171 protein-coding genes, 12 tRNA genes, 1 rRNA gene, 1 other RNA gene and 1 pseudogene (2 of these 186 cut by a window edge) are annotated in these 230,686 nt (G+C 40.1%); 36 read left to right on the top strand and 150 right to left on the bottom strand.

Annotated elements, in window-relative coordinates:
* Nucleotides 1–667 (bottom strand): 16S ribosomal RNA (locus WAA20_RS04375) (it extends 878 nt beyond the left edge of the window).
* A gap of 876 nt (nt 668–1,543) precedes the next feature.
* Here WAA20_RS04375 and WAA20_RS04370 point away from each other — a divergent pair.
* Complete coding sequence (locus tag WAA20_RS04370) at nt 1,544–2,683, top strand: DUF4317 domain-containing protein (protein ID WP_073386779.1); 1,140 nt, start codon at nt 1,544–1,546, stop codon at nt 2,681–2,683.
* Between the two features lie 195 nt (nt 2,684–2,878).
* Here WAA20_RS04370 and WAA20_RS04365 read toward each other — a convergent pair whose 3' ends face one another.
* On the bottom strand, nt 2,879–4,225 hold the full coding sequence (locus WAA20_RS04365; protein WP_073386778.1) for a hemolysin family protein: 1,347 nt from the start codon (nt 4,223–4,225) through the stop codon (nt 2,879–2,881).
* 35 nt (nt 4,226–4,260) lie between these two features.
* Here WAA20_RS04365 and WAA20_RS04360 point away from each other — a divergent pair, with 35 nt between their 5' ends.
* Nucleotides 4,261–5,022, top strand: a complete 762-nt coding sequence (locus tag WAA20_RS04360; RefSeq protein ID WP_073386777.1) for a 4'-phosphopantetheinyl transferase superfamily protein — start codon at nt 4,261–4,263, stop codon at nt 5,020–5,022.
* A 248-nt stretch (nt 5,023–5,270) separates the two neighbouring features.
* Here WAA20_RS04360 and hisS read toward each other — a convergent pair whose 3' ends face one another.
* The 11 genes from hisS to hypB (WAA20_RS04305) form a co-directional block, all read right to left on the bottom strand.
* On the bottom strand, nt 5,271–6,536 hold the full coding sequence (hisS, locus tag WAA20_RS04355) for a histidine--tRNA ligase (protein ID WP_073386776.1): 1,266 nt from the start codon (nt 6,534–6,536) through the stop codon (nt 5,271–5,273).
* 175 nt (nt 6,537–6,711) lie between these two features.
* Nucleotides 6,712–7,584 (bottom strand): trypsin-like peptidase domain-containing protein, encoded by an 873-nt coding sequence (locus WAA20_RS04350; RefSeq protein ID WP_167562691.1) that lies wholly within the window; start codon nt 7,582–7,584, stop codon nt 6,712–6,714.
* Between the two features lie 83 nt (nt 7,585–7,667).
* Nucleotides 7,668–8,016: RNase P RNA component class A (rnpB, locus tag WAA20_RS04345), an RNA gene on the bottom strand.
* A 118-nt stretch (nt 8,017–8,134) separates the two neighbouring features.
* Nucleotides 8,135–9,793: a nucleoside kinase gene (locus WAA20_RS04340; protein WP_073386773.1), complete on the bottom strand. Its 1,659-nt coding sequence runs from the start codon at nt 9,791–9,793 to the stop codon at nt 8,135–8,137.
* A gap of 70 nt (nt 9,794–9,863) precedes the next feature.
* Nucleotides 9,864–10,646, bottom strand: a complete 783-nt coding sequence (locus WAA20_RS04335; protein ID WP_073386772.1) for a Nif3-like dinuclear metal center hexameric protein — start codon at nt 10,644–10,646, stop codon at nt 9,864–9,866.
* A gap of 40 nt (nt 10,647–10,686) precedes the next feature.
* Nucleotides 10,687–11,502 (bottom strand): class I SAM-dependent methyltransferase, encoded by an 816-nt coding sequence (locus WAA20_RS04330; RefSeq protein ID WP_073386770.1) that lies wholly within the window; start codon nt 11,500–11,502, stop codon nt 10,687–10,689.
* A 113-nt stretch (nt 11,503–11,615) separates the two neighbouring features.
* Nucleotides 11,616–11,882 (bottom strand): acylphosphatase, encoded by a 267-nt coding sequence (locus WAA20_RS04325; protein ID WP_073386768.1) that lies wholly within the window; start codon nt 11,880–11,882, stop codon nt 11,616–11,618.
* Between the two features lie 148 nt (nt 11,883–12,030).
* On the bottom strand, nt 12,031–12,483 hold the full coding sequence (dtd, locus tag WAA20_RS04320; RefSeq protein WP_073386767.1) for a D-aminoacyl-tRNA deacylase: 453 nt from the start codon (nt 12,481–12,483) through the stop codon (nt 12,031–12,033).
* Between the two features lie 86 nt (nt 12,484–12,569).
* Nucleotides 12,570–12,917 (bottom strand): hydrogenase maturation nickel metallochaperone HypA, encoded by a 348-nt coding sequence (locus WAA20_RS04315; RefSeq protein ID WP_330393616.1) that lies wholly within the window; start codon nt 12,915–12,917, stop codon nt 12,570–12,572.
* A gap of 25 nt (nt 12,918–12,942) precedes the next feature.
* The gene (hypB, locus tag WAA20_RS04310) at nt 12,943–13,602 is read right to left on the bottom strand and encodes a hydrogenase nickel incorporation protein HypB (RefSeq protein ID WP_073386764.1); all 660 of its coding nucleotides are present in this window, start codon (nt 13,600–13,602) and stop codon (nt 12,943–12,945) included.
* A gap of 64 nt (nt 13,603–13,666) precedes the next feature.
* Nucleotides 13,667–14,338 (bottom strand): hydrogenase nickel incorporation protein HypB, encoded by a 672-nt coding sequence (gene hypB / locus WAA20_RS04305; protein ID WP_073386762.1) that lies wholly within the window; start codon nt 14,336–14,338, stop codon nt 13,667–13,669.
* Nucleotides 14,339–14,685: 347 nt separating this feature from the next.
* On the opposite strand from hypB (WAA20_RS04305), the gene WAA20_RS04300 reads away from it, so the two are divergent.
* On the top strand, nt 14,686–16,518 hold the full coding sequence (locus WAA20_RS04300) for a GDSL-type esterase/lipase family protein (protein ID WP_073386761.1): 1,833 nt from the start codon (nt 14,686–14,688) through the stop codon (nt 16,516–16,518).
* Between the two features lie 120 nt (nt 16,519–16,638).
* Here WAA20_RS04300 and WAA20_RS04295 read toward each other — a convergent pair whose 3' ends face one another.
* From WAA20_RS04295 to WAA20_RS04210, 18 genes are all read right to left on the bottom strand, one after another.
* The gene (locus WAA20_RS04295) at nt 16,639–17,283 is read right to left on the bottom strand and encodes a YitT family protein (protein WP_073386759.1); all 645 of its coding nucleotides are present in this window, start codon (nt 17,281–17,283) and stop codon (nt 16,639–16,641) included.
* Nucleotides 17,283–18,755: an RNA polymerase sigma factor RpoD gene (gene rpoD / locus WAA20_RS04290; protein WP_081373750.1), complete on the bottom strand. Its 1,473-nt coding sequence runs from the start codon at nt 18,753–18,755 to the stop codon at nt 17,283–17,285. The genes WAA20_RS04295 and rpoD overlap by 1 nt, the downstream gene beginning before the upstream one ends.
* Nucleotides 18,756–19,075: 320 nt before the next feature.
* On the bottom strand, nt 19,076–20,860 hold the full coding sequence (gene dnaG, locus WAA20_RS04285; RefSeq protein ID WP_073386758.1) for a DNA primase: 1,785 nt from the start codon (nt 20,858–20,860) through the stop codon (nt 19,076–19,078).
* 38 nt (nt 20,861–20,898) lie between these two features.
* Entirely contained in the window at nt 20,899–21,906 is a 1,008-nt protein-coding gene (locus WAA20_RS04280) for a deoxyguanosinetriphosphate triphosphohydrolase (protein ID WP_073386756.1), read from the bottom strand.
* A 20-nt stretch (nt 21,907–21,926) separates the two neighbouring features.
* Entirely contained in the window at nt 21,927–22,280 is a 354-nt protein-coding gene (locus WAA20_RS04275; RefSeq protein WP_073386755.1) for a hypothetical protein, read from the bottom strand.
* A 26-nt stretch (nt 22,281–22,306) separates the two neighbouring features.
* Nucleotides 22,307–22,852, bottom strand: a complete 546-nt coding sequence (locus tag WAA20_RS04270) for a DUF6465 family protein (protein WP_073386753.1) — start codon at nt 22,850–22,852, stop codon at nt 22,307–22,309.
* Between the two features lie 98 nt (nt 22,853–22,950).
* A complete protein-coding gene (locus WAA20_RS04265) occupies nt 22,951–23,565 on the bottom strand; it encodes a sortase (RefSeq protein WP_073386751.1) in 615 nt (204 codons plus the stop codon).
* A gap of 120 nt (nt 23,566–23,685) precedes the next feature.
* A complete protein-coding gene (locus WAA20_RS04260) occupies nt 23,686–24,786 on the bottom strand; it encodes a Cna B-type domain-containing protein (RefSeq protein ID WP_073386750.1) in 1,101 nt (366 codons plus the stop codon).
* 13 nt (nt 24,787–24,799) lie between these two features.
* On the bottom strand, nt 24,800–25,630 hold the full coding sequence (locus tag WAA20_RS04255; protein ID WP_207649280.1) for a class C sortase: 831 nt from the start codon (nt 25,628–25,630) through the stop codon (nt 24,800–24,802).
* Between the two features lie 95 nt (nt 25,631–25,725).
* Nucleotides 25,726–27,288 (bottom strand): SpaA isopeptide-forming pilin-related protein, encoded by a 1,563-nt coding sequence (locus WAA20_RS04250; protein ID WP_073386748.1) that lies wholly within the window; start codon nt 27,286–27,288, stop codon nt 25,726–25,728.
* A gap of 211 nt (nt 27,289–27,499) precedes the next feature.
* Nucleotides 27,500–32,338, bottom strand: a complete 4,839-nt coding sequence (locus WAA20_RS04245; RefSeq protein WP_073386747.1) for a Cna B-type domain-containing protein — start codon at nt 32,336–32,338, stop codon at nt 27,500–27,502.
* A gap of 115 nt (nt 32,339–32,453) precedes the next feature.
* Entirely contained in the window at nt 32,454–33,065 is a 612-nt protein-coding gene (gene lepB, locus WAA20_RS04240) for a signal peptidase I (protein ID WP_073386745.1), read from the bottom strand.
* Nucleotides 33,066–33,104: 39 nt separating this feature from the next.
* Nucleotides 33,105–33,863 carry a hypothetical protein gene (locus WAA20_RS04235; protein ID WP_073386744.1) on the bottom strand — a complete coding sequence of 253 codons (759 nt, stop codon included), beginning with the start codon at nt 33,861–33,863 and terminating at the stop codon, nt 33,105–33,107.
* Between the two features lie 480 nt (nt 33,864–34,343).
* Nucleotides 34,344–34,427: transfer RNA gene (locus WAA20_RS04230), tRNA-Leu, on the bottom strand.
* Nucleotides 34,428–34,485: 58 nt separating this feature from the next.
* Nucleotides 34,486–34,568 (bottom strand) — tRNA-Leu (locus tag WAA20_RS04225).
* Nucleotides 34,569–34,862: 294 nt separating this feature from the next.
* Nucleotides 34,863–34,946, bottom strand: a tRNA-Leu gene (locus WAA20_RS04220).
* Nucleotides 34,947–35,083: 137 nt separating this feature from the next.
* Nucleotides 35,084–35,920 (bottom strand): arginase family protein, encoded by an 837-nt coding sequence (locus tag WAA20_RS04215; RefSeq protein WP_073386742.1) that lies wholly within the window; start codon nt 35,918–35,920, stop codon nt 35,084–35,086.
* 4 nt (nt 35,921–35,924) lie between these two features.
* Nucleotides 35,925–36,728, bottom strand: a complete 804-nt coding sequence (locus WAA20_RS04210) for an adaptor protein MecA (RefSeq protein WP_073386741.1) — start codon at nt 36,726–36,728, stop codon at nt 35,925–35,927.
* A gap of 150 nt (nt 36,729–36,878) precedes the next feature.
* Here WAA20_RS04210 and WAA20_RS04205 point away from each other — a divergent pair.
* A tRNA-Pro gene (locus tag WAA20_RS04205) sits at nt 36,879–36,952 on the top strand.
* 151 nt (nt 36,953–37,103) lie between these two features.
* Nucleotides 37,104–39,830, top strand: a complete 2,727-nt coding sequence (locus WAA20_RS04200; protein ID WP_073386739.1) for a translation factor GTPase family protein — start codon at nt 37,104–37,106, stop codon at nt 39,828–39,830.
* Nucleotides 39,831–39,938: 108 nt separating this feature from the next.
* Here the strand turns inward: WAA20_RS04200 and WAA20_RS04195 are convergent, their stop codons facing one another.
* The 7 genes from WAA20_RS04195 to infC form a co-directional block, all read right to left on the bottom strand.
* The gene (locus WAA20_RS04195) at nt 39,939–40,286 is read right to left on the bottom strand and encodes a DUF1858 domain-containing protein (protein WP_242951163.1); all 348 of its coding nucleotides are present in this window, start codon (nt 40,284–40,286) and stop codon (nt 39,939–39,941) included.
* Between the two features lie 119 nt (nt 40,287–40,405).
* Nucleotides 40,406–42,847 carry an alpha-galactosidase gene (locus WAA20_RS04190; protein WP_073386738.1) on the bottom strand — a complete coding sequence of 814 codons (2,442 nt, stop codon included), beginning with the start codon at nt 42,845–42,847 and terminating at the stop codon, nt 40,406–40,408.
* Between the two features lie 164 nt (nt 42,848–43,011).
* Nucleotides 43,012–43,572: a TetR/AcrR family transcriptional regulator gene (locus WAA20_RS04185; protein WP_073386736.1), complete on the bottom strand. Its 561-nt coding sequence runs from the start codon at nt 43,570–43,572 to the stop codon at nt 43,012–43,014.
* 199 nt (nt 43,573–43,771) lie between these two features.
* Nucleotides 43,772–45,223 carry an aminoacyl-histidine dipeptidase gene (locus WAA20_RS04180; RefSeq protein WP_073386735.1) on the bottom strand — a complete coding sequence of 484 codons (1,452 nt, stop codon included), beginning with the start codon at nt 45,221–45,223 and terminating at the stop codon, nt 43,772–43,774.
* Nucleotides 45,224–45,336: 113 nt separating this feature from the next.
* The gene (gene rplT, locus WAA20_RS04175; RefSeq protein ID WP_022753648.1) at nt 45,337–45,693 is read right to left on the bottom strand and encodes a 50S ribosomal protein L20; all 357 of its coding nucleotides are present in this window, start codon (nt 45,691–45,693) and stop codon (nt 45,337–45,339) included.
* 52 nt (nt 45,694–45,745) lie between these two features.
* Nucleotides 45,746–45,946 (bottom strand): 50S ribosomal protein L35, encoded by a 201-nt coding sequence (gene rpmI / locus WAA20_RS04170; RefSeq protein WP_073386733.1) that lies wholly within the window; start codon nt 45,944–45,946, stop codon nt 45,746–45,748.
* 43 nt (nt 45,947–45,989) lie between these two features.
* Complete coding sequence (gene infC, locus WAA20_RS04165; protein WP_177174965.1) at nt 45,990–46,502, bottom strand: translation initiation factor IF-3; 513 nt, start codon at nt 46,500–46,502, stop codon at nt 45,990–45,992.
* Between the two features lie 210 nt (nt 46,503–46,712).
* On the opposite strand from infC, the gene WAA20_RS04160 reads away from it, so the two are divergent.
* Nucleotides 46,713–47,630, top strand: coding sequence for a LysR family transcriptional regulator (locus WAA20_RS04160; protein ID WP_073386731.1), 918 nt, complete (start codon nt 46,713–46,715; stop codon nt 47,628–47,630).
* Nucleotides 47,631–47,733: 103 nt separating this feature from the next.
* Here the strand turns inward: WAA20_RS04160 and WAA20_RS04155 are convergent, their stop codons facing one another.
* Both WAA20_RS04155 and WAA20_RS04150 read right to left on the bottom strand, forming a co-directional pair.
* Entirely contained in the window at nt 47,734–48,645 is a 912-nt protein-coding gene (locus WAA20_RS04155; RefSeq protein WP_081373743.1) for an HAD family phosphatase, read from the bottom strand.
* Nucleotides 48,646–48,910: 265 nt separating this feature from the next.
* Nucleotides 48,911–50,206, bottom strand: coding sequence for an adenylosuccinate synthase (locus WAA20_RS04150; RefSeq protein WP_073386730.1), 1,296 nt, complete (start codon nt 50,204–50,206; stop codon nt 48,911–48,913).
* A 394-nt stretch (nt 50,207–50,600) separates the two neighbouring features.
* Between WAA20_RS04150 and WAA20_RS04145 the strand changes: the two genes are divergently transcribed.
* Nucleotides 50,601–51,524 carry a winged helix-turn-helix transcriptional regulator gene (locus WAA20_RS04145; RefSeq protein ID WP_027216902.1) on the top strand — a complete coding sequence of 308 codons (924 nt, stop codon included), beginning with the start codon at nt 50,601–50,603 and terminating at the stop codon, nt 51,522–51,524.
* A gap of 178 nt (nt 51,525–51,702) precedes the next feature.
* On the opposite strand, the gene WAA20_RS04140 is transcribed toward WAA20_RS04145, so the two are convergent.
* The 22 genes from WAA20_RS04140 to WAA20_RS04035 form a co-directional block, all read right to left on the bottom strand.
* The gene (locus WAA20_RS04140) at nt 51,703–52,041 is read right to left on the bottom strand and encodes a hypothetical protein (protein ID WP_073386728.1); all 339 of its coding nucleotides are present in this window, start codon (nt 52,039–52,041) and stop codon (nt 51,703–51,705) included.
* Between the two features lie 91 nt (nt 52,042–52,132).
* On the bottom strand, nt 52,133–54,223 hold the full coding sequence (locus WAA20_RS04135) for a glycoside hydrolase family 43 protein (RefSeq protein ID WP_073386727.1): 2,091 nt from the start codon (nt 54,221–54,223) through the stop codon (nt 52,133–52,135).
* 300 nt (nt 54,224–54,523) lie between these two features.
* The gene (locus tag WAA20_RS04130) at nt 54,524–56,572 is read right to left on the bottom strand and encodes a hypothetical protein (RefSeq protein ID WP_073386725.1); all 2,049 of its coding nucleotides are present in this window, start codon (nt 56,570–56,572) and stop codon (nt 54,524–54,526) included.
* A 123-nt stretch (nt 56,573–56,695) separates the two neighbouring features.
* Nucleotides 56,696–58,249, bottom strand: a complete 1,554-nt coding sequence (locus WAA20_RS04125; RefSeq protein WP_073386724.1) for an ABC transporter substrate-binding protein — start codon at nt 58,247–58,249, stop codon at nt 56,696–56,698.
* Between the two features lie 166 nt (nt 58,250–58,415).
* Nucleotides 58,416–59,435, bottom strand: coding sequence for a carbohydrate ABC transporter permease (locus WAA20_RS04120; protein ID WP_242830944.1), 1,020 nt, complete (start codon nt 59,433–59,435; stop codon nt 58,416–58,418).
* Nucleotides 59,365–60,417 carry a carbohydrate ABC transporter permease gene (locus tag WAA20_RS04115; protein WP_051211817.1) on the bottom strand — a complete coding sequence of 351 codons (1,053 nt, stop codon included), beginning with the start codon at nt 60,415–60,417 and terminating at the stop codon, nt 59,365–59,367. Before WAA20_RS04115 ends, WAA20_RS04120 begins: the two co-directional genes overlap by 71 nt.
* A complete protein-coding gene (locus tag WAA20_RS04110; protein ID WP_073386722.1) occupies nt 60,418–62,649 on the bottom strand; it encodes a DUF5696 domain-containing protein in 2,232 nt (743 codons plus the stop codon).
* Nucleotides 62,639–64,729 carry a YIP1 family protein gene (locus WAA20_RS04105; protein WP_051216962.1) on the bottom strand — a complete coding sequence of 697 codons (2,091 nt, stop codon included), beginning with the start codon at nt 64,727–64,729 and terminating at the stop codon, nt 62,639–62,641. The genes WAA20_RS04110 and WAA20_RS04105 overlap by 11 nt, the downstream gene beginning before the upstream one ends.
* A 20-nt stretch (nt 64,730–64,749) precedes the next feature.
* Nucleotides 64,750–65,628: a carbohydrate ABC transporter permease gene (locus WAA20_RS04100; protein ID WP_027206556.1), complete on the bottom strand. Its 879-nt coding sequence runs from the start codon at nt 65,626–65,628 to the stop codon at nt 64,750–64,752.
* A 97-nt stretch (nt 65,629–65,725) separates the two neighbouring features.
* Nucleotides 65,726–66,634 carry an ABC transporter permease subunit gene (locus tag WAA20_RS04095; RefSeq protein ID WP_027206555.1) on the bottom strand — a complete coding sequence of 303 codons (909 nt, stop codon included), beginning with the start codon at nt 66,632–66,634 and terminating at the stop codon, nt 65,726–65,728.
* Nucleotides 66,635–66,676: 42 nt separating this feature from the next.
* Complete coding sequence (locus WAA20_RS04090) at nt 66,677–69,724, bottom strand: extracellular solute-binding protein (protein WP_242951162.1); 3,048 nt, start codon at nt 69,722–69,724, stop codon at nt 66,677–66,679.
* 277 nt (nt 69,725–70,001) lie between these two features.
* On the bottom strand, nt 70,002–73,799 hold the full coding sequence (locus WAA20_RS04085; protein WP_167562690.1) for an alpha-L-arabinofuranosidase C-terminal domain-containing protein: 3,798 nt from the start codon (nt 73,797–73,799) through the stop codon (nt 70,002–70,004).
* 17 nt (nt 73,800–73,816) lie between these two features.
* Complete coding sequence (locus WAA20_RS04080; RefSeq protein ID WP_027206553.1) at nt 73,817–74,779, bottom strand: family 43 glycosylhydrolase; 963 nt, start codon at nt 74,777–74,779, stop codon at nt 73,817–73,819.
* Nucleotides 74,780–75,518: 739 nt separating this feature from the next.
* Nucleotides 75,519–76,952: an adenylosuccinate lyase gene (gene purB, locus WAA20_RS04075; RefSeq protein ID WP_027216901.1), complete on the bottom strand. Its 1,434-nt coding sequence runs from the start codon at nt 76,950–76,952 to the stop codon at nt 75,519–75,521.
* 454 nt (nt 76,953–77,406) lie between these two features.
* Entirely contained in the window at nt 77,407–78,672 is a 1,266-nt protein-coding gene (locus WAA20_RS04070) for a hypothetical protein (protein ID WP_073386721.1), read from the bottom strand.
* Nucleotides 78,673–78,744: 72 nt separating this feature from the next.
* The gene (locus WAA20_RS04065; protein WP_139263684.1) at nt 78,745–79,575 is read right to left on the bottom strand and encodes a hypothetical protein; all 831 of its coding nucleotides are present in this window, start codon (nt 79,573–79,575) and stop codon (nt 78,745–78,747) included.
* A 10-nt stretch (nt 79,576–79,585) separates the two neighbouring features.
* On the bottom strand, nt 79,586–80,905 hold the full coding sequence (locus WAA20_RS04060; RefSeq protein WP_073386717.1) for a DUF5716 family protein: 1,320 nt from the start codon (nt 80,903–80,905) through the stop codon (nt 79,586–79,588).
* Entirely contained in the window at nt 80,902–84,612 is a 3,711-nt protein-coding gene (locus WAA20_RS04055) for a DUF5717 family protein (RefSeq protein ID WP_139263682.1), read from the bottom strand. Before WAA20_RS04055 ends, WAA20_RS04060 begins: the two co-directional genes overlap by 4 nt.
* A 104-nt stretch (nt 84,613–84,716) precedes the next feature.
* Complete coding sequence (gene htpG / locus WAA20_RS04050; RefSeq protein ID WP_073386714.1) at nt 84,717–86,849, bottom strand: molecular chaperone HtpG; 2,133 nt, start codon at nt 86,847–86,849, stop codon at nt 84,717–84,719.
* A gap of 572 nt (nt 86,850–87,421) precedes the next feature.
* Nucleotides 87,422–88,462: an acyltransferase family protein gene (locus WAA20_RS04045; protein WP_073386713.1), complete on the bottom strand. Its 1,041-nt coding sequence runs from the start codon at nt 88,460–88,462 to the stop codon at nt 87,422–87,424.
* A 5-nt stretch (nt 88,463–88,467) separates the two neighbouring features.
* Nucleotides 88,468–89,550: a peptidylprolyl isomerase gene (locus WAA20_RS04040; RefSeq protein ID WP_073386711.1), complete on the bottom strand. Its 1,083-nt coding sequence runs from the start codon at nt 89,548–89,550 to the stop codon at nt 88,468–88,470.
* Nucleotides 89,551–89,627: 77 nt separating this feature from the next.
* Nucleotides 89,628–91,034 carry an NAD(P)/FAD-dependent oxidoreductase gene (locus WAA20_RS04035; protein WP_073386784.1) on the bottom strand — a complete coding sequence of 469 codons (1,407 nt, stop codon included), beginning with the start codon at nt 91,032–91,034 and terminating at the stop codon, nt 89,628–89,630.
* A gap of 466 nt (nt 91,035–91,500) precedes the next feature.
* On the opposite strand from WAA20_RS04035, the gene WAA20_RS04030 reads away from it, so the two are divergent.
* A complete protein-coding gene (locus tag WAA20_RS04030; protein WP_073386710.1) occupies nt 91,501–93,498 on the top strand; it encodes a 2-isopropylmalate synthase in 1,998 nt (665 codons plus the stop codon).
* Between the two features lie 244 nt (nt 93,499–93,742).
* Here WAA20_RS04030 and WAA20_RS04025 read toward each other — a convergent pair whose 3' ends face one another.
* The 9 genes and pseudogenes from WAA20_RS04025 to WAA20_RS03985 form a co-directional block, all read right to left on the bottom strand.
* Complete coding sequence (locus WAA20_RS04025; RefSeq protein WP_081373741.1) at nt 93,743–94,198, bottom strand: low molecular weight protein-tyrosine-phosphatase; 456 nt, start codon at nt 94,196–94,198, stop codon at nt 93,743–93,745.
* 241 nt (nt 94,199–94,439) lie between these two features.
* Nucleotides 94,440–94,886, bottom strand: coding sequence for a hypothetical protein (locus tag WAA20_RS04020; RefSeq protein ID WP_073386708.1), 447 nt, complete (start codon nt 94,884–94,886; stop codon nt 94,440–94,442).
* Between the two features lie 176 nt (nt 94,887–95,062).
* A pseudogene (locus WAA20_RS04015) lies at nt 95,063–95,350 on the bottom strand (N-6 DNA methylase); the annotation flags it as partial.
* 135 nt (nt 95,351–95,485) lie between these two features.
* Nucleotides 95,486–95,602: a HepT-like ribonuclease domain-containing protein gene (locus WAA20_RS04010; protein ID WP_242951161.1), complete on the bottom strand. Its 117-nt coding sequence runs from the start codon at nt 95,600–95,602 to the stop codon at nt 95,486–95,488.
* Nucleotides 95,578–95,745: a hypothetical protein gene (locus WAA20_RS04005; RefSeq protein ID WP_338802773.1), complete on the bottom strand. Its 168-nt coding sequence runs from the start codon at nt 95,743–95,745 to the stop codon at nt 95,578–95,580. The genes WAA20_RS04010 and WAA20_RS04005 overlap by 25 nt, the downstream gene beginning before the upstream one ends.
* An 80-nt stretch (nt 95,746–95,825) precedes the next feature.
* Nucleotides 95,826–96,137: a nucleotidyltransferase domain-containing protein gene (locus WAA20_RS04000; RefSeq protein WP_073386707.1), complete on the bottom strand. Its 312-nt coding sequence runs from the start codon at nt 96,135–96,137 to the stop codon at nt 95,826–95,828.
* Nucleotides 96,124–96,582, bottom strand: coding sequence for a rhodanese-like domain-containing protein (locus WAA20_RS03995; protein ID WP_242951160.1), 459 nt, complete (start codon nt 96,580–96,582; stop codon nt 96,124–96,126). The genes WAA20_RS04000 and WAA20_RS03995 overlap by 14 nt, the downstream gene beginning before the upstream one ends.
* Before the next feature lie 20 nt (nt 96,583–96,602).
* Nucleotides 96,603–97,646, bottom strand: coding sequence for a phosphotransferase (locus WAA20_RS03990; RefSeq protein ID WP_073386704.1), 1,044 nt, complete (start codon nt 97,644–97,646; stop codon nt 96,603–96,605).
* Nucleotides 97,647–97,860: 214 nt separating this feature from the next.
* Nucleotides 97,861–98,235: a hypothetical protein gene (locus WAA20_RS03985; RefSeq protein ID WP_073386702.1), complete on the bottom strand. Its 375-nt coding sequence runs from the start codon at nt 98,233–98,235 to the stop codon at nt 97,861–97,863.
* 310 nt (nt 98,236–98,545) lie between these two features.
* Between WAA20_RS03985 and WAA20_RS03980 the strand changes: the two genes are divergently transcribed.
* The 3 genes from WAA20_RS03980 to WAA20_RS03970 are packed head-to-tail and all read left to right on the top strand — an operon-like array spanning nt 98,546 to nt 100,514.
* Nucleotides 98,546–99,376, top strand: coding sequence for a bifunctional hydroxymethylpyrimidine kinase/phosphomethylpyrimidine kinase (locus tag WAA20_RS03980; RefSeq protein WP_073386701.1), 831 nt, complete (start codon nt 98,546–98,548; stop codon nt 99,374–99,376).
* Nucleotides 99,377–99,397: 21 nt separating this feature from the next.
* Nucleotides 99,398–99,919: a TIGR04002 family protein gene (locus WAA20_RS03975; RefSeq protein ID WP_073386699.1), complete on the top strand. Its 522-nt coding sequence runs from the start codon at nt 99,398–99,400 to the stop codon at nt 99,917–99,919.
* Nucleotides 99,912–100,514, top strand: a complete 603-nt coding sequence (locus WAA20_RS03970) for a TatD family nuclease-associated radical SAM protein (protein ID WP_073386698.1) — start codon at nt 99,912–99,914, stop codon at nt 100,512–100,514. Before WAA20_RS03975 ends, WAA20_RS03970 begins: the two co-directional genes overlap by 8 nt.
* A gap of 12 nt (nt 100,515–100,526) precedes the next feature.
* Here the strand turns inward: WAA20_RS03970 and WAA20_RS03965 are convergent, their stop codons facing one another.
* The 12 genes from WAA20_RS03965 to WAA20_RS03910 form a co-directional block, all read right to left on the bottom strand.
* Nucleotides 100,527–100,652 (bottom strand): hypothetical protein, encoded by a 126-nt coding sequence (locus WAA20_RS03965; protein WP_338802241.1) that lies wholly within the window; start codon nt 100,650–100,652, stop codon nt 100,527–100,529.
* A complete protein-coding gene (locus WAA20_RS03960) occupies nt 100,649–100,891 on the bottom strand; it encodes a hypothetical protein (protein ID WP_073386696.1) in 243 nt (80 codons plus the stop codon). Before WAA20_RS03960 ends, WAA20_RS03965 begins: the two co-directional genes overlap by 4 nt.
* Nucleotides 100,884–101,021 (bottom strand): hypothetical protein, encoded by a 138-nt coding sequence (locus WAA20_RS03955; protein ID WP_167562689.1) that lies wholly within the window; start codon nt 101,019–101,021, stop codon nt 100,884–100,886. Before WAA20_RS03955 ends, WAA20_RS03960 begins: the two co-directional genes overlap by 8 nt.
* A 27-nt stretch (nt 101,022–101,048) precedes the next feature.
* A complete protein-coding gene (locus tag WAA20_RS03950) occupies nt 101,049–101,258 on the bottom strand; it encodes a hypothetical protein (RefSeq protein ID WP_073386695.1) in 210 nt (69 codons plus the stop codon).
* Nucleotides 101,259–101,287: 29 nt separating this feature from the next.
* Nucleotides 101,288–101,413, bottom strand: coding sequence for a hypothetical protein (locus tag WAA20_RS03945; RefSeq protein ID WP_278308441.1), 126 nt, complete (start codon nt 101,411–101,413; stop codon nt 101,288–101,290).
* Between the two features lie 19 nt (nt 101,414–101,432).
* A complete protein-coding gene (locus tag WAA20_RS03940; RefSeq protein ID WP_073386693.1) occupies nt 101,433–101,993 on the bottom strand; it encodes an RNA 2'-phosphotransferase in 561 nt (186 codons plus the stop codon).
* 184 nt (nt 101,994–102,177) lie between these two features.
* The gene (locus WAA20_RS03935) at nt 102,178–102,351 is read right to left on the bottom strand and encodes a GNAT family N-acetyltransferase (RefSeq protein ID WP_081373740.1); all 174 of its coding nucleotides are present in this window, start codon (nt 102,349–102,351) and stop codon (nt 102,178–102,180) included.
* Nucleotides 102,352–102,627: 276 nt separating this feature from the next.
* Nucleotides 102,628–102,981: a hypothetical protein gene (locus tag WAA20_RS03930; protein WP_073386692.1), complete on the bottom strand. Its 354-nt coding sequence runs from the start codon at nt 102,979–102,981 to the stop codon at nt 102,628–102,630.
* Nucleotides 102,982–102,992: 11 nt separating this feature from the next.
* On the bottom strand, nt 102,993–103,484 hold the full coding sequence (locus WAA20_RS03925; RefSeq protein ID WP_073386690.1) for a GNAT family N-acetyltransferase: 492 nt from the start codon (nt 103,482–103,484) through the stop codon (nt 102,993–102,995).
* 113 nt (nt 103,485–103,597) lie between these two features.
* Nucleotides 103,598–104,116 (bottom strand): helix-turn-helix transcriptional regulator, encoded by a 519-nt coding sequence (locus WAA20_RS03920; protein WP_073386689.1) that lies wholly within the window; start codon nt 104,114–104,116, stop codon nt 103,598–103,600.
* Nucleotides 104,117–104,557: 441 nt separating this feature from the next.
* A complete protein-coding gene (locus WAA20_RS03915; protein ID WP_073386687.1) occupies nt 104,558–105,094 on the bottom strand; it encodes a hypothetical protein in 537 nt (178 codons plus the stop codon).
* Between the two features lie 355 nt (nt 105,095–105,449).
* Nucleotides 105,450–106,319 (bottom strand): nucleoside hydrolase, encoded by an 870-nt coding sequence (locus tag WAA20_RS03910; RefSeq protein ID WP_073386686.1) that lies wholly within the window; start codon nt 106,317–106,319, stop codon nt 105,450–105,452.
* Between the two features lie 415 nt (nt 106,320–106,734).
* Here WAA20_RS03910 and WAA20_RS03905 point away from each other — a divergent pair, with 415 nt between their 5' ends.
* Both WAA20_RS03905 and WAA20_RS03900 read left to right on the top strand, forming a co-directional pair.
* The gene (locus WAA20_RS03905; protein WP_073386684.1) at nt 106,735–107,802 is read left to right on the top strand and encodes an NAD(P)-dependent alcohol dehydrogenase; all 1,068 of its coding nucleotides are present in this window, start codon (nt 106,735–106,737) and stop codon (nt 107,800–107,802) included.
* Between the two features lie 132 nt (nt 107,803–107,934).
* Nucleotides 107,935–108,903 (top strand): GTP-binding protein, encoded by a 969-nt coding sequence (locus WAA20_RS03900; RefSeq protein WP_073386683.1) that lies wholly within the window; start codon nt 107,935–107,937, stop codon nt 108,901–108,903.
* A gap of 136 nt (nt 108,904–109,039) precedes the next feature.
* Here the strand turns inward: WAA20_RS03900 and WAA20_RS03895 are convergent, their stop codons facing one another.
* The gene (locus tag WAA20_RS03895) at nt 109,040–110,860 is read right to left on the bottom strand and encodes an EAL domain-containing protein (RefSeq protein WP_167562688.1); all 1,821 of its coding nucleotides are present in this window, start codon (nt 110,858–110,860) and stop codon (nt 109,040–109,042) included.
* A gap of 257 nt (nt 110,861–111,117) precedes the next feature.
* Nucleotides 111,118–112,938, bottom strand: coding sequence for a glutamine--fructose-6-phosphate transaminase (isomerizing) (gene glmS, locus WAA20_RS03890; protein ID WP_073386680.1), 1,821 nt, complete (start codon nt 112,936–112,938; stop codon nt 111,118–111,120).
* 368 nt (nt 112,939–113,306) lie between these two features.
* On the opposite strand from glmS, the gene WAA20_RS03885 reads away from it, so the two are divergent.
* Nucleotides 113,307–113,891: a biotin transporter BioY gene (locus WAA20_RS03885; RefSeq protein WP_073386678.1), complete on the top strand. Its 585-nt coding sequence runs from the start codon at nt 113,307–113,309 to the stop codon at nt 113,889–113,891.
* A gap of 67 nt (nt 113,892–113,958) precedes the next feature.
* Here WAA20_RS03885 and WAA20_RS03880 read toward each other — a convergent pair whose 3' ends face one another.
* From WAA20_RS03880 to WAA20_RS03845, 8 genes are all read right to left on the bottom strand, one after another.
* On the bottom strand, nt 113,959–116,151 hold the full coding sequence (locus WAA20_RS03880) for a DEAD/DEAH box helicase (protein WP_073386677.1): 2,193 nt from the start codon (nt 116,149–116,151) through the stop codon (nt 113,959–113,961).
* A 130-nt stretch (nt 116,152–116,281) separates the two neighbouring features.
* Nucleotides 116,282–120,103, bottom strand: a complete 3,822-nt coding sequence (locus WAA20_RS03875) for a DEAD/DEAH box helicase (RefSeq protein WP_081373739.1) — start codon at nt 120,101–120,103, stop codon at nt 116,282–116,284.
* Between the two features lie 183 nt (nt 120,104–120,286).
* Entirely contained in the window at nt 120,287–120,886 is a 600-nt protein-coding gene (locus WAA20_RS03870; protein WP_073386675.1) for an MptD family putative ECF transporter S component, read from the bottom strand.
* Nucleotides 120,867–122,300: an ABC transporter ATP-binding protein gene (locus tag WAA20_RS03865; RefSeq protein ID WP_073386674.1), complete on the bottom strand. Its 1,434-nt coding sequence runs from the start codon at nt 122,298–122,300 to the stop codon at nt 120,867–120,869. The genes WAA20_RS03870 and WAA20_RS03865 overlap by 20 nt, the downstream gene beginning before the upstream one ends.
* Nucleotides 122,285–122,962, bottom strand: coding sequence for an energy-coupling factor transporter transmembrane component T (locus WAA20_RS03860; protein WP_073386672.1), 678 nt, complete (start codon nt 122,960–122,962; stop codon nt 122,285–122,287). Before WAA20_RS03860 ends, WAA20_RS03865 begins: the two co-directional genes overlap by 16 nt.
* A 246-nt stretch (nt 122,963–123,208) precedes the next feature.
* A complete protein-coding gene (locus WAA20_RS03855; protein ID WP_073386671.1) occupies nt 123,209–123,802 on the bottom strand; it encodes a TetR/AcrR family transcriptional regulator in 594 nt (197 codons plus the stop codon).
* Between the two features lie 77 nt (nt 123,803–123,879).
* Nucleotides 123,880–125,637, bottom strand: coding sequence for an ABC transporter ATP-binding protein (locus WAA20_RS03850; protein ID WP_073386669.1), 1,758 nt, complete (start codon nt 125,635–125,637; stop codon nt 123,880–123,882).
* A complete protein-coding gene (locus tag WAA20_RS03845; protein WP_073386668.1) occupies nt 125,630–127,426 on the bottom strand; it encodes an ABC transporter ATP-binding protein in 1,797 nt (598 codons plus the stop codon). Before WAA20_RS03845 ends, WAA20_RS03850 begins: the two co-directional genes overlap by 8 nt.
* A gap of 265 nt (nt 127,427–127,691) precedes the next feature.
* Here WAA20_RS03845 and WAA20_RS03840 point away from each other — a divergent pair, with 265 nt between their 5' ends.
* Nucleotides 127,692–129,686 carry a methyl-accepting chemotaxis protein gene (locus WAA20_RS03840; RefSeq protein WP_073386666.1) on the top strand — a complete coding sequence of 665 codons (1,995 nt, stop codon included), beginning with the start codon at nt 127,692–127,694 and terminating at the stop codon, nt 129,684–129,686.
* Nucleotides 129,687–129,698: 12 nt separating this feature from the next.
* On the top strand, nt 129,699–130,700 hold the full coding sequence (locus WAA20_RS03835; RefSeq protein ID WP_081373738.1) for a substrate-binding domain-containing protein: 1,002 nt from the start codon (nt 129,699–129,701) through the stop codon (nt 130,698–130,700).
* Nucleotides 130,701–130,881: 181 nt separating this feature from the next.
* Here the strand turns inward: WAA20_RS03835 and WAA20_RS03830 are convergent, their stop codons facing one another.
* Both WAA20_RS03830 and WAA20_RS03825 read right to left on the bottom strand, forming a co-directional pair.
* Nucleotides 130,882–133,824, bottom strand: a complete 2,943-nt coding sequence (locus WAA20_RS03830; protein ID WP_073386665.1) for a hypothetical protein — start codon at nt 133,822–133,824, stop codon at nt 130,882–130,884.
* Between the two features lie 132 nt (nt 133,825–133,956).
* Entirely contained in the window at nt 133,957–136,077 is a 2,121-nt protein-coding gene (locus WAA20_RS03825; protein ID WP_081373748.1) for an efflux RND transporter permease subunit, read from the bottom strand.
* A gap of 453 nt (nt 136,078–136,530) precedes the next feature.
* Here WAA20_RS03825 and WAA20_RS03820 point away from each other — a divergent pair, with 453 nt between their 5' ends.
* The 3 genes from WAA20_RS03820 (at nt 136,531) to WAA20_RS03810 (ending at nt 138,307) form a co-directional block, all read left to right on the top strand.
* Nucleotides 136,531–137,136 carry a TetR/AcrR family transcriptional regulator gene (locus tag WAA20_RS03820; RefSeq protein ID WP_073386662.1) on the top strand — a complete coding sequence of 202 codons (606 nt, stop codon included), beginning with the start codon at nt 136,531–136,533 and terminating at the stop codon, nt 137,134–137,136.
* 109 nt (nt 137,137–137,245) lie between these two features.
* Entirely contained in the window at nt 137,246–137,710 is a 465-nt protein-coding gene (locus tag WAA20_RS03815; protein WP_073386660.1) for a hypothetical protein, read from the top strand.
* A 15-nt stretch (nt 137,711–137,725) separates the two neighbouring features.
* Nucleotides 137,726–138,307 carry an anti-sigma factor domain-containing protein gene (locus WAA20_RS03810; RefSeq protein ID WP_073386659.1) on the top strand — a complete coding sequence of 194 codons (582 nt, stop codon included), beginning with the start codon at nt 137,726–137,728 and terminating at the stop codon, nt 138,305–138,307.
* Nucleotides 138,308–138,490: 183 nt separating this feature from the next.
* Here WAA20_RS03810 and WAA20_RS03805 read toward each other — a convergent pair whose 3' ends face one another.
* The 3 genes from WAA20_RS03805 to WAA20_RS03795 all read right to left on the bottom strand — a co-directional run bounded on the left by WAA20_RS03805 (nt 138,491) and on the right by WAA20_RS03795 (nt 140,736).
* Nucleotides 138,491–139,636, bottom strand: a complete 1,146-nt coding sequence (locus tag WAA20_RS03805) for an RNA-guided endonuclease TnpB family protein (RefSeq protein WP_073386657.1) — start codon at nt 139,634–139,636, stop codon at nt 138,491–138,493.
* Nucleotides 139,617–140,033 carry an IS200/IS605 family transposase gene (tnpA, locus tag WAA20_RS03800; RefSeq protein ID WP_073389635.1) on the bottom strand — a complete coding sequence of 139 codons (417 nt, stop codon included), beginning with the start codon at nt 140,031–140,033 and terminating at the stop codon, nt 139,617–139,619. Before tnpA ends, WAA20_RS03805 begins: the two co-directional genes overlap by 20 nt.
* A 214-nt stretch (nt 140,034–140,247) precedes the next feature.
* On the bottom strand, nt 140,248–140,736 hold the full coding sequence (locus tag WAA20_RS03795) for an SCP2 sterol-binding domain-containing protein (RefSeq protein ID WP_073389637.1): 489 nt from the start codon (nt 140,734–140,736) through the stop codon (nt 140,248–140,250).
* 360 nt (nt 140,737–141,096) lie between these two features.
* Between WAA20_RS03795 and WAA20_RS03790 the strand changes: the two genes are divergently transcribed.
* Together WAA20_RS03790 and WAA20_RS03785 are read left to right on the top strand one after the other, a co-directional pair.
* Nucleotides 141,097–141,534: a LytTR family DNA-binding domain-containing protein gene (locus WAA20_RS03790; protein ID WP_073389639.1), complete on the top strand. Its 438-nt coding sequence runs from the start codon at nt 141,097–141,099 to the stop codon at nt 141,532–141,534.
* Nucleotides 141,535–141,548: 14 nt separating this feature from the next.
* A complete protein-coding gene (locus WAA20_RS03785; protein ID WP_073389641.1) occupies nt 141,549–141,983 on the top strand; it encodes a DUF3021 domain-containing protein in 435 nt (144 codons plus the stop codon).
* A gap of 107 nt (nt 141,984–142,090) precedes the next feature.
* Here WAA20_RS03785 and WAA20_RS03780 read toward each other — a convergent pair whose 3' ends face one another.
* Nucleotides 142,091–144,403 (bottom strand): glycogen/starch/alpha-glucan phosphorylase, encoded by a 2,313-nt coding sequence (locus WAA20_RS03780; protein WP_330393671.1) that lies wholly within the window; start codon nt 144,401–144,403, stop codon nt 142,091–142,093.
* Nucleotides 144,404–144,641: 238 nt separating this feature from the next.
* Entirely contained in the window at nt 144,642–145,685 is a 1,044-nt protein-coding gene (locus WAA20_RS03775) for a LacI family DNA-binding transcriptional regulator (RefSeq protein WP_338802232.1), read from the bottom strand.
* Between the two features lie 316 nt (nt 145,686–146,001).
* Here WAA20_RS03775 and WAA20_RS03770 point away from each other — a divergent pair, with 316 nt between their 5' ends.
* Nucleotides 146,002–147,810: a carbohydrate-binding protein gene (locus WAA20_RS03770; RefSeq protein WP_073389645.1), complete on the top strand. Its 1,809-nt coding sequence runs from the start codon at nt 146,002–146,004 to the stop codon at nt 147,808–147,810.
* Between the two features lie 67 nt (nt 147,811–147,877).
* Here the strand turns inward: WAA20_RS03770 and WAA20_RS03765 are convergent, their stop codons facing one another.
* Both WAA20_RS03765 and WAA20_RS03760 read right to left on the bottom strand, forming a co-directional pair.
* Nucleotides 147,878–149,410, bottom strand: coding sequence for a Na+/H+ antiporter NhaC family protein (locus WAA20_RS03765; RefSeq protein ID WP_073389647.1), 1,533 nt, complete (start codon nt 149,408–149,410; stop codon nt 147,878–147,880).
* 216 nt (nt 149,411–149,626) lie between these two features.
* A complete protein-coding gene (locus WAA20_RS03760; protein ID WP_073389649.1) occupies nt 149,627–151,375 on the bottom strand; it encodes a right-handed parallel beta-helix repeat-containing protein in 1,749 nt (582 codons plus the stop codon).
* Between the two features lie 172 nt (nt 151,376–151,547).
* Here WAA20_RS03760 and WAA20_RS03755 point away from each other — a divergent pair, with 172 nt between their 5' ends.
* Together WAA20_RS03755 and WAA20_RS03750 are read left to right on the top strand one after the other, a co-directional pair.
* Nucleotides 151,548–152,639, top strand: a complete 1,092-nt coding sequence (locus WAA20_RS03755) for a hypothetical protein (protein ID WP_073389650.1) — start codon at nt 151,548–151,550, stop codon at nt 152,637–152,639.
* 78 nt (nt 152,640–152,717) lie between these two features.
* On the top strand, nt 152,718–153,374 hold the full coding sequence (locus tag WAA20_RS03750) for a hypothetical protein (RefSeq protein WP_073389651.1): 657 nt from the start codon (nt 152,718–152,720) through the stop codon (nt 153,372–153,374).
* Here the strand turns inward: WAA20_RS03750 and WAA20_RS03745 are convergent.
* From WAA20_RS03745 to WAA20_RS03730, 4 genes are all read right to left on the bottom strand, one after another.
* Nucleotides 153,361–154,515 (bottom strand): hypothetical protein, encoded by a 1,155-nt coding sequence (locus WAA20_RS03745; protein WP_073389652.1) that lies wholly within the window; start codon nt 154,513–154,515, stop codon nt 153,361–153,363. The two genes, WAA20_RS03750 and WAA20_RS03745, sit on opposite strands and share 14 nt — an antisense overlap.
* Before the next feature lie 423 nt (nt 154,516–154,938).
* Nucleotides 154,939–156,591, bottom strand: a complete 1,653-nt coding sequence (locus tag WAA20_RS03740) for an ABC transporter ATP-binding protein (protein WP_073389653.1) — start codon at nt 156,589–156,591, stop codon at nt 154,939–154,941.
* A 136-nt stretch (nt 156,592–156,727) separates the two neighbouring features.
* On the bottom strand, nt 156,728–158,527 hold the full coding sequence (locus WAA20_RS03735) for an iron ABC transporter permease (protein WP_073389654.1): 1,800 nt from the start codon (nt 158,525–158,527) through the stop codon (nt 156,728–156,730).
* A gap of 116 nt (nt 158,528–158,643) precedes the next feature.
* On the bottom strand, nt 158,644–160,077 hold the full coding sequence (locus tag WAA20_RS03730) for a hypothetical protein (RefSeq protein WP_073389655.1): 1,434 nt from the start codon (nt 160,075–160,077) through the stop codon (nt 158,644–158,646).
* A 165-nt stretch (nt 160,078–160,242) separates the two neighbouring features.
* Between WAA20_RS03730 and WAA20_RS03725 the strand changes: the two genes are divergently transcribed.
* The 5 genes from WAA20_RS03725 to WAA20_RS03705 are packed head-to-tail and all read left to right on the top strand — an operon-like array spanning nt 160,243 to nt 167,268.
* The gene (locus WAA20_RS03725; protein ID WP_073389656.1) at nt 160,243–161,304 is read left to right on the top strand and encodes an extracellular solute-binding protein; all 1,062 of its coding nucleotides are present in this window, start codon (nt 160,243–160,245) and stop codon (nt 161,302–161,304) included.
* The gene (locus WAA20_RS03720) at nt 161,305–162,984 is read left to right on the top strand and encodes a histidine kinase (protein WP_073389657.1); all 1,680 of its coding nucleotides are present in this window, start codon (nt 161,305–161,307) and stop codon (nt 162,982–162,984) included.
* A gap of 11 nt (nt 162,985–162,995) precedes the next feature.
* Nucleotides 162,996–163,766, top strand: a complete 771-nt coding sequence (locus WAA20_RS03715) for a response regulator (RefSeq protein ID WP_338802227.1) — start codon at nt 162,996–162,998, stop codon at nt 163,764–163,766.
* Between the two features lie 52 nt (nt 163,767–163,818).
* Nucleotides 163,819–165,552: a GGDEF domain-containing protein gene (locus WAA20_RS03710; protein ID WP_073389660.1), complete on the top strand. Its 1,734-nt coding sequence runs from the start codon at nt 163,819–163,821 to the stop codon at nt 165,550–165,552.
* Between the two features lie 18 nt (nt 165,553–165,570).
* On the top strand, nt 165,571–167,268 hold the full coding sequence (locus WAA20_RS03705) for a GGDEF domain-containing protein (RefSeq protein WP_073389662.1): 1,698 nt from the start codon (nt 165,571–165,573) through the stop codon (nt 167,266–167,268).
* A gap of 117 nt (nt 167,269–167,385) precedes the next feature.
* Here WAA20_RS03705 and WAA20_RS03700 read toward each other — a convergent pair.
* The 6 genes from WAA20_RS03700 to WAA20_RS03675 form a co-directional block, all read right to left on the bottom strand.
* Nucleotides 167,386–167,458 (bottom strand) — tRNA-Lys (locus WAA20_RS03700).
* Between the two features lie 35 nt (nt 167,459–167,493).
* Nucleotides 167,494–167,565 (bottom strand) — tRNA-Gln (locus WAA20_RS03695).
* 83 nt (nt 167,566–167,648) lie between these two features.
* Nucleotides 167,649–167,722: transfer RNA gene (locus WAA20_RS03690), tRNA-His, on the bottom strand.
* 39 nt (nt 167,723–167,761) lie between these two features.
* Nucleotides 167,762–167,837, bottom strand: a tRNA-Arg gene (locus WAA20_RS03685).
* 30 nt (nt 167,838–167,867) lie between these two features.
* A tRNA-Gly gene (locus tag WAA20_RS03680) sits at nt 167,868–167,938 on the bottom strand.
* 36 nt (nt 167,939–167,974) lie between these two features.
* A tRNA-Pro gene (locus WAA20_RS03675) sits at nt 167,975–168,049 on the bottom strand.
* A gap of 203 nt (nt 168,050–168,252) precedes the next feature.
* Between WAA20_RS03675 and WAA20_RS03670 the strand changes: the two genes are divergently transcribed.
* Nucleotides 168,253–168,334 (top strand) — tRNA-Leu (locus tag WAA20_RS03670).
* Nucleotides 168,335–168,479: 145 nt separating this feature from the next.
* Here the strand turns inward: WAA20_RS03670 and rdgB are convergent.
* The 6 genes from rdgB to WAA20_RS03640 all read right to left on the bottom strand — a co-directional run bounded on the left by rdgB (nt 168,480) and on the right by WAA20_RS03640 (nt 175,917).
* The gene (gene rdgB / locus WAA20_RS03665; RefSeq protein ID WP_073389664.1) at nt 168,480–169,103 is read right to left on the bottom strand and encodes an RdgB/HAM1 family non-canonical purine NTP pyrophosphatase; all 624 of its coding nucleotides are present in this window, start codon (nt 169,101–169,103) and stop codon (nt 168,480–168,482) included.
* A gap of 49 nt (nt 169,104–169,152) precedes the next feature.
* On the bottom strand, nt 169,153–170,250 hold the full coding sequence (locus WAA20_RS03660; RefSeq protein WP_167562759.1) for an N-acetylmuramoyl-L-alanine amidase: 1,098 nt from the start codon (nt 170,248–170,250) through the stop codon (nt 169,153–169,155).
* A gap of 4 nt (nt 170,251–170,254) precedes the next feature.
* Nucleotides 170,255–171,415, bottom strand: a complete 1,161-nt coding sequence (locus WAA20_RS03655) for a class I SAM-dependent RNA methyltransferase (RefSeq protein ID WP_073389668.1) — start codon at nt 171,413–171,415, stop codon at nt 170,255–170,257.
* Nucleotides 171,416–171,581: 166 nt separating this feature from the next.
* Nucleotides 171,582–173,351 carry a methyl-accepting chemotaxis protein gene (locus WAA20_RS03650; RefSeq protein WP_073389670.1) on the bottom strand — a complete coding sequence of 590 codons (1,770 nt, stop codon included), beginning with the start codon at nt 173,349–173,351 and terminating at the stop codon, nt 171,582–171,584.
* A 16-nt stretch (nt 173,352–173,367) separates the two neighbouring features.
* A complete protein-coding gene (locus WAA20_RS03645; RefSeq protein WP_073389672.1) occupies nt 173,368–174,666 on the bottom strand; it encodes an ABC transporter substrate-binding protein in 1,299 nt (432 codons plus the stop codon).
* 228 nt (nt 174,667–174,894) lie between these two features.
* Nucleotides 174,895–175,917, bottom strand: coding sequence for a LacI family DNA-binding transcriptional regulator (locus WAA20_RS03640; protein ID WP_073389674.1), 1,023 nt, complete (start codon nt 175,915–175,917; stop codon nt 174,895–174,897).
* A gap of 293 nt (nt 175,918–176,210) precedes the next feature.
* Between WAA20_RS03640 and WAA20_RS03635 the strand changes: the two genes are divergently transcribed.
* Nucleotides 176,211–178,646: a glycosyl transferase gene (locus WAA20_RS03635; RefSeq protein WP_073389676.1), complete on the top strand. Its 2,436-nt coding sequence runs from the start codon at nt 176,211–176,213 to the stop codon at nt 178,644–178,646.
* A gap of 181 nt (nt 178,647–178,827) precedes the next feature.
* Here the strand turns inward: WAA20_RS03635 and WAA20_RS03630 are convergent, their stop codons facing one another.
* The 12 genes from WAA20_RS03630 to ybaK form a co-directional block, all read right to left on the bottom strand.
* Entirely contained in the window at nt 178,828–180,414 is a 1,587-nt protein-coding gene (locus tag WAA20_RS03630; RefSeq protein WP_073389678.1) for an ABC transporter substrate-binding protein, read from the bottom strand.
* A 70-nt stretch (nt 180,415–180,484) separates the two neighbouring features.
* Nucleotides 180,485–181,399 carry a carbohydrate ABC transporter permease gene (locus WAA20_RS03625; protein WP_073389680.1) on the bottom strand — a complete coding sequence of 305 codons (915 nt, stop codon included), beginning with the start codon at nt 181,397–181,399 and terminating at the stop codon, nt 180,485–180,487.
* A gap of 19 nt (nt 181,400–181,418) precedes the next feature.
* Nucleotides 181,419–182,363, bottom strand: coding sequence for a sugar ABC transporter permease (locus tag WAA20_RS03620; protein WP_073389682.1), 945 nt, complete (start codon nt 182,361–182,363; stop codon nt 181,419–181,421).
* Nucleotides 182,364–182,776: 413 nt separating this feature from the next.
* Nucleotides 182,777–182,850: transfer RNA gene (locus WAA20_RS03615), tRNA-Arg, on the bottom strand.
* Between the two features lie 193 nt (nt 182,851–183,043).
* Nucleotides 183,044–184,222, bottom strand: a complete 1,179-nt coding sequence (locus WAA20_RS03610; RefSeq protein ID WP_073389683.1) for an HD domain-containing phosphohydrolase — start codon at nt 184,220–184,222, stop codon at nt 183,044–183,046.
* 30 nt (nt 184,223–184,252) lie between these two features.
* Nucleotides 184,253–186,877 carry a DUF342 domain-containing protein gene (locus WAA20_RS03605; protein ID WP_073389685.1) on the bottom strand — a complete coding sequence of 875 codons (2,625 nt, stop codon included), beginning with the start codon at nt 186,875–186,877 and terminating at the stop codon, nt 184,253–184,255.
* Between the two features lie 516 nt (nt 186,878–187,393).
* Complete coding sequence (gene mtnA / locus WAA20_RS03600) at nt 187,394–188,488, bottom strand: S-methyl-5-thioribose-1-phosphate isomerase (protein ID WP_073389687.1); 1,095 nt, start codon at nt 188,486–188,488, stop codon at nt 187,394–187,396.
* Nucleotides 188,489–188,581: 93 nt separating this feature from the next.
* Nucleotides 188,582–190,078, bottom strand: coding sequence for a carboxypeptidase M32 (locus tag WAA20_RS03595; RefSeq protein ID WP_073389688.1), 1,497 nt, complete (start codon nt 190,076–190,078; stop codon nt 188,582–188,584).
* A 239-nt stretch (nt 190,079–190,317) separates the two neighbouring features.
* Entirely contained in the window at nt 190,318–191,208 is an 891-nt protein-coding gene (locus WAA20_RS03590; RefSeq protein WP_073389690.1) for a LysR family transcriptional regulator, read from the bottom strand.
* A gap of 718 nt (nt 191,209–191,926) precedes the next feature.
* A complete protein-coding gene (locus WAA20_RS03585) occupies nt 191,927–200,569 on the bottom strand; it encodes an InlB B-repeat-containing protein (protein ID WP_338802213.1) in 8,643 nt (2,880 codons plus the stop codon).
* 422 nt (nt 200,570–200,991) lie between these two features.
* Nucleotides 200,992–204,288 (bottom strand): FctA domain-containing protein, encoded by a 3,297-nt coding sequence (locus WAA20_RS03580; RefSeq protein WP_073389694.1) that lies wholly within the window; start codon nt 204,286–204,288, stop codon nt 200,992–200,994.
* A gap of 486 nt (nt 204,289–204,774) precedes the next feature.
* Nucleotides 204,775–205,254: a Cys-tRNA(Pro) deacylase gene (ybaK, locus tag WAA20_RS03575; protein WP_073389695.1), complete on the bottom strand. Its 480-nt coding sequence runs from the start codon at nt 205,252–205,254 to the stop codon at nt 204,775–204,777.
* A 295-nt stretch (nt 205,255–205,549) separates the two neighbouring features.
* Here ybaK and nadA point away from each other — a divergent pair, with 295 nt between their 5' ends.
* The 4 genes from nadA to WAA20_RS03555 are packed head-to-tail and all read left to right on the top strand — an operon-like array spanning nt 205,550 to nt 209,419.
* A complete protein-coding gene (gene nadA, locus WAA20_RS03570) occupies nt 205,550–206,482 on the top strand; it encodes a quinolinate synthase NadA (RefSeq protein WP_073389696.1) in 933 nt (310 codons plus the stop codon).
* 10 nt (nt 206,483–206,492) lie between these two features.
* Nucleotides 206,493–208,040, top strand: a complete 1,548-nt coding sequence (locus WAA20_RS03565) for an L-aspartate oxidase (RefSeq protein ID WP_073389698.1) — start codon at nt 206,493–206,495, stop codon at nt 208,038–208,040.
* Nucleotides 207,952–208,839, top strand: a complete 888-nt coding sequence (gene nadC / locus WAA20_RS03560) for a carboxylating nicotinate-nucleotide diphosphorylase (protein WP_073389699.1) — start codon at nt 207,952–207,954, stop codon at nt 208,837–208,839. The genes WAA20_RS03565 and nadC overlap by 89 nt, the downstream gene beginning before the upstream one ends.
* 19 nt (nt 208,840–208,858) lie before the next feature.
* Nucleotides 208,859–209,419, top strand: coding sequence for a transcription repressor NadR (locus tag WAA20_RS03555; RefSeq protein ID WP_073389701.1), 561 nt, complete (start codon nt 208,859–208,861; stop codon nt 209,417–209,419).
* A gap of 217 nt (nt 209,420–209,636) precedes the next feature.
* Here WAA20_RS03555 and WAA20_RS03550 read toward each other — a convergent pair whose 3' ends face one another.
* The 9 genes from WAA20_RS03550 to WAA20_RS03510 form a co-directional block, all read right to left on the bottom strand.
* Complete coding sequence (locus WAA20_RS03550; protein ID WP_073389702.1) at nt 209,637–210,692, bottom strand: electron transfer flavoprotein subunit alpha/FixB family protein; 1,056 nt, start codon at nt 210,690–210,692, stop codon at nt 209,637–209,639.
* Nucleotides 210,693–210,767: 75 nt separating this feature from the next.
* Nucleotides 210,768–211,559, bottom strand: coding sequence for an electron transfer flavoprotein subunit beta/FixA family protein (locus WAA20_RS03545; protein WP_073389704.1), 792 nt, complete (start codon nt 211,557–211,559; stop codon nt 210,768–210,770).
* A 58-nt stretch (nt 211,560–211,617) separates the two neighbouring features.
* A complete protein-coding gene (locus tag WAA20_RS03540; RefSeq protein ID WP_073389705.1) occupies nt 211,618–212,778 on the bottom strand; it encodes an acyl-CoA dehydrogenase in 1,161 nt (386 codons plus the stop codon).
* A 138-nt stretch (nt 212,779–212,916) separates the two neighbouring features.
* A complete protein-coding gene (locus WAA20_RS03535) occupies nt 212,917–213,795 on the bottom strand; it encodes a 3-hydroxyacyl-CoA dehydrogenase NAD-binding domain-containing protein (RefSeq protein ID WP_027216843.1) in 879 nt (292 codons plus the stop codon).
* 122 nt (nt 213,796–213,917) lie between these two features.
* Entirely contained in the window at nt 213,918–214,712 is a 795-nt protein-coding gene (locus WAA20_RS03530) for an enoyl-CoA hydratase-related protein (RefSeq protein ID WP_073389707.1), read from the bottom strand.
* 80 nt (nt 214,713–214,792) lie between these two features.
* Complete coding sequence (locus WAA20_RS03525) at nt 214,793–215,995, bottom strand: acetyl-CoA C-acetyltransferase (RefSeq protein WP_073389708.1); 1,203 nt, start codon at nt 215,993–215,995, stop codon at nt 214,793–214,795.
* Between the two features lie 624 nt (nt 215,996–216,619).
* On the bottom strand, nt 216,620–217,150 hold the full coding sequence (gene raiA / locus WAA20_RS03520; protein ID WP_073389710.1) for a ribosome-associated translation inhibitor RaiA: 531 nt from the start codon (nt 217,148–217,150) through the stop codon (nt 216,620–216,622).
* Between the two features lie 174 nt (nt 217,151–217,324).
* Nucleotides 217,325–218,611 carry a C40 family peptidase gene (locus WAA20_RS03515; protein ID WP_242951223.1) on the bottom strand — a complete coding sequence of 429 codons (1,287 nt, stop codon included), beginning with the start codon at nt 218,609–218,611 and terminating at the stop codon, nt 217,325–217,327.
* Nucleotides 218,612–218,865: 254 nt separating this feature from the next.
* Entirely contained in the window at nt 218,866–219,801 is a 936-nt protein-coding gene (locus WAA20_RS03510) for an FAD-dependent oxidoreductase (RefSeq protein WP_073389711.1), read from the bottom strand.
* A 270-nt stretch (nt 219,802–220,071) separates the two neighbouring features.
* On the opposite strand from WAA20_RS03510, the gene WAA20_RS03505 reads away from it, so the two are divergent.
* Nucleotides 220,072–220,794, top strand: coding sequence for an SDR family NAD(P)-dependent oxidoreductase (locus WAA20_RS03505; protein ID WP_073389713.1), 723 nt, complete (start codon nt 220,072–220,074; stop codon nt 220,792–220,794).
* On the opposite strand, the gene WAA20_RS03500 is transcribed toward WAA20_RS03505, so the two are convergent.
* From WAA20_RS03500 to WAA20_RS03450, 11 genes are all read right to left on the bottom strand, one after another.
* Nucleotides 220,791–221,147 (bottom strand): response regulator, encoded by a 357-nt coding sequence (locus WAA20_RS03500; protein ID WP_073389714.1) that lies wholly within the window; start codon nt 221,145–221,147, stop codon nt 220,791–220,793. The genes WAA20_RS03505 and WAA20_RS03500 overlap by 4 nt on opposite strands.
* Before the next feature lie 31 nt (nt 221,148–221,178).
* Nucleotides 221,179–222,066: a hypothetical protein gene (locus WAA20_RS03495; RefSeq protein ID WP_073389716.1), complete on the bottom strand. Its 888-nt coding sequence runs from the start codon at nt 222,064–222,066 to the stop codon at nt 221,179–221,181.
* A 45-nt stretch (nt 222,067–222,111) separates the two neighbouring features.
* Nucleotides 222,112–223,485 (bottom strand): SseB family protein, encoded by a 1,374-nt coding sequence (locus WAA20_RS03490; RefSeq protein WP_073389717.1) that lies wholly within the window; start codon nt 223,483–223,485, stop codon nt 222,112–222,114.
* 78 nt (nt 223,486–223,563) lie between these two features.
* Nucleotides 223,564–224,859 (bottom strand): M18 family aminopeptidase, encoded by a 1,296-nt coding sequence (locus tag WAA20_RS03485; RefSeq protein WP_073389719.1) that lies wholly within the window; start codon nt 224,857–224,859, stop codon nt 223,564–223,566.
* A gap of 282 nt (nt 224,860–225,141) precedes the next feature.
* Nucleotides 225,142–226,113 carry a serine O-acetyltransferase gene (locus tag WAA20_RS03480; RefSeq protein WP_073389720.1) on the bottom strand — a complete coding sequence of 324 codons (972 nt, stop codon included), beginning with the start codon at nt 226,111–226,113 and terminating at the stop codon, nt 225,142–225,144.
* Between the two features lie 279 nt (nt 226,114–226,392).
* Nucleotides 226,393–227,097, bottom strand: a complete 705-nt coding sequence (locus WAA20_RS03475) for a hypothetical protein (protein ID WP_073389722.1) — start codon at nt 227,095–227,097, stop codon at nt 226,393–226,395.
* A gap of 227 nt (nt 227,098–227,324) precedes the next feature.
* A complete protein-coding gene (locus WAA20_RS03470) occupies nt 227,325–227,792 on the bottom strand; it encodes a hypothetical protein (protein WP_073389723.1) in 468 nt (155 codons plus the stop codon).
* A 10-nt stretch (nt 227,793–227,802) separates the two neighbouring features.
* Nucleotides 227,803–228,015 carry a hypothetical protein gene (locus tag WAA20_RS03465; protein WP_073389725.1) on the bottom strand — a complete coding sequence of 71 codons (213 nt, stop codon included), beginning with the start codon at nt 228,013–228,015 and terminating at the stop codon, nt 227,803–227,805.
* 392 nt (nt 228,016–228,407) lie between these two features.
* Nucleotides 228,408–229,547 carry an NAD(P)-dependent oxidoreductase gene (locus WAA20_RS03460; RefSeq protein WP_073389726.1) on the bottom strand — a complete coding sequence of 380 codons (1,140 nt, stop codon included), beginning with the start codon at nt 229,545–229,547 and terminating at the stop codon, nt 228,408–228,410.
* A 142-nt stretch (nt 229,548–229,689) separates the two neighbouring features.
* Nucleotides 229,690–230,568 carry an ABC transporter ATP-binding protein gene (locus tag WAA20_RS03455; protein ID WP_073389728.1) on the bottom strand — a complete coding sequence of 293 codons (879 nt, stop codon included), beginning with the start codon at nt 230,566–230,568 and terminating at the stop codon, nt 229,690–229,692.
* A 13-nt stretch (nt 230,569–230,581) separates the two neighbouring features.
* Nucleotides 230,582–230,686 carry the 3' portion of an ABC transporter permease gene (locus WAA20_RS03450; protein WP_073389729.1) on the bottom strand. Its footprint extends 672 nt past the window's final position, so only the last 105 of its 777 coding nucleotides appear in the window; its start codon lies beyond the right edge, outside the window; its stop codon occupies nt 230,582–230,584.

Raw genomic sequence — 230,686 nt, 5'->3', positions numbered from 1 at the left:
CCAGTACTCTAGTCTACCAGTTTCCAAAGCAAGCCCACGGTTGAGCCGTGGGGTTTCACTTCAGACTTGATACACCGTCTACGCTCCCTTTACACCCAGTAAATCCGGATAACGCTTGCCCCCTACGTATTACCGCGGCTGCTGGCACGTAGTTAGCCGGGGCTTCTTACTCAGGTACCGTCATCCCCTCTTACGAGGTCTTTCTTCCCTGCTGATAGAGCTTTACATACCGAAATACTTCTTCACTCACGCGGCGTCGCTGCATCAGGCTTTCGCCCATTGTGCAATATCCCCCACTGCTGCCTCCCGTAGGAGTTTGGGCCGTGTCTCAGTCCCAATGTGGCCGTCCGCCCTCTCAGGCCGGCTACTGATCGTCGCCTTGGTGGGCCGTTACCTCACCAACTAGCTAATCAGACGCGGGTCCATCTCATACCTATAAATATTTTCACACTGTGTCATGCGACACTGTGCGCTTATGCGGTGTTATCAGTCGTTTCCAACTGCTATCCCCCTGTATGAGGCAGGTTACCCACGCGTTACTCACCCGTCCGCCACTAAGTTATTCAAGATTCTGCCGAAGCTTCATCAGCGAATAACTCCGTTCGACTTGCATGTGTTAGGCACGCCGCCAGCGTTCATCCTGAGCCAGGATCGAACTCTCACTTTAATGTTTGTTCTTTCCGGTTCAGACTTACACTGACTTAATCAGAATAATTCTGCTCCTCTGTCGATCTCTCGACAGCTTGATGGTGGCTAAACCATCAAAAATTTACTTTTGGTTTTTTGTTCTTCTGAACATTCTGTCCTTCTTATTAAGAAGAACTGGAATTTTCAGGGTTGCATTACTGTTAAGTTGTCAAAGTGCTATGTACTTCTTTCAGAAGCACTGTGTCTTGGCTTGTCCGCCGCAACGTGTTATATCTTAACTCGCTGCTAACTTATTGTCAAGAACTTTTTTAAAAAACTTTTTTGCTATCAATTCAGCTTTATAAGCGGTCTCCCGACCCTCAGTGAAAGCTGCTTTATTTGCGACAGCGAAATTGATTATATGACTATATAAGCACCGTGTCAAACACTTTTTAAATAAATCGTTATTTTGTAATACAGAATAATCCTGATATTTGTTATATCGATTACCATTCATTCTAAAATTTTTATTTAATGGTATCTCTATGTTGTAGTGTCTTTTATAGCAATTTCTTTATTTAACAGTATCTTTATTTAACAGTATCTTTATTTAACAGTATCTTTATTTAACAATATCTATATTTAACAATATCTATATTTAACAATATCTTTATCTCATAAATCTCTTTCTCATCTAAAAACACCTTTCATGATGTTATCTTTTGTATTTTAAGCGAAGACTCTATTTCTTAATGCATATCAAGAATCACTTCTTCTTATCTCACTTATTATGATAGAATGTATAGTGCATTGTCTTGAACATATTGCTCTCAATACTCAATCCTGTTATTCGATTCAAAGCAATCTGTTCATCTGCAATTTCTTTTTTCAAATATCACTAGGGAGGATTCTTAATATGAATAAAGCTGAAATAGTAGAAATAAAGAAACAATTTTCACCCGACAAATGTACTATTGATAGAATCTGCGGATGCTATGTTGATCATGAGAAGAATAAACTTATGATAGATAAGCGTGCTTTTGGTTCTATTCCTGAAGAAGAGATGTACAAGTATCTTGATATCTTCAAGCACACTCTTACAGGTACTATAGGTAAGAACCTTATTCCGCTTGAGTTCCCTATGGATCAGGAAGAAGAAGGTGGTACTCAGAATTTCCTTCTTGCTCTTCGTGATACACATCTTGAAGATGATTCTCTTGTTGATGAATTCTATGACAGGGTAATTGCTAATTATGTAAACGCTGAGAACTACTACATCATTCTGGTTCATGCCGTTTATGATATTCCCGGAGTTACAAGTGATCATATAGAAAATGATGATGCATCTACTGATGTTTATGATTATATTCTGTGCAGTATCTGCCCTGTTAAGCTGTCTAAGGCTGGTCTTGGATATAATGAGACAGATAATCGTATTGAAGACAGATTCAGAGACTGGGTTGTAGATGCACCTACAAAGGGTATGCTCTTCCCTGCTTTTATTGATAGAAATACTGATATTCACAACATGCTCTATTTTACCAAGAAGCCTGAAGATCTGCAGCCTGAATTCATTACTGCATTATTTGGAGGAAGACCTCCTATGTCAGCGCCTGATCAGAAGGATACCTTTAATGCTATCATTACTGATACTATCGGAGAAGAAGGAAGCTATGATACTCTTAGGACTCTCCACGAGAATCTTGAACAGATGGTTGAGGATCATGCAGAGGACCAGACTCCTCTGACTATTGGAAAAGAAGATCTTAGAAGCCTTCTCCAGGATGCAGGTGTTCCTGAACGCAACATGGAGAACTTTAATAAAAACTATGAGAACTGTATTGGTGAAAGCGAGGACTATCCTCTTCTTGCAAGCAATATTGTTAATAACAAGAAATTCCAGATACAGACTCCTGATGTTGAGATCAAGGTTAATCCTGACAGAACTGATCTTGTTGAGACAAGGATCATTGATGGTAGACAGTGTATCGTAATTAAGGTTGATGATCATGTTGAGGTTAATGGTATCAATGTAAGAACTATTTTTAATGATTGATCGTCATGTTTTGAGAGAAAAGAACCCTCAAAACGTCCGCCAAAGGGCTCAACACAAAAAAAGCTGCAGTAATTTAAGGCTGCAGCTTTTCATATTTATGCTATTTCAGAGTGTATATGATTTCATTTTTATAAAATAGTAAATTGAACATTATTATTTATCAATCTTACTTTGATAAAGTGTATCTTATTACTATTATTCAGACTCTTTAAGAGACATATCTACGGAATCTTCAACCTCTGAATCTTTTGACTCATCTTTTTCTTCATGGCGTAGTTCCGGAGGGAGTGTCATGAGTACCTTCATGATCCTGTGCTGCTGGATTCCTCTTACAGCAAGGGTGATTCCGTTTTCAAGCTTAACTACTTCACGGTTATAGGGGAGTCTGTCTAATTGGCCTATCATAAGACCGCCGATAGAGTCGTAATCTTCACTTTCAAAGTCGGTATGAAGGGCGTTGTTGATATCATCAAGTTTCATGGCGCCTTCGATAAGATATTTGCCATCACCAAGGTCTCTTATCTGGAGAGCCTCATCCTGGTCATATTCATCTCGAATTTCACCTACGATCTCTTCGAGAAGGTCTTCAAGTGTGATCATACCAACTGTTGTACCGTATTCAGAAAGGACGAATGCTACGTTGTAGGCCTTGGCACGCATCTCTTCCATGAGGTCTGCTGTTTTCTTGAATTCATAGGTGTAATAGGCTTTTCTAAGATAGTTTTTAACGTGGAAATTGTCTTTATCTTTTACAAAGAAAATATCCTTGATATTGATAAGTCCTATGATATTATCCTGATTATCTTCATAAACGGGAATTCGTGTATACATATCCTTGTGAAATACTGATTTGACTTCGTCGTAGTCAGCATCAGCTGATACGCAGGACATATCGATTCTGGGGATCATGACGTCTTTAGCCACTGTATCGCCAAAATCGAACACGTTGATTATCATCTCTTTTTCTTCGGATTCTATAACGCCGTCTTCGTGGCTTGCGTCAACATAGGTTCTGAGTTCCTTCTCAGTTATGGCTTTGCGGGCATCCCTGTCGATGTGGAGTGCGCCAAGTACAACACCTGCCAGCGCATCTACGATCACTACCAGCGGTGTGAATATTACCATCAAAAATCTTATTATATATGCGTATCTAAGACAGGTCTTCTGTGACTGAGCTGTTGCTGCAGATTTTGGCGTTATTTCGCCAAATATAAGGATGAGTACTGTAAGGATTCCTGTTCCAACACCAACCATTGCACTGCCAAAAAGATTGGTTATAACAACTGTCATGAGTGCTGAAGCTGAGAGGTTGACGATATTATTACCAAGCAGTATGGTTGAGAGGAATTTCTGATAATTATCAAGGATGTAGAGCACTACTCCGGCTCTTTTGGCTCTTGTATTATCTTCATCAGTAAGTGACTTGATCGCTATTCTGTTAACTGTGGAAAAAGCGGATTCCGCTCCTGAAAAAAACGAGGACAATACCAGTAATATCAAAAGTACTACCAGTTCTATAATAGACCCCTTGGTTAATTGCATGTAAAAATGCCTCCTAAACAAGATTATCTGCTAAAATGAGTAATATGAAAACTTACTATTCAAATATTAACAATTTTAAAGATAGCACGCAAGAGATGGCGGGTGCAGGGTTTGAAGTGCGTTATGCTTCGTTCCTTGAACGTATAAGCGATGAACGAAAAGAGCACCTTATGCGTTTTAAGAACGAAGATGACAGGCTTCGCAGTATGGCAGGCACTTTGATTCTTACTTATATCATAAATAATATTCATAAAGACGACATTAAAGAAAGCTCTATCCTAGAATCAAACGATGCGATATTCCTTTTAGAAGGTGTCAAAGAAAACGACTTTTCTGATTTAACTAATCCTATATTTCCACTAAATATCACATCTGAAGAATCTGGAAAGCCGTATCTTATTGATGCTCCTGATATTCGCTTTTCTATATCACATTCAGGTTTGTATGCTGCTGTGGTTGTAACTGATTCTTCAGAATGCGATCGCATTGGTATTGATATTCAGGCAAAAGACAGGAAAGATATCTTAAAGATAGCGAAGCGCTTTTATACTGAGTTTGAGAATGATCTGATAGCACGTGCCGAAAGTGATCTTGAAAAAGAGGATATTTTTTACCAGATATGGTCTGTTAAAGAGGCTTTTATAAAGTGTAATGGGAAGGGATTGTCTTACGGTATATCGAATTTTAATGCTGATATAGAGAGGGAACTGATAACTGATCTTGAAGGCAACGTTCTGGCAACTCTAAAAAAGCAGCCGTGCCCCGATGGATATGTATGCTATGTATGCACACAATAATATGGGGACAAAATCAAAATATAATTACTATTCATGCAAGATAAGATTCAATATTTTAGAACCTTCATATGAAGACACAGTATTTATTTGGATTTTGTATGATTTATAAATGCTATAAAACAGGACTTCGATATATGGAATCATCAGTAGATTCTATATATCAAAGTCCTGTTACTTTTTCAGATTACTATTTTAGATTTATTTTCTTAGTTCTAAATCTTTTGTTTTATATCTTAAGTTTATTATCCTTAGTTTAATGGATTCTTGTAGAATTCCTTGAAGTTAGTATAGCCCTGCTCTTCGAGTGCCTGCTTCTGGAATTTCTTGTTCTTGTTCATGCGAACAACAAGGATCTGCTCGCCGTTCTTACGAGCTTCCTGAGCCTGTCCAAGGATGTCTGAAAGCATCTCGCCCTTGATACCTTTTTCGATAAGGTATGCTGTCTTATCAGATGCGCCAGGGATCTTGAATCCTTCATCCATCATGATCATGATGATTCTCTCAAATCCGATTGAGAATCCGCAGGCAGGTGTATCCTGACCAAGGAACTTGCCTACCATCTTGTCATAACGTCCGCCGCCACCGCAGCTTCCGCCATACTGTGGCATAGCAATCTCAAATATAGTTCCGGTATAGTAGCTCATTCCGCGAACAAGTGTAGGATCAAATACCATCTCAAACTCTGCTGCCTTGTTGGCATCTACGCTTGAAATGATTTCTTCAAGATTAAGTCTTGCATCCTCTTCAAGGAAATCTCCGAGAGTTTCTGCAAGGAATTTAAGGCCTTCAATGCCTTTATTAACTTCAAGTCCTTTGAAAAGTCCAAGATACTTTTCTACTGACTCTTTAGTATATCCATTCTCTATAAGCTCAGCTTCTACGCCTTCAAGGCCAATCTTATCCATCTTATCAACTGTAATAAATACAGAATCATAAGACTCTTCAGAAAAGCCTGCGTATGCAGCCATATCCTTAAGGATTCTTCTATCGTTGATACGGATCTGGAATCCTTTGAATCCAAGCTTTCCAAGAGTTGATGTTGTAGCAAGGATAAGCTCTATCTCTGCGAGATTAGAAGGCTCACCAAGAATATCTATATCACACTGCATGAACTGGCGGTATCTTCCCTTCTGAGGACGATCTGCTCTCCATACATATCCCATCTGCAGTGCCTTAAAAGGAGATGGAAGTTCATTGGCATGATTAGCATAAAAACGAACAAGCGGTACTGTAAGATCATAACGAAGACCTGAATCTGTAAGGTCGTTCTCCTCTTTTGCTTCTGCGAGGCGAAGCTTCTCGCCTCTCTTCATGATCTTGAATATAAGCTTTTCGTTGTCTCCGCCCTGCTTGGAATTAAGATTTGCAAGTGATTCTACGCATGGTGTCTCGATTCCTGTAAAACCATACTTAGCATATGTTTCCTTTATAACACCTATTACGTAGTCACGAAGCTGCATTTCTGCAGGGAGTACGTCTCTCATTCCAGTTACGGGCTTTTTGATAAGAGCCATGAATAATTCCTCTTCTTTCTTTTGTTTTAATACTAAATGACTGATATAGTGATAAACTCGTAAGTCGTTTAAGCTTTGCGAGTTATATGATTTTATATATCTATTTGATGTATCAGTCGCAAATTATAACATATTCCTTTAGTCTAGTAAAGCAGGCAAGTAAAAGCACCTGAATTTACTTGATCTGCTCATAAACCGTCTCAATATCTGATAAAAGAACGCTTACTGTTTCTCCAGAATCTGTGGCACCTGTCAGCATTCCGATATAATGTCCGTATGCATCAAAGGTTGGGCCTCCGCTCATTCCGGCATCTGCGCTACATTTGCAATATAGCATATCCTGTAAAAGAGCTGATACGTAGACCGACGGGTCCATTATATAGCCGACATACGAGGTATCCGCGATCATGTTAAGGGTGATATAAGATACCATATCTTCGCGTGATATTTCCTGTGAGTGAACTACGAACATGGGTTCTTCTACTGTAAGTGTCGTATTCTCATAGTCATATGGAACTACGCAGCGAAGATCTTTAAGCTGATCACTGGTCATACAGGATGAATCTATAAGTAAAAAGGCGCAGTCTGCGTCATCGTCGAAAGCTGCTACTGTAAATTCTGATATGACACCGTTGTAGAATACTGCATAGCCAAGGGCATTCTTGGTAACAACCGGGGATATTACGTGGTAGTTGGTGACAACAAGGATACTGTCTTCGTTGTATTCCCAGATGCTTCCGCTTCCAAAGCTACCGTATATCTCTGGATTGGTTATCGCAGGATTAACTACCTGATTATCTGACATGCCGTCAGATTCCTGATCATTCACTGACTCCTGTGTAGTTGTCCCATTCTTATCATCAGATATGCCACTGTCATCCAAAACACCTGCAATATCAGTATAGATATGAATCTGAACCATCGTCTGTTTAGCATTTTCATAGGCAATTCCGCAGTCCGGTTCTTCAAGAATGGTCATACTTGTGCCGTGATCCGCGATGCCAAGGAATTCTTTGACCGTATTAAATTGTAATGCGACTATCGCCACAAACACAAATATCCCTAGCAGAATTACTGTCAGGGATATCTTTGTGGCTTTGTGTGAAATAATATTTTTGCTCATATTTTTTTTAGAAGAGCAGGCCTGTAAGCCGGGTTATGTCTAGGATGATCATCTATCTAGAACGCCTGTTACCAAACGTTTCAAGCGACCCACCTGAAAGCGGACCGGGCCGGCCCATAGCTTTCTATTCGGTCTTGCTTCGGATAGGGTTTACATGGCTACGGATGTTACCACCCGCACGGTAGTCTCTTACACTGCCTTTCCACCCTTACCAACAAAAGTTGGCGGTATATCTCTGTTGCACTATCCCGGGAGTCACCTCCGCCGGACGTTATCCGGTATCCTGCCCTGTGAAGCCCGGACTTTCCTCACCTGCACCCTTTCGGGTATTGCAGCCGCGATCATCTGGCCTGCTCAGATATTTAATTTACGCCTTAGGTTGCAAATTTGTCAAGATATTATAATGTAAGGCTTAATGTCATTTTGACAAAAATCTATTAAGATATGTTGTGAATACACTATCTGCCAAACGTTATTATACGTTAAAGATGCTACCACCAACAAACTCCCTGACGATTGAATTATGCGGAAGTTCTGTTGAGTCGATTCCTATAAAGTAATCCAGGAATTTAAGAAGTCTCTTTGCTTCATAATACTCAGGATCATCTTTGGTTATAGAGAAAAGAAGTGGTTCTGCCTGGTTCTTAAGAACTGCAAGCTCATAAATCTGAGCTGAGTTGAACATTTCATCTGCACTTTCCTGGAATGGGAAGATATTTCTTTCCTCTCCTCTTCTTACAGAAGGCCACATTGATATGGTACGTTTGCCGGATGCGCCTCTTGTTCTTGCATCGCGGACCATACGTCTTATGAGTCTTGCATCAGTTGTGGATATACGATTGTGCGCGTCTACGTTAAGAGTTGTAAGTGAGCTTACGTATATCTTATATTTACTTTCTTTAGGAAGAGCATAGCTCATTTTTTCATTAAGGCCGTGTATTCCTTCGATGACGAGGATGTCATCTTCGCCAAGTTTAAGCGGTGATCCCGGATACTCACGTTTGCCTGTAATAAAGTTAAATACAGGAAGATCAACTTCTTCTCCGTTAAGGAGCTTGGTCATGTCAGTATTGAACTGCTCGATATCCATGGCACCTAAACATTCAAAGTCGTAGTTACCATCTTCATCGCGGGGAGTTTCCTCGCGGTTTTTGAAGTAGTTATCGAGCGATATCTGATGTGGCACGAGTCCATGTGTGCGAAGCTGTATAGCAAGTCTGTGTGAAAAGCTGGTCTTGCCGGATGAGCTTGGTCCAGCGATCATGACGAACTTAACACGAGGAGAAGCATAGATATTCTCTGCGATCTTACCAATGCGGTGCTCCTGGAGAGCTTCCTGAACGAGGATAAGGTCGCTTAACTTACCTGAGCATATTACATTATTGAGGTCTCCAACATTCTCTATTCCCATCATGTGACCCCAGTTACTTGAAAGGATCATCTGTTCGAAGACTTTTTCTCTAGGATCAAAGGTTCTGATCTCGTTAGGGCTTGATGCAGGAGGAAGTACAAGCAGGACACCTGCATGATACTTCTGAACCTTGAAATATTCTACATAAGAAGTGTTTGGAAGCATGTAACCGTAGAAATAATCGCAGAATCCGTCCATGCGATATACGTTGATCTCGCTGGCTCTGCGGTATTTGAAAAGGTTAACTTTATCGGTCATTCCTTGTTTGCTGAATATCTCTATGGCATCATCGATGGGATAGGTCTTCTTGGTTATAGGAAGTGCCTCATCGCGCATCTCTTCCATGCGTGCCTGAACTTTTTTTACAAAATCTTCACTGACATTCTCGATCTCCTGATCCTGATTCTTGAATGTGCAGTAATATCCGTATCCGATTGTAAATTCAACTTTAGTACGAACGTTTGGATTCACGTCATGAGCAGCTTTAATGAGCATCATTGTAGCTGTTCTTCCATAGGTCTTGTGACCTATGCTGTCATCCATTGTTACAAAAGAAAGAACGCCGTCAGACTCAACTTTTTTGAAGAGCTCACGGATCTTTCCGTTAAAAATAACCAGTCCTATGCGATTAGTAAAGCGAACCTGATATTCTTTTGCTATTTCTTCAAAAGTTATTCCTTTCGCATACTCTTTTCTCTCACCCTGAACAACTAGTGTAGGCATAATTTATACCTCCTTACTGGATATTAGACAGCTCTACTTATGCTGTTTTATATTCTTGATCCGTAAAACATCATATATCCTGATATGGCGGCTTATACTCTGCGCACATTACTTCCAGTTCGGGAAGTTCCCTGTGTAAAAAGTCTCTCATATAGGGAATAAATATCTTTTCAAGTCCATAATGACTTGCATCTATTATTGGAAGGCCGCATGCCACAGCATCAATTCCGTCATGGTGGCCAATGTCACCTGTGATCAGTACGTCAACTTTTTTGTTTATAGCATTTTGGATCACATCGGATCCTGAGCCGGGGCAAATGGCAACTCTTCGTATCTTCCTGTTGGAATCGCCGTACATTCGTACGTTGCCAATATGGAAGCACTCTTTGACATAGCGGGCACATTCTATAAGGCTGATCTTCTGAGGGAGGTCTCCTATTCTTCCGATGCCTTCTCTTGAAAGATCGTCTTCATAGGTTACGTCAAGAACTTCCCTGTGCTCAAGTTTCATTTCATCTGCTGCCGCATCCGCCATTCCCATTACGTCAAAGTTGGTATGCATCGCATAATAACTGATATCATAGCGAAGGAGTCGCAGGATTCTTCTACCTATAAAATCGCTGTCACTGACATTTTTAATTCCCTTGAAGATAAGAGGGTGATGCGTAAGAAGCATATCTGCATCAACTCTTACTGCTTCATCGACTATGTCATCTGTAGCATCAAGAGCTATAAAGATTCTTTGGACTTCTTTTTCTGATCGTCCTGCCAAGAGTCCAACGTTATCCCATTCCTCCGCAAATGATACAGGTGATAGCTGTTCAAGGTGTTCAATAATGTCGCGACACTGCATTTTTCTCCCCCCTAATCGACCATTTTAATTACTGCCGGTCTTATAAATCAAAAAGATGAAGTGCGATATTTATATCGGATCGTTCTAAAGATATCTGTTCTGCTCGCTTTATATGCGAATCTTTAACATCTGATATCTTACCTAAAATTGTATCACAGACTGCTTTTTCATGCACAAGAAAGCTCTTAAAATCCGCGTTTGGAGACGTTAATATGCATGGGCCAAAGCGGTCGCATATACGAAGGAGCTGAAAGTCTGTGTAGTTTTCTTTCTTGGAATCGAGAATCTGTTTAAGTTTATCTATGGCATTAAGATATACCCTGGGAAGATTTTCTGAAAATATCTCATCATTCACACATGTCTTGATGACCGGATAATATTTTCCGTCTTCAAGAAGGAATTCTTCCTGTACTATCTCATAGCCTTTTTCTCTTAAAAAGATACGGAACTGCATTAGTTCAGACTGAGGCTCAAGTATAAGTGTTTTGAGCTTTACGGACCTGGGATCTTTATTTTCTAAGATCTTCTGCATAAGAGGTCCACCCATTCCTGCGCAGATCATAGTATCTGCTTCGCCTTCTAAGAGCTTTTCAAGGCCGTCAGAAAGTCTTGTTTCTATTACGTCTTCGAGCTTGTATTCTTTGACGTGCTGGGTTGCTCTTTCAAGTGGGCCTTTTCTAACATCCATGGCTATTGCATGTGATGCAAGGCCGGCTTTTGCAAGATAAATAGGGACAAATCCATGATCTGTCCCTACATCAGCTACTTTACTTCCCGGTTCTACCATATCTGCTACAGTTTGCAGTCTTTTGGAAAGCGCCGGAAGTTTATTATTGTCTAGTTCGTTTTTGTCCATATTAGTTACCATTTCTGAGTAATAAAGTTCTAGTTGGTGCAAAATCATCTGATTATCAGCGGTTTTAATATCATTACTATGCTGAAATTAACAGATTATCAGCTGATTTAATGTCATTCTATTCTGAAGGTGCGTTCATCTTCATCCAGCGGAATGTTTTTTTGCTCGATACGTTCGATGTTTATATATCTTCCGCGGCCAATCTGCGCAAGGAAAAGATCTATCTCTTCTCTTTCACCCTGAACCTGCGCTGTAACTGAGCCGTCCCATTCATTGTGAACGTAGCCTGTAAGGCCAAGGCTGTTAGCTATATGATATGCGGTGTAGCGAAATCCTACGCCCTGAACGTCACCGTAAAAAGTCATTGCTTGTCTGATCATATTAACCTCATGTCACGACTGAAAGGAGTGACTAATGGTTGAAGTGGTTGAGCTTGTCTCACCACTTCTCAGAGTTAATCATAGATTAACTCCCAACCTCATGTCACGACTGAAAGGAGTGACTAATGGTCTGATATAGTGTACTAGTTTATTTAATCAAATCCTTGGAATCAAGCACTATTGTAAATGGGCCGTCGTTGGTAAGGCTTACCTTCATGTCGGCACCAAATACGCCTTTTTCTACAACAGGAACCTGCTCTTTACATTTTGCGATTATATATTCGTAAAGATCATTAGCAAGTTCAGGGCCTGCGGCATCAGTAAATCCCGGTCGGTTGCCGTGTCTGCAGTCTGCATACAATGTGAACTGAGAGATGAGAAGGAGCTGTCCGTCTACTTTATCAAGGGAAAGGTTGGTCTTTCCATTTTCATCAGCAAATATGCGAAGTCCAAGCATCTTCTTGACCATAACATCAGCAATTTCTTTGGTATCATCATGGCCTATTCCGATAAGGACCATAAAGCCTTTGCCAATCTTACCTTTAACTTCTCCGTCAACAGTAACCTGTGATTCTGATACTACCTGTATTACAAAACGCATTTACATTCTCCAATTCTAAGTAAGTTATTACAATTAAGCTCAGAGAGTATATCAGATTGATACGATTTTATAAACTGCATGAAATATCAGTCTGCACCGCCCTCGGCTTCAATTTCTTTTATAATACATTCATTTCCGCGTAAAAGCCAGGTCTGATCGCTATTACAATAAGGGCAATGTCTTCCGTATCTGACAGTCTCATATTCTTTTTTGCAAGAGTCACACCAGGTAACTGCTGGCATCGTCTCAAGTTTAAGCTTTGAATCCTTGATAACTGGATAGCGTACTTTGAAATAATCCCAGCAATCCTCAAAAAGATCTGTCATTATTCCTGATACTTCTCCAACCTGAAGGGTTACAGATCCAATCTTTGAAAGTCCATTTTCTTTTGCTGTCTCATCCAGTGTTTTAGCAAGATGAGTAACAATTCCCATTTCGTGCATAATCCTTTATAATCCTTTATACCTTCCATTGTGAAACCTGGCTTCTAAGCCAGTCTTCAAGTTCATTCATTCCTTCTCCTGTCTTGGCTGAAACAGGGAATATCTTGATATTCTCGTTAAGGCGCTTAACTCGTTCCTTGCACTTTTCAAGATCAAAGTCAAAATAGTCTTTGGTATCCATTTTGGTGATTACGAGTGCATCACTTTTTTCAAACATAAGAGGGTACTTTAAAGGCTTATCATCGCCTTCAGGTACGCTTAATATCATGATATTGGCGCCGGCACCTGTATCGAATTCTGCAGGGCAGATGAGGTTACCGACATTTTCAAGGAATATAAGGTCAAGCTCTTCTGTTCCCATGGCTTCCATGGCGCGTCTTGTCATGCCTGCGTCCATGTGGCACATTCCGTCGGTGTGGGCCTGAATGCTTCTTGCGCCTGCTTCTTCTACTCTTATTGCGTCAACATCAGAGGCAATATCTGCTTCCATGACACCGATTTTTTTATCGTCTTTCATGTCTTTGATTATTCTGGACAAAAGAGTTGTCTTGCCTGATCCGGGGGATGACATGAGGTTTACAAGAAGTGTTCCCTTCTTTTTCATCTCCATACGGATTTCATCTGCATCTTTATCGTTAGACGCTGTAACTGAAGCGTTAAGTTCTATTGTTTTCATTTGATACTCTCCTTTTCTGAGTATTAAAGTTGTGACTTATAAATATAATCTGAGTAGTTCTATATTATCTGCTCATCTCGATCTGCTCAGTGAGCCACTCTATCCATTCTTCAAAGCCGTCGCCTTTAAGTGATGAAACTTTGATTATCTTCATATCTGGATTAAGCTTAAGCACACGCTCTTTGCAGGCTTCATAATCAAAATCAAAAACCGGGGCTACATCTATTTTACCAATGAGCATACAGTCACTTACTGTGAACATAAGCGGGTATTTAAGTGGCTTATCATCGCCTTCAGGTACGCTTAATATCATTACGCGCTTGTTAGCACCAACGTCAAATTCTGCAGGGCATACAAGATTACCGACGTTTTCAAGAAATACAACGTCAACGTCGTCAAGTCCGAGGCCTTCAAGTCCTCTTCTTGTCATGTCTGCATCCATGTGACAGCTTCCGCCTGTGTGAAGCTGGATGACTTTAGCGCCAGCTTCTGCTACAGTTCTTGCATCTACATCGCTGTCAACATCAGCTTCCATTACACCTATGCGGTACTTATCTTTAAGTGCATTTATTGTACGAACAAGGGTTGTTGTCTTGCCGGCTCCGGGAGATGCCATCAGGTTTACAAGAAATATATTATGCTTTTTAAGAAGCTCTCTTACTTTGGCTGCCTCTGCATCGTTATCTGCTATTACACGTTCTTTGGTTTCTAAGATTTCAAATGATCTGTCACTCATTTTTATTTCCTTTCTCACTCATATGCTAATATTAAAGGCATAGTAAACCTATTTTATCAGTATAGTTTCCATGATTCAATTAGCATTTTTTCTCAAAATCGACAATTTTGTATTGTGCAGATGTTCTTTTTATCATGTATTTCGTATATTTATCTTCTTTTTTGGTCAATAATGCATCATTTTGACATCTGAAAAATTGGATAAATCCGTCTATTCTTTTATAATAGAAATGAATTAATTGTGTATTCATAAATACTTTATTATGTCCGAAAAAAATACTATATGATCCTTGTTATTCTTTTAATTTGATCTTTTAAACCATATCTATGGCTAAGGAGGTTAATCCTGTGTTAATTGCATCTTACAGCTTTGGTTCCGGAGAAAATAAAATTTCTGATACATCTTTTTATGATAAGTCCAAAGGTTATGGGTTTGTAGATCTGAGGACTCCAATTGGCAATACGGCTTCTGAACGCTCATTATATGCGGGCGGTTGGAACCTGAGAAAATCTTTTAAAACTCCCTGGGACGATATTGTCACTGCTACTGATGATGGCCTTTTTACCAATCACAGAAGAGAAGTTATCATCTTCAAGGCGGCAGTTCCTTCATTTGGTACCTACAAGATAAACTTTACAGTTACAGCTGATGTAGGTGATATCAGGGATATGCGCATTTTTGCCGGAAGAAGGAATCTTATTGCTTCCGGAATACACATTCATGAAGGTGGCACATATTCAAGGACTTTCTATGTTAATGTAACTCCTTATATCCCGGCTCTTACTTCCGTTCCATGCATGGAGAAGGCAATTTATATAAGTATCTGTGGTCATAATGCAGGTATTTCTCATATTGATATTGAGCAGGATTCTGCTCCTGTTCTTTATGTAGCAGGCGATTCTACTCTTACTGATCAAAATGCCCCTTGCCCTTATTATCCTTATGGAAGTGGCGGCGGTTGGGCACAGATCTTTGCCCAGTTCTTTGATAGTATCTCAGTCTGCAATTATGCTCACTCGGGACTTACTACCAATTGTTTTAGAGATGACGGTCACTGGGATATACTTGCCAAGTACATCCGAAAAGGCGATATCTTCATGCTTCAGTTCGGTCATAACGATCAGAAGCGCCGTAATCTTACAGCATTTGGCGGATATATCAACAATTTAAGATGGTATGTCAAAAAGATCAGAGAATTCGGGGCTTATCCTGTGATCTGCTCACCTATAAGCCGTATACCATTTACAGACGAAGAGACAGGCAAAAAATGTTCTCTTTTGAAGACACATGCTCTTGCAGCTATGCAGGCTGCAGAGGAACTCAATGTTCCTTTCATCGATCTTCATACTCTTACTTTTAATAAATGGACAGAACTTGGTGACAAGGCATATGACTATTTTACAGATATGACTCACACCAATGATTATGGAGCATCTTTGATAGCAACTATGGTTGCTGATGAGATCAGGAGCAAGAAGATCGAACCTTTATGTAACTTTATAAATCCTGATGATCCTGTTCCGTTTACTCCTGATATGGATATCAAGGAACTTCCAAAAGAGCCTGAAGAAGCAAGCATTTTTGATATCAATATTCCTTATGTTGATATTGAGGGTACTCCTCAGTATGAGATGATAACTAAGGCTTTCAAGGGTGGACTTCTTGATCCATGCATCATGTTCCTGCATCCTGATCAGACAATGGCAAGGGCACAGGTACTTATGGTTCTTTTTAAAGCACTGAGGATTGAAGGAAGACGTCCTTATCACGGAAGGTATATAGATATTGGCAGATATGAATGGGATTCATCTTACGTAGAAACCTGCATTCAGGAAAATCTTATCGATGAGATGACTACTCCTGATGATCTGTTCAGACCGGATGACCCTCTTACTTATGCTGAATTTGCAAGTCTTTGTGAACGTGGTATGGAAAAAGAAGTATTAAAGCGGCCTGATCTTGGATTATCAGAGTGCCTTCGCAAAGCTATAGCTGATGGCATAATTTCATCAGAAGCTGTTTATATTGAACCTTCTGATTTCGATACAGAAAAGATCACGGATGGCGGATGTGCTATTACGAGAGGCGAGATATATGCAGGTCTATACAGGGTCATGGAGATAATGAATAATGTTGGATCAAAGCTTCCGTCTGATACGGAGATGCATCCTGTAGGTTAAAAAGCATCTGAATAGGTAGAATAAATAGAAAGCAGAAAAAGGAAAGTAGAAATTAAGAAAGTGAAATAAAGAAAAGAGGCCTTCGAAATGAAATAATTCATTCGAAGGCCTTCTATTATCTTATTTAAGATATGGTGCAAGTTTCTTGCCAACAAAGGTAATAACAGGGCCAAGTAAAAGGGCCATTACTACGATACCTATGTTCGGCTTGCCGCCGAAAAAACAGCCGATGATGATTACCAGAAAATCATAACCCATTCTTACATACTTAAAAGATATGTTTTTTAATAATCTGTCATGAATTATAACAGGAAAAGCATCATAGGGAGATACTCCCATATCTGTATTCATGTAAAATGATGCTCCTATTACAAAACATACGATTGCAACCGCAAATATAATTCCTCTTGCCGGAAATGTTGTAAAAAACTCTCTAGGCAGGATTTTACCCCACATCCATCTGCAAAAGTCTGAAATATAGCCTATGAGCACCATATTTGCAAGTGTTCCGGGGCCTATTTTTTTGATATCAAATATAATTACTACTATGAATAAAGCTGCATTTAATATAAGCTGCCAGGTTCCAAAAAGTATCCCAAATTTCTTGGATATCGCAACGTTCATAAATGTACATGGATCTGTTCCAAGGTCAACCTCTATGAGGAATGAAAGGAAGAAACCCATACACAGTACACCAACAAGCATTAAAACAAGTTTTTTGAAAAATGCAGGCTGGTGTGTGTACACATATATCTTTTCTTTCATCAGTCGAGGTAATCCTTTAACTTGCGGCTTCTGCTGGGATGACGAAGTTTACGCAGTGCTTTTGCCTCGATCTGACGGATACGCTCACGAGTAACGTTGAACTCTTTACCAACTTCTTCAAGAGTTCTTGCTCTTCCATCATCAAGACCGAATCTTAAACGAAGAACCTTCTGTTCACGCTCTGTAAGAGTTCCAAGTACTTCTACAAGCTGCTCTTTGAGAAGTGTGAATGCTGCTGCATCAGCAGGTACAGGAACGTTATCATCCTGAATGAAATCTCCAAGATGTGAATCTTCCTCTTCACCGATAGGTGTTTCGAGTGATACAGGCTCCTGAGAGATCTTGAGGATCTCACGTACTCTTTCTACAGGCATGTTCATCTCTTTAGCGATCTCTTCCGGAAGTGGCTCACGACCAAGTTCCTGAAGGAGCTGTCTTGAGATACGGATAAGCTTGTTGATAGTCTCAACCATATGTACAGGAATACGGATAGTTCTTGCCTGATCAGCAATGGCTCTTGTAATAGCCTGACGGATCCACCATGTTGCATATGTTGAGAACTTGAATCCCTTACGGAAATCGAACTTCTCTACAGCCTTGATAAGACCAAGGTTACCTTCCTGAATAAGATCAAGGAAAAGCATTCCACGGCCAACATATCTCTTTGCGATTGATACGACAAGACGAAGGTTAGCTTCTGCAAGCTTGTTCTTAGCATCATTACCAAGGTCGATAAGCTCCTGAAGTTCTGCATCAGACTTGCCTTCGATAAGCTCTTTCTCATCATCCTTAAGGTCTAAAGCATCACGGTCCTGTGCTTTAAGAACGCGCTCAGCAAGCATACCGTTTTCCATGTCCTGAGCAAGAACGATCTCCTGATCAGCATTAAGAAGCGGAACCTTACCGATCTCCTTAAGGTACATACGAACAGGATCTTCAATACTTACGCCATCCGGAACTGAGAGGTCGATATTCTCCATATCAACTTCTTCTTCGTCGTCAAGGTCGATGTCTTCATCATCAACTGGGATATCATCAACATCCTCAGACATACGAAGAACGTCAATGCCTGACTTTTCAAGTACTTCAAGTACGCTATCGAGCTGATCTTCATTAAGATTGAGTTCTGAAAGCTGATCACTGATCTCGTCATACTCAAGAACGTTCTTTTTCTTCTTAGCAAGAGAAAGAAGCTCTTTGAGTTTTAATTTGAACTTCTCCTGAGCATCCTCATCAAGTTCTCCTTGTGACTGACTCTCTTTTTCTGCTGTATCTGCCTTTGTTTTTGCTGCTTTTGCAGGTTTTTCAGGCTTTGGTGCCTTTTCTGTCTTGGAAGTCTTAGGAGCTTTTACTGCCTTTACTTCTTTATCTTCAACTTTGTCTGCAGCTTTTTTTGCAGAAGTTTTAGCCTTTGTAGTAGCTTTTGTTTCTTTGACTTCTTTTTCTTCTTTTGTTGCCTTAGTCTGACTCACTTTGCCTTTTACTTCCTTCTTTTGTGTTTTAGTTTCGTCCTTTACGGCCGATTTTTTTACAGGCTTATCAGCAGCCTTGGTTGCAGCTGCTTCATCCTTTTTGGTCTTAACTTTTTCTGTCTTAGACTTTTCAGTCTTAGTTTTTTCTGTCTTAGCTTTTTCTGTCTTTGATACTGATTTTGATACTGCCTTTGATTTTTCAGCCAAGGTCTTACTCTTAGCTTCCTTTTTGTCATCACTCTGCGTCTTCTTGCTGGTACTCATTGTTTCCTCCCTTGGGGCAAATATGCACCTATTGAAAAATCCGTATCGTGCGATCTTCAGTCAAGTTCAATGCGACTATGCGCCAGTTCTTCCAGCTTCTTTTTGCTGTCTACGATTGTTTTGAGCGCGTTTGCATCTCCCAGCTGTATCTCACTTTTCTGCTTTTCATAAGACATCCTGCGGATATCATAAATGATATCGTGCAGAGCTTTCTCTTTTTCCTCCCTGGTTTCTATTCGAACCAGATTGGTGTTGAAAATCTCGGATACCTTGGACTGCTGCTCTTCATCATCTGGAAAAAGAGAGATGATTGTCGCAGCAAGAAATCTGCCGGCATCAAGACCTTCATACATTTTCTGAGCGACTTTACGGTATAGTTCATCAGTAAAATCGTCAGGGCTAATATATTTTTTTACTATTTTATATATATCAGGTTCATCAGCAATCCATGTGAGCAACACTCGTTGAGGCTTTAGGACATTCTCCATCGGATCCCTCTTTTTTTGATTCTGATTCACCTTAATATCTTGTTTTGGCTGCGTCCTGCCTATACCCTCTGAAGCTACAGATACTACAAGGTTCTTTAAATCATTGACCGGTATAGCAAGTTTGGCAGCTGTTGCCTGTATATAATTTTCTCTTTCAAGACTTTCCTGGAATTCACAAAGCCTTCTTGCAACGGCTCTGTAGTAAGCTGTTTTACCGGCAGGATCGGTCATATCAAAATCCCGTTCCATTATCCTTATCTCGAAAAAGAAGGTATTCTCGGCATCACGAAGTCTTCTTTCAAAAGCATCCCTGCCTTCGTTTTTGATGAATTCGTCTGGATCTTTATAAGGTTCAAGATTAAGAGCTTTGCCGCGAAGTCCGGCTTCTTTAAGGATCTGTATCGCACGAAGCTCTGCTTTGACTCCCGGTCCATCGCTATCATATGAAAGGATAACTTCAGGAGTATATCTTTTAATAAGCTGGGCCTGCTCTGCTGTAAAAGCGGTTCCAAGGGAAGCAACCGCCTCAGTAAAGCCTGCCTGATGCATGGCTATTACATCCATGTAGCCTTCGCACAAAATGAAACGCCCGGCTTTCGAATTCTTGGCAAAAGACAAACCGTAAAGATTTCTTCTTTTGTTGAAAATAGGCGTATCGTTGGTATTTACATATTTGGGTTTGGCATCTCCAAGTACTCTTCCCCCAAAACCTATTACCCTGTTATTTATATCGAATATCGGAAACATGACTCTGTTCCAGAAAATGTCATGTGTGCCTCTTTTTTCATCATGTGCAGCAAGTCCTGCAAGGATCATGATCTCATCAGAATAGCCTTTTTTGCGAAGGTGATTGACAAGCATATTAGATCCGACAGGAGCATATCCAAGGCCAAATTTCTGCATCGTCTCACTGCTTAACATGCGGCCTTGAAAATAATCAGAGCCGGCCTTTCCGCCCTGACCACGAAGCTCATAAAAATAGAACTTTGCAGCTTCTTTATTTGCATCATAGATCAGCTGTCTTTTTGAGCGTTCTTTTCTGGCTTCTTCCGTATCATCTGCTGCCGATAGTGCTATTCCGGCCCTATCTGCAAGCTCTTTGACTGCTTCAGGAAACGTGAGACTATTATACCTTTGCAGGAAGCTGAATACATCTCCTCCTACGCCACAGCCAAAGCAATGATACATCTGCTTACTTTGTGATACTGAAAAAGAAGGTGATTTCTCATTATGAAAAGGACATAGTCCCATGTAGTTAGATCCCTTTTTTTCCAGATGGACATATTGCCCTATCACATCAACTATATCATTACGTGAGCGGATTTCTTCAATCAACTCGGGTGTGAACTGCATCCTCTTACCTCATGTCTAGACCATTGGGGACAAAAAAACTAATATACTGACCACGATTTTGGAATGAACAATTCTTCATAACGCGCAATGGCAAAACGATCAGTCATTGAGCTGACATAATCACAGGTAACCTTTTCGATAGGCTCTCCCTGTTCCAGAAGGTTCTTCAAATACCCTGGGAATCTGTCTTCGTGGTGCAGATAATAGTCATATAATGTTTTTACAAGATCAACCGCCTTGCCCTCTTCCCCTTTGGCAACGGGATTGGTATAGACTCTTGCAAACATGAACTTACGAAGTTCCAGCATTGCATTGTAGACATCATCTGACATTCTGATGTCATCTTTATCAGTGCTGTTTTCAACAATGTCATGGATAAAGGTATCCAGCCATTCTCCATTAGTCTTGCCTACGATCTTACTTATTTCTTCAGGTACGTCGTCAGGACTAAGTATGCCGCCTCTTATAGCATCATCCATATCGTGATGAATATAGGCGATCTTATCGGAAAGTCTTACTACTCTGCCTTCCAAAGTGGCAGGTGTAAGCTCCATTTCGTGATTTATGATTCCATCTCTGACTTCCCATGTCAGATTGAGACCTTTACCTTCTTTTTCAAGCATGGTAACAAGTCTAAGGCTCTGCTCATTGTGCCTGAATCCATAAGGGCTCACAGCATTTAAGGCTCTCTCGCCGGCATGGCCAAACGGAGTATGTCCAAGATCATGACCAAGCGCTATGGCTTCGCATAAATCTTCATTTAATCTAAGTGCTCTTGCAAGTGTACGCGCATTCTGCGCAACTTCCAGAGTATGGGTCATCCTGGTTCTGTAATGATCGCCGTCAGGAGTAAGGAAGACCTGTGTCTTATCCTTTAATCTTCTAAAAGACTTTGAATAAAGGATCCTGTCTCTGTCTCTTTGAAAGCACGGTCTGATATCACATAACTCTTCTTCTCTTTCACGTCCTTTTGATCTGCTGCTAAGGACTGCATAAGAACTTAAAGTCTGCTCTTCCCGCTTTTCAAGGTTTTCACGTATTTTCAAATAAACTCCATTCTGTGGAATCAGTCCAAAACGCTATGATCTGAGTTCCACTCATCAATACGCTGTTCATACTGATCATTAAACCATGAAACTGCCTGATCAAATCCATCTTCACTGAATTCGAACTCACATGATGTCATTTTGGATGGATCTGTCTGACCGTATGCGTATGGTTCAGGCCAAACAGTAGCCACAAGCTTTGCTTCGCCTCTTTGATCCACCGGAATAAAGATAACATTAGCAAGAGGGTCTCTTGCCAGTCTATATCTCATTCCTTTATAGCTTCCAAAAAAGGCTTCACCGTAATTATAGTGATTGAAGTTGAAAAAGGTGTGCTTTTGTATTGGTCTTACATCCTGAATATTGTCATCCATTATCCGTTTATCCTTAGATGTCTTTTTTACAGATCGAATTTACCGATATCCTTATGGTTGACAACGTAGTACACCTTATTGTCTTCAGGTTTAACATAAACCTGTACTTCCTGTATATCGGTCAATTTATGTCCGCTTGCAACATAATGTTCTCTTGCTTTTTCAAGAAGATCTGTTGTACGGACTTCTATATTTTTGTACTGAATATAAACTTCGTCTTTTTCATTCTTTTTCATGACCTGACGAGTTATATCATCGCTAACGAATTTTGCAGCTTTTCTGGCCTTTTCAGAACCTTCTTTAATGCCTTTAGCGGCTGGCTCTGCTGCCTTTTTAGCCTTCTTGATGTAGGGATCAGCTTTCTTCATTGTATCGTCTATGAATGGCTGTGCTTTAGATTTGATATTCTCTACATAAGGCTCTGCACTTTTACGTGCATTTTCAATCACCGGCTTGGTAGCATCCTTAATGTCATTTATCACAGGTTTAGCCTGTTCAGACAAGTCCTGAGCCACTTCGGTCAAGGAGTCTTTTATCTTCTTAATCTTGTCGCCTGTCTTATTCTCTGCCATAATCTCGCTCCTTTTAAACAAAATTCCGCCCTTATAAAACATACTGCAACAGATTAAGTATACCACATAATGTCAAACACTATGACTAGTTTTTTACTTTATTCAAAGACGTTTTTGTCTGACTGAACTACCTGTCCTGTAAATTCACATCTAACCGTAACGCGGCTTGCTCCGCCTATGGTACAGGTAAACACAGTAAGGTCCCAGTCTCCTTCGTCCATAGCTTCAACGTCATATGTATCAAGTATCTGAGTATTAGTAACCGTATAATAAAAGCTAAGGCCGTTAACATCAGTAACTATTATGGTATCGCCGCTTACAAGATTCTTGAGTCTTCCAAAATGTCTGTCATAGTTGTGGCCTGCAATTATAAGGTTGTTTTCATATACCGAACCTTTATAACGGCATGGGGATATCTTGGCATTAAGAGACGACCAGTCCCTTTGCACAGGAAGTTCAAGGTCCAGTGACGGAATGGAAACTACTGCGATAAAGCTTTGACCGTCCACGTCTATAGCAGGCATTTCGCCTTCACTTGGAACTTCTATCTTGTCTTCATAATCAGGAATCTGATCCTTGATTGAAGACATATATGAATCAGCAAGCTTTCCTGCTTCACTGTTCTCTATGTAGTTTCTTACCACAAAGGCCATTGCACCAATGATACATACAAGGCCAATTACCTTCATCACTTTTCCCTTTGTAATCTTCATAACAAAACCTCATTAACTAAGCAAAACAAAAAGGTCTCCAGATAAAAACAAGCGAGAAGAAAGCATCCCCGCTCCTTCCCGCTATATATTGTAAATGTTTTTTAAGTATTTATGTATGTCTTAGGCTTTTTTTCTGTCACTAATAAATCCTGCAGCAAAGAATCCGATTCCGATTAAAGCCAGTACAAATACCGGCCACCAAAGCTGACCTGTCTGAGGAAGTCTTGTTGCTCCCAAAACCTCAGGCGTATCATCTTCTGTAATGGCAAGTCTTACTGCACCAAGTACCTCTTCAACAGGATTATCAGGTGTAGTAGGCTCTTCCGGTGTTTCCGGAGGTGGTGTCTCATTGCCTGTATTAGTCATAGTATATACATTGCCGCTTATGCTATAGGTCACTGAGTATCCTGATGGTACTGTCTCGGATACAGTCCAGCTATGTCCCTCTCTATATGACCATGAATAATGCCAGTTATTGGATGCTGAAAGTATAACTGTCTCATACAGCTCTCCATCCAGATATATCTTAACTTCGATAGATGATGGACGTTCCATGTCATTATCTATCCAGTTCTTGTAGAGATTGTACTCAACCATACGAGGATTGAAGTAATATTCACACTTTGCAGTTACATCAACTACATATTCTTCTCCATTGTCATATACCCATGTATCTGTCTCAGGATCGATCGTAGGTATTGATGTAAAAAATGGTGTGAATGTGTAAGTACAATCATTGGAACTATCTTCAAGAGTATCACTTATTACCAGATAAATTCCAAGTTCCAGATTACTGATAGCTGCAATACCTTCAGAATCTGATGATCCATTAGCATCTTCTTTGGTGCCATTTGTATATATGTATGTCTTAACCGGATTAACAAGACTATTCCATGTATCTGCAGATGAGATGCTGTTTATATCAGTCGCTTTAACTTCAGCAATCTCAGCATAAGGCATCAGCCACTCAAATTCCCCCACCTCGTTAACTGAAGCTATGCGATAGAGATGAATGTTAACCCCTTTTATAGGTGTAGGATTATTAACATTATCTTCTGTTACATCGCATCTGTAAGATAATCTCAGTGTACCTTTTTTGGAAAGATCGATCCTGTTTCTGGCTTCTGAGATACTGGTCTTATCAGCGAATATAGCCATTATAATGAACAATGCCATTATTGACCTGATTATTCTTTTGATAACTTTGTACTTCTTTTCCATATAATCCCTCAAATCACTTAAACCTTTTTGATGTCCTTATCATAAATATAATAAATATGATCACAAGAATCGGTACAGCTATAAATACCGAAACAGTAAGTGTACTGTATGGTGTAGCATCAGCCGTAATTATGAGTCTTGCCTCTTCGTCATATTCAACTCTTTTTCCCCTTACAAGAAGACGATGTGTATTAACTCCGTAAGGTGTACATGTAACAAGTGTCACATAATCCTCTCCGTCATATACATACAGACCCTCTGTCTCGTTTGGAAGGACTATATTTATTGAATCAACTTCATACGCAAATACCTGATCCATGATATGTAAAAGGAATGTGTCTCCTTCTATCATCTGATCAAGGTTGGTCAAAAGCTCAGAAGATGGCAAACCTCTGTGCCCTGAAAGAACCGTATGAGTTGACAGCGTTCCTGTAGGAAAAGATGTTCCCGGAAGATGTCCTATACCAACTGAAAGGACTGTTTCTTCAACACCATGGTAAATTGGAAGATATACTCCGATGTTTTCTATTTCAAGATAACCAATAATACCTGTTCCTGTAGGATCTAAAATACTATTGTATTCCTTCATTTCTTCATCAGTAAGATTAAAATCCATTACACCTGATGCTATCTTTTCGTTGTAAGCTATCGCTGTGTCCCAGAAAGCTGAGTAATCTTCAGGTGTCAGGCTTTCCAATGCCACATTATAATCTGCTATAGCTTTGGACTGCTGCAAGCCATTGATGTAATTACTAACTGATGGATATAAAAAAATACATAATCCGACAATAAGAACTGCAGCGAAAAAAACTGTAGAAAAATGTTTTTTTATATTATTTATCATTCGCTACCTCTTTTGCCTAGTTCTCCACCACCCTGTGACAGGCAGTGGAGATAACGGATATAATCCGTTTGAATCAAATCACAAAACTGCTTAAATTATGCAGCTGTCTTTCTCTTTACGATGAATGCAGCTACTGCTGAAAGGATAAGTACTCCACCAACAAGGTAGAACATTGTTGTACCAACACCACCTGTTGAAGGAAGGTATGCGCCTGTTGTGTTTATTACATAAAGAACGTTATTATTTACAGAAACTTTACCGATCACAGCAGCATCATCTTCGCCGTATGTAGCTGTGAGAGTTCCAATAGCTGCGTGGCTTGTTTCATCTGTTACTGTTCCAGCGATAAAGATCTTGATATCATCTGTAAGCATGTTGTATCCAGCCTTAGCCTGTGTCTCACGAAGGTAGTAAACACCTGTGTCAAGACCTTTGATCTGGATTCTTCCTTCTTCAGAAGTAACAATATCCTCAGTAACATTATCGGCATTCTGATCAGCAGCTAAAGTGTAAACGCCCTCAGAATTCTTAACAACCTTAAGTACTGTCTCATGGTCGCCTGCAAGAAGGCTGAAGTGTGTATCATTAAGAGCCTGGCCATTGCCATCCTGCTTAACGATGTTAAGGTCATATGTATATGTGTATGTGCGGCTGTAGCTAGTCTTACCACCGTTACCAAATGAAACATATGTCTCATTCATATGACCAACATTAACTCCTGCATCTTCTGTGATATTAGCTGTATAAACAACTGTTACATAAACATTATCTGTAAGAGCTTCTGTATACTTTGCATCGAAAGAAACTGTGAATCCATTTCCTTCTGGTGCACAAACTGCGATGTTCTTAACTGCATCTGTAACATTGTTACCTGCAGCATCTTCTGCATAGTAAACTACTACATCAGCATTGTATTTAAGAGATGCATCCATAGTATCGTGAAGTACTACGTTTGTTGTCTTTGGAAGAATTGTAACCTTTGTCTTGAATGTTACTGTGTCACCAATCTGACCATCATTCCACTCGCCCCATCCATTGCTTTCGTCAATGCTGAAAGTCTCTGAAGCTTTTGAGTTCTCCTGAACCTTCTTCTCTGGAGCAGGTGTTGTAGAGTTCTTCTCTGCAACTGAAACAGAAGGTGATGTAAGACCTGTACTGTTGATAGCACCAAGAGAAGAATCAATTACATAGTAACCATAAGGAAGATCTGTAATTGTTGTAGTACCTTCTTTTGCAGTTACTGTTTTTGCAACAGTTAAGTTCTGGTGTGAAGCAATGTACTTAATGCTTCCTGTCTGGATAGCAAATTTAAGTGCTGTTGCATTTGACTCGTTAACGCCTGTTACATAGTAATCATTATCATACTTTGTGATAAAAGAGCTAAGGTTATACTCATCACTTGTAAAAAACTCAACCCATTCTGTTGTAACTTTATATGTACCCTGAGTATCTGCGAACTGGCCATCAGCATTAAGTGATTCATCAACAGCTGTGTACTCAAGTACTTCATATGCAGTATATGTTTCGCCTGCAGTTGTTCCTGTTATTGTAATGCTTCCCTTTGCGCCTTCAGCATTTGCTGTCATAGAACCTGTAGCTGTTACACTAAGAAGTGTAGCTGTCAGAATTCCTGTTAATAGTGCCTTGAATTTCTTCATTTCTTTCTCCTTTTCCCTGTTCCCCTGGCCTTCTCTAAAGTAAGACTTAACCCGGTGTCAGATAAATGTGTTTAATGATGTTTTTAGCTGTTTTTCTTTTTGCTTATTTCATAAATCGTGAACTTAAACACGATAATATGCCATAGTGTATCATTTGACCCATCGTACAAATACTCATATTTTTATAACATTTTGTATTTTTAAATTTGAGTCATGATTTTTTGCTTCTCTTCATAATGAAGAATGCAATTGCTGCAAGAACCAAAATTCCGCCAATAACTCGGAATATTGTGGTTCCGATGCCTCCTGTTGAAGGAAGGATATTATTCACAAGTGACATATTGGTAATTGTGATATTACCGTAATCATATGTATCTCCAAGAGTCATCGTATAATCAGGATTTGCCTGAGCTGTGGTTGTATTCCCATTTGCATCAACATATGTATATGTGACGCTATATAAGGAATAATAACTGTCATCCTCAGCAATTCTATACTGATAAACATTTCCGCTTGCATCAAATGGAGCAAGATCAGTAAATGTATAAACCCAGCCGTTTGTACTTGTAAGCTGAACTGTCTGAACCAGAGTCCATTCAGTCTCTTCCTGAGTTTTTCTGTACAGATTCAGATCAAGGTAAGTATGGTTTGCAGAATCATCTGCACCAGAAGAATCAAGCCATGTCTTCTGAACTGTAAGTTTTGCCAGTCTTGAGTTAACGATATTAACTGTAGTAAGACCGCTTCCAAGTACTACTGTATTACCTTCAACCGCTGTATCGTTTCCTTCGGCTGTTACAAAATAGCTTACGCTGTAGCCTTCAGGCGCACCATCGATCTTATCTCCTTCATTGGAATTAAGCTCGACAATCTTATAAGAAGCTCCTGGAACAAGACTTGAGATTATCTCATTTCCATTTCCGTCTTCGCCTGACTTATAAGCTGTAATTACTACATAACCGCCTACCTGTACAATGTTACGATCTTTAGTAGCTGTATACTTTGTTACATTTCCGTTTGCATCAACAGAATAACCGTATACCTTTAATGCTCTTCCTTCGGAGTCATATACGCGGAATGAGAACTCTGTTCCACTTGCAATAGTTCCTTCTATTCCTGCAGTCTTTACAACCTTGATAGCAGCGTATCCATTTACGAATACGATTCCATTCTGGTTATACGATGACTCGTAAGTAATAATGTAAGGATTAGATACAGGATTTGCTGTATTAAGTCCTGAATTAAGTCTTACAGAACACTTGGCAACTACTTCTCCTGATTCTGATGTATATGCAACATCAGCTCCCAGGTAGAAGAAGTCTTCTGTCTTAGTGATTGATTTATTATCTTTGTCGTTACTACTAAAGGCGCCAATATTTGCTCCATCAGGATAGTTAACCCAAGTAGAATACTCCTTTGAGAACGTTGTATACTGCTTGGATACAACTACTGTTGCATAGTAAACATTTGTATCGTAGATTACTCCGTTCGCACCTGACTGAACCTCTGTGATCTTGTATGTATAAGTTCCTTCATATACATAGCTGATATTTCCAAATGAAGCTTTAGCTGTATAAGATCCGTCTTCATTCTTTGTAGCTGCGCTGTTTCTTATAGATAAAACATATGTGTTATCACCGTTCAGTACTGCTGAAACTCCTTCGCCTGTTACTGAAGAAGCATCAGGCATTGGTACTGCTACAGAAGATACTGCTGTTCCATCTGAAAGAACTGTATTAGTAGCACTAACACCCTCGAGCTTGAATGAGAAAACCATGTCGTCTTCCCATGTTCCGCCGGAGAAGCTCTTTGTTATCTCAAGAGGCGCTGCAGGAGTTGAATAGTAGTTACAAACCTGAACTGTCTTGGTCTGTGAGTAATCATCTGTTACTGTAACTGACTGACCTACGTTATACAGATTATTAGGATTACCGCCGCTTACGTCTATTGAGAATACTTCTCTAAGATTCTCACCACCGGTTCCGTAGTAATTCATACCAGTATTAGCATCTGTAGTTACAGCATACTTAGTAACACGGCTAAGACCTGAATCTGTGATAGCGTAATAGTAGTTACCTACTACGTTATATCCAAGTGTAAGTCCATCTGCTACTTCATCTACAACATAAGTTCCTGTAGGAATATCTGAGATAGTCCACTGAGCGCTGTTGTTATAAGTAACATCATATTTATTGCCTGTCAGATTACCATATCTGTCATATTCAACAGCTCTGCCTTTTATAGTCCTGCCGTCGGCTTCATATGTAACATCTGTCTGACCAGATACAAATCCAGTGAATACTATATAAGTTTTATCAGACTGGTTTGTTAATCTGAAAGTAACCTGCTTCAGGAGGGCTGTCTTTGTCTTATCTCTTACAAAATCAGATCCGAAATCATTGACTACCATCTTGTGGATACGAAGTGTTCCTCCCTGTGGCTTGTCATTAGATGGAAGATCATGATTATGATAATGCCATTCATTTCCAGACTTGATGCTGTTTGCAACTACAACACCGGCATTTACTGCACCTGTTGAAACATCTGAATTAGGAGCTATAAATGTACCGCATGTATCAGATATAACAAGATTCTTAGCATTAATTACATTAAAGATAACTGCTGTTGTAAGCCAGTCCTTTGATGCATCAGTATTTGCAACATATGTTGAAGAACACTGTCCATTAAGATAGTATGTTCCAATCTTAAGATTTGATGATGTACAGTTCAGGATCAGATGCTGTCCTTCATTTAAATAAATACTGAGATTCTCATCATCAATATGAATGTTATCTCCGGTATAAGTAACTACATATGTTCCATCCGGAAGATTTCTAAGATCAATAGTTGTACCACCAAGGTCTCTATATCTTGCTTCAAAGGAACTGCCCAGTCCTTCATACTGCTCATAATATTTTTCAATGCCATCAATAATAGATGTAACATTTATATTAGAATTCTTTACAACGTTTGTTCCGTTTGCATTTGTAAACGTAAGATTTCCGTTGTTATATTTCGTAGTAGCACCATTTCCAAGATAGATAGTAGCAGGTGCCTGATGGAAATTTATGCTTTTTACATTTGTATTAAAGTCGCCAAAATAATTATTTCCACCGGCATTACTATAGTTTTCAGATGCTCCAATATCTTCTGAAGAAACAACATAGCCTGCCATTATATTGGATTCTGTATCGCCAGACCATGTATATGTATTTGTGACTACGCCGTAATCATATGCCTGTCCTAAAGACTTCTCGTAGTTATAATCAGAAACTGCAACAGCGTTAGCATATGCACCGTAATAACCTATTGTGATTGCATATACTGAAAAGCTTTCTGCTACGAATTCAACAATCTCATTAGCATCACTCTGTGCATCAGCTTCAACTGAATCTGCTGTTATTTCTTCTATAGTAATGTCATTTACTTCTGCTGATTCAGAAGCTTCAAGTGTTGTAGCTGCTGCTTCTTTTGCTTCATCTGAAAGAATCATGTGGGATACTTCGATATCCTCAACTGATGAAACTCCAATTTCTGAAAGCTGATTGTTCTTAAACTCGATAGTGATCTTTACTGAGCCTTCTGCAGGTTCGTACTCAACTTCTATTTCTTTTCCTGAGTCATCTTTTTCTGTAACTATAAAAGCAATATCATAAAGAAGAGTATTCTCACCTGTATGCTCGATTTTGTCTTCTTCTGCCTCAGCTTCTTCTGCATTATTTAATGCTTCTATATAAGAATCAAAGGCATCTCCTTCAGTAATTCTTGTTGCTCTAAGTTCTGCATTTTCAGGAATAGCATTTGAATTCTGTAAAACAGCAGTAACTATTACATTGTCGTCATCATATGTGAATTTGTAGGTATCTGAATCATTAGATACATATTCGAGTACTACAACAGTATCGTCTGTAAGATCTGTATATGTATCGCCGTCTGTTGTATATGCATAAGAATATGCTCCATCATCACTAAGTGCTGTTCTCTTAATATTCTTAATGACATTTCCGTCTATAGACGCATGAACATACGCATATTCAGAACTGTACTGCTTGTATGTGCTATATGTTTTGATAACCTTGCGAACCTTGGAAACAGGCGCGTTATCTGTATCATCAAGAACAAGAACATCATCTGTAAATGATGCAAGTTTCATATCTGTATAAGAAGAATCAATCTCTTCACCGAACTCATCTACTACAGACATTGTCACGTCAACTGCAACGCCTTTTTCTACATAAGTAATAACCAGCTTTGCATCTGATGTGATCTTGATCCAGTCGCTATCATCCTTAGTGTAATAATAGGTATAACGCTCTGTATCAGAAGTCTCTGAACTTGAATCAGCAGCTGAAGAATCTGATTTTGCTTTTGCCTTCTTTATAGCTTTAACTGACTCTCCGTTTAATGAATTAGATGCGTATTCATAGTAAACTTTATTACCATCACTATTATTAATAGAAAGATTTCCAAATAAAGAAGAATCTATTAAGGCTTCCCCATTTGAATCAAATGAAATATCATCAATATCCATATCAGAATATTTCTGATCTAATACATTTCCATCTTCATCAACTACAGAAACTGAAATATTTACTGCTACATAATCATCTTCTTTGATGTTTTCAGATGATGTTGCAGCTGTAGACGCATTAGCAGCCTCGTCTTCTACCTCTTCAACTTCTTCTGAAGATTCTAACGATGATGAATTATCAGAAGCATCTGCGTTCTCAAGATCAGATTCTTCTTCTGAATAATCCTCTTCTTTATAAGACTCTTCCTGCGCAGATCCTTCGGAACTATCGTTTTCAGCTTCCTGTGCTTCTCCATTTTCTCCCTCAGAAGCGTTTTCCTGGCTACCTGATTCGCTTTCAAGTACCATTCCCACTTCTTCAGCACCATCCTGGGTTGTAGCTGAAGCATCCTGATTCAAAGAGTATATCGTAGTAAGACCAACGAGTATTGCAAGTACAACAACAACAGAAATCCACCTTTGATAGCGTTTTCTCTTGCTCAAATACTCCCTTACACGATTTTCACCTTTTTTTTGCATCCTTGTTTTCCTCTTAATTTTACTTCCCTATAAAACTATGACTTTGACGTCAAACCGGCTCAAAAAGTTATTTTTGAGCGCAAAAAATACACCTACTACTAATCGCTGAATCTGATCAGTTATTAGTTATTATTCCGAAATTATCAAATGGGTAAATTCTGAATAGAACATGGCCAATAAGCTGTTCTTTAGAGATACATCCCACCTCGTCTTTACGACTATCTATAGATACACTTCTGTTATCCCCTAACACAAAATATCTACTTTCCGGAACCTGATATGGAAATTCTATATCAGTTGGCTCGAGGCTTTTCTCTGTAAGATATGGCTCATCCAAAACCACACCGTTTACAGTAACATTGCCTTCCGCATCTATATTGATCCAGTCTCCCGGAGATCCTATTACTCTTTTGATCAACACTTTGTTGTTATAGTAAAAGGCCACCAGCTGCCCGGGTTCAAACTTATCTGTTTTTACTGCAATTACTATCTGACCGGTTTCGAGTGTAGGATACATCGAATCACCGGAAATCTTACAAACTCTTATAAAAAAACTTGAAATAAGGACAGAAAAAGCTGCAACTGCTACAAGAATACCTATGGTCTTGCCAAAAGTCTTCTTGTATTCATCTTTACGCTGCTCGCGTTTTAATGCTTCACGAAGCTGCTGCGTAGTTGGCTTTACAAATTCTATTTCTTTTTCTTTAGTAGGCTTTTTGTTTTTCACTGATATAAATCATCCCTGCATATATCAAAACAATCAACATTACATATCTTCTGTCTTCTTAGTTCTGGTTGTCCTAGGCTTTGTAGTTATCTTAGCCTTTGTGGTCGTTTTTGCTTTTGTAGCTGTCTTTGAATTTGTATTAGTCTTTGAAGCTGTTTCTTTAGTGCTACCTGTTTTTACACTAGCAATAAGTTCAGGATGGTTATAAACATACTCAGCCTTTTTAAGAAGTTCAGCACATTTGCGCTTTGTTTCTTCTTCCATGGCTTTACATTTCTCAAGAGATTTCTTCTCTTGAAGTTCAATTCTGCTTTTGGCAGCCTTCATGTCATTCTGAAGATCCTGATACTCTGAATTGATCTGTCTTTTGATAAGTTCTACATACATATCTGCAGATTCCTGAGCAGCTTCCATTACATCGCTAAGCCTTATTGCAGCATCTGCAATGTTTCCGGAATTACTGATCTTATGAAGTGCTATATCGACTTCATCCTTCATAGTAGTCTTTTCACGTTCAAGACGAGCTTTAAGTCCTTCGATATCCTTATCAAATTTAGCCTGTTGCACAGCTCTTTGCTCTGCAAACTTCTGACGCATTTCATTTCGTTCTGTATCAAACTTATGCATCAGCTCTTCTCGCTCATCAGCAGCCTGCTGTAAAATAATTTCTTTTTCCTTATTAAACTGTTCCTGCATCTCATTTTCATGAGCAATTGCATTTTCAGCTTCTTCCGAAAACTTAAGCATCATTTCCAGAAGCTGGGCCCTGTTAAGCTTTTTCAGATCTAATTCTGCCATAATTATCACATTTCTTTTGCTTTTTGAATATTCACACTGTTTCTCTGATATATCATAATATAGTTAATGTCAATTAAAAACAATATGGATTTTAAACAAACAAAATACGAAATTACGTTATTTTTTATGGAAATGTTGTGATGTTAAAACAAATGATGTCGGCGGCGTATCCGATCCTGATGTACTTTAGAACAATTATGCTAACCCCAATCACACGCCGTAAAAGTGCACTTACACTTACTTCTCGATTATAGCACATGCCAGGAAAGTTTCCATAATAATTATCATCATAAAACGACAATTTTTTGAAATGAAAATTGGTCATTTTTTCAGTTTCCGCATCAATAGCGCGTCTTCGTTTTTCAAAAAGAGTCAAAAGCCTTTGTGATATATTCACAAAGCCAACTTCAAGTAAAAAACTTTCGCAAGCAGAAATATGCACAAAACAAAAAAGAGCATCGGAAAACCGATACTCTTTAGTGCGGAAGAAGGGACTTGAACCCTCACGATGTAACCATCACAAGATCCTTAGTCTTGCTCGTCTGCCAATTCCGACACTTCCGCAAACCTATATGCTATTCGTCGTACGTCCTACTAATAAGAAAACTTATTTATAAGACAGTGCAGGAAAAGGGACTTGAACCCTCATGATATTGCTATCACATGGACCTGAACCATGCGCGTCTGCCATTCCGCCATTCCTGCATGAAGCGTGTGCTCTACGCTTTAGTCCCTCGCGTTCTCTGCACGCGACATGTATTATATTATCCTTTCGCCTTCATTCTGTCAACACTTTTTTTAATTTATTTTCTAATTTTATCTACCTTCCCATTGAGCAATCGAGTAGGCTGACTCCTACTCGATTTCGCACACGAACATTCCGCACTTCGTGCTCCATGTTCTTACAACCGGCAAATGAATTTGTATGCAAGCATCCATTCGCTTGCCGGTCTTGTGCAACAAAAAAGGAATTGACACATTGAATCAATTCCTCTATCGTGCGGAAGAAGGGACTTGAACCCTCACGATGTAACCATCACAAGATCCTTAGTCTTGCTCGTCTGCCAATTCCGACACTTCCGCAAACCAATATTTGATTTCGTCTCGTGCTCGCTGCACGCGACTGTTATATCTTATCCTTTTGGTCTTATTATGTCAACACTTTTTTCGATATTTTTTTATAAATCGTTTTACCGTGCATGTATTGCCCTTATTGCATTTTATTGATCGGCAATAATACCCTTCAAAAGCTCTCTGTTGAAGCTATTATTCCTGCTTATCTCTTTATCTCTGTCACAATCCGTATCATGACTTACTTCGCCGCAAATATCTATACCCAATACTCTTTTTGACTCAAGTAGTCTTTTTACTATACTAATTAACGTCTCAGACTTCATAGTACCCTGATCCCAGTTTGTCATAAGCTGGTCAGGTGCAAGGACATCTTTATCTATAGATATATATATAGGAAGATCATCAGATAATTCATCCAGTAGTTTATCAGCTAAAGTTTTCTCTTTAGCTAAACTATTATTTAGCAAAGGTACATTTTCTTCAGTTAGATTTTCTTTTTCCAAAGCAGCTTCATCTTCATCGCAAAATGACATCAGTGTCACTTTCTTGCTATCGTTTACATCAATTTCTTCAAACAGCTTTCCATTTACTCCGGCAGCTATGACTTTTCTGACATGTGTGTTAGTATCCAGTACCTTTTTTACCCAGCTTCCGCAGGAAAGAATATCTCCGAACATTGAAGGTTTAAGATCAGGGTGATTATCAAAATAGATCAGATGAAAAAACTCTTTAATATAAGAAGTAAAAACATACGACATGTAATGATAATTGCCATTATCTATAAAATGAATGCCGTTTATTGGCGTATGTGCTTCTTCCATTCGTCTTCTTATCTCTTTTTCACCCTCTTCATCACACAGACAGTCTGTTCCAGGAATATTCCTGCATTCAATAAAGCGAGGATCATCTATATCTTTATAGAAATCCTCGCTTTCATATACACCTGTGAAGTTGAAGACTGTAACATCACATAAACTCTTCATCGTATCATTTACCCTCAGCATCAAGCTGTGACAGATGTGATATCGCATCCTTAGCAATGATGCATTCTGCAGTCTCTATCAAATGAAGCTCTTCAGGAGAATTAACGCTTAAAGCTTTGGCATATTCAATTCCTGCCTTACGAAGTTCATATACAACAGCTTCGCTATCAGTCTGAAGGCCCATCATCAGATAATACTTTTCATCTGATTTGTAAAGTCCGGAATCAACTATAGGCATCGCTGAAGCAATCTTAGAAAATCTTATTACACTGTCGAGATTCTCAAATACGCCCATATAACGCTGGTATTCAAGCGCAGGCTTTGAAATAACATTTAATTTCTGTATGTTCTCAAGAGCACTGATGAGCTTCTGGCCCTCCTCGCTTTCTTCAAGGTACATACGGCCAACCATGTTATTCATTCCTTCAACCAGTTTATTAAGAGCTTCACTCTTCTCCTGGCCTTTTTCAGCTTTTACAGCATCTATCTTATCCTGGGTAAGATAATCCAGGATTCCCTGAGCAATACCACGAAGACGGTCTGCTGAACTTTGAATATCATCATTATCCATCTTGACCGCATATATACGAACACTTCCATCTGCCATAATGTTCCTGCTCATCATCATAACTTCATTCTCAGGATCATATGCTAGCTGCTGCCCAACTTCCTGATTGAGCTGCGTGATGAAAGGAATGCTTTTCTCTTCTCCATGCAATAGAGCTTCAGGTGTAAGTCCGATCTCATGAAGTTCCTGAGCAGCAATACTGCACTGCACAGTTTTTTCACTAATTTTTATAATTACCATCCTGTCTCACTCCTCTCAATTAAGTATATTATATATCAAAAATTAGCACTGTCCACCCGAGAGTGCTAAAACTTTTATAAAATAATTTTTCAATTTTTCAAAATTGGGTGTTGCCATTCCAAAAACCATGTTATATAATAGCACTTGTGCCGGGGTGTAGCGCAGTTGGCTAGCGCGCTACTTTAGGGAAGTAGAGGTCGCAAGTTCAAGTCTTGTCACTCCGACTATTAAGGGATGTTGTTTACAACATTCCTTTTTTATTGCCCAAAATTAGAATTTAGATTTATTTAAAAACTCTGCATATACTCCTCACTTATGCTATCATTTTAATTACGTGAAATCACGACAGTTCAATGAGAATACCGGGGAGATCATATGTCTACCATACTTAATATAGGAATACTTGCCCACGTTGATGCCGGCAAGACAACTTTATCTGAAGCTCTTCTATTCGAGGCCGGAACCCTTAGATCTATTGGCCGCGTTGACCATGGAGATGCATTTCTTGATACCTTCGATCTTGAAAAAGAGCGCGGGATCACTATTTTTTCAAAGCAGGCAAGGCTTGAAGCTTTCGGCCGCAAGATAACACTGATGGATACGCCAGGGCACGTAGACTTCTCTCCTGAAACAGAGAGAACTCTCCAGGTTCTTGATGCTGCTATCCTCGTTATCAGCGCTTTGGACGGTGTTAATGCACATGTCAGAACTCTTTGGTCACTTCTTGATCACTACAATGTTCCAACTTTTATCTTTGTAAACAAGATGGACCAGCCGGGAAGCGATATGGAACAGATTGCCGCACATCTATGTGAGACGCTCGGAAGTTCCATAGTAAATATGACATCCGGAGCATCTGACCCATCTGTAAGCGAAAGCATAGCGGTATGTGATGACGATCTTTTAGACAGCTATTTAAACGGAAATCCAATAACTGATGCAGACATAACTTCACTTATTTCAAAAAGACTCCTTTTTCCATGTTACTTCGGAAGCGCTTTAAAAGGAGACGGAGTTCATGAATTTCTTGAAAACCTGTGTAAATATGCTCCTATAGGAACTTATCCGGAGGAGTTTGGAGCAAGGATCTACAAGATATCAAGAGATGATGATGGAACAAGACTTTCTTTTCTCAAGATAACAGGGGGCAGTCTATCCATACGAGATACCTTCGGGGAGGAAAAAATATCCCAGATAAGGCTCTACTCCGGAAGTAAATTCGAGCAGGTACAAACCGCTCAGGCAGGTACTATCTGCGCAATTGCAGGATTATCAGGTACAAGAGCCGGCGACGGACTTGGATTCGAAGCATCAAACCACGAAGAGCTTCTTGAGCCGATCCTAAACTGCAGGATCCTGCTTCCTGACGATGAGGATCCTTATAAGGTATGGCAGAACCTTCTTATCCTTCAGGAAGAAGAGCCTATGCTTAGTGTTTCAAGGGTGGAAGAAACTAATGACATATATGTACGTGTCATGGGTCAGGTTCAGATGGAAATTCTTAAAAGGCTCATGTTAGAGCGTTTCAATATGAGCATAGACTTCGGCCCCGGACGTATCATTTATAAAGAAACTATTGCTGCTCCCGTGGAAGGAGTAGGTCATTTCGAGCCTCTGCGCCACTATGCCGAGGTACACCTGATGCTGGAGCCCACAGGTCCTGGAACAGGTCTAACCTTTGAAGCTAACTGCCCTACCGATATACTGGCAAGGAACTGGCAGCGCCTTGTCCTGACTCACCTTGAAGAAAAGAAACACAAAGGCGTTCTGACAGGTTCCGAGATAACTGATATGAAGATTACTCTCATATCAGGCAAAGCACATTTAAAGCACACTGAGGGCGGCGACTTTAGAAAAGCAACCTACAGAGCTGTACGTCAGGGACTTATGATGGCCGATTCTGTACTCCTTGAGCCAGTGTACCGATATGAACTGATAGTTCCTCAGGATAACGTCGGAAGAGCCATGACTGATCTGTCACAGATGAACGCATCGGTCAGCGCTCCTGAAATTGAAAATGGCAAAACAGTTCTTAGAGGCACGATCCCCGCAGCATGCCTTGGTAGCTATGCAGAAGACGTAAGAAGCTACACTAGCGGAGAAGGATCTATTTCCTGTGTTCTCAAAGGCTATGCTCCATGCCATAATTCCGAAGAAGTAATAGCTGAGCGTATGTATGATCCTGAGCTTGATACGCATAACCCATGCGGATCCGTGTTCTGTTCTCACGGCGTTGGCACTGTTATTCCCTGGAATGAAGTCAGAAGCTATATGCACATCGATACAGGCTGGAGACCAGAAGGCGACGATACGCCTCTTCCAAGCGATATCGCTATGGAATATGACATGGACTCTCTTACAGCCTTCAAAGCCAGAACTTCTTCTGATCCAGGACCAGACACAAGATCTTTTTCCGAAAAAGAAAGAGACTACCGGGCAGGCCAGGATGAACTGATGGCGATCTTTGAAAAGACCTACGGTCCTATCAAAAACAGAAGTAATAATAACAATGATGATTCACCTCGTACCTACGGAGTTCCTGAAGATAAGCCAAAGGGAATATCCGATCCTAAGTATGATGAAAAAAGAGATGCCAAAGCACAAAGAAAAGCTGAAGGTTACAAAGAATATCTGCTTATCGATGGCTATAATGTTCTCTTTGCATCCAGCGATCTAAAAGCTCTTGCAGAACGTGATATCAATGCAGCAAGAGACAAGCTCATGGATATAGTATCCAATTTCCAGGGGTACAGGCGTGAGATCATGATACTTGTATTTGACGCTTATAAGGTTCATGGAGGCACCGAAAAAGTGCTTCGTTACCATAACCTTGATGTCATATATACAAAAGAAGCTGAAACCGCAGACCAGTACATAGAAAGAACATCACATGAGCTTTCAAAAAACTACAAGGTCACAGTTGCAACTTCTGATGGAATCGAACAGGTTATCATCCTTGGAGCAGGCGGTATCAGAATGCCCGCCAAAGAGTTCTGGGACGAAGTAAGAAATACAGAAAATCAGATAAGAGAACAGCATCTTGAAGTCAGTGATAGCAAGCTTCATAACTATGTTATTAAAGATACTGACTTACAAAATTAACCAATAAAAATCCCCTATGAATTGTATTTAGATACATCTGTTACAGAATAATATCTAAACATATTCATAGGGGATTTCTTATTTTGTAATGTATTCGACTTTATATGATCAGTCTTTGTACTCTTCAAGCTTCTCATTAAGAGCTGCGCAGATCTCATCTCCATCGATTCCGTGTACTGCACAAGCTTCGCCAAGAGTCTCCATCTGAGATGCAGGACAGAAAATACATTCCATTCCGCAGTCCATAAGGAATGATGCTGTAGAAGGGTGCTTTGCAATGATCTCGCCTACAAGCATATCTGTTGTAATGAGGTCTGCGCCTTCCTTTTTATCTTCCTGAGCTTCATCACTCATAGCCTTAGCAGCAGCCTCTGCTCCAGCCTTTTCAGCTTCTTCATTAACAGGAGCGTTTGCAAGCTCCTCTTCACTTCCAAATAAAATATCTCTTAAACTCATATTATAAAGCCTCCGTATATTCAATAACTATCATGTCAAGTTGAATTCTACATTATGAAAAATGATAAAGCAAGTATATTAAAGGCCTCTTCCATATTAATTTTCTATAAATATACCAGTTACACTTCCGAAATCACATAAAGCCTGCTGTCGCCAGTTCTGAGTATACCGATCTTATCTCCGTCCTGGTCAAATCCAATACCGCCAAACTTAGGACGAAGCCTTACTCCGGTATTATTCAAGATAGCACCTGTAGCGATCATGTCTTCTTTCTCATTCTGAACTTTGACCACTGAATTGGCAATATTATGAAGAATGCCATCCTGCTTAATATGTACCGGTGCAAACATATTAACAAGACTTCCCATAGCCTTAAGATCTATATCTACATACTTGTTTGTAAAATGATAGCTCTTAGAATCATCTAGGCCTTTAGTCCTGAATGTCACAACATCCCTGTTAGGTCTGCTCTCTTTTTGAAGCATGAATCCAATAGCCTGCTTTCTATCATCTGATACAGCCATGCATCTTCCGTCTTCCAGTCTGTAATAGTGTCCAAACTGAAGTGTATGCCTGTATTTCTTATAAAAATCAATCTGGTCCTTGATCTCTTTTCTCTCAGAAGAAGAAATATCGCAAAGATTAAGCTCATAACCAAAACAGCCAAAAGAAGCCACATCAAATCTGGTCTCAAGAGGCACTGTGTTAAGTGTCTGATGATTAGGTGCTGCTGATACATGCGCGCCTATAGCTGACTGAGGATATCCATAGCTATAGCCTCTTTGAATGCCAACTCTGCATATCGCATCAGTATCATCTGAGCCCCAGATCTGCGGGAAATATGACAATATACCAAGGTCAAATCTGTTACCGCCGGCTGAGCATCCCTCAAAGAGAATGTTAGGGAAGGCCTCGGTCAGTTCCTTCATTATGCGGTAAAGCCCAAGATAATAACGGTGCATGAACTCATCCTGTCTGTCTCCAGGAAGAGAAGCCGAATAATAATCAGAGAAAATACGGTTCATGTCCCACTTAACATAAGAGATATTACCTGAGGAAAAGACCTTCTTCATAGCATCTATTACATAGTCCTGAACTTCAGTCCTTGTAAAATCCAGGTTCATCTGATTTCTGCCCTTGGAATGCGCATGTCCCGGAACCTGAACAGCCCAGTCAGGATGTACCCTGTAAAGGTCACTATCTTCGTTGACCATCTCAGGCTCTACCCAGATACCAAACAGCATGCCAAGATCCTCTATTTTCTTGGAAAGTCCTTCCAATCCATTAGGAAGCTTATCCTTATTTACATACCAGTCGCCAAGAGAGCTCTTATCATCGTTACGCTTTCCAAACCAGCCATCGTCCATGACAAAAAGCTCTATGCCAAGTCCTGCTGCTTCCTTAGCAAGCTTTAAAAGACTTGACTCATTAAATTTGAAGTATGAAGCCTCCCAGCTATTAATTAGGATCGGACGATTCTTATCTCTCCAGGTTCCTCTTACAACATGCTTTCTGACAAAATCGTGCATATGTCTGCTCATACCATTTGCACCATGCATATCAAAAGTCATAACGCTTTCAGGAGATTCAAATCTCTCTCCCTTTTCAAGAGACCATCCAAATGTCGCAGGAGAAATTCCGCTTACAAAGCGGCTTTTATCATATCCATTTGAAGAAAGAGCTTCATAATGATTACCACTATAAATAAGGTTAAATCCATAGCAATAACCGTTATCTTCAGTAGTATCCTTACGAGAGATCATAACAAAAGGATTAGAACGGCTTCCGGACTCTCCGGCTGCCATTTCCTCTGACACACATCTTCCACCATCGCATACACTGTCTGTTCTGTGCATCTCATCAGCCCATCTTCCATGGAAAGATGTAAATACAAGACCGTTTTCATGGAAATCGATCTGGTTACTCATAATACGGTCTATATGAATCTTTTCATTCCCTGAAATAACAACAGCCCTTCTTGTAATGACATCGCACTCCGGATAAACGCTGTAGATCACTTCAAGCTTTGTACCGTACTCTTTATCTTTATAAGTTACTACAAGCTGACTTGCATGATCTACAGAAGATCCAACTGCTATATCTTCTTTATCCACATATGATCCCGGAAGTGACTCCGGTGCTTTGATCTCATTATTAAAAGAAGCTTTTTCAAATACAAAATCAGAAGTCTTTGAACCATTTTCATGGGTAATAAGGACAAAGGGATCTCTAATATCTCCTTTGCCAAAAGAACTTATTTCAAGAGGCAGATCCTCAAGCGCGATATTCGGATATTCATCGCTGTAGGAGATCATATTTCCGCCAGCCGCAGGATGCTTTTCGCTTAAACTATAGCAGATATTTTTAAGAAGCACGGAAGCTTCTTCACCTTCTGAGCCATCGCCAAAAGTAGAAGTCTTTAATAATGATTCATACTGCTTATCTGAAATCACAGAAGCTCCATAATGAAGGTGCTCCGGGTGTCCTGATGGAAGAATATTAAAAAGATAAGATGTGCCTTTAGTTTGGAGTAAAAAACATCCGTTTCTTTCAATGATCATAATTAGTCATCCTTTACGATATAAGTTTTTAAATTATAAGCTTTAAAATATATTAGTTTTTAGAACATATATTCTTTTAGAACATATATTCTTTTAGAACATATATTCTTTTAGAATATATAAGTTCTTGAATCAATGATCCAAGAACTTATATATAAGAATTATTATTTATTAAGACCGCTCATAAGTATATCGATCATATTATCAAGAGCGTTCTGATATTCCATGTTGTTCTTAATAAGAACATCCGAACTAAGGAATTTCTCTATAGTTGCCTCAAATATAATCTTAAGAGTCGGTATGGATATTGGTCTGATGCAACCTTCTTCGATTCCTTTTTCTATAAGAGAAATAGTCTCTTCCCAGTCATTTTCAAGTCTCTCATTGATCTTGGCATAAACAGTCGGATACTTGTCCTTAAGCTGGAACATCATTCTAAAATCAACATTCTGATAACTGTCAGGAAGAGCAATAAGAATCTTACTAACCTTCTGCGCAGTTGTAAGACCTGAATCGTTTAAAATTGCATGTTCACTCTCTTTTATGGAATTAAAGACATAATCAACCATGCTATCAAGCATCTCTTCCTTATCATGGTAGATCTTATAGATCGTCTTTTTACTCATGTGTAATTCTTTTGCAATGTCATCCATTGTGAATTTAAGGCCTTTAGCCTTGTATTCAACAATTACAGTCTCCAGTATCTTCTTCTGTGTTTCATCCATATCTCAATCTCCGATTTTTATTCTTTTTCGTTTCCACTTAGTTGCATCAAAACTGCCTTTGCAGCCTTTGGAAACTCTTACATTTTCCTTGGTTTCCATTTTATCATCACTTATCTTAAAATGGAATATAAAAAAGTAGCCAAAATTATATATAAAATTTTGGCTACTAATATTCGTACATACAAATAATGAGTTAGTATTATTTCAGAACTTCGCAAAGGTATTCAAATGTCCTTGCAGAAGATTCTACAGAAAGCTTCTCTGCAGTTGTGTGGACGCCTTCCATATCAGGTCCTATTGAGATGCAGTCAAGGCCTTCAAGCTTCTTGCCAAATAGTCCGCATTCAACACCTGCGTGAAGGGCTGAAATCTGAGGTTTACGTCCATACATTTTTTCAAAAACTTCCACCATATGCTCACGGAGCTTGGAATCCGGATTAAATGGCCATCCAGGATATGATGATGTGATTTCAGATCTTGCTCCGAATTCTGCAGTAATATACTCAAGTCTCTTAAGAAGGTTATCTTTACTACTATCAACACTACTTCTGACAGCATATTCCAAAGTTACTGTAGTATCTTTTGTAACTACTACTCCCAGATTAAGTGAAGTCTCTACAAGTCCCGGAACAGAAGCGCTCATAGCCTGAATACCATTAGGAAGAGACATTATAAGTCTGTATACTTTCTTCATTGATTCAGCATCAAAGCAGTCAAAGGTTCCTTTATTTTTCTTAGTTACAGTAAATTTAACACCCGGATCCTTGACAGAAAGTTCACCCTTAACAACTCCTTCTATCTCAGATACAGATCTTAAGACCTCTTCTTCACTGACTTCTTCTGAAACAACTACAGTTGCTTTTGAATTAACAGGAATAGCATTATCTGCTACGCCGCCATCGATGCTTACAAGTGAAAGGCATGAAACACAGTTCTGCTCTGACACATATGCAAGTATTCTTCCAAGAAGAACATTAGCATTTCCATACTCTTTGATGATCTCTGTACCTGAATGTCCTCCATGAAGTCCAGAAACCTCTATATCATAAGCTATGCCGCTTCTATGAACTTTAGTAATAGGAAGTCTTGCATAAAATCTTGCGCCACCGGCACATGATGTAAGAAGAACTCCTTCTGTCTCAGAGTCGATATTAATAAGCTTTCTTCCCTTTAAAGGAGAAAGATCTATAGCAAAAGCTCCATCCATACCAGTCTCTTCATTAGTTGTGATAACAACTTCAAGTCTGGGATGAGGAATAGTATCAGAATCAAGAAGAGCAAGGCAGTATGCAACTGCAATACCATCGTCACCACCAAGAGATGTTCCCTTAGCCCATATCTTCTTGCCATCTGTCTCCAGCTTAAGAGGCTCAGTTGTCATATCGATATCATAGTCTGCATCATGAACAGCTACCATATCCATATGTCCCTGAAGGATGACAGGCTCCTTATCCTCGTAACCCTTTGTTGCGTTACCGAAGATGATCACATTTCTAGCTTCATCCTGTATATATTCAAGATTTCTATCCTTAGCAAACTTTACAAGATAGTCACTGATCGCCTGAACGTTATTTGATCCATGAGGAATCTGTGATATCTCCTCAAAGAAATGAAATACTGATTTTGGCTCTAAATTATCTAAAGCACCCATTTTGAAATCCTCCTGATTACAATTTCAGATGATTATTCTACCACATATTAAAGCATCAAAAAAGACCTACGGTCCACATAAAGTGAACAGTAGGTCTTAATAATATCTATATATTATGCGATCTGCTTCTTAGCAACTTCTGTAAGAGTCTTGAATCCCTCTGCATCGTTAACTGCCATCTCAGCAAGCATCTTGCGGTTGATTTCAACACCAGCAAGCTTGAGACCGTGCATAAGAGTGCTGTAGCTCATTCCGTTAAGTCTAGCAGCTGCGTTGATACGAACAATCCAAAGTGATCTCATATCTCTCTTCTTCTGCTTACGACCTGCGAATGCGCTTGTAAGAGCTCTCATTACAGACTGTTTTGCAATTCTATACTGCTTGGAACGAGCTCCTCTGTAGCCCTTTGCAAGCTTTAATACTCTATTGTGTTTCTTCTTGGCATTTAATGCGCCTTTTACTCTTGCCATTGTAATTTCCTCCTAAATAATCTAAAAAAACTACGAACTGTCCTACTTTGAATTAAAGGTAAGGCAGGATCTTCTTCATTGTCTTAACAGATGTAGCATCTACAAGACCAGGCTGACGAAGATTTCTCTTTCTCTTTGTAGACTTCTTAGTCAGAATGTGACGCTTGTATGCCTTGTTTCTCATAAGCTTGCCTGTGCCTGTAACTTTAAAACGCTTGGCAGCTGCTCTGCTTGTTTTCATTTTGTGCTGCATAATAAAAATCCTCCTATTTCTTACGGTATCTGCATGTACTTTTTTATTTCTTCTCAGCTAAGAACATAACCATGCTTCTGCCTTCTGCCTTTGGCTGCTTCTCAACTACTGCGCAATCCTCAAGCTCTTTGGCAAAATCAATCAGAACATGAACGCTCGCTCCCATATGAGCCATCTCACGACCTCTAAAACGCATAGTTACTTTAACCCTATTGCCCTTTTCAAGGAATTTCCTTGCAGCATTGATCTTGGTATTAAGATCGTTAGTGTCGATGTTGGGAGAAATACGAATTTCTTTAATCTCAACAGTCTTCTGTTTCTTACGCGCTTCTTTAGCTTTGCGAAGCTGTTCATACTTGTACTTGCCGTAGTCAACAACTCGGCAAACAGGGGGTTTTGCATTTGGTGCGATCTTGACAAGATCAACTCCTGCTTCCTCTGCGACTTTGCGTGCATCCTGGATTGACATAACTCCAAGCTGCTCACCATCGAGTCCTATCACACGAACTTCCTTGTCTCTGATCTGTTCGTTAATAAATAAGTCGTTAATGGTTATTACCTCCGATTAAAATAAAAAAGTGGACACGCGAGACGCATCCACTTATAATCAAACCGTACAGACAAAAGAGTCTGTCTGAAGTTATAAACACCTGAAGCTGTAAGCCGCAGGGTGAGAGTGGATACTCTGCTTTGTTTCAAACATCAGTAGATTATCACGATAATCATTCATTGTCAATAGTTTTAGATAAAAAATATGGGAAATCCAATGAACAAAAATAACGACTCAAATTTTGATGTTAATCTCGAATACTATAAAATCTTCTATCACGTAGCCAAAAGCGGAGGAATAACAGCAGCTTCAAAAAGTTTAAGCTTATCCCAGCCGGCAGTAAGTCAGCAGATATCAGCTCTTGAAAAGCAGCTTGGCGTATCTTTATTTAAAAGAAACGGGCGAGGCATTGCACTAACTTCTGAAGGATCTCTTCTATATGAATATGTAAAAAGAGGTTATGAAGAGATCATCCAGGGCGAAAAGCGCCTGTCGCAGCTCCTTCACCTTGAAGCAGGCGAAGTCAGAGTCGGTGCCAGCGATATGACTCTACGCTTTTTCCTTCTTCCGTATCTTGAGAAGTTCCATCAGCTCTATCCCGGAATAAAAGTTACCGTAACCAATGGTCCTACTCCCGAAACGCTCAGATATCTTGAAGATGACCGTATAGATTTTGGCGTAGTATCATCTCCTTTTCCTGATTTTATTAATAAAGAAGATATCTGCTATACAGATGTACGAGAAATTCAGGACTGCTTCGTAGCCGGAAGATCTTTTATCCAGTACAAAAACCATATGATCGATCTGTCCGAACTTGGGAACCTTCCGCTTATCACTCTTGAAGGCAATACATCAAGTGGACGCTATGTCACAGAATTCCTTGAGCAAAATGATATTACTATCCATCCTGAGTTTGAGCTTGCAACAAGTGATATGATCGTCCAGTTTGCAGAAAGGTCTCTCGGCGTTGGAATGGTTGTTCGTGATTTTGCAAAAGAAGACCTGGATAACGGAAAGCTTTTCGAACTACGATTAAAACAAAGGATCCCGCCAAGGTACATCAGGCTTGTAACAAGCAATAAACGCCAGCAGTCACTGGCATCAGCCAAACTATTAGAGTTAATAAAGTCATAAGGGCGCATCTTAAAGCAAAATACCTTATAAAAATAGAAGACCTCACTCCCGAGGCCTTCTTTTTATCATTGCTTCTCTCTATCCCAAGTTCTTTTTATTATTCTCATATTCTCTTTATACCAAGTTCCTTAAGCTCATCCATCATCTGTTCAAGACTCTGATAATGGATTGCCTTAATTCCGGCATTCTTTGCACCTGCAACATTTTTCTCAGTATCATCGATAAATACGCATTTATCAGGAACAAGATCATATCTCTTTATAAGAAGCTCATATATTTCACGGTCAGGCTTAATAACATGGTCCTTGTAACTTAAGATTCCGCCATCAACATAGTCAAGAAAGACCATTTCATTTTTATTGTTATCTACAGCACTCTTAGAATAATTGGAAAGTACAAGAATCCTGTAGTGAGCCTTCTTAAGCCCCTCGATAAGAGGAATTGAAGTACTTCTGAGCTTGACTATTCCTGTAAAGTCATCAAAACCTTTATGAATATACTCTGCAAGCTCAGGGCTATTATCACAAAGCTTTCCAACAATCTCTTCGTGAGACATATTGCCGCGGTCAAACTCATTCCAGATATCGGTTCTTACTGTTGCATCACCGACCTTCTCAACAAGTTCTTCCGGAACGCCCTTATCTACAAGCATCTGTCTCCATGAGAAGTCCACAAGGACATTACCAATATCAAAAATGATAGTATCAATGTGGCCTGAAGGCTTGCGCGGATATGCATTGCCATACTTATCGTGATCCTGATCCGATGTCATCGCATCAAGAGATGCAATTGTATGTCTTCCTGTAAAAAGACCTATCACCCATATCATCAACCATATAAGAATAGTAACTCCAACGGTTCCGCCAACAGCTGTTATAAAAATCTCAAAAGAGTTAGCAGGGAAAAGAAATGCAAGAACAAGCAAAGCCACATACATTCCTACAAGTATAACTATTCCTATGATCGCTGCTATTCTCTTTGCAGTCCATTTACCGGTATTATTATTTTCGTTCACTGTATTTCCTCCTAAGGTCAAATATAAACCCTAAAAATTATATCACAAGAAAAAGATTTTGCCTTTAAAACTCTCTCGTCAGCAAGTAAGCACCTTACCAGTATAATAGTATAAAAAAATATCGTAGCCAATGATGTATATCAATAGCTACGATATTTTTCAAATACCATATATCCCGACATAGAAGTTCATCCATGAACTTCTATACATGTCGTAACTACATCCTGTAGTTCACCAATCTAAATATATACAAGACCCCAAATGATTATTTCTTGAGAGGACTCTCTCTGTAAATGATATCCTCACGTGCAGGTCCGTTAGAAACCATTGTGATCGGGAAGCCAAGCTGCTCTTCGATGAAGTTTACATACTTCTTGGCATTCTCAGGAAGCTCGTCAAAGTTTCTGATGCCACGGATATCGCACTTCCATCCAGGAAGAGTTACATATACAGGCTTAGCCTTCTTAAGTTCTCTTGTTACAGGGAACTCTGTTGTCTCCTTGCCATCGATCTCGTAAGCTACGCAAACCTTGATCTCATCAAGATATCCAAGATCATCAAGAACTGTAAATGCTACATCTGTAGCGCCCTGAAGTCTGCAGCCGTACTTAGATGCAACGCAGTCATACCATCCCATACGTCTTGGTCTTCCTGTTGTTGCGCCATACTCACCACCGTCACCGCCGTGGTTACGCATAAGCTCTGCCTCTTCGCCAAAGATTTCTGATACGAATTCGCCGGCACCAACTGCTGAACTGTATGCCTTTGTAACTGCTACGATCTCCTTGATCTCATAAGGAGCGATTCCTGCGCCAAGTGCGCCATAAGCTGCAAGTGTGTGTGAAGATGTAACCATAGGATAGATACCGTGATCAGGATCCTTCATAGTTCCAAGCTGTCCCTCAAGAAGGATTGTCTTGTTCTCTTTAAGTGCCTTATCAAGGTACTCAGAAACATTGCCGATATAAGGACGAACCTGCTCTCTCCAGTCAACGATCGTATTGAAAAGCTCTTCCTGATCAATCGGATCTGTATGATACAGGTGTACTAAAAGTGTATCTTTGATAGAAGCGATATTAGCTATCTTCTCCTTGATAACTTCGTCATCCTGGAAGAATTCATTGATCTGCCAACCTATCTTAGCAAACTTATCTGAATAGAAAGGTGCAATACCGGATCTTGTAGAACCAAAGCTCTTACCTGCAAGACGAGCCTCTTCAAGTGTATCAAAAAGAATATGATATGGCATCATGACCTGAACTCTGTCAGAGATCATGATCTGTGGCATCGGAACACCCTTTTCAGTAACTTCCTTAAGTTCTCTCATGAACTTAGGAATATCAAAAGCCATACCATTACCAATAATATTCATAATATTCGGATGGAATACTCCAGACGGCATTGTGTGGAGAGCGAATTTACCATACTCATTTACAATAGTGTGACCAGCATTGGCACCGCCCTGAAAACGGATAACGACATCAGCGTTATCAGCCATCATATCTGTGATCTTACCTTTGCCTTCATCGCCCCAATTGGCTCCTACAACTGCCTTAACCATAATTATTATCCTCCTGAAATTGTTATCTCCAAATAACAAATAGATTTTAGTGACATAAGACATGAACCTGTCACCGTGATTACTATAAAACATTTTTGTCCATAAGTAAAATCAATATTATTTATATTACGCATAATCTGCGCTTATATATTTTGAAAATGGTCAATATCGAGCAAAATTTAGCCAAAATTAGCATTATATTTGATTGCAAGAGATATCTTTTTATATTAAAATATAATTGTTTGAAATATTTTAGTAATTTGTAAATCACTATGATAAAGATGACGGATTGCTCTATCTAACTTCCAAGTTCATCTGTGTTATCTTCAAACACAGATGTCATCATATGTATTGATCATAAACGACTATATCGAATTACTGTATAGGGGGTATCATGTTACATATCAAATCTCTTTCAGAGGGACTGGACCTGTTTAAAGCACTCGGATCAGACATCAGAGTCGAGATCGTCAAGATTCTCTTGGACAATAATGGAATGAATATGAATGAGCTTGCATCTCGTCTTAATATAACCAACGGCGCTCTTACAAGCCATATCAAAAAGCTCGAAGAATGCGGCGTAGTCACAGTTTCATCTGAAACCTCAGGACATGGCAATCAAAAAATATGCTCAGTACATCTTGATAAAATACTGATCGACCTTCAGGACGAAGCTAAGGATGAAAATGTATATACTACATCTATCAAAGTTGGTCTTTTTTCAGATTATGAAGTATATCCTACATGTGGTATCGCTTCCGGATCTCAGCTTATAGGCCAGGTTGATGATACAAGATACTTCTCACATCCCGACAGGTACCATGCAGATATCTTATGGTTCACAAAAGGTCATGTAGACTATGTGATTCCTAATTTCATTCCATTTTCACAGAAGATTGATGAGATCTGCATCTCAGCAGAGCTTTCATCAGAAGCACCTGGTGTCAACAACGTATGGCCATCTGATATTTACTTTTATCTAAACGATGTAAGTCTTGGCTACTGGACATCACCTGGAGACTTCGGGGATGTAAAAGGTATATTCACACCTGACTGGTGGTTCCCTAACTGGAATCAGTATGGTCTTCTGAAGATGCTGGTCATAAACCACAAAGGCACCTTCATAGATGGACTCCAGATCTCTGATGTGACCATCGACCGTTTCAATCTTACAAGTAAGAGTAACATCAAATTCCGTATGGAAGTTCCTGATACGGCAGAGCATGTTGGCGGTCTTACTATCTTCGGTAAGTCATTTGGTAATTACAATCAGGACATTGAAGTCAGGATGAGCTACAGTCCAATAGACTCAGAATAAAAAATGGTATTCACAATCGCACCTTCTTCGAAAAACATGTTCTATCTTTCGTGACATGAAGTCAAAATATTTTATAAACACCTGAATCATAAAGAATAAAAAATTATATCACTAAAAAGAAAAGATTCTTGAATTTAATTTTCAAGAATCTTTCTTTTAGTATGTTTTTGAGTTAGCACTAAAGTTTACGTCTTCCAATACTCTTTCTGATCTTAGCCAAAATATATATCACGCCACAAACTGCAGCAAAAAATGCAGATACGTAGAGCATGACGTCAATATTAAAATGAAGGTATGAAAGGCTTACAAAGCTTATAATAAGGAGCATGAGCATCATCCAGCCAAAGGCTATTGCTACCACAAAGACAAATCCCAGTATACCTTTTAAAAGGTTCAGAGGATTAAACTCATCTTCCTTGGCACGTCTATATGCAGCTTCTTCAGAATCCGTTTTAAGGATGTTTATCGCCTTTTGTTCGCTTAAAGCGTTTTTACTATTTCTATATTTCTTTTTCATTAATAACCTCATGTTACAATCAAAGCGAGTGACTAATGGTTCAAATTGGTGGAGCTAAAGACACCAATTAGGGTTTGAAAATGGAACATTTTCAATCTTCTACCATCCTAGATCCCCATACCGTAATCTGTGAATCCTTGCCAAGAGCAGTAAATGTCATAGTCTCTACGCTGCTGCCTTCTATATTCATAGAAACAGTAACTCCGCTATAAGTATCTTCGTTAAACGAAAGCTCAATATAAGGCGAACCATCTTCAAGGCTCCATGTTCCTTCAAGATCGCCTGTGATACTGCCGTCTTCATTAAGAGTGATAGTCTTTGGTTTATTATAGTCAAGATTCTTGTAATCAACCTCAAGATCATGAACTATAACTTCGTATTCTCCGGCTACTTCAGATATCTCATAGCCATCTTCCTTCAATGTCTCTCCATCCGTAGCATAAGGAGCTGCCACAAGCCATCCTTCCTTATTGACAAAAAGCTGATGGATCTTGACATAATGGCCTTCTGATCCGTTTGTAGTCCTTGTGTGGAATACAATATAAGCCTTGCCATCATCATCTACAAAAGCTGAGTTATGTCCCTGAGCAACCTGGCCTATAGACATGGTCTTCCACTTATATCCTCCGAAGAGTCTGACGCCAATACCTGTATTATAGTTAAAAGAATATGTATCATAGTAAGGCGTGTTTCCAAGTTCGTCAACATAGTCACCATCAGGCCTATCTGATCTGAACACTCTTATATTATAGCCGCCTGCAGCTTCAAGATTACCATATGAAATAAAAAGATAGTAATAGTCACCTATATGCTGTATATAGGAACCCTCTCCGGAAACATAGGCTCCGCCTGCTACTAAAGTCCCAAAATATGCATCGCTGTGATTTCCTGTCTCATAACTTACATTATAGTCTCTAAGTCCTGTCTCTTCATCAAGTTCCAGCATAAAGATACCACCTGACCAGGAACCATAACTCATCCAAAGATTGCCATCCTGGTCATAGAACACGCAGGGGTCTATACAATTAGGATACATATCTCCCCACTTCTTGTTGTCAACGCCGTATGTAACATAGCGTTCAGGAATAGTATCTGTACCAAGGACAACTCCTGCATCTGTCTGACTAAACGTATCTTCGTTAAAGCCGCCATATACAACAGATCCTGCATATTCATAAGGGCCGTAAACACTATCTCCTGTAAGAAGTACTATATTGGACTTCCAGTTATCTCCGTTAGCAGACAGATAGATACAGTATTTGCCCATAGTTTCATTATATATGATATCAGGAGCCCAGAGATATCCAAACCAGTCACCGTTTTCATCATCATTCCACTCTCTTATCTTTTCTATAGTTTCATCAGAAAGTGATGCTCTAAAATCTGCAGTCCTATCATCCCAGTCAAAAAGATCATCTGATGATGCACTGGTAATATGAGTTCCTACAATATAGTACTTACCATCTTCATCCTTGAATATAGACGGATCATGCACTGATACAGTACTTGCTGTTTTCTTATCATTGTTATCAAACTCTCTTACTACTTCTGTCATTTTCAAATTCAGGACGCAGCGAACTGTTGCTTCCTCTCCTTTATAAGTGATCATTACATAAGGTCTAATAGAAACATCCGTTGATGCCGATGCCAGATTAGGCGAAACGCTCTCGCCCTCTCCTCCAATCAAAGTCCCTTCTATGGTATAACTCTCTCCTGCTCTTAACATTGGAATTTCATCAGGCATAGAATCTTCTGATGCAGCCACAAGATTATCAGAATTGGTATACTGAAACTTCTTGCCGGAGATCGTATAGTCTGCGGTGTCATTACTTACAACAAGCGTATAATGAACTTCCTCTCCATCTTCATATGAAAGCTTATCTGTAGAAAGAGTTACACTTACACCGTCTTTAGACTCATAGTAAGTATTACCATTAAGCCCCTGCACCTTGTCACCAGCAACATCTCCCTGCCCCGAAGATGCCTCTCCAGCGTCGTTAACATCCAAAGACGATCCTTCCCCGCCGCTGCACCCATTAACTGCCATCATCACAATAAGCGAAAGCGCAGCAAACGTCCTGCTAATCTTTCGAAATCCACCCACCTTTGCACCCTTGATCGCACAATGATCATTATCCGAAACATTACCAATATCATTAAAACTTTTACTATCACTATACATAATCCAGCTCCATTAGTCTTATATTCGCATCATTTCTACATCTCGCCTAATATCTTAAATCCACTCTTTCTAATAAATACAAATCCATCCCTTATATACTCATTAGAAACCAACATCTTTCAGCCACTTCATTCTAATAGTACATTACTAAAACCACTTGGCCGGGCCAGTATCCACAAAATATTTACAGTGGGTAGGCAGTATATATTTTGGGGATACTGGTCTGTCCAAGTGGTTTTAGTAATGTACTATTCCGGGTGCAAATAGCACCCGGAATAAAATAACAGAAGGAGGAACTATTTATTTAGTTTCTACAGACATAATGTCTATGTAGCACTCTTCACATGTAAGGAGCATGTACATAGGATCGCCTGCAGCACATGTTGTAGTCCAGCTAGTCTTATTAGTGAACTTGTTGCCATTTCTGTCAACGATAACAGCATCTACAACTATAGAAGTACCATCTCTTGTGATAGTAAGAGTAACATCTGCATCCTTCATAGCATCAAGCCATGTAGCCCAGTCATCACCCCAGCTTGTCTCATAGGTTGCGTCACCGCCATCAATATCTACGCCCCAGCCATAAGCATCAGCACGAATAGCTGCATACTCAACATGATCAGCAGAGCCAACGCCTTCATCAGGATTAGGATTCTGATGAGTCTCTGTCTCTTCGTTAGTAAATACCATTACGTAGTTGTCCCAGTTGTTGACACCATCAGAATAGTTCTTGAAGTTAATAGTAGTTGTAGTACCATCAGCAATCTCGATAGGTGTTGACCAGTCTGTCCACCATGCATTTGTAAGATCTGTAGAACCTACAGAGTCTATAGCATCAGGATCTGCCACAACACTTATAGCATCCTCGATTGAGAGGATATCGATATAGCAAGCCTCGCCTGTAATTGCGAAGAAGCAGTCATCATCAGCTGTAATATCAGCAGGGAATGTAACATTGCAGGTATTAGCAGATCCAAGATAGTCAGTCTGAACAGCATTAACAGTAAGTTCAGAACCGCTTCTTGAGATTGTAAGCTCAACATCTGCTTCCATCATAACCTGCTGAAGCCATGTGCCCCAGTTGCCCCAGCTGTAGTTAAAGAGCGCAGCATCAATATCTCCGTCAGGAGTCCATCCAAATGCATCAGCTCTTACACATGCATATTCCTTGTGATCAGCTGATCCGGACTCATTAGGATCCTCGTGAGCAGGTGTCTTTTCGTTAGTAAAAAGAACTGTATAGTTATCATAGTTATTAACACCATCTGACCAGTTCTTAAGCTTAACGACCTTGGTCTCACCATCCTTAAGCTCTGTAAACTCTGACCAGTCACTCCACCATGCATTAGAAAAGTCTGTAGCACCAACGCTGTCAATAGCATTTTCATCTACTGTAAGTGTTACTTCGTGAGTAGGAGCATCATATGTGGAAGTAGCATCTCCGGCCTCATACAAAGCTTTGATCTGACCTGCGTCAAGTACATAGTCATATACATAGATCTCATCGAATGCGCCCTTCATGATAGCATCCCAGTAGTTGATACCAAGAAGGAAATCAAAGTTGTCAGACTCAGCCATAGTACCGCTTACAACATATGTAGGTCTTACATTGCCATCTGAATCATAGCCAACAAGCTCTTCTCCGTTAAAATAAAGATGTGCAACAATAAGTGTTCCATCCTCAGAAAGCTCAGAAGGATCAACTGTAAGAGTTATGTTGTTCCACTCGCCTACATGAGTATTGGCTTCATCCGGATACCAGTTAGGCCACTTGGCATCATCAAGCTGATCATAAGCCCATACGCAAGGGAATGCGCTTCCGTCAGGATTCCAGTCTGCCCATGTGAAGTTAACATAGTGCTGACCACCTGTAGCATCTCCGTGAATATCAGGACCATACTGAAGAGTTGGCATATAGTTAGCTGATCTTTCTGAATATACCCAGAAGGAAACAGAATACGTATCGCCGACGCCGTTAACATCAAGCTTAGCGCCCTTGCTTCCATCAACATAAAGGGCATTGCCACTTACACCGTTAACATAATTAACTGCATCATCTGTAGTCTGAACAATAGGTGTTGCCGCAGTATCCTGAATAGCTGCATGTACTCTTTCATCTTCTTCATCGAAAGAAAAATAATACTTGTAGTCATCAGGAATCTCAGTAGCTGCTGTGCCCTCTGTCGCCTGCTGCTCTTTACTTTCTTCCTTAGCAGTTTCCTGTGCAGATACTTCCTGCGCTGATGAATCTGTCTGACCTTGTGTATCACCACCAGAAGTTCCGCAGCCTGCAAGAAGAGATGATGTCATGAATACACCCATCATGACACTTAAAACTTTCTTCTTCATAAAACCCTCCTTATAATATAAAAATATAATTAAAGCCTTATTATCGGACATGTGGTACAGATTCTATCCATGAATCATTTCCATGGATCATATCCATTCCACATGTCTAAAAATAACCCATTTTTACTGAGCAAAAGAATCTACAACTGCCTGATATGCTGCAAGATCCTCTTCAGACAGAACATCATATCCGCTTGGTCCAAAGTAAGATATCATAGCTTCTGCATGGTAATAGTTGGCCTGACGTGTAGCTTCATCAGCATAGTCAGCAGCCTTGGCAGTACCTGCATCTACAAGATCATGTATACCGATTGAATTAAAGTACTGATCGCAGAAGTTCCAGTATCCTGCAATGCTGTACCAGCCATAAGCAACAGGTCTTGTGATTGATGCAAAATAATCATCCCAGTAATCAACGCTTCCATCTTCACTTGTAACTGTTGGGAACAGTGCTCTGTACCTGGTCCATACACCTTCATCAAGAGTCATAGGAACAGGCATATTGGCATGCTTAAGTGCAACGCCTGATTCATTAGTGATAGACTCATCTTCATAGATATCAAGACGAGCGTTCCAGCCATCAACGCCAAATGTCATGAATTTAAGAAGAAGATATGCTTCATAAGGATGTTCGCAGGATGTTGATACGCCGCCCATGTACATATTGGCGATAACATTGTGTTCCTTCTCATCAACAACATTAGGAGTTACATAAGGAACGATATCAAGTCCGTAGTAGTCCTGATATGACTGACCATCAATCTCTGTATTCCAGAGATTCTGATATGACCAGAAGCCTTCTGAGAATACTGCAACGTGTCCTGTTGCACCAAACCATGTTGACCAGTCACCTGACCAGTCTTCCATAGCCTGAGTGTTCTGCTGAGGAGCTACATATCCTCCAAGCTTAAGATCAGAGAACTGCTGCTCACCTGTAGCCCAGTATGAAAGATCAAAGTCTGTTCCATCAAAACCAAACTCTCCCTTAAGTGCTCTCTCTTCAGGTGAGCAGGCTGCAATACCGTAAAGTGAATCAAGTCTGTTGTAATAGCCAAGGCCGTAATACTTCATACCTGTTCTGTCATCTACTGTTGCATCCTTGATAAGCTGTATCATCTCATCCCATGTCCAGTCAGTACGAGGCATCTCAAGATTCAGCTTATTAATAACATTTCTGTCAATGAAAATAGCACTAGGCTGATACCATGCAGGTACCGCATATCTTACATCTGTATCGAACATACCTATACCATATTCATTAATAGTTGCCATAAGGTTGGCTGTCTCAGGATCATTGTTGTAATAATCTGTAATATCAGCCCAGTACATATTGGCAAGAGCTGTATCAGAGTCTGTACCTACAAATACATCCGGGAACTGACCTGCTGCAGCTGCTGCAGATAGGTCTGTTGACATATCACTGATGACCTTGGTCTCAACTGTGATATTAGGATATTTCTCCATAAACTTCTCAGCCAGAATGTTAATAGTAGTCTCATCTTCATAGTGCCAGTAAGTAAGAGTTATATTATCAGTAGTAACTCCTTCCTCCCCGGAACCCTGCGCTGTCTGACCGGAACCTGTATCTGCATTTGTTGAAGATCCACAGGCAGCTGTGCCAACCACCATTGCTGCGGCCAGTATGCTCGCAGCAGCTTTACTTAAATTCTTTTTCATATAGTCCCTCCTTTATTATCGTATCTGATGCCATACCCAATATTAGATCATTCCTAAGACCGGGAAGGCTAATACACATTTTGTGCTGACTAATTCCATAAAAATTACCACTACTAACCAAGTGATCTATCACCTGGTAAGGAGTCATTAAAGTCTTGATCAAAGATCATTCACCCGTAATACCCGCTCTATCGATACTCTCTACAAACTGCTTCTGTAATATCAGATACATGATAAGAAGCGGAATGATAGAAAGTGATGTTGCCGCCATACGAACCGACTCATTAAGGCTCGTTGCTGTTGATCCTACTGTAGCTTTAGAAGCAAAGGATGAATCGAAGTTCTTGAGCTGAACTACAAGATTAGTCCATATGCTGTTACCTGAAAGTCCCTGAACATACAGCTCAGTAAGATATGATTCATTCCAGTACCATACAAAAGAAAAAAGAACCACTGTTACAATTGCAGGTACAGCAGACGGAACTGCAATCCTGAAAAACCTCTTAAAATGACCCGCGCCGTCTATAGCCGCTGCCTCCATAAGTACCTTTGGAACCTGCTTAAAAAACTGATAGAATATCAGAATAAAAATAGGAGCATTAAGACCATTTCCAAGAAGAGCCGGCAGTGCAAAGGTCCATATAGTACCAAGGATACCCATGTTGTTGTACAGAACATAAGTTGGGATCATCGTAACCTGGTTAGGCAGGATATACGAAAAAATAAGTATCCCCATCATGATCTTCTTGCCCTTGAATTCATACCTTGCAAAACCGTAACCTACCATCATATCAACGAAGATATTGCAGGCAGTCGGAAGCCCCGCTATCAATATTCCTTTGAAAAAAGAAGCCCAGAAATCAAGCGATGTACCTGCATCTATATAGTTCTGAAGGTAGAAATGACTAGGAATCCATTTGACCGATGTATCCAAAAGATCATTCTGATCCATAAAGCTGGTACTTATCATATAGAAGATAGGATACAGATATACAAAACCTATACAGATAAGAAGTCCATATATGGCGATCATCTTGCCGGCTCCCTGCTTTTCTCTTGTTCCAAACATGAATCTGTGAAGCTTTTCTTTGGTAAAATAGCTCCTTAGATCTTTTTTAGTAATCGCCTGAGCCGTCATATGTTGTGAATTTTCCTTTTCTTTGGATTTTTTCCATCCTTGCTGCATTTCTTCTGCCCCTCCTTTCTATACGTTTTGCTTCTCTTTCTTCTTTCTTGAGCTGCTTTTGGTGTTTCTTCACAAGTCTGTCATAGTGATCTTTCTTAGATCCTAATAGCAGGAAGAAAAGAAGTGTTATAAGAGTAATAACAAGTGCATACATCCAGGCCATTGCTGATGCATATCCATAACCCTTTTCCTTGGTTCCTGAGAACATAGCATCTTTGATCATGGTAATAAGTTCATTTTGTTCATTGCCTGAAAGGAATATTACGGAGTATACCGAACATAACAAAATCATAGGTTTGATAGTAGGAAGAGTTATCTTCCAAAAACACTCCCATTCAGAGCCTCCGTCAATCTTGGCAGCTTCATACATAGAAGGATCGACCTTCTGAAGTGCTGACAGGAATATAAGAATCTGAACGCCTGAATACCACAAAGTCATGATCATATTGGAGAAGATCTCTCCTATTCCCTCTGCTGCCGATGCTGGAAGGACAGTCTCCATAGCCGATACGATAGCCTGTGTATCCATAGCAGGGATACTGGATGCTCCCTCGCTTACCAGAAGGTTCATAACAGGTCCCGATACTATAATGACCGGAAGGAAGAATATAAGTCTGAAGAACCCTCTTGCAACTATCTTGCCATTTAACATGATCGCGATCATAAGTGCGAATACTACTATGATCGGAACTTCTATGAGAGTCTGCCATATGTATGTCACAAGCTGCTGCGGAAATTCAGGATTCTCAAGCCATATCTGAGTAAAGTTACCTGTTCCCAAAAATGTGAACTTCATTCCGTTTGGCGTGATCCTAATGTTGTACCACATATAGTAAAAAGACTGTGCCAGCGGAATAAGAAGAAATGCCAGAACTCCCACGAGCCATGGTGCCACGAACAGATATCCCATCCTGGCTTCTCTTGATTCAAGCTTTCCAAGTTTTATCCTGGGCTTTTTTTCTTTTTTCCCAAAAATCTTCATTTACTCTGCTACCTCGTAAGACATAGTGTCAATCGTAATACCATCTACAGTCTGTGCTGTGTCACCGTAGTTAATATAGATCACTACACCGTTAGAATATGTAACCTTGGTTATATTGTTATCAAGAAGCTCGTGCCTTACTATAACAGCATCCTGCGTCTTGTCATGAAGCGCTTTGAACTCTGTATTGTAGCTTACGATAGTATCCTTATATGAACTGTATTCAGAAGAATAAATATCGCAGGAGTTAGTATTTATAAGCTCTGATGAACTTTCCTTAGTGATATAGAAGGAAGGGAATGAACCCGACTCAACCATCTTTAGGAAAAATTCTTTCTTATTAGCTTCAAAGTTCATGTACTGCGCATATACAGGCATGATTCCTGTCAGTACTATAGAAAGGAAAGGAACTTCCACATCTTCAAGAATGTAGCTTGAAGAATAAAGCGGCATATCAAGAAAAGCTCTGGTATCTGACCAGTAAGAAGCAATAGGTGTTTCCAGTACCAGCTCCGCTGAATCATATATAGTATCAAGCGTAGACTTATAAGATTCTGCCGTATCAAATCTTGTGTACTTATTGCCACTATATGTGTAGGTATACATCGTGTTAGTAATACCTGCTATTGCAAGATTATCAACACCGTTTTTGGTATATTCGGATAAGACATCATCCAGAACATCGCCTGCCCTTGAAGGAGTTACATACAGGAATGTATCGTATACATCTTTATAGGTCTCATACTCATAGCGCCTTTTATTGACCTTCTTGACTACGTTAAATGTTGCATTCTGCTCATCAGGATTGATCAAAAGCGCATCATCGTAAAGGTATATCTTGATTCCTTTTTCTTCTGACTCTTTGATAAGAGCTGTAAGATCCTTGGTTCCTCCTATCTTGCTGTCTGCCTTGTACTTAGTGATAGGAAGATCATACAAGCCTCCTGCCTGCCAGCCCTTGTAAACTGACATAAGCGTTGTAACACCGCTACTTTCAAGATCTTCATAGATATCCCTGATATCATCTGCAGTTGTCATAACTACAGCACTGGTGCCAATAAGCCATGACTCTCTCTCTGTTCCAAGGAAATCAATCCTTGTGTTATAGGACACATCCTGCTTGGTAACAAGTCCGTTATCAAGAAGATATTGTCTGTAGCTTGTAGCCATACCGCTATAATTTGCATCCTCTCCTGAGAGAAACTTGAACCTTACCTGAAGATCAGAATGGCTTCTGTCTGCTTCATATACATGAAGTGAACCTGAAGTAGAATTGTTACTGGTAGGCTGCGTGTAGAGCTTTCTTAAGATGAATCTTGCATATGACCTGTTATAATCAATGCTCACACCATTGGGCATAACATTGATATCAGCCCTCTGCGCACCATCTTCAACTATTCCAAGAAATGCTATCTGATCATCTGTATGAGCTATTCCAAATACAGGAGCTAGAATCTGCTGAGGATCTGATATAGTATTGTATCTGTCAAGAAGAAGGGTATTAACTTCCGATTCATCAAATCCAACATCCTCTCCATAAATAAGAGCCGAATATCCACTTGAAAACCTTCCCTCTTTGTCATCAAGATAAACAAGTGCTCCGTTACCATCAGGAATAAACATATATCCTTCTTTGTCATCAAGGTAGGAAGTTCCCATGTACTGATACATAGATACAGTTCCTATATAATAGGAATCTCCATCTTCTTTGATAGAATCTTCTGCAATCCTTGCTGTAAGTCCCTCATCTGTCAGAGATACCTCAAGTGTCACGCCAAGCTTATAAGTATTCCAGTAAAGAGTTGCCGTAAAGCCTGTATCTGTATATGTGATCTTCTTGTCCACATCATCATTGACAAGATCTGCCTGCTTGGTATCATCATTGGCACTTATCAAAGTCATAACAACTGCAGATCGCATAGCTCCGATCCATGTGGCATTGCACTTTTGATCATCATAAGTTGGATAGCTTTCAAGCCTTGCCCCTGTTGTCTTATCTTCTATGATGACAGAAAGGTCTTCTTCACTTACGTACAGATTATATCCTGAGCTTGATGCTACATATTTATGACCATCAAGCTCATCTTGAGCATATACAACGCTGATATTCTCTCCGCCCAGCATATACTCATATCGCTGAGCATAGGAGCCTGCACCAAGCGCCAGTGCAATTGATAAGGCTGCGCACGTACCTTTTTTTATAAATCCCAAAATCTTATCATCAGCCGCCAATGCGATACACCACCTCTCCTACAAGTGACTGCAGGAAGTCGAATACCTGCGACCACAATACATAGATAATAAATGCAAGAAGACATACAATTAGTATTGTAAAAACAGTAAGTCCTATGATCTTAAAGGTCTCACCAACTGTATAGTTGTTGATCTCTCTGATCGCTATAAATATAAGAACCAGGATCCAGCAGACCATACAAAAGCTTCCAAAGCTTACAAAAAACTCTTCGTTGTATGTAACAACATGGCTCAAAGCAAAGATAAAAGGCATGAAGACCAAAAACGGTGATGCTGAATAAATAAATGAGCAATATATAGCCTTGAACTTACCTTCACCGTCATTGATAGTACACATAAGATAATTGCATCCAACTATAAGAAACAGTCCCACAAGGATCATGATGATATCCGATGCAACATCGAACTGTCCCTCTCTTACTGTCTTGAACATGAATCCGCAGAAATACTTGTTAATGATATAGAACACGATCATAAGAGCAAGAAGTATATTAGAAGCAAGTACCGACACCTTGTTCTGACGCTTGATACCATAATTGCCATCAATTGGATGCCTCATGTAAAAGAAAATATATCGAAGCTGTGCTACAAGCTTTTGATTCTTTATCTTCTGTACAAAAGCTTTTGGTTTACTTAAAATATTCTTTTTATTGTCAAGGTATTTAATGATCTTATTAAGAACTATCAGTACAAGGATTATGACGATAACTGTTGACAGATTCTTCTTAAGCCATATATTTCTTATCTCCCAGAAAGAATCTGAGTACAGGTCATTATCTCTAGAGAGCTTAGCGTATTTGAGTGCTCCCTCATAATCTCCTTCTTTGTAAAGAGCCTTGCCCATTGCCATATTGGCATAGTCGAAGAGATTGTTCATCATAAGGACCTGTGACAGAGGCTCTTTACTCTCTTCATACCTTCCTTTTGAAAAAAGATATAAAGCTTCATGAAGATAATCAGTAAACTCTGTAGGTTCATAGACCTGAATCTGCGCCTTGTCAGAATCAAGGACATAGATTTTGTCATCGCTTCCTATCTGGATAGCTTCGGCTTTGGTAGAAAGGCCTATCCTCTGCTGACCATCATCCTTACCTCCAAACATGAAAAGTAGCTGACCTTCATTGTTGTACTCATATATAAAGCCCTGCTGAGACACTACAAAGAAGTTATCGTGATTACCAACGGCTATAGCTGCAGGAACCGTATCGCTCTTGCCAGGATCTGATATCATGTTTACGCCTGCTATATTAAGACGTTTTAAGGTATCATCACCTTCACCTCTTGTAACAGTATAGATAATGCCCTTTTCATCGATTGCCATGTTATCGGGAGTTGCAGGTATATTACCAACCATCTTGGCACGCTGGGCATCCGTAAGAAGCGCTCTCCATACGATAGTCCAGACAGATGCGCTTGTTGCATTGGTTCCGAAATATCCAAGGAAAGTTCCGTTATCAACAGGACTGATCTCAACTATACCATTAGTATTAGATTCACAGACGATATACATAGTACCTGATGAATTAACCACTATCTTAAGTGGAAGAAAGTCAAGAGCATCGCCGTACATGGCAACTTGCGGTCTTGTATAGGTGTGGATCAGTTCTCCATTTTCATCAAATACGAATATGGACTTGGCATCTCTGTCTGCAACATAGGTAATATGCTTGTCAGTAACATATATGCCCTTAGGTCCTACCAGAACCCCTTCTCCGAAAGTAGTCACAAGATTGCCATCAGCATCACCAACTACTACTCTCTTATTGCCGCTATCAAGAACATACATAGTTCCGTCATCAAGAAGAGTAAAATCTGTAGGAGTCATAAGAGATTCATCGCCTATCTTGGTGATGGTCTTATACGGAAGGTATGCTGTCTGCGTCTCTGTTACTGAATTGTATCCATCTACTGTATAAGTCTTATAGGGAGCGTCAGCATGGGCCGTTAATACATCTGCATTCCAGACAAGGCTGATCCCTATAAGCGCTATCCCGATCGATCTTTTCAGGATATTTTTAAAACTGCTTTTATTTTGCCTTTTTTCAGATATCTTTTTCACTTTCACGTCCTCTTTATGTTTTACTTAATACCGGATGTTGCCATTGTGTTCATGACGCTGTTCTGAAGGATACAGAAGAGGATCAGATTAGGCAAAAACATTATAAGAGATGCTGCAGCTGCAATACCCTGACCAGCTACAGTGTTGGTAGTAGTTGCGCTTGTAAGTGTATTCATATAAAATGCCAGCGACTTAAGTGAATCATCATTGATATAGTAGTTGGCATATTCGATATTGGTCCAAACCTGCTGGAATACAAGGATTGCCGCTGTTGCTATAGCCGGTTTTATAAGCGGGATGATGATGCTTGTATATATCCTCCACTCAGAAGCCCCGTCAAGATAAGCCGCTTCTATAAGAGAATCCGGCACCTGATCCACGAACCCTTTTACCAGGAACAGAGCTACGGGAACAGCTATAAGCGGAAGTATCTCTGCCAGATATGTATCTATGAGTCCAAGTTTATTAACGATAAGGTATCTTGGGATCATAACAGCTACAGCCACAAACATAAGAGCTATCTGGTTGATCTGCATCATCATTGTTCTTCCCTTAAACTTAAGCTTGGACAGGGCATATGCAGCCATTGTAGAAAAAAGAAGTGAGGCAAGAACTGATACGATTGTTATGAACACGCTGTTAAAGACATATTTGCTAAGCGGAATACTTGCACTTCTGGAAGCTTTGGCAAGCTTGGCAAAATTATCAAGCGTTGGATTAGTTGTAATAAACTTTGGCGGGAATGCGAACAACTCCTCCATAGGCTTAAAAGCATGGAATATGATGAAGATGATCGGAAGTCCCGTCAAAAGGATCATTGGAAGGATCATTATATAGATCTTGATCTGACCTTTTTCAAATTTGTCCGGATTGGTCCGGTGTCCTCTATAAGCAGCCATTTTATAACCTCATGTCGCGAGTGACTAATGGTTAGATATTGGCGGAGCTCGCAGCGCCAATAGTATTTTCTTAGTATATTTTTAATCTAAATAGTATTTACTCATCTGCGCTTCCGAATAATCTGTTAAAGAATACCGAGAAGGCCTGAACTATCAAAAGAAGTACTACAGATACTGCCGCAGCATAACCCATCTCGTATCTGATAAATCCATAGTCTTCTATGTGGTTTACGATAAGCTGAGCTCCATATCCTGGAGTAGGATTACCTGCAAGCATGGTGGATATAGTACCGTTCTGGAAGGCTCCAACTATCTGCATAACTGCTGCAAATAGCATCTGAGGCTTCATAGAAGGGATTGTCACATATATCATCTCCTGGAACCTATTCTTGACACCATCTATGGCTGCTGCCTCGTAGAGACTCTCATCTACATTCAAAAGACCTGCAAGAATTGACAGAAAGCCTATACCCATGCTGGACCAAAGGCCTATTATTATAACTATAGGAAGAAGGTACTGCGAGCTTGAAAGCCAGATGATAGGCTCATCTATAGCACCTATATCCATAAGCCATGAATTGATATAACCTGTCTGATCACCTGTGAACATGATCTTCCACAAAACAGCCATTGCTACACCTGTAGTCATACTGGGTGAATACAGTATCAGTGCAAATACTGTCCTTGGCCCTTTAGTCAGATTTGAAAGCGCCCATGCCAGAAGAAATGCAAGAGCATATCCTCCAAGGCCGACTATCAGAGCATATTTAACAGTGTTTGGAAGGACGTATTTCATAAATACATCATCAGCTGTTATCAGATTGATATAATTCAGAAAACCAACAACTTTAGGAGTCTGGATCGTATTAAAGTTTGTAAACGAAAGACCTATCGCTGTGACAACAGGTGCAAGTATGAAAATTATAAAAAGGATTGCATAAGGACCTGTAAACAGATAACCTGCTCTGTTTGAATGTGATCTGGCCCCTACCTTAGCTTTTGGCAAAAACATTTCTTTGTTTCCCCTTTTTCTGATAGAAATAACTACTTATCGCTCCATAATCTCTCTTACTTTTGAAATAGAAGGAGTTATGTACTCTTCAAGCACGTTGCCATCCGCATCTATATATCCGAATTCTTCAAGCTTCCTTCTAGTCTCTCTGTCAACAGATTTGACTGTTTCATCTATTTCAGATCTTACAGACTCACCGTTAACTACTACATCATTAAAAGCATTGGACAACTCTCGTTCCATCATGTAGCTTCCAAGAAGTCTTGGAGCTTCAAGGATATACTGAGCCTGCTCTAAGATCACATCCTTGTCATCTGTCGGATATGGAAGAAGCGTAAAAGCTTCAAGATTGGCTGTCGGCCAGATATACTCATCTCCGTATAGGATCTGGAGCCTTTGACCAAACTCTGCCTGAACCTGCGCGCTGGACCACCAATCCATAAACTCCCAGGCCTTTTGTTCTCTTTCCTCATCAGATGCAAACATAACTGTGCTCTCTGCTCCGCCCGACATATATCTGACAACTTCACCTGTGCTATCGTCAGTGATGCCTGGCACAAGAGCTATCTCCCATGAATTAGCTATCTCAGGAGCAGCATTCAATATAAGGTTGTAAGAGTTAAAGTCAGCTATACCAATTGGAAGGTCACCGTTTCTAAAATGCTGATAGAAATTAGGAACATCCACAGGAAGATCATATAAAGTGAAAAGCTCTGTAAGCTGTGTGAAGCCTTCAACCGATGTCTCAGAATCAAGCTCTATATCAAGAGCTGTATCTCCATATAGTGATCCGTCATTTTGGAATATAAGAGGAGTAGTTCCATGAAAGTTCCTCATAGCCAGCATCGCTGCTGTAGGATAATATACGTTAAGTCCTCTCATCTGAAGATCCGGCAGCATAGCTATAAGATCATCTATAGTATCAGGTGCCGAAAGTCCCAGTTTTTCCAAAACATCTGTTCTATAGAACATTACATAGAAATTCATAGTCTCCGGAAGGGAATAAAGTCCGTCTCCTACTACCGAAGGAACCAATAGACCGTCAGAATACCTTCCAAATACTTCCTTGTAATTATCAAACTGCGTCAGGTCTACCAAAGCTCCTCTTATAGCAAGATCAAAAGGTATCGAATAGTTGATACCTGTAGCTATATCCGGAGTATCACCTGATGCGTTGGACAAAATAAGCTTCTGCGCATCAGTCATGATGGAGAGATCGACTTCTATCCCTGTTGAAGCAGTGAACTCTTCATCTATCATCTTCTGCATGATCTCTACATACTGTCTGGGGCGGTTGACCCATACCTGTATATGAGACTCATCTGTATTACTTGCAGAGTAGCTCTGTCCAAAGAATGAATAGAAAAACCTCTCTGCACTCATCAAAAGTCCTTCAAAAAAGTTAAGGTCTGAAGGAAGCTTTGCATCATTTTGATATAGATATATCCTGTCTATCGCTATATCATTGTCATTCATTATGTCAACGAAGTTAGCTATCTGAGTATTTATGGAGTTGACGCTTGTAGACAGCTCATCTACCCTGTACACAAGCTCGTCAGGTTCATCTGCAAGACTCTGGAGCTGATCAGCTGCTATCAGAAGATATGAGAAAGCAGCAACATCTTCAGGGTCATCTGTCCCTACATAAACTGTAGCTTCAGAAGCGATAGCATTAAGATCATCAACCCAGCCCTGAAGCCTTGTCTGAAGATCAGGAATATATCTTGTAAGTTTAAGGTCACGATATTTGTCCTTGTTGGTACCTGCAACTTTGGTAACTTCAAGCGACAGATCGCTTATCTGTGACATGATCCTGTCAACTTCTTCGAGGGCGTATCTTATATTGTCTGCACTTATGGTAAGTGAAATGGTATGCTCACCCTCTTCAAGGTATACGCTAAGCGCATTACCGTCAGAATCTGTGAATGCTTTGGTGGTAAATTTCGTTGACTTAGTAAGCCAGTAAGACTGAAATGCTGTATTTGGAATCTCATCATCAATCCTGATATCAAGAAATACAGGAAAGTCATTTTTTTCAGACTGTCTGTAATTCATAGCAAGATTGTAATAACCGGCCTTATCTACGTTGAAACTGTATGTGATAGTCTGACCGGCTGTATTGAATGAATCCTCATCTACCAGATTGAGTACTTTCTGCTTAGCAGAAATAGGACTGATAGATGTATCAAATTCATAAGAAGAATGTATAGAAGAATCATTACGATAAGTAAAGTCTTCACCTTCTATAGTGATAAGGCCCTCGCCCTCTGCTGCCTTGGATCCTGTATATTCAGGAATCCTGACAGGTGCTTTTAAAGTAATATCTCCAAGGAGCATAGTGCCTTCCTTAACAGATATACCAAAAGTATGTTCACCTTTTGTAAGCTCTACAAGAAGTGGGCTTGAATATCTGTAACTGGAATCACCCAGCTCTTTGTGTTCCCATCTGACAAGCTTTTGAGGAAGTGCTACGATCTCATTGCCATAACGGTCGATGCTGGTAGTATCTTCTGATACCCAGGTAGTCTCAAGAATTATGCTCCTGGCCTCATAGAAAGGATAACTTCCATCAGCAGTAAACGCGATCTCAAGAGGCAGGATCGATTCATCATAAGACAGATAATCAAAACCTATCTCATAAAGTGCATCCTCAGGAACATCTACAGTTACTTCGATGTAATCAGAATGTGATACATCTGCGACGCTTCCATCTGTATAATCATGACTGTCAGTAGTAAGATATGAAGAATACTCTGTGCCAAGGACATCTTCCATCCTATAAACAATGTCTTCACCTTCATACTCAGATGACGTATAACCTTTACTTATAGTCGTATAATTAGTGGATAGACGCTCTATATCTTCATCTGTATCAGAAGATGCTTCACCGCCTTCCGATTCGCTACCCAGTTCTGCATCCTCAGCATCTGATACCATGGACGCAGCATCAGAAGCCTCCACTTCAGTAGCGTTTACAGATAAGGCATAAGTCTGCCCCATAAAAGATGTCAATACTACAAAAGCAGTTAAAAGACCCGATGTCTTTTTGATGTTGCTTTTAGAACTTCCCCTTAATAATGCCATTTTTTAACCTCATGTCGTGAGCAAATAAAGAACCGTTTTTACATTTTTCTAAAGTTTAGATTTTTATTAAATAATTCAGTTTTATAACTATATCAAGCTTACATCTCAGTTTTAGATTTTTCAATACAATTTCACTTTTATCTATATAGAAAACAAAGCCTTATTTTTGTGCAATTTTAGTGCTTGAAATCTATGGCTTTTTGTAATAAAAATCTAAGTTCATGTAAACAGGTCGATTTAGGAAGTATCCTCCCTTAAACCTGCTTACATGTGTTTTTTACTTTTTTAGCCTGATAATGTTTAATGACCAGGGTTTTAGAGATATATCAAGACAATCCCCATTAATGCTAAGATCATATGTCCTTGGAAGTATTGTCTCAGGTACATTCACATTAGGAACATCCTCCTGACCTTTATCAGCTTCCAGTACTATCACCTGTGCTTTGTGATACTTACAGATACTGCCATCTTCACAGGGACCGCTTCCTCCATGATCGAATGCTATATGCACGTCCCTAACTGTATCCGCAGGATTGACAAGCTTTAGATAGATATTCTCTGCATCTTTAGTTGCTGATGCAAATATATCCTTGTTATAACTTTCCAGCTTGTAGGCAATATCTCCAAGGACAGTGCCCACACCTTTACTGCCTGCTATCTCATATGAAGCCGTGATAGTTCTTCCATCATCGCCGCCATAGTTAACTCTTACGACCACTTCGCATCCGGCTCCTACTATCTCCATATGACAAGCTCTAAGATTGCCTGCATATGCACTTGATGAATAGTCCCCAAGAGTATATCCCTCTATGCCATCCTTGTAGACTTTGAGGCCTGTACCATTGCCTGCATCTCCTACGCAGTACTTCATAAGACTCATCCTCGTAGGATCAAAGTCTCCGGGAGCTGCTACAAGGCCGCATCCAACCTCTATTACAGCCATATCGTCAAGTTTTACTGCTCTTAATTCTATGCTGTAATCACTTAGATCCTCAGTATTTAAGCCAGTCTCAGCATCTGTAAAAACGAGATATTTAGTATCAGTACTTCCATCAAGTACAAGACCTTCGGGATATTCTTTGTGATAATAAACAGTTCCATCTATATTAGAAGTAACATTTATATTCAAAAACTTTACTCTTCCATTAGAAGCTGATATACAGAAACCTCCATGGGGCTTTAGTTCTGACATGTTACTTCCTGATAGCTTTTTTTCATCAAGTTTTAAAAGCTCTGTTCCAAGATTGGTCATGAAGAGTTTTTGCACAAAATATGTTGGAGTTCTATATACTCTCGTCTTGTCAAACCAGATGCAATCAGGAGTCCATCTATAAGTACCATCATTTGATATCTGATTGAAAAGGGGAGCCGTTGATGCCATCCTCACAACATCGCTGTTTCTCTCATATCCAACCATTGTAGCCGCTTCTGCTATGGCGCCCTTAAGGGTATTCTTATCAACAGATGCATACTCGCCTACAAAGACTTTGGGAGACTTTGCTTCATCTATAACCTTGTGCCCGTTTTCATCAAGTTTGTAGGCTCTTTGGTAATAGTTGTATCTGTCAATATTTTCAAGAAGGTACTCATTGGACCTGTAATAATGCTCATCGACGATGGTATCAAGGTAGTCGCCCTTATACTTGTACCAGTCAATCTTCTCTTCAAAAGACTTCTCACCATCTGTAAACATATATGAAGATACGCCCTTATGCCTGCCGCACAAAAACTGCCATCCTATCTTGTAGGCATCATCATCAGCCTGTGCTCCTGCAGTAGATACTATTGTCATGGGATATCCAGGATAATACTCATCCAGATGTTCTTTTATCTTATGGTAAAATATTTCGAAGTTAGCAAAAAACTCATCGCCCCAGTTCTCATTACCAACGCCAAGATAGTGAAGGCCAAATGGCTGTTCATGGCCCATCTTTTTCCTAATATCTGCCCATTTATTGTTTTCAAAGTCAGTACTTATAGCAAAATCAATAAGATCTGTAAAATTAGCTATATACTTATCTCTAAGCTTGCCACCTGCAGGATTTGCATAATCGCTTCTGGCCTGACACAAAACTCCGCAGGCCATAACAGGAAGTGGCTCAGCGCCTAAGTCTTCTGCCATCTGGAAATATTCCATATAACCAAGTCCCATGGTCATGTTGTAACCCCAGACATTGACATTCTCTTTTCTTATGGCAATATCTCCAATAGAATCCTTCCAATCATAGACATTGTCCCAGGTGTATGAGCCCTCTGATATACAACCTCCAGGGAATCTTATAAATGAAGGATGCATATCTGCAAGGCTCTTCATGATATCCCGTCTTAAGCGGTAATTGGGATTGCCATTAAAGTTATCATGAGCACTTACTGAGTCAGGCTCCGCTACTGCTCCCCATACATTCTCAGGGACAAGAGATACCATATCTACGCAACAGCCCTTGCTGATCCTTAATACAAGCTGTCCCATGAATGCGGGACTCTTCGATGTAGTATCAGCAATACCTTTATATGATATTTGTATCTTTCTGGTATATTTATCCCAAGTTCCTCCTGCCGGGATATCTATAATTGCAGCTGTAGATACATCTCTTCCCTTATCATCCTGAAGTACCACTTCTATAGCTGCACTATTCTCAGACTTGGCATATATAGAGAACTGATATATGCCTTTATCTTCAAATGCCATCGCATGCTCATGATTCTCGCTGCAATAGCCTCTGTTGATAATAGCGGCATCTTCTAAAGCCCTAATATAATGCGGATTATTATCATTGCTATATCCAAGGAAGCTGCTAACACCGCCTTTATCCAAAACTTCTATCTTATCAGTATCTCCAAACCAGTATTCAAGTGGTTTATAAGTTCTTCCACCTGACAGGCCGTTCTCAGTACTTGATGCATTATAGTTATTGAACGCAAAATTCTCAAAGCTTCTGTTCTGGACAAGTTCTGCATATATTCCACCATCTGCACTGTGATTGATATCTTCAAAAAACAGACCGAACAAGGTTCTGCTTATATCAAGCACCTTTTCATCTGTATGAACTACAAATTCATACGGAGCTGTACCTCTTGGAACAGCAACAGATCTAAAGCTTCTTGATATTCTCTCATTCCCTCTTGATAAAATAGCTGTAACATCAAGTCTTACAGGCTTATCTATAGACTTAAGATTTCCACAATCATCTATGATCCCTTGTGGCTTAATATCCCATCTTACTGATACCTTGTCCTGCATCAAAGATGGCTGGAGACTTATATGATCTGTTATCATATCTGCCGGTTTTTTCAAGAACTTATCTATTGCTATATCCAGAATCTTCTGGTCACTTAGCCTCTGGCACAGAAGATCTATAACCTCTTCCTGAGATAAGGACTTATTGTAGATCCTAAGATCAGATATGGCGCCTTCATAATATGGATCAACTTCAAATTGGGATCTTCCAATATAGTTATGATCAAACCTTCCTTCTGAAAGCATATCCATAAAACTTCTAAACTTCTTATAATTGCCACTTGATGTCTGACTTATGATTCCGTCTGCCGCAAGCTCACCATTAACATATAGCCTTGGGCCAGCACTTGAAGCTGTTCCGTTTTGTGTCGGAGTAATACTCATAACTACATGCGTCCACTCACCACTTGGTGCCTGTTTTCCTGCATCAGCAGGAAGATCAGAATCCGCATAGCATATGCCTCTAAGAGATCTGGTGAGAAACAGATACGGTCCCTTGTCGCTATGCCCGAAATCAAACACTCTCTCCCATCCGGCAGCCTTGCCACCAGGTTTTATCCATGCTGATATCGATAGACCTGTCATATCATCAGCCTTAGATAGAAGATCTTGTGGAAGTTCTAAATATGACGAGCCCTTCCCTTCTCCTCCTTGGAATACTGCTCCCATAAATCCGCATACCTTGCTAATATACGGTACATTATCCCCGCAAAGCTTTGCATGCTGACCATGTCCGGAAGCATCCTTGCCGGGATCATCCTCATCGTCAAATGGATACCAGGCTATCAGATTGCTATATTCTTCCTCTTTCATATGCTTATATATACCTTTGTCCATACTTTCTCCCATAAAGATCAGATTGTGTTGTCAAAAGAAAAAACAGGTGCTCCGTCATCACCCCACTTTATAGGCATCAGCATAGCGTGGCGATTGGGATTGTACAAAGGATCTCCCGTTATTTCAGATTCTGTGCGGGCATGATATACCATGATATCATTGCCATCTTCATCTACTGTGAATGAGTTATGACCAGGGCCGTATATCCCCCTTGATGCATCAGACTTAAGGACAGGATATCTGGACTTATCCCAGGATCTTGGATCCAGAAGGTCACTATCTTCATCAGCTGTAAGCATACCTATGCAGTAGGCTGTTCCTGTCTCACTTGATGAAAATGTCAGGAACAATCGTCCATTTCTCTTGATAACAGCAGGTCCCTCATCAACCCAGAATCCCACTCTCTCCCAGTCATAATCAGGTGTTGTCAAAAGCACCTGAACAGTCTTAAGTGTGTATGGATTCTCAAGCTGTGCTATATACAGATTCGATATCTGCTTGCCAACTCCAACCTTCTCAGCCCAGACATAGTACCAGCTTCCTTTGTTCTCAAAAACAGTTCCATCAAGGGAAAATGCCTTAAATGAGAACTCATCATCCTTGGCAGCTCTTGGTATACCTTTCTCTACCCACTTGTCATTAATAGGATCCGGCCCCTGACATTCAAGAACATAGGGACGAAGATGCCATTTATCCTCAGCATCGCCTGCTCCAAAGTAGATGTACCACTTGCCCATGACATAATGAAGTTCAGGTGCCCAAATATGATCACCCATAGGTCCGCTCTCATGCTTAGTCCAAATAGTAACTTCATCGGCGTCTTTTAGACCTTGCAATGTTCTCGATCTTCGGAGTGCAATCCTGTCATATGTAGGAATTGAAGCTGTGAAATAGTACCAACCATCATCTCCCTTGATCACATAAGGATCTGCCCTTTGAAGTATCCAGGGTTCATTAAATTTAAGTTCTGTCTCTTTCATGCTCATGCTCCTTACTATTACAATAGTTTTCGACTATTTTTGGGGTTGTGTAGATGATGCAGTATCACCAAAGGCATTACAGGGACGGGCAGTATATAGATCATTGCCATGCTGTTAATCGTTTCATAAATTCATGGCATGCTATCTGGAGTTTTCCATTCTAGGGTCCGAAACTCGCTTCGCTCAGACATGCGGACCCCGGGCAGAATGGAAATCTCCATCTATCATGCTCATGAATTTTATAAAACGATTAAAAAGCATGTCAATGATCTATATACTGCCCGTCCCTGTAATGTCTTTGGTGATACTGCATCGTCTAAGCGAATTGTACTTTTGGTCTCAAAGCTTTTGTGTCGTATAAATTACTTTACCATTTTCTAAATTATATTTGCCCAAACCGTTTTTGGCAAGCCAATTTTCATGAGTTTGCTCTAAAAATCACTCTATTTTTACATCTTTATCAATTATCACCAAATTACTTTAGCAAAAACTGTAACTATTTTATTCATGCATTTCAATTTAAAGCAAAAAAAGGCCAGCCATTTCACTATCTAGTGAAACGCTGACCTTCTTTGCCGGCAAAGGCAAAACTAAAAACCAAAGCTTACCACTTTTTTGGAGAGATACCAATCCGTCCAAGCGGTAAGCTTTATCTATTAAATATTATATTTAAAATTGGTAATAGCAATAATATCATTTTTCCGCGAGGCCTATATGTACCTCCGGAAGCTTCACGCCATCAAACGTTGATTTCTGCCGTGAGGCCGAGTTCTTCTTTGTTGGCGTCAAGGATAGGTGTAACTACCTCTGCAAGGAACTTCTCAACCTGATGAGCGCTGCAGCCCACGTACTTGGAAGGATCCATGGATTTCTGAAGATCCTCAAGTGACATATGGAATGCAGGATCGGCAGCGATAAGTTCAAGGAGGTTATTGTCCTTACCTTCAACTTTGACATTCTTGCCGGCTTCCATAGAAAGCTCTCTGATCCTCTCATGAAGCTCCTGGCGGTCTCCACCTGCCTTAACAGCATCCATCATGATATTCTCAGTAGCCATGAATGGAAGCTCAGACATAAGGCGCTTCTCAATAACCTTAGGATATACCACAAGGCCGTCTACAACGTTGAGACACAGATCCAGGATACCGTCTGTTGCAAGGAATCCTTCAGGAACTGAAAGTCTCTTATTGGCAGAATCGTCAAGTGTACGCTCGAACCACTGAGATACCTCTGTGATTGCAGGGTTAAGAGTATCTACCATGACATATCTTGCAAGAGAGCAGATACGCTCTGATCTCATAGGATTGCGCTTGTAAGCCATAGCTGATGATCCGATCTGGCTCTTCTCGAAAGGCTCTTCTACTTCCTTAAGATGCTGAAGAAGTCTTATATCCTGTGCCATCTTAGTAGCAGACTCAGCGATACCTGCAAGGACATTCACAACCTTGACATCAATCTTACGTGTATAGGTCTGACCTGAAACTGATACCCACTTATCAAATCCCATCTTCTCAGCGATCATGGGATCAAGCTTATCAACTTTAGAAAGGTCTCCTTCAAAAAGTTCGAGGAAAGATGCCTGTGTACCTGTAGTACCTTTGCATCCAAGGAGTCTCATATTATCGAGAACATAATCAAGATCTTCAAGATCATATGTAAAGTCCTGAAGCCACAGACAAGCTCTCTTACCTACTGTAGTAGGCTGTGCAGGCTGGAAATGTGTGAATCCAAGTGTAGGAAGGCTCTTATATTCATCAGCGAACTTAGACAGTTCTGCAATCACATTAACAAGCTTCTTACGAACAAGCTTTAAGCCTTCTGTCATTATGATAATGTCAGTGTTGTCACCAACGTAGCATGATGTAGCGCCAAGGTGGATTATAGGTTTAGCCTTAGGGCACTGAACACCAAAAGCATATACATGGCTCATAACATCATGACGAACTTCTTTCTCACGAGCCTTGGCAACATCATAATTGATGTCATCCACATGCTCTTTCATCTCATCTATCTGTTCCTGAGTAATACCAAGTCCCAGTTCCTTCTCTGTTTCTGCAAGTGCGATCCAGAGCCTTCTCCAGGTTCTGAACTTCTTATCCTGTGAAAAAATATACTGCATCTGAGGGCTTGCATAACGCTCAGATAATGGACTGGAATAACGATCCGTACTCATAACATCCTCCTGACCTTTGCTATAGATATACAAACTGATTCTATTTGGCATATGCATCAGACCAGTGCATTTTCTTTGTCACATCCTAATGCAATCGCCTTTACATTTATAGCAAATCTCAAAGAGATAATCAAGCATTTTTGAACAGTTGTTCAAATTTTATATTTTCTGAAGGCTTCCCACTTGTAAAATGTACACCGCCCATTGCGGATCAACTTGCAAGGGTAGTCAATAAAGCTTTTTCGTATCTTGAAGCTGTTATAATTCAAGGCATGATATCTAAATCTTTATATTCTGGGGTCCGAAACTCGCTTCGCTCAGACATGCGGACCCCAAGAAGAATATAAAGATTTATCTATCAAGCTCTTGAATTTAATAACAACTTCAAAATGATACGAAAAAGCTTTATTGACTACCCTTACAAGTTGATCCGCAATGGGCGGTGTACATTTTCCTACAGTTCCACTCCCTGGAATCTTGCTACCTGGTCAAGGATTTCGCTAGCATAGCGCGGATAGGTACGCGCCAGATCTTCTATCTCTTTCCTGGCTCCGCCTATGACCATCTCTCTGTTATAGTCCATACGTTTTCTAAGGGACTGTCGTTGAACGATAAGATTATGGCGCACCTCCACTTCCTCATTATGATTAATGAGTGCTTCCGGCTGATGTAGCCATATCTCAGGAGTTCTTACCTGAGCATTACGAAGCGCACGAAGAAGTTCCCTCTGGTCATCCGCAAGCTGTCTTTCAGCTTCTTCAAACTGGATCCTTTGCGCTCTTTCTTCATGATAGCGCTCTATCATAGACTGAAGCTGACTGCTTGATTCAACTCCATATTTAAGATACATATAATCAAGAAGATTTAAATTATTTACATACCTGACTTTTACAGTATTCTGAAGCTGTATAAGACGAGCCTTGGCAGCTCTTACCGCTTTTCTTTCCTGCATGCAGGAACCATGTCTCATGTATAACCCGACGATAGACAACGCAGAAACAAGAATTACCAGCATATATGCAAGTGCAACATCAAGCCTCATTACCATCTGAAGGCTTACAAGCACGATAAGAACAATAACAAGTGCCACTACCGTAAATATAGAAAGATTTCTATTAGTAACAAGTGCTTTATCTGCTTCCTGTTTCCTCACATCATAAGCCTGACGCTCATTATCAAGCCTTATAAGATCCTTTCTTATCTTCCTGTGATAATCTTCAGAATCCTTCATTTTCTTGATAATATCAGCTTCCTGACCCTGAAGTTTTTCAACACTCTCGTACTCCTTGTCAGTCATCTTGCCCTGACGCCTTAAATACTGCTGACGCTGTTCTTCATTCTCATAGATCTTTCTGGCATACTCATTGATCGTACTGCGCTCATCTTTTGGAAGCTCATTTAAAAGCTCCATATCATGAAGATAGCCGGTTACAGTCCTGTATTCATACTGAAGAGATTCTATCTGGCGGGTTCCCTCCTCCATCTGAGAAAGACAGTTTTGGACATAGCCCCTCCTTGAAGCGGCATCATCTATATTGACACCCTCCCTGGAATAAACTACCTTCTCCCAGTCTCCAACAGAATGCCTGTCACGGCGCATTCTCTCTCTTCCTGATTCTTCATCAGGATCTTTCTCTTCGTATTCGTATTCCTTAGAATCCTCTGAAAGCTCAAGTTCGTCATCATCTTTTTTAAAGCGAAATAAGTCCAACAATCCCATAGCTTCCCCATCCTTTCCAAAAGTAGAAAACTATAAAGAATCACTGATCCAAAGTCACAAGAAGTCATACTTTCAGCTACACATGTTCCTGTATTCTTCCTTCATACTATTAACGATCTCATTCATACCGTTTTTATAAGCAGTGTGATTACCTTCCGTTCTGTAAACAGAAAGAGTCGCAAGATGATGCTTATCATCTCCCGCATCATATATAAGCCCGGCATCGCTCATCTTCTTTTCAAGCTCCATAGAAAGAAGATATGCGTCTTTATTATCAGCCATATAATCGATATACTGCTTCTCTGTCATGCAGATCCTGACTGCATACATATATGACATCAGAGCACTCTTAGTATGAACAATGTCATATTCCTTTCTAAAGCACTCTGCCGCCTCCATGAAATAGAACTTCTTTGCAAAAATAACTCCCAGATTGTGATACACAATTGAAAGCTCCTGCAGTGCGCCCTCCGGAAGATTATCTTCCAGATACCTGTACTCTTCTTCAGCACTTGAAAGCTTACCCTGATCAAGAAACATACGGGCCTTGTTAAGCTTCTTATCGTACTGATCCATATGAGAGCTTTGCTCAAGAAGATTTCTGACTTCACTGATCTCTTTTTCCGTGTTATAACCCACATATCCAAGAATTGTCATAACAATCTCAGAAAGACCCGCTCCACCACTTTTCAAATTTGAAAGCATATCTGAAAGCGGCTGAAGGTGAAGCCTGTCCCTTATCCATACGATAAGGTCATCATCAAAATCCTCATCCTCCAAAATGAAAGCATTCATCGTGATGATATAGCACAATTCCTCAATGGTATACAGTTCTGTATCAAAGTGCTTCATGTAATACGGTGTATCTGATCTTGCACCGACACACATTTTGACATTGCTCATAAAAACTCCATCAAACAATATTTTCTATCTCTATATTTCTCTTGCACGAAACATCAAGGCTCCACGTAGTGCCACTTGATGGGAATATCTCTCCAAATCCCTGATCTTCAACATACACAGTAAGCACTTCTTCAGACTTCATCCTCAGATCGATCTTAAGCCTTGTTGTTCTCTCAGGGCGCTGCGGCATATCCTTAAGCTCCAAAAGTTCCTCATGCTGCGTCCCCTCAATTACCGAAGTCATGATAAGCTTAAGCCAGGGCTCTTTATCCAGGATCACACTTATTGATGCAGCCGCATCGTACCATGATATGCCTGCATCAAGGAGCGCATGATATACCTCCTTGCCCGACTTATCAACCACCATCCCAACATTGTAAAAAAGCTTGTCTTTTCTAAGGAACACATAATCTGAAGCAAAGTCGCTCGGACTTATCTTCTCTCTTGCAGCTATACTTGCACCTTTGGAAAAAAGATTATTCCCCAGAAATACCCTTCTGCCTGTACAAAGGAACTTAAGGCTCTTGTTCATCCACTGTGACCTGAATCCGTTACCAAGAAGATAAACTGAATTAACAACCATATTCTCCATCTGATGACGCAGAAGGAAAGAAAGCTGTTCATCCATCATATCGATCTTCTCCTGCGAAGCCGGAAGCTCCGGATCAGCAAGCGCCAGATCGTCATAATAAGAAGTATCAACACATGCCACTATAGGACTAAGCCCTCTGTTAAACCTAAGAAGATAGACATACATCCTGCCAAAATCATAGTTCAGAGCTATGGCACTCTGCCTCTTAAGATCATCCGGCTGATACAGCATATAGTAATAGAAACTTTCTTCATAGCTTTGGTAAAAAACGCTGCAGCCATCAAGGCCAAGCTTATCAACTACCATGGACAGAACTTCTATCATCTTGTCATCAAGGTCTCTTGCTGTAAAAACGATGGATTTTACAAGTTCCATCGACATTTCCATTGATAAAAGAGACAGACTTCTTTTTATAAAAAGAGCAAGAAGAGCCACAGGACTGTACTCAGCCCCATCCACCATGACAACAGCTCCGTTCCTCGCCTTTTCGACAAGACCGCTTATCTCGATATCTCCCTTTTCCTTGATCCTCGCAGAAGCTTCTTTGCCGTAGTACCAATTAGAAGTCCCCTTTTCTTTGGAAAGAACAGTAGGGATATTATAAAGCTCTGCTCCCGCAAGGACAGACAGAGTCTGCGGCATATCGCAATCCGATGACAGATAGGAAATCTGGCAAAAGGAATCCGAGAGATCATATCCAAGTACATAGCTTTTAGATTTTTTGGTGTCAAATATCATACCGGCTTAAAAAACTCCTCCACAAGGAATTTATTCCTATAATAATCTGAAACGAGCTTGAACTGGGCTTTATCATCGCTTAGGGCCTCAGACATCATCACATCATTGATAAGGCCATATATACCCTTTCTTGAACCTTCAGAAAAACTTTCATCCGCGATCGAAAGGATACCGCTTTCTGTCAGCTTTTGAGGTTTAATGTGACCATTTTCATCAAGTCTTTGCTCTGGTTCTTCCGTAATATAGTACTGAAGCTGCTCGCCGTAGAACAGAATAAATGACGCATCATATATTCCGTCATACATCTCCTTAAGATCTCGAACCTGGTATTCGCCTGAATCCTCGCCACCTGCCTCTGTTATGAGCATATAATGAACTCTGCATCTGATATGAGGTCTTGTATGATATTCAAGGATCATCCTGTCTGCAAATGTGTGCATCACAGATGAAAGGCTAGTATAGTTCTTAAAGAACTCAAAATACAGATCCTTTGACATAAGCGTTTTCAAAAATGCCTTGCAGATCTCATTATTTCTGGAAACACCCGTCTCTTTTTGTTCTGTACCAAAGCTCTTTGCTGCAATTTCTCTATCCATAGGATCAGCGTATGCGAAGAACTTAAGATAAGCCATCATAGCAACCAGCGGAAGCAAGGCTCCATTTTTATAAAGTGTTTCTATACGGCTGTAGATATAAGGTTCCGTCACCTTATCCCTTACCATGTAATCATAGGAACACTGCGCAATATAAGCCATCTCCAGATCAAGATATGTTCCCGTTCTTACATAGTTCCTGTAAATGTCAACGTGATCTCCAAGATAAGAACCCGTATACAGCATCTGAACAAGGATTCTTTCAATAAGATCTCTGTTCTCCATGCCATAGGATTCGGAAGCCTTGAACAGATCTCTCATCTCCCTGATCGTGCCCTGAAAACTATTGCACAGGAAAAGAAGTGTAGGCTCATCATACTTACCTAAGTGGAATGCATACCACGCGATCTCGGTAAGTACTATATCTCCATAATCCTTCTGTGCATCAAAAGCTCTTCCGCACAGACGCATTATTATCTTAGGATCAATATTGTAGCAGCCATAGCGCCTCAGCCACTTAACAGCCTTATCATACATACCTGTAAGAACCATAAGCTCAAGCATCTCACCACGCTGCCTCTGTGTAAGCTTCTCGGGCTCGATGATATTAAGGTATTCTGATAACTGCCTCATAAAATCATTCTCATAATAAAATCTTATGAGATCAGATCTGATCTCATAATAAAATCTTATGAGATCAGATCTGATCTGGGCACGAACATCTTCTCTTATAACATCAGAATCTGCCAGATCTCTGTATCTTGAGACATTTTCAAGTGTTATGGTATATGCACTTCTACCAAGCTCGCACAAAAACTGATCAAGGTTCTCTGTACCGCTCTGAATATACGGAGTTGTAAGAGAAATAAGATCTCTTGGATTCATCAGCTTGGTAATACTATAAGGAGCAGAAGCCGCATGACGGTCACCATTGGCATCAGCAAGAAGTATGGTATATTCACTTCCGTATAAGGGAAGATTGCATACTTTGCCTACAACATCATAGTGCATCTGGCTTCTACACTTATCATATATAACGATGACTTCTTTTATATCAGGATCTTCAACAACAATCCTGCATGTATAAAGAAGTGAAAGGAACTTCTGCGCATTCTGGGCATCGATCATCTGCGCTGTGACCACATGCTCATAGAGCCAGCCAAGCGCAGGGCTTATATGCTTTTTCTCAATCTCAGCAACAAGGAACTTTTCTATCTGGAACCTGTAGGATTCATAAAGTTCCGGATAGTCATCCATATGCTCGTATATATACCTGTAAAGAACAGCATTCTTAGTCCATGGAAGATTACTCTGATATGAAAAATACATCAGAACAACCCTTGGAATGTCATCAATAGCCTTTCCATCCTCATCTTCAGGAAGAGACATCATATAGTATTCGTATAGTCTTGTCAGACGAAGCTGCTTGGCGGCACCTTTTTTGTACCATGTATAGCTTTCCTTATCGCATCTTTCACCTTTCATAAGAAGAGAACAAAGAGAAAGAAGTGCCTCGTCACTTTCCTGACTTTCGTAGCTTGCTTTAAGTATCTTGTAAAGACGCTTATCGTAATTCCTTACATTGCCGGCAAGATATGTAACCTGCTCCATTACAGGGATTGTCAGTATTCCCTGATCTGCTGCAAACTCAAGCACAGATATAGTGAAATCATCTATTCGTAAAAAGAGCTCCGGCTTATTCTTAAGTATCGTAAATGCATCCATATATACGATCGGAGAATTGCATCCACGCTCATACTGCCCCTGAAGAAGCAGCCACTTATTCTGCGGATTAAGTGAATACTCATCAGAAACATAGCCAAGTATCCATGCAATACGCCAGTTATCAGGATGCCTTTTGAAAACCTCTTCGATCAGCTCTGTAGCCTTCTGGATATCAGACTCCTCTCTGCTGATAAGAGTCTGCAGATACAGATAATAACAGTAGGTCTGCTGACCATACTCTGTTCCAAGACGTGCAAGCCTGTCTATTTCAGGCATGATCTGTTCAAGAATATACTGTCCCTGTCCAAGTCTTCCTGCAGTGATCAAGAAATGAGCCCCATAAAGCTTAAACTCGATATCATCAGGATCTTCAGTGAACATACGGCTGATGAGCTTACCCGTATCAGCCATCCACTGCCTTGAAGATACTCTTCTTCCTCTGAACGCAAGATATGATCTTAACAGCTCATGTGTAAGACGCTTTTTCCTGATATAGCTTTTATGTTTTTCCTCATCATAATCAACAGTAGATACAGTAACAGGGATTTCGATATGTGTATACTCATTGTATATTTTTATACACCCATAGTTGTTTCCGCTGTGAAGGAGCTGTGGATCTATCCTAAAATGAAGATATGCCTTACTTCCAAGGAAATCATCATCAGTCAGATAGTTCTTTTCTCCGGAAAGATAATCTCCTTCATAATCCACCTTAAGGTGAGCATATCCCCAGCCACCCTTGGTCAGAATTATGCTTCTGTCTACGATCTCCTTAGGTGCCTCTTCTTCAAAGCTCTTAACATCACACTCTATAGTTACAGGGTGCTTCTTATTGATAGCCACAAGAAATTCGTCCATGTTGTGCTGAGACATATTTTCCTTGGCAAGTCCCCTGTAAAGGCTCTCATACTGGGCATCATTGCCCTTAAATATATAATGGAACTGATTAGAATAAAAAAGATGAAGCGCTTCATCCCATGATGATCTTGCGAGATTAGTAAAATGGAAAAGATTTCTAATATCTCCAAGACTGGAAGAAATTTTGGGCTGCTCAACTGTCACGCTAAAAGGAAGCATGTACTCCCCACGATTAGAGATGATCCTAAAATGCCCCTTAATAACATCTCCTCCGGAAAGGCCCTCACCACGAAAACGATAAGATACTTCGCTTTTTTCTCCCGAAAAAGAATCTGTCAGAACCTCCATTCGGATCTCAGTAGAAGAAACTGTTCCCTCTGACATCTTCTCGGAAGGTCCTGAAATGGTGAAGGATCCTTCTATCACTTCACCCTCTTGTATGTTAAGTTCGAGATGCGGAAAAGAAAATGAAAGCTCCCCTCTGTCATACTCGAACTGTCCTTTTAAAATCCGGTCAATACAATCTCTCAAGAATCCTGCCCCCGACTACGCATTTAATATTATTATGATACCACAAAAATCCCCGAAATACACATCTGTACGTATTTCGGGGATAATTCATTTAGTATATGTTTTTAATCTTCTTTGCCTTCTGTAAGAAGTACCATGATATCGTTTGAACGATTGATGAACTTGGTCATGTCCTCACCTGAAAGCGGTGCATTCTGAATTCTTGCAAGGTCATAAAGCTGTTCGCAGATCATCTTGTTGTTCTTAGCATCTTCATGCTCCATAACATACTTAACAAGCGCATGATTAGCATTAAGTACAAGAGTCTGACCTTCCTTGGACATATCAGGCATGCTGCCCATTCCGTTAAGCGCATACATCTTCATCATATCCTGCATACGACGGCTTTCTTCAGAAACTGTAAGGATTGCAGATACCTTCTTATCCTTGATCTTCTGGATCTTAACTGTAAGGGTATTGTTATCAACTGCCTTACGCATCTTGTCCTGAAGTTTAGTAGCTGCTTCCTCAAGCTCTTTTTCTGCCTTCTTGGAAGTCTTTGCTGTAAATGTATCTGTAAGATCAGCATCGATTCTCTGGAACTTGATATTCTCATTCTTCTGCTCGATTGACTGCATGAAAGGAGTATCAATGTTTGCATTAAGAATGAATGCTGTCATCTTATGAGCCTTGAACATGTTGATGTACTGGCTCTGCTGCTGTTCATCAGTTACGTAGTAGATAGTACGTGGCTCTTTGTTTTCAGCATCTTTGTCTGCATCTTCAGATTTCTTTTCCTCAGAAACAGTGTTGCCATTTTCATCAACAACATCAACGTCTACCTTGTTGCCATTCTCATCTGCAGCTTCTTCCTTTGCAGCCTCTTCTTCAGCTTCCTTGTTGATCTGAAGAGCTTCAGGAAGAGTTAAGTACTTGCCATCAAGATCCTTGAAGAGGATGAAATCATTGATCTTCTCAGCAAACTTGGCATCCTTAAGATAACCATATTTAATGAAAGGAGCTATATCATCCCAATACTTATCGTAGTTTTCTTTATCTGTCTTGCAAAGACCTGAAAGCTTGTCAGCAACCTTCTTAGAAATATAATCTGAGATCTTCTTAACGAATCCATCATTCTGAAGAGCTGATCTTGAAACGTTAAGAGGAAGATCAGGACAATCAATGACACCCTTAAGAAGCATCAGATAATCCGGAATTACTTCCTTGATGTTATCAGCGATAAATACCTGGTTGTTATAAAGCTTTATAACACCTTCAATGGATTCGAACTCCATGTTGATCTTAGGGAAGTAAAGAATACCCTTTAAGTTGAAAGGATAATCCATATTCAGGTGTATCCAGAACAAAGGCTCCTTGTAATCATTGAATGTCTTTCTATAGAACTCAAGATACTCGTCCTTAGTACAGTCATTAGGAGTCTTGGTCCAAAGAGGATGTATATCGTTAAGAAGCTGTGGACGACGGCGGATCTTGAATTTCTTCTCTTCAGGAGCGTTACCCTCATCCTTCTTATCCTCAGAAGCCTTAGCTTCTTCCTTAACTTCTTCGATAACAACATCGCTATCAAGCTTCTCTGACTCTTTAACGATCTCAGTACGATCTTCATCTACCTTTGAAAGATAGATCTCATACGGCATGAATGAGCAGTACTTCTGGATTACTTCTCTAGCCTTATACTCGTTACAGAACTCAAGACAATCATCTGAAAGGTGGAGAGTTATTGTTGTTCCTACGCCTTCCTTGCTGCCATCAGACATCTCGAACTCAGATGAGCCATCGCATGTCCAATGAACAGGTGTGCTTCCCTCTTTGTATGAAAGAGTATCAATATCAACTCTCTCAGATACCATAAATGTTGAATAGAAACCAAGACCGAAGTGACCGATGATCTGATCATCAGAAGCCTTATCCTTGTACTTTTCAAGGAATGCTGTTGCTCCTGAAAATGCAACCTGGTTGATGTACTCTTCTACTTCATCAGCCGTCATACCGATACCATTATCGGTAATTGTAACTGTCTTTTCTTTATCATTAAGAACAACATCTACTCTGGGTTTGAATCCTTTAGGGAGTTCGAAATCTCCCATTGCATCCATCTTTCTGACCTTAGTGATAGCGTCACAAGCATTGGAGATTACTTCACGATAAAAGATATCATGGTCTGAATACAACCATTTCTTGATGATCGGGAACATGTTCTCCGAATTAATACTTAAATTACCCTTTCTTCCTGCCATTCCTGGTGCCTCCTGAAAAAATATAGTGGCTCAAACTTCGGCTGAGTTGTGTGGAGGGAAGGTTGTGCCGGGCAGATGCTCCTGATATAATCCTCGATCTACCTTGCCTCTCGTCGTAGGGGCTTGACTCGTTCGCATTAAGGTTATGGGAACGGGGAGTTGTAGTACGATTCTACATACGATGCCCCTGGACACTCCTCGTACGGATAACGATCGAGGATTATATCAGGAGCATCTGCCCAAACTACGATATCGCCTCCACAATAAAGATTATAGAAGTTTGAGTTGATGTTTTTGCTAAATGTGACTTGAGCGAAATACTGAAATTTGCTCACTTAGTAATATTAATTCTCGGGTGACTAAAAGTCAATAAAAAATTAGCACTCAGTCATCGTGAGTGCTAATAAGTGTTATCAAATGCAGTATTTATACGAGATTTAGTAGTTCTTAAACTTTTATAAACTACTTACGAACATTATTATTTATCAATAAATGAAATCATAGGATGTTGTTAGTATCTGTTTGGAAGATCAGATAACTAATACAAAATATTATTCTTGTAATCTAACTATTTATGAAGATGTTTTATGTCTTAACCTGCCTATTACCTTCCATGGATAAATTACAAACTCAGGATATACCAGCTTTTCGAATATCCAGGCGGTGAGTATTGAACCAAGTGTTCCTGCGAGGAAGCCAAGGATTATGTGGATATGAATATTTCTGATCTTGAGCACGATCAGAAGTGTTCTGACACTTGCTGCGTATATCGTATGTAACAGATATACAGGAAAAGTATATTTAGATAGAAGTGTGATAGCTTTACTTTCAAATCCTGCAGCTTCGATAAACTTAAACAACATGCAAAGTCCAAGGCAGGCCATGGTTCCAAGGAAGATCGTCCATCCTGTGAAGGTTGCTCTGTATCCGTTTGAATATAGAGCACAGGCTAATCCTGTAAACAGGATAATAAGAACAAGAGATAATAATAGTATTCTCTTTTTAGGTGCAAGGTCAGCAAATCCAAGGCTTTGCATGGTCATGCCAAGTACAAACCAGAAGCCGTACTGGGCCATGGAATAGGGAACAAAGCATACTACAAATTTGGCTGAGAAAATATATAATACGGAGAATACTACAAGTATTACTGCTAGTATCTTTGGATTTTTTACGTTAGGAATAAAAAGGAACAAAAAGAACAGAGTGTATAAATACCAGTACTGAGCCAGTGCAGGCGATGCAAGAAGAAAGGTATAAAGGTGCCCTGTTCTGATATTTACAAGATCTACAAAGCTGCTCTTTAAAAGCCATGTTATAAGTGAAAAAACAAAGTATGGAACGCCCAAAGCAACGAGCTTATAGCCTATATTAGAAAGCCAGTCCTTAAAAGAACCGGCTTTTTGACTGCGTTCGTAGAGATAACCGCTGCAAAGGAAAAACAATTGTACATGAAAAAGGTATATAAACCATATAAAAAAGGCGTAGTTAAAAGTTCTATCAGCGCTAAGCACAAGTATCCCGGTGCGCTTAAGTCCCTGAAGCAAATGGCCCACAAGGATCAATGTACATGCCAGAACTTTTATGCAATCTACCCAGGTTTCCCTCTTACCCATGTCACCTAATCCTCAAAATACTTATTGTATATATCAAAAAAATCTTTGGTCGTAACTTCCGGATCATCACAGAGTGTGATACTGTCCCAAAGCTGACTGTTGATCTCTCTGGTAAGACCCTTGGCAAACTCATCATACTCTTCTGCAAAGGCCTGACTTCTGCGTTCCTCTGCAATTCGAACTTTATTGAGTTCTGTTTCTTCTTTGTCAAAGGTTGTAACACACTTTATGAGCATGTAACCATCTTCTGTTTCTATTATATCTGAAATCTGGTCTGTTGACAGATTAAAAGCAACCGTCTCAAGATTTACATCAACTTCGCCTTTTCCAAAGGAAACAGTGCCTTCTTCAGCTTCATTGTAAGTCTCAACCATGCTTTCAAAAGATGCACCCTCATCAAGCTGTGCCTGAATTTCCTTCATTTTTGAGTAAACCTTGGCTTTACTATCTGTAGACATCTCGGTTCTGTTACCTGAATCATCCGTCTCGTAAGTCTTAAGAAGTATCTGCTGAACCGTAAGGGTTCTGGCTTCATCATCACTTACTTCAGGATTTATATCCCTGATAGTGTACTCATAAAGCTTACCTGCAAGTGCCTGTTCCTCATAAAGAGTCTGAATGGTATCGCAGGTCACATTGTCCATTGCTTTGATATCTGCTTCAGACAAAGATTCATAATACTCTTTTGCAGCATTCTGAGCAGCTTTTTTCTCAGAATCATCAAGCATTATGCCATTATGTTGTGCAAGAAGGACCATGGTCTTGATCTGGGCAAGGCGGGCAAGGCATGAAGTCTTAAGGCTCTCAGTAAGTCCCGGATCAGCGTCCCAGATACTGCCTCCAAGTGTACTCTGATATGAATTCTGAGTATTCACAAGGTATAGTTCAACCTCAGCAAGACTGCAGGAAATATCCTCGATACGAAAGACCTCATCCTCAGCAAAGCCTGTTGTAAGAACTACGCTGATACTGTCTTTGCCACCTTTAAAAGGATTGGCACACCCGCTTAAAGCAAGGCATGCCAATACACATATTACAACTGTATTTATTTTATTTTTGTGAGAAAAAAGCTTCTGCCAAAAAGTCATATTCTATAGTCTCAAATTAAATGATAGATTACTGCATTACCAGTTCTATGATTCAAATTCAAAAAATATACAAGTTATCAGTTTCCTTCTTTTGCTGCAAGAATGCTTCTGGCAACGCTTATACCGTTAGCACTGGCCTGCTGAAGGCCTCTTGTAACACCTGCGCCGTCACCGATTGCATGAAGTCCCTTAATGCTTGTCTCGAAGTTCTTATCAACGATAACCTTGTTGGAATAGAACTTAACTTCAACACCATACATAAGAGTCTCTTCTGAAGCGATACCGGGAGTAACCTTATCAAGTGCCTGGATCATCTCATCAAGATCCACCATGATTCTGTGAGGGAATACCAGGGAAAGGTCTCCAGGTACTGCATCCTTAAGTGTAGGAATCAGGTTATTTCTGCAAAGACGCTCATCTGTTGTACGTCTTCCACGCTTGAAATCGCCGTATGTCTGAACAAGGATCTTGCCGCCGCAGAGCATGTTTGAAAGCTGTGCGATCTGCTTACCATATTCAATAGGAGTATTGAAAGGCTTTGTGAAATTCTTGGATACAAGAAGAGCAAAGTTAGTATTGTTAGTCTTGTACTCCTGAGCCTTATATGCATGTCCGTTAACTACAGCAAGGTTGTTGTCATAGTACTCTGTAGCAACCTCACCTGAAGGATTAGTACAGAATGTACGAACCTTATCATCAAATGTAGGTGTGTGATAGATGAGCTTAGCTTCATACAGGTTCTCGTTAAGGAACTGCATTACTTCATCACGAACCTCTACTCTGACACCAACGTCAACTGTTCCAGGCTTAGTCTCGATACCAACTTCATGGCAAAGATCCTTGAACCAGTCAGCGCCGTCACGGCCAACAGCGATAACAACTCTGTCTGAGCAGAATGTCTCACCCTTTTCTGTAGTAACACTTGTAACCTGACCATTCTCGATACCAAGAGATGCTACAGGACTATTGAAAAGAAGATCTACGCCAACCTCTTCAAGGTGCTTCTGTAAAAGACCATAGATCTTATATCCCTCTTCTGTTCCAAGATGACGGATAGGGCATTCAACAAGCTTAAGGTTAGCGTTGATAGCCTTTCTTCTGATCTCACGGATCTCTGCTGCCTTGTCAACACCATATACGCTCTTGTCTGCACCGAATTTAAGATATATTTCATCAGACTCATGAATAAGCTTGGTAGCTTCATCATAGCCAAGAATATCAGGAAGAGTACCACCTACATCAGGTGAAAGAGATAATTTACCATCAGAGAATGCACCTGCACCTGCAAATCCTGTTGTAATAGAACAAGGCTGGCAATGAGCACAAACTCCGGTTACACGCTTAGGACACTGACGCTTTTCAATGCTGCGTCCTTTCTCTATAAGAAGAATCTTCATGTCGGGTCTTTTTTCTTTAAGCTCATAAGCGCAGAAAATTCCGCCAGGGCCTGCTCCGACAATGATAACGTCATAATTTTTTTCCATAATAAGAAATCTCCTATCTGCCTGATCATCGATATCTATATTTATAGCATCTGCCATGAATATCGTGATCATATAAATATCGCCCCCAAAGCCACAAAAAAGCACTTATATAATACCACAAAATGCTTCCCTGTGGGACTTATATAGCGTCAGGGCCGAGTTAATATACTACCTCAATTAGTAGTTTATGTCAAAACCTTATAACACCCACACATACACGCCTTTAAACAAATAGCAGTTTCTTTTTTAACCAATTTAAAATCATGTTAAAAAATATCAACCAAAGTGATTAAATATATCACTATATTATTTATTTTTATGTGCTAAGATAAGTTTTATCAAATTAATTATTATAAAAATAACATTACGTTCCGATGTATGTATAAGAAACATCAAGAAACAAGACTATAAACGCCTTAAAATAAATGTTTTTAGCATAGCCAGATTATGGAGGAGCAGTATTATTATGAAAAATTATCAGAAGTACCAGAAACAGTATTTCATGCCACCGACATGCACCTACGATTGGGTCAAAAAGGACTATCTCGATCATCCTCCAATCTGGTGCAGCGTAGATCTTCGCGATGGTAACCAGGCCCTGATAGAGCCCATGAGTCTTGAAGAAAAGCTTGAGTTCTTCACAATGCTCGTAAAGCTTGGCTTCAAGGAGATAGAGATCGGCTTCCCGGCAGCATCGGACACAGAGTTTGAATTCGCAAGAACTCTTATCGAGAAGAACATGATCCCTGAAGATGTTACTATTCAGGTTCTCACACAGGCAAGAGAGCATATCATACAGAAGACTTTCGAAGCTGTAAAAGGCGCTCCACGTGCTATCATCCACCTCTACAATTCAACATCTGTAGCTCAGCGTGAGCAGGTCTTCCATAAGGATAAGGATGAGATCATGAAGATCGCTGTTGAAGGCGCTAAGCTTCTTGATAAGCTCACCAAGGAAACTGAAGGCAACTTCTCTTTTGAATACTCTCCTGAGTCATTCCCGGGAACAGAAGTCGACTATGCCGTCGACGTATGTAATGCCGTACTTGACGTCTGGAAGCCAACTCCGGATCACAAGGTCATTATCAACATTCCTACAACAGTTGAAATTGCAATGCCTCATGTATTCGCAACTCAGGTTGAATATATTCATAAGAACCTCAAATATCGCGACAGCGTTACATTATCACTCCATCCTCACAACGACAGAGGAAGCGGTGTAAGTGATGCTGAACTTGGCATGCTTGCAGGCGCTGACCGTATCGAAGGTACACTCTTTGGTAACGGCGAACGTACAGGTAATGTCGATATCGTAACACTTGCTGTAAACATGTTTTCCCATGGTATTGATCCTCTTCTTGACTTCTCAAACATTCAGGAAGTGGGCGAAACCTATGAAAGACTTACAGGAATGCACATCCACGAGCGTACACCTTATGCCGGTGCTCTTGTATTCACCGCATTCTCAGGTTCTCACCAGGATGCTATCTCCAAGGGCTTTAACTGGCATACAGAAGGTAAGGACAATGGCTTCTGGACCGTTCCTTATCTTCCGATCGATCCTCAGGATCTTGGCAGAAAGTACGAAGGCGACGTTATCAGGATCAATTCCCAGTCAGGTAAGGGTGGCGTAAGCTTCATCCTTAAGACCAAATACGGCCTTACTATTCCTAAGGAAATGCAGCCTGATGTCAGCTACACAATGAAAGGCATCTCAGACAGAGAGCACGCAGAGCTTACACCTGAGCGTATCAAGGAAGAGTTCGATTCCAAATATGTCAGAGGCGCCGGCGTATTCCAGATCATTGAATGTCACTTCAAACAGGGCGAAGGCATCCTTGCAGAGATCACTATCCTTCATGGAGGAAAAGAGCATGTTATCGAAGCTTCAGGTAACGGTCGTCTCGATGCTGTAAGTAATGGCCTCAAGCAGTACTTTGATATAACCTACGAACTTTCAACCTACGAAGAGCACGCTCTTTCAAAGGGTTCATCTTCCAAGGCTATCGCATATGTTGGTATCACCAAGGATAACCAGACTTACTGGGGCGTAGGCAGCGATGAAGATATCATCCGTTCATCCATCAACGCTCTGTGCGTAGCAGTAAATCAGCTCGAACAGATCAAAGAACTCCTCAGCAACAAGGATGAGCGAATCAACGCTATCATCAACTATATCCAGGAGAACTTCCTCACAGTAACACTTGAAGATCTCTCCCATAAGTTCTATCTCTCAAAGCCATACCTTTCCAAATACATCAAGGAAAAGAGCGGCAAGACATTTGGTGAGAACTTGAAACAGGTAAGGCTTAAGAAAGCTTCTACACTGCTAAAGAACGGAAATATGAAAGTTGAACGAGTCGCAGAAGCATCCGGCTACCAGAACGTGGAACACTTCAACAGACTCTTTAAGAAAAAATACGGAATGACACCTGTACAGTATCGTACAAGTGCAAGAAACTAAAATTACCGTATACTGAAGACAGGCAGTTTATTAAGTATTTTAGCGCTCTTTCGAATGATATAAATTCAAGGCTTAATATCTAAAGTATTATATTCTGGGATTCAAACTCGCTTCGCTCAAACATGTGAATCCCAAACAGAATATAATACTTTATCTATCAAGCTCTTGAATTTTATATCCTTCTCAAAGAGCGCTAAAATACTTAATAAACTGCCTGTCTTATATATCATCTAATTTTGGTACTTCACCTAGTCAGAACTTTAAGTAGTTCTTCGCAGCCGGCGTAGGTTTCGTCATAGCAGGTCTGGAAATCTCTTGTGTACCAGGGATCTGCGATCTCGCCGCTATCGCCTGTGTAGCTCTTTAGAAGATGAACTTTGTGGCCTATATCGGGACCACAGATTCTTGCTATCTCTCTTACATTCTCATTATCGAATGCAATGATATAATCCCAGTTCCAGTACTCGTCGTGTTTAATTCTTCTTGCTCTTTTTTTGCTGCAGTTAATGCCATGATCTTCAAGAAGTTTCTTTACAGGCGGATATACATGATTGCCTATCTCTTCTGTACTGGTCGCAGCTGATTCTATGTGGATGTCAGCTTCAGTCCAGCCTTTTCTTGATGCGATATCGCGAAGAAGGTATTCGCCCATTGGTGAACGGCAGATGTTGCCGTGACATACGAAAAGAATATTTATCATAAATTTTGACTCCTTGTAATTCTTAGTTATTCCCTGGAATGCGCACCGTTGCGGGATAAAAATTGTGTTCATATATCATGGTGACAGAACTATAATATCACAGTTTGTGTAATAACTACGAATATCTGGGAAAATCATGGACATGAAAAGTAGTCAAAAAGTAGTAAGGCGGTTTTTGTGATTCAGAGATATTCTGATAGGATAATCCTGAATATACTTTTTAATGCCTTTACAAAAGAATCTACTTATAAGCTTCAAAAAACTTTTCTACTGACTCAGAATTATAGGTTGCTACTTTATCATTAACAACTGCCTGCAAGTAATGAACCATCCCATTATTCAGCGCAATCTGGATAAGTTTAATCTTTTTATTCAGAGGATTGTAATTTTTCACCTTAAGACTTACAATCTCATCTTTTGGTATAAAGAAGTATGAATCTTCTTTAATCGTTGCTTTCTTAAAGTTCATTGTCAAAATTGCAGCTGCTGGATCTTTGTTTTCAATATAGAATACACCTATTCCATTTGAAGTAACATTTAACATAAGTCCATAGTATGAATATAACATTCCCCCTACGAGACCACTATTTTTTGCTCCCTGCTTGTACGTTGCCAGAATAAGACCTTCCCCACATCCTTTTTCCTTGAATAATTCTTTAATTGTTTGTAAATCTGATACAGAAATCATGTTCTCTCCTAAAAAATTATTGAACGATGTTCACTTTTGTGATCCATACATTTGAATTACATCTTGCATCAGAAAAAAACTACAAAATATTGGATTTCCCTTGACACAAGTAGCAATATACGGTTTTGGATTATAACATGTTTAGACGACTATTTCCATAATCCTTTGATATTAGACTTCTTGTATTTTTCTCTTAAGTAATCTCCGCTGGTTACAAGGAAGCCTGAAGTTCCGCAAGCTGGGTCGCAGATAAAGTCCATAGGTTTCGGATCCATCATCTCCACCATCATACGGATGATGTGTCTCGGGGTTCTGAACTGGCCGTTAACGCCAGACTGAGCAATCTTAGAAAGAAGGTACTCATATACATCCCCACGAATATCGGTCTGGTGAAGTTCCTCCATCATGGAATATATCTCGTCCATAGCATCCACAATCTTGGAGAGCATCAAAGGAGTGTTCACGGCGTGTTAAATAATAACACTCATAATACTCATTGCCAACGTTAATTGCATCAAATTTGTTAAAATGATGCAATTAAGCAATTGATGATGTAATTAAATTCTGCCGTGACAGCCTTCCTTTAAACAACGTTATATCTAGTTGTCTTTTAATTGCTCCATAAGCTCCGGAATATCGTATTTAAGCGTTTCATACACAATCTCAAGATCCACATTTCCGTAATCATGTACTATCCGATTTCTAAGCCCCGACATTGCATCCCACGGAATTTTACTATTTTCAGCCTATACTCCAGTGATAGCTTCTTAGCATTTTCAGAAATCTGAATCATTCTAAAGAGCATTGAATCAAGAAGGACTTCGTTTTCATTTAGCCCCTGTAAATCTACATCCTTCATGTGAATTACTATAAATGCGATATCTTTTCAAGATAATAATGATCATTTTTTATATTATCCATAAATTCTAATTCCGTCCCTTAATATTTCATTCGTAAGTTCCAGATTATCTTTAAGCTGATCCAAATAAGGACATCTACTCTTTTATGCAATGTCGTTCTTAATTTCTCGACAAGGCCATAAAATTTCAGCCCCTTAACATCAGTTGAGATAAGAAAATCAAGATCGCTGGACTCGTTGGCTTTTCCTTTTGCATAAGAACCAAACAAAATGCAATAATTGACAGGATATTCATCAAATACTTCTTTACACTTGCCTATGATAAATTCCATATCTAAAATACCATGCTCTTCATCGATAGGATCTGTATCTAAAAGGTTACTCTGTAACAATCTCTCCGGTCCAGTCAATAATTCCACCAAATTCATATACATTGGTATAACCCATATCATATAATTTCTGCGCAGCTTCCTTACTTCGCCTTCCACTTCTGCAATATATAAGAATAATCTGATCCAGATCTGGCAATTCTGCAGGCGGTGTATCGATTATGCTCTCGTTCGGAATACATATAGCACCTGGGATGTGCCCTTCAGCAAACTCATCCAACCTTCTAACATCAACAACCACATGTCCATCATCAAGCTCCATCATAATTTTTGCTGTATCCTGATCAATCTGCGTATAGCTGTCAGAACTAATCTTTTCCGCAACAAATACGGATGTTGGCCCATCAGCGCCACCAGTACCAGCTTCTTCTGATCCGCTTAACAATCCACAACCTGCCAATACCATGATCATCATGAGCACTGCTACTACCAAATGTCTTTTCTTCACAAAAATCTCCTTAGTCATAATCACCACAACAACTGCCCCCACCTTGCAGACAACTCATCTATATCTTCAGGATCTGGTTCTTCTCCTTCACGCTTACTACACTCAAATTCATCAACTATGTTCTCGATCAGTACCATATCAAGGAACAGTTGCAGCTTAGAAAGCTCCTCGTCGGAAATATCTGTTTCGCTCCTGTATCCATCCAGCACCGTATCAAAATAGCCTTTCATTCCCGCCATACGTTTCTCTGGATCTGGCTCATTTTGAAACCATCCGGTTCCATGAATCCAAAGATTGGCAAGATCAAACATATACCAACAGTACATACAATTATCAAAATCAAATACTGTGATGTCTCCGGTATTCATGTCTATATGATAATTACCATCGCTAAAATCGAAGTGCACAAGCCCGTAAACCCGCTCGTTCACAGGGAGCCCATGGAACAATTCCAAGTGCTCTTTGATTTCTTTTTTCAGCTCTTCGTATTCATCAGGTATTAACTCATCGATATACTCACGATTGTATTTATCAAAGAACTCAAACCTTCTGTTAACGGGCTTGTATACCTTGGACAATCTGTGAATGGCACCAAGCGCTTTTCCAGTATTATAGAAGTACTCCTCAAGTGGTGCTCCATCTCTGTACCTGTATCCATTGTCAGAGATAAGCATTCCCTTGGCATAAGAAAACAGCATCACAAAATAGTCTTTTCCATCCTGTGAAAAAGATTCGACAAGTTTTCCGTTTATAGAAGGAATCACATCCACTACTGGCGCGCCGCCTTCTGCGAGATAGTGCACAAACTCTGCCTCAGCCAGATAGTCTTCTGCTTTTCTGCCTTCTGCACCCCCGATTCTCAATACATATTCAGGCTCGCCTCTTTTAACGCATATGTAAACAAGATTGCGGCCACCTTCATGTCCAGGGATTTGACTCAGTTCATGTTCTTTTAAGTCATACAGTTTCTTTGCATTATCTGTACCATCTTCATTTTTTGTACCAATGATAAAGGCCGGCTGTACACACATTGAATACGTCGGATTAACTGATTTTCTTTTCATATTCTAACTCTCCCCTAAACCGTGGTTGCATGATAGGGCTCATCCAATTCTAACAACGCTAGTCCCCACCTTCTCCTGAAAGCGAACATCATGCTCCACAAGCAGCATAGTAGGCTCGTATTGTAAGATCAGTTTTTCAATCTGCATCCTTGAAAAGACATCTATAAAATTCAAAGGTTCATCCCAGATATATAAATGTGCCGGCGTTATGAGGCTAGCCGCTATGAGAACCTTCTTTTTCTGAGCCCTCGTATCGTAGTCCCAGATCATATGCACTTATCAGAACTTCCTTATGGAATCTAAGAGGCTGTATCTTAAGATCAGTCACCGTCTCGATATCCTGTAGCAGTCCCTCTTTTTCCTCAATCTCTCGTTCAATACGTGTCTCATAAGATTTGACTCTGGTACGTTCACCAAAGCTAAGAGTTCCAAAAGGACGATAAAGACACTCTGAATCCATCTGAAGTTCATTCATCTGGACCAAAACCTGCCACAGCTCTATCTGCGGCTTCCACTTTTCAAGAAGGCTTACAGCATCCAGATTCAAATCAGAATCAGATATCTGATAGGGAAAATAATCAAAACGCATCCCTGCTCTTCCATATACTTGGTGCAGGCCTTAAAAGCCACAATGTTACTATGTATATCTGAAATTACGCCTATCTTCATTTACCTAAAAAAAACTCCCTTACCAAGTAATCATCTATCAGTCTATATCCCAAAACATAGTTATTTCTTCACTTTTTACAACAATATCAATTGTACTAGTAAAATTGCGGCTTTGTAAAGCACAGGTCCAAACTGGTATTAATAAAATATTCAAAACTGAACATTTTGGTAATACCAATTTAGAGAGTATATTGTTTGTTATAGCAAAGCGGTAAAGGAGTAAAGAATCTATGAAAGTCGCAGCAATAAACGATCTCTCCGGTTTTGGCAAGTGTTCTCTGGTCGCCGATATGACAGTTTTATCAGCAATGGGAATTCAGTGTTGTCCCATACCAACTGCCGTACTTAGTGCTCAAACAGGTTATCCGTCCTATTACAGCAAGGATCTGACAGGCATCATCCCTGAATACACCATTCAGTGGAAAAAGCAGGAAGAAACCTTTGATGGGATCATCACAGGATTCATGATGAGCAGTCTCCAGGCCCAAAACTCTCTTGAGTTTATAAAACAGTTCAAGACCAAAGACACGACAGTACTTGTGGATCCAGTAATGGGCGATGATGGAAGGACCTACAAAAACTACTCAGATGACCTTCTTCATACCATACGAAAGATGACCAAAGCTGCGGATATCATTACTCCAAATCTGACAGAGCTTATACTCCTTGCAGATGAAAACCCTGAAACAATAATGAACCTTAGAGGCGACAGGTTAATAAGTGAAGTCTTCCAGCTATCCATGGCGGTCGGAGGCGATCTCGGAAAGACAGTTGCCGTAACCGGTATTCCCATGGAAGAAAACGGGGAAGTCGGAAATTTCATTTTGGAAAAAGGCGTAAGCAGGATCATTTCTTCCAAGAGTAACGGCGTTCATTATTCCGGGACGGGGGATCTTTTTGCAGCAGCATTTCTTGGCACTTATATTTCCGGAAAAAATGCTTTTGAAGCTGCTGATAATGCAAGCAGATTTATTTACGCTTCTGTTATGGATACACCTATAGGAACATCGCCAAACTGCGGTGTTGAATACGAAAAGAATCTAAAGATGCTAATTAAGTAGATAAAAAAGTGAGGAGCCATTATGAAAAAGAAAGACAGCAAGATCTACAACATAACACTAACAGGAATATTCGCAGCACTTATCACTATTTTCACAGCATACATCGGCCATATTCCGGTGGGAGCAAATGGAGGCTATGTCCACTTCGGTGATGGACTTATATACCTTGCAGCAGCTATACTGCCTGCGCCCTATGCAATGGCCGCAGGTGCAATAGGCGGAGGCCTTGCAGATCTTCTGACTGCACCGGCATGGGCGATCGCCACTATCATCATCAAAGCACTTTTGGTAATCCCCTTTACAAACAAAGGATCAACTATACTAAATAAAAGAAATTATATTGCACCAGTAATAGCATATTTCATTTCACATACAGGCTATTTTATTGCTGAAGCAGTCATGTTTGGATTAAAAACAGCGCTTCTTTCAGGACTTACAGGAGGTCTGGTACAATCCGGTGGAAGTATGGTATTCTTCCTGCTTCTGGGACAGGCTCTGGACAGGATCAGTTTCAAGTCAAAGGTGGAGGTCGCACATGGCTGATATTATCTACACTTACAAAGACAGCGTATATGCCAATATCACTAACAAGTGCAATTGCAGATGTACTTTTTGCATAAGATTTGTAAAAGACGGAGTCGGCGATGCAGATACATTATGGCATCAGGTGAATCCGTCCAAAGAAGAAGTTATTGATGCAATTAAAAATTTTGATTTTACAGGATATAAAGAACTTGTATTCTGCGGCTATGGCGAACCAACCTGTCAGCTGGATATCCTACTTGATGCCGCTAACTATGCCAGGAAGGAAAAAGGCCTTAAGATAAGGCTCAACACTAATGGACAGGGTTCTGCAGAAAATGGCCGTGACATAGTTCCGGAGCTTTCCAAAGTAATCGACAGCGTCTCAGTAAGCCTTAATGCCCCTTCGAAAAAAGAATACGAAGAGGTCACAAGGCCAATTCTCTCTAATGGTTTTGAAAACATGGTTGAGTTCACCAAAAGGTGCAGGGAAGTTATTGGTGATGTCAGATGGTCTATTGTCGATGTCCTTCCTCAAGAAGAAAAGGACAGATGCATCGCTTTATCCAAAGAACACAATATCCCACTTAGGATCAGAAAGTTTAGCAGCAACTAAAAACAAATGAAGTTATAGATCAGTCTCTTCGGAAAGTACTAGGTTAGCCGCTTCAACGTCATTACCTGCATTAAATTCTCTGAATGGAACAGGGCCATATGCAGTTCCATGAGTGCCTATCCAGATGACAGCTTTCACTCAAGATCAGTATACTCAAGTCCAATCTGATTTCTGACTGTATCCAATATATGCATGACGTCTGATGTTGCCTTAAGTGGAACCATTCTGCTTTCAGTAAGGCCCCCGCGAATCTCGTCAGCAACTGTATCAAACTCAGGCAGATATCCTATGCTTTCGCCTTCGCCTTTATATTTTTCTTTATGAAAAAGGCCACTCTTTAATACTGCTTCCGTTCCATAGTGATAATTATCAGCCATATTCCATTTCTTCAAGATCAACTTCTGTGTTTACTACCGTTTCTTCCAAATTTGCATCAAAAAAGCACCCTACATCATGCAGAGTGCTAATAGTATCGCTATAATCCTCGTTAGAATCTATAAGTCTCAATCAATCTTCCTATATATTCCAAGTCTATTATTCAATATCTATATTCCATGGCGTGCCATCAGAGTTATTAAACGTATCAATTACCTTACGTTCCCTAAGGTAATCCGGAATATCTGCCATGGTACCTTCGTATATAGTTATCATGCCATCGCCTCTGACTGTATCTTCTTTTCCCAATTTTATATGCATCTTATCAGCTTTATACCAATATTTATCAATTATCTCTCCTAGTGTCATGTCTTAGTTCCTTCTTAATGCATAATATGCTAGCAAATCTCTGTACCGTTTTCTGTTTTTCTGACCAGTCTTAAATAATCGTTTTCAGGATCTGTCAAAGCATTATCCAAAACATATAATGCTTCAAGGTTCTTTTTCATATTGGTCCAATCCATGTCTTATATCCTCTGCAAACTATTTATTAAAAGGTACCTCTGCTTTATTTATGTGTTCTAAATACTGGATTGGTACACTTTTGGTTAACCAGACTCCGTTCTTAGAAATATAAAATTTGAATCCGTCTTCATGCATTTTCAATGCGTTTACTTTGTATATGACCGGCTTTCCATGTCTCTGTCCTACTTTAGTCGCGGTATCTATATCCACAGATAAATGCACATACAACCTGCTCTTCGGAATCAAGCCTTCTTTATCAATTGATTGAACATATTTTTCCCCGGTTCCATGGAACAAAATTTCTGGTGGGATACGTTCTTCCAATTCTACATCCACCGGAATGGAATGCCCCTGATTTGCTCTGATAAGCGTTCTATCATCGTTAAAAGAATACCTTTGCTTATTGTCTGTTCTGACAATTTCCTCAAGAGTCTCCATATCAAACGGAGTTGTTTTATTTATGCCTGCAATCAATTCATCAACACCTGCCCAGCCGTGTTCATCTAAAGATATTCCTATTGACTCTGGTTTATGTCGAAGAATAAGGGCTATAAACTTACTAATCTCATTGTTACTCATACTTTTTTGTTCCTTCTTTCGGTAATCCTACTATATCAGTAATTACTTAATTCACCTTTTTCGATAAATGCAGCTCAGCATCATCTTTATAGCCCAATTTATCATATACAGATTGCGCAGTAATGTTTTCTTTTCCTGTCAAAAGTTCAAATTTATGAAGAGCAAAATGTTCACTGCAATACTCCTACGCATAAGCAATCATCGCACTTGCTATTCCCTGCTTTCTATACTCAGGCCTGACATAGACTTCCGTTAATTCCGGCATATACTCATCATAACAAAATAATTTTTTTAACTGAACGCATGCAAATCCAGCCAAAAAATCATTTTCTTGCGAAACAATAACTACTTCGTACATCTCATATCACTCTTCCATAGAACAAAAGAAAATATAACTGAAAATGATAATTCTGAACCAGGCTGATTCAGTTTTGACCCATGTATTTCTGAAGCAACCTGCTTCAGTTTTATATTTTCTGTGTCAATATGGGATTCCATGCCCGAAATCAGTACTGAAGCAGTCATTGTACTCGTAGTTGAAAACTGGTATTCATATGAGGCACTTTTGATGCTTTTCTCACATTTTTATGAAAAAGCAGCTATCTTCAACAGATAACCGCCGATAATCACATATTTATATGCCAAGTATGGTAAATAGCCCATATTCCTTTAATACAGGCTTTGCCCATTCATCTATCTCAGCGTAAAAATCCTTAGTATCTTGATCACATTCTGCTATCAGCTTCCCCATTTCTTCCCAAGAGACCTTTGTTACGGCGGTTGCATTATACATATCATATGTCGGAATTATAAGATTAATAGTTTTTTGAAGCTTAGGGTACTTATTGAATGTATCATCATGGATGTACAAAGAATCATCACTCCAGAATTCTAAAGAATCAGAATCCCATTCACCTTTATATAATTCATGATAGCATGTTCCATGCCTTTCACTGTTTAGTACACAAAATCTCATATCAGTCTTCATTTCGGGAATTCCTACTCTTTACAACGTTCCATATACCTATACACATGAGGGGCTTCGCCTAAAGCAATGACATGTTCCGGCATTTCTTTCGCTATAAAACCAAGTCTCTGGTATAAGGAAATAGCCTTATCATTGTCCGGGTGTGGATCAACCCACACTACTTCTGCACCATTTTTAAAGGCTTCTTCGATTGCATGTGATATGGCCTTCGTTGCAATTCCGCGTCCTCTTGCAAATTTTAGCAATTTAATATCAAGAGAAGCGCTGTGATGATCCTCGTCAATTCTATACTGCGTTTCACCACAATACTTTCCATCTTCAAAAATAGAATAATGATTCTCCTTAGGCTTCGATGTGCGAAATCTATCGAGCCACTCCTGAATGGATTCTTCTGTTTCATGTAACCCATCTGGAAATCCAATGTATTTCATAACATCTCCATCAGCCCAGAGCTCCTGTATATTTTTTATATCTTCTGTTGTCGATTCCTTAATTGTGATCATCTACGTTACTCCTCAAATTCCATGTCATGAAAACCATGTATAGTCAGTATTTCACTTCTCTAACCATACTTTATTCATCCCCTCTTAACAATTTCATAAAACCCGTTCTTGGTTTATGATTTAAATCCTTTACTCAGCATTCTTTTCTTAAATGCTCTGATTTTTGATCCATAGCGGCTGGATAGCAGAAGCCCTGCAAACAACATGCCTACCGCCATCCCCTGCATAACAGAACATATATTTCTAACCACTTCATTTTCCATATAAATTGCAGTATCTGAAAGCAGCATATATGCTACCAAAAGCAGCATGCCAATCGCATTACAAATACGTATTCTTTTATTGCATCTTTCATTCTCTGTATTGGTGTAATCTACTGCCTGTATTACTGTATCTTTCATTTCTTTATTCATATCCTCGCTTTTCCTTTCTCCATTGAGAATCTCTCTCAGATCAACTTCGTAATAGTCGGAGATTTCTATCAGAAGATCTATGTCCGGCATATTATTTCCGTTTTCCCATCGAGAAACTGTTCTGCTTGAGACTCCAAAATGTTCTGCAAGCTGTTCCTGGGTAAGATTTTTTCCCTTGCGAAGCTCTTTTAAAAAGCTCCCGATCTTTTGCTGATCCATAACAATTTTTTCCTCCTTCTGAAAAAATCCTATCAATTATGCCCTTGTGTGAACATGACATAAAGCGAGAGAAATGCCATTTTCACAACCAGACACAGTATGTCTATGCCACTATCCGATACTATTTTATTGAACATATGCAAGTACTACCACTATACCACAACCGCAGATAAAATAGCGTTTTTCTACATGTGATACTTTTGTGATAGTTCGAAGAGTATGATTAGATCAGAACATAAGACAAGGGCAGCCACGGTAGCGATGCTTTACTAAGGCCAAGCTCAAGGTCAGAAGGGTGACATCCACAGCAAAGGCGATTCATTTTCACCAAAGCCAAGGGATGAAACGAAGAAAAAGCCGGCGATGACCGGCTTTTTCTTCGTTTATTGTTATATTCAAATGGTTACTTTGAAACCACAAAAATCGAAAGAAACTTGCTGTTCAAGGATTTTGAGAATCCTGTGACTGCTGAGTCTGCTCTAATGGCTGACCAGTAGCAGGATCAAACTTAGCTCCAGGATTTACAGAAGGCTGTACTGGTTTCTGAGCCGGCTGTCCAATTGGTGTAGGAGCTGGAACTTTGTAAATGTCCGCAGTAATCTGACCTGGTATCTTATTGTTGATCTCAATAATATTTCTTAGCTGAAGAATTGCAACCATTAAAAGTTCATATATAATTCTGCAAATGATAGGTCCAATTATTATTGTAAGAATACCTGGAAGAAAATTCGACTCGAAGCCATTTTCTGTGAACATTATAAAAAAGCCAATAAAAATACATGCAGTAGTGGCAAAAACAAATAAAAATCTTACTATAAGTTCAACTATAAGGTATCTCATAAGGAAATAATCCCTTATAGTCTTTAAAAAGCCAGTAAACTGTCCTTCCTTATTTACCGGTAAAATGATTGCGCAAATTAAAATTGTTACAACCAGTGCTATCACCGCTCCGATAATCATAGCTGTATTGATGTCCATATGTAATCTCCTTTCAATTTTTTTTATTTTATTATAAACGTTATTTCGTTCTCTAACAATCGTTCATCTGTTTGAATGATTGTTTCATTATCTGCACAAAAAATGTACGTACATATCAAAAATTGCCCCTATGATAACAGTAAAATAAAGCCTTAAATCAGAATCAGAAAGAAAGGTCGTAGATGCTTACACCTGCGATGAAAACGGCGTAAACATGTGGCAGTGGCTCAGCGAGCAGCATAGATAATTTATTTAGAGAAAAAAGGTGTCTGCCTCTGTAGTTCATATAGTGACAGACACCTTTATATTCTTTTATCACTAATTCTTCTACTTATATTTTTGGTGTAAAAGCATGTTATTTTGTAAAAAGCTCCAACTTAGCAATAAAATCTTCCAGTATATATCTGGAATCAACATCCTTATAAATCCTAATCTTCCGATTATCAGGGCACTCCTTAGAAGAGGTATCATCTTCAATATGCGGTGCACTGGCAATCTCAAACCTTCCGCATCCGGGATTGATGGCAAGAGCAATAGCCGGTGAATCTCCAAGAGACCAGCTTTCACCCTGAGTCCATCCTGCTCCTTCTGAATTATTGTAATTCACAAGATTGGTAAAAAGATGTTCTCCTATCTTTCCACAAGGAGCTATCCTTCGCTCTATCTCTGCAATTCCGATGTTAATAGTTGTGTACACATAAGAAGGCACAAGCCAAAGATCTGTCTCTTCTTCAAGTACGAGATTAGCTGCCTCAACGTCATTACCTGCATTGAACTCTCTAAATGGAACAGGACCATAATTAGTTCCATGTGTACCTATCCATATGATAGTCATGCGGCTAAGTATCTTAGGCTCAGTCTTTATCGCCATTGCAACATTTGTAATAGCCCCCTGACAAAGGACAAATAAAGGCTTTTCATCTTCCTTCATTGCTTCATCTATTATGAACTTAGCAGCTTCTGAAACCTCACTATCCTGCGACAATGGCCCCTTTTGTCCGTGGTAAGCAGGAACATCCAGATCCATCGCTTCTAAAATAGTCCTTATCTCATCAAAGCTCTTTTCCATCGAATCACAAACAGCAAAGTGCTCAGCGCAGAATCCCTTAACGATAAGCTTGGGGCTAAGCAGCGCATGGACTATCGCAAATGGATCGTCCGCTTCACATGCTGCATCAGTGTCAACTATCACTCTTATTTTCTTGTAATCAGGTATATCAAACATATAATTCTCCCCCTGTTTTAAATATCAGTGTATTTTTGGATATTTTTTTAAATATCCTCACAACCATACTATTTAATTGATATACAATTGATTTACACAGCTGTCAAGGCCAGATTTTATCTGAATAGTCTTTATATAATATTATCCATTATTCATCTCTCCAGAAACAATATAGAACTATTCTATTACCACTTTTCCCTCTAAAACTCTGTCATCTCAAGTTATTACCAATAACCACGCTCGCCATATGTGCACTTTGCTATATTTCCCACTATTTATCTACTTTTTATTGACATATCAAGCAGTATTTTTATATGATTTAGGAGTACTATCTTTAGGGGTTGGAGCTTTATCACAAAATCTTATGAATACAAACCCGTCCGGGTATGTAAAATACACAGAAGGAGACAAAAGTATGAAAGGTTTTGCAATGCTCAAAATCGGCGAAGTAGGCTGGATTGAAAAAGAACGTCCTGCATGTGGACCTCTTGATGCCATCTGTAAGCCTCTTGCTATCGCCATCTGTACTTCCGATGTACACACAGTATGGGAAGGTGCTGTAGGTGATCGCCACAACATGATCCTTGGACATGAAGGATGTGCAGAAGTTGTAGAAGTTGGTTCTCTGGTTAAGGATTTCAAACCTGGTGATAAGGTTCTTGTTCCTGCTATTACTCCTGACTGGAATTCCCTCGAGGCTCAGAGCGGATATTCAATGCATTCAGGTGGAATGCTTGCAGGCTGGAAGTTCTCTAACTTCAAAGATGGTCTTGATTCTGAATACTTCCATGTTAACGATGCAGATGGTAACCTTGCTCACATGCCCGAAGGAATGAGTCTTGAAGATGCTTGTATGCTTTCTGATATGGTTCCTACAGGATTCCACGGCGTAGAGCTTGCTGATATCCAGTTCGGTGATACGGTTCTTGTTATCGGTATCGGACCTGTTGGTCTTATGTCAGTTGCAGGTGCACACATGCGTGGTGCATCCCGTATCCTTGCAGTTGGAACACGTCCTAAGTGCGTAGAGATTGCTAAGAAATACGGCGCAGATGAATTCATCAGCTACAAGAACGGCTCTATCGAAGATCAGGTAATGGCTCTTACTGATGGTAAGGGTGTTGACCGCGTTGTTATCGCTGGTGGTACAGTTGAAACCTTCGAGTCAGCTGTTAAGTCTCTTAAACCAGGCGGAAAGATCGGTAACGTTAACTACCTTGGAAGCGGCGATTACATTACAATTCCTCGTGTTGAATGGGGTGTTGGAATGGGTCACAAGCAGATAAACGGTGGTCTGATGCCGGGCGGACGTCTTCGTATGGAGAAGCTTGGTTCACTCGTATCTTCAGGCAAGCTCGATGTAAGCATGCTTTCTACACATGTATTCCACGGTTGGGAGCATATTCCGGAAGCACTTCAGCTTATGAAGGACAAGCCTGCTGATCTCATCAAGCCAGTTGTTATTCTTGATAATACCCCATAAAACTGAGCGCATTTTAAAATCAAAGGAGCGGTCACTTACGGCCGCTCCTTATATATTTATACAATTGAATTATTAGAAAAAAGATACTTCAGATAATCACCCAATAAAATTTTCAGATTGGAACTACGCAGCATGAACATTCTTTTAGTATCCGGATTTTTAGGTGCCGGCAAAACTACTTTTATAAAAGAGCTTATAAAAAGAACAGGTACCAACCCTGTAATCCTTGAAAATGAATACGGTGACAACAGCATCGATGCTCAGGAGCTTCAAAATACAAGTTCCGGCAAGAACAAACTTGAAATCCTCGAATTCATGGAAGGCTGCGTGTGCTGTACTATGAAGGACAGCTTCGTTAATTCTGTCCTTACTGTCTTTTCCAGCCTTTCACCTGAATATCTTATTATAGAACCCACAGGAGTAGGACGCCTCAGTAACATCATCAAAAATATAGAGCCCCTGCTTCATGATAATATCACCCTGCTTAAACCCATCGTCGTCGTTACGCCTCGCAGCTACAGGCAGAACATTGCTGAATGGGAAGAACTCTACAAGGATCAGATCATCAATGCAGATACTGTGGTTTTTTCTAAAGGAGAAAACGAATCACCTGATGTTCTAAGCGAAACTGAGTCTGCCATAAGAGCCATCAATCCAAATGCTGATATCATCAAAGACCATTACAGCGGTCAGGATGATGAGTGGTGGAGATCTATTCTGGCGCTTCCTGCACCAGATACTAATGCTATAGAAACTGATACTGATTCAAGAAACATATCGCAGCTAACACTGGATAACGTAAGACTTTCTAATCTCTCCGAACTTATAACTCTGTTAGAAGACTGCCTTCACGGCGAACTTGGACATATTGTGAGAGCAAAAGGCACACTTACAGTCGGAAACGAAAATATACGTTTTGACCTTGCTGACAGGATGTATTCGATCACAGACTCTTCTCTGGATAAGAGCCAGTGCGTTTTCATCGGAGAACTATTGGATACTACCAAGATCCGCAGCCGGATGGGATGTCTATTAAATCCCAAACCTGTCTCTCTGACCAGAGCTTATGTAAACCGCCTTGTTGAATCTCCTGCAAGCTAAAATCCAAGAACCCCTTTGAAATATTCATTTATCATTTCATTTCCGGCTACTATAAAGTATGACTTTTGGAACGAAGTGACAAAAAGTCATACCAAAAAAGAAACACGCCCAAACGCGTGTTTCTTAAATATTATTTTCACTTAGTATTAGCCAGCTCTGCACACTTTCCTTTAAACTCATCTACAGGCACAGGAGCTGAAAACAGGTATCCCTGCAGATAGTCGCACCCGATCCTTTGCATCTCATCAGCCATTTCCTTAGTTTCAATTCCTTCGGCAGTAATCGTAAATCCCATATTTTTAAATGTCTGAACCATATTAGGAAGAAGACTGTCAGGATTGCTGCAATAATCCCTTACGATAGCCATATCTATTTTGACATTTATAAATGGTATCTGTTTCAGCCTGTCAAGATTTGAATATCCTTTTCCATAATCATCAAGAACAAACTTAAATCCGCGTTCTTTCATGATCTGAATCTGACGGAACAATACCATCTGGTCTACCATTGCTTCTTCTGTTATTTCAAGGTGGATGAGCCCTACATCTATTCCGCTTTCTTCCACGATCGAATTATATTTCTCTGCAAGACCATAGTTCATAAACTGCATTGGAGACAGGTTTACATTGATCCATGTGATGCCCATTTTTTCGATATCATTATCAATAATATACTTACAGGTTTTCTTAAGAACCTGCTCTCCCATCTGGTTTATGGCACCATTCTGCTCAGCAACAGGGATAAATTCTCCGGGCATTATCCTATTGCCATCTTTGTCTTTGATCCTGGCAAGAGCCTCTGCTCCAACTATCTTACGTGTATCTGCTCTTACGATTGGCTGAAGATAAACTTCAGTAAGTTCATTTTCTATAACCCATTTAAGTGTCTTTCTTATATACATCTCCCGTTCATTTTGCTCTATCTCAGAATCCTGAACATAATATACTGCTCCCGGCACAGGTTTAGCCTTGTCCCTTAATACTGCAAGGACCGCATCAAGTCTCTTTTCCGGAGACTCAATTGTCATCTCTTTAGCTGTCTGAACAAAATCCAGTTCTAAATACATCTCAGTTTCTTTAAGAATCCAAGGTTCTTTAAATCTACTGTTGATATCATTAATGATCCTGGCACTATCAATATCTCCCGCCCCTACAAGAATAAATCGTCCCTCTCTGTGATAGAAGGAAATCAGGTCTTTGAATGTATTTCTAAGATACTGCCCTATAAGATTAAGAGCTTTATCCATCTCAACTCCCCCGTACACGCCTCGCATCTCCGTGTAATTATGGATTCCAAATGCGATATAACGGTGGTCCTTGTATGACCTTATCTCATCAACATAGTACCTAAGGGCATTAGTATTAAATGCACTATACTTGAGGTTGTAGAAGAAATCCGGATTAGTAAAGGATAAATAGATAATAATAAGAGCTATAAGGCAAAATGTGTCCAGTAAAAGAAGAGTCGGGAACGTTTTTCTTAAAACTATTCCAAGTGCAAGTGTCATGTTATAGCCAATAGCACCTGCAAAAACAGTCTTATTCAATAGTTTTTTTCTTTTTATGATAACCATAACAAGTGAAATGCAGACATAAAAGCCAATACACGAATAAACGACATAGTCATATAAAGGTCCCGCTCTGTATCCCTCTTCTGTAATAGCATAAATAAGATTTGTAAACCTGCTCGAAACAGTTATTACTAGTGCAATAACCACAGGAATAATACTCAACAATTGCAGCTTATTTTGGAAAAAATGATGTGCCTTTAAGATGTATGATGTCAGTACGTAGAAAAGATATGACCTGATAAAAAAGGTTATAAAATACAGATCATTTAGAAAATATAATTGCCCTACTGTGAAATCAGCATATCTTTCATCTGCCATACTGGATATCATATCCATAATCATAACTATACCCTCAACCAGGATAAGCTGAAGATATACTCTATTCATTCCTATATTGATCCTTGGTATATACAAACAATATGACGCAAATACTATCAATATAAGAAAACTTGGAAATATATAGCTATAATTCCACATAGTTTTATTCTCTCTATAAATCCTCAAAACGTAGAAAAGATAACCTTACTTAATATTTATCGGACTGATAGCAGAAAAATAAAACAATTATATTTAATTAAAAGATAATATTAATTTAAAAAGCCCTCCTTACAGAAATCTCAGTAAAGAGGGCTTTTTATCATGAATTATTCAACTGTAACTGACTTAGCAAGGTTTCTAGGCTGATCCGGATCGTTACCCTTTCCAACTGATGTGTAATAAGCAAGAATCTGGAGTACTACAACTGATTCAAATACAGAAAGCTCATCTATTACCTCAGGTATGCTGACATGAACATCACAAACAGTATTATCTGTGATCTCCTTATCCTTACTGATGAGGATTACATAAGCTCCTCTTGCCTTAACCTCTCTGATATTAGAAACAACTTTGCTGTAAACAGACTGCTGTGTAGCAATAGCTATTACAGGAGTTCCTTCTGTGATAAGAGAGATTGTACCATGTTTAAGTTCACCTGCAGCATAAGCTTCAGCGTGAATATAGCTGATCTCTTTGAGCTTAAGAGCACCTTCCATAGAAAGAGTATAGTCAAGACCTCTTCCGATGAAGAAAGCATCTTCTGCATTAACCATACGGTTAGCCTGAACTGAAATCTTCTCTTCAAGCTTAAGAACTTCTTCGATCATTGAAGGAACGTTCTTAAGACCTGAGATGAATTCTCTGATCTCAGACTCAGAAGCCTTACCTGTTACAAGGCCAAGCTTGCATCCTACAAGGTACATAGCAGCAACCTGAACTGAATATGCCTTAGTTGATGCAACTGCAATTTCAGGACCTGCATGTGTATAAAGAACATGTCCACTCTCACGTGCAATTGTTGAACCCTTAACGTTAACAATAGCAAGTGTTCTCTGTGTATACTTCTTAGCAAGACGAAGAGCTTCAAGTGTATCGATTGTCTCACCTGACTGTGATACAACGATCACGAGTGTGTTCTCGTCAATAGTAGGTCTTTCATATCTGAACTCAGATGCGATAGCAACTGTTACAGGTATTCCAAACTTATTCTGGATAAGTGTACGTCCTACATTACCTGCATACATAGCTGTTCCGCAGGCGATAACTGTGATATCGTGAACGCCCTCAAACAGAGAATCCGGAATATTGTCATCCTCAAAGTTAGGAAGAAGATCCTTCACACGAGGATTGATAGTATCTGCAAGTGCTCTTGGCTGCTCATGGATCTCTTTGATCATGTAATGAGGATAGCCGTCCTTCTGAGCTGTTGATACATCCCAGTCAACTGTAAGATACTCAGGCTCTACTGTCTTACCTTCAAGGTCCTCTAGAGTAATACCCTCATCCTTAAGTGTAAGGATATGATACTCAGGAACAACAAAATAGCTGTTTGAGAACTCGATGAATGCTGTAAGGTCAGATGCGATAAAAGAACCTTCGCCATCAGTGTGAGCTGCAACAAGCGGGCTTACATTACGAACTGCGTATACTTCACCCGGATGACCCTTGAACATGATACAGAAGGCAAAAGAACCTTTGAGCTCTTTAACTGCTGCTCTTATAGCTGCCTTAGGATCACCTGAATAGTTCAGGCTGATAACTGCTGCCGCAACCTCAGTATCTGTATCGGATTTAAGCTTTCCTTTAAGATCATACTTCTTGATAAGCTCGTGATAGTTCTCAATGATTCCGTTATGGAGAAGAGTAACATCACCAAACTTATGAGGATGAGCATTGGCATTAGTTACGCCGCCGTGAGTAGCCCATCTTGTATGACCGATACCTGTAACTGAGTTATTCTCATCATCGCAGATAGCTCTAAGGTCGTTAACCTTACCTGCAGTCTTTCTTATGGATATATGATTTCCATTATCCTTGAAAAAAGCTATTCCTGCACTATCATAACCACGGTACTCAAGTCTCTGAAGTCCATCAAGAAGGATGTCCTGAGCAGGCTTATGACCTGTAAATCCAATAATTCCACACATATATATAAATTCCTTTCATGTCAATGTTCATATAAACCTGCATGACAGCAGTTGATTTGTTGCCGGATCATTCCGGTATTTACAACTGCCTAACGCATTCATGCATACGTCCGGGCATCCGCCGAATATTTTCGATAAACCCGAATCCTCGTTAACCGCTCTCTATGGCGGTACATGGCGCTAAAGTTTCTAAACTTTTCGAAATTTAAGTCCTCCCAAACTTAAACTAAGTCATCTTACCATATTTCATTACCAAACACAAGAAAGAGGACAATTGTAAACTTTTATTATTCTTTAATAGTTGACAATTGTCTTTGCCAGGTTTACTATCTATACGAACCGCATAAATTAAGGAGGACATCATTGTCATGAAAAAGTTTACAGTTAAGCAGATCGTTTTATGCGCTATGTTCGCAGCTTTATGCTGTGCCACAGCACCCATTTCAATTCCGCTCCCAAGTGGAGTTCCTGTTACACTTCAGACAGCAGCTATATTTCTTACAGCACTTCTTTTAGGACCTTTGTATGGATTTATTTCAGTGCTCGTATATGTGCTTTTGGGAGCAGTAGGGCTTCCGGTATTTGCAGGACTTTCTGGCGGCCTTGGCTCTCTTGCCGGCATGTCTGGTGGATTCATCATGTCATGGCCATTTGCAACAGTGCTCGCTGGCTTTATATACTTCAAATTTGGAAGAAACAGCACAGGCTTCAAAAAGTATACTGTCATGGTAATAGCTATGTTGCTTGGAAGTGTTGTCATTTACACTATAGGTCTTGCACAGTTCATGTTCCTTACAGGTATGAACCTTACGGCATCGATCATGGCCTGTATGGTACCTTTCATCCCAGGCGACTTACTTAAGATGGCGCTTGTAGCGATAATTACACCAGCTCTTGAGAGAGCGTTGAAAATCATATATTCATCAGAGCCCGTATCTGCCAAAGCTTCTTAAAACACAAGCCCCAATAAAAAACACTCTATGCCATTAGTCTTTTCTAAGGCATAGAGTGTTTTATGATTTATGTTTCAACTTCCTGATCAACATTTACAACCACAGCCGGAAGGTATTTCTGCCGCTCTCTTTCAATGACGCTGTTAATCCATTCTTTATCAGCCATGTTCTTAGCCATATCTGCCACTTCAGATTCATTAGCAAACTCATCGAATATATTCTGCTTAGTTTCAAGAAGCCTTACCATATCTTCATCAATTGAATCAGAACAAAGCAAATGGTATACAAGTACGTTTCTCACCTGGCCCATTCGGTATACTCTTGATATAGCCTGAGTTTCAAGAGAAGGCTTGATCTGGGGCTCACAGAATATGACAACACTTGCAGCCTGTATGTTAAGACCTGTACCGCCTGCAAGCACCTGGCTTACAAGCACGCTTCCTGCCTTGCTTTGCGAGAAATTATCGACAATATTCTGACGCTCTGCTATGGAAGTAGCTCCAGTTATCTTGAACACATCCCTGTCACCAAGAAGGCTACATACTTTATTAAGAGTATCAAGGAAGTAGGAAAAGACGATTACTTTTCTTCCATCATCTCTAACCATGTCACACAGTTCTAAAAGTCTCATAGCTTTGGCAGAATGCTTTATATCATCCTGAAGCCATGAAACTCTTCTCATGGACATAAAGCTTCCTTCTATTACTTCATTGACATAAGCTGCCTTATCTTCTGCTGTCATCTCACACCACTGAGGCTTATCTTCCATTTCAGGAAGTTCCTGAAGTACGTCTTCTCTTACTCGTCTAAGATATACAGGTGCTATGACTGTTTTAAATTCATCAGACTGATTCATGAAGGCATATTTTTTTACATCCTTAATGATCTCATCCTGTCTTAAGATGCCGATAAGATTGCACATCTCATCTACCTTATTTTCAAGAGGTGTTCCTGTCATAAGAAGTGTTCTCTTGGCCTTTGCCTTAACTTCAACAAGATACTGAGTTCTCTTGGCTTCTGGATTCTTGATATAGTGAGCTTCATCGACCACCATCATCTCTATGACAGTATCTTTACTTATATTTTCTGCAAGTTCATCAAGCGATTCGTAGTTGGTAACAGCAACTCCGCCATCTTTCTCCCAGTCCAAAATATCTATCTTACCTCTTGAAGCGTGAAGAAGATGAGCCTTTAACTTACTGTGTTTTTCCACTTCCCTGCACCAGTTGATAAGTACGCTGGCAGGACATACTACAAGAAAATGAGCATCAGGCACCTTTGCAGCAATTGATGCCATGGCAGCTATAGCCATGATTGTCTTACCAAGACCCATCTCATCTCCAAGAAGCGCATTCTCCTGATGGAGTGCATACTTGGCTCCAAATGTCTGATACTGTCTAAGTGACACATTCAGAAGCGTTGTATCAAGCTCCTGCTCTTCTATCTCCTGCGCAAGATATGAAGGAAGGTCCTTGTAGACAGAGCTAAGCTTAACAGATGATACATTAAGACTGTCTAAAAGGGCATAAAACGGAGCACTATTATTTAAAAACTCCCTCTTTGCATCAGCAAGAGATATAAGTCTTAACGTCTCATACTGATTTATTAAAACCGTTGCGCGATTTGGATAGTTATCATTATTAACTGCAAGAAGAGTCTCGAACCCTTCAACTGTAGATGCTTTTGTTTTATTTGTTGAAAAGAGCCATCTTAAAGAATTTCTTATTTTGATATCATTTAAGGCTTTCTCGATATGCCCATGATATCTCGCATTCATAACGGCAACATCTTTGTATACAGGAGCTTTCTTCATATATTTAAAAAGCTCGAATACAAGATTCCAGTTCTCTGCATCTTTAGAATCTGCATCTATTCTTATAGACGTAGTCTCCGCCATAGTGCGCGCAAACATATCTATAGTCTGCCTGATAGCACTTGCCTGAGCCTGCCCGATACCATTTATCATAGAAAGAGCTGCTTCAGACCTGCCCTCAAGCTGAGACAGATTCGTAAATCCTGCCTTTTCAAGAACGGCTACCCTGATACCGGCCTTGGCATTTGCAAGTTCGCTCACAGGGATAGATGCAAGCCCGCCCTTAGCCAGCTTTACCTTAAGCGCAACTGCTGCCGCATTAATAGAATTCCTTGCAACAGCGTCTTCCTGTTCTATCGCACAAAGCCTTCTGTCAATTGTAGACATCGTCCGTATATTGTTATTCAAAAGCCCAAAATCAGGCTTGTAGATATTTATATTATCCATATGATTTTTATACTTTCTTTAAATACCACCTAGACAATGATATTCATTCATAATGGTCAATCATTATTTTTTGCTCAAAATATCATATATAGTTTATATCATTATTTCAATACAAATATTCTTTTTATCGCTAATTAAGCAGCTCCAGCAGATCGTCCCTTGACAGTGTTGCACTTGAGATTCCGTCACTTTCAAGGATACTCTCTGCAAGCGCTCTCTTTTTTTCCTGCATCTCCACGATCTTATCTTCAATAGTTCCGTGAGCTATAAGCTTAAATACTGTCACCACCTTGCGCTGCCCGATCCTGTGTGCTCTGTCTGTTGCCTGATTCTGAACCGCGAGATTCCACCATGGATCATAATGTATGACAACATCTGCACCTGTCAGATTAAGACCTGTTCCGCCTGCCTTAAGTGATATAAGGAAAACAGGTGTAGAATCTGCGTTAAACGAATTAACAAGCTCTATCCTCTTTTCCTTGGGAGTAGCTCCTGTTATCTCGTAGAAAGGAATTCCCGCTTTTTCAAGGCGCTTTTTGAGTATCTCTAGCATAGATACAAACTGTGAAAAGACAAGTGCCTTGTGTTCACCTTCTATTACCTGCTCGATCATATCCATGAATACATCTGTCTTGCAGCTTCCCTTGTTATAATCTTCAAAGCAAAGGGCCGGATCGCAGCATATCTGACGAAGCCTTGTAAGTTCAGCAAGGATCTCGATCTTATTTTTCTTAAACTCATCGTCAGACTGCTTTTCAAGACGCATCTTCATCTTAACAACCTGAGCATCATAGAGGTTCTTCTGGTCTTCATCCATTCTTGCATATCGGATCTCTTCAAGCTTATCAGGAAGATCCTTTAAGACGTCAGATTTTTTTCTCCTTAGGATGAAAGGAGTGACCATGGCGCGAAGCCTTTCCATAGGAGCCTCTTCTTCAAAGCGCATTACAGGTATCTCGAATTCCGACCTGAACTGATCATAGCCGTACAAAAGTCCCGGCATGAGATAATCGAATATGCTCCAGAGTTCTGAAAGCCTGTTCTCTATCGGTGTACCCGTAAGAGCAAAGCGCCTATCTGCATTTATGAGCTTGACGCTCTTGGCTGCCTGAGACAGATGGTTCTTGATATACTGGGCTTCATCTATTATCTCCATGGCAAAAGAATGACTTTCATACTCAGCGATATCACGCTTTAGAAGGTCATAGGATGTAACCGCAACGTCAAAGCCCTCAATATTTAAAATAATATCCTCACGCTCTTTTTTACTGCCTGTTATAAGGACATAGTTAATAGAGGGAGCAAACCTGTGTAGCTCTTCTCCCCAGTTATAAACAAGTGACGCCGGAACCACTATGAGTGATGGTTTTCCTGTATTTTCATAATAAGACTCAAGAAGCGCTATCGTCTGCAGCGTCTTACCAAGTCCCATCTCATCTGCAAGAATTCCGCCAAAGCCGTATTTAGAAAGCGTCCGTAGCCACCTGTATCCATCTCTTTGATACTTACGAAGGTGACCGTTTATACCTTCCGGAAGATCAAACTCCGCATCAGAGATAGTCTTAAATTCCTGAATGAGCTTCTTGAAACGTCTGTCCCTGTGCTCATAGATTCCGCTCTGATCTTCCAGCATCTTATCAAGGTACAAAGCCCTGTAGGCAGGAAGCTGCATCTTGCCATCTACAAATGACTTAAGATTTATATGCATGTCATCAAGAAGGCGGGCTAGATTCTCCACCTCCTCGCTCTCAGCAGATACATACTCACCGCTTTTAAGACGGTAATATTTCTTCTTCCTCCTGTAGGAATTAAGAAGCTCCATCAGTTCGTCAGGATCCATATCCTGAGCGCTTATCTCAAGGTCTAGCAGATTAGATTCAAGCGAAACTCCTACCTTGAATCCAGGATTTCTCTTAATGCTTATAGACATGAAGCTGTCCGTATGTCTGACATCACCAAATGCCTGAAGTTCATCAAGTCCGTGTGACAGAAGTTCATAAATAAGATCTTCATGCTCATCTTCCTTGCAGGTAAATAGACCTGCATCAAAGTCAGAGGAAGGAAAGTATCTTTTTAGTATAGTCGTTACATCACCTTCTGATATCAGATCTCTAAAGCCGTCATCAGAAGTAACCGGCAATACAAGATTTCTCTCAAGACTGTCGTAACTTACTAAAGCCTTACACGTAACAAGGCCGTTCTCCCTGTCAAGGAAGAATGAAAAGCCAGCCTGCGGCAATATATACTGTTCAAGATAGTCTGCATCTTCAAATGTCACACTTGCGTGCTCTCTTAGCCATGGCAGCGTATCATAATAAAACCTTGTAAGAGAACGAAGACCTATCCTGAAATCGAATCTTCCCTCAGTACTTATCTCTGTGAAGGGCCTAAGCACCTGAATATCATCTGCATTTATCCTGTTGAACTTATCGTTTTTGATAAAATAGGCAAAGCGTCTTCCATGAAATATCACCGGCATCCTGCCTGATACATGTATTCCAAGACATCTACCATGCGCATCTGTCATGTTCTGAATATAGACGCTGGCACCTATAGGCTCATCTGAGAAGTAGAGCCTCTTCACATCACTTCCTGTAAGACGAAAAAGGCCTGCCGCCGATACTACACTTCCCTTACAAAGATCATAAAACTCATCAAGATAAGATCCAAACAAGCTTATCTCATCTTTGACGTTAACCTGGCTCTCTCCCGGTATAAATCCATATCTGTATATTTCAGGTACATAGAAGCTGCTTTCTTTTAGGAATCCTTCAATAAATTCAAACATTTTAAGCCCGTGTTCAGAAAGAGCCTGCCTTGACAGAAGAAATTCATTCCTGCCGAGCTTCATGTACGAATTCGTTGTCACAGCATTATATAATTCATTGATGCGCTGAACCTTGTACTTCTTACTTCCACCAAGTCTGAAGGACACACAGATATTGTCACCATTAAGAGATACAACCGGCTCAAGATCAAGCTTTTCATTAGCTGCATTTACAGGAGCACCTACACCCGGAGCCGCCATGACCCTATATTCTCTCGACAGCTGCCTCATAAGATTTTCGCCGCTTCTATCAGTTGCATCAACAACAGAATACTCTTTTTCCAGATAATCCTTCAAAAGGTATAGTATAGCAGCCTGATGCTCGCATATAGGGCTTTCTATCTTGCGCCTTCCAAAGCGGTTTTTGATTATAGTCTTCTCACATCCAAGAACGTAACAATTCCCTTTGACAAAAAAGTCAGGGCCAACCGAAACCGAAGTCTGAAAATATGAATCCTTAAGGCGGCCTGAGGCTGTGCAGATTTTATCCCCGATATTTGCAGGATGCTCTTCTTCATAATCAAACATGCCGTTGTATTCGCTAAGTTTAATATCCGAGATATTGATCCGGGACGTCCTTGCATAGACAACGCCCTTTTGCCATATATCTTCACTTATATGCGCATTCTTTAAAATCCTTGAATAACGAAAATACCTGTATGAAGCTATATCTTTTAGAAGGTCTCCTGTTTCTTTCGTATCATCTTCATATTGAACAAAGCCTTGGGTATCAACATAAAAGCCCTCTCCGCCAAGCCTTTCTTTTTCATCAAGTTCCTCTATATCAGCCTCATCTATAGAACTTTCTGTCTTAAGAGCCTGAGTTGATACCTCTTTAGAAATTTTCTCTTCTACAAGATACATAAGGGCAGCTTCATGCTTACAGTGCTTACCTTCAGCCGCATAAGGGCAGGTACAGCTAAGTCTGTCCACCCTCATAAAATCAGCAGAAAGAGCCGCAAAGGTCATATAGTGCCTTCCGCCCGATCCTGTTACTTCGGCAGAAAAAAAGCTCCCTTTTTGCATAAAGTTTTTTACTCTGCCCTGTCTATAATAATCCATTCCTCTTGACCTGATAGTCTGATTGAACTCAGGTCGCCAGTCTATAAGTATTTTCTTGGCCATTACAAAAAGCTCCCTTTCATCATGGCAAAACTAAACGAAGTTCAATTTAGTGACATAAACCACCAAACCTTATCCTTTTAGTATAGCATGATAAAGGGAGCTTTTTCTTAAAAGGGGCTGCTTAAATTTCTAATCGGGTATTTTTTATACCGCCATAGAATCTTTTTTATCAGGAAAAATTTATTACGCTGCCATAGCGTCTTTTTTCTCAAGATGCTTTCTTAAAACAACGTTGCCAAGGTAAACTCCTGCAAAAGAAAGGGCAAATACGATAGCTGCGCCTACAAGTCCCATAAAGCCTGATGTAAATTTGATCATCTCATCCATAGCTTCGGGCGTCTGGCCTCTTGAGATCCATTCTGTTCTATAGCTCTCAAGGAAGAACCATGAAGGAACAATAGCGCCAAGTGCCTGACCCACGTGGAATATTCCGGAAGCAGCTGCAACCTTCCATACAGGAACATTATTACTTCCTGATGCAATAAGATCAGCAATAACAGCACCTATCATTGAAGTAATGAGCCATGGCAGATATCCTGCTCCGATGATTGCAAAGAGCAGCATACTTATTGCCTGCATGATAGTGAACTGTCCGAACTTTCCAACCTTTCTTGAAAGGAACAGAAAAACCGATCCCGTTAAGAATCCGCACACACCGGAACTTATGGAGTGACCAAATGCGCCAAATACCATTACTACTGTACCGGCTACCATATAGATCACAAGGTATAACGCTGTAAGAAGCGCTATCATAACAACATCTTTAATCTTTAACTTTCTCATTGAACTTATCCTCCTGCATTTTTTTGAATATGTTATTTAATCTGGGCAAGGTACTCTCATCCAGCTTAAAATCCTCTGTTATAGTGCCATCTTCAAGGAATATGATCCTGTTTGCGATGTGCCTTATAAACTCGTAGTCATGGGAGATAACAAGAATCCCGGCTTTATCCTTAAGCTTTAATATCTCTTCAGACACGCTTTTCATAGAGTAAACATCCAGCCCGCTTGTGGGCTCGTCAAAGACTATGACATCCCTGTCGCAGAGCATAGCCATAGCTATCTGAAGCCTTTGCTTCTGACCGCCGCTAAGATCAAAGGGGTGCTTATGCCTGTAAGGAAGAAGTCCCAGATAATCAAGGCATTTTTTGATCTCACCAATATCATTCCTGACTATACTAAGTTCATTAATTACAGATGTTCCAAAGAGCTGATAATCTGGATCCTGCATTATGAAAAAAGGAATGTTCCTTATCTTAACTTTGCCCGAATCAGGCTTTATGCTCTCGCACATAGCCTTGGCAAGCGTGGTCTTACCCGCCCCGTTATTACCAACTAGAACCGTTATTTCACCCTTACAGAGCTTTAGATTTATGTTGTGAAGGATATTTTTATAACTCACATTTTTAAGATCTGCCACAATCTCATCTTTGGAACAGTCCTTTGCAAAAGGCATATCTATGGAAAAGATATCAAAGCTTCTTGTATCATAATTGCCTTTTTTAAACTCCTCTTCGCTCTCGCAGACTTTGAGCTTTCCGTGATCCATAAAAAGAACCTTGTCTATGATTCCATTAAGATAATAAAATCTGTGATCTGCGACAATGACAGTATAGCCTTCCTTTTTTAGCCTTTCGATTATCCTTCCAAGCTTCATGGCATTGCCATAATCAAGATTTGCAGATGGCTCATCAAAAAGGAGGACCTTTTGCTTCATAGCAGTTGCAGACGCAAGGGCAATAAGCTGCCTCTCACCACTTGATAAGGTATAGATATTGCGGTCAAGAAGCCCTTCAAGGCCAAACTCTTCCTTAAGCTCTCTTAGCCTTGTAAGCATCTCTTCCTTGCTATATCCATAGTTTTCCATTGGAAAGACAAGCTCTGCCGTTGTATTATCCGTAAAAAACTGTGACCTTGGATTCTGGAAGACAGAGCCTATCGCCTTATTAAGCTGGTACATCTTCACATCGGAATAGTCTTTTCCTTCTATGGACAAAGAACCTGACATTTCTCCTTCTGTAACCGCCGGAATAAGACCGTTAAGGCACTTTAAAAGAGTAGACTTACCGCTTCCGCTATTACCTGTCAGAAGAACTACCATCCCCGAGTCTATGGAAAAACTAATGTCAGATATCCCTTCAACAGACTCCTGGTAATTAAAATTAAGCTCTTTTGCCATGATCACATTTTCTGCCATACAAAACCTCCAACAAGTCCAAGGACAAATACAAACAGTACAAGATAGTCAGCTATAGTGATCTTCTCTTCGTAAAAAGAGCTTCTTCTGACAGGAGCGTCTATTCCCTTTACAAGGCCAGCTGATGTGACCTCCTCTGCAAGCGCCGCACATCTGAAAAGCTGTGGTGCTATGAAGTACTGAAAACTCTTTACTGGTCTTCTCCATGTAAACTTAATGCCTCTAAGCCTCATGGATTCTAAGATGTATCCAAATTCTCTTTTGAAGGTTGGAATATACTTCATAGTTATAGTCACAGCAACGACAAGTATCCTCGGTATTCTCATAGCTTCCAGCGCAGAAAGAAGCTGGGCTGAATTATATTTACTGATCAGGAGCGCTGCCAGAGAAACACAGGGAACAGACTGGGCTATGACTATGAAAAAAAGTCCTATGAATTTTAAATCATCTGATCTTAGTGTTACGACATATATTCCTATCAGGACAAAGTACACGATAAAAAGTGCTGCAACCCTCTTATACCTTCCCATCAAGGCAAGGAGCGATGCTGCAAATATAAGCAGAAAAATCTGAAGATATTTACCGCTTAGGAATATATACATACTTGGAGCAATGATATTTATTATGATCAGAACAATCGGATTTATATTTAATGATCTCATCTTTACCTCTATTGGAGCTTACAACGACAATTCCTGGAGTTTGAATACATTTTTCGAACTCATAACTCTATATCAACAGTAAACTTTGATTAACCCTCAGCCTTTATGTTAGCTTTCGCTAACCTCCATATAAAAGTTAAAGCACCACTACTTCCTTTGTCAATAAATAATGGTGCTTTAAAACAATAACTTTTATCAATTAGCGCGATGACACATATTATTTTCAGATGGTATCTATACTTTTTCCTAGATAGTATCTATACCTTTCATATAGAAATCAACCATCATAGTAATATACTCTTTAGCATCCTTTAAACTGTAACCTCTTATAAGCGGAAGAAAAAGATTGTCATAGAAAGCGTAGGAGATCTGCCTTACAAACAACTCTACAACATCCATTTCGTTTTTTACACTGATCCTGCCATCTGATATAACCTCTTTTACCCTGCTTGTATCAGCATCTGCCAGGTCTTTCATAAAATGCTCATACCTTGTACCTGAAGATTTGGTCAAAAGAAGAATAAACTCATCCCTATGTTTATAGGCATATTCTATGTATCGCAGATAAAAATCCACCGGAGTCCTTCCCTGTTCACTTTTGCCACTGTAATAGTATTCCTTGTCTTCCCAGAACATAGCCTTAAACTCAAGGACTACAGGTTCTACTACTTTGCAAAAAAGGTCCTCTTTATTTTCAAATCTTGTGTAGATGGCTCTGGGACTTGTTGCAGCCTTTGAGGCTATTTCTTTGATCGAAGCTCCTTCAAAGCCCTTAGCCATAAATTCCTCTTTGGCCACATTAAGGAGCCTTTCCGAAACTCCTATTATTCGTTTTGGCATATACTATCCTTCCGCGCACTGATCTGTAACTTTATGATATCCGTCACTATACCAGTTTCTTTCTGATATCATTCACGTCATGATATCATTTTCTTTTCTGACATCGTTTCCTTTATGATATCAGTTTCTCTCTGGTATTGCTGCATCTTTTTGTAAGTCTCGCAGTTTGCCATAAGGTCAGAATGCCCTCCGCAGCCAACTATCTTTCCTTCATCAAGTACCACGATCTTATCGCACTTCTCAATAGTCCTGAGTCTGTGGGCTATCATGATGACTGTTTTGTTTCGTGTGAGCCTTTCAAGAGCTATCTGAATGCTGGTTTCTGTTTCAGGATCAAGGGATGCCGTACTTTCATCCAGAAGAACTATTGGAGCATCTTTAAGAAATGCTCTTGCTATTGATAATCTCTGCCTTTCTCCTCCTGAAAGCGTATGACCATTTTCTCCTATAACAGCATCAAAGCCGCCCGGGATCTTGTCTATAAAACTCATACACTGGGCATCTTCAGCAGCTTTCATTACCTGCTGCCTTGTGGCGTTTTTGTTTCCTACAAGAATATTATTATAGATCGTATCATGGAAAAGAGTAACATCCTGGAATACAATGGAAAAATATTTAAAGAGTTCCTCCGGTTCTACAGTTGATACATCAGTACCACCAACAGTTATCCTGCCGCTGTCAATATCCCAGAATCTTGCTGCAAGCTTTGCTATAGTACTTTTTCCGGAACCTGAAGGCCCTACAAGTGCGGTATACTCTCCCTGCTTTGCAACAAAAGATACATCCTTAAGCACTTCTTCATCATCATATGAAAAACGGACATTCTTAAACTCAACATCGAAGGCTTTAATATCAGTATCTTTACTTCCGCTCATTTCGGGATATTCCATAATTTCTTTTATTCTTCCCGCTGCAACAGTTGATGCGATAAGAGCTCCTACTGTTTCCAGTGCCTGGGATAAGGGTTCATAAACTCTTACTGACATCAGGAGAAAGAGCAAAAATACAAATGGTGTTATCTCTCCTTTAGAAAGCATTTTTGCGCCGCAGATAACAACAAAACCAATCCCAAGTCTCATAACGTTATAAGACACAGAAACGCACATACCGGCAAGAAACTCAAACAAAAGAAGTCTTGGGACGATCCTGTTTATCCTATAATCCATTTTCTTTTGATATTCGTGCATGGTATCAGAAGCTCTTAAACTCTTGATATTTTCAAGAAATTCCTGAACCGACTCTGATACGTCAAGCTTTAGTATCCTGTTTTTGGCATTGGTCTTACCTGATACAGCATTGCTTAAACTCATAGTTATAACAGCCAGTGGAAGGCAGCTCAATAGGCAAAGGGCCAGCTTAACATTTATAAAAAGAAGTGCAATTATAAGGATGATACCTGAAGCTATTCCTGCTACTGTCTCAGCTACAGAATTGGTTATGGCTCTCTCGATAGTTCCGATATCATCCATGACAGTTGATGTAAGGTCACTTAAGTCTCTTTTAGACAGATAGCTCTCAGGAAGTTTTCTAAGCTTATCTGCAACGCTCATACGAAGGTGACAGTTTTCTTTACCCGCTGCAAGATATTTGACCTTGTACATCTTCTTATATGATAAAAATGATAAAACAACAATAAGTATAGATGCTGCCAAGTATAAAACAAGTGAACTTGTCTCATTTTTTCGGCCTGTATAGACCATAAGCATCTCATATAAAGCGCAAAAAATCGGCAAAACAGAAAGGGTTGTAACAAGCTCAAATATAGTCAGCCATAAGGACGCTCTGTATACTTCCTTTTGACCTTTATCAGTCAGATAATATAGTTTCTTAAGCATTTACGGCCTCCCTTCTTTCAAACTTCCAGTTTACAGCCTTTTCATATTCATCCGTCATTTTCTTATATATGCCATTCATAATCATAAGCTCTCTATGAGTTCCCGACTCAGCAATCTTTCCATTATCTATAACGCAGATCTTATCCGCATTTCTTACAGTCTGCATACGATGAGCGATCATAATGACCGTTTTGTCTGCAAGAAGCTTTTCGAGTGCTTTTCTTATAAGATATTCATTTTCTGCATCCGCAAAGGCTGTAGCTTCGTCAAGGATTACTATAGGTGCATCCTTAAGAATTGCTCTGGCAATAGCAATTCTCTGAATCTCTCCTCCGGAAAAATAAGTTCCTTTTGAGCCATACACAGTATCGATCCCATCAGGTAGTCTTTCAAGGATATCATCACACTGGGCAAGGTGAAGGGCTCTTAATATTTCATCTTTCGTAGCATCAGGCTTATATAAGGCTACGTTTTGAGCCAAAGTTGTTTTAAGTAGTGTACTTTCCTGAAATACAACGCTCATCAGACTATCAATAGACTTTTTGGAAAGTTCTTTAAGTTCGCAGCCGCCAATCTTTATAGCCCCTTCTTCTACATCCCAGAATCTTGCTATAAGATTAGCTATAGTACTCTTTCCACTTCCGGACATGCCGACAAATGCAACAGTACTCTTTTCCGGAATCTCAAGGTTAACACCGTCTATTACAACAGGTGTATCTTTTGAATATCTAAAAGTAAGATCACGGATACTTATATCAAAGTTTTCAGGCTCAAGACTTCCGGCAAAGCTCTGACTCTTTTCATTAAATACCTTTTCCAAAGCTTCCATAGCTTCATCAACTATTATTGACTCGGATGAGTTACTCATAATACGCTTAAGAAGTGTAACTGCAAGCGGGATCATTGAAGCAAAAAAGATAAAATCAAGGATCACACTCTTTGAATCAGTACTTGTCTTAAACATATATAAAGCCGCAGGAATAAGCGTAACAAAAATGCTGTTAATAGCAGTGTTATAAGAGCTGTCCGCATTCATCATGGATATAGCAAACTTATAGACAAAATCTGCAAAGTTTGTTACTGCATCCTTGTATCTTTTAAAAGAATCTGCGCTCTGCCCGAAGGTTTTCATGACAGGAATGCCTCTGACATATTCTACGCAGGCATCGGACATATCTGCTGATGCCTTCTGATACTTACGGACAAAGTCACTTCCCCCTCCCATCATGATAGATACCAAAAGAATAAAACCTATGACAACAGGTATAATGCATGCTATCGCCATCATTGCATTGTACTTAAACATATAAATAGCAAAAAATACCGGAAGTGCAATGGACTGGGCTGTATTAGGGATCTGATGCGCAATAAGAGTTTCTGCTGCATCAGTATTCTTCTCAACAAGTTTTCGCAGGACTCCACTTGGATGCGTATCAAAATATCCAAGCGGAAGGCTTCCTATATGCCTAAGCAGCCTCTTTTTAAGTCTTGCTGCCGTATTAAATGCCGTAATGTGTGAAAAAAGAAGTGCAAGTCCGTAAAGACCATAGGCTCCCGTTACGCAAAACAAAATATGCTTACCCATATCTATAAGATACAGAGTATCTACGCCTCCTGAATCTTCTATGTGGATTATGACTTCCCTGGCTGCATTATAAATATAGCCGTAAGCTCTGAGACTTACATATGCGCCTACTGCAGCGACAATAATACTAAGGATCATTGTGATCTTAAAGGCTCCCATCTCCTTGAACAAAAGCCCCATATGACTTTTCTTTTTCCCTTTCATTTTCGCTCCTTTATTGTTAGCTATTGCTAATTGAAACGCCGTTTCAATGTCAGATTATAGGCGTCCCCAAAAGCCGCGTCAATACTACATGTTGATAAAAATAATCAATAATGATCTGAGAATGAAATACTGATATTTTGAAACATGAGGATACGCATCGTTTTTTTAAAAGAACCCATAAACAAAGACCTGTTATCATCCGATATATTCTCTGAGTTATAAATGTTTGTACGTTTATGTCCAAAGCATGGCTCAGGAGGTGGAAATGGCCGTTAAAGAAAAGAAAGCGAAAACAGGAAAGATCCGCAACAAACTCTTATTATTCATTGTTCCTTCCGTTGCTATAACTGTTATCGTTCTTATAACAGTTACAACGATCCTATCCAGAAGCAGTATGATCTCAAGCGCCAAGAACGAGCTCAATTCTTCGATCACCAATCAGGGTGACAATATTGAAGCCTGGCTTGCTGAAAACCTGGAGTTCTTCTCGACAGCCAAAAAGACGATAGAAGCCACAAAACCAGATGACAGTGAACTTCAGACCATGCTTGACGGATGGTACGGAGTAAACAGTAATTCTGTTGATGGATTGTATATCGCAAGTGCTACAGGTGAAACCTTCAAGGCATCCCAGTCTGAAATGGATCTGTCAGATCCTCTATCAGAAACCTGGTACAAAGAGGGTATCACCCGTGTAAATATGGCTTATGGAAGTGCCTACAAAAATGCCGATGGAACGCATGTAATAAGTGCTTCCGGTATTCTTGATGATGGCAGCGATACTATCAGAGTTGTATCAGCTGATGTAACTCTTGATAAGATCAGTATCATCGTTAATTCCGGTGTCAAGATGAAGAATGCAAGTTCTTTCCTGGTTGACAGGACAGATAATACTATCCTTGCCCACAGAGACTTTTCTCTTGTTTCTACTACTCTTTCATCATCAAGTTCTGACACACTTCTTTCAGGTGTTGCTGATAAGATAAATGATCAGGATTATTCAGAGACCACGATTGGAAAATACATGGTTGACTTTACTGAAATATCCGGGACCACCTGGGTTCTTGTATCCTATATAGAGACAGATGTCATCCTTGCAGATGTTAACCGTATAGTTAATCTGTCCATAATAATCGGACTTATAAGTGTTGTTTTCATAACTGCTATCATTCTTCTTACTATAAACAGGACTGTAGCACCTCTTTCAGAAATATCAAAAAACATAATCGCAATGTCAGGAGGCGATTTCACTATTGATGTAGAAGCAAAAAGTAATGATGAGATTGGTCTTATGGGCGATCAGATCAATGACTTTGTTAAGAGCATGAGAAAAATGCTCCATTCGATCAGCGATGAATCAGATAAATTAAAAACCGAGTCAGATAATTCAGATGCTGTATCCAAGACCATGTATGATGCATCACAGTCCCAGTCAGAAGCCATGAAGCAGCTTAATGAAACTGTGGATCAGCTGGCTTCAGCGGTTAATGATATTGCTCAAAATGCCACTACTCTTGCAACTGTTGTTGCTGATACCAGAGACAACAGCCATAAAGCAGAAAGCAGCATGAATGATACTGTAGACATTTCCAAGAAGGGTCGAACTGATATGGAACAGCTTAGTAAAGCCATGTCAGGAATATCAGATTCCAATGCCAAACTTATGGATTCTATAGCAAGAGTTGATACAGCTTCAAATGAGATCACCAACATCGTAAGTCTTATAGGTGAAATTGCAGAAGAAACCAACCTTCTTTCTCTTAATGCATCCATAGAAGCTGCAAGAGCAGGTGAAGCCGGTAAGGGTTTTGCCGTTGTTGCTATGGAGATTGCCAAGCTGGCGCAGACTTCTGCCGAAAGCGCTACTAACATAGGAACTCTTATCAATGAAGTTCATAACCTGATCCAGGAAGTTGTAGGTCAGGCCAATGAAAGTGCTACAAGTATTGATCAGAACAGCGTACTTATCGAAAAAGCTGTATCAACCTTTGACAGCATTTATGAAAACATTCAGACTTCCAACGATCTTATAAGAGAGATGATCACTGATGTAGAAAAGGTTGATGATGTTGCAACCAACGTAGCAGCTATCGCCGAGGAACAGGCAGCAAGTGCAGATGAGATTCTTGCAACTTCTCAGAACATGGTTGATCAGGCAGATAATATCACCAAGAGCTCACAGGATGTTGCCAATAATGCACATGAACTTGCTGGTACGTCAGATACACTTACATCTTATGTACAGCAGTTTAAGATTTGAGGAGGTGGTATTGTGAAAAGATCAGCTATCAATTTTGTTATAAAAATAGTTTCATTACTTCTTATAAGTATCTTGGTAACAGGCTCTTTAGTAAGTTGTGGCAACAAATCATCAAGCTCCGGTTCATCCTCTGGAACTGTAAAAGTCCTGTTCATAATGACAGACTTTGATACCTTCAGGCAAAAGCTCTCTGACGCAGTTATTGCTCAGGGCAAGAGCCAGGGTGTAGATATAACACTAGTAGAATCCGGATATTCAGTTGAAGATCAGGTTAACCTGGTATCATCCGCTAAATCGCAAGGGTATGATGCGATCATCTTAAGACTTGCCGATGCCAATACTGCCCTTCAGATGAATACCGCTTCCAACGGACTTCCAATAATATATCTAAACAGCGAACCTTCTGAAGAGTATCTGGATAGTAATACCAATATATTCGTAGGTTCTGCAGAGACAGTAGCCGGACAGTATCAGGCTGAATATGTTATGAAGAAGCTCAATAAAAAATCCATGAACATCATCATCTTCGAAGGTGAGCAGGGACATTCCGGAACAATAGGAAGAACCAATGGTGTCAGGAACACACTTGCAAGTAATGGTGTTGATGCCAATATAGTATTCATGGACTATGCCAACTGGAGCGCAGACGGCGCTATAAGCAAGTTTGATATATTCATGAAGACAGGTCAGAGCGTTGATGCCATCTTCTGTAACAACGATAATATGGCTCTTGGTGCCATCGAAGCTATGAAAACATATGGCCTTGATTATAATACTATCCCTGTATGCGGCGTTGATGCTCTTGAAGAAGCCTGCGTTTCCATAAAAGCCGGAGAAATGGCATTTACTGTACTTCAGGATGCTGATGCACAGGCTGCCAAAGCTGTAGAAGCAGCAAAAGTTCTTAGCGGAGGTGGTACTATCGATAGTATCGAAGGAGCTTCAGAAGATGGTAAATATATCTGGGTTCCGTTCCTGCCAGTAGATTCAAGTAATGTTAATGACTACCTGTAAAGTCGTATATCAGCTTAGGACTATTCGAATTTATTAGTAAAGTCAGATTCACGATTTTCAAATCATGTATTTATCATAAAAGGCGGACCACCCAAAGTGATCCGCCTTAGTTATTGATTATATACTAATAATTTAAATACTAAAGACTCCCCATAATTCTTTCGTCTTCATTTTGTTATCATCAATCCTTCTTGCTGATACCAGCAGTCTTTATGATGTACTTAACACTTGTCTTAGTATCGTCTTTAGCACCGCCATATGATGAAGAATCATTTGCTGCATCTGCTATAGCACTGAGTCTTTCGTTAAGTTCTTCAAGGTCTCCGTCGAATACTTCTGCGATCTTAGAGATACCTTCTTCATCGAATTTTACAAGACCATCAGCAAGTTCTTTTGCTCCATCCATAAGCTTGACAGCTCCGTCGTTAAGATCGCATGCACCGTCGCTAAGATCTGATGCTCCGTCATTAAGAGCTATAGCTCCGTCATAGAGTGTTACAGCACCATCGTTAAGCTTTACTGAACCATCTGAAAGAGTCTGAACACCGTTATCAAGTTCAGCTGCTCCGCTTGCAAGTTCTCCTGCACCGGCGTCAAGCTGATTAGCGCCATCTGCAAGTGTTCCTGCTCCCTGATCAAGCTTAGTAGCACCATCTGCAAGTGTTCCTGCTCCGTTATTAAGTTCATTTGCACCATTTGCAAGTGTTCCGGCACCGTTATCAAGTGTCTGAGCTCCTGTTGCAAGGGTTGAAGCACCTGCTGCCAGCTGGCTGCTACCATTTGTAAGAGTGCTGTTATTGGAAACAAGAAGCTGTGCTCCTGCGTTGAGCTTATCTGCGCCATCAACAAGCTGGTTAATACCAGTTACAAGAGCTGTCATGCTTGAAGCTGTTGTAGTTGATGAAGCTTCTACTGCAGCCTTCATAGTACCAAGGCCTGTTGAAAGTGTCTCAAGACCGCCCTTTAATGAAAGAAGGCTGTCTACTGTTGATGCAGCATTTGTAAGAGCCATATACTTTGTATAATATTCTACATAATGCTTATAGTTGTCACCCTGCTGAATCTGAGCAATCTTAGTTGCTGCATCTTCTCCTGAAAGAAGTCTTATCTCTGTATCAAGTGTCTTATTTGAAGCCTGGTCTGATACTGCCTGCTCATCACCTGCCGGAGCTCCTTCATCACCTGATGATGGATCTTCAGTATCATCACCCTGTGGCTCAGCTGTATCATCTGGTGTACCATCATTATCTTCAGGCTGTTCTTCATCTTCAAGACCATCAGACAGATCATCATCCGAATCAGATGTACTTGTAGCATTAGTTCTAAGCTGATCAGCTTCTTCCTGTACCTTAGCCTTTCCATCTGCAAATCCTTCTTCATATCCTTCTTCCTTGCCCTGATCCTTACCATCAGAAAGACCTGCACTATAAAGTTCCTGGCAGTAAGCATTGAAGTATGACTGATATGCTGTCTGACATGCTGATGCACTGGTTGTAAGAGCTGCACCAAGTCCTGAGTAATCTCCCGTATATCCTATAGAATTTGCTATTGCAGCAAGCTTTTGATCAATAGCAGCTATAAGCTGCTTATCTACGGAATCCTTAGCTGTTCCAAGTGATGTTGCAAGTGTTGTAAGTGAAGCTGCGCTATCTCCTGATCCTGCTACTGACTGCTGAAGCTGTTTAAGTCCTGCATCAAGCTGAGCTATTCCTGTAGCAAGGTCTGAAGCACCATTTGTATATGATGTGATACCTGTATTTAAACTGCTTGCACCTTCTGATAAAGTACTAGCACCTGCTGATAACTGATCAGCTCCTGCCTTAAGGTCTCCTGCTCCTGTTGCAAGCTTGTCTGTTCCTTCTTTAAGTGAACCTGCGCCTGTTGCAAGCTGGCTTGTTCCGTCCTTAAGAGTTCCAGCTCCTGTTGCAAGCTGGCTTGTTCCATCTTTAAGTGAATTTGCGCCATTAAGAAGAGCTGATGAACCTTCCTTAAGCTTAACAACTCCTTCTACAAGATCAGCTGTACCACCCTGAAGTTCAAGAACACCATTTGCAAGAGCTTTTGTACCATCAAGAAGTTCAATACTTCCATCGTAAAGCTGGCTTGTTCCATCCTGAAGAGTTACTGTTCCGTCGTAAAGTTCTCCTGATCCATCAACAAGCTTTGTTGTTCCATCTGTAAGCTCGTCTACTTTTTCTTCTGCATCATCAATATCAAGTGAATCTGTAAGATTTCCAAATCCAAGATCTGAAAGGGCATTACCTGATGCATAAGTCATTGTCATATCAAGCTTGAAGTCTGTAACATCTGCTGTGATCTCTACATAATCAGGAATATCAAGATCTTCGCCTGTCTTATCTGTAAGCTCGTCAAGATCTTCATCATCAATTCCAAGAGACTCTTTAAGTCCTGGAAGAGCTACGCCCATTACTACATAGTTATTGCCTTCTGAGATAACCTTACCATTTGTAACCTCAACATTGGAGAAGCGCTCTGTATCAAGCATTGCGCCGGATATCATTGCATAAGGTGTATAGATCTCTGTTTCCTTACCGCCAATAGTTACAGTCTTAACATCATTGTTCTTATAATCGAATCTGATAGTTACTTTACCACTCTTACCTGCGATATCTTCAGGAGACATCTCCTGTCCATCAAGATAATATGTGATCTTAACTTCTACAGGAACTGCCTTGTCAGATTTACCCTGATAATATACGTCAGAACCGTCTGTATCCCATGTGATCGTTCCGTCTGCATTTTCTGTATAAGTTCCGTTTCCCTTTACATTCTTTACATCAGAAAGATCTGTTGCATCATTAAGCTCTTTAGTTCCTTCTGCATTTTTGAGCCATTCACTGACTACTACTTCATTAGGTGCGCCGGTTGCATCTGTCATTACATATACTGTTTCTTCCTTGTCAGATGCTGTACTTGCTCCAAATGCACTTGAATTCATTGTGTTTTCAAGAGTTTCCTCTTCTTCTGCTTCTCTTGCAGTATCCTGTGCAGTGCCTTTGTCTGCTGCCTCTTTAGTTGTTGCTACTCCGCAAGCCATAGTTGTAAATGCAAGTATTGTTGCTACCATAAGTGCTCTTGTACGCACGAGATATTTCTTTATCATATACTTGTCCTCCTGGAAAGATTAAATCTTTACTGTTTTAATAGTTCTTTTTACTAGGTTGTTTTGTTACTATCACTGACCAGACCTTTTAAAATATCCGATCTATTGTTTACCTTTTGTATATATCAGCCTTTACGCTGTTATGCTCTCACTGCCGGCCTTGATCTTACGTCTTTTCTTATCAGCTTCTCTTGCATCCTTAAATCCAAAGCTTGTACGTACGATAATTGGATCAAAGATCATGTACATCGCAGGAAGTACCAGAATAACTACGCACATACTGATGATCGCGCCTCTTGCCATCAGCATACACAGAGCACCGATCATATCTATTGATGAGATAAGACCAACTCCGAATGTTGCTGAGAAGAAACTAAGAGCACTGACAATGATTGATTTCATACTTGTAGAAAGAGCTATATGAGTAGCTTCTCTCTTGCTATTGCCATTATTTCTTTCACGGCAGTATCTTGTTGTCATAAGGATCGCATAATCAACTGTTGATCCAAGCTGTATAGTTCCGATTACTACTGATGCGATAAACGGAAGTACTGATCCTGTGTAGTAAGGAATTCCCATGTTGATGAAAATAGCGAACTCGATAACTGCAACAAGGATAAATGGAAGTGAGAATGACTTAAGTACAAACAGGATAATGGCAAATACAGCGCCGATTGAAACCCAGTTAACTACGTTAAAGTCATGGTTTGTAATAGTAATAAGGTCCTTGGTACAAGGTGCTTCACCTACGACCATTGCATTTGGATCATATGATTTAACTATCTTGTTGACTTCTTCTATCTGAGCATTTACTTCATCAGATGCGGTGTTGTAAATACTTGTTATGATGATCAGCTTATAGTCATCACTCTGAATCTCTGATCTAAGATCATTCGGGATCATATCCTGAGGGATCATTCCGCCTACAGCTGAGTCAAGTCCTATAGCTGCATCAACGCCGTCAACCTGAGCTATCTCATCATTCATCATAGTGATGTCAGTAGATGACATATTGGCATCTACAAGAAGCATATAGGTTGTACTTGTATCAAAGTTCTCATCAAGCTCTTTGGCTGCCTGAGTACTTGGAAGTGATGCTGGAAGTGTCTTGGCAAGGTCATAATAAACTTTGGTGTTGCTATTTCCATATACTGCAAAAGGAAGAAGTACAAGGAAGATAATTGCAAACAGTCTGTAATGATCTGAGATCCAGTTAGGAATCTTCTCCATTTCAGGAAGAAGCGGTTTATGTTTGGACTTCTCGATCAGCTTGTCAAATACAAGTATCATCGAAGGAAGAACTGTTATACAGCAGATAACTCCGAAGATAACGCCCTTAGCCATTACAACGCCAAGGTCAAGACCTATAGTAAAGCTCATGAAGCAAAGCGCTATGAATCCGGCAATTGTTGTAATCGAGCTACCAATAACTGATGTGAATGTTGCTTCGATCGCGTGTGCCATCGCTGCATTCTTTTCATGTCCCTTATCAAGTTCTTCCTGGTATGAATGCCACAGGAATATTGAATAGTCCAGTGTTACGCCCAGCTGAAGTACCGCTGCAAGTGACTTGGTGATAAAGGATATCTCACCGAACATAATGTTCGAACCAAGGTTATATACGATCGCCATTCCTATTGATAATAAGAAGAAAATAGGAATGAGGTAGGAATCCATTGTAAGTGAAAGTACTATTACAGCAAGGATTACAGCTATCATTACGTATACAGGAGTTTCTTTTTCTGCAAGATCCTTAGTATCAGTAACGATTCCGCTCATACCTGCAAGGAAGCACTTTTCATTGGCTACCTTTCTGATCTGTCTGATGGCATCCATTGTTCCATCGCTTGATGTTGTCTCATCAAATATGATGAACATCATGGTCGCGTCATCAGAATTAAAAGCTTCATATAATTTATCAGGAAGCATCTCCATAGGAACTGACAGATCCATGAAGCTGTCGTACCAGATGACCTTCTTAACATGATCGATCTCTTCGACTTTGCTCTTTAAATCTGCAACATCCTTCTCTTCCATACCTTCTACTATGAAAAGAGAATAGGCTCCTGTTCCAAATTCATTTTCAAGAATGTCCTGTCCCTGCATTGTTTCAATTTCTTTTGGCAGATAGGACAAAATATCATAGTTGACCCTGGTGTTGATATAACCAAATGCTGACGGGATCAACAGAAACACAGCTACTGCAAGTATTACAAAACGCAGTTTTACGATTCCTTTTGATATCGTTTTCATAATTCCTCCATCCTTTTCAGTCATCATTAACCTCATGTCGCGAGTGAAAGATTTTAAACTTTCACACTAATGACCGCTGGTCATTTTCTTCATAATATGGTATACTCCTAAAATGACCGATGGTCAATTGGTTTTTTGCAAATTTATTTTTTGTTTATAAATATTGGGTTTTTCCTCAGATTTAGAGATGTCAAAATCAAATAATATCTTTTTTATGATGTAAAACAAGTACCATCCTGGACCATTATTGCTTTAAGGTTTATGACTCAGACACATAAAAATAATCGACTTCAGTATTAATATGCTATTATTAAATTGCTATTGAAATCTTTTTTCGTTAATATATAATGAGTCATTTTCCCTGACTGCTTAAATCAGAATTTCAGAAGTACCTGTTTTATAAGACATTTAGAAAACAATCCATCAGAACAGATTAGATTTTCAGAGGATATTATGAGTAAAATTGAAAGTAACAAACAAAAGAAAAGAGATTCTCTTCTCAATGCATCATTTGATTTCTTTATGACCAAGGGCCTTGAGAAGACCTCCATATCTGACATCATCGAAAAGGCCGGCGTTGCAAAGGGTACTTTCTACCTTTACTTCAAGGACAAATATGATATAAGAAACAAGCTCGTAATCCATAAGTCAGCACAGCTTTTCAGTTCTGCTTATGAAGCACTTCAGGAAGCAGGCCTTGATAATATTCAGGACAAGATCATATTCGTCGTTGATCATATCATCGAGGAGTTATCGGATAATAAGGCGCTTCTTACTTTCCTTCACAAAGATTTGACCTGGGGTATATTCAGACGAGTACTTGATCCTCACTCACCTTTTGCTGAAGAGATCAACGTCGGAGGCATTTACAAAAAGCTTCTTGAGCAGTCCGGAGTTGTCTTTGTAGAGCCTGACATAATGCTGTTTATGATAATCGAGCTTGCAGGTGCAACTTCCTATAGCGCCATTGTAGATGGAATCCCATGTTCTATCGAAGATCTTAAGCCATACCTCTACCGCTCTATCAAGGATATAATCAATGCTCATATTCAGGATTAATTTCCAGCCATCAGGCATCTGCCTGGTGGCTTTTTAGTTTATTTTTATTTAAGGGTCTTATGATGTATTCAGAAAGTATTAAACACAGCTCATACAGAAAGAAGGGCCCATGTCAAACACTAATTATACCGAACCTATAGATATCGAATATGTAGAAAACTCTACTCCACTACAATCTTCAAAAATCAACACTGATCATTATAATGATACAGCCTTTTCAAATAACAGCTCATACATTATCAATAAAATCCAAAAGCAGATAGAATGCCTTGATATGGAACTATATTCCTTCGGCTTTACATTTGAAGATATCTCTCAAACTTCACCGCATAAGAAAAAAGACAAATATGCCTGTGCCGATATGATAAGAACCATCATAGATGATAGAGCGATGATGAGGACTATGCTTCAAAAAGGTTATCTTCCTATAAGGCTTCTTTCAAAAAAAACGAATAGATCGCCAAAACTCATTGCCTCTTTTGAAGGATATGTTGTGATGGCATCGCTTATATTGACCGGTAATTACCCTGACCTGAAGCCATATTTCGATTATGTTCTTTATGATGAGTTATAGGGAGGATATTATAAAATGAGAGGACTGGTTCTTTTCTCAAAAAATAACAAAACAATAGTTCTTACAGACGAAGGTACTGTAATAAAGATAAATGGCAATTATGAAGTTGGTAAAAGGATAAATATAAAGAATCATGGAAATGATAATACTCTATTAAAAAAAATCTCAATTGCACTTGGGACGATTACTATCCTTATGCTATTAGTAATTTGCGGTCTATACGTAATAGGAAAAAATAACAGCTCTGGTGATGTATCTGCAGCCGATTCATCCTATGCATATTTGTCAGAAAGCAGCGAAGAATCAAATGAGTCTGAAAGCTCTTCTGAAGCAAATACTGATTCAGAATCTGCAGATAGTGCATCTGAAGGATCTTCATCCGATAATATGCAACCTGATTCAGAAAATGAACAGATTCCTGACGGACAAGAGCAAAACGGCCAGGAGCCAAATGATCAGACTCCTGGCGAAGCGCCTCCAAACGGACAATCACCCGACGGTCAAGGTCCAAATGGACAAGCTCCGGATGGACAAGCACCCGATGGCCAGGCTCCAAATGGACAGGCTCCTGAAGGTGAAACACCAAGCGACCAGTAATGAAAATCCATATCCATAAACTCCGGAATAGTAAATCCGGGTGAACTACTCCGACTTATAGAAGTCGGAGCTTCCTGTTTCAACCACTACTGCATTGGCTACGAATATACGCAACTCAACGTCTTACACAATGTCCACAGGCGTATAAGTTAGGGCTATTCCATCCCTACTATATATTTAGTTTTATGCTACTACAAAAGATTCGTTTAGTATTCGCAATCCTTCACGTAAGATGTTGATAGCGGCGTTCTGGTCGCGGCTTATTGTAAGACCACAATCACATTTCATTGTACGGATTGTGAGATTTTTCATCTCAGGATGTATCTTCCCACAACAATGGCATATCTGTGATGATGGGAACCACTTATCTACTTTTACAAGATATTTGTTTCTTTCTGATAATTTATATTCAAGCATCGACAGAAACATACCATATCCGTTATCAAGAGTAGCTTTGCCGTTACCAAAACCTTTATTTGACATAGATTTCATGTTCAGAGATTCTACACATACAATATCGTACAAATTGGCTATCTTTGTAGATATTTGATGCAGGTTATCAAGTCTCTGATTTGATATGTGTCTATGGATTTTATTTAATTTACGGAGCTGCTTTATATAATTATTGGACTTAATTTCATGTTTCCTAGAGCCTTGCATACGTGATAGTTTGCGTTGAGCTTTTGCAAGCTTATCGTGGCTCTCACGGTAGTATTTATGGTTAGTCCCAACGTTACCATTATTATCTACGTACAGACCATCAGAAGCATAGTCCAAACCGATAGCATTGGTTGTGTCTGCTACATAGGTATTTATAGTATCTGCAATCTCAAACAATACAGAAATATAGAACTTCCCATCAGATTCCTGTGATACAGTAGCTGATTTGATAATCCAGTTATCATCAGGTTTACGATGGATAATAGCTTTTACATGACCTATTTTAGGGAGTCTAATGCTATTATCAGTAATGTCAACGGTGCCGTGCTGATTGTTTGTAGTGTATGATTTACGTGTATGCTTAGCTGATTTGAATTTAGGAAATCCATTATTCTTCTTACGGGATTTGCTAAAACAGTTACGGAATGCTTCCTGTAAGTCCATCTGTTTATTAGCAAGAGCAAGGCTATCCACTTCTCTGAGATATGGATAATCCTTTTTGTATTTGGCGGGTGTTACAGTAACAAACTTACCTGTAGACTTGTAGCTCTCAATTTTATCGGAAAGCATGAGGTTATAGACCTTGCGGCAACAACCGAAGGTCTTGGCAAACATAACACTTTGTTCAGTTGTAGGATATGCTCTATACTTAATGGCTCTGTTTGTCATCTTTCTTACCTTGAGATTGTATATACTGCTTGATAATGTCTACGGTAGCACCGCCAGTGGTCAGCAGACAAAAACTCTGTGACCAGAACATCTCTTTCCAAAGAGATTTACGTATCTGAGGAAACTCTTTCTTGATAAGTCTGCTGCTTGCAGATTTATACGCATTGATAAATTTACTTATCTCGGTGTTGGGGTGTCCTCGGAACAGGATGTGAACATGGTCAATGTCGTGATTCCATTCTTCTAACGTAATGTTATATGTAGGAGCAATCTTCTCAAATATCTCTTTGAGACGGCTTGAGATTTTGTCATTTATCACCTTGTTGCGGTACTTTACACACATGATAAGGTGATAATGCAACATGAATACTGAATGATTATTATTATCTAATTTCATACTATTTACAACCTTTATTATGTATAAGACTGAATTGTGATTAGATTATAATATTATCAGATACTAAAGTCAAGAAACGCCGTGTTTATCGCGATTCATCCCACCACCTATAGAGGTGGGGGATTTCTTGCTCACGGCGTGTTAAAATATAAAAATCCGTGTATCTAACAATTTAATCAGATACACGGATTTATTATTATGGTTATTTAGTTTTTCAGTCTTTCTTCTCTATTTTTTTAGTAGAGTCTTTCTTGCTTGTGATCTTCTTTGTTTCTTTCTTGGCTGTTGTCAGTTTTTTGGATTCCTTCTTAGCTGTTGTCAGCTTCTTGGTCTCTTTCTTGGTTGTAGTAAGCTTTGCTGTATCCTTCTTGGTTGTAGCAAGCTTGTGGTTAGAAAGAATGTTCTCAAGTGAAGCTGCCTTTGATACATCACCTTCAATTCTTATATCATTAAGAACACTCTTAAGAGAACTTCCACCATCAAGAAGCTTTAAGATGGAATCTGCATTTCCGCGTACACGGAAATCGTTATCATAGTATTCATAAGGCTCAACCTGAACTTTACCATCTGAAAGTTCTACATAGAATGCGCCTTCACCATCGCCTTCAACATCAAATTCTATGGCAAGGTGATCATGAATCTTTGATGCATCAAGTACTGAGACTTTTTTCTTAGCTGTCTTTACCACTTCAGAATATTTCATAATACGTCCTCCCTTTCTTCGTCAGGTCCCCGGGCATCAGCTGCTGTCGCAGATGTGTCCTTAGTACTCTGAACTTAATTCAATTTTTAAAACAATGATTTTAAAGACAGTATATCACGTTTTTGCGTATATGTAGAGTTTTTCAATAATTTTATTTCAAATAATAATAGATCTATGAATTCAGAATCCTGTAATTCTGCCATTTCCGCTAAAGTTTTATTCAGGAAATAATATCTTTTTTGCATTTCATGTGCCGATTTTTGCCACTTACCTCTAGTAACGAGACAAACTCTGTAGCATGTTATATCATCATATCATCAAGAGGATGCATCCATTGAAAACGAAAGGAGAACGGCGCAAATGAAAGTAACCGTTGACATCTCAAGTGAATATAAGGAGCCTTACGCTGTGATCCATACAGACAAGATTACTGAGGAGATACAAAGAATAATCGATAACTTCCAGGTTAATGAAGCTCCCATAACAGCTCTGCAGAACGAAGAGGACATGATAGTCCTGCAACCTAATGAAATATATATGATAAGAGTCGAAAGCGGTGACACCATGATCTACGGAGCCAAAAATAAATACCGTTCAAGAAAAAGGCTCTATGAGCTTGGTGCACAGCTCGGGACGCAATTCATGCAAATATCCAAATCCACTCTTATAAACCTGTCTTATATGGACAGCATCGAACCAGGATTTAGCGGAACTCTTCTATTAAAACTCAAAAACGGAAGTAGCGACTACGTATCAAGAACATATCTACCTGCATTTAAAAAATATCTCGGATTATAACAGGAGGAGAAGCAATGAATAACACATTAAAAGATGTTTTAAAAAGTATAGTTATCAGTATCGGAATGGCACTTACAATCTTTAGTCTCGTATGCATTATATTTGATATCGCATACGGCGGAAATTTCAACCTTGAAGGCTATCGTATGACAAAGATGATCATAGGCGCCATGATAGTAGGTCTTGGATTTGGTGTTCCAACTATCGTCTACAAGAACGATTCACTCCCAATGCCTATCAAATTCATTATCCACATGGGAATAGGCTGTGTGATATATACTGTCGTAGCCTTCTCAGTAGGCTGGATCGGAGGTTCTGCCTCTATCGCACAAGGACTTGTGATCGCAGCTATGCAACTTGCAGTCGCATTCATCATATGGCTGGGTTTCATGTACCACTACAGATCAGAAGCCAAGAAGATGAATGATAAAATCCAGCAGATGAAATAAAAGTTCACCCATATAAACTACCAGCCCTATGAACAATTTTCTAATATATGAAGTTGCAAGAAAAAATGCTGCTACACAAATTGTGTAGCAGCATTTTTATTCTTTGATCAATCAGCTTTCTGAAGCTTCCAGATGTCTCTGTTGTACTCCATGATAGTACGATCTGATGAGAAGAATCCAGCCTTAGCGATATTTACAAGCATCATGTGCTTCCACTTATTACGATCTTCATAGTCTGCAAAGATTCTGTCCTTTGCTTCGATATAGGATTCAAGATCGATAAGGGTCATGAACCAGTCTTTATTAAGGAGCTCGTTATAAAGTCTTGTAAGGTTCTCTTTCTTACCAACCTTAAGGCACTGCTTGCTTACAATGAAATCTACAGCCTCTTTGATAACCGGGCTCTTCTCGTAGTACTTCTTAGATACATAATCAGCCTTCTTGTAGTGCCCTATTACTGTATCTGAATCTATACCAAAAATATAGATGTTGTCATCACCAACAAGATCATGGATCTCAACGTTAGCACCGTCATCTGTACCAAGAGTTACAGCACCGTTGAGCATGAACTTCATGTTAGATGTTCCTGAAGCTTCCTTACTTGCAAGAGAGATCTGCTCTGATACATCTGCTGCAGGGATAAGGTGCTCAGCGTATGTTACGTTGTAGTTCTCAACGAATATAACCTTCATGTATGGGCTTACGTCAGGATCATTGTTAACGATCTCCTGCAGGCACAGAAGAAGGTGGATGATATCTTTAGCGATTACATAAGCAGGTGCTGCCTTAGCTCCAAAGATGAATGTAAGAGGACGAACAGGCTTCTTACCACTCTTGATCTCAAGGTACTTATGAATGATATACAGAGCATTCATCTGCTGACGCTTGTACTCGTGGAGACGCTTAACCTGGATATCATAGATAGATGTAGGATCAACCTTAACACCTTCATGCTTCTCAAGGTAAGCAGCAAGTTCTTTTTTCTTCTCCTGCTTGATGCTGTCTAAGCGATCAAGGAATCCCTCATCGTTCTCATGCTCAAGGAGCTCTTCGAGACGTGTAGCATCCTTCTTGTATCCATCGCCGATAGTATCTGCGATAAGATCAGCGAGAGGGTGGTTACATGAAAGGAGCCATCTTCTGAATGTGATTCCGTTAGTCTTATTGTTGAACTTCTCAGGATAAAGCTTGTAGAAGTCATTAAGCTCTGTATTCTTAAGAATGTCTGTATGGATAGCAGCAACACCATTTACTGAGAAACCGTAATGAATGTCGATGAAAGCCATGTGAACTTTCTTTTCCTTATCAATGATCTGAACCTTGCTGTTCTTAACCTTAGCTCTGATTCTCTTATCAAGCTCCTTGATGTAAGGAACAAGCTGAGGAACAACCTTCTCAAGATAAGAAAGTGGCCATGTCTCAAGAGCTTCTGCAAGAATAGTGTGGTTAGTATATGCACATGTCTTGGATACTACATCAATAGCATCATCCATAGAGAATGCCTTCTCTTCTACAAGGATTCTGATAAGCTCAGGGATGATCATTGTAGGATGTGTATCGTTGATCTGGATAACAGCATGATCGTAAAGCTTATGAAGATCATACTGACGCTCCTTCATCTCATGAAGAATGAGCTGAGCTGCGTTACTTACAAGGAAATATTCCTGGTAAATTCTAAGGAGGTTACCAGCTTCATCTGAATCATCAGGATACAGGAAAAGAGTAAGGTTCTTTTCAATCTTGGTCTTATCAAAATTGATACCTTTCTTAACAAGCTTCTCATCAACTGTCTCGATATCGAACAGACGAAGCTTGTTGATACCTGAATCATAGCCAGTTACATAGAGATTATAAAGTCTTGATACAACCTTCTTGTCACCAAAGTTAACATCAAAAGTTGTGTCTGTCTTCTCAAGCCATGACTTATTCTCCTGCCAAGCGTCCTTCTCAGCATTCTGAAGATTCTTATCAAATACCTGTTTGAAAAGACCATAGTGATAGTTAAGACCGATACCTTCACCAGGAAGCTTAAGTGTAGCTATAGAATCAAGGAAGCATGCAGCAAGACGACCAAGTCCGCCGTTACCAAGTGATGGTTCTGGTTCATACTCTTCTATATCTGCAAGTTTCTTGCCATTCTTACGAAGGATCTGATTAACCTTGTCATAAACGCGAAGGTTGATAAGGTTATTAGAAAGAAGCTTACCAATAAGGAACTCCATAGAGATGTAGTAAATCTTCTTCTCACCTACTATAGGCTCAGCTACGCGCATAAGCTCATTAGTAACATCTAAAAGCACGTAGTATGCCTCTTTGTCTGTACAGTCTGCAAATGTCTTATCAAACTGTCTTTCTGCACTTCTCTCCATCTGCTCTTCAAGATTGAGAACAAGAATATCACGCTGCATGTTTGTTGACATAAATAACTCCTTTCCCATATAGGAACTTAAATCACCGGCAACAGCCGATATAATAGTTTTTCATATAAAGAGAAAACGTTTTCTGTTTCCACGATATTACCTTAGCACAAGAAAACGTTTTCCGCAAGTCATTTTTATCTTATTTATTTTTCTTTGTTATCAGTTCATATGCTTCCTGCGGTCTATGTCCGAAAACTCAAGTACTTATCATTGATCTAACTAACTGATCAACTTTTTATCATCTGATAATTTCTTCATATTTAAGCCTTACCAGTTCATGAGGCATCGTAACTCTTATACCTTCTTCTCCATCAAGAAGCTTTTGCATTTCTTCTACCGCCCTTGAAGATATTGCTGCAAAGTTCTGTCTAACTGTATTCATCTGTTTTCCGACATATCCCATAAGCACAATACCGTCAAAGCCGCATACTGGTCTGAAAATATCCATATCTATTAGAGCTTTCATAGCTCCTATTGCCATAAGATCTGACGCACAGACAACGCAGTCTTTATTTTTACCATATTTAAGTGTAATATTTCTTGCCTGAAGTTCTGAGAAATTACCGTTCCTTATAAGTACCTGAAGTCCCAGCTCTTCCTTAAGCTGCTTGATGCCTTCAAGACGGGCATCTGTTACATAGCCGTCTCTTGTACCTGCAATATATAAAACTTTCCTGCAATTATTTTCCTTAATGGTCTTCTTGGCTACATCATACTGGGCTTTGGCCTGGTTGACGCTGACACAGGAAGTCGTTGCACCAATATAAGGCACGTCTATTACTACAGTTTTAAATGTGTCATTTTCTATAAGCTGTCTTAAGACCTTATCTTCTTTAGACATTCCATATATTATTATGCCCTTGATACTTTGAGACACAAAATATCTGGTCATCTCATCCAAAGTCATATTTTCAACCATGCTAAAGAAAATGGTGATGACATCAAGCTGAAGTTCTCTGGCTTTACTTATCGCTCCTGATATGTACTGCATATCGATCTCATCGATAGCCTGGGTTTCTACATTAAGCTTAATAAGAAGAGCAACTCTTCCGGAATTTTTAGACGATAATGTAGCAGCAACAGTATTAGGAACAAAGCCAAGCCTCTTTACTACTTCCATGACTCTTAGCTTGGTGTCTTCACTGACATTAGGATAATTATTCAGTACCTTTGATACTGTAGATATGGCAACGCCTGCCTCTTTGGCAACATCTTTTATGGATACCACTTTCGCACCTTCCTGTAAAAAACGTTTTCTTTTAGTCTCATTATAGTTTACCACACATCTATAAGTTATCAAAACTTGCCTTTTTTAACATAACCCTGTCATATAACAGATAATTTCCTCACTATATTTTACGTATTTATTACAAAAAAGTTTTCGTAAACGTCGTTTTAAGAACCAGTTTCTTTCTCTCAGCAAAAGCAAAGTAAGCGTTTTCAATAAATTTTCGAAGTATACTTATTGTATATTTTTATTACAATATAGCAACATTTAACTTGTCTAAATATTACAGATATGTTAATCTTTGATTGCTCGAGTGAAATAATTTCGAAATTATTTACAACATTAAATTACTTTAGAGGGGAAAATTATAATGAAAAGAAGAGCAGCAATATTAAGCATTATGCTGGCTGCAGGAGTTTGTGCAACGCCAGCATATACTGCAAACGCAGCACCACATATACATCCGTACAACGGAGTAGAAGCTGAAACAAATTTTGGCTCCAGCGGAGTTGAGGTAATTACCGAAGCTGACGGAAGAAAAGTTGTTTCAAGCATTGAAAAAGACGATTATTTCACAGTTAAGACCTGTGACTTCTCATCAGGTCTTGCTTCTATTACTATCACAGCAAAATGTGATGGTATGGGTGTAATCGATGTTAGAAAGGGTGATTCAACTGGTGAATCACTTGGTAATATCAAATTAAAGAATACAAATGGAGAATATCAGACATTCACAGCAACTTTAAAAGATCTTGTTGGTGATAACGAGACAATAACATTCGTTGGTGCTGTAGGAAATGTATCTATCGATAATTGGATCGCAACACCTTCAATAACAGATCCAGGACAGCCTGATCAGCCAGATCCAGGTCAGCCGGATCCAGGTCAGCCTGACCAGCCTACTACTCCTGTAGATATCTATGCAGGTGTTGAAGCTGAAAATGTTGAGTCCAGCAACGCTACTGTTAATACAGCAGACGGTGTTACATATCAGACAATCAACGCTGGTGGTTATGTTGTAGTTAAGGGCGTTGACTTTACAAACGGTATCAGCGGAGTATTTGCAAATGCTCAGGCTTCTAAACCTAAGACTTCTATTGCCATCTACGTTGACAGCCTTGATGGTGCTCCAATTGCAACCATTACTGTTACAAGCAGAAGTTTCAAAGATGTTGCTACTAAGATCAATAATGACCTTTCAGGTACACACGACATCTACCTTGTAGCTGTTGGTAACCCTGTTGACCTTAATTCCTTCAAGGTAATGGCTAATCCTAACCACACACCTGATCAGCCAGATCCAGGACAGCCTGACCAGCCTGATCCAGGTCAGCCCGATCAGCCGGATCCAGGTCAGCCTGACCAGCCTACTACTCCTGTAGATATCTATGCAGGTGTTGAAGCTGAAAATGTTGAAGCAAATAGTGCTACTGTTAATACAGCAGACGGCGTTACATATCAGACAATCAATGCCGGTGGTTATGTTGTAGTTAAGGGCGTTGACTTTACAAACGGTATCAGCGGAGTATTTGCAAATGCTCAGGCTTCCAAGCCTAAGACTTCAATCGCTGTATACATTGACAGCCTTGATAGTGCTCCTATCGCAACTATCACTGTAACTAGCAGATCTTTCAAGGATGTAGCTGCTAAGATCAGCAGTGATCTCTCAGGTACACACGACATCTACCTTGTAGCTGTTGGTAACCCTGTTGACCTTGATTCCTTCAAGGTAATGGCTAATCCTAACCACACACCTGATCAGCCAGATCCGGGCCAGCCTGATCAGCCAGACCCAGGACAGCCCGATCAGCCGGATCCATGTCAGCCAGACCAGCCAGATCCAGGTCAGCCCGATCAGCCAGATCCAGGCCAGCCTGATCAGCCAATAGTAGAAGGCAAGGATGTATCTTATACAATCAATAGCTGGGGAACAGGCTACCTTGTAAACTTCAAGGTAACAAACAACACAGGCGCTGCAGTAAGCGGTTGGACAGTAAAGGTAAGAAAAGACCAGGTTAATATCGATTCCAGCTGGTGTGTAAACATCAAAGAAGAAGGTGACTACTATGTGATCACTCCTCTTGAATGGAATACAAACCTTGCACCTGGACAGTCAGTTGAGTTCGGTATCATCGGTACAGGCAGCATCGGTACTTCAATCGAAGTGACTGTACAATAGTACATACGTCCCTCAAAAAAGGAGGCTGAAGAATTATTCTTCAGCCTCCTATATATTTACCACTTAATTATTTATTTTTAGTAACACTCTTGATCGCAAGAAGCACAAATACCATAGCCGCTATACTAACAGGAAGTGTGATAAGCCAGTTACGTACAAATCCGGCAAGGATATAGCAAAATACTGATACCACTGCAACTGTGATAGCATAAGGAAGCTGAGTTGATACATGCTTGATATGCTCGCACTGTCCGCCTGCAGATGCCATGATAGTTGTATCAGATATCGGAGAACAATGGTCACCGCAAACAGCTCCTGCCATACATGCAGAAATTGAAATGATCATAAGCTCATTGTTGATATCACTATGGAATGCACTTACAACGATCGGGATCAGCATACCAAATGTTCCCCATGAAGTTCCTGTAGCAAACGCAAGGAAAGCTCCTATTACAAAAACAAATGCAGGTAATACTCCCATTACCATTCCATTCTCAGCAACCTGTTCAACAAGACCGCCAACATATTCAGCTGCACCAAGTGAATCTGTCATAGCCTTAAGAGTCCATGCAAGAGTAAGGATAAGGATAGCAGGTACCATACTCTTAAAGCCTTCAGGAATTGCATTCATACATTCATTAAAATCAAGAACTCTGGTCGCAAGATAGAAAACAATAGTAATAAAAAGAGCAACCATAGATCCAAAAACAAGTCCTGTAGAAGCATCAGAATTTGAAAACGCTGTTACAAATCCTTCTCCGTCAAAAAAACCGCCTGTATAGATCATTCCAACGATGCAGCAGATAATAAGTGCAAATATCGGAAGAACAAGGTGGATAACTCTACCCTTTTGTGAAACAGGAGGATTAGGCTGATCCTCGGCACCTGTAAGACTTGAATGTTTACGGCTTCCGTCAGGATGATCGCTTATACCGCACTGAATCTCTGCCTGAGCCATTTTTCCATAGTCAAAATTGCCTACGGAGATAGTGATCATCATTACAAATGTAAGGAATGCATAAAAGTTATATGGAATCGCACGAATAAAAAGTTCAAGACCATTAGCACCTTCTACGAATCCTGTTACAGCTGCTGCCCATGAGGATATAGGAGCAATGATACAGATAGGAGCTGCTGTTGCATCGATAAGATATGCAAGTTTTTCTCTTGATACCTTGTGCTTATCAGTTACAGGACGCATTACAGAACCAACTGTAAGACAGTTAAAATAGTCATCGATAAAAATAAGCGTTCCAAGTGCTATTGTCGCAAGTTGAGCACCAAGTCTTGTTTTTACATGAGTACTTGCCCATCTTCCAAAGGCAGCTGAACCGCCGGCCCTGTTCATTAACATGACAATGCTTCCAAGTACCACAAGGAAAATAAGAATACCAACATTCCAGGGATCAGAAAGCTGTTTTATCATGCCATCTACAAAAATATGATTCATGGCACCTACAGGATTAAAACCGGCGAATAATAGTCCTCCTGTGATGATTCCGATCATAAGTGATGAATAAACTTCTTTGGTTATAAGAGCAAGTAAGATAGCAATTATCGGCGGAAGAAGCGCCCATAGTGAATTAGTAAAATCAATCATTTTGGTCCTCCCCTGATTTTTTATAAAATTATTGTTTATAATTATTCACGTCGATTAAGTATAACACAAAACCTCCCAAGCAGATTAAAGATTTTTTCTTATCTACTTAGGAGGTTTTTTCACAAGCTAGCACTTTTTTAATACATATAATAGAATTCCCTATATCAGGAATCTATAAATCCTGATACATACTTATGCATACAAGCTTTTCTTTTATCAGCCCGCTCCGCCATCTTCATAATATATGACCATGTCGAAGTGTTCATCAAGGAACTCTCTTTCTTCATCACCAAATTCGCAGTCTGTGAAGGTAATATAATCAGGTTCTGCATAAAGGCTGAACAGATCGCCTTCATTACCTTCAAATTTACAATTGGTAAAATAGATATATCCGATATTATAACCGTTTTCAATAAGAGTATATTCTCTGTTATCTATAAAATCACAATCGTAGAAGCATATATCTGATGAATCATCAAACAGTTCTACTATTCCGTAAGTACAATCATGTATGCAGGAATCATAGAGATATACACCATTGCTGGCCATACACATCAGTCCATATGCTCCGCATCCATACAGATCAAGATTATTACCTGTTATTCCGTTTGAATTCATTACTGCAAGAACATTCGCCGAGCAATCACCTTTCTTGGCATCATGTCCAATGATAAGGTTATTAAGCGTTATATTACTGCACTGATCTAGTACAAATACATCATAGAATGCGCTCTTAATAACTATCTCAGGTCTGTCATCAGGATCTTCGCCCTCGATGGTCATATTGTAAACATTACATACTCCATACTCGCCCCACCATGATGTATATCCCCAATACTCGTTATCTACATCAGGATTATCCTCAAGTACGTAATCAGAGATATCATATTTGCCACTTTCAAGAATGATATGAGTGTTAGGAGCAATAGCATTTACAAGTTCTTCAGGTGTAGATACATGGATCTCTTCCTGCTCTTCATTTTCAGGTGTTTCATCCTCATATATATACAGCTTACCTTCATAGGTATCATCTATAACTTCTGTATATTCAACCTTGTCCTCTACATTACCTGTTGTATCTTCAATATAATCCGGATTCAGATAGTCCTTAAGATCATCAACAGGAATAGTTATATCATAGAAATTATCATTATCCATAATGGAATAGGATCCAAAATGGATTACTAACTCATCTCCAACTATACAGCATGGAAGATAGTCATAATCAACCATGGAAGTTATATAGTCAAGAGCGATCGGGATGCCCTCTTCATTAGTTTCATTTATAAGATCCTTTTCTCTTGGATATGTAGCTACAACCGTATCATACAGTACCTGAGCCAGTCCTTCTTTTTCGGCAAAAAAGGCATCAGACCAGATTCTCTTACCTGTGTTTATATCATAATTAACATAATAATAGTATGGATCATAATCTTCTGTATAAGACCAGTCATAATCTTCTTCAAACTTGGCTGTAAAAACCTTGTCATCAAGTCTTAAAACCTCAGCTTCGATATCATAATGATAAGAAGCTTCATCTTCTCCGGGCGCTCCATATCCAAAGGTCTTAATATCCTCAACAGCAGATTCTCCAATGCTATCACTAAAAGTAGTCATAGCAGCCCAAAACTTTGGATAATCCATCATGAAATCTTCATTTACTATGATCTCGGGGTAAGATCCTGTCGATGTAAGATTTTCATTATCCTCAAATTCTGCAGTTACCTTATGGCTGGCAATTGTAACCGCCTTCTGTGTGCCTTTACCTGACCCTGTGGGAGTTTGATCATCTTCCAGGTCAGTGCCTTCTGTAGCTGCGTTATTTTCTTCTTCATCTTCATCATCGTCTTCATCTTCGTCTTCAATGTCTTCGTCTTCATCATCCAAAGAACTATTGAAAGAACCACATGCAGAAAGAGCAAGCGTCAGACTCATAAGAACAGGCATAAAAAATCTTCTTCTCATAATACCTCCTACTATTATTATCTAGGCAGAACACTGGATGATTATCCTACAATATATATAATACAATAGATATAATAAAATGTGTTCAAAATTCCGATAATTAATGTTGTTTACACCATTATTTTTAAATCAGTTTCCACTTTTTTTGATGATCTGTATATAAGGAGGTCTTATGACTTTACTTGCTATGATCATAACCATCGTAAGTATAGGACTAATTGCAGCAGGCCTTATTCTTAACGAATGGACATCCGGTAACAAGACTTTACTTGCCAGAAAAAGCGCAAGACGTCATCAAAGATGGCGCATTATCCTCAAAAAATATGAAAATAGTGATGGAACTGTTCCTTCCGGACTTCTTCGCCTTTTTCTAAATCCTGAAAGCCTTGCTGCTTTTGCAGATGTATCCTTTGAATCTGTGGAGTATCTTTCTTCTGCTTTCTGTATCTTATACAAAAACGAACGTGCTTTATGTTCACTATTTGGCGGTGCATCAGACGATCTCAAGAGCTTTTTTGCCTACACTTTATCAACCTTCCAGATAACGGACAAGGAGCATAACTCTTACTTTGCAAAGACAATGCTCACCTATCTTAGCAAAGATTCAGTATATCTGCGCCAGAATGCCCTTCTGGCAATTTACAGCTTTGGTAACGAATCGCTTGTGATCGATGCTTTTCATATGATCAAAAAGAACAGCTTCTATCACAACGAAAGATTACTTGCTGACGGACTTCTGACATTTACAGGCGACAAAGTTCTGCTTGCAAGATGCCTTATGAATGTTTTTGACAGTTTTGATAAACATGTAAAGATCGCAATCATCAATTTCATGAGGTATGAAGGAATTCATGATCATGATGAAAAATTTATGGCTATTGCCTCAGATACTGAAGAAGATATCGATCTTAGATGTGCTTCCATAAGACTTTTTGCCAAAAAGCCCGGACTCAAGACAAGCAGAAAACTTATCTGCATAGTAGAAGAATCCTTTGATTCAGATGTCTGGGAGCCTGCTTCTGTAGCTGCTTCTGCTATCGGAGATTATGATGATCATGATGACAACAAGGAAGCCATAGAGTGCCTTTTGAAAGCAATACATTCAAAGTGGTGGTATGTGCGTATCAACAGTTCCAAGTCACTTTCAAAACTCAGGATTAGTCAGGGCCAGTTAAAGATACTAAAAGAAACCGGCGATGCATATGCAATGGAAGAACTAAGCTACGCCATGGATGAACTTCAGGCTGCACTTGATAATATCTAAAAGACTTTTGGAACATAATGACAGATATCAAGACTTTAGGAACGAAGCGACAAACTATCGAAAGAAGGGATAAAGACTATGCAAATAGCAATGCTCATTGTGTCAGTAATAGTACTTATCTTTGCAATTTCATTTTTCAGAACGTCTCTAAAAAGCTATCTTCCCATACGCTTAGAGCGCCAAAAACAACTACTGCATAAAAGACTTGATCATGATTTCTTTTTCCCGATCACTGTAATAGTTGATTCGGATGATTATCCATTTTCTTATATAAACAATGTTCTGACTCAGGACTACAAACTCTTTGAAGTCATCATGACTGATTCTTCAGGCGATAAGGATAAACTCGCTCGCCTGATCAAGCACTATGCCTTAAAAGAAGATAACAACAGACCTGTCAGATATTATAAAGATTGTATTCACCCGGATAAGATCTATAAGGGGCGTGAAGGAAATATTCCTCTTACCCTTTTAGTTTTGAACCCTGAAAATATCACTGATACCGAATCTTCCAATCCGCTTATTGCAGCCGGAATCGCAGCTTCAAGAATGCCCTATATTTCTTTTTCCAAAAACGGGTCAAAAAAAATCATCCCCGGCACCTGCCTTAGAAATATGGCAAGATGCGTACTCGAGGATGATAATATTTCAGAAGTTAGCCTCTATGGTATGGTTTTATATAATAAGGCAAAATACATAGAAGGCATTGATTCTAACGCGGTTAACGAGACATAAGCTCATATTCATCTACAAGATCCGAATGATCAGTCCAGCCAATATAATAAGCATCAAGCTCAGATATCTCATTCGTTATCGCGCTATAAACCGGAATCCATGTTATGGCTTCATATGTAGTGTACATTATATCGTTGGGATAATCCGACTCGATTATCTCTATCTCTTCTTCTGAAAGACCTATATCTTCGTCTTCCAGATAAAGATCTATTGCACTAAACTGGTGCATCATTTCGTGTGCAAACGCTGCAGGAGTCTCTTCCTCTCCATTACTGTGCATGAACATATATGAAAATTCATATACGCTGTCCAGAGCATAACCCGCATAATAACAGGTAGTACAGGATACCTCGTCTATCGACTTGTCAGTGTTGATATATACCATGATAGCTACACTGTCAGCATTATATCTTTCCTGCAGTGCACCAACATCAATATTATTCTCAATAAAGTACCAGATCTCGCAGTCAGCATTGTAATAATCTTTTACAGAATCCGACTCTATAGAAAAAGAATACCCAAGATCTTCATCTTCATAGAAATCATAAATAAGATTAAGCTCCTGCCCCCACTTGGAAGCTTCGTCCATAAGGAATTGGCAAGCTATATCAAGATACCTGACAGTATGAGCAAAAGTCCTGCTATCTTCCTGACTGTCAGTCCATGAATAATTAGCATCATCAACATAAAGAGATATTACCGGAATGTTCCCTGTCAGAGTATTACCGCTTCCGTTATCCCCTATAAATACTCCAGTTCCGCCAGTTGACTCGTATGCTTCATAATACTCTTCGTCTTCTTCGTCAGTATCTGGATCACCATCTTCCTCATCTTCATCTTCAGCCTCTAATTCGTCTTCATCGTAGTAATCATCTTCATCCCATACATTGAATTCATCGTCATCCCAGTTCTCCCAGCTCTCCCACTCCTCAAGCCATGAATCCCTGTCTTCATCTGTACGAGCCGAGTAATATACCTCATCCTCTGAATTATCCGAATCATCAACATCTTCTTCATAAATATATTCAGCATCATCTCGCATATCAATAAGATATCCACATCCCTGCAAGGACATGGCAAGACTTATCGAAAGCATCAAAGCTGCTGCCCTATGAAATGACCCGAATAATCTACGCCTCATGAATAGTTAATCCCTTCACCAACCTGCAAATGTTTATTGCTTTCCGAACTCAGACTACCCAGTTACTTTGAAAAGTTAGTATCACTGTCATTATAAAATGCCTAGTAAAAAAGGTCAAAAACCATTATTTCAGCTCCTCGCAAAAGCACCACGCTATCATGCCTTGGAGGCCGGGCGCTGTTCATAAAAGGTTTTAGAATCTTACAATTGGTCGGCAATATTCAAGAGGCTTTTGAAAAAGGCCAAAGAATTCTGTTCACGGCTCAGCATGTTTGAGGGGGCAGAGCCCCCGAGTTTCTGAGCCGTAGAATTCTTTGACCTTTTTTGAAAGTCCTTGAATATCCGACCTATTGTGATTCTAAAACCTTTTATGAACAGCGCCCGGCCTCCAAGGCATGATAGCGGGCCACTTTGCGACAGCCCTTATTCAAGTTCCAGGCTTCCGGATGCGATGCACTTTCCGGATTTTCTGTCGAAGAGAAGAATTCCGTCGCCGGATACTGTGATATTGTGCTTTGCTCCTATCTGGAACAGCTTCGATCCAAATACCACGCCTGTAAGAAGGAAGTTCCCTACTGCAATCTTGATAGTAGATTCCATACCTGTCGGCATGACACCGTACAGCTCTCCTTCTATACCACCTTCACCCTCATCAAGCTCGATAAATTCAGGTCTTATTCCGATAACGAAGTCTTCATTTGTGATCACAGGCTCTTCGTCAAGAGAATCGTCCTTTTCTTCAACAAGACTTATGTGATAACGGAAGCTCTCATCCTTATTGTTCTTTTCTACATACTTCTTGTCTTTTTTCTTAAGTTCAAGCTCTGCATCAGCCTTTGCCTTAGCAGCATCCCTGTCTTCAAACCACTTACCTAGATCAAGTGCTTCTGATGGCTTAAATACTGCCTTGTGATTTCCAAGAACGTTTAATGAAAGCTCACCACCAGCTTCCTGAACACCCTTTGCTTCCACAAAGTTCATGGACGGATTACCAACAAAGTCTGCTACAAATAAGTTTTCAGGTCTGTTATATACAGAAAGTGGTGCTGCATACTGCTGAAGTACGCCGTTATTGATAAGGCATATCCTGGTGGCAAGAGTCATAGCTTCCATCTGATCATGTGTTACGTATACGAATGTACTTCCAGTTTCAAGGTGAAGACGCTGAAGCTCATATCTCATCTCAAGACGAAGCTTAGCATCAAGGTTTGATAATGGCTCGTCCATAAAAAGAACCTGAGGCTCGGGAGCAAGTGTTCTTGCGATAGCAACTCTTTGCTGCTGACCACCTGAAAGTTCAGCAGGGTATCTGTTCATGAACATTCCGATCTTAACAATCCTTGAAACCCTTCTTACAGCAAGATCGATTTCCTCTTTTGTAAGAGATCTTACAGTTTCAACTGCCTGACCGCCCTTTAATATCTCGCACTTATCAGAAAGTGTTTCACCTTTTGCTTCATGTGCTTTTACGATGTCTTCAAACTCTTTTTCAAGTACGGCGCGCTTATCGTCTGCGTCAGACTTAGTGTCTACTGTCTCCATGACACCAAGTGAGTAAAACTCCTTAGCGCTATACATAGACATTGAATAGGTATCGATAAGTTTAAGGTATACCTTTTCTATATCCACCTTACCGTCCTTGTTGCGGCTTTCTTCATAGATATCTTTAAGTTCTTTAGGGTGCTTTAAAGCTTCTATCTTGGTCTTTAATTTAAGAGCCTTAATATCTACAAGTGGCATCTTTTCTTTAATGTTTGTAAGACCAAAAGAAATATTCTGGTATACTGTCATGTTGGGCCACAGAGCATAGTTCTGGAAGAGGAATCCGACTTTACGCTTATTGGGCGGAACATTGATTCCCTTTTCGCTATCGAATACTACTCTGTCGCCTATTTTGATCTGTCCTGATGTTGGTGTTTCAAGTCCTGCGATCATACGAAGGGTTGTTGTCTTACCACATCCGGATGGACCAAGAAGTGTTATAAAGGCATTATCTTCTATATCAAGATTCAGATTATCTACTGCGTAGAAATTCCCGTATCTTTTGGTTATATTTGTAAGTTTAATTTCAGGCATATTCTATCTCCTCCTAATCTCATGCCATATATGGAATATGCAGCTAAATTTAGTTCTTGCAGGATCATTACCATGCGCAGATATACTTTTCCACTTTAAATCTAGGATAATGATCAACGACTAAGAGCAATCGAACTTAGCCGCCGATACCGGAATCAAGGCTTGCTCCGGTGAGCTTATTGACAACTGTGTTGAAGACGAGGATAAGTACTATAAGTATCAGGTTGATAGCACTTGAGAATGCGTAAAGTCCCATCTCGTCAAAGTAGTCCAGAGTTGTCGACAGGATAAATCCTTGTGTACAAAGAAGAAGGAAGAGTGATAATTCACGAAGACATGTCATAAATGGAAGCATATATCCGCTGATTATCGATGACTTCTGGATAGGAATGATGATCCTTGTCATTCTCTTGATCCATGGAATATCCTGAATGATAGCAGCTTCTTCTATCTCCCCTGATAGCTGAAGCATTGAGTTAAGGGCAGCCCTGGATGCAAATGGTATATACTTTACAACACCTGCGATTATAAGAAGTGTATAGGTATTGAAAAGATTTATCTTGCCATTTGAAAAAAGGATGAAGAATGCTGCGCCTACTGCAAGTGATGGCATAAGGTACGGAAGGAAAGCCATGTTGTTAACGTAGGAAGCCCACTTACTTCTTCTATTCTTGGATACAGCATATCCGATGAGTGTTCCTATAGTACCTGCGATAAGAGCACAGCATATAGCAACAAGAAGGGTTCCTGAGAGTGCTCTTCTTATAAGTTCATTAAAAAGAATTCCCTTCTGACCATAGAGTGCGCTTGCGTTATTATCATTAGTAAGCCACCATTTGGTCGTAAGATTAGAGAAGTCTCCTGTGTACAGGAAGCTGTAATCTCCAGGGTTTGGAAGGAATGTTTCAAGTGTGAACATTACGATCGGGAATATTGATGTAAAGAAAGTTACGATGATAAGGATTATACCAATAATATACTTTCCTGCTTTTCCCAGATTGATCTTGGATATCTGACCTGACTTACCGCTGACTGTTGTGTAGCTCTTACGGCTCTTAAGGCTCATCTGGTTGATTCCAAGGATCATGATTCCGAAGATCATCATGATGATCGCAAGTATAGAAGCTTCTCCCGTGTATTTGGAATTCATTGATACGTACTTGGTTGAAAGTGTTGTAAGACCAAGGTAGTGTGGTACAGGATAGCTTCCCATTGCAGATCCGAATACCAGAAGTATCGTTGAAAGAATTGCCGGTTTTACCATTGGAAGAGTGATTCTGAACATGATCTTCCACTTTGGAGTATCAAGAATAGTTGCAGCCTCTTCAAGGTTGGCATCCATATTTCTGAATATGCCGCCTATCATGATGTAGGCAAAGGGTGCATAGTGAAGGCCCAGTACCACTGCTGAAGGGAAGAGTCCCTGGCACCACCAAAGAGGCATTGCGATATGTGTAAGTGTTACTAAAAGTCCATTTGATGTACCTGTAACTGAATTTGAATTAAAAAGGTTCTGCCATACAACAGCCAGAGTCCACTGGGGCATTATGTATGGAAAAATAAATATAGAACTGATATACTTCTTGAATTTAAGATTTGTTCTTGTTACTAAAAATGCTGTAAGTCCGCCGAAAATAATTGCGATAAGACATGTAAGAACTGCAAGAAGTACTGTGTTTAAAATAGGCATCCACAGGTTTGTCTTTGCAAGTCTTGATGTGAAAAGATCCGTATAGTTGGCAGCAGAATAACCTTCTGCCTTACCTGTCAGGTACTGATCGATAGTACCCGGATGGATCTTGAATGTATCCTGAACTATTGCCACGATCGGAGCAACTGTTGTATATGTAAGTGTCAGTCCGAATAAGAGCAATATCACATTTTGAGGCTTACCAAAATATGTTTTCAGGCGGTTTAAAAAAATGGCTTTTTTCATATTTGTCCTCTTTTTATTTTTCACCTTTAAGGTAATCAGTGCGCCGCCCTTCACTTAAGGAAAGACAGCACACTGACATATTTTACCTTTTATATTTTTATGATCGTATTGCTATATTATTCAGATTCTTCACCTGTATACTTATCAAGTGTCTCGATCCAGCTACCTACTGTAAATGCTACAGATGCGCAGTACTGAGGATCTTCTACTACGAGCTGGCCTTCGCCTACCCACCATTCTTTGCCACGGTCATCCTTTGCAGGGAACTCATCTTCGCCTGCTTCGTTGTATCCGCCCTTGGAATGCTCATATGTAGTCTCGATAGCCTTAGCAACTTCAGGGTTGGATGAATATCCGCCCATGTCCTTGCCCCATGCTGAGAAGCCGTCTTCTGTACATGTCATGTACGCGATGAATGCGCATGCTGTCCATGGAAGCGGGCTGTTATCTGTTACGAAGAGATAATGGCAATATCCGTATCCGCCGATTCCTGTATATCCATCCTGATATGCAGCGATATTGATGTTGTTAACTGATACGCCTGATGACTCTTCTACAGAACGAAGCTTTGAATAAACAAGAAGTCCTGACTGGTCTGTAGCAGAATCTGTAACGAGTGTCTGGCAGATAGGTCCGTCATCTGTCTGAGCGTTATAAGCACCTACAAAGAGCTTAATGTATGCAAGAGCATATGCACCGTTAGCGCCAAGTCCGAAGAGCTCTGCATCTTCTTTTTCAGAATCGATTGTAGGCTGGAAATAAGCCTGTTCATCTGCTGGAAGAGCATCAAATGCATCCTTGAGATACTGAGCATATGTATCTTCTGTGAGCATGTACAGGAAGTTCTTACCAACTATTTCAGAATCAATATCCATGAAAAGAGGGTGTGAACCTTCTGCTACGAAATCCCAGCAGTTATCATAGGTCTTATCACCTGTTGTGTTGTACATGAAAACTTTGTTGAGAAGCTGAAGTTCAAGATAGCCGTTATAAGCATCAGGTGTTGTACCATTAGCCTGTGCCCAGTCAAGAGGAATGAATGTATCAAGGATTCCTGTCTGAACCATCTTGGACTCGATCTGGTTACCATCCTGGATAAGGGTCATTGCGAATGTGCCCTCTTCCTTAAGTGAATCAGCCTGAAGCTGTTCGAAGATCTTGTTGTTCTTGGGCTGCTGCCAGTCGAACTCAAGTGTGTAGGAAGGATCGATAGACTGAAGATACTCAATGAAAAGAGGAAGAGCTGTCTTGCCACGGCTTGAGTTACCAACGCCGTAGAATGTTGCACCGTTACTCTCTTCGATAGCTTTCTTGGCAAGTTCTTCCAATGTCATGGTCTGGGCCTCAGCTATGATTTTCTGAGTTTCAGTCATGTTTGCAGGATCAACTGTCTGTGTTCCTGCATCTGTTTGTGTCTGTGTTGCTGTCTGGTTATCAGTTCCCTGTGCAGAACCCCCTGTGGTACCTGCATCTGTACCAGAACCGCAGCCTGCAAGTGAAGTTGCAAGAAGGCTGAACGTCATAACAGCAGATAAAAGTTTCTTTTTCATAGTTTTTTGTCCTCCTTATATACCCATTAGAATTTTTCCCTCTGAAAATAATTGTAGTAAACCTTATTTCGATAATGAACGGGACAAAACTGCAAAATATTTAGAAATCCTGCTAAACTTTGCAAACCCTTACAAATCAAGGAAAAATCGCTATATAATATAAATATGAAAAAGGGGAAATTCCATTTATCCAAAAAGGTATCCGTAGCGATCCTCATAATTATCGCTTTGATCTTTGCTCTTATTCTGGGTATAGATATTCCACAAAAAGCTGATAAAGCAGACAACGTGTATAGTTTATCTGAAGAAAATAAACTAATAGTATACACTGCGCATAAGCCGGAAATCTACGAGCCTATCATTCAGGAGTTCGAAGAAGAGACCGGCATATGGGTTGAAGTTGTAAGCGGCGGAACAAGCCAGATGCTTGAGCTCATAGCAAGTGAAGATGATGGTAAAAAGGCTGATATCATGTTTGGGGGCGGTGTTGATTCACTTGACAGTTACAGCTCTTATTTTGAACCTTATGTATCAAAGAATGCATCAAACCTTGATACTTCCTATGCATCAGCTACAAATTCCTATACTGTATTTTCTTCTCTTCCAACAGTCTTTATCTACAATACAAAACTCATAAATTATAATGAGCGTCCACAAAGCTGGGCTATGCTTTTATCTGGTTCTTATAAGGGCGAGATAGCTTTTGCTGATCCATGCACATCGGGATCTTCGTATACAGCTATGATGACCATGCTTCAGGTCCTTACTTTAGATGATAAAAACGACGATGATACCCTTAGCCTGTTTATGGATAATCTTGGAGGAGATGTTCTTGATTCATCAACTGATGTTGTAACAGAAGTTATAGCCGGAAGAAAAACTGTCGGTATTACTACAGAAGAAGTTGCCCGCAAGAATATCGCAAACGGCGCGAGTATAGAAATGATATACCCAGAAGACGGTACTGCTGCCCTTCCTGATGGATGCGCCATTGTAAAAGGTGCTGCCCATCTTGATAATGCCAAAGCCTTCATAGACTTTGTATCCGGCAGACAGGTTCAGTTATATCTATCTGAATATCAGTTTAGAAGAAGTGTAAGAACAGACACCAATTCATCTTCCGATATCAACGTGATCATCTACGACATAGACAAGGCTACTGCATATAGATCAGATATCCTTGATAAATGGAATACTCTTAGAGATTCTTTTGAAGGAGGGAACTAAATGATCAGAAAATCCTTCAAAAGAGAACTCCTGTCAGCCTTTATACTTGTTGCTATCCTGCCGCTTCTGATATCAGGTATTTTCCTTATCAGGGCATTCAGGGCCAGGATATCGCAAAACTATGAAAAGCTTGCCCTAAGCCAGATACAGGCTGCATCATCTGAGCTCGATTCAAAGCTCAGTATGTTCAAATATGACATGACCGCACTTGCAAATGATGAAGTCATCCTCGAAATGCTTGGAAAGAACACTCCTCTTACAGGCAGCAGATCTTACAGAAGGCTTTTTACTCTGACTACAGATCTGCGCGACTATGGCGATTTTACCGTGTATGACGTGGATGGTAATTCTCTTATAAGTACTTCATCAGACAATGCGCTTACGAGCATGCCAACCTACTTTGGAATACTTAAAGAGGTAAGCGACAGTCATACTATCGCCATAAGAAAGACTCAGGACTACGAAGATCCAAGCCTTATCCAGATCGCATGCGCTGTCATGCAAAATGGATCCTGCATAGGATATATAGTTGCAAGCCTGGATACTGACAATATTTCTGCCATCTTATCCAGCACTACAGACTCATCACTGGAAATCGTAATACTTGATAAATACTGGGATCAGGTCTACTCAAATGAAAGAGCAAAAAACGATAATGTGGCATGGGAAGTCCGTAATAGAAGATTAAATAATCTTGATATCTCGCAGCCAACAGATCACGGAATCTTTTTTATCAGGGATATTGGAGATACAGAGCTTTCAATCGTCCTTGGCAAAGAAAACATCTTCACTCCTGATGTCACTAAGACTATGGCAAGAGTCATGCTCCTTATGGCTGCTGTCAGCATGTTCCTGTGCCTTATTGTTGCTGAAGCCATGAGTGCATACCTTACTCTTCCCATAAGAAAGCTTTCAAAGGCCATGAAAAAGGCTGAGAGCGGTGACCTGAGTGCAAGGGTAGATACTAACCGTCAGGACGAGCTGGGCCAGCTTGGAAGAAACTACAACAAGATGGCAGGGGAGCTTCAAAACTATATGGAGCTTGAGATCCAGAAACAAAAAGAGCTGGATGAGCGTACCATAGCCATGATGCAGGCTCAGCTCAATCCTCACTTTTTGTATAACACCCTTGATACCATGAAATGGACTGCCAAAACTAAAGGCGTTCCTGAAATCGCAACTCTGTCTTCAAGCCTTGCCATAATTTTAAGAATGGCTATATCGGGTAAGAAATTTGTAAAGCTTGAAGATGAGATAAGCCTTGTTAACTACTATATCACTATTCAAAAGATCAGATTTTCAGGCAATTTTTCTTTTGACATTGAGGTGCCTTTAGAACTTGAAGACTGCATAGTTCCAAAGCTTATACTTCAGCCTGTCGTTGAAAATGCAATCGTTCACGGGCTTAGAGATATGGCAGGCGGACAGGTATTTGTAAACATATATGATAATAACGGGGTATTAACAATTGAAGTTTCTGATGACGGGGTTGGCATCGCAGACGAAGAAATAAAGCGTATAGAAGAAAGAAATCACAAGCAGGAAGAAGGCCATCTTGGCCTTTACAATGTGGATACTATCATACGACTTTACTACGGCGATGATTATGGCATCAGGGCAAAAAGGCTTCCTGAAGGGGGCAGCATGATAACTGTAACTCTTCCTGTCAAAAGAAGCTGATATAAAAATTCATGGGGATAGATATGCTTAGTGTACTGATAGTAGATGATGAAAAACTTGTAAGAACGGGCCTTGTTCTTGGAATTGACTGGGCGGCTCTTGGATGTTGCGTTGTTGCTGAAAGTAGCGACGGGCAGCAGGGTTTTGATAATGCAATGAAATATAAGCCTGATCTTATCATATGTGATATCAGGATGCCCAAAATGGATGGTATCGAAATGGTCACAAAACTTAGAAGTGAAGGAAATAACGCCTATACTATATTCCTTACAGCTTACTCGGATTTTGCCTATGCTCAGCAGGCCATTAAACTTGGGGCTTCTGACTACATCCTAAAGCCCTTCAAGGACGGAGAACTCGAAAGTGCCGTTCTTAAGATCAGGGACAAGATAGACAAGGATTACACTAATAATTCAGAGCTTAGAAAGAACTCAATCTTAAATGACGAAGCTATAAAAAAAGATTCTGTCAGCAAATATGTATCAGATGCTCTTTACTATATTGAAAAAAATTATGGAAATACTAATATAAGTGTAAAACTCATTTCAGATAGTCTGGGGCTTTCTGAAAGCCATTTAAGCCATATGTTCAAGAAAGAGACTGATTATACCATAAATGCATATATCACCAGATACCGGATAAGAGCAGCCATAAATATGCTGCAAAGCGGGAATTATAAAGTATACGAAGTTGCTGAGAAGGTCGGATATAAGGATATAACCTATTTCTCAACGATCTTTAAAAAGATAACCGGCATGTCTCCAAGTGACTTCGGTGCTTAAAAAGCAAAAAATGCTTTAAACTAAATGTTTGCAGGTGGTTACAGATAGTTGTATGATTAATAGTATCATGATGCCAAAATATACGGACAGAAATAAGTTAGCCATTTACATACTTCTTGCCGTTATAACAGCTTTTGGATTGCTCTATACATTTATTCCAGGATCCTTCCCTTCTAAATATGAAAAAGACATCATAGCGTTGACTGATGGGTGGAGTATTACTTATAACGGCGAGTCCAAAAATGATATCTCCTTATCAGAAGCAGATATTCCTGTAGCAGATACTGGTGATACCTTTATTTTGGTGCACTCTCTTTCAGATTACAGAATAAAGTCTGCATGCCTTCAGATAAAGGCTGTTCATGCAACTTTTCAGGTCTATCTGGACGATGAGCTTATATATGATTTCGCTTCTAATCTTTACAAAGAACATCGCATGCTTCCCATGGGATATGTTTATGTCCCTCTCCCTGATACCTACCCCGGCAAGACACTTACGATCTATTATACTGCAGGACAGGATACCGCCTTCTCAGGCTTTGATACGATCTATTTAGGCCTTCGCAAGGATTTTCTTAGTAAGCGCTCGGATGAAATGAGACTGCAGTTCTACATAGGCATTTTCCTTTGCAGCCTTGGCATCACATTCTGTGCCATAACTCCATATCTTATCTTTAACAAAACTGATTATAAAAGAGTTTTCCTTGGATCACTCATCTCCTTTGTACTTGGAGTCTATATACTGGCAACCGCCAATATTTTTAATTATTTCACTTCAAGGATGATAGTTAATACGATTTTGGAATATGCTTCTTTCTACCTGGTTCCTGCAGTACTTTGCGCCTATGTCGCCGTTATCTTCCCGCAAAAGTTCCTGCGCAAAGTATTCAAATACATGGCTATCGTAGATATAGCTGCATATGCTTACTGTATAATCACTCATTTTGCGCACATAGCTCTTTTCTCAACTCACACGATGCTATTCCATGTACTTATATTTATACAGGCACCTCTTGCGCTTGCCTGTGCTATATATCTTTTGTATACAAACAGAAATAAAAAAAGAAATGATCCGGATGTAGTATCCTTCCAGATTCTGCTTATAGGCCTTAGCATCTTTCTAATATGCGGCCTTGTTGAGATCGGCTTTTATAACTTCATGAAATTTGGATCTGCCAGAGGAGAAGCTTCACTAAGCCTCAGTCTTCTTACCTGCGGTTCCCTTGTGTTTGTATTATTCATCTTTATCGGATACTTCGAATACCAGATCTATTCTATCGAATCAGCTAACAGACAGAAGTTCCTTATGGGCCTTGCATATTACGATCCTCTGACAGGGCTTTCCAACAGGGCAAGATGCCAGGAAGAGATGATCACTGCTGATAATGACAATAAGGACTTTGTCATCATATCCATAGACCTTGATAATCTAAAGCAGGTCAATGACGTTTATGGTCATGATTCCGGTGATAATTACCTTAAGCTTTTTGCAGGTCTTTTAGGCAGTTCTTTTAGATCCTCAGACATCACAGGACGTATGGGCGGCGATGAATTCATAGTTATCCTTTATAACCAGAACGCTGCAGATGCAGATGCCAGAATAATGGAACTGCAGGAGAAATTTTCAAAAGCTCATTTTGGCCTTCCCGGACCAACATATGGATTTTCATATGGAATTGCGTCAAGCACAGAATTCCCCGGACATAGCGCCGAGAAAATATATACTATTGCCGACATAAGAATGTATGAAATGAAAAGAAAACGGCATGAGGATTCAGGTGTTTAAGGAGTATATCAAAACTATATGCTATATAAGAATGTACACGTTTTGTTGTGGTTCATTTTAATACTGTTTTCTGCCCTCTTTATCTCAGAGCTCGTTCTTCATAGCGAGAATTCTGCGCCTATAATAAATGAAAATCGTCTGTATGTTACTCTTAACGATACCTACAGAGGCAGATCTGAGGCAGAACATATCAATGCTTTTACAGATGATCACACTTTCAATCAGGGTGACACCGTAATAGTATCTTTTAAGCTGACTGGTGAAAAGTATGATTTCCCGACGCTCCTTCTTGCAACACAGTTTGTTGGTTATACAGTCTATCTCGATGGAAAACCCATCTACGAAAGAAGAGTTGAAGAAGCAATGCATGGAGGCTTTCTTCCAAAGGATGTAAATCTTATTCCTCTTCCCTCTACAGGCTATGAAGGAAAGAAGATCGACATATACCTGACTGTGTCCCAAAGCGGCTCCAAAACAATCATTTACACTCCGCATTTTGGAAATTTTGATGACCTTGTAAGAGAATATATAAGAAACAGAGCTGTATCCGTATTCCTTGGCACCTTCATGTGTATGTTTGGCGTAGTTTATTTCCTCATATCACTTTTCTTCGCAGTGAGGATCAGGGGCCTTGCAAGTCATATTAGATCTGCTCTCTTATGTGTATTCGGCGGAGCCTGGATACTGACATCCCAGAGGATCAATTTCATATTCATGACCAACACCAGAAGACCAGCTCAATACGAGTACGCCCTTTTACATCTCTCACTCCCTATACTTCTTCTTTTGTACTGCACAGTATGCCATATTCATAATAATAAGATTGCGATAGGCTCTACTTTAGGCATCATCTTTGTTGAGATAGTGTTTGGAATATGCCATTTTACAAGGATAAAATACATCAATAACTTTAGCAGGCCTTTTGCTGTTATCTACGCTTTAAGTGTTACAAGCTACATTATCTATTCATTCTTCTATCTAAAACGAAGAAAAGCTTCTGTATACGACAAGGTACAGCTCTTTGGTCTTGATACGCTATCTTTTTGCCTCATAATCGGAGCTGTTTTCTTTTTCAGAGATACTAGCGAAGCAAGGTTTTTTAATAATGCCGCCTCTATTTTCATAGGTCTTGGAGGTATCATATTTGTTGCTTCCCGTCTAATGACATTTATGGTTACCTTATCCAATGCTGATCCTATGAAAAAAAAGGAGATTGCTCTGTCTTCTCTTGCCTACATGGATTCTCTTACAGGCCTTCCTAACAGGACTTTCTGTGATAAGGAGACTATGCAGCTTGATGAGACAGATAAAGATTACCTTATCATTTCTTTGGATCTAAACGGTTTAAAAGAGGTTAATGATACTAAGGGGCATAAGGCCGGAGATGAGCTTTTGCAGAATTTCAGCCATGTACTTAACGTATGCTTTTCTGATCCCTTCTTCAGGGGCAGAACAGGCGGTGATGAATTTGTAGTAATTCATAAAGACGTTCCTGATGATATTGATCTGGACGATCACATCACCCATATGAACACTCTTCTTGATGCCAAGGAAAGGGAAACAGGATTTGACCACAGCGTAGCTTACGGCTACTGCTACAGGCATGAGCTTTCCAAGGATGCAACAGCACATGAAGTATACATGAAAGCTGATGAGCGCATGTACGAGCTTAAAAGAAAGCAGCATGAGGAACATCGGAAAAAGGCTTCTAAATAAAAACAGATTCACTTAGCCCGGTCTTACCGGGCTTTTTTAATTCATGTTTTTACCACAAGACGAAAGCATGAAAAAAAGCACCACCTACTGAATATATCAAATAGACGGTGCTTTCAATGAGACACGAGGGAATCGAACCCTCGACAACTTGATTAAAAGTCAAGTGCTCTACCAACTGAGCTAGTATCTCATATATTATATTAAACTTTAAAGTATAATATCGAGCTGGGCTAACCAGATTCGAACTGGTGAATGCAGCAGTCAAAGTGCTGTGCCTTACCGCTTGGCGATAGCCCATTATTAGGTACCCTAGCGATTAAATGGCTCTCTCGCTGTCGCAACAGTCTTACGGGAAGACTTCGAATCTAATCATAGTTCAGGGTGGCTAGTGGGACTCGAACCCACGGTCTCCAGAACCACAATCTGGCGCGCTAACCAACTGCGCCATAGCCACCATGTTTCATGCAAACAGTGGAGTTTTTGCATGAAAAAGTGTGTCCGAAGGGATTCGAACCCCCGACCCACGGCTTAGAAGGCCGTTGCTCTATCCAGCTGAGCTACGGGCACACGCTGCATAAGACTAAAAAGTTATATGCAAGAGCAGGTGATGGGAATCGAACCCACCTATCCAGCTTGGAAGGCTGGTGTTCTACCAATGAACTACACCTGCTTGGTAAAACTTTGCGTTACAACTCTGTTGAACGAGTCGGGGTGACAGGATTCGAACCTGCGGCCTCCTGGTCCCAAACCAGGCGCTCTAGCCAAACTGAGCCACACCCCGAAATGATGTTCGGTGGAAACTCATCAGCGCCGCAACGCAAGAGCTATTATATATCAGTTTTTCAAAACTTGTCAACACACTTTTTGAAAAAATTTTAACTCGTTCAATTATGAACATTATATCGCATTTAATTAAGATTTGCGACACCGTTTTTTCTGCGGTGATTGACACATATGCAGGCGATAATATACAATACTTTCTATGCGGATATGGCGGAATTGGCAGACGCGCAGGATTTAGGTTCCTGTACCGTAAGGTGTAAGGGTTCAAGTCCCTCTATCCGCACTTCAGTATCAAGCTGTTTTAAAGGCACTGTCTTTTTTGGGGACAGTGCCTTTTCTATTTTTGTGATCTATCAATTTTTTCTGATGATATGTCTTTTTTGACAATCTATCTTTATGAAGACCTGATCTTTAAACAGATCGTTTATTTATTCAGATATTTTCTTAAGCTCAGCCGAAAGCTGTTTTTCCATATCCCTTAAAGCCTGTCCTCTGTGGCTTATGGAATTCTTTTCTTCAGGTGATATCTGGGCAGATGTTTTTCCAAACTGTGGCAGGAAGAATATAGGGTCATATCCAAAACCGTTCTCACCGGCTATCTCGTGCCCTATGATGCCTTCCATTGTTTTTACGGATGTAAGTACCTTTTCGTCAGGTAAAACGGCTGAGACGGCGCATACGAAGCGTGCAGTGCGCTTTTCATCCGGGATACCCTTAAGTCTTTCGATTATCTTTGCATTTTTTTCCGGATAAGGAGTGTCCTTACCCATGTAGCGGGCTGAATAGATTCCTGGCTCGCCGCCAAGAGCATCAATCTCAAGTCCTGAGTCATCAGCAAGTACGATAGAGTCTGTATCACCCTTTTTGCGAAGGGCTTTAGCTATAGAAGATGCCTTGATAACAGAATTTTCTGCAAATGTTGTACCGTTTTCTTCTATATCTTCAAATACACCGGCTTCTTTCATAGATACTATTTCAAGGCCAAGGTGTCCCATTATCTGCCTTATCTCACGCAGTTTGTCATTGTTGCCTGTAGCGAATACGATTCTCATAGTAATAAGTCTCCTGGTTGTTTTTTATGAGTTTGAATATTATTCAAACTCATTTATCCATATCAGCATAGGCATACATAACAGCTTTGTAAAGACCTGTTACTATATGATCCTGGTAGCTGTAATCTGCAGATGCCTCTGAGACGCCGTCAGACACCGCAGGAGCCTTCGGAACGGTCACAAGAACGGATGGGGCGTCAAGAACTTTCATAAGCTCATAGGGGCGCTCAGACAGGGATAAAGCCTGTATGCTGTCTGTGTGTCCCGTGCCTGCTATCTCATAAGATATATCTGCAAGCACCTGCCTTGCAAAATCATCATTTCCATAATCTCTCAGATACAATGCATCGTTAAAATACACATTTGTATCTGCCCCGCAGTCTATGCATATGACAAGATCGGGGCTAAGCTCGCGGATAAAAACTTTTTTATCTACAAGCTCCATTTCACTAGAATCAGTCCTTGACAGATAGGCTTTAATTCCGTCTTTTTCAAGTCTGTCTTTAAGAGCAAGTGCTTCATAGAGCGATATATCATCAGCCATATCCCCGGCATTTACCTTATCGCTTAAAATAGGATCTATGACTATTATCCTGTCATACATCTCATGAGGGTTCACAAAAGAAACGGTCAGTGTTCCGTTATCAAGTGTGCTTGTATATTCATATATGTCATCAAGCTGGAACTCAAGACTGGATGTGCCGTCGCTTTGCGGGACACAAAGACATCCTGTGACATTTGGTGAAGCCTTGATCGTAGAATCTTTAGTATAGAATCCGTCTCCATCTGCCACTTTTATAATGAGCTGGCATGTCGTCACACGATTTTCGATAGTTATATCTTCTGATTTAGTGCCCTGAGGAAGGGAGAACTTTATACTGTCTCCCTCCTTAGACAAAGACATCTTAAACGCTTTATCTAAAAGCGCATACTGTTTACTAACAGTCGCAGCTTCTGTTACCTGCATCTTATCTTCAAGTACAACGCTTCTTGTACTTAAATATGCGATCATAAAAGAAAGCGTGATAACAGAAAAAAGTACAGCCACTACTGCAGTTTTTTTCATAAGAGCTGCATAAAGCTTATCACGTCTTTCTTTCTGCCATATGGCAAGCTCCCCCGCCCCAAGCTCAGTGTCTTTTTCCATGTCCTCAGTCATTTGTTCTATCCTTTCTGCGTGGAGGTTTAGCCCCCATGTACTGGTAGAAATATGTCTTAAGCATTCCGTTATAGATCTTGCGGTTCTTGTCAGCCTTTTTGCCTATTGCATCCTGCGCTTCCTCGAAGGAAGTGATCATGTACATGGACCAGTCGTCAAGAGCTTTGTAACGCTGGCCGAGGGTGCGATAGAGGCTGTAAAGATTAGATTTATCGCCAATTCTTTCACCGTATGGCGGGTTTGTAATGATAAATCCGTATTTCTTTCTGTGAGAAAGATCTGCCACGTCTCTTGTCTGGAAATGGATAAGGTCGCCAACACCTGCCTTATCTGCATTTATTCTTGCTATCTCGATAACAGAAGGGTCGATATCGTATCCCTGGATGTCTGTAACCACGTTAAGATCAACCTCTTCCTCGCACTCCTGCCTTACATCAGCCCAGTTCTTTGGTGTGATAAGGTGTGTCCACTTTTCTGCGTTAAAAGATCTGTGAACGCCGGGAGCGATGTTTGCTGCTATCATGGCTGCTTCGATCGGTATAGTACCTGATCCGCAGAAGGGATCGATAAGAATTCTGTCTGCATGCCATGGAGTAAGCATTATGAGGGCTGCTGCCAGATTTTCTGCAATAGGAGCCTGGGATTCGAGTCTTCTGTAACCTCTTTTATGAAGAGATACACCTGTAGAATCAAGAGCTACTGTAACTTCATCCTTATAAAGAAATACTCTTATAGGGAACTCTTCGCCATCTTCCGGGAATATGGAAGTGTTACAAGCTTCCTTCATGCCCTCGACCATGGCTTTTTTCATAACTCTTTGAATATCACTTGGGGAAAAGAGTGCGCTCTTGACTGTAGAAGCCTTGGTAACCCAGAACTTTCCATCCTTTGGAATAAATTCATCAAGAGGAAGTGCCTTGGTTCCCTGAAATAGTTCCTCGTAGGTTGTTGCTGTAAAAGATCCTATCTTGATCAGGACTCTTTCTGCTGTTCGCAGGCATATATTGGCTCTGCATACTGCATCAGCATCTCCCTGAAAAGACACTCTTCCGTCTGCAACCTCTGTTATGTCATATCCAAGGTCTATGATCTCTCTTTTTAATACTGCCTCAAGTCCCATGTGACAAGGGGCTACCAGTTCATAATACTTCATAAAAATATGGTTCCTTTAAATTTCAAAATTTGCTAAATCATTGCATATACACTAGTTATTTTAACATACCATCCCCCAATGGCATAGAGGCTGTAAAGAGGCACAAAGAAGGGGCCTCGCCCAGATGACCATCTAAAGCGAAAGCCCCATTTTGAACCCAACTACATTACAATGCAATGAACTTTTGAGTTGTTTCGTTAAGCTGTTCTGTAACCTCTGTATTTTTGTTCATCTCGTTAGAGATCTTCTTGATACCTGCTACGATCTCGTTCGAATTCTTAGCGCTCATATTAATAGCTATAGAGCTTTCCTGAACAGAATTTGTAATTGTATCTACTGACTCGACCATACCATGCATGATCTCATCAAGGCCGTCTGCTCTTTCATTAAATCCTGAAAGAAGATCATTCATGACTTCTGCCGTGTGACCATACTTCTCACCAGTGTCTACAAATTCATCGTAGTCGCCAAGAACCGTACCGTTTATGAAATCCAGAACTTCCTGAGCATTAGATGCAAGTGTCTTAACTGCCTGGGTAACATCTGCTGCTATTTCCTGAATAGTTGCTGCTGTCTGGCGCGAATTAGCTGCAAGTGAACTTATCTCATCAGCAACAACTGCAAAGCCTTTTCCAGCTTCACCTGCTCTTGCTGCCTCAATAGATGCGTTAAGAGCAAGGAGATTAGTCTGACTGGCAATATCAAGAATATCATTTGTAAGATCGCTGATCTGACCAACCTTTTCTGAATCCTTAACAGAACGTTCCAGAGTTTCTGACAAGACTGACATTCTTCCGTCAACATCCGTTTTCTTGTTATTAACTCTTACCTTGAGTTCATCAGCATCTTTCTTGATCTCATTGGCTGTCTCACTTCCCTTTTGAGCCTGATCAGTAATTCTCTGGGCAGCCTGCTTGACATCTTCTACGTGATTATTAATGGATTCAATAATGCCAACTACCGATTCCATATTGGCTGAAAGTTCTTCAAGTGCAGCCGATGAATCAGTAACATTCTCATCTGCGATAACCAGCTGAGAACGAACCTCTTCTGTACTTTGTGTAAGTACAACTGATCCGTCCTTAACTTCTTTCATGATCCCCTGAAGTGTAGCAATAAAATGATTAATACCATTTTTGATATATATAAGTTCTGATTTTGTCTTAGTATTTATACGTGCTGTAAGATCTCCTTCTCCTTTTTCGATCTTATCGATAAGGGCGTTGACTTCAGCACTGATAGAACTTATTTTCTTAACAATACTTGTATAAGAGATAATAAAGTTGGCAATTATCAGAAGTAGGATTATAACTATACCAATAACTGCGATTATTCTTCCCTGAGCAAGAAGTTCGTTCATCATAGTCTTGGTGCTTGATGCATTATCATGAATCGCCTGATCCAGAACCTTGGTAGAATGAATGATCGCAACCTTCTGGATCTCAGCCTTATCAAAAAGTATCTTGTAAGCATTGGTCTGATCATCGGCATCACGCTTTTCAATGGCTTTATCAATGTATTCGCACATCTTGGAATATTGTGACTGTATTTCTGTCATCTGTGCCTGGGCAGACTCGTTATTATAGGATTGAAAGTCACTGTCAAGATCGCTTATATCCTGTTCGATCGCAGCCTTTGCAACAGACAGCTGGGGAAGGAGTGCTTCCTGTGTCTCGGTTGATGTTGCTGCAACATAGCCTGTAACCTGATCATAATAAGACATTATGTCTGTTTTCAGATTCGCTTCATGCTCAGTAAGTGACATCATGGAGTCAAACATATCCACACTGCTTGTAGTAGATGTGTTCATTGCATTCATGATCAGTATCATGACAACTAAAAAGGCGATAAGCATGCCAATGTTTAAGACTGTGATCTTGAATACAATCGAATGAATTCCACTAACTTTTACGGAGTCTTGATTATTCTTTGCCATGTCAGTACCCCCTTTCTTATTGTCTTGAATAGTAATCAGCAATAACGCTGTTTACCTGTTTTTTAAATCCGTCCGCATCCACCTCACCTTTGGCAAAATGATAAAAGCAGTAGCAAAGACCGTCTTCGCTGTTACCGGTTCCTTCCGGAAGCTGCATCCAGTGCCAGTTAGATGTCTTATCAGCACTTATATATTCTGATATTGTCTGTGCAAAAGGATCTGAAGCAACATATTTGCAGTCTGTAAACGGACTTACAAATCCCGCGCCTTCTACAAGGATTTTTTGTCCTCCATCTTCTGAGCACCACTGAAGGAATGCCAGAGCTTCTTCAGAATTTCCTTCTTTTGTAACAGCCCACCACTGTGGTGCAGATGTAAGGATCGTATCCATTCCTTCCTGGAAAGCGTAAGGTACCATTCCAACTTTAAAGCTGCCTGCAGCTTCATAGTCAGATGCATAATCTCCAACAAGAGATGCTCCAATCCAGGATCCTTGCGTTATAAATGCATATTTACCTGCTGCAAAATTACTAACCTGCTGATCATAGGTTCCATCTGTCAAAAGGGCCGGATCGGAATATTCATTAAAAAGGCCTATCATTTCAGCATAGTCTGAAAATCTTCCGTCATCCACCTTGCTATTATTAGCCAGTCCATCGAGATAAGTAGTATCATCTCTAGCAAGACCTGAATCTATATAAGCACCAAATATATGGTTGCCTGCAGACCATCCAAGGTTCTCTGGTTCTGCACAGTATCCTATTACTGCAGTTATACCAAGAGAGCCCTTCTTTGCATCGATTGTTTCAAAAGCCTCTTTAAGTGCGTCAGGTCCTGTTATAGAAGCAGGATCAATTCCGCACTTACTAAGGATATCTGCATTATAAGCAAGGCCGATAGCTTCAGTTGTATATGGAAAACCTATTGTTCCATAAGTAGCATCGGTATAAGCTGCACTTGTTCTACCCGTCCATTCCTGATCGCTCATATCGACCAGAAGGCCTTCCCAGTTTCCAAAACCTGATGCCTCGCAGGCTATGATATCCGGCATCTGATCTGACAGATAATATCCTTTCATAGTTGCCGAAGCATCTACTCCTGCCGGCACAGCTATTATTTTTACTTCAACACCGGTTTCTTTGGTGTATGCAGCAGCAAGCTTCTCTATCTGTTCATTAACTTCACTCTTAACATTAATCAGTGAAATAGATTTAGAGGTTTCTTCTACAGCATTTTCTTCGGCTGTCTTTTGACATCCTGCAAGCGCCAGGCACACAAGCAAAGCCGAAAACAATAGTGCACAATATTTTTTCATAAAAGGCCCTCCGATTATTTAGAAACGCTTTAAAACCGTATAAAAAAAGCATTGGAAACAAGTGTGAAAACACACTATATATATCGAATCTTTTTCAAAAAATTGAACGCCTTAAAAAAAATGAACGCCTTTAAAAAAACAGTTTTTTATTAGATGAGTCACGTTAAAAAAGCTCTGAATGCTTCAAAGAGCATCCAGAGCCTGATATATATAAAACCCACTTACGATTTAATTAATTTTGCCTACTGTGCCACCAGGAAAGATCTGGCCGTCTACAGTCACCTGCTCTATCACCGTAGTACGTGGTGAATCGATAAGAGAAATAAGGCGCTGTGCTGCAAGACGTCCAAGTGTCTCCGTATCCTGATGAAGCGTTGTAAGCGGAGGATGCATGCGCATCGCGATCGGAATTCCATCGAATCCGGCAACTGAAACGTCAACTCCGGGCTGTAATCCCATCATGTGAATTGCACCAATTCCGCCGATCGCGGCAAAATCATCCGGATAAAGAATACATGTTGGCGGATCTTTAAGTTTTAAAAGCTGTTCCGTGCAGGCAAAAGCCTTTGATGTATTACGATAATCTCCTTCAAGGACATATTCTTCAGGAACATCTATGCCAAAGCTTTCACAAGTTTTATAAAAACTGGAAAGACGGCTCTGTGTAACTGATGAATATGCACCGTGAACGTATGCGATCTTCCTGTGTCCCTGCGAAATGCAATAGGTCACCAGATCTTTCATTCCTTTTATGTTGTTGGACATAATTGCAATTCGATTATCAAACACATGGTCGATGGTAACGACAGGGATATTACCTCTTATCAGTTCTTCTACTTTAGGATCGTAGAAATTGACGCAGGCAATAACGACGCCATCGAATCCCCTGTACTGTACATGCTCAAGATAACTTCTGGTCTGCTGTCCATCTGCCTGGCTGTTGATAAACGTTATATCGTAGCCTGAAGCTTCTGCACATCTCTTGAATGAATCAAGCACATGAGCAAAATAGTCATGTGTAAGACCTGACATTGCATCATCAACAAACAGAACCCCTAAATTATATGATCTGCTTGTCTTCAGGGCTTTAGCAGCTGCATTAGGGAAATATCCCATATCAGCAGCTATAAATTTTATCTTCTGCTTAGTTTCTTCACTTATATCGCCCCGATCGTTTAATGCCTTTGAAACGGTCGCTATAGAAACACCGCAAGCATCAGAAATATCCTTCATTGAAACCTTTTGACTCATAACCACCTCAAAAATAGATAAAACCCATTACTTAATCGTTTTCGTTTTTTTAATTATAATCAGTTTTGTGAATGTTTTCAATTTCTTTTTTATATATGCTTAGTTTTCGGTAAAATTGCCAAAAACTTTAATTTTTTATGTTGAATATTTCGGTTCAGTGTTCTTGAATTCCAAACCCATCTCACTTATAATGAAAAAGTATCTTAAACGTTTTCGAAGCAAAAATATCGCGAATGTTGTACGATTTTTAGTAATTTTCGTACGCATTACGCGCCAAAAGAAGAGGGGGTCCTATGAAATTCGGGCATTTTGACGATGACGCCAGAGAATATGTCATCACCACTCCTAAAACTCCACTTCCGTGGATAAATTATTTAGGAAACCAGGAGTTCTTTTCTCTAATATCAAATACTTGCGGCGGATATTCCTTCTGCAAGGATGCAAAGCTCCTGCGCATCACACGTTACCGTTACAACAATATTCCATATGACAACAACGGTAAATATTTCTACATCAAAGATGGCAACACCATCTGGAATCCCGGCTGGCAGCCAACAAAGACAGCTCTTGATGAGTATGAGTGCCGTCACGGCCTTGGATATTCAAAATTCAAGGGTGTAAAGAACGGAGTTGAGGCTAATGTTCTTACTTTCGTTCCTATGAATGACAGATGCGAAATATCACGTATCAAAGTTAAGAATACCACATCATTAACCAAAGAGCTAAAGCTTTTTTCTTATGTAGAGTGGTGTTTATGGAATGCAGATGATGATGAAAGAAACTTCCAGAGAAATCTCTCAACAGGTGAAGTTGAAGTAATCGGATCTTCTATCTTCCATAAGACAGAGTACAGAGAAAGACGTAATCACTTCGCTGTATATTCTGTAAACACAGAAGTTGACGGTTTTGATACATCAAGAGAAAGCTTCCTTGGACCTTACAACGGCAATGATACACCAGACGTTGTAACAGAAGGTAAGTGCACAAACTCAGTTGCAAGCGGCTGGTCTCCAGTTGCTGTACACCAGCTCAACGTAACACTTGAACCAGGTGAAGAGAAGAGCTTCGTATTCGTACTTGGTTATATCGAGAACGATGAAAACGATAAGTGGGAAGCTCCTAATGTTATCAAGAAGGATCTTGCATGGGAGATGCTTGATCGTTATAAGACAGATGAGCAGGTTGACAAGGCTTTTGCTGTTCTTTGCGATTACTGGACCAATCTCCTTTCCAAGTATCATGTTAAGAGTTCAAACGATAAGGTTGACCGTATGGTTAACATCTGGAACCAGTATCAGTGCATGGTAACATTCAATATGTCACGTTCTGCTTCCTACTACGAATCCGGTATCGGCCGTGGAATGGGATTCAGAGATTCATGTCAGGATCTTCTTGGATTCGTTCATCTTATTCCGGACAGAGCAAGAGCACGTATCATTGATATCGCTTCTACTCAGTTCGAAGATGGTAGCGCATATCACCAGTATCAGCCACTTACAAAGAAAGGTAATGCTGATATAGGTTCTGGATTCAATGATGATCCGCTCTGGCTCATCGCTGGTACAAGCGCATATATTCGTGAAACAGGTGATGATTCGATCCTTGATGAGATGGTTCCTTTCGATAACGACGAAAGCAAGGCTACTCCTCTTATGAATCACCTTAAGAGATCTTTTGATTACATCGTTAATCACAAAGGACCTCACAAGCTTCCTCTTATCGGACGTGCCGACTGGAATGACTGTCTGAATCTTAACTGCTTCTCAGCTCATCCGGGTGAGTCTTTCCAGACTTTCGGACCTTCAGAAGGACCTGTTGCTGAATCTGTATTCATCGCAGGTATGTTCGTTAAGTATGGTGAAGAGTACGCTCAGCTTTGTGATCTCAAGGGCGATGCAAAAGAAGCTGAGTACGCTAGAGCCCAGGTTCAGGAAATGTACGATGCAGTCCTTAAGGACGGCTGGGACGGCGAATGGTTCATCAGAGCTTATGACGCTTATTCACACAAAGTTGGTTCCAAAGAATGTGAAGAAGGTCAGATCTTCATCGAGCCTCAGGGCTTCTGCGTACTTGCAGGAATCGGTGTTAAGGAAGGCCTTGCACAGAAAGCTATGGAATCTGTTAAAGAAAAACTCGATACCAAGTATGGTATCATGATCCTCCAGCCGGCATATACCAAGTATCACTTAGAGCTTGGTGAAGTTAGCTCATATCCGCCGGGATATAAAGAAAACGCAGGCATCTTCTGCCACAACAATCCTTGGGTATCTATCGCCGAGACAGTTCTTGGTGATGGTGACAGAGCATTTGAGATCTACAAGAAGACTTGTCCTGCTTACATCGAAGATATAAGCGAGATCCACTGCACAGAGCCTTATGTATACTCTCAGATGGTTGCAGGTAAAGATGCTAAGTTCTTCGGCCAGGGCAAAAACTCATGGCTCACAGGAACAGCAGCTTGGACATTCACAGATATCAGCCAGTATATACTTGGTGTTTATCCTACACTTAATGGTCTTCAGATCAATCCTTGTGTACCTGATGGTTTCGGTGATTTCGATCTCGACAGAACCTACAGAGGTGTTAACTATCACATCCACGTAAGCAATCCTTCAAATGTTCAGAAGGGCGTATCTTCTATGACAGTTGATGGTAAGGCTGTAGAAGGAAATGTAATTCCATTCGATAGCTCAGCTAAGGATGTAACAGTAAATGTAGTAATGGGTTAAAAGAACAGAAGCAAGTAATGTTTCTTTAATACTCCTCCTATGTAAGGGCCCGGCACATATGTGCCGGGCCTCTTATTACTTACATAGAAATGCGTACGCTAAAAGCCCCCGGATGATTTCTCATCCGAGGGCTTTTATTAGGTTTTAGGTATTCTTTTATTTACTAAGAGGACTAAACTAATTAGTTAGCTGCCTTCCAAGCTTCATACTGCTTCTGAGCTTCTGCAAGAACTTCCTGGTAACCAGCTTCGTCAAGCTTCTGCTGGTACTCAGCGATAACGTCTGCAACATCTGCTGAACCGTAAGCACCCATCTCAAGAGACTGACCATACTCTGTGAAGAGGTTTACGCAAGCTGAATACTGAGCGTCTACTGAGCTGTGATCGAAACGGAAGCCGTTAGCAACTGTTCCTGATGCACCGTTGTTGAATGTGTCGTAAAGATCAACCTTATCTGAAGGCTCACCAAGCTCAAGTGTAACAGCCTTAACAGATGTTGACTCCCATGGGCTGTGGTTGTATGTAGCTGTTCCAGATGTTCTGTCTACAACGCCGTCTGTGATTACATAGTCAGTACCTTCGATACCGTATGTGTAAAGGTTAGCAATTGTCTCATCTGTGTAGAGATATCCAAGGAAATCTACACAAGCTTTTGCAACATCAGGTGTGCAAGTAGCTGCTACTGCGAAGCAAGAACCAAGAGTTGTTGTTGAACGGCCCCAGTTCTCTGTAACCTGTGCGAAGTGCTCTTCCTGGTTACCATCACGGCCTTCAGACTCTTCGTTGTTAGGAACTGCTGTCCACCAGTTAAAGAGCCAATCCTGTGTCTGAGATGTCTGTGTTGTAACTACGCCACCGATCTCATCGTCAACGTTGATATAACCCTTCTCGCCCCATTCAGCAACAAGTGTGCAGTACTCAAGGTACTCAGGTGTCTGAATTGTGTTAACGAGTTCGTTTGTCTCCTGATCAACACCGATCTGTGACATAAGTGAGTTGTCTACGAAATCGAACTTATCAAGATAGAATCTGTAGAACATAGGTGTGTTAGCAAAGATGAATGGATACTTAATGCCAGCATCAAGTGCTTCATCCATGTATGGCTCAAGAGCTTTAAGACGAGCATATGTATCTTTCTCACCTTCAATAGCCTTAGCGATTGCTTCTGGATCTTCACCTATTGCTTCTACGTTAGAATCAAGCATCTTGATCATGTAGCCTTCAGCACCTTCTTTGTATACAGGTACGAAGTAATCTTTTCCGTCATAACGTGCTGACTCCCAGAACCATTCAGGCATTGAATCCCAAAGCTTTGTTCCAGGAAGAAGATCTGTAAGGTCATAAGCTGCGTTTGCATTGTAAAGATCGTTTGTACCGATTGTTGACCACCAGTTAGCTGTCCAAAGAAGGTCAACTTCCTTACCAGCAAGTGCCATGTTAGCCTTGTCGCCGTACTCACCGTTCATGATATCGTGGATATCAACTGTGTATGTAGCGCCAAGCTCTGCAAGACGAGCGTTGATAGCATCTTCAACTGCCTGAACTTCAGCTTCATCTACAGATCCTGTGTTATATGTAGCTCTGTAAATTCTAATCACTGTTCCATCGCTTGTACTACTTGTCTGTGAAGCGCCGTCAGCCTGTGTTGAATTTCCTTCAACAGCCCCACCATTTGATTCTGAGCTACTGCATCCAGCAAGCATAGCTGTTGCCATTGTTGCTGAGAATATGCAAGCTAAAGCTCTCTTTGTTAATTCATTTCTTCTCATAAGAACCTCCCTCTTATATTAGAATGATTTTATTATATTCAGGGACTATCCCCTAAACATCTTTCTAAGATTAACCCTTTACCGAACCTACTGTCAGACCCTTTACGAAATACTTCTGGAAGAAAGGATATGCAATGATTACAGGTCCAATAACTACGATAACTGTTGCCATTGTTGATGAATACTTTGGTATTGAACCGCCCATAGCCTGTAGTACAGCTGCCGGAATGTTCTTGTTATTGAGCATTGTTTCAATTGACTTCTGAATATTGATAAGCAGAAGCTGCAAGGGCTTTTTAGAATTACTTTCAATGTACAGGTAAGCATTCTGCCAGTCATTCCAATATGCAGTAGCCATCATGAAACCTACAGCTGCAAGTGATGGTTTCATAAGAGGAAGAGTGATCTGGAAGAAAGTTCTGTACTCTCCTGCTCCATCGATTCGTGCAGCATCCATGAGCTCTTCAGGAATACTGTTAGCAATGTATGTTCTTAAAATGATTACGTTCATTGTTGTTACACACAGTGGAAGGATCAGAAGAAGTAAGCTGTCCTTAAGGTGATACTGTGATGTAAAGATAATGTAGTTAGAAAGCTGACCGCCGTTGAAAAGCATCGGTATAAGAAGATATACGGACAGAATCTTTCTAAGTGCGAAATCCGGTCTTGAAAGTGAGTAAGCGAACATACTCATTATAAGAAGACCAACAAGCGTACCTGCAAGTGTTATGAAAATTGTAATTCCATATGATGTACGGAGCTGTTCACCATATCTGAGCACCGCATCCATACCTGAAAAAGAAAATGTTTTAGGAAGATATGTAAAACCTGTTGTCTCAATTTCTTTTTCAGAAGTAAATGCTGAAATAATAACAAGTAAAATTGGTAATGCGCAAAATGCTGTATATAAGAATAACAGTAAGAATAATATGTACTGCCCGATTCCGGGCTTACTTGCGCTCTTTAATGTCTTAGCCTTAGCCATTTCTATCCTCCCCTTCTAATTAGAACAATGAATTCTCAGGTGCAATCTTCTTAACTGTTCCGTTAGCCAAAAGCATGAGCAGAAGTCCTACTATAGACTGGAAGAATGTTGTTGCAGCTGTAAATCCGAAGTTTGAATTCTTCATGATCGCATTAAGTACATAGGAGTCAATAACCTGTGTTGTTTCATAAAGAATACCTGTATTTCTGGTTACCTGATAGAAAAGACCTGTGTCAGAGTGCATGATACCACCAACTGACAGAAGAAGCATTACTGTGATCATAGGAATCAGTGAAGGAAGTGTTACGTGCTTGATCTGCTGCCACTTACTTGCTCCATCGATTGAAGCTGCTTCATATAAGGAAGTGTCGATACCTGCTAGAACTGACATATAAAGAACTGATCCGTAACCAACACCGTTCCAAATCTTAACTATTGTCAAAATGTATGGCCAATACTCAGCACTTCTATAGAAAGGAATCTTACCACCAAGCATGTTGTTGATGATACCTGTACCTGAGCTCAAGTAAGCCATTACGATGAACTGTACTGCTGCGTATGATACGAATACAGGGATGATCATGATTGTCTGCATTGTCTTACCAACTCTCTTGAATGCGAACTGGTCGATCGCGATGGCAAGAACAACATTGAGGAACTGTCCAAGTGCTGTAAATACTACATAGTACAAAAGTGTATTTCTTGTGATTCTGATGAAATCATTCTTGGACTGAATAAGGAACTTAAAGTTATCAATTCCATTCCATGGGCTGAACCAGATTCCCTTTGTATAATCATAGGATTTGAAGGCAAGAACAAGACCTGCCATAGGAACATAGTTAAAGAAAAATAATACAAGTACTGCCGGAAGTGCAAGAACCAAATATGCATGATGCTTGAAGACGTTATGCCAGAAGCCATCGTTTTTGCCAGACAGTTCGGCGGTTTTAGGTTTAGAACTCATTTCATAATCCCCCCTCGTTTTGATTGAAACATAGATGCAATTTCCGAAAACCCTTTTTCGATTTTTACTTAATCGTTTTCGTAATTTAAATATACATCACATTACCTAGAATTGCAATACATTTTTTACACTTAATAGGCAATTTACTTGATTTTTACTGAAAATCGTCCTCATTTTTTGTGCTATATGACGAGTTATCGATATTTAGTTAATTAATGTTTTGAAAGTCTTGTTTAGTGCGCTATAGACGTATTTTCGTTATATTTTTTCAAAAACCGCGCCAGTACTGGGATTAGCGAACGAAAAATTCAGGAATTGTTGCGAAAACCATGCGTAAACGTTTTCGCTTTTTCTAAAGTATTTTAAAGAAAAGCAAAATAAAAGCAGATTTCCGAAGAAATCTGCTTTTCAAATGTGAGTGACAAGATTCGAACTCGCGACCTTCTGGTCCGTAGCCAGACGCTCTATCCAGCTGAGCTACACTCACATATTTAGTTGATCGCGTCAGCAACTGCATCAGCAACGGATATTATATTAGTATAAATAGATTCTTTTGTCAAGAAAAAATCCAAGTTTTTTTATAAATCGTTTTTGTGTAAATATATAGTTTTTTGAACGTAGATAGGCAAAGATCTGATTTATATTGTTTTAGTACAAAGCGGTCTTAAAATGCTTACTCTTCAATCGTCATCATCTTCGTAATAGTCGTCGTCTTCGCCGTGGAGTGCCTTATTCTCTTCTGCCTCTTTCATCTTAGTCTTGATGAAAGCGTTATTCATCTCCAGTTTGGCCTGTCTGAAGCAGTTAATGAGCTTAGGATTAAAAACTCCACATTCTCCGTTAACGATCATTCCAAATGCCTTATCCATTGAATACGCTGCCTTATATACTCTTTCGCTTATAAGGGCATCATAGATATCTGCAAGGCCTGTTAGCTGTGAAGCTATAGAGATCTCTTCACCTTTGAGCCCATCAGGATATCCATTGCCGTCATACTTCTCATGATGGTGCCTGCATATATCATAACTGTAATCATAATAATCCTTATCCTGTATATCAGCGAGCATTCTGATAATATCACAGCCTCTTGTAGTATGTGACTTGATGACTTCAAATTCATCTCTTGTAAGTCTTCCGGGTTTCAGGAGTATTGTATCAGGGATAGTGATCTTACCTATATCATGCATGGCAGAGGCATCAGCCATAACGCCAATCTGATATTCTGTAAGTCCATACTCAGGATACATATTCAATACATATTTACCAAGGATAGAAACAAAATCATGAATACGTCTTAAATGATATCCGGATTCAAGGTTACGGAATTCAACGATCGTACAGATTTTCTCAATTATCATGGAATTGTTCTTCTTGAGCACTTCCTGCTGTTTCTGAAGCTGCTGAAACTGGGCACGAAGAAGTCTTGTCTGAGTATTAAGCTGATCTTCAAGATGCTTTTTGGACAAAAGCAGTTCTATAGAGCGGCCAACCTTCTGCTTAACTATAACTGAATCAAAAGGCTTACATATTACATCTGCAACGCCTTGTTCGTAGCATTTACGCTCTGTTTCACTTGATGTGTCACTTGTTATCATTATTACAGGTATCTTGTCTATAAGCTTTACTTTGCCAATTTCCACAAGCACGGCAAAGCCATCCATCTCGGGCATGTTTATGTCCAGAAGGATAGCACTCAGAAATGCTCTGCTCTTAACAATCAGATCTATTGCATTCTTACCGTTATCCGCTTCAAGGATAGTGTACTCATCCTTAAAGATCTCTTTTAGAACGTCGCGATTGATCTCAGAGTCATCTACTATAAGAATTGTTGACTTACTTCCTGTATTCTCTTCAGCCATACGATTACCTGCACTATATTTTGACCATAATTATTTTTGATAGATAATACCGCCTTTTTCTTCCCTTGTAGAAGATATCTGTAACTGCTTACCATCAATAATAAGCAGCACTCCTGCATACACAATACTTCTTGCTTTGATGCTGGCACCTCTTACCTTTTCCATCTGGTTATTTATATCCTGCATCTTTTCTTCAAATCCAATAAGTTCTTTTTCCTTGGTGCTCACAGCCATATTGATCTTGATCTTCCATTGAAGCTGTTCTCGTGAGTTTGTATTTGCTGTAACAACTCGCTTTTGTTCCTTATATAATGTTTCAAGTTCCAGCTTGGTCTTATCAATAGCTCTATTTATGTTGTTGTAATTATTCAGTAGTTCAGCAGTCACACCAACTCTTACAATGGTCTTTATATCGCTGTCACTTCCTAATTTAGCAGCATTGACACCCATCTGAGTTGTGACATCACCGCCTATTATCGCTCCTTCTTCTCCAAAGACCATAATGCTGCCTTTTACATCCGCTTCGCAATAGACTATTCCATTGCAATATATGGATTTACCGGCAGTTATAGTAAGATTTTGAAGATATCTGGCATAAATATTTCCGCCTGCCTTGATACTTGCTTTTCTCTCAAGTCCATTGCATCCGCTTCTAAGGACAATATCACCATCAGCCTCTATAGTCGCGCCTTCTACATACCCATCTATAATAACGTCACCCTGTGCCTTTATCACAGATTTAGAAGGAACTTCTCCTTTGACCCATACTGTACCGACAAAGTCTATGTTGAGAACCTTTTTCTTTTCATCGACTATCATAAGAGGGCTTATAATCATCTCGCCGTCTGTAAATCTTACGCCACCCGAAACAGTTGCACAGTACGTCTTATGATCAGGCATGACCATAAAGCCTCTGCCCTTGATAATAGGCATATCACGTCCGTTTTTGCCTGGAAGTGTTGTGTTCTTTACTGTCTTGCCGTCTGATCCATGAATAGCCTGGTGATATACAGCCAGCTTCTCACCGACTGAAACAGTCGAGAAATACTTAACGTTATCAAAATTAGCAGATCCGTCTTTCTCAAACTCAATATCTGTCGGAACCTTTCTGTCAAAAAAGAATTCGTAGTAGCCATCTTTACCGAAGGTAGGACCATAACCTTCTGCAATAAGCATTTTTTCCTCATACTTCTCGTTATCTATCATATCTCTAATAACATCTTTCTTAATGCCAAAGGTTATACTGGCTTTATTAAGAAGCTCGAGGATAAATTCCAGAGTGTACTTGCCATCATTTTTGATCCTTGGAAGGGTCAGATATGCTTTAAGACTGTCAGGTGTCACCTGAAGGAAGTGTCTCTTCTGCTTCTCAGTTCCGTCAAAGGTCTTGTATTTACCGGAGCCGACAATACTATCTTCAGCTATATGGCCGCCTCTTCTTTCTATATCATCATCAACTGAGAGAAATACAGTTTTCGAAGCGCCGGCTTCTTCACCTTTTTGAAGCCTAAGCCTTATAGTTTTCATATCACTTGCAGAATTGATCATACTGGAATACTTGGATACATCTATGCCGGCTTCCAGTCCTTTTCTGATCTCATGCATCTGGCGAGGCTGATACAGTGGTTTTGCATATACACTTACATCAACGCGACTTTCAAGCCCCCTCCTTATCTCTCTCATCTGATGCCAGTTAAATTCATGATCTGCATATATAGAGACATCAAGGCCTTCCAGAAGACCTTTTCGTATCTCTCTAAGGTTCTCACCTCTCATTTCTACATTAAGGTATTTATCAAAATCATCCAGGTGCTCTTCTCTTGCTTTTATGATCTGTTCAAGCTGATCTTCATCATATCCTTGTTCAACATAATCAGATATATCGATCTGGCGTATATGAGCTTCTTTCATCTGTCTAAGGACTCCAACAGAATTAGAACTGATGTCCTTAGTGGTTAAAGAAAGTCCCGATTTCAGACACTCTCTGCACGCGCTCATCTTAATAGAAGGGATATTAGCTTTGGCGTAAGTCGATATATCAACATTATCAATAAGGCCCTGCCTTATCTCCTCCATCTGTGAAGCATCAAATGCTGGATCCTTATAAAAGATCACAGGAAGTCCAGCTTCAAGTCCAAGCCTTATCTGGCGCATCTGCTCACCGAGATATTCTTTTTTAGCATATTCAGAGGTTTTAATGCCGCTAAATATTCCCTGTCTTATCTCTGATACCTGTGAAAGATCATAACCATCTTTCCTGTACTGAGTCATATCTATATTCTGCTCCATTTCAAGACGCAGCTCTTCCATAAGCATCCATGGTATGGAGGAATTCATATATCTGGAGACATCAATTCCTGCTTCAAGGCCTTTGCGCACTTCAACAAGCTGGTTGTAATCCAGCTTCTTACTTTTTATCTTATCCAGATCTCCGCCGGCCTTTTTGCAAAGCTCAAGTTCTTTGTCATATTCTATGGCCTGGGCCTGTTCAAGAGCATTCTGCGCTGCAAGTGCGTTTTCATCCATGATATCCAAAGGTGAAGTACCACTACTGCCAGACGTCTCCTGCTCATCCAAAAAGGCATTACCGGCATCCGGATCGTTCTTATAGAACTCTTCAGTTGTAAGGTCTATTGGCAGTCTCTCTTTTTCCATTGTGGCCTCTCTGGCTTGAATGGTACGGATCAGGGCAAGCTCCCCGGCTTTTGGAGATGGGGTTGTGTCGGAAGATTCCGCTTAAATAATCCTCGAGCTACCTTGCCACTCGTCATAGGGGCTGGGGCTGTTCGCATCATATATATCGAAAACGTAAAGTATTAGTACGTTTTAACATACGATGCCCCTGAACATTCCTCGTACGGATAACGCTCGAGGATTATTTAAGTGGAATCTTCCAAATACACGTCATCGTATTCCCAAAAGAACTGGGAAGTTTGTGTTAGGTGTAGCTTTTTTAGCAATCATCAAAGAACTGATTTTTGAAAAAGCAAAAATATGAATATTCATACTCTCAGCTATATTCTTATATCGGCTTTTTATAAAGTTTTATTAAGAAGTGGAAAGCTTAAGAATATAGCCTTGAAAAAAGCGCTACTCTTAATGTTTTTAAATAAAATAAAAAGCTTCTAACAGTAGTTTTTGATAACTATCTGCCAGAAGCTTATATTTTTATTATTTCTTATACTTATCAAACATCTCTTTAATAGACTTGTCGTATGGGGCTCTAAGAACACCATATTCTGTGACTATGCCGGTGATGAGGGAGTTATCCGTAACGTCAAAGGCCGGATTATAAACCTTTACGCCCTCAGGAGCCATGCGCTTTTCGTACCACATTTCGGTGACTTCTTCCGGTTTCCTTTGTTCGATGACTATGTCGTCGCCTGTAGCTGTGTTCATGTCGATGGTAGATGTAGGTGCGCATACATAGAATGGAATTCCGTAGTGCTTAGCAACTGTTGCTACAACGCTTGTGCCGATCTTGTTGGCAGCATCGCCGTTGGCTGCTACCCTGTCGCATCCGACAAAGATAGCCTGAACTTTACCTGTTTTCATGATGGAAGCTGACATGTTGTCGCAGATAACTGTTGTATCTATGCCTGCTGAATGAAGCTCGTAGGCTGTAAGGCGGGCGCCTTGTAAAAGAGGCCTTGTCTCATCACAGTAGACGTGGAAATTGTAGCCTTTTTCATGTCCGAGGTAGATGGGAGCTGTGGCTGTTCCATATTTACAGGTTGCAAGCTGGCCGGCGTTACAATGGGTAAGGATTCCGTCGCCTTTTTTTACAAGGGTAAGCCCGTTCTCACCGATCCTTCTGCAGACATCTATATCTTCTGCTTTGATGGTCTCAGATTCATCGTGCATTACTTTGATGGCTGCACTAAGGTCAAAAGATCTGCCTGACTTCTTTTCATCATCAATGAAGTCCTTTACTTTCTTTTTCATTCTTTCAAGCGCCCAGGAGAGGTTGACTGCTGTGGGGCGTGAGCTGTTGAGATAATCGGCATTTTTATTAAGTTCTTCAAGGAATTCTTCTTCAGTCTGTGCTTTAGAGTGCTTCATAAGAAGGTATATTCCAAATCCTGCGCACACGCCGATTGCAGGAGCGCCTCTTACCTGAAGAAGGTAGATGGCATTCCAAATCTCTTCGCCTGTTTTCAGGTCTATAAGCTTGGTTTCGCCAGGAAGGAGCGTCTGGTCGATGATGACTATGGCATCACGCTCATCCACAAGGGCTACTGTTTCGTAATCAAGTATACTTTTCATATCCTTTTTCCTTTATAGATAATATTTTGATACATAGATGTATTTCTATGTACTATCACAGGATGTGATTTGTACATGTTATGTACCTTATTCTTAGAGGTTATACAGCCTTGTATATTTATCTTCAAGATAGTCAAGATAATAGTTTACATCAAAAGGCTTGCCTGTAGCCTTGATCATGATCTCATCTGCGTTATATCTGCAGCCATACTTATGAATGTGATCGCGAAGCCATCCTTCGATCTCAACATATCTGCCATCTCTAAGGTAGGAGTCAACATCAATATCTTTTCTCATAGCATCCATAAACTGAGCTGCAAAGGCTGATCCGAGTGCATAGGTCGGGAAGTAGCCAAAGGAAGCATCTGACCAGTGTACATCCTGAAGAATACCATCTCTTGCACAGTCAGGTCTAATTCCAAGGTACTCTTCATATTTGTCAGCCCAGGTCTTATCAAGGCCTTCAGTTGAGATTGTGCCGTCGAAAAGTCCTTTTTCTATCTCATATCTGATAAGGATATGCATAGGGTATGTAAGTTCATCGGCTTCTGTACGGACAAGTGACGGAACGCTTACGTTGACTGCCTTTATAAAGTCGTCAAGGCTGGCGTTTTCTAAAAGCTGTGGGAAGCATTCTTTAAGTTTGTCGTAGTTCTTTTCCCAGAAAGCTCTTGTCCTTCCAAGATAGTTCTCGCAAAGTCTTGACTGGGACTCGTGCATGCCGCTTGATACGCCGTTAGAGAGGATCATTCCGTCGTATTTAGGGTCGATATTGTGCTCGTACCAGGCGTGGCCGCACTCGTGAATAGTTGAGAATACGGCGGATATCATGTTGTCTTCAAGGTATTTGGTCGTGGTACGGCAGTCATTCTCGCATACCCAGTCTGTGAATGGGTGCTCTGACTCGTTCTGATATCCCCAGCTCTTGTCATAGCCAAGATATTCAAGGAGATGGTCCATGAACCTTTTCTGGGAGTCTATATCGCATTTTTTGTAAAGGAAAGAGTCATCTATCTTCTGGGCGCTTGTAACCTTCTTGATAAGGGGAACAAGGCGCTCTTTAAGAGCATTAAAGAAGGCGTCGTACTTTTCTCTGTTCATTCCGGGTTCGAAATCATCAAGCATCTGATCATAGATCGGCATGTCCTTGCCGCGATACTCGTAGAGCTTCTTGCTGCCTTCTATAACCTTTTTAAGGTATGGCTCAAAGATGGAGTAATCATCAGCCTCTTTGGCCCTTCTCCAGTTATTGAAGGACTCATTAGTGAGCTTCTGCCAGCTTACAAACTCATCTTTGGGAATGCAGACGGTTTTGAGCATGTCATCATAATAAAGCTGGGCAGCCTTCTTGATATCAGGATCTATAGAATCGTCTTCCTTAAGAGTCTTCATGATCTCCATCATCTGAGGATCTGTTTCTATGGAAAAGAGCTCTCCGCTCAAAAAAGCAGCTCTTTCATCTCTGTAATCTTCACCTGCAGTAGGGGCTATTGTCTGCTTGTCAAAACCGATAAGGGCAAGAGCCATGTGGTATGCAGAGCATTTGAAGACCCAGTCTTTGTACTTTTCTATCATTTCGTTAGTTGTCATTATTTATTACCTTTCTTTTGGAAAAAATGTGATGTCGCAGATTATAGGTTTATTTAATAAATCCATTGATACAAGTGTAAAAATGCTTTTAATACATAAAAAAAATCTGCGAGATAAATATTCGATATAAAACATTATAACAGGGTTATGACATTTATTGCCTTTATAATTTATGAAGTCATGGGTCCTAATACCAGATGTGATAACGCACATTGCTATCTAAACAGGATAATAGATTTTTATTCATTATCATCATAAAATCCATTTACCATATTCCAAAACTCCTGAGCGACCTTAGACAGGTCTCTTCCTGCACTTTTTACGAGTACATAACCTGCTGATACATCCGGGTTAACTATACGCTTAACCACGACTCCGCCGTTTACATATTTAGCCGCCGACGCCGGATAGATGGCTATTCCGACGCCTTTAGCAGTAAGCTCATAGGCATTAAGCATGTGTGCTATCCTGCAGACAATCTTGGGCTCACAACCAAGGGGAGCAAACCAGTTCTCTATCTCTTTTCTTCTGGATCTTCTTGATGGGATTATGAGCTCGTAAGGCGCAAGCTTTTTAAGTTCAATGCTGTCGCTCTTATCTTCTGAGAGGGGATGATCCTCAGGAATTATAGCAACCCAGGGCTCAGAACATATAAGGCGGCCATCAAGACCTTCTTCATCATATGGAAGAGTAATTACCCCGACTTCATTTAGTCCTGAAATAACCCTTTTTATAACATCATCTGAGTTTCCATTCCAAACCTCGTATTCAACAAGAGGATATTTTTCCTTGAAATGGTATATCCAGTCAGCCATAAGCTCAGGCGCATGTCCCTCTACTGTGGCAAGATATAGACGCCCTGTAAGGCCATCGCGCATATTGCTGATGTCCTCTATAGACTGGTCTGAAAGCTGCTTGATCCTTCGTGCATATTGAAGGAAACGCTCGCCGGATTCTGTCAGGGCAAGGCCTCTTGCCTTCCTTGTAAAAAGCTGCGCGCCAAGTTCATCCTCAAGATCTCTGATCTGGCGGCTAAGGGGCGGCTGAGCTATGCAGAGCTTCTCGGAAGCCTTGGTAAAGCTGCCTTCTTCTACTACTGTAAGGAAATATCTGATGTGCCTAAGTTCCATAATTCCTCCTATACCTTTTGAGTATATCTCTACTATCATTATATGTATTATACAATAGCTGAACAAGGTGTTATCATAAAATCGTAAAGAAGATAATGTGTAGCTGTTCAGGAATCATCAATGATCTGGCCATGATACTACACAAGTAAACGAATAGATATAATCTTTTGAAGGAGGTATTTACCATGAAAAAATTCTTTGAAATGCTGGAAGAAATCCTTGAAGAAATCTACGATTTGGACAGAAATGCAGTTTGATCATACTTAAGATTTGTTGTAACAACGTATGTCATAGATAAGTAAAGAATAATTAGTCCTCTAAGGCCAGTGGTATCATTGATACTACTACTATCTTAGAGGACTATTTTATGTTGATAAATCTTTTCTTTAATGCTAACTTTATACGTTTGATTCTTACTAATATCATGAGGTAGGTGTCAAAAGATCCTTTTGACACCTTATGACTAACGGATTGTTCCGTTTCTTCGAAACTCTCACAATCCTAAAACATTCGCAAATCCGCACTACGTGCTACTTTGCTCATGTTTTGCGGGTCATAAATTCATATTCGATTTCGAGCAAGCTCGAATCGAAATGACTTTTGACCCTTACGTCATATCATAATTCTATTTGTTAAACGTAGAAGCCGGCGGTGCGTAATCGCACCGCCGACTCCTTTTGTGAGAGAATTACTTATTCATAAATCTCTGATCATTTAATTACTGTTCTTCCTTCTTTCTGTTTGTCATCATGATTGTTATTATTGCGCCTGCACAGATCATGATAAGAAGGACTCTTACAGGTATCTGACTCTCGTCGCCTGTCTGTCTTGTTCTGCTTTCACCAAGTACTGCTGGTTCTTCAGGAACAAGTTCTTCAACTTCTCTTGTTGCACCAAGTACTGCAGGTGTTGCTACAGGAGCTGCTGCTGCTGGAGTAGTTGTAGGAACGATGGTTGTAGGAGGTGTCGGAGGTACTGGAGGTGGTGTAGGAGGAGGTGTAGGTCCTCCAGGAGGTGTTACTGTAAGTGTTCCATATACTAAGCGGAATACGTAGTTACCATACTCTATTACCTGATCATAATCTCCATCATTCTTTGCATGTCTTGTGCCGGTATAAATACTTGCTGTCTCATCTGATTCATCTGCTGGCGCTGGAACTATAGGCTCTTGTTGTTCCGGTTCTTCCTCTTCAACGATAATTGTGTCGCCGTTTATAGCTATTGTAAATACGTTATCAGATGATCCAACTTCAGTCTGTGATCCTGTTACATCCCATGTGAGCACTCCGTCTCTTTCATAGAATGTTCCATCCATTGATACACTAGGTTCTGTTAATGCTGTTCCATCAGCTACCTTTGTTGCACTGCCGGATGTAAGTGTTACATATGCAGGTGTAATAGTAAGTGCTGCATCTTCAGGAAGAATTACTGTAAAGGAACCTGTCATATCAGCTTCTTCTTCGCCATTAGCTATTACTACTGAGTACGTTCCATCAATTGCTACAGGATAGGTATTAACATCTGTTCCTGTTCCGCCTGAAAGTGTCAGTCCTGTTAATGTAAATACTTGCTTTCCGACTTTGATCGTGAATCCAGCATCTGCCTTTTCAACTGTAACAGATTCATCTTGTGGCGTAAGAGTGAATGTATCAATAATTGTATGCTCTTCAGCATCATACATTACTGTATCACTCTCATCATCAGCTATAAGATCAACCAATAGTGTTACCGGAACAAGTTTGTAGTAGAAGAAGATCTCCTGATCATCAGCACTCTGTTCGAAGGATACTGTCTGAGGACTTTCACTTACAAGTTCATAATCCTCTATCTCTTCTGCTGTCTCTTCATATACTTTACCAAATACTGCGTCGTCAACGGTCTTATCATCTGCAAGTGATATTGTAGTGCCTTCCAGATAATAATGAACTACGTACTTAAGATTCTTGTCTCTTGTGTAGTAAAGCTTAAGTACAAGTTCCTCATCCGCTGTGATCTCTCCGCTTAATACTGTTCCGTCTACTGTAGCATCAAATGTGAATCCAGTGTATGTCTTTGGTTCTGCTGTTGCGGTATCTCCGGTTATTCCTTCAAGCTCTTCTGTTTCCTTAAGTTCGAAGCCTTCTTCTCCAAGCTTCTCAAGATAGTGTTCTACCTTGTATGGTGTATCTGTATTTCTTGTGTAGTAGAGCTTAAGTACAAGTTCCTCATCCGCTGTGATCTCTCCGCTAAGCTTTGTTCCTTCTACTGTTTCATCAAATGTGAATCCAGCGTATGTCTTTGGTTCTGCTGTTGCGGTATCTCCGGTTATTCCTTCAAGCTCTTCTGTTTCCTTAAGTTCGAAGCCTTCTTCTCCAAGCTTCTCAAGATAGTGTTCTACCTTGTATGGTGTATCTGTATTTCTTGTGTAGTAGAGCTTAAGTACAAGTTCCTCATCCGCTGTGATCTCTCCGCTAAGCTTTGTTCCTTCTACTGTTTCATCAAATGTGAATCCAGCGTATGTCTTTGGTTCTGCTGTTGCGGTATCTCCGGTTATTCCTTCAAGCTCTTCTGTTTCCTTAAGTTCGAAGCCTTCTTCTCCAAGCTTCTCAAGATAGTGTTCTACCTTGTATGGTGTATCTGTATTTCTTGTGTAGTAGAGCTTAAGTACAAGTTCCTCATCCGCTGTGATCTCTCCGCTAAGCTTTGTTCCTTCTACTGTTTCATCAAATGTGAATCCAGCGTATGTCTTTGGTTCTGCTGTTGCGGTATCTCCGGTTATTCCTTCAAGCTCTTCTGTTTCCTTAAGTTCGAAGCCTTCTTCTCCAAGCTTCTCAAGATAGTGTTCTACCTTGTATGGTGTATCTGTATTTCTTGTGTAGTAGAGCTTAAGTACAAGTTCCTCATCCGCTGTGATCTCTCCGCTAAGCTTTGTTCCTTCTACTGTTTCATCAAATGTGAATCCAGCGTATGTCTTTGGTTCTGCTGTTGCGGTATCTCCGGTTATTCCTTCAAGCTCTTCTGTTTCCTTAAGTTCGAAGCCTTCTTCTCCAAGCTTCTCAAGATAGTGTTCTACCTTGTATGGTGTATCTGTATTTCTTGTGTAGTAGAGCTTAAGTACAAGTTCCTCATCCGCTGTGATCTCTCCGCTAAGCTTTGTTCCTTCTACTGTTTCATCAAATGTGAATCCAGCGTATGTCTTTGGTTCTGCTGTTGCGGTATTTCCGGTTATTCCTTCAAGCTCTTCTGTTTCCTTAAGTTCGAAGCCTTCTTCTCCAAGCTTCTCAAGATAGTGTTCTACCTTGTATGGTGTATTTGTATTTCTTGTGTAGTAGAGCTTAAGTACAAGTTCCTCATCCGCTGTGATCTCTCCGCTAAGCTTTGTTCCTTCTACTGTTTCATCAAATGTGAATCCAGCGTATGTCTTTGGTTCTGCTGTTGCGGTATCTCCGGTTATTCCTTCAAGCTCTTCTGTTTCCTTAAGTTCGAAGCCTTCTTCTCCAAGCTTCTCAAGATAGTGTTCTACCTTGTATGGTGTATTTGTATTTCTTGTGTAGTAGAGCTTAAGTACAAGTTCCTCATCTGCTGTGATCTCTCCGCTAAGCTTTGTTCCTTCTACTGTTTCATCAAATGTGAATCCAGCGTATGTCTTTGGTTCTGCTGTTGCGGTATCTCCGGTTATTCCTTCAAGCTCTTCTGTTTCCTTAAGTTCGAAGCCTTCTTCTCCAAGCTTCTCAAGATAGTGTTCTACCTTGTATGGTGTATTTGTATTTCTTGTGTAGTAGAGCTTAAGTACAAGTTCCTCATCTGCTGTGATCTCTCCGCTAAGCTTTGTTCCTTCTACTGTTTCATCAAATGTGAATCCAGCGTATGTCTTTGGTTCTGCTGTTGCGGTATCTCCGGTTATTCCTTCAAGCTCTTCTGTTTCCTTAAGTTCGAAGCCTTCTTCTCCAAGCTTCTCAAGATAGTGTTCTACCTTGTATGGTGTATTTGTATTTCTTGTGTAGTAGAGCTTAAGTACAAGTTCCTCATCCGCTGTGATCTCTCCGCTAAGCTTTGTTCCTTCTACTGTTTCATCAAATGTGAATCCAGCGTATGTCTTTGGTTCTGCTGTTGCGGTATCTCCGGTTATTCCTTCAAGCTCTTCTGTTTCCTTAAGTTCGAAGCCTTCTTCTCCAAGCTTCTCAAGATAGTGTTCTACCTTGTATGGTGTATCTGTATTTCTTGTGTAGTAGAGCTTAAGTACAAGTTCCTCATCTGCTGTGATCTCTCCGCTAAGCTTTGTTCCTTCTACTGTTTCATCAAATGTGAATCCAGCGTATGTCTTTGGTTCTGCTGTTGCGGTATCTCCGGTTATTCCTTCAAGCTCTTCTGTTTCCTTAAGTTCGAAGCCTTCTTCTCCGAGTTTCTCAAGATAGTGTTCTACCTTGTATGGTGTATCTTGATTTGCTGTAAATGATCCAACAAATACTACATCTCTTGCAGGCATTACGAACTTGTTATTTTCATCAATAACAACTGCTTCACCTGTGCCTTCTTCTACCCATCCAGAGAATGTATAGCCCTGAAGTGTTGCAGCTGCCTTTAATGTAAGTTCTGTTCCAACTACAATATGTTCGTCTTTAGAAACAATATACTCTCCACTTACATTAGTTGCCGCAGGATTAGCTCCGCTATATTCTTTATCATACTTATAAGTTAATGTGTATTCAGGTATTTTTTCCCATACTGCGAAGAGTGCCTGATATGGCATTACTTCATCTGCAAATACTTCAGTAACTTCTTCTGTAAAAGCACTGTCTAAATAATATGCACCGTCATGATAGTAAATGTAGATATTGCTATCATTGAGTGACTGTGTATAGTTGCTTGGAGTCTTCATGAATGCTGTAGCTGCTGTAGCATCATCACCCATATTAACTTTTGCCCAGCCCTTGAAGATGAATCCTTCACGTGTTGGTGCAGCCTGGATAGCAACTTCATCATTTACAATAAGTGGTGTGCCATCGGCTCTCTTTTCATCTTTATGGAAAGCTTCAGTTCCATCATTCTTGAACCAAGGAATGAATGTTGGAGTAGGCTCGCCTAGTGCTTTATATTTTGCACGAAGTTGAATAGTATACTTAGCAGATTTAATCTTAGTTGTTGGGTTACCGTTTTCATCTACTTCGTACTCTTTATCTGTTACATGAGCATTTCCAACAAGTACATCATATTTCTGTCCAGGATAGATCTTAGAGTCTTCAACATCTACATATTTATTACTCTGCTCATCCCATTTCTGCATTATCCAGTAATCAAACTGATAACCGGTAGTTGATGGTGTTATTGCTGTAGCTGCTACTGCCTGTGCCTTATCTACATAACGTCTACCATCAACAGCAGTCTGAGTACTTGTAATGTTTGTATCTGTATCTAATGAGCTATAGATTACATCTATACCATTAGAACCTTCAGTAACAGATCTCCACTTACCATAGAGATTGAATTCTTTAGTAATCCAAGGTCTGTCTGCATCAGAGTTAAATGCTTTCTCAGGATCTACAATATTTCCATATTTGTCCATCTCATCGGTCATGTGAGTAGACTTATCATATGTTTCAGTTACAGTAGTTTCATTAAGCTTAAATCCTTCTGCTGTAAACATATGATTACAACCAGAATCTGTATACCATCCTAAGAAAATATACCCTGTTCTTGTACCTGTAGGAACACTAATAGTACCGTCATAAGATACACGGAAGTTCATTGCCTGGCTATCAGAACCCCAGTCAAGAGTTGGATCATCTTCAGCGTTCGGATGAAGGAATACACGGTACTGAATCTGACGCCACTTAGCATAAACAACAATACCGTCCAAAGGCATCTTGGTAAATTTATACTCCTGTGTACATGCGACATCCATGTACCATCCTTCAAATACATATGCATTATATGTAGGAGTAAAGCAATTTTCTTCGCCTACGTTATATGAGGACAAATCTGCCTCATAGGAAAGACTATCATCACTATGAAGATATCCTCTGTTTGCCTCACTTATAGGATTTCCATTACCATCTACATATGCACCATCCATATAGGTAATGGTATACTTATCTCTTGTGTAATAGAAATAAAGCTTATTTTTAGTTCCAGTGTATGTACTATTAAGACTGACAGTTATTCCATTTCGAGGATCTGAATCCCAATATATATTCTGACCCGCGCTTAAATTAACAATAGTATCATTATCCTTGGCTATTGCCTCTTGCGTGAATCCTTTCAGATTCCAGAAGTCATCATTGTAATATACTATATTAAAGTCATTCTTCAGCTCGGTATAAAGAACATATTCTTTACCATTAAAGGTTCTTGTATTTGTTGCTCCCTCTGGAGCTTCAATATAATAATAGAAGTATCTATCCGGATTATCAGTATGTGTAAGTGTAAATATAATATCCTCAGCCGGCATTCTTTCCATACGGGTAATACGAGCTGTGTATGTTGAAGATCCAGATGGATCCCAAGATGTTGTATTGTTTGTCTCCGGATAATTTACATTATCATCTCCTTTAAATGACCAAATATCGCTAATATCCTGGTCGTACAGTCTGGTAACGGTATGAATAGTAACATATCTGTTTCCACTTCTTTTCCGGAATGTAAATGTATACGCATTTCTATTATATTTTACATTTACAACTGCATTACCTTCAGGTGTAATTTCGACATTCTGATCATAGCTAGCGAGAGCGAATCCTTTATATTGGTAATTAGTTCCATTTATACGTGCATAAAGGTTTTTACCAGAGCCCTGTTCTTGAACTGTATTTACAGTTGTTCCAGTTCTACCTGTAAGATTTATTGCTTCTACAAAATCATATCCTTCAGCAGTTATATCCTGTTTCCAGATTATAACTGTGTAACTAGAAGTATCTGCCGGAATCCAACTTGCATAAATTGTAGTTCTTTCACTAATTGTGCTTCCAAATGTAAACTGTCCGGTTGTTACAGTAGAATCAGCAGCATGTGCATCAGCATTCGCTTTGGAATCATACCATCCACCAAAGGTATATCCCAAACGTGTCATTGGTAAACTAGGAGCTGATGTCACTTCATTAGTTTTAAGGAATACAGGTGCGTTATAAGTTCCACCTTTACCATTTTCATCAAATACAAGCCAATGGCCTTCTGGAGCATTAACACCAAATACAACCTCACCAGTTATAGTGATCTTGTCATTAACGTTAAATATATCACCAGGTCTATATGAATAATCATTGTCATTCTTTTTTGTAATGTTACCTTCACCAGAAAGTACAAACCATCCCTGGAAATCATGTTCGTCATCATATGGAGTATAGCCCAGAGTGATCTTATACTCGAGACCATCACCAGCCTCATCTGCTCTAACATCAACTGTATCCTGTTTAAGAACAGCTGAATCTTCATCATAGAATGTAACTTTGTACTGCTTGATCAGCATAGCATAATATGTAACAGAAGTCTGGCCATCTATTACTGTATTCCATGCATAATTTTTAACAGCAGTACGTACATCTGCTATAGAAAGGCCTTCTGTTTCTACAGTATAATCAGGATCTGTATACCATCCACCGAAGTTAACTCCTTCAGGTAATGTACCAACGCCAGGATCATACAGGACGAGATTCATATCGTCAGCTTCTTTGACCTTAATTGTTGCTATTGTTGTATCGCCGTTAACAAAGTTAACTACTAATCTGCTGTTCTTATCATGTATACCTGTTACTACTGCGTATACTGAGAAATCAGATGAACTGAACTCAGCCTTATTACCTGTAATGTTTGCACCAACAACAGAAGCATTACCACTATCATCAACGTGAACAACCTGTGCTTCATTTGCACTTGCTATTTCACCTGTTGTAAGTGTTACGCTTATAGGTACGCTTGGCTCAATTTCCTGTCCGTTATATATAAATGTAATATCAACAGCGATAACTTTTTCTACTGTGTAGTCTTCGCCGTTCTGATCTTCAGCTGCTTTTGTTGCAGCACTTATTGTGCCGGCATCTGATGCCTCTGTAACTACAGCTGTTGTTCCCTGAGGGAATGCACCTTCAGGAGCATCTATACGAACATAGATTCCATTTGCATTCTTATGGAATGTAACTGCTGGCATTTCTACTTTTTCAAATACTGCTATAAAAGTAGCATCCTTTGTCACATCCTTAGGAACGAACTTAGCTTCTTCAGAAACTACAGTTCCTTCACTATCTTTCCAACCTATGAATGAATATCCATCATCTGCTGTTGCAGTTGCGCCTTCAAATTTAGCGTCGTCTGCTCCGATATCAACTTGTTCATTTTCCTTGGAAACTTTACCGCCTTCAGTTGCTTTGTAAGTAACTGTTACGATCTTAGCTCCTGCTACTTCTTCATCTTCTTCTTTTTCGAATGTAGCTGTAAATGTTGCGTCTTCTTTTATATTAGAAGGAACGAATGTTTCTTCTTCTGATACAATATTGCCATCAGCATCTTCCCAGCCTACGAATTTGTATCCGTCATCAGCTGTTGCTGTAGCACCTTCAAATGCAGCTTCGTCATCGTTCACATTGACTGCTTCAGTCTCTGTTGATACTCTTCCGCCTTCAGCTGCTTTATATGTAACTGTTACTATCTTTTCTTCTACTACTTCTTCAGGTTCTTCTACTTCTTCGGGTTCTTCTGGTTCTTCAACTTCTTCAGGCTCTGTTACGATTTCTTCAAATACTGCTGTGAATGTTCTTGATTCTAAAAGTCCATCAGGAATAAATGTAGGATCTTCAGAGATCACATTGTCATCTGAATTCTTCCAGCATTTGAATGTGTAGCCTTCATCTGCTACTGCAACTGTTCCTACATATACAACTATCTCAGCGTCAAGATTTACGATTTCATTAAAAGAGTCAACGTACTCATCGTCGCCCTTGTAAACCTTACCACCTTCTGTTGTGGTGTAGGTAATTGTGATTATGTTGCCAGCTTCTTCAGGAGCTGCTTCTTCAGTTGCTTCTCCTATAGCTGCTTCAACCTCTTCCTCTCCTGTTCCTTCAACAGGTTCTGCCTCAGGATCAACTTCAGGATCATCTGCAGATTCTTCTGCGGGCTGCTCAGCCGGCTGTGCTTCAGGCTCTGATGCAGGCTCTTCTGCGGGCTGTGCTTCAGGCTCTGATGCAGGCTCTTCTACAGGCTGCTCTTCAGGCTGCGCTGCAGGTTCTTCATTTGCAGGTTCTGCTGCTGGCTCAACAGAAGTTTCAACAGGTGGAATATCTTCTGCGCCATCAGCGTAGGTTACTATGGATGCAAAATCACTAGCGAATGTAGTCAGCACTAATGCCACAGTAAGCATCCATGCTAGTATCCTTGACTTTGTTCTTCTCATAAGCAATCCCTCTCACTTAGACCAAGTTAACGGTTACCCTGCGGTAATTTTTAAATAGGGTTCTTTTCCTCCTTGTCGTCCTCAACGCTTTTCATTCCTTTGGGTATTAAAAAGCCCTGTGTCTCAAAGCGAGAGTTATTGCACAGTACGGCATTCTCGTTCCAAGACACAGGGCTCAATGGTGCGGGCGTTCCCTGAGTAAAAATTACCAATATGAAGTTATATTTATCTCAATAACACTATAACGCTAGGTATACGGCATTGCAACAGACATTGCTCGAAATAGCGATATCATGTTATGAAATAACGTAGTTTGAATACACGGTCAAACGTATATTTTGGAGGCACAAAAATCCACCGTAACTCCAATCTCATTACATGATGATCTTGTCTATTAGGTGGATTTTTGATTTGGGGTATCTTTACTTATTATTCTTTTCTTTTTTCTTCTCTGCGATCAAGATGCCTGACAATATAGCCGCGCAGCTGATAATTATTAATATTCTTATTAATATAGTACTTTCATCTCCTGTTGCCCTTCTTCTCTCACCAAGTACTGCCGGCTCTTCCTGAGGTGTAACAACTTCTCTTGTTGCTCCTAAAACCTGCGGAGTTTCTGCTACCGGTGTAGTTGTCGTTGTATATGTCGGAGTTGAAGGCGGTGTGGTCGGAGGTGTTGGCGGAGTTGGTGGTGGCGGAGGCGGCGTCACTGACGAATATGTATTAGTAAAGTTTGCTCCGCTTCCGTCCGCATTAAGTCCACTAATTGTTGCTATCAGCTGCCTGGTACTCATGTCATACGACACGGTGACAGTCACGTTATAAACTCTGGTATCATAGGTTACACCTGTAAGGCTTCCTATTACCTCGCTGATAGTATACTTATGATCTCCAACATCACTGTGATCTTCACCAAGTAAGTATCTGATCTCTGAAAAGGCAAATGCTCCGGATGCGCTATTAGTTACTGTCTCAAGCACCCTGCCGTCTTTGTCTTTAAGTTCAAAAGAGAATTCGCCTGCTGCAAGTGTTCTTCCTGTAAGAGTCTTTGTTCCTGAGAATTTAACTGATGTTTCACCCTCAAACTCTTCTTCATATACATTGTTGAATTCTGCTATAAGAGCAAGGTTAAAATTCGAGTCAAACTCTGAAAGGCTCTTGCCTCGTTCAAAGTAGAATATCTTAAGGGTATGAACTTTGCCGTCTTTCCATGTGGATCCATATACTTCGCTTAGATTAGAGGTAGTAATATTAACCTTTGAACCACTGTTTTTATTAGAAAACTCATAGTACTGAATTTCGCCTGTTCTGAAGTTGAGCGTTGCTCCAACTTTGTCATGAACGCCGCCCAGATCTATAACGAGCTTTCCATCTATGAATACCCAGACATCATCATCGCCTTCAAATTCATAGATCATGTCGGTTGTGGAGTTAGGATTGTCTTCAGTATAGACAAATCCTGTTTCAGGTATAACGAATGCTGCCTCTGTAACAACGCTGAAGTGATAATTGTGACTATCACTTGTTTCTTTTTGACCATTTCCATCAAAAGGATAAAACGCAGGATTTACATATTCATAGGATTCAGCATCCCCGATCTTGTATAGGATGACATTTTCTCTTTTATCAACAACTCCTTCAGATGCATCAGTAAAGAGATATTCAAGGCTTTCACTGGAACCTGTTACAGTTTCATTAAGTACCGGATATCCGTTGACAAGTTCCGGTTTTATAATTCCTGTTGCTCTCTTATCTTTACTACTGTCATCTCCTGTATACTTGTTATATCCTGATGCCTTCTTTTGGGTACTGCCTTCGTAATAGTTTGTTCCGTCTGAGAACTTAAATGCGTGGTTATTATTGATCGTAGGTGCATAGTAATCATAGAGGTTTACGATTACAGGCGGAAGTGTATCATTCTTGACATATGCAGGGTTAGCTACAAGCAATTCTCTGTCATCTATATATTCCGAAACATATATTCTTAATATATAGAAATTCTCATCATAAGTAATATGAGGATCTTTATCTACAGGTATGTCTTCCGTGATCTTGAAATAGTATGTATCCGGTGTGTCAAAAGAAAGTGTTGGGAATGTTACAAGTCCGTTGGCGTCATTTGGTACGCCGCTTTCCTTAAAATACAGAGGATCACTTTCTCCGTAAGGATTTCCATATTCATCTGTCCTTACGATAGTAAAAGTAAAATCGCCACTTGCAAGTTCTCTGCCTGATCCTGTAAGGATCTTGTATGCCTTGGGAGTGTACTCTGCAGGCTTGTAATTAGGATTAGTCGGGCGAGTAGATACTATTGTATATGTTGAAAAGTGCTGTGCATCAAAGCTTATATCTGTTGTATTGTTTTTAGGATCACTTACTTTTGTAAGTTCAAGAACCTCCTTTTCTGAACTGTCAGTGGTTGTTGACTCATTCGGTTCAAGAGATTCGCTTGATTCTGTATTTTCGTTTGAACTTTCATTTTCACTAATTACTGCATCTTCATTTGATTCTGTATTTTCACTTTTTTCTGAATCTGCTTTATTTTCGTCCGTATGTTTCAGGGCACTTGTTTCTACATAATATGCTGTAAGATATGTATCTTCTCCGGCACTTTCTTTATCTATGACATTTGAAAAAGTAATTGTTACAGTGCCGCCTACCGGCTGTATTTCGCCTTCGACTTTATCGTTGGTGATGGTTATATCAAATGTATAAGTCCCATTCAAAGCAGTATTATCGGCTGTTTTGTCATCAGACTTTATAGGTATACTATTAGAATTTTTTTCCTCTTTTTCATTATCAATATCTTCTGTAACATTTTTAGCTAATTCATTGACTTGTTCTTCTACATTTTGATCTGCTTTAGCTACGTTCAGAACGGATCCATCCGGTATTACTCCTACTTCTGCATAAGCGGTTATTGTAATGCCATCAACAGTCACTTCCCAGTCAAATGCTTCATTATAAGTGAGTCCCTCTTCACTTACCTGAGTAAAATTCGCATAGAATGTTGCTTCGTTATTCTCTTCAGCTATTGTCTTAAGCAGTGTTACATCAGGTATAAATTCTGCATCTTCGCTTATTATCTGCTCATCATATGTCCAGTTAGCAAATGTGTAACCTTCATCAGCAACTGCTGTGGCTCCGATGATCGTTATTTCTTCAGCTTCAAGATCTACTACTTCTTTTACCAAATCTGTAGTATCCAAGTCGCTGCTAAGTTTACCGCCACTATTGGCAATGTAACTTAATTTGAAACCTGCAACATCATCGATTTCACTTTTTTCATTTTCAGCATCTTGATCTTCTTTACCATCACTATCTGCTTCTGCATCAGGATTGGTAGCATCTTCTAAGTCATCTGTATCAGAATCTGCATTTTCTGATTCTTCTTTATCTGATGTATTTGTACCTTCTCCAGCAGATACAGCGCTTTCGCCATTCTGATCATTTTCATTATTATCTGCATCAGCGAAATCATCGGAATCTTGTAAAGAATCATTTGTTTCATCAGATGTGCTTTCATTTGAGTCACCACCATTGGAAAAGCCATCATCATTCCCGTTTTCAGTTGTGTTTTCTTCCTGGATAATATTAGATGTGTCATCTGCTTCGTCATTTTCAGCAAATGTCACGAAGCTACTGCTCCCAAGAGTATGGAAAAGAACCGCAGCAGCCATAGTTCCGGAAAATAAGGTCTTAACAAATCTTTTACTCATTCTACCCCTCTCTTCCATAAAAAAAGAACAATGGCAGCTGATTTAATGTTTACCCGACACGCTAATCCAGCCTTTTTAAATGGATTCCCTTTAGTATCAATCACAAAAAGATCGTAAAGAACATTTTCAAGCGCACAATAGGCGCGTATTTCCGATATTGCGTTTATCTAAATATGCGTTCCAGTCTGGTTTCCCGAATTCCAAGCCTTGCATATATTGATTATATTATCACTTTTCAGATTAGAATGAAATAGTTTGGCGTTAAATAATCATAATATTACGTATATTTACACACTTTTTAACAACTTTGTTATTATTATAATATATACTGATTATATGTTTTATCGTTATTAAATATATATAAAAAGCCATACAAAAGCTTCGAGTAGCTATGCGCATCAAGCTTTGTATGGTTTTAAATATTATTGGTATATCTCTTATCTTATTTTTTTTGTTATTTCAGTAATACGTCATTCTGAATTTTCGTTATTTCGTTATATCAGCATACTCGCCATTATCTGCTTTTAACAGATCGTCAGGAGATAGTTCCAGCTGTGAACCGATACGGCCGCCACTAATATAAATAGTCTCCTGGTCTTTGGCCTGTATTGCAACTTTAGTCACATAGCTCTTTTTCATACCGATAGAGGTTGTGCCGCCTCTTATATATCCTGTGACTTTATTGATGTCCTTAACTGGTATCATCTCAACATTCTTGACGCCAACCGCTTTTGCGCACTTTTTGAAATCTAATTCTTCTGCTATGGGCAGAACGAATACATAATAGTTATGGTCAGCTCCTACAGTTACAAGAGTCTTAAAAACTTTCTCGTGGGGAAGTCCCAGTGAATCTGCTATCTGCACCCCATCAACGAATTCTTTGCATTCATATTCATGATGCTTGTATGGAATCTTCATTGTATCAAGGATACGCATCGCGTTTGTTTTTACTTCTTTTTTACCCATTGCCTAACTCCTTATACCAGTAAACTCCCTAGATCATCTTACGATCCGGGTATTGTTATTTATCGTCATCCCTAGCATTTTACCCCTTTTCATGGCAAATGTTAAGTTCACTGGTAATTACACATGTCTTGTCAGGTGTAAAATATTATTTTTACATATGTCTTGACTTATTTTACAGGTAGTAGTATCATCACTCAAAAGATAAAAAATTTCAAACTAGTAAAACTAATTTGGCAATCACTATTCAACCAATCATAGGTTTTCACGTATATGTGAAGACCATCAGGAGGAGTTTATGGATACAATATCTCAGGAAATAAGGGCACTGGCTAAGGAAAAAGATGCTGTAATTCTCGCCCACTACTATGTTGACGGCGCTGTACAGGATGTTGCTGATTATGTTGGCGACTCATTCTACCTTGCAAAGGTTGCAAAATCTGATCCGCACAAGACTATAGTTTTCTGCGGCGTTACATTTATGGGACAGTCTGCTAACATCTTAAGCCCTGACAAAACAGTACTTATGCCTGATCTTGGCGCTGTATGTCCTATGGCTCTTATGGTAGATGCGGACAAGATCAAACAGATGCGCGAAGAATATGAAGATCTTGCTGTTGTCTGCTATATCAATTCTATGGCTGAGATCAAAGCTCTTTCAGATGTGTGTGTTACAAGTTCAAACGCACTTAAGATCGTAAGATCTCTTCCTAACAAGAATATCTTTTTTATCCCGGATGGAAATCTCGGACGTTTCGTTAAGGAAGAGTGCCCTGATAAGAACGTTATCTTAAATCCAGGCTACTGCCATGTTCACACTTCTATCACGGCCAAAGATGTTGAGATCGCATTTAGAGAGCATGAAAACGCTGAAATCCTGGTTCATCCTGAATGTACTCAGGAAGTGTGCGAGCTTGCAGACTTTACAGGCTCAACCAAAGAGATCATCGAATATGCTGCAGCTTCAAATGCAGAAGAGTTCATCGTCTGCACTGAGTCAGGAGTTCTTCACGAACTTAAGAAAAAAGCTCCCGGCAAGAATTTCTACTTCATTGGTGCTAAGCAGGTATGCCCTAACATGAAGAAAGTTACTTTGGAAAAAGTACGTAACTGTCTGTTGAACGGTACAGGCTCTATCACAGTATCTGATGAGCTTAGAGAAGCTGCTGACAAGCCACTTGAAAGAATGCTTGAGCTGGGTAATGCTAAGGAGGCTCCTGTCCTTGTATAGGAGGAAAATTATGAATAGCGCAAATAGTCTAAAAACTGATGTTGTTATAGTCGGAAGCGGCGTTGCTGGCCTATATGCTGCAATGAACCTTCCTAAAAGCCTTAATATCACGTTAATATCTAAGGGCGACGTCACAGAGTGTGATTCATACCTTGCCCAGGGCGGCATATGTATGCTCAGGGATGAAGACGACTATGATTCCTATTTTAAAGACACAATGAAGGCAGGTCACTATGAAAATGATCCTGATTCTGTAGACCAGATGATCAGACAGTCTCAAAGTGTCATAGAGGATCTTATAGCTATTGGAACAGACTTTGAGAGAAATCCAGATGGAAGCCTTGATTTTACAAGGGAAGGGGCTCATTCTAACAAAAGGATCCTCTTCCACGAGGATATAACAGGTCAGGAGATCACATCAAAACTTCTTGATGCTGTACGAAAGCTTCCTAACGTTAAGATCTATGATCATGTTACAATGATCGATCTTATCACAAAGAAAAATGGTAAGCTCCATGATTCAAGCTGCCACGGCGTAGTATGTACAGTGCCTTCTGACAGTAAATTAGGGCAAGAATACGGCATGGCTGACACTGACATGGGCGAAAAGATAATATATATAGAAAGCTTTTATACCATCCTTGCCTGCGGCGGTATCGGAGGTCTGTTTGAACATAGTACAAACTACCCTCTTCTTACAGGCGATGCTCTTGCCATATGCCTTAAGCACGGCATAAAGCTTGAAAACCCTGATTATATTCAGATCCATCCGACTACTTTGTATACAGATCATACTTCTGAATACGTAGAACATTTTGATGGAAGTAAGACCAAAAGAAATACAGTAAATGTGCTGAGCGATCGCTCTTTTCTCATATCAGAGTCTGTAAGAGGCGAGGGCGGAATCCTTTTAAATAAAAAAGGCGAGCGCTTTACTGACGAGCTTCAGCCAAGAGATATCGTAAGCGGTGCAATATTTGAAGTTATGGAAGATGAAGGCACTAAACATGTATGGCTTTCGATGGAACATATTCCGGAGGATGAAATCAGAAATCACTTCAAGCATATATATGAACATTGCCTAGAAGAAGGATACGACCCAACCAAAGAGCCTATTCCCGTTGTGCCTGCCCAGCACTATTTTATGGGCGGTATAAAAGTTGACCTCAACGGTCAAACTTCTATGAGACACCTTTTTGCTGCAGGTGAAACCTGCTGTAACGGCGTTCATGGAAAGAACAGACTAGCCAGCAACTCTCTTTTGGAAAGTCTTGTATGGGCTAAGAAAGCCGCATTACTTATAGGCAAAAAATACGATATGCGTATCGTAAAAACTTCTGACACGGCTACAGATCAGCCTTCAGATATAAATATGACACCAGTGTCACCCGAATGGACTAATACTATGACTCTTGGAGTCAATAATAAAAAGCTTGTTTTAGCTGAAATTGAAAGGATGAAAAAATATCATGAGCATCATAAACCAAAGCAGTACAGCACACCTTGCACCAGTAACAATGAGACTTCAGGCAGACGACCTGATCCTGTCAGCGCTTAAAGAGGATATCACTTCTGAAGATGTATCAACAAACGCGGTTATGCCTGAGAGTGTTCCGGGTACAGTTGATCTTATAGCAAAGCAGGACGGTGTTATTGCCGGCCTTTCTGTATACGAAAGAGTATTCACACTCCTTGATCCTGATACTAAGGCAAGCTTTTCTGTCAAAGACGGAGATCACGTTACAAGTGGTCAGAAGATCGGAACTGTTGAGGGTGATATCCGAGTACTTCTTTCCGGAGAACGTGTTGCTCTTAACTATCTGCAGCGTATGAGCGGAATTGCAACCTATACTGCAAATGTAGTAGAATTGCTTAAGGGATCAAAGATCAAGCTTCTCGATACCCGTAAGACTACCCCTAACATGAGAATATTCGAAAAGTACGCTGTTACAGTTGGCGGCGGTCATAACCACAGATATAACTTATCTGATGGTGTACTGCTTAAGGATAACCATATCGGTGCAGCAGGAAGCGTAACAAAGGCTATAGAGATGGCCAGAGACTATGCTCCTTTTGTCAGAAAGATCGAAGTTGAAGTTGAGAACCTTGATATGGTCAAAGAAGCTGTCGAAGCAGGTGCTGATATCATCATGCTCGACAATATGTCTCATGAAGATATGGAGACCGCTATGAAGATCATAGACGGCAAAGCCGAGGTCGAAGTATCCGGTAATGTTACAAAAGAAAATATTAAAAAGCTTGCAGATCTTGGAGTAGATTACATTTCAAGTGGTGCACTTACACATTCATCACCTATCCTTGATCTTTCCATGAAAAATCTGCATCCTGTAGACTAAGTTGAGATAGAGGAAAAATATGCGATTATCAGGTGAAGAAAGAAGAAATAACATACTTGAGATTCTGGCTGCTGCTTCCGAACCTATATCCGGAAGTAAGCTATCCAAAGAGCTTGGCGTAAGCAGACAGGTTATCGTAACTGACATAGCTCTTATCAAAGCTACTCATCCTGATCTTGTCGCTACTAACTCCGGCTATATCCTAATGCACGCTTCTAACACAAGACGTGTATACAAGGTAAGACATACCAATGAACAGATTGAGGATGAGCTTTCTGCGATCGTAGATCTTGGAGGAAGTGTCCAAAACGTATATGTTGAACATAAGGTTTATGGTACTATCACAGCTCCACTGCAGATAAGTTCAAAACGTGATATCCAGAACTACCTTCGTGACATGCGTAGCGGCGTCTCCTCTCCTCTTTCTACCATTACAGACGGATACCACTATCATCTTATTGAGGCTCGTTCTGAGGCTATTCTGGACGAGATAGAAGAAGCGCTTGATAAGAAAGGGTATCTTATTGAAACACAGAAGGCTCCGGTAATATATGAGCCTAAATATTATTCTAATATTTAAAGTCTATAAAGTAATGCTTAGGCAGTATGAGCTGTTTAAGCATTATTTTTTTAATTTCTTTTTTAATTTCTTTTTTATATTTCTGATTTTTTCTTATTAGTTTTTATTTAAAAATATCTTTTCAGATTATAAAAAAGAAAGCTTCCCACTATTTAGCGGAAAGCTCTCTTAATAAACTTTTTTATAAATCTTTTAGCTTGGCTATACTAATCAGGAATTAAGCCTGTGTCTTAGCTGCCTGAGCGTCTTTGATCTGCTTTGTAAGTTCAGGAACGATCTTGTTAAGGTCTCCTACTACGCCGTAGTCTGCTACGTCGAAGATAGGTGCGTTCTCGTCCTTGTTGATAGCAATGATGATATCAGACTCTTCCATACCTGCTACGTGCTGGATGGCACCTGAAATACCGATTGCGAAGTAAACGTGAGGACGAACTGTCTGACCAGTCTGACCAACCTGAAGTTCCTTTGGCTTCCAGCCGTTATCTACAACTGCACGTGAGCAGGAAACTGTTCCGCCAAGTGCCTCTGCAAGATCTTCAAGAATCTGGAAGTTCTCTGGGCTGCCTACGCCACGTCCGCCAGATACAAGAATCTTAGCGTCAGCGATGTTAGCAACGTTAGCCTTCTCCTTAACGATCTTAAGGATCTCTGTGTAGCAGTTGTTCTCTTCGAATCCAGGATTGAATTTAACAATTTCTGCCTTAGCTCCCTTGTTAGGAGCGATCTTCTGCATAACGCCAGGACGAACTGTAGCCATCTGAGGACGGAAGTTCGGGCAAGCGATTGTAGCGATTGTGTTTCCACCGAATGCAGGACGAGTCATAAGAAGCTGCTGATGCTTCTGCTCCTGTCCAGGCATAGGGTTAAGAGGGAAATCACCAATCTCAAGCTGTGTACAGTCAGCTGTAAGACCTGTGTGTACACGTGATGATACACGAGGACCAAGGTCACGGCCGATTGCTGTAGCTCCAACGAGGAGGATTTCAGGCTTGAACTCATTGATTACTGATGCAAGAGCGTGTGTATAAGGCTCTGTTCTGTAATCCTTAAGTGCAGGATCATCTACAACGATGACTCTGTCTGCACCGTACTCAGCAAGCTTATCAGTAAGACCTTCAACGTTCTCACCAAGAAGTACTGCTGTTACTTTCTTTTCATCAAGATCTGCTGCGAGATCTTTTGCCTTGCCCAGAAGTTCGAGAGCTATGTTGCTGAGCTCATTATCAACCTGCTGAGCGAAGATAAATACACCCTTATATTCTTCTAAAGACATGTTCTTTCTCCTTTTATACTAAATAATTCACATCTTGGGTAGCGATAGCTTTTATGCTCCGCCACGTACGGATTCTTAGATTACGTGCTTCTCATCAAGCTTGCCAAGGATGTACTTAACTGCTTCATCAGCGCTGTCAGGAGTAACCTTCTCACCAGCACCCTTCTTAACCTTATCTGAAGCCTTGGCAATCTGTGTAGGAGAACCCTTAAGACCGATGTTCTCGTCTGCTACATCCTTAAGATCAGCTCTGCCCCATACAGTAACTTCTGTATCGAATGCATCGAAGATTCCACCAGGAGTCATGTATCTAGGCTCACCGAGCTCTGAAAGAGCTGTAATGAGAACAGGCATCTTAGCCTTTACCATGTGGTAACGGTCCTCGAACTGTCTCTTAACTGTAACTGATTTCTCTTTCTCATCAACTGAAATTTCTTCAGCGTATGAGATAACCGGGATTCCAAGGTGCTCAGAAATCTGAGGACCAACCTGAGCTGTATCACCATCGATAGCCTGACGACCTGTGATAACGATATCATACTCAAGGTTACGGATTGCTCCGGCAATTGTTGAAGATGTTGCCCATGTATCTGCGCCGCCGAGTACTCTGTCTGTAACGAGGATTGCTTTATCAGCACCCATAGCAAGAGCTTCACGAAGAACTGCATCAGCCTTAGGAAGACCCATTGTTACAACTGTTACTTCAGCACCATACTGATCTTTAAGCTTAAGAGCTGCTTCAAGACCTGCTTTATCATCAGGATTCATGATAGCAAGCATTGCGCCTCTATCAAGAGTTCCATCTGGTTTGAATTTAACGCCGCCCTTTGTATCAGGGACCTGCTTAACACAAACTACTACTTTCATGTTTTTCTCCTTATATTTGCAGAATCTGAACTAAATAGTTCATTTTATATATACATTTTTATGCAAGTAAGCTTCCTGAGATAACCATACGCTGAACTTCTGATGTTCCTTCGTAGATCTCAGTAATCTTAGCGTCACGCATCATACGCTCAACTTCGTACTCTCTGATGTAACCATATCCACCAAGGAGCTGTACGCACTTTGTTGTAACGTCCATAGCTGTCTCAGCAGCGAAAAGCTTAGCTTTAGCAGCTTCTACAGAATATCTGTCCTGAGTTCTCTTAGCTTCTGCAGCTTTGTATACAAGGAGCTGTGCAGCTTCTACTTCTGTTGCAAGGTTAGCAAGCTGGAACTGTGTATTCTGGAACTGAGCGATTGAACGACCGAACTGCTTTCTCTCTTTTACATAAGCGATTGTTCTCTCAAGAGCGCCTTCTGCAAGACCAAGAGCCTGAGCAGCGATACCGATACGTCCACCATCAAGAGTGTGCATAGCGATAGGGAAGCCCTTTCCACGAGCACCAAGCTGGTTCTCAGCAGGAATTACGCAATCCTGGAAGATAAGCTCATATGTAGCTGATCCTCTGATACCCATCTTGTGTTCCTTAGTTCCGAATGTGAAACCAGGTGTATCCTTCTCAACGATGAATGCAGTAAACTTCTTCTGCTTTCTACCCTTCTTGTCTTCAACGATATCTGTGTAAGCGATGATGATATAAACATCAGCTTCCTTACCGTTTGTGATGAAGCACTTAGAACCGTTAAGTGTCCAAGTCTTTCCGTCCTCTGAAAGAACAGCCTTGGTCTGAACACCCTGAGCGTCTGTACCAGCGCCAGGCTCTGTAAGACCGAAAGCACCAAGCTTCTTACCTGAAGCAAGGTCCGGAACGTACTTCTGCTTCTGCTCTTCTGTACCATATGTAAGAATTGGATCTACGCAAAGAGATGTGTGTGCAGATACAATAACAGATGTTGTACCGCAAACTTTAGCGAGCTCTTCTACGCACATAACGTATGTAAGAGGATCGCATCCCTGTCCGCCATATTCCTTCGGTACCGGAATTCCTAAGAATCCGCTCTTTCCCATCTTAGTAACTGTCTCGCGTGGGAAAACTTCTGTCTCGTCTGTCTCAATTGCGAGAGGCTTTACTTCTTTTTCAGCAAATTCTCTAAAAAGAGATCTTGCCATTTCATGCTTCTGATCCAGCTGAAAATCCATGTTTTTTCTCCTTTAGTTCTATTGTGACGGCATAGCCGTCAGTTTATTCTATCAACACAGGCTTAAAGAAATCACAGACTTCTTTAACCCGTAACTCCCGGGATAGATTAACCCATCCCGGGAAGCTGATTAGCAATATTAAAGCTTGTCAACAGGAGTCTTTGTTCTGTCTTCGTTGTACTTGTAGAAACCGATTCCTGACTTAACGCCAAGGTGACCTGCACGAACCATCTTACGAAGGAGTCCGCATGCACGATACTTGGAATCCTTAGTCTCATTGTAAAGTACATCCATGATAGCAAGAACGATATCAAGACCTACATAGTCACCCAGTTCAAGGGGTCCCATAGGATGGTTACATCCAAGCTTCATAGCTGTATCGATGCCTTCGATATCAGAAATTCCTTCTGAATATACGAAGATACCTTCGTTGATAAGTGGAATAAGAATACGGTTAACAACGAATCCAGGAGCCTCGTTAACCTGTACAGGTGTCTTACCAAGAGTCTTGGAGATCTCGATAACCTTCTCTGTTGTCTCCTTAGGTGTGTTAGCGCCTGAGATAACCTCGATGAGCTTCATAACAGGAGCTGGGTTGAAGAAGTGCATTCCGATGATAGGAGTCTTAAGACCTGCACCGATCTCTGTGATTGAAAGAGATGATGTGTTTGAAGCATAGATACAATCAGGATTCTTAACGATGTTCTCCTGAAGTTCCTTGAAGCAAGCTTTCTTGATATCCATAACTTCAAGTGCAGCCTCAACTACGAGATCAGGATCTGTAGCGATTGTGTTAAGACCTGTCTTAACCTTTGCTACGATTGCATCAGCAGCTTCCTGAGTCATCTTTTCCTTCTTAACAAGACGTCCAAGATTCTTCTCGATCTTGCTCTTACCGCCATCAGCGAACTCCTGCTTGATATCGCAAAGATAAACTGTCTCAACAGCGTCACACTGTGCGAATGCCTGTGCAATACCAGAACCCATTGTTCCTGCACCAATTACAGCTACTTTCATTGTAAATCCTCCTTAGATATATTTTATCTATTATTTTCCGTTAAATGATATATGTCTATTTAATCCCCGATTATTTGACTGTAATACTCACCTTGTAATGAATATCACATCAAAGATCGATATTAAGCATTCTTGAAATCTACGTGCTTAACCTTCTTAGGATCATCTTTCTTACGAAGGAAGTTAGCCATTCCTTCTACCTGATCTTCTGACTCGAAGCATGAACCAAAGAGCTTTTCTTCGATTACAAGTGCGCTGTCGATATCAGTCTGAAGACCATCGTTGATAGCTTTCTTACAAGCACGAACAGCTATAGGAGCGTTACCAGCGATTGTTGTTGCAAGCTTCTCAGCTGCAGGAAGAAGCTCTTCCTGAGTGTATACAGCGTTTACAAGGCCGATACGAAGTGCTTCGTCAGCTTTGATATTACGAGCTGTGTAGATAAGCTGTTTAGCCATACCAACACCAACTGTTCTTGCAAGTCTCTGTGTTCCGCCGAATCCAGGAGTAATTCCAAGACCAACTTCAGGCTGACCGAACATAGCGTTGTCTGAGCAGATACGGATATCGCAGCTCATAGAGATCTCACATCCGCCGCCAAGTGCAAAGCCGTTAACAGCTGCAATTACAGGGATAGGAAGTGTCTCAAGCTTACGGAATACATCGTTACCCTTCTTACCAAAAGCTTCACCTTCAGCCTTTGTAAGTGTTGACATCTCTCCAATATCAGCACCAGCTACAAAAGACTTATCTCCAGCACCGGTAAGAACGAGTGCTCTAACTGTATTAAGATCAACGTTATCGAGAACTTCATTAAGCTCATCGAGAACTGCTGAGTTAAGAGCATTAAGTGCTTCCGGACGGTTGATAGTTACAACAGCGATCTTATCTTTCTGTTCATATAAAACAAAACTCATTGATTCGTCCTCCAATTATTAGCAGTATTAAGAGGGTGTGGAATGATCTTATATGACCTTCACACCCTCTGAAAGTTTAATTATTCGTACTTCTCAACGATAGTAGCGCATCCCATACCGCCACCGATGCAAAGTGTAGCAAGACCCTTCTTAGCGTCTTTCTTCTGCATCTCGTGAAGAAGTGTAACAAGGATACGAGCACCTGAAGCTCCAACTGGGTGTCCAAGAGCGATAGCACCACCGTTAGGATTGAGCTGCTTGTCTACGTCGATTCCAAGATCCTTACCAACTGCTACAGACTGAGCTGCGAATGCTTCGTTAGCCTCGATGATATCGAACTCAGATACGTTCTCGATACCAGCCTTCTTCATAGCCTTCTGAGTAGCTGCTACAGGACCGATACCCATAACTTCAGGACGAACACCAGCAAGTGCTCCAGCTACGAATGTAGCCATAGGCTTAACGCCGAGCTCCTTAGCCTTCTCTTCAGACATAACTACGAGTGCTGCAGCACCGTCGTTGATACCTGAAGCGTTACCAGCTGTAACGAATCCATCCTTGTTGATAGGACGAAGCTTTGAAAGAGATTCAGGTGTAACACCCTGTCTTGGGCCTTCATCTGTATCGAAGATAACTGTCTCTTTCTTCTTCTTGATCTCTACAGGAACGATCTCATCCTTGAATGCGCCAGCTTCGATTGCTGCACAAGCCTTGTTCTGGCTCTTAGCTGCAAACTCATCGAGCTCTTCACGTGTAAGACCCCACTCTGTGCAGATGTTGTCTGCTGTCTGGATCATATGATAATCATTGAAAGCATCCCAAAGAGCATCCTTAACCATAGTGTCTACAAGACCACCCTGGCTCTGGCTTGGCCACATCATACGATATCCGTAACGGCCATTAGGAAGTGCAAATGGTGCAAGTGACATGTTTTCCATACCACCGGCAACAACGATATCAGCATCTCCAGCCATGATCATCTGAGCTGCCTGGTTAACACAGTTAAGACCTGAACCACATACAACGTTAGTTGTAACTGCAGGTACTTCTACAGGAAGACCAGCCTTGATAGAAGCCTGACGAGCAACGTTCTGTCCCTGTCCTGCCTGAATAACGCATCCCATGTATACGTGATCAACATCTTCAGGTTTAACACCTGCGCGGTTAAGAGCCTCTTTGATAACGATAGCACCTAAATCTACTGCAGGAATTGTGCTAAGAGATCCACCCATTGTTCCGATTGCTGTACGACATGCACCAGCTAAAACTACTTTCTTTGCCATTATTATACCTCCGTTGTGTAATTGAGCCCTTTTGAGAGCTTTTAGTTACATATTTAGTTGTATTGCTTGAAAAAATTGTAGAGCTTTTGGTTGCCATGATTTTATAGATAAAATGGAATTCACCATAACATGACAACGATTGTTAATTTTTTATCACAACAGGTTCATTATACCATATTGTCAAATGAGATTGCAATAATTTTAACAAAGTGTAAGTGTTTACAATTCTAAAAATCATTAAATCTAAAATTATCAGTTTCAGTATATGGAAAACACGCATGAATAAAGCATTCTAAGCATGTGAAATTCAAGACAAAATATATATTTTAACGAAATCCCAAAAGGTATCGAATCATACCTGATCGATCATCAGAATTATATTGTTTTAACAGAAAACTCACCTTTAAAATTATATATCTTTTTATTATTATATCAATGTAATATAGCACGAAATATCATATTGGTTTTTTGGCATATTGCGATATCTAACGCTCTATCAATTAAACTTCTCAATTTCACTTATGAGTACATCTCAGGTAAGATATTTTAATTTATATGATATTAGTTTAAACAAAAAAGGGATGCTCACGCATCCCTTTTTAAAATCATATATTAAGTTCTACTTTAAAGTTCAGGTTCAATAAGACCATATGTATTACCTTTTCTCTTATATACAACATTGGTCTCATCAGTTTCTGCATTAATAAATACGTAGAAGCTGTGTCCTAAGAGCTCCATCTGAACGCATGCATCTTCTGGATACATAGGCTTAAGATCAAATTTCTTAACACGCTCGATTCGGATCTCATCCTCGTCCATATAATCCTGTTCGATGAATTCAGTCTTGAAAGCACTCTTCTCAGCCTGATGCTTGTCAATGATCTTATTCTTGTATTTTTTGAGCTGACGTTCAATGACTTCTTCAACAAGGTCTATAGAAGCGTACATATCGCTACTAACCTGTTCAGAACGGATGATCTTACCTTTGACCGGGATCGTGACTTCGATTTTGTGACGGTCTTTTTCAACATGTAAAGTTACATTTACGTTTGTATCTGGATTGAAATACTTTTCAAGCTTACCAAGCTTCTCTTCAACCGCTGATTTAAGTCCGGGAGTTACATCAATGTTTTTACCTATAATTGTGAATTTCATGGCAGTCACCTCTTTACTTGGAAATAATTGATGATTTCCTTTGATACGTATAGTATAGCATCATTGCTGATAAATATGCAATTAAACAACACCAACATAACGATTGTTCACATTTTGTTCAAATGAAAAAGAAGCTGCCACATAAGTGACAGCTTCCTGTTATTTTTATTAAGATTAGAAGATTCTTCGAACAGCGAGTGGTGTTCTGTAATTAGCGTTAGAAATGATAATACCGGTCTTGGATGTTGAAGCATGTACGATCTGTCCACCGCCAATGTAAATAGCAACGTGTCCTGAGTAACATACGATATCACCAGGCTGTGCATTAGCAAGTCCATCTACTGCTGCACCAACATTTCTATCAGCTGCTGATGAATGTGGCAGACTAACACCGAAATTAGCATATACACTCATTACGAAACCTGAGCAGTCACATCCATTTGTAAGGCTTGTTCCGCCATATACATATGGATTACCAACGAACTGAACAGCAAATGCTGCAACAGCTTCACCGATTGAGCTCTTCTCTGTAGTAAATGACTCAGCAGACTTAACATCTTTTGAAGATGATGACTTTGAAGTATTGGAGCTTGCAGCTGCTCTTGCAGCTTCTTTTGCAGCTTGTTCCTTGGCAAGTCTTGCTTCTTCTTCAGCTTTGGATTCAGCCTGAACGAATTCAGTAGAAAGTCTTACGTAATCCATTGATACGTATCCTTCACCTTCTTCGATCTCGACCTTAACCCAGCCATCAAGTTCTTCTAAAACTACAAGTTCATCATCAATAGGAACAAGTCCAAGTACTTCTGATTCTGTACTGGCTTCCTTACGAACCTTAAGAGTAGTTGTTGTTACTGTAGCGATTCGCTTTCCAACCTTTGGAGCAAGTTCTACTGCAGCCTGACCTGTTACACAATATTCAGCTTTTACATAACCTGTAACAGAACCAGATTTGATCTGATACCATCCGTTCTCTTCTCCAAGGTAAGTACCTACGGAATTGTTATAAAGCTTACCAACTATTTCATCATTCTCACTGGGACCACTTCTTACGTTTACATAATCATGTACCTGAGCAATTACCAGATTTGAGAAAGTCTCTTCTTCATTAGTTGTGGTGGTAGCACCAGTTGCCTCTTCAATATCGCTAAGAACTTCTTCATCTACTCTTGATGAAAGAGGAGTAGTATTTGTAGCTTCCTTAGTAGAGGTCGTTGAAGATCCGGATGAGCTGCTTGATGAAGATCCTGTACTTGAAGAAGCCGAGTCTGCTGAAGAATTAGACTGCTCATCTTCTTGAAGATTTGATACTTCGACCTGATCTGTAGCAAGTTCATATCCTATTCCGGCGGAAGGAAGTACTGATGTTACTGATGATCCAGCCATCGCTTCGATTCCTGCGCCTGTAAATGTTACAGCAGCCGTCAAAACACATACGGCGAACTGCTTACCAACTCTGTTCAATGTTTGACCTCCCTACATTGTTACGAAATTGTTACACCGATATTTAATATACCGCCTACACCTAATTTTGTCAATACTTGTAGCAATTTTAGAATGTAATATTTTACTTTCTCTTAAAATTCCACAAATAATGCGGTTTTATAGCATGTTTTTTATACACTTTTATCAATAAAAAAGATTCAAGTTGTCTGACAACTTGAATCTTTTTTATATAAATTGTCCGAGTTGATTGTGAAACTTACCTTTAATAATTGTTACGATTTCCCAACAAGAAAGTCCTGAACGGCTGTAACTGCATTAGCACCGTCAGCTACAGCTGTAACAATTTGGCGAAGGCGTTTCTTTCTTGCATCGCCGGCTACATAGATTCCAGGATGCGATGTAGCACCAGTTTCCGGTGCTATTATATATCCCTTTTCATCACAATCTACAAGCTCTTTAAACTTATCAGTTTCCGGAGTAATACCAACTGCAACAAAGCATGCATCTGTATTTAAAGAAGTTTCTTCTTTTGTTTTAACATTTTGCACAAGAACAGATTCAACTTTTGAGTTTCCTCTTATCTCTTTTACCACACTGTCCCATACAACTTCCACATTAGGAAGAGAAAGTAATTCATTCTGAAGAGTCTTAGCTGCTCTAAGCTCATCTCTTCTATGTATGAGGTATACCTTACTGCATCCTCTTGCAAGGAAAATGGCATCTTCTACCGCAACATCTCCGCCGCCGACTACAACTGCTGTCTTACTTCTAAAGAAGGCTCCATCACAAGTGGCGCAATATGAAACTCCTACTCCTGTAAGCTCATCTTCGCCGGGAGCACCAAGCTTTGAGTGATTTGCACCTGAAGCAATTATTACGGTATGTGTATCAAAAGATCCGTTATCAGTATTAACTCTGAATACAGGAAGTTTAGTATCGCTTCCCTCTTCGATAACTTCTATGCCTGATACATTGCCTTCAAGAAATGGTGCACCAAGCTTATCAGCATGCTCTCTGAACTTCATTCCCATATCAAAGCCGTTGATACCCGGTAATCCCAGATAATTATCAACTTCATATGTATTAAGGATCTGACCACCTGAAGTGAATTCTTTTTCTATAACAGCCATATTAAGATCTGCTCTTTTTGCATATACTGCAGCAGATAAACCTGCAGGACCACTGCCAATTATAAGTGTATCGTACATTTATTATCCTCCTTATGAATACCGGAATAACATGATGATAGTCATAAAAGCATTTTATAATTCCTTACGACCGTAATCATATTAAATACCTAGTTTAAAGGTACAAGTTTCTTTTATATTGTGTACAATTTAATTGTAATCTTATAATACTCTCTTAGTTTGTCTTTTGTCAATTACTTTGTTAACATAACTTATATATAAGCAAATTATTAGTACTACTAAGTACTGTCACATACTGATCCAAAAACATTTTTATAAGGAGCTGTCAAAATGAACGAATACGTTCTTATAACCGGTGCATCCAGAGGCATTGGAAAAGCTATTGCAAAAAAACTTGCTGAAAATGGTTATAACCTTTATCTTACATGTCTTCATCACGGAGATGAACTTAAGGAATATTGTAAAGAACTATCCCAGACTTACGAAGTCAGCTGCATTCCATTTGTTTGCGACATCGGAGATTATTATGATGTTGCAAAGATGTTTGATCAGATCCCCCTTGTAAACATAGTGATCAATAATGCCGGAATAGCATGGCTTGGTCTCCTTACTGATATGACCCCCGATGAATGGGACAAGGTCATAAGAACAAATCTATCATCTTTGTATAACACTTCAAAGTGTGCTGTGCCTATTATGCTGCGTCTTGGCGGCGGAAGGATCGTCAATATATCTTCTGTATGGGGACAAGTCGGAGCTTCTACAGAGGTTGCTTATTCCGCAAGCAAAGGCGGCGTGAACGGATTTACCAGAGCACTGGCCAAAGAACTTGCGCCTTCTAACATAAGTGTTAATGCCATTTCCTGCGGTGTAATCGATACCGATATGAACAGATCTCACCTGTCAGAAGACGATCTTGAGGTTCTCAAAAATGAAATACCGGCGGGCCGATTGGGCACGCCGGAAGAAGTTGCTGATATGACATTAAAAATAATAACATCCCCCGAATATATGACAGGACAAATAATATCCTTGGATGGTGGCTGGATTTAAGCTAATTCTTTCATTGTTTTTACAATAGCTTCTTCATCAAGGGGCTTAGAAATAAATTCTACAGCTCCTATCTTAAGAGCTTCCATCATCTTCTGCTTCTGTCCGGCTGCGGTTACCATAACCACCTTAGCCTGGGGATCAAATCGCATAATAAGTTTAAGAGAATCTATGCCATCCATAACAGGCATAGTAATATCCATGGTAACAACATCAGGCTTAAGCGTCTGATACATATCATAGCCTTCCTTACCATCTACTGCTTCTCCAAGGACAGTGTGACCATTACGTTCGAGAATATCTCGAAGTACCCTTCTGGATGTTCTGGAATCATCTACTATAAGTACGTTTGCCATGCCATATCCTCCTCACAACTAGGTGTATGCCTCAACCAATTTCTGTTTTTTCCGCATCAGATATATTGATAAAAACATTTGCATTGCTGCAATATACAGGTAGTGAATAAACCACAGAAGCTTTGATGTTAGCAAAATGAGTAATATAAACCGGTGGTTCCAGATCTATCATTTCACTCTCTGTGCTTTCCTGTGTGGCATATATTCCGTTAGTACAATTGATGAGCTCACAAAGCGCATCAAGTGCATCTTCTCTGGTCTCTATAAATTCTTCCTTGGTATAGCTCATAGCCATTTTCTGGAGATCTGAATAGCTTCCCGAGATACAATTACAGATCTTATCTCTGCCTATAGTCTTCTGGTAGCCTACACATTCTCCGGAAACTGACGACTTCTTTTCCAGATTACCGATAATAACGTGCTGATCAACAAGGCGATAGATGTTTTTGACAGCAACTATCAGCATTTTAACTGTTTTCTCGTCTGCATCTTTTGTAAAGATAGGTACTATCCTGGAAATATCATTGCATTTTAGTGCATCAATCTCAGACTCCATAAGTCCATGTTTGGATGCATATTCCTGAGAAAGATTAGATATTTCATCCAGGGACAAAAAGCCGAGATCTACTAAGGCCTGTGAGAAAGCCATAAACGCATTGCCCTGCTCACCTAACAGCCTTGTAACCTGTTCGGGCGTAAGATAACCCATTTCAACCGCAAGGTCTCCAAAGTACTTATCCTTTGACGCCTGAAGGGAATTGATCTGTTCAGCCTGAGGTATGCTCATAAGTTTTTCAGCCACAGCAATAACACCAAGTCTGGCGCGGCTCTGTGCCTGCTTCTCATAAGCCTGTTTAATCTGCTCACCTGTCAGTCTTCCCTGCTCTACAAGATAGTTGCCCAACATACGATCAAACATTTAAACCACCTTTCGTATTAGAAGGTTTACTTGTTAATCCGGATCTTAGTTTTCAGGTGTGATATCAGCGATTTCTTCGCCGTTATCATTATTTTCTGTGGCATTTGTATCTTCAGCTTTTGCTTCAGCTGTATTCTCAGTACGCTTTGGCATCTGGATGATCTTCTGTGCAACGTCCTCTGCACTTGCTCTCTTGATGATATCCTGTGCACTTGCCTCTTTTGCAGGCTTGCCGGTTGCAGTCCTAGCTGCGATGGCCTGTGAAGCTGCTTCAAGTGCCATCATCTTATCCTTTGGAAGCATGATATTTTCTCCCATAGGATTAATAGCAAGACCATCTTTGTCCTGTACGAATCTTAAGATATCGCTGAATTTGAATACAGCACCTTCAAATCCTTCTCTTCCGAACTTCTTGGCAAATTCGATACCATCTGTAAAGATCGGAAGGAACAACTTACCATTATTGGTCTTCATTACAGGGAAACGAAGCTTGGTATCCTTGTTGAACTTGATACGTCCATCATTCATCATCTCAGCAGGACCTTCATGCTGAATAGGAACAATAAAGCGACCAGCTCTTGCAAGAGCAACCATGCGTGCTTCCTTGGTCTGAACAACCTGTGTTCTCTTTTCGTATTTAACAGGCCAGCGAGCCTCTGATAAAAAGTCCAGCATAGCAAGTCTGAGCTGAGGGTTCATTGGAGCCTGTTTCTTGTCATCTGCGAAATTAGGCGGAGCTACGATCTCACTTCTTGAGAATCTTGCTCTGTAACGACCATTATCAATAATGATCCTCTCTATTCCAAGATAGTACAGATAATCGAAGAATCCTCTGTCTGTATTCTCTGCACCTTCAGGAACAGCAGGACACTCCTTTACCATAAGTTTTCTGAACTGCTTGCCATAAGCTTCCACTACCTGCTCTGCAATCTCTTTCTCCAGATAGATATAAGCCATTCCGTTCTCGACAAATGGGAATTTGGTCGCATCGTCATAGAGGCAGTAGATCATCTTGGCATCACGTACACGATTTAAAAGTTCATTGTAAAGAATACGATGATTCTCACTAAAGTTATTAAGCTTACTCTTGGAATTGAAATACTCCTGTGTTGTAAGTACGAACAGCAGTTCCGGAAGAGTCAGGAACTTAAGTGTATCAAGACTGATTCTCTCTTCATAAATGAGTGGTCCGATCTCATCCTTACGTTCCGGAGATACCGGATCTTCGAACTTATCAGGTTCTTCACCTGATGGACGAACTCTGGAGATCGGAACCGGATGAGGCCATTCAAGGCCTTCATGCGCAGCTTTCTGATCTTCCTTATCTTTGAGCGCCTGCTCTTCTTTCAGCTTCTCGGCCTGGGCAGCCGCCTCTTCTTCTTTCTTTTTACTTCCCCCGAATAAATCAAACAAACCCATAAAACTAGTCCTACTTTCATTAAAACTATTTATCTATTAATTATAAATGATTACCTTTAATCTTACAACAGCTCTTGTTTAAGAGATGTGAATATCGATATCAGATTCATAGAATGCCTTAACGCCATCAGCCATATACTTAGGATCCTTAGCACCTGCTGTTTCATAAGGTGAATGCATTGCAAGCTGTGCAAGTCCGATATCTACAGTGTTAAGAGCAACCTGAGTGTTACTGATATTACCAAGAGTAGATCCTCCAGGCATGTCACTTCTGTTAGTGAACATCTGATAAGGAACCTTTGCTTTGTCGAGAACCATGCGAAGCATAGCTTCTGAAGCTCCGTCAGTAGTATACTTTTGGTTTGCATTAAATTTAATTACTATACCCTTGTTCATTTCAGGATGATTAACCGGATCAGCCTTATCCTTGTAATTAGGATGCATTGCATGCGCGTTATCAGCAGAAAGCATGAAGCTCTGTGCAAGTGCTGTATGATACTGCTGTCTTGTACGTCCGCATCCTTCGCATATTCTCTCAAGAGTATCCTTAAGGAATGTAGATGCTGCTCCCTGCTTGGTTCCGCTTCCAACTTCCTCATTATCAAATACACAGTGCATAAGCACATGTGAAGATGATGTAGAATTAAGGAATGCTTCTAATGTTGTATATACACATTCCTGATCATCAAGTCTTGATGAGCTGATATATTCTTTGCCAGCGCCCCAGATAGTAGGTTTAACCCTGTTGTAAAGGAAAAGGTCGCTTCCAAAAATATCACTTTCCTTAACGCCTGCAGCCTTAGCGATCAATTTGTCAAAAGACTTCTTTGAAGATATATCACCATAAATAGGCTGCATATCTTTCTGGGCATTGAACTTATAGCCGTTATTAGCTTCTCTGTTCATATGAATAGCAAGAGAAGGCATCATTAAAAGATCTCTGTCTATGTTAATAAGCTTCATTGAAAGATTATTGTCATCATCCTTGACAAATACTCTTCCAGCAATGGAAAGAGGCCTGTCAAACCATGGGCCGTCAAGCATTCCGCCATAACCTTCAACGTTAAGCTTAACGTACATTCCGCCTTCTTCCATCTCCGGATTAGATTTGATCTTAAATGTCGGAGAATCACTATGGCTTGCTGTCATAAGGAAGCCTTTAAAAGTCTTCTTTGGTATCTGAAAAGAGATGATTGAAGAACCGTTACGAGTAACATAATATTTGCCACCATTTTTGATCTTCCAGTCTTCTGACTCACGAAGCTTAGTATAGCCTTCAGCATCAAGTCTTTCCTCCATATTGGAGATCACATGATAGCATGTAGGAGATGCATCGATAAATTTAAGCATATCCTTAGTAATCTTTTCGAACATTTGTAAAACCTTCTTTCAAGATAAATAATAAATTTTCTATGTCCCTGATTACAGGATGTAATCTGGACATGTTTAGAAATGCATGGAAGCATTTCTATGTCCCTGATACAGGATGTATTGAGTTTCGAAGAAAATTCCCGGATACAGGAGGTATCTCGTACATAGAATTACATCTATGTAATTCTATGTATAGAGTTTCGAAGAAACTCCCAGATACAGGAGGTATCTCGTACATAGAATTACATCTATGTAATTCTATGTATAGAGTTTCGAAGAAACTCATTAGATAACCCAATCGTTACCATATCCGCCGCACCAGCATTCGCCCTGCTTGAATTCTGCAGATGAATACTCTTTACCATCTCCGTCTTTATAGATAAGTTCCTGGTTTCTGATGGTAACTCTTGTATCGGCCGGCACTGATGCAGTAATAAAGCAGTTAGAACCGATCACAGAATCATGTCCTATCGTAGTCTCACCGCCAAGAATTGATGCACCGGAGTATATTGTAACATTATCTTCAACAGTGGGATGACGTCTTTTGCCACGAAGATTCTGACCGCCTCTTGTGGAAAGCGCGCCCAGAGTAACACCCTGATAGATCTTAACGTGTTCACCAATAACTGTTGTCTCACCAACAACGACGCCGGTTCCATGATCGATCATGAAGTACTTACCTATGGTCGCACCGGGGTTAATGTCTATTCCGGTAAGAGAATGAGCATATTCGGTCATCATACGCGGTATGAGTGGCACCCTCAAAAGGTAAAGCTCATGTGCCAGACGATTTACGGTCGTTGCAAGGATACCGGGATAAGAAAGTACGATCTCTTCCTTACCATATGCAGCCGGATCTCCATCAAATGTTGCCTGAACATCAGTATCAACATACTCACGGATCTTGGGAATCCTTTCGCCAAATTCACCCGCAATTCGCTTTGCAGCTTCTTTTCTCAAGCGTTCATCCGTATCGCGGTACTCTTCATTGTATGTAAGAGCAATGGTGATCTGCTTCTCAAGATTGTACATTACATCTTCAATGAGAACCGACATACGGTTTCTGTCATTAAAGCTTCTGTATACCCTGTCTCTGTAATATCCGGGAAAAATAACATTAAGAAGCTTATGGGTGATATCCTCAACCGCTTTGGAATCAGGCTGGCCAAATACATCCATTTTATCAACATCACGCTTCTTGTCATAATCCTGAAGTATGACTTTTATAATGTGATCTATATCATGATTATTGGGCATCAGACTGTGCCTCCCTTATCTTAGTAGTTTGATGCAATCATTTGGATTATATCATAATTCGTATGGTGATAACATGAGTAGGGTATAAGAACTCAAGGTTTTTATAAAACTTTCATACTCCTTATTAGGAGGATTCAATAGGAATTTCTTATAAAACGAAAAGTCGCAGGCAGACTTTCCACCTACGACCTTTTTTGTATTAACTATTTAAAATAGCCCCTTAGCCTACGTATGACTTAAAATGATCTATTGTTTCAGTCAATTGGCTTGATCACGAAATCAGTTCTTCTTGAAAGCACCGATTCCCTTATTTCCATTACTGTTTTTATTTGAAAAAGTTGAAGCAACCTCAATTACAATACCAATTCCTGCAAATAAATACTGTTTTAAAAGAATTTCATAAAAAGCATCAGCATATATATGATTGAAAGAAATCTTTTCACCAGCTTCTACGAATGCTTCAAATACATTATAGCCTGGAATTACTTGTGCAAGCGAAATAGCAAAGCAGAATCTCGCTCCAACATAAACCATAGCTATAGTAACAATTGTACTTATGATTATTCCTTTGGTTGAAAGTCTGCCAGCAAGCTTCTCATACCCTTTGCCAGCACATACAATCATTATGATTCCTGCTATAGCTGCCACATAGTTTAAAAGATGTAACAATGCCATAGCTGCAACTCCTATAAGAGAACCTCCTATAGCACCTACGATACCAAGTGCAACATTCTCTTCTTTCTCCATCTCAGCAGCCATCTTGTCTGTACTCATAGGCTGGCCGTTAAGCATAGGGCCGTGGTTTGCCATGTACTGCTGATTGTTCAGTGCTGTATTGCCCTGGATGCTTCCATTCTGGAAATTGTTATTTTGAAAATTTCCATTAGCGATATTGCCGTTTTGATAATTACCATTCTGAAAATTGCCATTTGGCATATTACCGTTTGAGAAATTACCATTCTGAAAATTGTTATTCTGTTCCATTCCTTCCACCTCTATTTTTTTATAAAGATCAGACTCCTCCAGAGAGTCGCCCGTTATCAAACTATTTTACTGTCTCGTTCGTCTATATTCAATCACGAATGAGACATTATGGCTTTTTTCCTAAAAGTCATACTTTTGGGCAAAAAATAACCAGGTATGCTGCGTCCTTTGCGGCACTGCCTGGTAAGTTCTGTCCTCTTTCAACCCCTCGTCTGCACATAGTAAGGTTATTTGATCAACAATCCTTTACTTATTGCGTGATCGATGAGATGAACCAACTCCATTGCACTCCGAAAATTTCCCCGTTTATTCTCCTCTGCCCAAACAACAACTCCCTGCCATGTGGCATGCTGTCTGAACTTTACCTGGACAATGAATGTTCCGATCTCACCTCTCATCTTTTGCAGACGATCGATTTTTTCCACAAAGCCATCATCCCTGATAATATTAGTCCTGGTTGACTCGTGAGTACGCAAAAAGCTTCGCTCATTCAGCGCTCTCTGCGGGTAATTCCATTCGTCGTAAAGATCGTCCATGTGAATTACCATATCATTGATACCTGTGAATTCAAATGGCTGATCATCATATGGCTCCCAGATCCTTCCACAGAAATCTCCATTCTCACATCTATCAATGCCCACACATATTAAGTTACGTGCAAATAATTTCTGCTCTTTACTCTCCAGTATTTCCATGTAGTTCTCCTTAAGAAACAGATGAGGCTGCACCAACCTCTTCTTTGTCGTTGACAGCGCTGTCCATCATCTTGATGAGCTCAAGAGTACTTCTGAAGACTTCCTTACGTCCACCTTCAGCCCAGGTGACCTTTCCCTGCCAACTACCATTTTCCTGGTGCTGAATTTCTACTATAAAAGTCCCTTTCTTGTCCTTACTGTCATTCAGCTTATGAATGCTCATGAATTTTCTCCCTTTCAGTTTACATTATTATCCCAAGAAATTTTACTATAGATAGGTTACCATTTTTTGCATCATACAAAATATCATATTTTTATTATATTTTGATAATTATTTGATATTTTTTAAGAAAATTTGTTATATAAAAAACGAAATGCAGGCATCCAGATAAACTGTTGCCTGCACTCATTATGAGGGGTATTGATGAGATATATAGTATAAGGAATTAATGCTCAGTTTTAATTCCTTTACTACCTGATCTGTCAGAAGAATTTCTCCTGACAGATCAAATTATCACATACCCACCTAAATTTTACCTAAATGATCTATCGCTTGTTCCAAATAAAGAACTGTTCTGGCAGATCAATATCTGAACACTTTTTTTAATAAAAATCTCAGATATTAAGCTGCTTCATACTTGCCATCATACGTCTGTATGCATCTTCAAGGCCATAACAAGGCTCCCAGCCAAGTGCTTTGAGTTTTGTATTTGAAAGCTTCATCTTAGTATCTGCTGCATATCCAAATTTATTATCTTCAGGAATATCAAATACAACCTTGATCTTGCCACCTGCAAGTGTTTCAGAAGCAAACTTAGCCATACCTGCAATTGTGGTGTGAGTATCTTCGTTACTGATGTTATAGGCATTAGAATTCTCACCCTTAACAAGTATTGTAAGAAGACCTCTTATAGTATCTGCTGTATAGCAGTAATTACCTTCAGAAAGGCCTTTAGTATGAAGGACTATATCCTGGCCATTCATTACGCTTCTTGCAAACTGTGCAAATACCCTGTTTTCACCGGGAAGTATTCCTGCACCAAAAGTCTGGGAAAGACGTGCGATCTTAGCAGGCACATCAAACTCTTTAGCATAAGCAATGCACATATTTTCACACATGCGCTTTGTAAGCTGGTAGTTACTTCTGACTACTAAAGGATCGATATAACCCATCTTGTCCTCAGTTACATATGTAGCTTCTGTAAAGCTTCCGTATACTTCCATTGAAGATATATAGACAAAAGAAGCTGTTCCGAACTCTCTTGCTACTTCAAGCATATTCTTAGTGCCATTAATAGCTGTATCTATTGTCTCTACAGGCATTTCTACCATCATCTTAGACGCTGTTACAGCAGCTCCGTGGATGATGTATAAAGGCGCATCACCTTTGTTTTCACTTTCCCTTATAGAATCAAGAGATGACTTTACAGAACTCATGATTCCGTCTTTGTCATTGAGGTCTGCCTGAACAAATGTAATATCACCACGATCAGCAAGATCGCCGTAGATAGACTTAGCCTTCTCAGGATTTCTTACAAGGGCCATGATGCTGATGTTCGCATCTTTAAGCCTGTTCATAGCTGCAAGGCTCTTAACCATCTGCATACCAACAAGGCCTGTTGCACCTGTTACAAGGATTATTGAATCCTTAAGTTTGTCAAAAGGCACTTTGTCATTAAGAGCTGTATTTTCAAGATCCTCCTGAAGTGTAGAATCCAGGGGGCTTTCTATAATGTTTTTATCTTTTATACTCATAATCAACCTCATGTCGTGAACGTAGTGAACGGCTAATGGTTCGATATTGGTGTAGTTTACTACACCAATTCGTAGAGTTTGAAAATCTTATTTTCAAACTCAAACCTCATGTCGTGAACGACTAATGGTTCGACTTTATCTTTTATTTAGCGGCAGCGGCTTTGGCCTGTGCTTTAGCAGCACGTTCAGCTGCTTTTCTGTCTTTTTCTTCTTCCTCTTTTTGCAGACGGATCTTGTAATCTGCTGCAAGCTTGTCGATATCTGCTCTCTTCTTAGGAAGCTTTTTGGTCATAAGGAACTCTTCGTAAGCATCACAGTAAAGTTCAACTTCATCAGTAAATGCAACCTGCTTACCATGATCAAGCCACAAGATTTTATTGCAAAGCTCTCTTACCTGAGAGATTGAATGGCTTACCAGAAGACCTGTAACACCGCTATCAAGAATCTCTTTCATCTTATCGCCGGATTTCTTTCTGAAAGCGCCATCACCAACTGATAATACCTCATCAAGGATGATGATATCCGGATTAACAAGACATGCGATAGAAAAGGCAAGTCTTGATTTCATACCAGACGAAAGCTGTTTGAACTCATAATCCTGGAACTCTTCAAGCTCAGCAAACTTAATGATCTCATCATATTTCTCATCAAGGAACTGTCTTGTATAGCCAAGGAGCGCGCCACGAAGATACGTATTTTCCTTAACTGTCATATCTCCGTCAAATCCGCTTGCAAGCTCAAGAAGAGCCGCGATATTACCCCTTGTGTGAAGCTCTCCGTAAGTTGGGATCATGATACCTGTAACTGCCTTTAAAAGTGTAGACTTTCCGGCACCATTAGATCCGATGATACCAAGCATGTCTCCCTTTTCAAGCTTAAAGGTTACATCCTTGTCCGCCCAGAACTCCTTTACATGGTAGTTGCCCTTTAAATGACGAATAACATATTCTTTTAAACCAATTGCCTTAAAGTCACCCGTCATATAACGGATGCTGACATTATTACATTCTATAACTGACATAACGTTAATCCTCTTATAAATAGTACAGGAATGCGTGATTATTTTTCTTGTAGATAAGACCACCTATAAAAAGGCTTATTCCTGCATAGAAAAGACACAGAAGATGGTACTCCAGTGA

Origin of the sequence: Butyrivibrio fibrisolvens (genome assembly GCF_037113525.1) — a bacterium.
Lineage (GTDB): Bacteria > Bacillota > Clostridia > Lachnospirales > Lachnospiraceae > Butyrivibrio > Butyrivibrio fibrisolvens.
Note: the sequence above shows the minus strand (reverse complement) of the source record. Positions and strands in the feature narration are given on the sequence as shown.

Coding starts and splice junctions, on each gene's coding strand:
- WAA20_RS04370 (WP_073386779.1), top strand. CDS start 1,544: ATGAATAAAGCTGAAATAGTAGAAATAAAGAAACAATTTTCACCCGAC.
- WAA20_RS04365 (WP_073386778.1), bottom strand. CDS start 4,225: ATGCAATTAACCAAGGGGTCTATTATAGAACTGGTAGTACTTTTGATA.
- WAA20_RS04360 (WP_073386777.1), top strand. CDS start 4,261: ATGAGTAATATGAAAACTTACTATTCAAATATTAACAATTTTAAAGAT.
- hisS (WP_073386776.1), bottom strand. CDS start 6,536: ATGGCTCTTATCAAAAAGCCCGTAACTGGAATGAGAGACGTACTCCCT.
- WAA20_RS04340 (WP_073386773.1), bottom strand. CDS start 9,793: ATGCCTACACTAGTTGTTCAGGGTGAGAGAAAAGAGTATGCGAAAGGA.
- WAA20_RS04335 (WP_073386772.1), bottom strand. CDS start 10,646: ATGCAGTGTCGCGACATTATTGAACACCTTGAACAGCTATCACCTGTA.
- WAA20_RS04330 (WP_073386770.1), bottom strand. CDS start 11,502: ATGGACAAAAACGAACTAGACAATAATAAACTTCCGGCGCTTTCCAAA.
- WAA20_RS04325 (WP_073386768.1), bottom strand. CDS start 11,882: ATGATCAGACAAGCAATGACTTTTTACGGTGACGTTCAGGGCGTAGGA.
- dtd (WP_073386767.1), bottom strand. CDS start 12,483: ATGCGTTTTGTAATACAGGTAGTATCAGAATCACAGGTTACTGTTGAC.
- WAA20_RS04315 (WP_330393616.1), bottom strand. CDS start 12,917: ATGGGAATTGTTACTCATCTTGCTAAAACACTGGATGAGACAGCAAAA.
- hypB (WP_073386764.1), bottom strand. CDS start 13,602: ATGAAAACAATAGAACTTAACGCTTCAGTTACAGCGTCTAACGATAAA.
- hypB (WP_073386762.1), bottom strand. CDS start 14,338: ATGAGTGACAGATCATTTGAAATCTTAGAAACCAAAGAACGTGTAATA.
- WAA20_RS04295 (WP_073386759.1), bottom strand. CDS start 17,283: ATGAAAGAAAAGATATATGTGTACACACACCAGCCTGCATTTTTCAAA.
- dnaG (WP_073386758.1), bottom strand. CDS start 20,860: ATGCAGTTCACACCCGAGTTGATTGAAGAAATCCGCTCACGTAATGAT.
- WAA20_RS04275 (WP_073386755.1), bottom strand. CDS start 22,280: ATGGATGACAATATTCAGGATGTAAGACCAATACAAAAGCACACCTTT.
- WAA20_RS04270 (WP_073386753.1), bottom strand. CDS start 22,852: ATGGCAGAGAATAAGACAGGCGACAAGATTAAGAAGATAAAAGACTCC.
- WAA20_RS04265 (WP_073386751.1), bottom strand. CDS start 23,565: ATGAAGATTACAAAGGGAAAAGTGATGAAGGTAATTGGCCTTGTATGT.
- WAA20_RS04260 (WP_073386750.1), bottom strand. CDS start 24,786: ATGGAAAAGAAGTACAAAGTTATCAAAAGAATAATCAGGTCAATAATG.
- WAA20_RS04255 (WP_207649280.1), bottom strand. CDS start 25,630: ATGATAAATAATATAAAAAAACATTTTTCTACAGTTTTTTTCGCTGCA.
- WAA20_RS04250 (WP_073386748.1), bottom strand. CDS start 27,288: ATGAAGAAATTCAAGGCACTATTAACAGGAATTCTGACAGCTACACTT.
- WAA20_RS04245 (WP_073386747.1), bottom strand. CDS start 32,338: ATGCAAAAAAAAGGTGAAAATCGTGTAAGGGAGTATTTGAGCAAGAGA.
- WAA20_RS04235 (WP_073386744.1), bottom strand. CDS start 33,863: ATGGCAGAATTAGATCTGAAAAAGCTTAACAGGGCCCAGCTTCTGGAA.
- WAA20_RS04215 (WP_073386742.1), bottom strand. CDS start 35,920: ATGAAGAGTTTATGTGATGTTACAGTCTTCAACTTCACAGGTGTATAT.
- WAA20_RS04210 (WP_073386741.1), bottom strand. CDS start 36,728: ATGGTAATTATAAAAATTAGTGAAAAAACTGTGCAGTGCAGTATTGCT.
- WAA20_RS04200 (WP_073386739.1), top strand. CDS start 37,104: ATGTCTACCATACTTAATATAGGAATACTTGCCCACGTTGATGCCGGC.
- WAA20_RS04195 (WP_242951163.1), bottom strand. CDS start 40,286: ATGAGTTTAAGAGATATTTTATTTGGAAGTGAAGAGGAGCTTGCAAAC.
- WAA20_RS04190 (WP_073386738.1), bottom strand. CDS start 42,847: ATGATCATTGAAAGAAACGGATGTTTTTTACTCCAAACTAAAGGCACA.
- WAA20_RS04185 (WP_073386736.1), bottom strand. CDS start 43,572: ATGGATGAAACACAGAAGAAGATACTGGAGACTGTAATTGTTGAATAC.
- WAA20_RS04180 (WP_073386735.1), bottom strand. CDS start 45,223: ATGGGTGCTTTAGATAATTTAGAGCCAAAATCAGTATTTCATTTCTTT.
- rplT (WP_022753648.1), bottom strand. CDS start 45,693: ATGGCAAGAGTAAAAGGCGCATTAAATGCCAAGAAGAAACACAATAGA.
- rpmI (WP_073386733.1), bottom strand. CDS start 45,946: ATGCAGCACAAAATGAAAACAAGCAGAGCAGCTGCCAAGCGTTTTAAA.
- WAA20_RS04160 (WP_073386731.1), top strand. CDS start 46,713: ATGAACAAAAATAACGACTCAAATTTTGATGTTAATCTCGAATACTAT.
- WAA20_RS04150 (WP_073386730.1), bottom strand. CDS start 50,206: ATGGTTAAGGCAGTTGTAGGAGCCAATTGGGGCGATGAAGGCAAAGGT.
- WAA20_RS04145 (WP_027216902.1), top strand. CDS start 50,601: ATGTTACATATCAAATCTCTTTCAGAGGGACTGGACCTGTTTAAAGCA.
- WAA20_RS04140 (WP_073386728.1), bottom strand. CDS start 52,041: ATGAAAAAGAAATATAGAAATAGTAAAAACGCTTTAAGCGAACAAAAG.
- WAA20_RS04135 (WP_073386727.1), bottom strand. CDS start 54,223: ATGTATAGTGATAGTAAAAGTTTTAATGATATTGGTAATGTTTCGGAT.
- WAA20_RS04130 (WP_073386725.1), bottom strand. CDS start 56,572: ATGAAGAAGAAAGTTTTAAGTGTCATGATGGGTGTATTCATGACATCA.
- WAA20_RS04125 (WP_073386724.1), bottom strand. CDS start 58,249: ATGAAAAAGAATTTAAGTAAAGCTGCTGCGAGCATACTGGCCGCAGCA.
- WAA20_RS04120 (WP_242830944.1), bottom strand. CDS start 59,435: ATGCAGCAAGGATGGAAAAAATCCAAAGAAAAGGAAAATTCACAACAT.
- WAA20_RS04115 (WP_051211817.1), bottom strand. CDS start 60,417: ATGAAGATTTTTGGGAAAAAAGAAAAAAAGCCCAGGATAAAACTTGGA.
- WAA20_RS04100 (WP_027206556.1), bottom strand. CDS start 65,628: ATGGCTGCTTATAGAGGACACCGGACCAATCCGGACAAATTTGAAAAA.
- WAA20_RS04090 (WP_242951162.1), bottom strand. CDS start 69,724: ATGGCATTATTAAGGGGAAGTTCTAAAAGCAACATCAAAAAGACATCG.
- WAA20_RS04085 (WP_167562690.1), bottom strand. CDS start 73,799: ATGGACAAAGGTATATATAAGCATATGAAAGAGGAAGAATATAGCAAT.
- WAA20_RS04080 (WP_027206553.1), bottom strand. CDS start 74,779: ATGAAAGAGACAGAACTTAAATTTAATGAACCCTGGATACTTCAAAGG.
- purB (WP_027216901.1), bottom strand. CDS start 76,952: ATGAGTACGGATCGTTATTCCAGTCCATTATCTGAGCGTTATGCAAGC.
- WAA20_RS04070 (WP_073386721.1), bottom strand. CDS start 78,672: ATGGGATTGTTGGACTTATTTCGCTTTAAAAAAGATGATGACGAACTT.
- WAA20_RS04065 (WP_139263684.1), bottom strand. CDS start 79,575: ATGAGCAATGTCAAAATGTGTGTCGGTGCAAGATCAGATACACCGTAT.
- WAA20_RS04060 (WP_073386717.1), bottom strand. CDS start 80,905: ATGATATTTGACACCAAAAAATCTAAAAGCTATGTACTTGGATATGAT.
- htpG (WP_073386714.1), bottom strand. CDS start 86,849: ATGGCAGGAAGAAAGGGTAATTTAAGTATTAATTCGGAGAACATGTTC.
- WAA20_RS04045 (WP_073386713.1), bottom strand. CDS start 88,462: ATGGGTAAGAGGGAAACCTGGGTAGATTGCATAAAAGTTCTGGCATGT.
- WAA20_RS04040 (WP_073386711.1), bottom strand. CDS start 89,550: ATGACTTTTTGGCAGAAGCTTTTTTCTCACAAAAATAAAATAAATACA.
- WAA20_RS04035 (WP_073386784.1), bottom strand. CDS start 91,034: ATGGAAAAAAATTATGACGTTATCATTGTCGGAGCAGGCCCTGGCGGA.
- WAA20_RS04030 (WP_073386710.1), top strand. CDS start 91,501: ATGAAAAATTATCAGAAGTACCAGAAACAGTATTTCATGCCACCGACA.
- WAA20_RS04025 (WP_081373741.1), bottom strand. CDS start 94,198: ATGATAAATATTCTTTTCGTATGTCACGGCAACATCTGCCGTTCACCA.
- WAA20_RS04020 (WP_073386708.1), bottom strand. CDS start 94,886: ATGATTTCTGTATCAGATTTACAAACAATTAAAGAATTATTCAAGGAA.
- WAA20_RS04010 (WP_242951161.1), bottom strand. CDS start 95,602: ATGTCGGGGCTTAGAAATCGGATAGTACATGATTACGGAAATGTGGAT.
- WAA20_RS04005 (WP_338802773.1), bottom strand. CDS start 95,745: ATGAAGGATGTAGATTTACAGGGGCTAAATGAAAACGAAGTCCTTCTT.
- WAA20_RS03990 (WP_073386704.1), bottom strand. CDS start 97,646: ATGAAAAGAAAATCAGTTAATCCGACGTATTCAATGTGTGTACAGCCG.
- WAA20_RS03985 (WP_073386702.1), bottom strand. CDS start 98,235: ATGCGTTTTGATTATTTTCCCTATCAGATATCTGATTCTGATTTGAAT.
- WAA20_RS03980 (WP_073386701.1), top strand. CDS start 98,546: ATGAAAGTCGCAGCAATAAACGATCTCTCCGGTTTTGGCAAGTGTTCT.
- WAA20_RS03975 (WP_073386699.1), top strand. CDS start 99,398: ATGAAAAAGAAAGACAGCAAGATCTACAACATAACACTAACAGGAATA.
- WAA20_RS03970 (WP_073386698.1), top strand. CDS start 99,912: ATGGCTGATATTATCTACACTTACAAAGACAGCGTATATGCCAATATC.
- WAA20_RS03960 (WP_073386696.1), bottom strand. CDS start 100,891: ATGGCTGATAATTATCACTATGGAACGGAAGCAGTATTAAAGAGTGGC.
- WAA20_RS03950 (WP_073386695.1), bottom strand. CDS start 101,258: ATGACACTAGGAGAGATAATTGATAAATATTGGTATAAAGCTGATAAG.
- WAA20_RS03945 (WP_278308441.1), bottom strand. CDS start 101,413: ATGGATTGGACCAATATGAAAAAGAACCTTGAAGCATTATATGTTTTG.
- WAA20_RS03940 (WP_073386693.1), bottom strand. CDS start 101,993: ATGAGTAACAATGAGATTAGTAAGTTTATAGCCCTTATTCTTCGACAT.
- WAA20_RS03935 (WP_081373740.1), bottom strand. CDS start 102,351: ATGTACGAAGTAGTTATTGTTTCGCAAGAAAATGATTTTTTGGCTGGA.
- WAA20_RS03930 (WP_073386692.1), bottom strand. CDS start 102,981: ATGAAGACTGATATGAGATTTTGTGTACTAAACAGTGAAAGGCATGGA.
- WAA20_RS03925 (WP_073386690.1), bottom strand. CDS start 103,484: ATGATCACAATTAAGGAATCGACAACAGAAGATATAAAAAATATACAG.
- WAA20_RS03920 (WP_073386689.1), bottom strand. CDS start 104,116: ATGGATCAGCAAAAGATCGGGAGCTTTTTAAAAGAGCTTCGCAAGGGA.
- WAA20_RS03915 (WP_073386687.1), bottom strand. CDS start 105,094: ATGGACATCAATACAGCTATGATTATCGGAGCGGTGATAGCACTGGTT.
- WAA20_RS03910 (WP_073386686.1), bottom strand. CDS start 106,319: ATGTTTGATATACCTGATTACAAGAAAATAAGAGTGATAGTTGACACT.
- WAA20_RS03905 (WP_073386684.1), top strand. CDS start 106,735: ATGAAAGGTTTTGCAATGCTCAAAATCGGCGAAGTAGGCTGGATTGAA.
- WAA20_RS03900 (WP_073386683.1), top strand. CDS start 107,935: ATGAACATTCTTTTAGTATCCGGATTTTTAGGTGCCGGCAAAACTACT.
- WAA20_RS03895 (WP_167562688.1), bottom strand. CDS start 110,860: ATGAATAGAGTATATCTTCAGCTTATCCTGGTTGAGGGTATAGTTATG.
- glmS (WP_073386680.1), bottom strand. CDS start 112,938: ATGTGTGGAATTATTGGATTTACAGGTCATAAGCCTGCTCAGGACATC.
- WAA20_RS03885 (WP_073386678.1), top strand. CDS start 113,307: ATGAAAAAGTTTACAGTTAAGCAGATCGTTTTATGCGCTATGTTCGCA.
- WAA20_RS03880 (WP_073386677.1), bottom strand. CDS start 116,151: ATGGATAATATAAATATCTACAAGCCTGATTTTGGGCTTTTGAATAAC.
- WAA20_RS03875 (WP_081373739.1), bottom strand. CDS start 120,103: ATGGCCAAGAAAATACTTATAGACTGGCGACCTGAGTTCAATCAGACT.
- WAA20_RS03870 (WP_073386675.1), bottom strand. CDS start 120,886: ATGAGAAAGTTAAAGATTAAAGATGTTGTTATGATAGCGCTTCTTACA.
- WAA20_RS03865 (WP_073386674.1), bottom strand. CDS start 122,300: ATGGCAGAAAATGTGATCATGGCAAAAGAGCTTAATTTTAATTACCAG.
- WAA20_RS03860 (WP_073386672.1), bottom strand. CDS start 122,962: ATGAGATCATTAAATATAAATCCGATTGTTCTGATCATAATAAATATC.
- WAA20_RS03855 (WP_073386671.1), bottom strand. CDS start 123,802: ATGCCAAAACGAATAATAGGAGTTTCGGAAAGGCTCCTTAATGTGGCC.
- WAA20_RS03850 (WP_073386669.1), bottom strand. CDS start 125,637: ATGCTTAAGAAACTATATTATCTGACTGATAAAGGTCAAAAGGAAGTA.
- WAA20_RS03845 (WP_073386668.1), bottom strand. CDS start 127,426: ATGAAAGGGAAAAAGAAAAGTCATATGGGGCTTTTGTTCAAGGAGATG.
- WAA20_RS03840 (WP_073386666.1), top strand. CDS start 127,692: ATGGCCGTTAAAGAAAAGAAAGCGAAAACAGGAAAGATCCGCAACAAA.
- WAA20_RS03830 (WP_073386665.1), bottom strand. CDS start 133,824: ATGATAAAGAAATATCTCGTGCGTACAAGAGCACTTATGGTAGCAACA.
- WAA20_RS03825 (WP_081373748.1), bottom strand. CDS start 136,077: ATGAAAACGATATCAAAAGGAATCGTAAAACTGCGTTTTGTAATACTT.
- WAA20_RS03820 (WP_073386662.1), top strand. CDS start 136,531: ATGAGTAAAATTGAAAGTAACAAACAAAAGAAAAGAGATTCTCTTCTC.
- WAA20_RS03815 (WP_073386660.1), top strand. CDS start 137,246: ATGTCAAACACTAATTATACCGAACCTATAGATATCGAATATGTAGAA.
- WAA20_RS03810 (WP_073386659.1), top strand. CDS start 137,726: ATGAGAGGACTGGTTCTTTTCTCAAAAAATAACAAAACAATAGTTCTT.
- WAA20_RS03805 (WP_073386657.1), bottom strand. CDS start 139,636: ATGACAAACAGAGCCATTAAGTATAGAGCATATCCTACAACTGAACAA.
- tnpA (WP_073389635.1), bottom strand. CDS start 140,033: ATGAAATTAGATAATAATAATCATTCAGTATTCATGTTGCATTATCAC.
- WAA20_RS03795 (WP_073389637.1), bottom strand. CDS start 140,736: ATGAAATATTCTGAAGTGGTAAAGACAGCTAAGAAAAAAGTCTCAGTA.
- WAA20_RS03790 (WP_073389639.1), top strand. CDS start 141,097: ATGAAAGTAACCGTTGACATCTCAAGTGAATATAAGGAGCCTTACGCT.
- WAA20_RS03785 (WP_073389641.1), top strand. CDS start 141,549: ATGAATAACACATTAAAAGATGTTTTAAAAAGTATAGTTATCAGTATC.
- WAA20_RS03780 (WP_330393671.1), bottom strand. CDS start 144,403: ATGTCAACAAACATGCAGCGTGATATTCTTGTTCTCAATCTTGAAGAG.
- WAA20_RS03770 (WP_073389645.1), top strand. CDS start 146,002: ATGAAAAGAAGAGCAGCAATATTAAGCATTATGCTGGCTGCAGGAGTT.
- WAA20_RS03765 (WP_073389647.1), bottom strand. CDS start 149,410: ATGATTGATTTTACTAATTCACTATGGGCGCTTCTTCCGCCGATAATT.
- WAA20_RS03760 (WP_073389649.1), bottom strand. CDS start 151,375: ATGAGAAGAAGATTTTTTATGCCTGTTCTTATGAGTCTGACGCTTGCT.
- WAA20_RS03755 (WP_073389650.1), top strand. CDS start 151,548: ATGACTTTACTTGCTATGATCATAACCATCGTAAGTATAGGACTAATT.
- WAA20_RS03750 (WP_073389651.1), top strand. CDS start 152,718: ATGCAAATAGCAATGCTCATTGTGTCAGTAATAGTACTTATCTTTGCA.
- WAA20_RS03745 (WP_073389652.1), bottom strand. CDS start 154,515: ATGAGGCGTAGATTATTCGGGTCATTTCATAGGGCAGCAGCTTTGATG.
- WAA20_RS03740 (WP_073389653.1), bottom strand. CDS start 156,591: ATGCCTGAAATTAAACTTACAAATATAACCAAAAGATACGGGAATTTC.
- WAA20_RS03735 (WP_073389654.1), bottom strand. CDS start 158,527: ATGAAAAAAGCCATTTTTTTAAACCGCCTGAAAACATATTTTGGTAAG.
- WAA20_RS03730 (WP_073389655.1), bottom strand. CDS start 160,077: ATGAAAAAGAAACTTTTATCTGCTGTTATGACGTTCAGCCTTCTTGCA.
- WAA20_RS03725 (WP_073389656.1), top strand. CDS start 160,243: ATGAAAAAGGGGAAATTCCATTTATCCAAAAAGGTATCCGTAGCGATC.
- WAA20_RS03720 (WP_073389657.1), top strand. CDS start 161,305: ATGATCAGAAAATCCTTCAAAAGAGAACTCCTGTCAGCCTTTATACTT.
- WAA20_RS03715 (WP_338802227.1), top strand. CDS start 162,996: ATGGGGATAGATATGCTTAGTGTACTGATAGTAGATGATGAAAAACTT.
- WAA20_RS03710 (WP_073389660.1), top strand. CDS start 163,819: ATGATTAATAGTATCATGATGCCAAAATATACGGACAGAAATAAGTTA.
- WAA20_RS03705 (WP_073389662.1), top strand. CDS start 165,571: ATGCTATATAAGAATGTACACGTTTTGTTGTGGTTCATTTTAATACTG.
- rdgB (WP_073389664.1), bottom strand. CDS start 169,103: ATGAGAATCGTATTCGCTACAGGCAACAATGACAAACTGCGTGAGATA.
- WAA20_RS03660 (WP_167562759.1), bottom strand. CDS start 170,250: ATGGAAAAAGACACTGAGCTTGGGGCGGGGGAGCTTGCCATATGGCAG.
- WAA20_RS03655 (WP_073389668.1), bottom strand. CDS start 171,415: ATGAAGTATTATGAACTGGTAGCCCCTTGTCACATGGGACTTGAGGCA.
- WAA20_RS03650 (WP_073389670.1), bottom strand. CDS start 173,351: ATGGCAAAGAATAATCAAGACTCCGTAAAAGTTAGTGGAATTCATTCG.
- WAA20_RS03645 (WP_073389672.1), bottom strand. CDS start 174,666: ATGAAAAAATATTGTGCACTATTGTTTTCGGCTTTGCTTGTGTGCCTG.
- WAA20_RS03640 (WP_073389674.1), bottom strand. CDS start 175,917: ATGAGTCAAAAGGTTTCAATGAAGGATATTTCTGATGCTTGCGGTGTT.
- WAA20_RS03635 (WP_073389676.1), top strand. CDS start 176,211: ATGAAATTCGGGCATTTTGACGATGACGCCAGAGAATATGTCATCACC.
- WAA20_RS03630 (WP_073389678.1), bottom strand. CDS start 180,414: ATGAGAAGAAATGAATTAACAAAGAGAGCTTTAGCTTGCATATTCTCA.
- WAA20_RS03625 (WP_073389680.1), bottom strand. CDS start 181,399: ATGGCTAAGGCTAAGACATTAAAGAGCGCAAGTAAGCCCGGAATCGGG.
- WAA20_RS03620 (WP_073389682.1), bottom strand. CDS start 182,363: ATGAGTTCTAAACCTAAAACCGCCGAACTGTCTGGCAAAAACGATGGC.
- WAA20_RS03610 (WP_073389683.1), bottom strand. CDS start 184,222: ATGGCTGAAGAGAATACAGGAAGTAAGTCAACAATTCTTATAGTAGAT.
- WAA20_RS03605 (WP_073389685.1), bottom strand. CDS start 186,877: ATGGAAAAAGAGAGACTGCCAATAGACCTTACAACTGAAGAGTTCTAT.
- mtnA (WP_073389687.1), bottom strand. CDS start 188,488: ATGAAAAGTATACTTGATTACGAAACAGTAGCCCTTGTGGATGAGCGT.
- WAA20_RS03595 (WP_073389688.1), bottom strand. CDS start 190,078: ATGACAACTAACGAAATGATAGAAAAGTACAAAGACTGGGTCTTCAAA.
- WAA20_RS03590 (WP_073389690.1), bottom strand. CDS start 191,208: ATGGAACTTAGGCACATCAGATATTTCCTTACAGTAGTAGAAGAAGGC.
- WAA20_RS03585 (WP_338802213.1), bottom strand. CDS start 200,569: ATGAGAAGAACAAAGTCAAGGATACTAGCATGGATGCTTACTGTGGCA.
- WAA20_RS03580 (WP_073389694.1), bottom strand. CDS start 204,288: ATGAGTAAAAGATTTGTTAAGACCTTATTTTCCGGAACTATGGCTGCT.
- ybaK (WP_073389695.1), bottom strand. CDS start 205,254: ATGGGTAAAAAAGAAGTAAAAACAAACGCGATGCGTATCCTTGATACA.
- nadA (WP_073389696.1), top strand. CDS start 205,550: ATGGATACAATATCTCAGGAAATAAGGGCACTGGCTAAGGAAAAAGAT.
- WAA20_RS03565 (WP_073389698.1), top strand. CDS start 206,493: ATGAATAGCGCAAATAGTCTAAAAACTGATGTTGTTATAGTCGGAAGC.
- nadC (WP_073389699.1), top strand. CDS start 207,952: ATGAGCATCATAAACCAAAGCAGTACAGCACACCTTGCACCAGTAACA.
- WAA20_RS03555 (WP_073389701.1), top strand. CDS start 208,859: ATGCGATTATCAGGTGAAGAAAGAAGAAATAACATACTTGAGATTCTG.
- WAA20_RS03550 (WP_073389702.1), bottom strand. CDS start 210,692: ATGTCTTTAGAAGAATATAAGGGTGTATTTATCTTCGCTCAGCAGGTT.
- WAA20_RS03545 (WP_073389704.1), bottom strand. CDS start 211,559: ATGAAAGTAGTAGTTTGTGTTAAGCAGGTCCCTGATACAAAGGGCGGC.
- WAA20_RS03540 (WP_073389705.1), bottom strand. CDS start 212,778: ATGGATTTTCAGCTGGATCAGAAGCATGAAATGGCAAGATCTCTTTTT.
- WAA20_RS03535 (WP_027216843.1), bottom strand. CDS start 213,795: ATGAAAGTAGCTGTAATTGGTGCAGGAACAATGGGTTCTGGTATTGCA.
- WAA20_RS03530 (WP_073389707.1), bottom strand. CDS start 214,712: ATGAGTTTTGTTTTATATGAACAGAAAGATAAGATCGCTGTTGTAACT.
- WAA20_RS03525 (WP_073389708.1), bottom strand. CDS start 215,995: ATGGCAAAGAAAGTAGTTTTAGCTGGTGCATGTCGTACAGCAATCGGA.
- raiA (WP_073389710.1), bottom strand. CDS start 217,150: ATGAAATTCACAATTATAGGTAAAAACATTGATGTAACTCCCGGACTT.
- WAA20_RS03510 (WP_073389711.1), bottom strand. CDS start 219,801: ATGTACGATACACTTATAATTGGCAGTGGTCCTGCAGGTTTATCTGCT.
- WAA20_RS03505 (WP_073389713.1), top strand. CDS start 220,072: ATGAACGAATACGTTCTTATAACCGGTGCATCCAGAGGCATTGGAAAA.
- WAA20_RS03500 (WP_073389714.1), bottom strand. CDS start 221,147: ATGGCAAACGTACTTATAGTAGATGATTCCAGAACATCCAGAAGGGTA.
- WAA20_RS03495 (WP_073389716.1), bottom strand. CDS start 222,066: ATGTTTGATCGTATGTTGGGCAACTATCTTGTAGAGCAGGGAAGACTG.
- WAA20_RS03490 (WP_073389717.1), bottom strand. CDS start 223,485: ATGGGTTTGTTTGATTTATTCGGGGGAAGTAAAAAGAAAGAAGAAGAG.
- WAA20_RS03485 (WP_073389719.1), bottom strand. CDS start 224,859: ATGTTCGAAAAGATTACTAAGGATATGCTTAAATTTATCGATGCATCT.
- WAA20_RS03480 (WP_073389720.1), bottom strand. CDS start 226,113: ATGCCCAATAATCATGATATAGATCACATTATAAAAGTCATACTTCAG.
- WAA20_RS03475 (WP_073389722.1), bottom strand. CDS start 227,097: ATGGAACAGAATAACAATTTTCAGAATGGTAATTTCTCAAACGGTAAT.
- WAA20_RS03470 (WP_073389723.1), bottom strand. CDS start 227,792: ATGGAAATACTGGAGAGTAAAGAGCAGAAATTATTTGCACGTAACTTA.
- WAA20_RS03465 (WP_073389725.1), bottom strand. CDS start 228,015: ATGAGCATTCATAAGCTGAATGACAGTAAGGACAAGAAAGGGACTTTT.
- WAA20_RS03460 (WP_073389726.1), bottom strand. CDS start 229,547: ATGAGTATAAAAGATAAAAACATTATAGAAAGCCCCCTGGATTCTACA.
- WAA20_RS03455 (WP_073389728.1), bottom strand. CDS start 230,568: ATGTCAGTTATAGAATGTAATAATGTCAGCATCCGTTATATGACGGGT.